Raw genomic sequence first — 230,686 nt, 5'->3', positions numbered from 1 at the left:
AGACGGCGATTTATCGCCTCTGTCTAACCTTCACAAAGCAGAAGCAGAAGGAACCACGCTTAAAAGCATGGGATTAATCTTGGACGCGTTATTTATCGTGGCACTTGACCCTCGATATATTTTTTTATACTAAAAATTTTATATCTATAACTAAAATTTTGATTAATTGATTAAACTTTTAATCATAGTTCTGTAAGTGAAATCGCTGATTCCAATTTTATACATAATTGTTATGTTGTAATCGAACTCTAGACTGATCAAGCTTAGAGTTAAACTCAAATAGATAGAGATTTTGCTACCGTCTTCTAAATAAGATTACGGTCTAAACAAATTTATAGTGACAAAGTTAGTTTCCTACTCTTGAATCCATTTTTTATAAATATTTCATGCAGACTGAGGTTTTTAGTGAACTTTTCCCCTTAATGAGTACAGCCACCCCCCAGACTTTGGAATGGCTCCTCAACGTTGCAATTGAACATGAATATCCATCTGGGCGAGCCGTTGTGATGGAAGATGCCTGGGGTAACGCCGTTTACTTCGTTGTTTCAGGTTGGGTCAAAGTCCGGCGTACCGTCGGGGAAGATTCAGTAGCTCTGGCAATTTTTGGTAAGGGCGATTTTTTTGGAGAAATGGCAATTTTGGATGAATCTCCACGCTCAACCGATGTCATAGCCCTTTCGTCCGTGAATTTGCTGAGTGTATCTAGAGAGCGTTTTATTCAAATCTTGTTCAAAGACCCGCAGTTACATCACCGGATGTTACAACTTATGGTGCGACGATTGCGGCAAATTAACTTGCGCTTACAAATGCGGTCTTCACCACCAGCAGTCAAACTTGCCCATACTCTAGTGACTTTAGGCGAAAGCTATGGCCAAGAATCGAATTTTGGAAAGGAAATTTTTAACATTCCTTTCAAAGATTTAGCAGAAGTAACAGAAATTGGTGTTGAAGAAACTACCAAAATTATGGAAAAGCTGCATGAGAAAGGGTGGATCAAAATTGACAGCGCCAACAACATCATTTATCTCGTAAACTTCAAACAGTTGATGAACTTGGCTGGCAAAGTTTAATTGCTAAGGGTTCTTAAGGACTGACAAATCAAAAATATTCAATTATTGTTTGTGGAGTGGGCGTCTCGCCCGACATATAGAATAATACGCTTGGGTTAAGGATTATTGGTATTGATTTTAGGTATGTAGAGACGTTGCTTTTCTTTGTCTCTTGCATTGGATTTGCGGCTTAACTGAACTATATTGACATATAGCAGTCCTAAATCATTTGTGAAAATAATAAATATATCTCTTTTTTCTTTCTTCCCTTTGCACCCTTATTTGAGACGCGATAAATCGCCGTCTCTACAAGTGTTTTGGTCTTATCTGAACTGTATTGATTTATATTTTTCACGAATCAAATAGGACTGCTATATAAAATGGGCGGGCTTTTCGACCCAACCCACAAAAATTGAATTTACTTTTGCAATTTAAAACACTCCCAAGCACAAGCAACATCTGGACTTAAATGGAGCTTGTGCTGGTCAAAATCTAGTCAAGTACTTCTGCTACAGAACCTCCAACAATTGTTTAATTTTTGTGTCTTGACGTTCTTTGAATTTTTCTGGAAAAACTAATTCGAGCGTAATCTTGCCATTTGTCTGTTCTTCTACGGCATAAATTTCGGCAACAAATCGGTTAGATGAGAGGTTATCCTCATCCTCATTCAACAGTAAACCAACTAATGGTTTAACAGTTCGCATCGTGTGCAAATCCTGTTGTCCGATCATTTTGTGAGAAGACACGGCTTTTGTATCCTCTATTTCCAAGCGCAAACCCGTTGTTCCTAATTCTGTGGCTACTGCAAAAAAGAAGTTACCATCCCAGTAGAGTCGGCTATGGCTATTTACCTGCTTGCGTACCTTTTTACGGCTAGTTTGTTTCACGTCACGCAAGGATCGAGTCAGACTTGTGGCTAAAAATCCAAGAGAAGCGAAAGGTCGGTCTACATACTGGCCCTTTTGAGAATACCACTCGCGGACATCAGAATATAAAACTAGAGTTAAAGCATCGCGTTGGGCATCGTCGAGCTTCACAAAATCAACAGCCAAAAGCGTTTCTGTGTCATTAATAGGAGAGACTCGGACAATCTGCGCTGTTAAAGAGGCGCTAGCAGTATAATCTCCCATCACCTCAATTTCCGCTTCCTCCAGTAAATTGGGCCAAGTTTCTAAAGAAATTAATGCCCCAGTTTCTGAAATATTCACCGTTTTGCCCATGATTGTTTGACCATTACTGGTAATTAAGATGGGGAGGCGACGCTGTAAACGGTGGGCAGTACGTACTTGTGGTTGTTCAAAGCCAACCAGCAAAGCAGCTATCAGCAAAACCAGATTAAAAACCGACCACATGGTGTTGACTAAGACTGCTTGCCAATCTTCAGGATGTAGCAGCAGCCAATAGGGAACAGCTAGCAAGGAAGAGACTACAAGTACTGTCACGACCAAAAGACCACGCATCGATTCCCAATCAAAGGTACGTTTGGTTATAGACGTTCCTTTGTCGGTAACGTTAAATGAACCCAGCTTGGGATTAAACAGCGCTAACATCGTCACCCACCCAGCCTGGAAAGCCATCGCAAATTCAAAAATTTCATTCCAGAAGGAGAAACGGACGTTTTTGTAAATGATGTAGTTAGTAAAAAGGGAGAGGAGAATATGGGGTAGGGCGTAGGCTAGAGTTTCTAAACCCAAACCTTGGACAGAGTTAACGCCAAATAATAAAAAGAGCGTGGGAGCGATCGCATATATTAGTCGAGGATAGCCATACAAAAAGTGGGAAGTCGCGCTCAAGTAACAAATCCGTTGTGCAAATGTCAGGTTCAGCTTTGGATTAAAAATGGGGTTTTCTAATCGCAAAATCTGTGCCATCCCTCTGGCCCAACGCACTTGTTGTCCCACGTAAGAAGAAAACGTTTCTGGCGCTAAACCAGCCACCATAATTTTGTCGTAGTAGACAGACTTGTAACCCAACGAATGCAATCGCAAAGCAGTGTGGCAATCTTCCGTTACGGTTTCTACTGCAATTCCCCCAACTTCTAAAGCGTGGGATTTGCGGATTAATGCTGCGGAACCGCAGAAAAAGGCAGCATTCCAAAAATCGTTACCTTTTTGCAGTACCTTATAGAACAGTTCATTGCCTGCGGGTATTCTACCTTTGGTGACCAAATTACGCTCGAAGGGATCAGGATTATAGAACCAGTGAGGAGTTTGGACAAACGATACTTTGGGATCGAAGAAAAAACCCATTGTATGCAAGAGAAATTGCCGCGATGGGATGTGGTCGCAGTCCAAAATCAACACTAAATCGCCGTCGGTTTTGTAAAAGGCGGTATTGATATTACCAGCTTTAGCGTGGTCGTTATTGTCCCGTGTCATGTGTATACAGCCGAGTTCTTGGCACATTTGCCGTAGCTGTTCCCGTCTTTTGCTAAACTGTTCTCGGCGTGGGTCGTTCTCTTTATACTTTTCTGGACGACCATCATCAAGGACATAAACCTTTTTTTTATCAGGAGCATAATCACAGGCTAAGGCTGCCACAGCCGTCTTACGAACAATCTCCACATCTTCGTTGTATGTAGGGATGTAGATATCAACTTTGAACCATTCTTGTTGAGGAATGTTTGTCAGGTTAACTGGTTGGCGGTCTTGAATTTTCAGGGTTTGAAAGTATGCCAATATCAAGGTGAGGATGGCATAAAGTTCGGCGGCGTACAAGAATACGCAAGCGATGCTGTTGAGCCAACCATCAAAGTTGAGGGTGTAACTGGTACGGTAATATAAATAACGCAGCGTTGTTACCAGACTCAGCCACAGCATAAACAAGTGGTAATACTGGCTGATTTCTGAAGAAGACTCTTGAAACTCAGCGTGTATGACTACTTGACCGAGTAGCACAAGAAACAATGCTACCAATCCCTGCTGCCAAACTTCTATCGGGGTAATAATCAGTGGCACTGATAGCACCAATAGCAGCAGGATAAACCACTTAAACTGTTTCACACCCACTTTTTGGAGAGTGCGGTCAAAAAATCGGGGCGTAATATCAATCAACCAATTGCTCAATTTTAAGTGCTGGCGATCGCGTGATTTCCGGGGCGGTGTGTGGGGGGAAGATGACATTGTGGATCTAAAGTTTGAAATTTAAAATGGGCTATACCTGATCGAAAGTGTCTACTTTTTATCAGCAGTCAAGCGCTTGAGATACAACTGAAGAATCCCGTAAAGAATTAGAGACATAGTGAAAATTCCTACAGGTAGTAATAGCCAATTTTCTTGTAAAAAGCGTGATGCTTTACTGAGGATAGTGGTATTTTCTAAACGACGAGTGTTTGGGGCGCTTTGGAAAAACTGTAGTTGATAGGCATCTGCATCGTAGGAAACTGGGTCTTTTTGATCGCTACTAATTAGCACCGTATCCTTTTTGAGTTGGAAGAACCACGGGTCTTGATTGAGAACTTGTCGCACTCGCTCTAAACCAGTTTCGGTTTGAGATGTTAAAGCTAGAACGACGCGATCGCTGTTCCAAGGAGAGATAATTTGCTTAATCATTCCTTGTGTATCCTGCGGGGTTTGAACCACAGCATTGGCAGAGGAGCGCGAATATGCCTGACTCAAGTTGAAACCAGTGGAATTAAATACTTCGGGAAAAGGAAAGTCTTCTCGCGTTCCAATTCCTACCAAATGGTCATTTTTGCGAGCTTTTGTTGGCAAAGCATCCGGTGTATAAACATTTAGTTTGACAGCATCTGCTTGACTGAGCCTTCCCAAGCGTTCGCTAAAAGCCAACAAGGTCAATACATCTGTCTTCGAGGGGATTTGTGGCACGACGATCGCTGTCTGAGACAAATCCTGTGGTGCAGCAAAGGGGAAACCAAATTTCAGAAGGTTCAAGTCTGGTAGTTGTGTAGAGATTTCCCGCTTCAGGTCGAAGCTAGTATCAGAATGCACCGTACCAGTAAGTTGTTGATCTGGTGGCTGAAGACAGTTTTGTTTATCAAACGGTTCTCTCGGATTCATCCGCAAGAAAACTTGTAGTTTTGAGTTGGGTTTGATCAAGTTTTCCGGCAAATTGACTTTGAGGTTTTTGCGAGTTTCTCCCGCCTCAGAATCAAGACGTGCCCCACCAATGAAAACTCCATCCAGTAAAACTTCGATCGCAGAAGTTCGGGGATTAACCTGTGGGCCGTAGCTGTACACCAGATTCATGGAACTACCCCGGAGAAATCTATCATCTGGTAAAGCGCGAAAATCAATTTCAACTGGTGGCGCTCCGATCCCACGTACAGTCACATCATTAAACGGCTCACCATTTACTTGGGTTTTGATGTCGCCCAGTTTAAAAGAATTTTGTTCTGGCAAATAATGAGGCCATTGGCGGAGTCCTGGTGTCGAAGTTTCCTTGAGGGTATCGACAAAAACCACCTGACCAGTACCCATTTTCCGCAAGTCTGGCTGTGACAAAAATTGGGTTGCCTTTTCTACAGCTTTTGCACTGTTGCCAGTAGCAATTAAAACCGGAACTCCACTCTTTTCAGCTTTAGTTATAATCAACACCCCTGTTTCATCTGGTACGGGGTTATTATCACGATCAAGAATTTGATTACTGACGACTTTCAGGGGCAAATTCTTCCAAGTATTTAGGCTTGGTTGCTCGTTGGGAGTACCAATGATCACCAAGCGATCGTTTGCTTTCACATTTGCGACATCAGACACCAAGCTCGTCTGAATCGGGCGAAAATCTGCGATTCTCCCCAATGCCGCTTGTAAGCGAGCTGCTGCTGTCAACCAGGATTGATCGACTTGACTCGGTTGCAAATAAGCAATTTGGTTAGTTTCTAAGCCGAGTTCGTCAAAGAAAGGATAAGGATAGCGGCTGAAATTCAGAGCAATCGGCTGCCTTTCATAGTTCAAGATTAATTTGGAATCTGGCAGAATCTCTGTCCACAAGTCGGGGCTACTAGGGTCGCTACATTCGAGGCTGTTATTCTGCTGTGCCACCAATATGAGTTCGTTGTAGTCTTGCAGCAGCTTTGGTGGAATATTGAACAGTACTTGACCTACTTGGGACTCTTTGCGATTGAGGGGTACGCTACCAACACTGATGCCATTCAATAGCACGGTCAGGTTAGAGCGATTGGCATACAGTGCTGGTGAGTGTTGAAAACGGATTAAAGCTTGTACTTTACCCCGCTCTAGTTTCCAGCCACGAGGACGGGTAAAGGCAAGACGACCTTCTGAGTAAACCCCGCGCAAGCGCATCCGGTTGCCCACAATCGGACTACGATTAAATTCTAGGGTGTAACTTGTCAGGTTTTTGGCACTAGGAGCTTTTAAGTCTGCTTTACTAGTATTTTCTGATGTCGTTGCTTGAGCTAATAAAGTTACTTCTTGTTGCAGATCACCTTTAGTTTGAGCTTGAGCGCTCAATAATGAACTAGGAAACAAAAAAAAGCAAGAAGTAACAATAATTGCTTTTTTACTAATTTGGGAAAGATGAAACAATTGCTTCATGGTAGAGCGTGATTTTAGTGTGAATTTACTCAAAGTTTTTACGTAAAAAGCACAAGTATTTTGTTGCTTTTAGAACTTGAAAATCATCCCATCGGATTTTTTTAAAAAATCAACGGGAGTCAGTCTGGCGGTAGTAAAAGGTATTTGGGAAGCTTGTACCCTAACTCAGCGTCAGGGGATGTTATTTAAGCAGTCGCTGAGGAATTGCCTTTGGAGGTAGTAATCCTAACCAAGCTAAATTCTCGGTATAATAAGCAGATTGATCTCCCCAAATTCCCTGCTTGTATTGAGGCAGTATTTTTTTCACAAGCAGTTCTTGAGCGATCGCTGGTTTCACTACCTGCATGGCGGCATACAACATAGCGTATTGTGATGTAGCTTCGTAATCCACTAATGGTTTCCCTTGAAGATCAATGCGTGCTGGTATAGATTTTTTACTCCACAGTTTTTGCAGATGCTGAGTGGATGTCACTAGATAGCGCTGCGCTTGGGGTGAGTTGAACCAGGCAGCATCCAACGACAAACGCCACCAGACTCGATAGGAATCAAAACTATACAAACTCTTCAGAGTACTAGATGCTGGTAGGGTTTGGTATTGTCCTGTTTTGGTATTTAGAGCTACCCAATCACTGGGTAAACCTACGCTAGAAAGCTTTGCGGAATTTTCTAGCACTTGATAGCTGCTGTCTACCAAACTCAACCAATCATGTTGGGGGTCAACTTGTGCAAAGATGCGAAAAGCATAGGGTGCAAAATAAGAGGGATTCAGGTAAAGGGTAGATGCATCCGGGACAAATGCAGCTACGGGCCCTGGTAACAGGTAGCGCTTACCTTGGGTTTTTGAGATGGTGGACAAGTTCCACAAATCTTGCAGTTTAACTTTTGCCAGTTCCAGGTATTCGGGACTATTCCAACGCCGTGATGCTAAAATCAGGGCAGTAATCGTATCTATATCTGCATCACTAGCAAAGTTGATGTCGATGACACCCCAGTTACCATCTTCCCTTCGTCCCCACTTCCAAGCCCACAAGCTATCTGTGCGTTTACCAGATGCTTGGCGCTGGAGGTTATTTTCCGACCAGTTTAAAGTCAGGGCAAAAGTTGTTGGATCATTAATCAGTACTGCTCGTAGTAAAGCATAAGCTTGACCTTCACTAGTTGAGCGATCGCTTGCTTCGTAATCAATCACCCGCCCATCTGACTGAATAAATCTTTGGCGGTAGCTATCCCAACTTTGGGCTAGTAATTCCCGGTTGGGCGTAGATTTAGGAAGTTCAGCTAATAATCCAGTGAGATTTTGACTACTACCTTCAGTGGGGACGTTTGCCACCGGAATTTGCTCATCCGGCGTTTTGGGGTTTGCTGCCGAGTAACTAGAGACACAGGCAGATAAACCAATCAGGCAGGTAATAGCTGCCATTTTTGGGAAGTGCCACATCCTAAGAACAGTTTGATTTGTAAAAGATTTAAGCGATCGCTAATTTCTGTTTCGACGTTGATAATCTTCCCAAGGGGGTTGAAATCCTCGTCGTAGCAGAAAGTCTGTTTGGATTTGCTGTATTTGGCGAGATGCATCGCTATCGTTTCCTCCTTCTGCGGCTGCTTCTAATTGCAGTTGTTCTAGCTGTGCCAGTGCTGTCAAAGGCTGATCTAAAATTGCATTCAATCCAGCAAGGGCGCGGCGTGTGCCTTTGTCTTCTGGTTTTTGTGCCAACACTTGAGCATAAATCTCCTGTGCCGATTCAAAGCGGCGCTGTTCAAAGCGAATTCCGCCCAAAGCCGCTAAGGCATCGATGTTATCTGGTTGCTGCGCCAAAATATTCTGATAGGTACTGCTAGCCAAATTCAGATCACCTACAGATCGAGCCAACTCTGCCTGCAACTGGTATGAGTCAGAAGTGTTGGGAATACGGGCAATCAACTGCTTCATCCGCGCTTGTGCTTGGGCAGGATTGCGTTTTGCTATCACCTGTAATAGGCGCAGTTGTAGTGGTATGGAAGTAGGGTCAGTTTCTACCAGATAACTATACAAAGCTTCTTTTTGCGGATCAGTAGGCAGCGCTCCTATCAAACTGTATAGTTCTGGAGGAGTATTGGTTGCAGGTTGTGTAGCTAACCAATTGTTGAGAACTGCCTCTGCTTCTGGTTGGGAGATCCGCTTGGCTTGATAGGCGATACTAGCACGCCCTAGTTGAATCGACAAATTTTGAGGATTGCGAGCTATTAATTGGTCATAAACTGTCACAGCCTCATCAAAACGCTTTTGTTGCAGTCGTATTCCAGCCAGTCCGCCTAAAGCAGCATCAATAATATCGCTATTATTTGGCTTACTAGCAATCACAGCTTGGTAACGTTGAGCGCTAGCTTCGAGATTACCCTCACGACGCTCAATTTCTGCTGCTAGTAATTGGGGCGCGAGGTCTTTAGCACCTGCTCTGGTAGCTGTGTAAGCTGCCAAAGCTTGCCTTGCACCATTCAACTCTTGGCGCTGCACATACATCTGCGCCACCCGGAAATTCAAAAACGGTACGTTAACCCCCATTTGTAAAAGATTTTGGTACACAGGTAAAAATTCTGGGTCGGGAACATCAATGTTCACTAAAGCATTAGCTAGCTGTTGCAACTGGACGCGATCGCTCGGCGTTGATTGGATTGCAGTAGTCAAACGCTGTTTCAAGTCATTTTTACCGAGTAAACCTAGCTGATTTTCCAAAGCTAATTGCTGTACCACCAGACTTTGATCGTTGGGAAATTCTAACGCCACCCGTCGATACAGTTGCAGTGCTGTTTGTCGTCCTTCGGGGAACCCACTAAAGACATCAGCGACTTCGCGCAGTAGTTTGGGGGAAGGGTTGGGATCGGTTTGCAGTGCTTGACGGTAGAGATTGAAAACTTGCTGGGTGAGAGTGGGGTTATTGGTGTACTTGCGAATTTCATTGAGCGATCGCGCTAAGGGCAAAATCGCATCTGGCCTTCCTTGTAATACATCCAAAACCGCCAATGCTTGAGCTTGTTGTTGATTGGCAAGGTATGCTACAGCTAGTTCTTTACGGGTTTCAAACCCTATCTCGTCAAGTTTATTGGAGCGCTGCAACTGCGCTTCTAACACCTGTACTGCCCCTCCAGGATTGCCTGTTTCTCGTAAGGTGCGACCGTAGGCTAGGGCTGCATACTCTGTAATGGCTTTGCCAGTGGAGCGGTAACGGTTAAACAACTCCAGTGCTTTCGGAAAATCCCCACTGTAACTATAAGTTTGGGCTGCATCAACGACTGCCTTTGGTGTGGGATTGTTGTTCAGCACGATTTGGTAGTCTGCCAAAGACTCGCTTAATCGTCCTTGATAAGAGTAGAGTAGGGCACGGGAACCACGACCTTCTGAGTCATTAGGATTTAACTCTAATAAAGTTGTTAGAGCCTCAATTCCTTTTAAGTTCCACTCAGGACGATAAGTAGCCAATAGACCAACCGCCTTTAACGCTAGTTGGTTGTTGGAGTCTACCGCCAGTACTTGTTGATAAGCAGTCCAAGCTTCGGGAATACGTCCGGCTTTGCGATAAGCGATCGCTAATCCTAACCTAACTTGCGAAGATTGCGGTTGAGTTTTGAGGGCTTGCTGGAAGGCTGCGATCGCATCATTAATGAAGCCTTTTTTTAAGAATGCAAAACCCTTTTGTGCCGATGCTGATAAGCTCTGTGCTTGAGCTTCGGCAATGCTGCCCAAAGGTGGCACAGTTAGCAAGTAAGTAAAAAGGAAAAATGAACAAGTAAAAAGAGAACGATATTTAATTTTTTTACCTTTTCCCTTTTGCTTTTTATCTATATTGTTTTGATTCATTGAGTAATTCTCCCTCTGGGAGTGATACCAAATTCTGATTTCACTCTGATACCGAAAACTGTTTCTGAGAAATCATCACGCGCTTGAACCGACAAGCCTAGCCGTAGATTGTCAAGAAATTTAAAATCATAGAACATTTCTAATACATCGGGACTATTTCCACGACGTAGCTGATCGTTAGAGAGAGCGCGTCCATAAGCTATTCCTACCCGGTCATCTGGGGTAAACAGATCCACAAAACTAGCTCCCAAGACGTAAGTATTTGCACCCTCTCCTAAAGTGCGGTTTTCGTAGCGACCATAGCGCCCAAACAAACCTAATTTCAGATTGGGAATAAAGACTTCGGCATTGAGGCCGTATGCTTCTTCGCGATCGTTTTTATCAGGGCCAAATTGATTGTTACCTCTGGCAATGCTATAGCTTTCAAGGAAGCTATCATTAACACCAGCGTCGCGATCGCTAGCATAAGTACCACGAATAATTGCATTCCCGTAACGGACGCCGATTTCGCCAGCAAATCCATCTAAAGAAAAGTCACCGATTTTATCTGCTGATGAAAAGACTGCTGCTTTGGCTTCAATATTGTCGGTGATACTCCAATCGGTTAACAAACCAGTGCGGGAACTAATCCCTGTCGCCGCCAGTGCTGGGTTAGTTTGAAACACCGGATTAAAGAATTGACTAGCTCCATCTTTAGCAAAGCTGTTGCGATCGAAATAAGACGTTAAATCTATTTGACCGATCACAAACCGCAGATTAGGTACTCCTGCTAGTGAAGTCGCCAAATAAAGCTCGTTGACGTTCAAACCATCGTTTCGAGAGTCATCGAAGTTGCGGTTGCTCCCTTGGCTTGTTAAGTCCAGAGTTGCCCCAATCAAAGCTTGAGGAGACAGTGGATAGACTCCGCTAACTCTCGCCCGCGCTGAGGTGTCGCCGCCTTGGGTAATATAAACTCCTTGGAATTGTAAAGAGGGTTCCCTTAAACTACTGCTAGTAAGCTGGCGGCGTTGTTGAGTAGTTATTGATGGGGTAACTGGCACTGCTGTGCTTGGAGTGGGAGTCGTATTAAGAAATGATGGTGTTGTCTGTGGATTGGGTAATTGTTGATTAAAAGTTGGTGCTGCTCCTGGTGCAGTTGATTCTGGGGTTGCAGGCAAGTTGGGAAGTGGTGGCAGGGGGGCTGTTTGAGAACTGAGTAGTTGATTAAAAGTTGGTGCTACTCCTGGTGCAGTGAATTCTTGCGTTGCAGCCGAGTTGGGAAGTGTTGACAGGGGGGCCGTTTGAGAACTGAGTAGTTGATTAAAAGTTGGTGCTGCTGGTGCAGTTGATTCTGGTGTTTCAGGCAAGTTGGCGAGTGGTGGCAGTGGGGCTGAACTACTTGGTAGCTCCGAGCCATTCATCTGTCCCTGCAATCCTAAATTCAGGTTAGAAGTATCTCCACCTGCTGCCACTCGTGGTGCAACAGAACTACGTGCTGCTGCCGGGGCTTTTCCAGTTACCTGCTGCTGAATAAAGACACTCTCCATTTGTTGGAGATCGTTGGCTGGTTTGGGTTCTACAACTTTCAACACTGGATTAGCGATCGGTGCAACTGCTACACCAGTCGTTATGCGTGCAGAAGGCAATGTTTGCCACCCTGACTGAGATTGACCCTTATTGACGGGTAATTTAGGCACTGGTAGCGGTTCTGCTAAACCCAATTGGTAGTCGCTAGTCTTTAGCTGAGATGGGTTGACTTGAGCTGAAGATTTTTCGCTCACTGCCAGTACCCAGCAAATCGAGACGGCGACAGTACAAAGCAATGGATAAACCTTGTGGTACTGGCTTGGAAAAGTAAATTTATAACAATCGAGTACTGTTTGCCTCATCAGCCTAGTTGGGTAACAACTACATATTTAGGTTATTCAATGTCGCTACTTTAGCAAAGTAAATGAGTATTAACCACTAGATTTCATAAAATTTGCAATTTTCAATTAATTGATTAAGAGTCCATAAAACTTGTTATTTTAAAAAATAAATTGGGCATAATAGATAAAAACCTGAGCTATTTGCAAATAAACCAAATAAAATGCCTTTTATCATGCAAAATCTTGATTTAAAGACTATTTTGACTAAATTAAAAGCTTTATCTCCTACTAATCTCCAGGCAGCCATTTGCCTAATGCTTTTAGCTGGCAGTTACGGCTGTGTTCAAAAAGCACAAGAAAAAGTAGAGATGAAAATTGGAGATGTACAACCTATATCAAGTAAAGGTATATACAATGTCGTCGGTAGTACCAATCTGCCCGAGTCTAGCAAGATTACAGTGGCCGCTGTGCGTTATTTGCGTCCAGTATCAGGACAAACAGAAGCTTTACTGAATTCAGACACGAAGATTAACCGTTCAATTCTGGCTCGTCAAATTGTGGAAGTGAAACAGGGACAATGGGAGGCTGCGCTGAATCTGTGGCAAGTTTCACCCGATGGTAGTTTCCAAGAAGTCTGGCAAGCAAATCCAGCACAAATACGACTGTTTCCAGAAGGTGGCGTTACATTTGTAGCTATTTTCGATCCTGCTACTCAGTCGGAACAGCCAGATAATCAAAACTCTCAAAAGTTAAAGTTAGAAAATCAACAGCTTTTCAAGCTTGAAAAGCTTGAAAGCAAGTTGATTCGCTTTACTAACGAAGGTGAAAAATATTTACAAGTTAGCCAAACCTTAACAGTAGCCCTACCTACGGGGAAAACAATACCACCTCGTCCCCAACCGGAAGACTTGAATGGTGGTTGGGGAAACCGATATCAAATCCCGCCGCAATCTATAGCTTCTAAAAGTACCTTACCTCCACCGATTAAAAATAGGCAAACGGATGCCTATCTGACTCCTTCAGAGTTTCTCAGGTAAGAATTATAGTGGTTCTCAGTTGAGTCGTTACAGAACTCTCTCCCTTGGTGTTCAGATCCCCGACTTCGCGGAAGTTGTCGGGGATCTAGCAGCCCCGCAATATTAATGGGACAGAACACTAGTGCTCTGTCTTATTAATTCTGATTGATTAGTTTGTTACCAAAACCCTGTAAAGACGCGAAATTTCGCGTCTCTACAACCCAGCAAAATTAATGGGACAGACCACTAGCCTTCCATCGCTCTCTTTTTGATATATAAAAACTGGAATACCAGCCTCAATATGAGCGCTGGCATCCAGATATTAATTACCCAATAACCACCAATTCAGTGGGCATTAATTTCAGTAGATTTTAAAGGACAGTATTATAGTAAATCTGAAATTTAGCTGGGGATTCTACCTCAGCATTTGTTGATTGAGACAGTTGCAAATTCTCCTGCATTGCTTCCATCTGTAGCATCATCTCTTTAATTTGTTTTTGCAACTCTTCAAATTCTGATGGACTAATTGCTGTTTGATTCACTTCACCAGCAGCAATTTCTTTGATACTGTTGGGATTTTCTTGAGCATAGCCAAGGAAAGTTTGGGCAGATGCAAACGCAGAAGTAGCAGCAATATCTTTCATAGTGGTATTTTTTTGAGTTGCAACCTTTGGTACAGGATTTATTGGTTGTGCGTGTACCTGCGTCGGGGGTTGCGCTCCAATAGGTTGAGATGCAGTTATTGCAGAGTTTTTTGAACTGAGAGCTTGGTCAAAAGATACCTCGTCATCTAAAAAAGCGCTCAATCCAGAAATTTGCAGCCGAGGCTCGGAAACTTGCCATTCTTTTAGTAATGTCTCTTTTTGCTGTAGGTGTTGCTCTAGATTAGATAATTCCTGCTGAATTTTCGCTGATTTGGAAGAAGAATTTCGCCAACCACAGAAAGCGAGTGCTGAAATTCCAGACCCTATACTAAGTGCAGTTGCAAAAACTACATAAGGAATAGCAATATCTCTAAGCTTGCCATAAAAAATAGGTTCTTCCTGGAATTTGATAGCAATTTGTTTATCGCCTAGTGTCGCAAGGGGAAATGACATTAAAGAAAATACACTTAGAGAAGCGATCGCAGGTGGTAGTAAAAATTTTTGCAGCGCAGAAAGTGTCATATTCAGAAAGCTTTTGTAAAAGAAAAGACTATGGGTAGATTGCAGCAAATCTAATTACCGCTTATAACTTCTAGCTTGTATAGAGTTTTTGCGGTGACTCAATATGTGTACTGCCTTAGTATCTAAATTATTCTCTATACAAAATATTTTCAATAGAAAACTCATGAAGAACTCAGTAAATTACGTAAATTTTTTGTAAATTAAGCAACCGATGCAAATTATATAAATGGAAATGCAAAACCTAGATGCAAGTTTATACGTATTGACAGTTAAAGTTTTTAGCGTTATCGACTTCCACTATCCAATTTTTGCGGATACAGAAACAATAGTAGCTAAATATTGCTCTAATATTATTAGGATGGTCAGACGCATGGAAGGTTAATTAAGTAATAAACCAGATGTAGCATAAATAAAGTGTGTGTAAATTACAAATGTTTATTGTTGGCTAAAAATCATGTTTACAAAAATACTTTTTACGTAAAGATTCTGTGAATCTTCATTAACAGTAGAAATCACTACTTATTTTTTTGCGGATTTATCTTAGACATTTTTCTCCTATAAAAGTAAAATTATGTAAGTTGTCGATCAAAATAAACCAAGAACATTGAAATTACATAAGCAATTACTGATATTTTCTCTAAGTCTAGTAGTGTTTTTAGTAGTTATCCTGACTAAATCACCTGCTAGTATTCACTTAGATAGTTCTAGGGCTGCGACGCCAATAGAGCTACCACTTTCAACAATTGGTAGAACCATTGTGGATGCCAAAGGCAAGGTTATATTGCTCAGAGGTGTGAATTGGTTTGGTATGGAAACTGATACGCACGCTCCTCACGGATTATGGAAACGAGATTATAAAGAAATGCTGGCACAGATTAAAAGCTTAGGATATAACGTCATCCGGTTACCTTATTCTGTGGCAGCATTGCGATCGCTTAATGTAAGTGGCATTGACTTTGGAATTGGCAGCAACACAGAACTTCAAGGTAGAACCCCCTTGGAGGTAATGGACTTAGTTATTCAGGAAGCGGAACGTCAAGGATTGCTAATCCTGCTCGACAGCCACCGCCTCAACGACCAGCAAATTCCAGAATTGTGGTATGGAGACGGCTTTACCGAAGCAGACTGGATCGATACTTGGACAATGTTAGCAATCCGCTACAAGAATCAAACTAACGTGATTGGCGCAGACTTAAAAAATGAACCTCACGGGAAAGCTAGCTGGGGTGATAACAATATAAGTACTGACTGGCGACTAGCAGCAGAACGTGCAGGCAATGCGATTCTGGGCGTTAATCCTAATTGGCTAATTGTCGTTGAAGGAGTGGAAAAGAATGTCCCCGGTCAACAACTGCCACAGCATTGGTATGGTGGAAATTTAGAAGGTGTAAAAAACTACCCGGTACGTTTGTCTCGTTCTAATAAGCTAGTCTATTCTCCTCATGAGTACGGCGCTGGGGTCTACAATCAGCCTTACTTTTATGACTCTAACTTTCCTAACAATCTAATTGATCGCTGGCAAATAGGATTTAACTATATCGCTAGTCAGAATATTGCTCCCATCTTGATTGGGGAGTTTGGGGGACGGCAAGTAGACTTAAATTCCAAAGAGGGAATTTGGCAAAATGAGTTGGTGAAATACATTCAAAAAAATAACTTGAGCTTTACTTACTGGAGTTGGAATCCTAATAGTACTGATACAGGCGGAATTTTATTAGATGATTGGCAAAGTGTTGATCTACCCAAGCAGCAATTACTGTCCCAACTGCTCCCACTGGTACAAGTTCAACCGCCAGTTCAACCGAGTAATCCTCCTGTCTCCCCAACTCCAACTCCTTCTGTCTCTCCAACTCCAACTCCAACTCCTTCTGTCTCCCCATCTACTACTACTGCTCAACTAAAAGTCACTACTGAGATCAATTCCAACTGGGAAACTGGATTTTGTGTCAGTTTCAAAATTACAAATCAGGGTAATACCAAGGTTAATAACTGGCAACTGGCATTTAAGATGAATCAAGCTAAGATTAATAACTTTTGGAACGCAGATTTTAAGCAGCAAGGAGCGATACAGTATGTAGTGGCTCCTTTGGACTGGGGAAAAACAATTGAACCAAATCAAGTACGGGATACTGGGTTTTGTGCCAACAAACTTGGCTCTGACTACCAGCCGCAGCAAATAGCCGCCGTTTCGATTTGAAGTCAAAAGTTAAAAGGCGAATTTGTCATGATAGGAGAAATCACCAATCCCATTAACCATTGAGTATTAACTCATCACACAAGATGACTGAAGCAACAGCAACTCGTCCTGATATCTATGTTCGGGAAACCGGGCCAACGATTCATTACCTGGTGGCAATGTCCCAACCAGAAACCCATCTGTTTGAGGTGACTCTAAACCTTGTCGATTACCACTCGCCGATTCTCGATTTAAAACTACCCGTGTGGACACCCGGTTCCTACTTAGTCCGGGAATACGCCAAGAATTTACAGGATTTTGAGGCTTTTGCAGAGGATAAGCCTTTACCTTGGCGGAAGATCAGTAAAAATCACTGGCAGGTAGATAAAAAGGGTGTTTCAGAATTAACTGTACGTTACCGCGTTTTTGCGAATGAGCTATCGGTACGGACAAATCACTTAGATGCTACCCACGGTTATTTCAACGGTGCGGCACTATTTTTTAGAATACCGGGCTGGGACAAGCAACCCATTCGCGTCACTATCGTACCACCACGCCCGGAATGGCAGGTAACTACTGCCTTGCCACCCGTTGGTGAGGAAACAAATACTTTCTTAGCTGGCGATTTTGATACTCTTGTTGATACTCCCTTTGAGATTGGTCGCCACCAATTGTATAATTTTGAGGTTTTGGGAAAACCCCATGAACTGGCAATCTGGGGGCAAGGAAATTTCCAAGCCCAGCAGATGATTGCTGATATTCAAAAAATTATTCAGGTAGAAGCACAGATGTTCGGCGGTTTGCCTTATGAACGATACGTGTTTCTACTACATTTATTTAGCCAAGCTTTTGGCGGTTTGGAGCATAAAGACTCTTGTTCATTAATTTACCAGCGTTTTGGATTTCGCGCTCAAGATAAGTACAATCGCTTTATCCAATTGGTAGCACACGAGTTCTTTCACTTGTGGAATGTCAAGCGAATTCGCCCAAAAGCATTAGAGGTTTTTGATTACGACCAAGAAAATTACACACCATCATTATGGTTTTGTGAAGGTACTACTAGTTACTATGACTTGTTAATTCCTTTGCGGGCAGGAATTTATGATGTTCAATCGTATTTGAATAATTTGGGCAAAGAAATTACCAGATATGAAATGACACCGGGGCGCAAGGTACAACCCGTTTCTGAGTCGAGTTTTGATGCCTGGATAAAACTATATCGCCCGGATGCCAATAGCGGTAATTCCCAAATTTCCTACTATTTAAAGGGAGAAATGGTATCGTTATTGCTGGATTTACTGATTCGCTCTACTCACGACAATCAGCGCTCCCTCGATGACGTGATGCTGAAAATGTGGCAGCAATTTGGGAAAGATGAAATTGGCTATACCCCAGAACAGTTGCAGGAAGTTATAGAATCTGTAGCTGGAATCGATTTGACTGATTTCTTTAAACGCTACATTGATGGCACTGACGATTTGCCCTTGAATCAGTATTTAGAACCCTTTGGCTTGCAGTTGGTAGCCGATCAGCAGGAAGAACCTTACTTAGGTGTGAGAATAAATACAGAGAATGGGCGGGAGATTATTAAGTTTGTGGAAACTGGTTCACCTGCACAAATGGGGGGAATTGATGCAGGTGATGAGTTGTTAGCAATTGATGGGATTAAGGTAACGGGGAATAGTTTAAGCGATCGCCTGAAAGATTACCAACCAAATGATAAAATTGAAGTCGCAGTTTTCCACCAAGACGAACTCCGTACTTATTCCATCATCCTCGCCTCACCACATCCAACTCGGTATCAGGTAAAGCCTGTTGAGCATCCTAACTCCACACAACAGCAAAACTTTGCTGGATGGCTTGGGGTAGCGATCGCAACTGTTTGATAAAGTAATTGGGGAGTGGGGAGTAGGGAGTAGGGAAAAGGGGGACAAGGGAGACAAGGGAGAATTATTGAACAAGTTTCTTCCTTGTCTCTTCCCATTCCCCATTCCCCATTCCCCACTCCCCACTTCTAAGCCGTTCTCACCGCCCCTGAGTAAATCAAACCCCGTTGCAGATCCAGGGTTATAATCGCCCCATCCCGGATCGCTTGCGTTGCCTGCTTCACGCCGACAATCACTGGTACACCGAGACGCAAGCCAATGACGGCTGCGTGACTTGTAAGACTTTCCTCTTCAGTAATAATCCCGGCAGCTTTCCGAATTGCCTCGACGAAATCGGCACTAGTGCGGGGTGCAACTAATATGTCTCCAGGATTAAAGTTACTAACATCCATACCAGTATTAGCCACCCTTGCGCGACCACTCACTGAACCTTGTCCCAGTCCAATTCCGTGACCTAATATTGCCGTTACTACCTCTACCTTAATCAAATCTGTGGAGCCGGAAATTCCCTGGAGTGTGCCAGCCGTCATCACTACTAAATCTCCTTGGGACAATAACTGAAGTTCCTGAGCCACGTTGATCGCAGCTTGAAATGTCTGACCAGTGGAAGGTAATCCTAGCACCAACAGGGGTTTTACTCCCCAGACCATTTGTAGCTGCCGCGCCACATTTACATGGGGTGTCACTGCCAAAATCGGTGTACGAGGACGAAACTTAGAGACATTGCGAGCTGTTGCCCCCGTTTGCGTTAGGGTCATGATTGCTGCTGCACCTAGTTGTTCGGCAATTTGACCTACAGCTTGACTAATAGCATTGGGAATGGAGCGTCGGGCATCTTTTAAAGAACGTAAGTTTAAATGTTGGGATTCTTCCTGCTCCATCCGCTCGGCAATTCGTGCCATCGTCGCCACTGCTTCTACTGGGAAGCTACCCACAGCAGTTTCATTGGAGAGCATTACGGCGTCCGTGCCGTCTAAAATCGCATTTGCTACATCCGATACTTCAGCACGAGTGGGACGGGGATTGCTCACCATGCTGTCTAACATTTGGGTGGCGGTGATGATGGGAATTCCCAAGCGATTTGCTGTAGCAATTAGCCGCTTTTGGAGTACCGGAACATCTTCAGCTGGCAATTCTACCCCTAAGTCACCTCTGGCAACCATTACGCCATCACACAAAGCCAGAACTGCCTCCATTTGTTCAATGGCCTCGTGCTTTTCAATTTTGGCAATCACTGGCACTTGCTTGCCTGTACTGGAAATTAGTTCTTTAATTTCGATCATGTCCTGGGGATTGCGGACAAAGGAAAGTGCCACCCAATCTACACCTTGATCTAGACCAAACATCAGATCCTCTCGGTCTTTGTCGGTCATTGCCTTAATTGACAGGTAAACGCCAGGAAAGTTTACGCCTTTGTTGTTAGAAAGTTTTCCAGGCACGGTGATCCGACAATGCAAATCACCTTTGTCCCGGTTAATCTCCTGCACAACCATTTCTACTCGTCCATCATCAAGCAGGATTTTTGCTCCAACTGGGACTTCTTCGGCTAAATAATCGTAGGTAACGCAACTAATCTCCTGCGTACCTACAACTGGACGATTTGTCAAGGTGAAGCGATCGCCTTTTGCTAAAACTATAGCCCCGTTGTCAAACTTACCCAAGCGAATTTTTGGGCCCTGCAAGTCTTGGAGAATAGCCACTGGTTGATTTAGTTCAAAGGCGGTTTGCCGAATTAAGCGAATACTACGTTGATGGTCGGCATGAGTTCCGTGGGAGAAGTTTAGCCGCAGCGTCGTGGCTCCCGCTTCAATAATCGCCTTAAGCATTTCAGGACTGCTAGTGGCGGGGCCAATAGTAGCGACAATTTTTGTCCGGCGCAGAGAATCTCTTAATTGCATAGGGGCTGAAGTGAGGGAGCTATCTGGGAAGTCATCGTAACTTAAGTTGCATCTCCTTTTCAGTCACTGCTATACCAATAAATATAAGCAGTTAGAGAGGGCTTATAGGAGAGTATGGGCTGTGGGATAGACTAGATATAGTACATCAATCTTGTATCCATCCTCCCAACGAAAGAGTTTATCCCATCAACTTTTTGCCAATCGCCATACCCCACTTATCAGTAAAGATTACCTCAAGTCTTGAATCATAGCGTTATTCATCTACTGAATATGCAAAGCTGTAAATAAATATTGCTATACAAAAGGTTATAAAACTTTATTCTTCCCTAATATTTATCGTATATTCGTAATGTTTGATTAAGAAGGAGTCAATGTTAGAGATGATCACATCGGAGGCACGAAAGCCACTGACAATCCCGCCGAAGGAATTTTTAGCGCCTCCTGGTGATTTTAATCCCACGCTACTGCTGTTTTTGGTAGCTGTAGCAATGCTGGTGTTATCTAACTTTGGTTACTGGCTTTGGGAATGGCCGCACTGGCTCTGCTTTAGCGTTAACACTATTGCCTTGCATTGTGCTGGGACGGTTATTCACGACGCTTGTCACCAATCCGCTCATCGCAACCGGGTAATGAATGCGATGTTAGGGCATGGCAGTGCGTTGATGCTAGCTTTTGCTTTTCCAGTGTTTACGCGGGTGCATTTACAGCATCATGGCCATGTCAACCATCCCAAGGACGACCCAGATCATTATGTTTCTACGGGTGGCCCACTGTGGCTAATTGCAGTGCGGTTTTTGTACCACGAGGTATTTTTCTTTCAACGGCGACTGTGGCGGAAATATGAGCTATTGGAATGGTTTATCAGCCGCTTAATTGTCGGTGTAATTGTTTATATATCAGTGCAATACCACTTTTTAGGTTACATTCTGAATTTTTGGTTTATACCAGCTTTTGTGGTGGGGATAGCACTGGGATTATTTTTTGACTATTTGCCCCATCGTCCTTTTGCGGAGCGCGATCGCTGGAAAAATGCTCGCGTCTACCCTAATCCAGTTCTCAATATTCTGATTATGGGACAGAATTACCACTTAATTCATCATTTGTGGCCTTCTATTCCTTGGTATAATTATCAGCCTGCATATTATGTTATGAAGCCTCTGTTAGATGAAAAAGGATGTTATCAAACTTCAGGATTGTTACAGAAAAAGGACTTTTTTGAATTTGTTTACGACATCTTTCTAGGAATTCGGTTTCATCATCAAAAAGAATAGAGTTATTGTATACAGCGATCGCCCACTAATGGCTAGCACTGGGAAATTGACCACTTTTTGAATTCAAAATTCAAAATTCAAAATTCAAAATAAATTGTTATAAATTTTGAATTGATACCTAAAGGGATACAAGCCCCTAATTTCAATTATGAAAAAAAATAAAACACGTAGTATCAATATTCAAGCCCCCGCATTTATGCGTGGGGTATTAATTTTGAATTGATAATTTTGAATTTTGAATTGTTTTGACAAAAGTAGATCATGAGCAAGGCTAGCCTTCACAGTCAACTGAGCGCGATCGCTTCACAATTCCAAGTTTTTCAATGTGTTTCTTGTGCTATTGTACTGCGTCAATTCCTGATTAATCAAAACATTTCTGGTAAACAGGTTAGTCTATTTACGGGTAGCACAGAAGATCCTTTCTGCAATATTTACCATGAACACCTCCGACAAAACATCTCCATTAATGGGCGACATGAAGCGATCGCCGTTGAAATTAATGGGCAATAACTCATTTTTGACAACATCCATCCTGAAGGAATTTCCAGAGTAGACTGGATTAATAATCTATACTGCCCTGCTCTAGATTTAGGCGGCAATTTCCAAATCACCGAAACCGAATTTTAAGCAAGAGGGACAGATGGTTGATTTGTATGACCTAATCCACAATATACGGAAACGTCCTGCCATGTATTTGGGACGAGCTTCTATATCCAATCTCCGCACTTTTCTAGCAGGTTACTGCTTTGCTCGTCGCCAGATAGGAATCCCTCAAACACCTCAAGAACAGCAATTCTCAGAATTTCAAACCTGGATTCAGCAGAGATTTAATTTAACTTCCAATCAGACTTGGGATCAGATTATTTTATTTTTTTCCCAAGATGAACACACTGCACTAGATCAGTTTTTCAAATTGTTTGATGAATTCATTCAAACAGAACATCCTAGAGAAGTTCAACCGAATACAACGAATAATTTGATAATGGTTTCAGGAACCCAAGATTAAAAGAAGCTTGAAATGGATGCTTTAGTGCAAGAACTCTACACAAATCTTTGATTTCAATAACCACACCTGGAGCGATCGCTGCTAAGATACTGCCAACGCTGGGTATCAATGGAAGTAAATCAGGTAGGCGATCGCTCTCTAAACAAAGCCCAATCAGTAATTTTGGTTGGTGATGTATGCAAGCGATCGCAGTAATTAAACTCACACAGAACGCCAATTTTCGATTTGCAAGTTAGGTACTCTTTGAAATTCTCGGACATTAGATGTTACCACAATATGATTATTGATTACTGCGATGGCTGCTACAAGTACATCATAAGCACCAATAGGTGAACCAGCTAATTTAAGAAAGCTTCTGATGTGGGCTGCTTGTTCTGCTTCTTTTGAATCAAAAGGTAAAATTGTAATTTAACCTAATAATATTTCAATAATTGATTGGATTTTAACAGCACGTTGTGGGTTTATAGCTAATCCATATTTCACCTCCATAACTGTTAAAGATGAAACAAAAATTTCCGTAGGGGGAGATGAACTTTATTCGCTTGAGGGTGTTTTCTTCTCCTTTGACAAAATCACTAATAACGCAAGTATCCAGTAAATAACCCATACATAATTAAAGTTCTATTTCGTTCGGTGGTATCAGTTCCTCTCGATATGATTCAAAGATAATACTTTCTTTTATACCTGAATATTGCATGATTATTTCTGGCCATTGGCTGGGTTTAGTTTCTAAGAAGGTGACAAACACTAAACTTTCAGTGATACCTTCTGGTGTTTCAGCTAATTCAATTTTGCCATTTTTATAAATTCCTTGAATTGTTTTTAACATATAGCTTACCTCTTACATAAACTTTAACCTATAGGAATCATATTTGATTTTTGAAAAATTTCAGTATAACTCAAAGAGGCTTCTTGACTGTTGCCTTACTACGCAAATAATTTCATAAATGAAATCGGATCGCTATATAAAAATAAATTCTCAAAGCGATCGCCTCGAAAGTTTCCCGAAAGTGCGATCGCTTACATTGGGTGACTATAAATAACCACGTAACTTAGCACAACTGTATCCAATTAAATCCTCTAGGTTATTTAAGTAAGCCCAGAGTTTTACGATCTTGTCATAACTAGCAGAAGGGATGGTTTATTTTCTAACCAACATTACCCGCAGACAAAACTTGTTCAACTGTAAGTGCAATTTCCGGGAAAGTTACAGATACAATTTGCTGACTCCCGCTAAACTCTTTTTCCTCGTACAATCCTTCTGACAACAATAAAATCGTAATTTTTGACTCTATTGGATCTACAATCCAATATTCAGGAATCTCTAACGCTGCATATTCAGAACGCTTATATCGATAATCGCGTTTTATTGAATCAGGGCTGACAACTTCTACTACTAATATCGGCGCAGACTGACAAACAGCAGATTCATCAAGTAATCCCATTACCTGTTCAGCCTTTACAACATAAACATCAGGCAATCTTGACTTTCGCCATCCCGTTCTCACGCCCGCTTCTCTAAAGCATAGCCAAGGTAAACTCAAGCGATTGATTTCTGCCTTAAAGTTATCCTGAATAAAGTCAGAAATTAGTAAATGTCTAAAAGTTGGTGGATTCATGCGTTCTAGTTTCCCATCCACCAGTTCATAACGGCTATCAGTACCATCGTTATAAGCGAGATATTCTTCAAAAGAGTATAGACGCTCTGTAGTTGTCTGTGTCATCGCGCAACTTTTAAATAAAGGTTTTTTTGAGATAGTACTCAAAAAATCATGAGTAATTGCACATTAGCTTGTAGTTACTTCCTACATAAATTTTAATCTATGGGACTCATATTTATTGTTGAAAAAATTTATTATAACTTAAAGAGGCTATCGGTCAAAGAGTGCGTAGGCGCAGCCCACCGTAGGCATCGCACTTTTACTTGGTATAAGAGTAATTAATTAGACATCTCCAAACAAAGCCAAATCAGTAATTTTGGTTGGTGATGTGTGCGAGCGATCGCAGTAATTAAATTCCCATTATATTAAAGGCGGAAGCTGCTACAGGCTGCGCGAAACACCCAAATGTGAAGGCGAAAAATGTAACTTTTAATCACGCCATTTTGCATACAGGTAGTTATTCAGAATCTTTTCATCTTTGCTCAGTAATATATTATTATTTAATAAAGCATTCGCCGTAATAATCCGATCAAAAGGATCGCGAGTCCAAGTAATAGTTAAGCTACTACTGATAATATCATTAAAGTTTTGATCACATATTTGTAAACCAATTTCCTCGGACAGGTTAGGAATAATCACATCCGGTTTATCTTTAAGACGTTTGATTTCATATAAATACTGTAACTCTAATCTCACAATTGGCGAAATATAAACGTCATTATCATTAATTAATGTTTTAGCGATATCAGTTAATTTATCTGTCAAGCCAGCATAGAGCCATGCTACTACATGAGTGTCAAGATAAATCAATATTAATCTCCTGTTGCCAACTGATATTAACTAAATCACCTGGATTTCCTTGAATAGCATCAGATTTCAATGTTAAGTTTTTAAGTTTATCTTTTTTTTCTATAGGAACAATTTTTAATAACTTACCATTTTTGTTAATTTCTAGTGGAATACCTGTTTCTAGCACCTCATCTAGTAGACGCTCAATATTATTACTTAATTCCGTTAGTGTAACCTTTTTCATTGCCTTTCTTAAAGATTTACATTCACATTGTTTGATAAGCTTAGATATGATAGCAAAAATCCTTCCCTTAGCCTAAAGATTGTTATGGAATGTAGCAACAATGCCTTAAATTCTCTAGTTCTGTGGATGTGTGCGATCGTCTCCGACGGGGCGTAGCCCATCGCCATTTTGTCACGGTGCATTATAAAAACCTTTGCGATCGCCTTATCGTTGTTCTAGGCTACAGGAAGCAAGCTACGCTGCGATCGCAGTAATTGATTTCTAGCTAAAAAGCTAATTAATGCCATCGCAGAGAGGGCGATCGCTTGTAGACGCTCTGCGGGATCTTGCGACCTTTGCTTAATTCAATCGGTAAAAGAATGCGTAGGCGTAGCCCAAACTAGGCATCGCACTTTTACTTGGTATAAGATTAAAAGGGAACAGGGAACAGGCAAGAGGGAACAGGGAAATCCCCATAATTAAAATTAGGGGATTTGTACAAGGACGTATTTTTTCTTGCGCTGCGCGTCTCAAAAAAAATGTTTTTATTTTTTTTCATAAATAAATTTAGGGGCTTTAGACCCAAAATTCGGGCAGGTTTTCAAAGCTGTTCCCTGTTCCCTCTTAAGAGTTCCCTGCCCGAAGGGCTTGGTAATTAATTGGATCGCTCTCCAAACAAAGCCAAATAAGTAATTTTGGTTGGTGATGAATGCAAGCGATCGCAGTAATTAAACTCCTTTTATATAGCGGTTCTCGCTTGGGTGCAGTACAGTTTTGACCTCACTTCCATTCCTCTCTCCTTTTAGGAGAGAGGCTTTGAATCTTACTCCCCAACCCTAGAAGAGAAGGGGCTGTTCTTGTTAGGTCTGTATTCGATGCAATTGCGAACCGTTATATTAAAGGCGGAAGCTGCTACAGGTTGCGCGAAACACCTAAACGTGAAGGCGGAAGCTGCTACAGGGTACGCGAAACACCTAAACGTGAAGGCGGAAGCTGCTACAGAGTACGCGAAACACCCAAACGTGAAAGCGGAAGTTGCTACAGGGAAGACGGAAGCTGCTACAGGGTACGCGAAACACCCAAACGTGAAGACGGAAGCTGCTGCAAGGAAGGCGGAAGCTGCTACAGGGTGCGCGAAACACCCAAACGTGAAGGCGGAAGCTGCTGCAAGGAAGACGGAAGTTGCTACAGGGAAGATAAACAGAGAAATTTGTTGGTTTACGAAGGATTTTAGCCCCTTGTTTTCTCTGTTTTGTTGAGGGTTTTGGATTTGAGCGATCGCCTCGAAAGTTTCTAAAGGATTACATAAACTTGAGTTAGCAAAACAACAAACAGAATTTAATGAAAACGGCAACAAGCGATTTACACTCATTAATCTAAGTGTTCAGACAGGTTTAGACTCTCATACCCTGTGTAAGATTTTTAGCCGTAGCAACAAAGTTGATCGATACTCGATTACCACGAAATCGATAGATGTGGAAATCTCGATCAAGAGTAAAAATTCGTCTCTGATTTAAGGTTTCAGCAGTGGCTACCAATGAAGCATCTGCTAAATCCATTGGGATATCTCTATATTGATCCATTAGCGATCGCATTTTTTCTTGTTCTTCTATATTATTGTGGTGCAACAAAAGAATCTGATCGGCAACATAGCTCCATAGCCCCATAGCTCCTGCTGTGCAGACCATCCACCATAGCGACCTAACAAATACATGGCTTCTGTAAAACAAGACCAAGTTGTTAGTAAAGGGGCTAATAGCTGAGGTAATATATCAACACAACCTTGGTGATTGGCATCGCTTTGGTTAATTAAAGCAATCAAGGCAGAAGCATCGCAGAGTATCACTGGTTTAACCTTGAAGGGTCATATTTAGCTGACAAAATATCTGCAAAAGCTTCCTTTGTACGTTCAGACAAGTTTGATGGCTGGAAATTAACTTGTCCTACTCTTCCTTGCAACAACTTGTCTAAGGTATCTGTAGATGCGTCACTTGAGGTTTCATTAGCCAGGATTATTAATTTTACTCGTCGTCCAGTCAGTTCAGAAGCACGTAGGAGAATCTCTTCCCACGTTCCATGAACTACCTCTAGCTAGCTTCGCTTGAGCTAGAGGTTTCTGCATCCTCTAGCTTGTTTTTAGCAAAGTTGCTTTGAGATTTCTGACGCTTCTTCGCCCCTAGTTGCCTCATACTTCCAGCTTGCTTTCGCGCCTTGGTGGATGAAGTAGAGCTAGACGACTCTGCGTCTGCGAGGACAGTTCCTGACCCCGGCAGATTCCCTTTACTCCAATAAAGCATAACCTGGGCAGCAGCAATATCTCTATCCTGACGATAACTACAAACACCGCACTCATGTACTCGGATATCGAGTGTTTTCTTGTGCTGGTGTCCACATTTAGGGCAGGTTTGAGAAGGCTTTACAAGGCGGGTTGGAACCTCGATAAATACACCACCAATTTGTTCTACTTTATATTTGATGGCGTTGCGTAGCATTCCAAATCCAACATCAAGGATAGACTTATTTAGTCCAGCCTTTTGTTTATGCGAAGAGCCTTTTTTAGGTTTACTAGTCATGTTTTTGACAACTAGAGTTTCAGTTGCCACCATGCTATTACTGCGTGTTATTTGTGTGGCAACTTGGTGTACCCAATTTTGGCGTTGGTTAGCAACTTTGCGGTTAAGTTTACTAACCTTTAATTGAGCTTTTTTAAACCGTCTAGAAGCTTTTATTTTTTTCTTTCTATTCGGCGCACGTTTACGTCTTTTATCCTTAGATGCTTTTTTGATTAGATGTTCTGCATTCCTCAAAAACTTGGGAGCATCAATTTGTTGGTGATTTTCACCATCAGTAATTGATAAAGCAGATTTACATCCAAAGTCAATACCAATAGCACCACAGGGTAGAATCTCTGGTTTGAGAGCTTGGTCTAATACATTGACAGTAATTGAGGCGTACCATTTACCATTACGATAAAGAATGGTGCAAGTAGTTGGTTTGCCCCAATATTTAGCCTGTCCACGCATTTGAATACGCCCAATCTTAGACAGACCCAAATACCCATTCTCTCCGTCTGACTCTAGCTTAAAACCTGCACAATCTGGATAAGTCCATCCCGAATAATGCCGAATTGATTTAAATCTAGGTCGTTTACCCAATCCCTTAAACCAACGTTCAAAGGCGTAATCAACACGTTTTAAAGTTGCTTGTAGTGCATGACTTGGAAGCTCTTTATATTCTAACCAAACTTCTTTAAACGCAGGTAAACAGTTTTGCTGCTCAAAATAATCAACTTTGTGATTATAGATTTTGTACTGGTTAAATCTGTTGTTTACTGCGGCATTGTACAAGTCCTTGTGGAGCTTTCGGTGATACCGCAATGTTAATTCAGTTTTTTCATTTGGGTATAAACGAAAGGTCATTCGTCTTGTTGCCACAGTATGTTTTTGTTTCCCTTCGACTACGCTCAGGGTAAACCTCCGAAATCTGGTATATTAGTCAGAATACATCAGACACGGTTACTTGTCAAATGCTTCCTCGCAAAGGGTCACATGCTGTTTTCTCTATTCACTTGCACTTTGTTTTTATTACCAAATATCGCAAACAGGTAATTACTGCACCAATCCTTGAAAGGATGCATGAGATTTTTGCAAATATTTGCATTAAAACTAATTGTATTTTGATAGAATTCTCAGGTGAACAAGACCACGTTCATTTGTTGGTAGACTACCATCCAGATAACAATATTTCTGATTTCACTTCTAGTTTAAAGTCTGCTAGTAGTAGGGTTATTCGCAAAGAATTTAAAGAACATATTGACAAGTTTTACTGGAAACCCCTGTTTTGGTCTAGCTCTTATTATGTTGCGTCAAGTGGAGGCGCACCAATCGACAAATTAAAACAATACATTAAAGATCAAGATGCGCCAATCGAATAAATATGGATTGGTTATTTCCACTTCGTTCCAATAACCCGCTCTGATCCCTACCCTACTAAGAGTTGAGGGTAGGGACTGCCGCGATGCGTTCAAGGTTTAGGTTCAATCCCTGCTGTAAGACTGGAACGTAAACTCGGCAAATTGCCAGATGAAACACTACTAAAAATCAAACAAGCTTTGATATTTGCTCTGGATTTGGAAATTGAGGAAGAGCAGGGTGATTCCAAAGATGTGGATAGTACTTTATGATAAATGCGATTGATTTTGGGCGCGATCGCCTCACAAATAGACCTCAAATCACTACGGCAAACTTAATAATATTCTCCCATCAGCAGCAGGTTGAGCAGCCGCGTCAGCACATAATTATACTTTTGTGCTGTTTGTTAAATATATTTTATTTAAGTAATTTACACTTTTGACTTAACTGCTGGCTGTGATGTTTGTAAAGACTGGGGCAAACTCCAGTCAGGACGCAAGCTGGCGGCGTTGCGTAAGTAGATATGATGAATTGAGGCAGAGGCTGGCAGATAAGCGTGGATTAAGAATCGAATGCAACGCTGTAAGCTACCTTCGACGTGCATTTGCTGCACATCCAACATGGCCACATTATCCCAACCAGGACGCGATCTAGCGATCGCAGCTGGAAAAATCGCATCCAAATCGCGTGTTACCGAGAAAGTTACACTAATCATGTCCCTCGGCTCGAATTGATTCCGGTTTTCTAGTTCATCTAGTAGTTCTGTCACTACCTCTCGCATTGCCTCAACGGTATTTTCTGAAACGGTTGTTGCTCCGCGAATCGCCCGCATTTGCCACTCCACGCCCAAATCCTCCTTAAAAGAAAAAAGTTAGGGGTTAGCAGTTAAGAGTAAGAAATTGAGAGTTTTAACTCCTAACTCCTCACTCCTAACTCCTAACTCATATTAAGGTCGATATAACCACAAGGGTAAACCACTAGTAGACATTTCAAATTCGAGCCAATCAATACCAGCCCCAATTCCTGATGAAACTTGACGACTTCCTGGTAGAAGGCGACTCAATAAAGGTTTAGGTTCTTCTAGGGTATAGCAGAGAGTTTTTTCTGGATCAAGTCCGACTAGTTCTGCTGTCCAGCGACGGGCATCTTCTTCTGTGCCCAGACGATCTACAACACCCAACTCTAGGGCTTGCTGTCCAGTAAAAATCCGCCCATCGGCGAAACTTTTCACAGCTTCTACTGTTAAAGAACGGCCATCAGCTACCGTTTGGACAAACTGCTGATAACTTGTGTCAATCAACTCTTGCAGGATGTTTTCTTCTGGTTGAGTCAGTTGCCGGTCGAAAGCCAAAATGTCTTTGTAAGGGCCAGACTTAATTACCTGAAAGGAAACACCGATTTTTTCTAGCAAGCGTTCCAAGTTATTCCCACGCAGAATCACACCAATACTACCCGTAATTGTACCTGGATTAGCTACGATGTGTTCGGCTCCCATGCCGATGTAGACTCCTCCAGAAGCCGAGATATTGCCAAAGCTAGCGACGATTTTGATTTTTTCGCGCAGACGCTTTAGGGCGCTGTAGATTTCTTGAGAATCTCCGACTGTACCGCCAGGGCTATCTATACGGAGTAATAATGCGGGAAACTTTTTTTCTTCTATAGTTTTCAGGGCTTCTAGAACGCGTTTGCGAGTAGCACCCGCGATCGCACCAGTAATTTCAATCCGCGCAATTTGTTTTCTAAACTTGGGCTTAAACGGCCAAATCATGAGCTGTCAACATACCTCGTAATAAACTTAATATAAGATGCCCAACGGTCAGACGACCTCTTTTGCTCTGTTAAGAAACATGAGCAGGCATTGTGAGCATCAGTATTTTAAGGAAATTTTTATATTTTGCAGTGAGTTTTATTTGATATTCTCGATAAATATCGCAGATTGCAGCTAACACAAAATCCCAAACTCTAGTCTAGCGTCCAACGTGATGATTTCGCACAGAATATTTTAGCTGTTTTGCGTAATTAAAAATTCTACAACCCTTAGTATTTTAGCTTTTTAGCCTTTTGAGGATTGGTTTACTAGGGTCGCGCACCTGTACTAGTTGTCAGTAATAACTAATAACTAATGAATAATAAATATTTAATCAATAACTCAGGGACTGAATTTAATTAATAAAATTCATTGAGCAAAACTAATCCCTATTTAAATTAAAACCAATAGTACTTTTACTTTTGGGAATATCACTTTTCCCTATCTTGTACAGCCCATCAGCACATGAGGAAGCTATTTCTACTGTTTATGAATCAATTCGTAAAATTTGACACCGATAATAAACATACGTGTCAAACAGTGCCCCGACGAAACTACAGGTCAAACTAATCACAAATAATCCCCGGAGGGGAGTTCCACTGCCAAAGGTGGCGAGAAAATCTATAATCTGAGTAGCGATCGCCTCAGTTAACTCTTGTAAACCGGGGAAGTAACCTATGAAGGATAGAAGGAGTATCCCACCGCCAACTAGTAACATGGGGGCGGCAAAACTGAAAATGATCGTCAGTAGTAGGGAGCGGAGAAAGTTAGTGAAAATAGCCATTTAAGACAAACTCCGTGAGTAGAGGTGACAAGAGCTAGATAGCAGTTCGTCATTTTCTACAATACGTGCGATCGCTCCTGACCAACCAATCTGTCAAAAATCTTAAGTTTTCATTAAAATAAATGGCTACCAGCTACAGCACATGCTGGGTATCTAAAAAATGATTTGAATCTACAAAACCCTTGAAAAATCAAGGTTATAGCCAAACATAGCACCTATTTATTAGTTTGCAGCAGGTTTAATAACAGCTTCATTTTCTGAGAGCATGTTTAATCTAAGTTAATATTCAGCGCCGTGGGGAGCAGGGGGAGCAGGGGAGGCAGAATAAGAACTACTGATTATTGAGCTATGCCCCATGCCCCATGCCCCATTCCCCATTCCCCATTCCCCATTCCCCATTCCCCATTCCCTATCCCAATGACTTCCGCTATTCTTAAGGCAGTCACCGAGTTAGCTACAGAACATTGAACCAGACTACATCCAAATCCAGTTTAGGAGAATGGAGTCAGCGGCTGCTGGCGGCGATTTTTCTGGGTGGGCAAGTACTAGTTCACCTATTGAGGGGCAAAATCCATCGGCGCAACACCTTGCAACAAATGGCAGCAGTTGGGCCAGATTCTCTATTTATTGCCCTATTGACGGCTATTTTTGTTGGTGCGGTGTTTACCATTCAGGTAGCGCGGGAATTTATCAACTTTGGCGCAGGAAACATTATCGGCGGAGTGCTTTCTGTTGCGTTGACACGAGAACTCTCTCCCGTGTTGACAGCAGTGATTTTAGCTGGGCGAGTCGGTTCTGCCTTTGCAGCCGAAATCGGTACCATGCGAGTCACAGAACAAATCGATGCCATGTTGATGTTGAAAACAGATCCAATCGATTACCTGGTTATTCCCCGTGTCCTTGCTTGCTGTTTAATGCTACCAATTTTAACCCTCCTGTCTTTGGTAACAGGGATGTTCGGGGGATTAATAATTGCGACAAATATCTACAATCTGTCTGATACGGTATTTCTAGACTCAGCCCGTAACTTTCTTGATATCTGGGATATTTTTAGCGCCATGATTAAGGCGTGTTGCTTTGGCACTTTAATCGCCGTAATTGGTTGCAGTTGGGGGTTGACGACAACAGGAGGAGCCAAAGGTGTAGGACAATCAACCACAAGTGCTGTTGTGACTGCCTTGCTAATTATATTTGTTAGCAACTTTTTTCTTTCTTGGTTAATGTTTCAGGGGACTGGTAGTGCATTCTTAGGGCTATAAAAAAAGTTAGGAGTTAGGAGTTAGGAGTTTGGAGTTTGGAGTTTGGAGTTTGGAGTTTGGAGCGATGCCCTGAGCCTGCCGAAGGGTTTGGAGTTTGGAGTTAACAAAGTTTAAGGGTTTAATTCCCCCGCCTAACGACCAAAGCACGTTTTGATGCCTAATTAAAATCCTCGTTACAAAACGTAATTGCTCTCTTCGCAGCGTAAAGCCAACTCTTAGAGAGGCTGCGCCAACGGCATGGCAACGCTATGAGCGACGTAGGAGGGTCATTGCGAATTGTTTAAAACTCCTCACTCCTAACTCTTAACTCCTCACTCTTAACTCCTCACTCCTAACTCCTCACTCCTAACTCTTAACTCCTCACTCCTAACTCTTAACTCCTAACTCCTAACTTTTAACTCCTAACTCATAACCCCTAACTCATAAAATAGGAGAGATGCCTAGTAAATAAAGCAGGATTTAAGACTGTGACCAGTTCATTTGCTCCTAACTCCACATCAACTGTGGAACTCAAGCCTAGTTACAATATACCTATAGTGTTGGTGATTGCCGCTATTCCACTACTGTTGGTACAACCGTGGGTAGGCTCAGTTTTTACGCTGTTTGGTTTGTTTCTCATGTTTCAGGCCTTAACGCTGCGTTTGCAATTTACCGCCACCGACTTAGATATTTACAGAGGTGAAAAATTAATTCGGCGCTTTCCCTATCAGGAATGGCAAAACTGGCGGATATTCTGGAATGGAGTCCCCATTTTGTTTTACTTTAAAGAAATTAAAAGTATTCACTTTTTGCCGATTTTATTTGATCCCAATACCTTGAAAACTTGTTTAGAACAACGTTGTCCGCGTATTTAGTCCTGAGTTCGATCTGTGCTGAGTCGTTTCGATCTACACTCATAACTCAGCACTCATAACTCAGGACTTTTATGGCAGGTCAATTGTAATATTTGTGAAAGCTATTTATTCGCGTCATAGGAATTACACTATTGTTTATGAACTCAGAGGCATCTCAAACCCCAGAACCAATTGATGAGCGGTTGGCAGAAAAACAAGAGCAAAACAATGCAGTTGAATATCCACTCAATCCATCTGTTGAGTCAGTGGGAGAAACAGGAGCCATTAGCTCATCAGAGGACTACACAAATTCTGAGCCACTCATCTCTAATGCAGAAGTGGTAGATTCTACAGTAGAGCTAACAGAAAATTCAAATGGCGAGTTTGTAGCCCAGTCGGAACCGGAAAATACTGCACTGGGATTAGAAAACTATTCATTATATGCACAAGCAGAGCAGCGAGTTGCAGAGTTGCAGAGCGCTGAAGCTGCTCTCAAGGAAGAAATAGCCAAGCTGCAAGCTTTTTACAAAAACCTTCAGACACAAGTGGGTGAAACTCAAACCTCACTGGGACGACTTGTGCAAGAGTCGCTGGTGCAGTTAGAACAACGCAAGCAAACCCTGCAAATTTCTGTAGAACAACTAGAACGCCGTCAAGAACGTATCCGCAACGAGATGCGAACCACTTTTGCTGGTACATCCCAAGACTTGGCAATTCGGGTGCAGGGTTTTAAAGACTATCTCACTGGTAGCTTACAGGATTTGGCCGTTGCCGCCGAGCAGTTGCAACTTACGCCAAGTGTGGTGGAACGAGAAAAACCATCTGTAAAAGACAAAGAGACTAAACCAGTTGAAACCCAACCTGGAATACCCCAATTTGCCCAACAGCAGTTTCAAGATACTACTAAGCAAATTCGCCGCCTAATTGACCAATACCGCAATAAACCAGATTACTATGGCCCAGCGTGGCAATTACGCCGTACCTTTGAACCAATCCACGCAGAACGAGTCTCTAACTGGTTTTTTACCCAAGGGGGACGGGGTGGTTTGCGGACAATGGGTAGCCGCTTACAGAATATTTTGATTGCCTCAGCTGCAATTTCGATTTTACACAAGCTGTATGGCGATCGCGTCCGTACTTTAGTCTTAGCTAATACACCGGAGCGATTGGGTGAATGGCGGCGCGGCTTGCAAGACTGTTTGGGAATCGGTCGCCCAGATTTCGGCCCAGACCGGGGCGTGGTATTATTTGAAGCGTCTGATGCTGTCGCCCAAAAAGCAGACCGATTGACGAAAGCCAATCAACTGCCCTTAATTATCATTGACGATTCAGAGGAGCAAATAAGTTTGTCATTGCTGCAATTTCCCCTGTGGTTAGCTTTTGCTCCTGACCCCAAAGCCGTGAGAAACTATGATGATGACTTTTAAATTAGTCACTTGTACTGAGCGTAGTCGAAGTATTAGTCATTAGTCATTGGTCAAGAGGTATTACTCTTGACTTTTTTAAATTTTGAATTTTGAATTTTGAATTTTGAATTTTATTATGGCTATTTGGTTAACTCTGTGTGGGACAATTGTGGTTATAGCTTACCTATTGGGTTCTTTTCCCACTGGGTATATTGCTGTGAAGCTGTTAAAAGGTATTGATATTCGGGAAGTTGGTTCAGGTTCCACTGGCGCAACTAATGTACTAAGAACTTTGGGGAAAGGGCCAGGAGCATTCGTTTTAGTACTTGATGCCTTAAAGGGAGTATTAGCGATCGCTCTAGTTTACTGGTTATTCAATTTTAACCAAATTCAAAATTATATCCCCCCAACGATAGATGCACAAGCGTGGCAACCATGGGTATTAACCTTAGCTGGGTTAGCTGGCATTTTGGGACATAGTAAATCAATTTTTTTGGGCTTTACTGGTGGTAAATCCGTTGCTATCAGCTTGGGGATTTTGTTGACAATGAGTTGGCAGGTAGGTTTAGCAACAGTCGGTGTGTTTGCCGTGGTTGTGGCGATATCGCGGATTGTCTCTTTAAGTTCAATTGCAGGTGCGATCGCTGTTCCCATTTTCATGGTACTTTTGCATCAACCGTTACCATATATTCTGTTTGGGATTGCCGGTGGATTATATGTGATTTTGCGCCATCGCACTAATATTGAACGACTGCTGGCGGGAACAGAGCCAAAAATTGGGCAAAATGTAGGGACACCAGAACAAACGACATAATGAGTTTTTGGTACATATAGCAAGGGACTGGGGACTAGGGACTGGGGACTGGGTGAAAAGTCTTTTGGTGGCTAGGTTTTATCATCTGTTGATGTCCTAACCTATACTTCGATTGCTATACCTCGCCCCAAGCAATGCCCACAGCAAGTCGTTAGGTGGATCGTGGTATCTTTTAGACTAATGACTAATGACTAACTTTGCCTTTAATTAAACGGTGGAAAAGGCGGCAAGGCCACAAAAAAGCTCCACATATACTTACTGAGGCGATCGCGGCCACAACTCGCCAAGTGGAATTAGACTCAGTGGCAGAATCTGATGGGTGAGCTTGTGTGTTTTTAGCTAATTCTGGCACTGAATGAGATAGCTGACTGGCTGTACTCACCCCTTCAATCGCTGCTCCAATTAGATAAGCTACTAGGGCAATTACTAGCCAGTTATTCATAATATTCAACTGTTTGAACTCTGAGCGTATGCTTGGCAGTGAGGAATCATTTAGATTTCTCGTATTAATGATTGCCACCTTGCCCGAAGGATAATCGACCTTCAGCCGTATCACGAATGAGGGGCAGTTTAGATTTTATATAAGTATTGAGGCTGCTATCTGCCTGTGGATCAATAACCTGCTTTGCTTTTAACTGCTGGAGAAGCACTTGTACTAAAGCAGCATCGTCAAACTGGAGCAGGGTGCTGACCTGGGTAGACTCGATTACAGCCCAAAGCTGTTGCATCATTTTGGCAGTGACCATGAGTCTGTAACCTCTTAAGCTTTTCTTTATATTTACACGGATTTAGAATTTATGGTTAGTTTTTATCTGAAGATTTATATTTATAAACATATAGGCTGAAAATGCCTGAGTAAGTTAAATCAGTTGAGTTATAGCGTTTTTCAATTGATTGAACTACAACACTGCCTATGCGTTAGCCTAACCTTACTCTATAAAGAAAGAAAACTTCCTAAAGGCTTAGATCCTCTATAACCCTTTTTCTAAGGATTGGATTATATCATGTCCGCTTGATTACTTATAGCGATTCTCGTTTACGTGAGGTACACGGCAGTGCCCCTACGTGTCAACTTCTTAAGCTGAAAGCCTTTTCAAATCTCGTTCCCAGTCGGAGCAGGGGAACGAGACAACGAGACAATATGTAAAAGCTGGTTCTAGGCTGGCTTTCACGTTAAGTTAACACCAATGGGCAGTGCCGTGCCCCTACACATGCAATACGGTTCGGTTAAGCCAAAAGACGCGATAAATCGCCGTCTCTACAAAGGATTAATTATTGTAGAGACGGCGATTTATCGCGTCTTTGTGATTTAGAATTTTCATCAAAAAACCTTAACCGAACCGTATTGCCTACACATGGTGATGTAATGTTGTACCCCATCTGAGTGGGAACCGCTATATCGCTCTTTTATTACTCTGAAAAAATCAAATATTTGTAGGTTGGGTTGAACTTTAGTGAAACCCCAACCAAATGAAGGATTCTTGGTGTTGGGTTTCGTTCCTCAACCCAACCTACCCCTAGATTTATAAAAACTAATGACAAACATTGGTTTGCTAAAAGTTTATTGTGGAACTTTAGCACAAGCTCCTTCTTGACCAGAAGGATCGGCAAAAACTGCTAAAGTGTGATATTCAGGGTTATCTGTTTTATATATCACTCGAAAGGTATACAATTTATTTCTACCTTGCCCTTCAGTAACAACTGTTAAAAGTGTATTGCTAGTGGGAGGAAGCCCAGGAATATTCAGTTTTTGAATTCGTCTGAGTTGAATTACATTCGCTGCTGAGTTTTTACAATCTCCGGCATTACTATTAGAGTCTTGACCAAACTGCATACATACTGGGCCATCAAAGTCTATAGTTACCTGTGATGGATCGTTTAACCAAACTTTTTTAATTACTTCTCCAGTCGGAATAAAGCTCAAGTTTGTTCCTTGTTGATACCAAACGTCGATGGTAGGTATTGCTCCCCCTAAACCCTGTGCTTGACAGGAAAATATGGAACGCAGAACAGCGTTATTAGCAACAGCGCGGCCTACCAACAAGAACATAGCAACCGAGAAAATTAAGGAAGCTATAGGTAGGAAATAAGAATTACCTGGGGTATTTCCTGACAAATTAGGTTTATTTTTCATGGTTGCAAATGGAGACATTGGTAGATAGAACAGGAGAATATGGGAAAGATAGAAAGAAAACTAATTACCAATTACCATTTTCCAATCAAAAATCTAAAATTGGTATAAATCCTACCTGCTAAAATTAGATTGGTTGATTAACGTATAGTTCAACAGTTGTACCGGCTTGCATAAACCAAATATTAGTTGGTTGCGACATTTGGGCGATCGCCTGTTGATTACGTTGGGCAATTTGGGGTACTACAGAGTTGAAACCACCTTCCACAACCCCAGCTAAAAGGTTGCGTCTGTTCTCAGTGATAGTAGTATAACCACTAATGTAGTTGTTGCCGTTGCCGTTGGCGTTGCCGTTGCCGCCGTTTTCGATATTGCCGTTATCGATGTTGCCGAGGTTACCGCCATATAATGGCAGAACTTTGGTATCAGGGCGATTTATCAACTCTGCTGCTTTACCAAGACCTCCCAAAACGAATAGTCCTAGATCCATTGATGCTATAGACGAACTTTGACCGGGATATTTACCTGCTATTAAAGGTTTACCTTGGGTACCGCGAATAATAATTGCATTGCTGGGTAAGCTTTGTTCGGTAGGGTTGCCATTATTTTGCGAGATAAGTTTAGTTACGTTCATCTGCAAAAGACCTTGTTCGTTAATGGAAGTAATTTCAGCTAGAAATTCGGTGTTTGCAGGTATGACAGTAGTACCATCCTTAGATTTTAGTGCTTCTTGCGATTTGATCACGAATACGTTTTTTCCTTGGCCTCCTTCATCACCACCGCCTGATCTAGTAGTAGTTTCGCCAAATATCGCTGTTGCTAACACAGCTTTAGCACTAGTCCCTACTGCTAAGGATTTTTGTCCCAAGGGTTGCGCTTGGCTCACCGCAGGAGCAGGAGTTTCCGGTGGTGGTGTCTGTTGCTGCGGCTGCGGATTGTTTGCGGGTTCACGAGCAGCTGCGATGTTATTAGGTTGATCGGTAGTATTTACTTGACCGTAGCTACCTAACTTTGCTAACCTTCTCCACTCTTGCAATGGGCTTGGTGGAGATGGTGGAGTTATATTAGGTACAGTCTGAGGTTGAGTGTTTGGCGTCACAACTGGTAGTTGGGGCGATCGCACAGGTTGAGAAGCAGGTACTCTAACGATGGGCTGAACTGTCACTGGTCGGGGCAGGTAAACTGTTGGTGGGGGTGTTGGGATCACTGTTTGTGTACCTCTGGGAGGTACTGACTGTTCTGGTTTTAAAGCTACTGTAGGCGTTGATTTGGCAGTTCTAAGCTGTTGTTGGGCGGCTTTCACCATCTCTGCTTGTTCAGTCAGGGCTAATTTCGTTTTCAGAGTATCTACTTCGCCTGCTAGCTGTTGAGAGGTAGATTCATCAGTTTGCTGCTCAGGCACTTGTGGAGGAACAATCTCTTTTGGCTTGGGATTGCTACTCATTAACTGGGACAAAAATACACCACCCACCAAAACGATCGCAAAGGTAGCAGCACCTACCAAGCCTAACTTTGCAAAGGGATTAGATGAGAGGGGTTGCTTTGTCTGAACTTCTTGTGGTTGAGACGACTCTTGTGGCGTTGCAGAGTCTTCTGAACCTTGGGTATCGGGAGGAGAAGATTCTTCTTCAAAGCCGACTAACCTTGACATCCGCGATTCCCAATCAAAAGATTCTACATTTTGTTGGTGAGCATCGGGGGTTAGAGTCAATCCATTTTGAGCAGGTGTTTGGGCAGGAGTTGAGTATTTAGTCATGGTAAAGCTTGATTAGGATTTCCAGAACAATTTTTATCTTTGATATCACATACATTATAAATTTTTAGTCTGGCTTCACCAAGGCGGTAAGCTGCGAACTGCAATGGTAGTGCTGCATTTGGTGGGTAAGTTGCGGGTTTATCTATTGCTCTAACTAAAATTTGTTTATTAAATGAAGTTGATTTTCCCAACCTATCATAACCGCTAAATACTAGTTGATTAGCAAACATTTCCACTTTCCACTGTCCATTACCTATTTCTGTAGGTTGAGATATTTTTTGGATTACTAATACATTCTCTGCTCCTCTATTAACATTTTCAAATTGGCTATCTGGATTTAAATTGGTAATTTCTGACTGAAGTTTTTGTTTAAAATTATCAGCTACCAGTTGGGAGGTAATTTCCCAGACTTGCGTTGGCGGCTGTTGATCTGACCAGGTAAGCATTAAGCTCATAGTTTCACCCACAAACCGCCGAATCGCCTCTGGCTGTCGCTCTAAATTTGGTTCGGGGTCTACGGTTATAGCGCGACCATCAACAAGCTGCACTAAACTTTGAGGTGTGCGTTGACGACCTAAGTCCTGTAACATAGACCCGTGAAATAGTAGTAAAAGCAGGGTAAATACATGTAACCCAAATGTTCCTACTGCTAACAGTGGCAATGGGTTATTTTTCCTATTTTCTGGTTTGAGTAATTGCATTAATAATTATAGGAATCGTATTTGATTTTTGAAATTATCTACGTAGGCGGGGAGTAGGGAGTAGGGAATAGGGAATTAGGCTTTTTGAATTGTACCGAGCTTTTTCAGAAATCAAATATTAGTCCTATATATAAATTGAATTAGTGAATTATAAATCTATAGGTCTTATTTGATTTTTTCAAAAAGCCCTCAACTCGAAAAGGCTGATTCCCCACTCCCCACTACTTCGGCTTCGCTCAGTACAAGTCCCCACTCCCCACTCATCTAGTAAAGCTATCAGATGTTTGTCCAGCCCCACATTGTGTAAATTTATCATTATTAAGGTTGTTATTGCCATCTAGCAAACATAAGTTACGAATTTCATAAATTTCTAATCTATCAGCGCGGACACTATAAATTGCTTTTTGCAAGTCTGTACCATTGTCGCCTTGGGGATTACCAAAATAATCTGCTGCACGTACCAGTAAATCTTTGTTAAAAGGAGTTATGAGTCTTGCACCACCAACTCGGTTTTTTTGAATTAAGTCGGCTACCATACCCACTCGCCACTTTCCTGGTGCAATTTGTCTTGGCGGATAAACCCGCTTAATAACTAATTGTGATGTCATCATTAGGCTGGGATTTTCAGAGAAAACTTCTGCCGGTGTCATTTCTGCAACTGTGCTTAAGAAACCTTTGCGAAAGTCTTCGGATAAGGCAAAACTAGCTATCCAACTGCTGGTACTAACTTTTTGGCTACCCCCTTGAGGTGTTTGAATAAGAACTCCTAAATCTGGTTTGGGAGTTGCAACTTCTTCGATATTTTGTGCTGGTAAGGTTCCAGACCAGCTAAACATTGATATCATCGTTTTGCTGATGAATTGGCGAATTGCTTCTGGTTCTCTTGCTAAATCATCAATATTACCTACTGGTTTACCGTCTATTAATTGCACAAAGTTGGGAGGTTTTGTCAGACTGAGTTGGCGAATATTTAGCCCTTGTAATAAGAATAAAAATAAAACTAATATATGTAAACTGAAGGTTGCGATCGCAAAAACTGTCAAAACACTTGCCGTCGTTCTTTGTCTTTTTTCTAGTAAACGCACCATTTACTCATTTTCTCCTGCAAAAAAATTCAGCTATTTATTAATTATACGGCTATTTCATTTTATACATAAACCGCCCAGAACTCAAGTTCTAGGCTAATAGCTAAAGTCCGTTTTAACGGACTAGAACCTTTTTTCAGTCATCTTTAGATGACTTTCGCTATTAGCCTCAAAATTCATTCTGAGGCGGGCTAGATGACAATGAAATAGCCCTGATATTAATTACGATTTGCATATAATTCCGCAGTTACGATACTTATCAAAATTTTATTCGTTTTGAATTTATATCTTCTCCTTTACTAACGAAGCTGTATTGCTGATACCACTAAAGAGTGCAAAACCGCCAGCAGCAGCCACAAGTAACGATAAAATTGGTGCTAAAATTCCCAGAAAAATTATGAACCACATTAAATCTGGATCAGCACTAGCACTTTGACCTGGCCCATTTACAATAACTGTGGCAGTCAGCACAGCAATAATATTAAATGAAATCTTGGCGATTCCAATAGATAAAAATCCGGTCAGCCATGCAAAAATTGGTTTTCCAGCTACAGGCAGTAAAGAACCACCGACGGCTATTGGCCCTAAAAGCGCTATCAGCAACATAGTAGCTTCTATCAGATTCTGAAAAGCATATTGCAAGGAAACTAAAAAGTTTTTGATGCTTGTTTGGACTGTAGAACCTAACAAAGAATTAAATTCGTTTTCTGATACAAAGCCTTTGTCAAATTTAATATCATCTACCTTAGTTTGCAGCCTATTTATCCAAACTCTCCTTCCGTATGTATTTCTATATTTCTGCAATAGAATGTTGATTCTATCGGCAGCGTTGGTAAAGCATTGACTTTGTTGAAGGCCAGTTAGCGATTGGCAAGGACGCAGAAAAGAACCAGTTACTTCTTCTGCAATACTCATATTCAGTGCTTGTTGGTACATTTGACCCGCATCTGCTGATACCACTACTTGCTGATTCACATTGTTTAAAAAACCCCGTAATCCTAGTGTCAGATTAGAAAGTATACTTCCCTTACCTGAATTACTTAAGAGGATTACCACCACAAAAGGCCAAATTAAAGCTGATATTGGACGACTATATTCGTAGGATATTAAGTCTTTGAGGAATTGTATCATAAAAAATAACAGGGTTCCTACAGCAAAAAAAATGCCCAGAGTTGTCAGCGCTCCATACAAGTTATTGCTGGTATTATTTTGTAATAAATCAAGCCATTGTTTATTCCAACCTTCGGCAATACTTAGAGAAGTTGCGGCACCATTATTGAGAGCGTCATCAATGCCTACTTGGCGGCCTACTTGGGCAAAAATTAGTTGAATAGCAAGTTGCATTTTGAGTTGATGGGCTGTTTTTTTAAATTTCGTAGGGTGCGTTAGGAACGTAACACACCATCCCTGATGATTTCGATGCGTTACGGTGTCGCTAACGCACCCTAGCAAACTGTTTTTTAGACTTCGTGTTGGTTTGTAAGAAGTTTAAGGATTTAAAAAATTGTCTGGAAATTGAGAGGATGTTTTAAAAGTGGTTTATTGTAATTTTAAGCACTTTTTGATCCCCCCTAACCCCCCTAAAAAAGGGGGGAACCGGAATCAAAGTCCCCCTTTAAAAGGGGGATTTAGAGGGATCTAAAAGGTTTTGCTACTAACCAGAGGACTTTTAAAACATCCTCTTAGAGTTTTTTTATCCTAAAATCCTACTTCCCAACTTTTTCTCTGCCGGCGTTCCTGAATTAGCGGATGACTTGGCACAATTTATCACGAATTTGCATTTCCAATGGTTTTAACTGCAAATTCATCCCGCATTTATCCAACCCCTCTCTGCCAAACAAATCTAGTTGAGAAGTCGCTCGTAAAAGTCGCGCTGCTTCTGTAGATGTATCTACTCTCCGAGCGCGATTTGCCTCTTCTGCCTGTTGAGAAATGTTTGCTAAATTTAAATTAGAATATTGCAAAGACTGATTCGTTTGCATTGTCTGAGCAAATGTTTCACCTATAATTGCTGATTGTGCCCGTTGAATCTTAATAGTTTCCAAGTGATTGTCACCTAGTATTTGTGCTAAATTTTGTAAACCGGAAAGAGTACCAGTAGCGGCGAGTTTAGTTACATCGGTGGTGCTTGCTGTTTCTATCCTTCGAGTTAATTGCTCAAATTTACTACTAAATAGGTTGTTCTTTGCCCCCGCCGTATCGCTAATTGCGTTAATTTCTTCTAGTGTGTTTTGAGTATTTTCTAACTTTGCTTGTGTTCGATTTTGTCCATCTTTACCAAGAATAGCTTCTGCGGCTCCACGGGTAATAAAACGATTGAGTTCATTACTAACTAAATTTGCCCGTACTGCTGCATTATTTTCAAAGCGGCTTTCTTTAGATTGTGAACGATAAGATTCGTTGATAATGTTATCACGAACCTTTTGTCCCGCAGTGACGGGGTTAGGTATCTTCAATTCTGTATCTCCCTTGGAACTATCAAGAGCATTTCGACTCTGTGCTTCTACAGGCTTTAAGTTTTCGCTCTGATTATTTTGAAGGTATTTTCCCATATCTGCGGAATATGATTGAATATCATCCCAAACCTGCCCTAATCCCGTGTTAACTTGTGCCATTGCTGGTAGGATTGCCAGGGATAGCAACGTAAGAGTAAAAATGGTAGTTTTTCGCATACATTTGTGCCTGAAAAAGGTAATTTAGCTTTGTAACTATGATTTATAACTTTTTGAATCACTGTTAACTACTTACAGAACCCGATTAACTACTACGCAGATTAGCCACTAACTGACGGGCAAATGCAGAAATTGCTTCATATTTATCGCTATGAAGTTGCATCATTTTACTACGTGCAGTTTGTTCAGCAGGGTTATTAGCAACTGCTGCCAATTGTTCGTAACCTGGATAATAACGACAGAATGTATAAATACCGTTATCATCTAACAGCCATTGGCTATAAACGCCTTCTTTGCGCGGAAAGAAGCTTTCTGAAGCATTACGAGAAATAATGTGGCGGGGATACTTTAATATCTCTGCAAAACTATCGACTGCAACCGGCTGAATGCGTCCAATCAATCGTGTTGTCAAGTTTTGCAAAATCTTAGATGCAGCTTTAGATTTGGCAATTGTATCAGGATCTTGTCCTGATAAGATGACTCTGATACCGGCTTTAGCGCCGTTTGCACAAACTCTGCCAACTAAGTCAGATATTTGCTCGAATTCAAATAGAATTGGTGCTTCGTCAATGAAGAATATAGAAGCTGGACTACCTAATGCGCGTCGTAATGCTGCTGAATAGGCACTCAAAGATAGTACGGCTGCATCTTCACTATCTGATAGGTTTCTCAGAGCAAAAACTAATAGTTGTGCATCGGTAGGAAAGCTAGATGGTGCAGAAATGGCTTGTCCCACCCGACTAGAAAGCCAGAACCGCAAGCGCAACTGTATTTGACTAAGGGCGTCTTCTACTCTGCCAGTTAAAGTACTTAGCTGCAAGTGTTCTGATGAACAGAAAAACAGAAAATCTTTTAAAGTAGGGGTTTTCTGCCAAGCCTGAGTGCCAAATCCTCCCGCCATCGCTTGGCGATATCGCTCTTGTATGCCCTCATCAGCAAAGAAGGCTTCTAATGCTAAGTTTAGGAGCGATCGCACGGTTTGTGATAAAATTTGACTTTCGGTGGATGATCCTAAAACCATTGTCATCAAAGCTGATTCTAGGAAGGCGGTATAATCGTTAAAGCGATCGCGCTGTTGTTCTGGATCTAGCGATCGTAAGTCTGGCTGTTCAAATAAGTTATTCGATTGTTTGGAGATATCGAAATACGCTCCATTTGCCCCCATGAACTCTGTGTAATCAGTGAAAGTAGATGTACCATCAGGTTTCGGGAAATCTAACGCCACAACCGGAATGCCATGCGCCAAAGCCTGAGTTAAAATCCCTGATACCAACACCGATTTACCAGCACGAGTAGTCGCAAATAAAGCTAAATTTTTGTGTTGATTAAACAAATCTAAATGTACCGGTGTTCCGCCTTCTTCAGCAATCAACTCAAAGCCTTGTTTATCACCCTGTTTAGTTAAAACTAAAGGCATTAATCCGGGAACTTCACTGGTTAAATATAGCTGGCGACGATTGAAAGGTGTCGCTAATAAACCTTCCCAAACTATTGGGAGAGTTTGCAGCCAAATTTTCCAAGCGTACTCACTTTCTCTAATTAATTTCGCTGGACGTTGAAAACAGTTTTCAATATATCTTGTTGCCTCATCTAATTTATCGACGGTTTGACGATGTACCAAAATAACGATGCTCGTATAAATCGGGACTGCACCTTCAAATAATTGTTCTTGTGCTGCTACCGATTTCTTCAACTTTAATTGCGCGTTGACATCAATAGTTTTACTTTTTTCTTGAGCCATGATTGTTGTCATGTTTGACTGCTTCAAGACTCGTTGCAAAGTAGTTTTCACCATTGCTGGATTTGCCGCAGTCAACTCACAAAAAATCTCTGTATCTACTACTGTTTCTCTAGCCAACAGTTCCCATAAATATCGCAGTTGAGCAGATTTATTTACCCAACCTCCGGGTTTTTCCAGAAATGAGAGTGCGCCAATATAACGATTGTTAACATTAACCCAACGGCGATCGGCACAAGGTACGCTAGACTCCATCAACAAAGTTGTGCCGTGGATATTATCTAGCAGCAATTTAGTACTAGCTAAATCTGAATTAACTTGCTCGTGCAGCCCTTCTTCATCTAAAGTCATCAACTGAGGAATCGGTATTGGCTGCGTATCATTAAACCTTTTCCAGATGCCCTCCCAGAGTTCATCAGCTTTCAAAGGTTTGACATCCAATCCCATTTGGTTAGATAAAATTTGTTCCCAGCGTAGAAAACCCTGCTTGTAAGCATTGGTTATCAGCGTTTCAATGCGCTGGTTTTCTACTTCTGAAAGATCCCCTTTGAATTTTAACCACCATGATTCAGCTCTAACTAAAAGCTTCTCTATCCAATCATCTGCATTTTTGGAGTTGGATTCAATGGTGTAAGTGACATAAATCCGTAAGAATTTAGGCTTACGAACACCAGAAATAGTCAATTCTTTGACTCTGGCTCTTTCTGCCATCAACAAATATTTGATATCTCGTGATGGCGCATTTCTGATTAGCGATACTAATTCTTTTTGGCGCTCTTTGTCTGAACTAAAAGAACCCAAATGCAGTGTCATTCTTTCACCGCTAGGAATGTCTTTTAATCCGGCTTCAATGTTATTAAAGAGTGTATCGATTTGTTCGGGTCTTAAAGTGGTATGAATTCCCTTACAGTCAAAACCAAAAACAAAGCAAAACCGATCTCTTTGAGTGCCTTTTGTCAAAAGGTAAGCACCAATATCACGTCCATTAATTGCGACACGTAGCATTGTCGCCAAGTGTAAGGCATCTTCAAATGGTGTTAATCTACCTTCATTTCCGGCGACGCTGACGCTTTGTTTTCCGATTTTTTGCTTCATGGTTAACTTCCAATAAGCTCTGATAACGAGCAAAGCCTCTTGTCCAAGCGGGAACGCCTATAAATTTACTTAAAAAACTCCAACTCCTACCACCAGTTAAAATCCACCAAGTTCCGATTCCCCAACCAGTCATGAGTATTGTCCATAACCACTTTTGAAACTCTTCTTGGAAAATCCCACCAAAAACCCCGTTGACAATAAAGTAGGAGGCTAAGGCAATTACCGTCCAAGGAAGAATTTGATCAGCAGGGATTGGCCCTAATGAGGGTTGGCTTCCTAGAACCTGATTGACTGGACGAAAATCTTGTTCCCGCTCTTGAGACATTTTAAATATGAAATATCTAAATTATTTACTGCCCTTGTGGCCCAATTACAAAGCGTGTGAGTACATCAGCAATGGTAACAGCAACAACGACTAATAGGGGAGTTCTGGCAATACTTTGCCAATCCTCATCCTTACGCACTGCGTTAATCACACCAACTAGAGAAATTGCAATATAGAGTAAGTAAATCGCCCGCAACACATTAAATATCAAACTTATTGCTGCCTCGCTACCACCACCAGCTGTTGCTGCACCACCTAAGTTTCTTTTGAAAAACCTCTCAGCTTCCCCAAAAAACTGTGCTTGTGCGGGGGCTGCAAACCAGTCTAACCAATACAAACTCAGAATTACGGCTGCTGCTAAAATTTGTAATATTATTAGCGATCGCCTTGGTAAATTCACCTGCTGCCCGATTTGCTGGATGATAACTGCAATTAAACTACCAACTAGTAAACAAAAAAGCAGGATAGGACTTTTTAGGCTGATAACGCTTACAAGTACAGCACAAGCAATCAAAAAGGGTACGGATTCCACCAGAATAATCAAGCTGGATTTAAGCCCCAGTCTTAACTTCTGAGATCCTTTGAGTGCGCTAACAGTTAAAGCTTTGAAAAAGTTTCTCTTGTGAGAACTTTGTCTAGACATTGCTAATTTTCCTATGGTGTACTTGAGTGTTTATTGTCTTAAAATTTACAATATTTAGATCAATTTAACATGATTTAACATTTATTTTTAATAAAATTAAAAATTTTGCAGGAAAATGTTACGATGGATACAAAATATTATTCATTTAAGTTAACTAAATATTAATTTTGGTTTAAAAGAAAAATATGCATGGTTTAAGAAACCAGGTTTCGAGCTGAAAACCAGAACTGCTACAGCCCTCAACAGCTCTTTGTATCCCAGCGTTTTTGCCGGAATTAGAGATTGGTAAATCCGGTAGAAACGCGAGACAATGCTTGGGAGCATAGCTAGAAGTTCCATAGGAAACATTTTATTACTCCAAGCTACCGTTATTGTAAGGTATTATCCTTACAAAATATACTACATTAATTGCTACAAGTTTGGGTGAGTTCACAGCGTTGTAGCTAAAGTATCCCATGTGCAAAGCCCTTTGGGAATAATTATGGAGATTTATTATGTTAACATTACCATTGACATCTGGTTAATTTCAGTCTACCGTCACTAGCAGGAAATGCTCATAGCTGAATGGCACTAAGAAAAGCCCAAAGACTTATGTAGCACTCGTTCCCAGCCTGGAGGCTGGGAACGAATTCTGAATGGGCTGCTGCCTCTTGTCAAAAAAGAGGAGGCGGAGCCTCTAGGAATGGTTTCCCAGCCTGGAGGCTGGGAAGCAGTTGGATCAAGGGCTGTATCTTAACTTAGTGCCATTCGCTCATAGCTAAAGTCTACTCAAGTAGACTAAAGATTTTTAGGAATATTTAGTCTACTTCACTAGACTTTAGCTAAAAGCCAAGGAACTGAAGTTCCTTGCGGGACATGACTTTTACGTTAAGTTGACACCAATGAGCATTGGTATGCCCCTACAGTATGGTCTATTTGCGTAGTTTACCGCCGTAGGCATCGCAGGATAATTAAGTAGGACTTACGCAAAATATCTCTCAAACTCTGATTTCTCCGTGTACTCTGCGCCTCTGTGGTTCGTTATTCCGTAACTCTTGCGTAAGTCCTATTAAGAAAAGCCTGAAACAACTTATTAGCTAAATTTATCAGCTATTTTTTTGCGACGCCTACGCAACTAATAAAATGCTGAAATAACGTATTTTGATTTATACTCATACTGACTAATTTGTAAACTGCCTAAACTCTATAAAATACTTATTAACACCTCTAAAAAAGCTGAATTAAGAAAAACCATATATAAGCGAAAGGTTCAGATTTTTCTCTGGTGAGATTAATAAAAAGCGCCATAAAAACCACTTCTAACTTCCAGGAATATATTTAAGTTCCTTAATCATTTCATAATAGAATCATGATTTTTACTTTACTTAAGCTTATCCTGTTGATTTTGTTAACAACATTTAACAGCTTTAGAGTTTGCTAAAAGATGTTCTTTGGCTCTCGGTACTGAAGGCCAATTAACGTCTCTACTTGATGAGATGATGCGATCGCAATGACTATTTATCCTTAGATATGCTTAGTAAAAATTAAAATTACTTAATAAATATATTTCCTAATCTAAAAATCGCAATTGAATACAACCCTACCGTTCTTGCTGACGGAATATGTATCGGTCAGAGGAGTTAAAAAAACTTCAACGGTCAACTATGTTATAATTATTTATGTTGAGAAATATTTTCGGTCATGTGACTGAGTATATGGAGGCCTCTCCGAATCTAAATCTCTACACCATTTGATTCTAGAGGTGTTTGATGTCAGTTTATATTGCTGTATTGCAATACATTGGGTGAAACTGGTACATCTAACAGACAGTAAACTAGAATGCTACTTACTTAGGGACTTCCAAGTAAAAAAATATTCCATTGCTATTGTTCACTGTTGACCGTTGACGGTTCACGAGTTTTCAGTCAACAGTCAACAGTCAACGACTTTAATGTGGAATAATTTATTTTTTGGAGTTCACTTAAGCTAGATTTATATCTCGGACTTATTCAAAAAGCCGGGGATGTGGGCAGTAACTTTTGCTTAAGAAGTGGGATTGCACAGTAAGGTGTATCACAAACCCAGACAACATACGGATACTACTTGAACTTATGGCAACGGATATAATTACCCGTCCTGAATCCTTGACAGAAGATTGTTTCTTTACTTACGCCCTTGGGACTGATTTGCACGACACTAATTCTACTGCCCAATATTTACGCAGAATCAGGAAAGAAGATAAACCCTATATCGACATAGCTGTTTCTCCCAGACCGGGCTATCGATTTGAGGTGTGCCTTATCCCTGTTGAAGGGTTCGCTCAAGAAACAATATTGACAAAAGACGGGTTCGCCAAAGCTTTAGCGATTATTTGTGCTGTATCTAACAAAGCTAGGAAGCGATTCCCGTCAGGAAATGGACAAGAAATTGTCCGGTGTCAATTTAGCAACTTAGCTGATGCAGTCGCTGTAGCGAACAGATTGTCTGCATTACCATCTAATATGTATGAAACTCTCGCCAAGGTATCAAATACCTTGTGAGAGCGCGTCCGCTTGAAGATTTATTATTAGGACTGACGTGAAGACATTTTAATGGTAAGTAATTAGACGGTTTTGAAATGAAAAACTCAATGGTTCACATTTCATCTGTTGGAAAAAGACTTGTTATACAAGACTTTTAAACCTAGTGGACAATTTTCCTGTTTTTGCACACTGACCCATAATTCAAAGTGAGTTTTTTATGCCTATAAGCCCTTTGCGTGAAGAACCTCGTAACCAGCGAGCGCCTGTAATTCGTACAAGTAATGAGTTTATTCTCTTGGAATGGTTAAAGTCAACTGGTCGTCTGATTGAACGGGAACATCAAGAATCTGAGTATTTAAATGAAGTAGAAGAAATTTCAGAAATGATAGACCTTGACGATATCCCTTACGATCATGACGATGATGATTCTGATATGGACATAGAAGCGTAATTCGTAATTCGTAATTACCCTAAGCGTTTCATTTGAATGGGAACCGCTATAAGATTCCCGACTTCTTTAACAAGTCGGGAATCTTTAGTATTAAAATGGGAGTGTGTTTAATTCTTGGACTTGAGTAATAGATAAAATAATTGTCCATTACTGACTGTAACACCAGCGCGATCGCCTGCTAATTTCCCAGTACCTAAAAAATAATCTACCCTACCTGCACCTTTAATTGCACCTCCAGTATCTTGGTCAAGAACATAGCGACTAACGATGCGCTCCTCCATTTTTCCGGTAGGATTAACAAAGGGAATAGAAGCGCGAATCAACGCTAAAGCACCAGGAGGCATGAGGGATTTATCTGTAGCGATAGAACGCTCTGCTGTTAGTGGTACATTGATAGAACCTTGGGCTGGTTCACCGTGGTTTTCTTGAAAAAAAACAAAACTGCGATCGCGTGGAATATAAATATTTAATTCTTGGGGATGCTTTTGGAAATAGTCGAGAATAATGGGCATAGTCATCCCTTCTAGCGGTAATTTGCCATCATTCGCTAATTCTCGCCCAATGCTTTTGTAGTTATAAGCAATATTACCTGCATAGCCGATTGTTGTCTGACTACCATCAGCAAGCTGAAGTCGCGCTGAACCTTGAATTTGAGCTAGATATGGTTCAAGGCGAAGGCGAAACCAAAATAACTCTAATCCTCGTAATTTTCCTTTTGCGCCTTGTAAACCATCTGCTCCTTCTAATTCTTCGCGGGTAGGATGAGGCTTACTCCAGGAGTTGAAATCAGGAGGTAATCGATAAACAGGATAACGATATTCTGGTGTGGGAACGCGACTGGCTGCGTAAAGCGGTTCATAATAGGCGGTGAATAAAACGGAACCTTTGGTGTCTTTACCGACTGACTGGTAAAGAACAAATTCCCGCTCTATAGCTTGATGTAATTCTGTTGCAGAATTAGTTGTTAATAAGAGTTCGCGGAATCTTTTCAAGCTTTTGATGACGCGATCGCGCGTAATCCCAGCCACCGGATAGTTTTGATAAGCAGCCGCAGCATTACCCGTTTGCAGGTATTGGAGACTGTGAGCGATCGCACTCATCAGCGCCTTTTTATCTCGTATTTCTCCATAGATAAATTCATCAAAACAAGAGGTATCACCTTGACAACAAGTTATTGGTAGTCTCTGAATTAATCGTGCTTTTTGGTTTTCAGCAGTCAAGGAAACTGGTATATCCCACTTTTTCACGCGACATTCAGGCGGGCTAAGTTCCTGATGCGCTAAAGATTGCATACGCACCAGGAAAACTGACAAAACGACAGGTAAGCTGATGCCGATAACTTTGTTAAACTTTCCTAACTCAGCAAGTGCCTTTTCCATCAAAATTCAAACTTTTCATATTATCCCACTTCCCTCAAATTCAAAAATAATCTAATTATTTCTTTCCCCACTCCCCACTCCCTACTTCTTATTCATTCATATTCCGATAAGTAGCAACAGCAGAAGGCGATATCCGATTCAAATATCGGAATATCCAATATTTAAATATAGTATCTAAAATCACTGGAAATGTCGCAATAAATAAGAAGATAAAATCTCGATTTGCTGGCAATCCCCAATGACGCGATACACCTTCTAGGAGTACTTCCCAGCCATGAGGAGAGTGGAAACCTACAAATATATCAGTAAACAAAATGATGATAAATGCTTTAGCACTATCACTAAGTCCATAAACAATCCGATCAAAGAAATCTTTAATCACAGCAATAGAAGACTTGCTGACTAGTAAAAGCCAGATAAAAGCACCCACCGAAAAAATATCTGCAAAAACATTTTTGATAGCATTAGAGCTTTCATGACGAAATTCTTCAGCAAGCTCAACCGCCCTCTTTTTCATTTCACCTTCTATCTGTTCAGGCAAGAGTGGCGGGGCATTTCTAATCAAACTTTCAAACTGGAGTTTTTCTTCAAATCTTTGTAATTCTCCAAGGGCTTCCTCTTCCATTTCGGAATTGAGGAATATTTGCATTTGCTCAGTGTCTCTAAACTTATCAATAAGTGGGCCAACTACAAAAGCTTTTGCTATTTGATGCGTCAGAAGTGGTACGATAATTAATAGTAAAATAAATCTAATAGATATTATTGTTCTTCTTTGAGCTTGACGAAAACTTTGGATTACTTCTTGTTCTGAATTAGGATCTAATTCAACTTGCAGACGAGTGATAGTACTTAAAATAGAGCGGGGTAAAACCCCTGTTGTATCAACTTTACCCTTTGGTTTTGCTTTTGTCTCCCAATCTTTAGTTGTTATTTTGGGTGGCAAAGTTGGATTATTGACGATTAGCGATTTGTCGTCAGATATTACAGAGTCAACGGGTAGATTTGGAGGTTGAACGACTAAAGCGTTGGAACTTTTCTGAGCGGAAACTGTTGTGTATTTGGATATAACTTGATCGATAAAGTTAAGCTTTTCCAAAACCAAAGAAGGACTGAGAAACTCTATACCTGCTTTCTCGGCAGCTTTTTGATTCTCTTCATTTAAAAACCAACGACTTGCTTTCAACTCTGTAAGCCGCATCCTCACAGTTTTTAATAGCTTTTTTAGGTCTGACTCAAAATAATCTATCACGCTATTACTGTACATGGCTGAGTCAATGTCTATTTTATTACCATTGAAATGCTTATCTTCTATTTCCTTAATCTTTAATGCTGCATCGTAAGCTTGATTTAAAGAACGTTCAGGAGTTTGTAAGTACCATCGGTAAGTATCAAGTAAGAAAGAATAGATTTTTTGGCTAAAAACAGAGTTTTTCATTGGAGACAATCATCCAGCATTATTTGGTGACTATTAACCTTAAGTTAACGCACGAGGTATACTAGCAAATCTACAAGGAGAAAGTTTGTGGTTTCTCATTCGGTTTGGATTGTTGGCACTAGCCGCAGTGGTAAGACAGCTCGTTTGGTAGAGCAATTTTGTAGTTGGGTACAACCTGAGAAGCAGTACGCTGAATCATTTTATACTAATAAACTAGGACGTAAAAAAGGCGATGCCTTCTCTACGAGAGGCTTCTCTAGAGACGCTAACGCCAACGCCAAGGGCGATCGCATACCCGAATTTTTATATCTTAAACAAACAGATCCAGGAGTTTTAGTCTTAGCTGCCAATGATGATAATCGTCGAGAATTGGGAGATATAATTGTTACATCTACATTAGGAAAATATCCGGTGCGTGCCAAGACACCGCTAGGTTTTTTTCAGGATGAAGTTATTTTATTTTGGCCATTGCTAATTAACTCGTTGAACCTGAAGGCACAGTTTCCGGTAAGATTGCGCCCAGAAACGGAGCAAGAGTTAGCAACCAAGCTTTGGCGTCCCCAATTAGACGAAGAAATTTTACGTGTTGCGGGAGTGAATGAATCTCGCTTGGTGCGTCGCATTCTAGACTTATTGCAATTAGCAGCTTACAGTGGTGTACCTTGCGAAGATATTGCCCAGATTTTGACAAGGGGTTTGGGGGAAAATACGATAACTTTAAAGCCAGAATTTCTCGCCTCTTTGCTTTTAGATTGGCGTAACTGGTGTTTAGAGAGGGGGTTACTAACTTATGGGATTATTACTGAACTTTATAGTCAGCATTTGTTAAGCGATCGCAATTACCAACAGCACCTAACTAAACGCTATCAGGCGGTACTGGCGGATGATGTTGATGATTATCCTAGCGTAGCGCGTCTTTTGTTTGAACTGCTATTAGATCGAGGTGCAGTCGGGGCCTTTAGTTACAATCCCGATGGTGCAGTGCGATTGGGATTGGGAGCAGATCCCAATTACCTAGAAGGGTTAGCAGAACGTTGTCGGGTAGAGATATTGACTGGGCCCCCTCCAGAGTCCCTTGGCGATCAAGCTAAACAGATGGTGGAATTACTCACAGAACCAATGGTACTGTTGAGCTTACCAAAAACAGTGCATTCAATTCAAACCACCTCCCGCGCCCAACTATTGCGGCAAACAGCAGAAGTAATTGCTGATGCCATTCAATCACAGCAAGTGGAAGCAGAAGAAGTGGCGATTATTGCACCAGGTTTAGATGCGATCGCTCGTTATACTCTAGTAGAAATCCTCGTTAAGCAAAACATCCAAGTAGAATCGCTCAATGATCAACGTCCCTTAGTTAGTTCACCGGTCATTCGCGCATTACTCACCATGCTGGCACTAGTTTATCCCGGTTTGGGACGCCTCGTAGATCGGGATGCCGTCGCAGAAATGCTGGTTGTATTGAGTAGGAAACAACAATCACCAGAAAACTCTACAGACGCGATGAATCCTAAAGACGCGATGAATCGGGTATCTACAACAGACGCGATGAATCGCGTCTCTACAAATATTGATCCGGTACGCGCTGGTTTGATTGCAGATTACTGCTTTGTACCCCATCCCGATCGCCCCAATTTGCTGCCAGTGTCAGCCTTCGAGCGCTGGGATAGGATTGGCTATGCAGCGACTACAGCCTATAATGAGATATTACAGTGGTTAGAACAACAGCGATCGCAACAAGAACTCCGGTTAATTCCCAGTCCCATTTCCCTTTTAGACAGAGCAATTCAGCGTTTTTTATGGAATGGTAGTAATCTCCCCTACGAACAACTAGCTGCACTGCGGGAATTATTAGAAACTGCCCAACACTACTGGGAAATTGACACCAGGTTACGACAAATTGCCCCAAATGAGACAACGCCTCAAACAACTATTATCGAATTCATTCAACTACTGCGACGTGGTACAATCACCGCCAACCCTTACCCTGTGCGTCCCATCGGTGGAGCGAGAAAGGCTGTCACACTAGCAACTATATTTCAATATCGATCTAGTAGGCGATCGCACCGTTGGCATTTTTGGCTGGATGCTGGTTCACCTCTATGGGCGAAAGGTGGTGCAGCAACTTTGTTTGGTGCGCCGTTTTTCCTGCGAGACAGGTTAGGCGAACCTTGGACAGCAGAAGATGAAAAATTAGCAGAAGAACAAAGACTGCAAAGAATCTTGACAGATTTACTGTCTCGTGTATCCGAGAGAGTTTATTTGTGTCACAGCGATTTAGCAGTCAATGGACAAGAGCAATTAGGGCCGCTGTTACCCTTAGTGAATGCTTGTGTGACAGTTCTTTCTGAGACTACTGCTAAATAAGGCTCAGATCCCCGACTTCTTAAAGAAGTCGGGGATCTTGTTGTAAAATATTTGTTTGTATTGAGTAGTAATTGTCCCTTTTTTTACATTGAGGTTTGGGGTTGATCTTTGCAAATTTCGAGACTGTGGTTGAATTGGAACACGAGAACGAGGAGGCACATTATCACGCCTTAAGAGCAAAGGAATACTAAGAAGTCCCAAAATAATTACTACTCCGGTCATTATCCAAACCATTAACCTATTTGGTTTATAATCTGCTCGTTCAATTTGCCAGAAAATTTGGTTGTATCGCCACGCAGCTAAGACAACAGTCAAAATTCCAAAAATTACCAAAGCCAAACCCAAATTTTCCGAATTGGATAATGGATTTACCGGAGGTTCTTGTTGAGTAATAGCAATATTCAACTGGCGCAGAAATATACCAAATCGCGCGATCGCAAAACCAAAGCTAATCAATGCAATAGAAGTGCGTAGCCAAGCCAGAAAGGTACGTTCGTTTGCTTGATGCTCCCTTTGACGATCAATTTTTGGTATTTTATCCATGAGTAAGTAAGTCGGTGAGAATAATTCAAACTATATGAACTAATGTAAAAAATTTTGGAATTAGTTTGTAGTGAACGCGAGTGCGTCTCGTAGAGAGGGCTTCAGCCCTACTTTGAGGGCTGAAGCCCTCACTACAAACATGCAAATTATTTACGCTGTCCTACTTATCTTCTAACGCCAATTTACCCTTAAAAAGTATTGATAACATTGATAAATAGCATGGAATAGTACCGCTAGGCGGAAGTCAAAAGTCAAATATACCGTCTCAGAAAAATTAATTCAAACAAAGTGAAACTCTATTTTTTACAACCGCTTTCCCTGCTGTTCTTTGTACAAATACTCTTTTAGTTTACTTTTATGGAACTGCTGATATTCATTTAGATTATATTGATGGATGCGAATTCCAAGATTTGATCGCTTTTCTTCAAGAACTTGTGCTATTTGATTATTCACATCTGGGTGATAGTGACTCCCATCATAAGTATTATATGTGACTGTGGTGATCTCTGAAGGATATGAGAAATCGTATGTTATGTCGTAACTTTTGGAAGCTTCATAAATTGCCTGTAATTCGCAGTCTAGCAAACCACGAGCATAGCTTTCATTGAAAAGCTTCCAAACTGAAATTGGTGGCACATATCCAATAATTTTAGCATTTGGGAATATATGTCGTATTTGTTTGTAATAGGCAATACGAGAAAAGTTGCATTTCTCTTGAGTTTTTTTATCTACAAATTTAGGTTTGTATTTAGGAGCATTATCAGAAAATTTACCTTGAAAATCTTGCTCGTAGTATCTAATCTCTGTATTTAGCCTAAAAATTGTTTTTAAGGAGAACTGTAAAGTGTCTAGAGAGAATAGATAAGCCTGATAGGCGGGTTTTGGTTCTGCTACCTCAACTTTCTTTTTAAGTGCCGTCTTTTTATCAAAAGTGAAATTGTAAGCATCTATCCCCACATATATTTTTTGAGGATTAACTCCTTTATCTTTAACATATTGGGCATATTTGGCAAATTCCTCAGCTGTTCCAGCACTGAAAGAATAATTGAAACAAACATTATTCTTGAGTGCCTTACTATTTAACAGAGTTACACGAGAGCTACCAAAAATCAGGCAATCATACTTTTGCCTATCACTATGCAAAAATAGATTAGTTTTAGTCAACCTTTCATTATAGGGAACATTTATTGGATTTAACTTGTTACCTTGAGCGTACCAGAGTGGATCAACAGCTACATTTAGTACTCCAATAAATGAGATAATTGTACTTACCATTGTCAAGTAGGTTTTCAAATAAGCAAGCATCAGCTTTGATTCTCCCTAGAACTGAAAATATAAAAACTCACTAACTTTGGTAAGATGCAACAGTGCGATTACAGTTAAAACTGAAATGACTAAGGCATAGGTTTGATTTGGTTGCCACTGTAATCTAGACCAAAAAAGGCTATTAGATGAAAGCTTTTTTACTTTTTCATAATTAAATACTGGATCGTATTTACCCATCCATTCCTGAACATTCGGTGTCAACCAGACGATCGCAAGTAAAATAGAAATATCAATGAAAGCTTTTTTTAATCCTGATTCAATAATTTGAGTACTGAATAATAAGCCATTTAATCCGATCATGCCCTTGACAATTATTAATGCCGTAGCCATGTTTTCTGATCTGAAAAACACCCATCCGAAGACAACCGCGAGAAATGTTATAAACCAACCAAGTTTTAAACTCAGCCAGTTATCTGTTTTCAAATCATATTTTTTTTGTAAAACATTCCATTCATGATTAATAGTTAGATAAGCTCCATGCAATCCACCCCAAAAGACAAATTGCCAACCTTCACCGTGCCAAATTCCTCCTAGCAGCATAGTTACCATTAAATTCAAGCTACGTCTAATCTCACCTTTGCGATTACCACCTAGAGGAATGTATAAGTAATCTCGAAGAAAGTTAGAAAGAGTGATGTGCCACCGACGCCAGAAGTCGCTAATACTGGTAGCTTTATAAGGTGAGAAAAAGTTGACTGGTAACTTAATCCCGAACATTCTAGCTATCCCAATCGCCATGTCGGAATAACCAGAAAAATCAAAGTACAGTTGCAACGTGTAGGCTAGCGCACCAATCCAAGATTCTAAAAATGTGGGGAAGATACCAGCAGCAGCAGTATTAAAAACTGGGCTTGCATAAGCAGCAATGTTATCTGCAAAAACAACTTTCTTAAATAATCCCAAACTGAAAATAGTAATACCTACTGCCATATTCTCTAAGTTGAACTGACACACAGTTTTGTCAGCGAATTGTGGCATGATCTCTGAGTGGTGAACAATAGGGCCAGAAATTAGTTTAGGAAAAAAGGTGATAAATAGGCAGTAGTCTACAAATTTACTGTCTTTCGTTTCCCCACGGTAAGAATCAACCAAGTAGGTAATTTGCTGGAAAGTAAAGAAGGATATCCCTAATGGCAGGATAATATTTTGTAAGTTAAAGTTTATACCTAATATATCGGCTGCACTTGAAACAAAAAAATTAGCGTACTTGAAGCAACCAAGGATGATTAAATTAGCTGTTATTCCTAAAATAAGCAGTGTCTTTTTTCTGACTGGTGAGTTTAATTGGTTGAGTGTATAACCTATAAAAAAATTTAAGCCAATTGAAACTAGAAGCAATAGTAAGTATCTTGGGTTCCACCAACCATAGAAAAATAAAGAAGCAGTCACTAACCAGGTGATTGCTAAACGGTGATAACCATATTTACCAAGAAAGAAAAATATGAAAAGACTAATTGGCAAAAATAGAAATATAAACTCTAGGCTGTTAAATAACATACATATTTTTTTTTGATCGAAGAAAATTGTACGACTACATGTATTATCGGCACACAGGTTGTTTATTTATCTTTATCAAACTTAATAAAATTTCATGAAAAAGCTACCGACCAACAGTTCGGTGAGAATGGCTGGACTGAGAATTCCGAGACAACCCCAAGCGATCGCTAGAATCTTTACAATAGTAAATAAGGTAAAGATATATATCATCAAAATCAATGGCACTATTCGGATTTGGCAAAAAGGCAGTTATGCCCACACATGAGGAAGCTTTGCCAGGAAGGGCACAATCTATGTCAGTACCCGCAACTCATTATGTAAATAAAAATCCCTTACAACCTCCTTATCCTGATGGATTAGAGAAGGCAATTTTTGGCTTGGGCTGTTTTTGGGGTGCAGAACGCAAATTCTGGCAACTTAAAGGAGTTTACACCACCGCAGTAGGTTACGCGGCTGGGTTCACACCCAACCCCACTTATGAAGAGGTATGTAGTGGGCGAACCGGTCACAATGAGGTAGTGTTGGTTGTGTTTGATCCCAAAGTAATTAGTTATTCTGAACTGCTTAAAGTCTTTTGGGAAAGCCACAATCCCACCCAAGGGATGCGCCAAGGTAATGATACTGGCACTCAATACCGTTCGGGAATTTATGTATATTCCGAAAATCAAAAGCAGCTAGCAGAAGCATCGCGGGAAGCTTATCAGCAAGCCCTCAGCAGTGCAGGTTATGGCAAGATTACTACAGAAATCTTAGATGCGCCGGAATTTTACTACGCTGAAGCTTACCATCAGCAATACCTAGCTAAAAATCCCAATGGGTATTGTGGTTTGGGAGGGACAAACGTATCTTGTCCCGTGGGTCTAGTTGAATCACAAGTTAGTAGTTAGAAATGGAGTTGGTGGGGTAGTCAACTTAATGTGAGTTCGACGAACCTCTCCCTGCTTTGAACTAAAGTTCAAGTCTGTCCCTCTCCGACTCGGAGAGGGATATCTTTTATCTATTTAAGAACATTTGTAGGTTGGGTTGAGGCAATGCGTTACCCAACAAACCCCGTAAAAAGTTGGGTTTCGTTCCTCAACCCAACCTACACATTTTTATTTTTTGGGCTTAGATGGTGCGTTATGCCTTTGGCTAACGCACCCTACAAGATTACGAATTACGAATTATTCGTCTTCAGAAGAGATTTTTACCTCTTGTTCTGAGGCAATGTAGAAAGGCGGTTGATAAAAACCTGCGAGACGCAATAATGGAGATAGCACCACCATTTTGACTACAGGTTCCAAAATAGGATATTTCGATAGATGCAAATATTCTGCCTTGACTTCGTTGAGAGATTCCTTTTCTAAGTCACTCAACTCAGGTAAATCATACCGCCATTCTGAAAAAAAATTTTCGTCATCTGCAAGTTGTAGGCCAAATTCATCAATCAGTTGGGCTAGGGTGATATCTTTTCCTTGAAGAATTTGAACCATTTGTGGAACCCTTATACTTAATCTGGCTAAAAAATCTTCGCTTGATATTTATCCAAAAGACTGCCTTAAAATACAGATTTGAGCAAAGCGATCGCTCGAACCCACATCATAATACTAACAGGCCCTCCAATTAGAATACCAGCGATCGCCCAGCCTCTTTGATGCGCTTTGAATTGTTCAATACTGTTCCACCGTCTACTTTTCCAAGCCCATTCATTGCCTTTTGCACCGAATGCGATCGCTAAAAACCACGAAAGCTTTGGTATAAAACAAAACACTCCACACCAGACTTGATTCGGCCACATCCACAACCAAGGCATGAGAAATGCGCCCCAATTCCAACCGAGAATTTCCTCTGGGACTGTTTCATTGTGATTATTTATCCCACATCCAGAATTGTTGATTATTTCTTTTAGCGGCAAAAGCTGATTCTTGTTTGCAGATTTGATAGCCAAACGAGATTTGAGAACATTCAGCGCTTCGCGGGCATTAGTAAATCGTTGTTCTGGAGCAGGTTCTATCAACTTTTGTAGCCAACTGACAAAACTGGGACTCAAGTTAACTCGGTCTGCAAATTGCAACCGCAAATCCTGCTGAGGTAAATCACAAGGGGAAGTTCCTGTTAACAAATGAATCAAAGTCGCACCAAGTGCATAGAGGTCTGAAGCCGCAACGGCTCGACCACCAAATTGTTCCATTGGGGCATAACCATAAGTACCGACAACGGTAAAAGTAACGCCTTCTCTTGCCGCTTTATCCTGAACTGCACCAAAATCAACTAAATAAATCCGATTATCTTCGCCCCAGATTAAATTACTCGGTTTAATATCTCTATGCAATACTCCTGGATTTAACTCATGTAGATAGATGAGAATATTTAAAACCTCAACAGCAATTTTTCTAGCTCGCTTTTCACTAAACCTTTCGCCAATAGCAAGTTTTTCCTTGAGCGACTCCCCAGGAATATATTCTTGTATTAAGCCAAACCAGAGTGTGCGATCGTCGATACAAAAATAATCTATATATCGAGGGATGCGGGGATGATTTATTGTTTTAAGTATTTGTGCTTCCCTCTCAAAAAGTTTCAAATCATCCCACTGGACAGTACCGCCAAAGGCCAAAAGTTTGACTACAACGGTCGAATTTTCGCCATCAGAGGCTTGTAAATCCTTAGCTAGCCAAGTTTGGCGAATTCCATTGTTGCCGAGTTGGCGTTGAATTTGATAACGATCTTGTAATATTTGTTCTGGTTGCAGCATCTGACACCTGCTGGCAATTTACGTTGATCTGATTCCCTTATATTCAAGGATAGTCATTATCTACAGAAACTGTGGGAGCCTGATAATTTATTGAAAGTAGTTGAAGATTCCAACTTTGGGGTTCTCTAGAAAAACAGTGCGAATTATTGTTCGCATGTGTTATAAATAATAGAAGTAGAGATTGAAAGTGGCCAAAGAAGCACAAGCAAAACAGATTATCATCTATGCCAATCAAGACGGTTACGAGCCGTTTGCAGAGTGGATGGATATTTACGCGATCAACAAGGAAAACGACGCATCCTGCAACGCCTACGCCGCCTTGAACAAGGCAATTACGGCGATGTTGCGCCGATAGGGGATGGTTTGAGCGAGTTGAGAATGTTCTTTGGTTCTGGTTATCGCGTCTATTTCGGCGAAGATGCTGAAAATATTGTTGTAGTGCTGTGTGGAGGCGACAAAAGCACACAGAATCAGGACATCGAATCCGCAAAAGGTTACTGGAAGGAGTACCTAAGCCATGAGAAATTTTAGAACACTTGATGAATTTGAAGAAGAGTACTTCCGCAAGCACCCGGAAGAAATCGATGATTATTTGACCGAGATATTTCAGGAATATGCAGAAGACAACGATTCTGGTGCGTTATTGGCATCCTTGCGCGTCGTTGCTCGTGTACGAGGAATTAGTGAGATAGCCGAGCAAATAGGCATGACACGCCGGGGATTGCAAAAAGCCTTATCCAGCAATGGCAACCCGCGCCTTGAAAACGTCAATTCCATCATGAAGGCGCTGGGATATTGTCTCACCCCGACTACCACTAACCAAGGCAGCAGGGGAGACAGCAATATGAGCCAGAAGCTAGCACCAGCAAAAGTACCAACACCAGGAAAAATTTTAAGTCGAGAATTAGAAGCCCGTGGCTGGACACAGAAAGATTTAGCAGAAATTATGGGGCGTCCAGTTCAAACCATCAATGAAATTATTCGCGGAAGCAAGCAAATTACACCTGAAACAGCTATCGAACTCTCCCAAGCCTTGGGTACTTCTCCAGAGTTCTGGACAAATCTTGAAGCAAAGTATCGGCTTCATCTAGTAGGAAAAGAAAAAAAGGAGCAAGATATAGCTCGTAAAAGCCGATTGTATACAATTGCCCCCATCTCTGAACTAATCAAAAATAAGTGGATTCAAGCAACAGATTCGATTGATGACTTAGAACGGGAAATCTGTAATTTTTTCGGCATATCTTCCTTAGATGAAACACTCCAGCTAGACGTTAATTTTCGTTGTTCCAAGCATCGAGAGCCAGAGGAAACTTCTCGCATAGCTTGGGTAAAACGAGTTGAAAACCTAGCGAAACAACAAGCAGTTGCTAGTTTTGAACGCAAAAAACTTGAGGCTGCTATCCCTGAAATTCTTGCTTGTGCTAAACAAGTAGAAAGTATTGTGCAAATTCCTAAATTGCTGGCAGATTTAGGTGTACATTTTATAATTGTGCCGCATTTAAGCAAAACTTACTTGGATGGTGCAGCATTTTATTTAAACAGCAATCCCGTTATCGCATTGACATTGAGATATGACCGGATAGATTCATTTTGGTTTACCCTCATGCATGAGTTAGCACATATTGTATTAGGACATCAAGGAGCTTATTTAGACAACTTGGATGCGTTAGAAGAGAATGATGAGGAAAGAGCAGCTAACGAAAAAGCGGCTGACTGGTTAATAAATCCTCAGACATTAAATGAATTTATTATTAGGAATAAAAAAGTCTTTTCCCGTAAAGTGATTGAAGAATTTGCTCAAAATCAAAATAGACATCCAGGCATAATTCTTGGTCGCTTACATTATTACAAATTAGTTCCCTATAAAAATTTGAAACCATTACTCGTTGGAGTTAGCCCCATTTTAGGTAATTCTACAGATAATTTTTGCGATAGTAAGCTTGATATTCTGTAGAAAGCAGAGGTTCCCACCAATCACGATGATTGAGATACCATTCAACAGTTAAACGTAAACCCTCGGCAATTGTTACTGAAGGTGTCCAACCAAGGTGAGTTTTAATCTTGTTCGCATTAATTGCATATCTCCTGTCATGTCCCTGTCTATCCTTAACAAAAGTAATCAAATGTTTTGCTGGACGTACTGGTAAATCAGGTGCTAATTCATCCATCATCTGACACAAAAGTTGCACCAGGTTGATATTTTCTACCTCATTGTTGCCACCAATATTGTATGTTTCCCCTGGTTTACCGTGATTGATTACCACATCTAAAGCACCACAATGATCACCCACATAAAGCCAATCGCGCACATTTTTACCATCACCATAAATAGGTAATGGCTTACTTATCAAAGTGTTGATGCACATTAGGGGAATTAGCTTTTCAGGAAACTGATAAGGGCCGTAATTATTAGAGCAATTTGTGATAATTGTCGGGAGGTTGTAAGTATGATAATAAGCACGCACTAAGTGATCACTACCGGCTTTTGAGGCTGAATAGGGACTATTGGGAGCGTAAGGTGTCGTTTCACAAAAAGCTGGATCATCTGGGCCTAAACTACCGTAGACTTCATCAGTAGAAACGTGTAGAAAACGATAATTACATGGCTGTGCTTTAGCCTCCCAATGTTTCCGAAAAGCTTCAAGTAGGGTGAAAGTTCCTACAACATTAGTTTGGACAAAAGCAGCCGGCCCAAGAATTGAACGATCAACATGAGATTCAGCAGCAAAATGGGCGATGGTATCTATATTTTCGGTTGATAATAACTCGTCTATGATGGTGCGATCGCAAATATCCCCCTGCACAAACCGAAAATTCTCTCTTCCCTCAACCAGCGCCAAATTCAGACGATTTCCCGCGTAGGTAAGCGCATCCAACACCACCACCCGGTCATCTGGATAAACCTGACACCAGTGATGCACAAAATTTGCCCCAATAAACCCCGCACCCCCAGTAACTAATAACCGCCGAATCATTCAATTTCCTCTCTTGTCTCTCTGTTCTCTGCGCCTCTGCGGTTATTTTCTATCACTTAAAATATTTCTTCCTCAGCTTTCCATATATCCTCTGAAAGAATAATTTCGCCATCCGTATTTTCGTCAAACTCTTAATATTAGATGGTTGCTGTATCTTATGGTCAAAAAACTCATTTAACTCATCCAGAATAACTTGGAAACGCTTAATAATATTTTCAGTTCGATATTCAGCAAAAAATTCTTCAGACAGACTCAAACCTCTTGAAGAATCAATCACCTTCAGAATCCGTTGGACATCATATTCTTGTGAATATCCAGCAATTTTATAGCAATTAAACCCCGGATCTAAGTAATCAGCCAGTCCCCCGTTGACACTAGAAAATACTTGACAACCACAAGCAAGAGCTTCCATTGGTTGTAGACCAAATCCTTCACTAACACCCTGTTGTGCCCAGTACTCAGCCGAATCATATAGGTAAACCTTGGCTCGGTTAAAAAGTCCAGGTAAATCCTCTATGTATGAATCAACAACCAATACTTTACAATGTTTTTGTAACGCTGGAATCAATTCTTTAATTAAATACTCAGAAGACTTCCGAGCCTGAACTAAAACATCAATATCCCGTTCCAGTCCTAAATTTTGAAACTCATCAGAAATTTGATTGGGCAAATAGTAAATCAGAGAGTTGGGTGATTTTTCTCCCCAATATCCCATTGTATAGCGGCTAACAGTGATGATCGGAATACTTGCAGGTAGCCTAAATGGATAACCTGCACTATGTGCATGGTAAATGACATTGTATTGCTTCAGTTTAGCCACAAGTTGAGCGATATCAAATCCCCAATTAATCAGAAAAATTACATCATTTAAATCTTTCTCTTTTAGCAAATCATCAAGAAAAAGCTTATCTTTTTCTCGCTGACGGTAAGTTACAACATCAGCACTACAGAAATTCTGAGCCAGATTAAGTGCTTTTAACTCAGCCCAAAGACCACCACAGGCAAATTTGCCATCTGTACCGGGGAGTAAGAAGTAAAGTTTTCTCATAATTTTTGAGGAAATATTTAAACTTGTGTTCCTACATCCAAGGAGCATTATCCATCAAAGTATCTAACATCTTCTGAAAGTTTTGACGGAACACTACGGCTAATAAACCGCAGAACATTGTAGTTACTGCCATTACCCACCAAAAGTGAGTGACGTGCCATAAGCCGCCGAACAGGGCAAAGATGATTAGTCCAGCGCCAGCGCCCCCTGCAAACAGTAGAGTTGTTTCTTTAGCGGTTTCTTTGAAAGTACGTGGTTTTGATTCCATAAGATTACTCTTGCCAGCCCACTTTAACAAAATGTGCATCACGCCCCCAAACATCGCGTGTACGGGTAATATTGTCAATTGTTAGGTTAAAAGGAATGGCTGTTGTTAGGTAACGCTGTGCCATAGAACCTAAATCAGGTGCGAGTTCGGCGGCTGTCGTCGCTGCTAACCCCAAACCGATAATTTGCTCGATTGGTCGAAATGGTAGTAATAGATGCACACCCACAGCTAGTCCAGCTGTTAAGAGCATTGCTACTGATAAATTTGTGCCGCAACGAGGATGTACAGCTAAATCCCATTCTCCACTAGTGAGGCGATGTCGAGCAAGTATGACCGCACGCCGCAAATCACTAATATTCACCTCACCATAGAGGTAGAATCCTTGCTCAGTAGACAAACCGCCTAATAGTTCGTTATCTAGTTGAACCTTAGCAGGTTCACCTTTGGCAGGATAGGCACTTTTTGATTCGCTAAGAACCCAAACAGTAGCGTGTTCTAAGGCGTGAACCTGCCGTATCATCAGAATTTCTTTCAACCCTGGAATAAACGATAGCTGTCTGAGTAATTCAGCATCTTGTGTGGGTTGCACAAAGTCTGAAAATCGGTCTTCAAGACTCGGAATTTTCTCAGATACAGGTGTCGTAAAATCAAAGTTCAAAAATTTAAAGGGAGACGAGCTACCCTCAAAAGAAGTCGAAGTATTCATTGGAACACTGCTCCCAAAGCCGATGGGGCAACATAGATTTCTTTCAAATGTAACGCTTACACCACTGAATTGTTGCTAATTTTTGTGGATGATTTTTGAGTTTGGGTATGGGGCAAAAGAGTGCTGAGTTAGAAGTTAGGAGTTAGGAGTTAGGAGTTAGGAGTTAGGAGTTAGGAGTTAGGAGTTATTCTCCTCTCTGCCCCACTCCCCACTCAGCACTGGCTCAACCATAGCTATCCGCTAACGGAACTCAGGACTCTTGAGGGGCATTGGTCATTGAGCATTCGTCATTAATAATTCTTCTTTCCCTGCTCCCCCTGCTCCCCATTCGCCCTAGCTCTGTTCTGCTTAATAAGAAATTCTGATCTTTTATAGTTTCCGAGTCCGAGGGTCAGCTGGCTCCACTAACATAAACTCTGGCTGAGTGAAGGACTCGGAACTTTTGGTAGAGTGTTCACACTGAAAACTTAGGCGTGAAGAGGGAAATAATCAGTAAACTTCAAGATTGGACTATACCAGACCAGAGCAATTACCTTGCCACTAAATAAATCGTTTATTCGATCTGGTTAGGCAGAGTACAGCAATTGACATCATTCAAACAGACTTTGCCCCACTGTAAAGCCCAGCGGACAAGGGCTACTCGATTTTCTGTCTCAGTCTTGGTAAGAATATTACTGATATGGTTATCAACTGTACGCTTGCTAATCTCCAGTTTTCCTGCAATCTCTTGGTTAGTTAAGCCAGCGGCTACTAAGTCGATAATTTGCAGTTCTCTGTCTGACAGACTAACGGGGGTCTCAGACTTGCCACCAGCCATGACTATTTCTATCCTCCCTTGGTATATGTACTTAATCACTCTTTCTAATTCTAGAAGATTCTTTTGTTGGGAGGGGTTTCAAGTGTTAGCTGTAATCCGATTGTCAATATTTTCTTTGGATTTAAAGTTGGCAAAAATCTAAATCATTAAATTTTGTTGTATTATATTATACTAACTTTTTTTAAAATTGTTAGTGTAAACTCGTATATTAATTAGGTGAGATTCAGAAGCATATAGATGTTATGTAGTAATAAAAAATGCTATTTCATTCTATGAAGGGCTGGCGACAGATTAGCGAAAATTGTTGTAGATTTTATACTGTAAATTACTAATCCAAAATCGAAATCTAAAATCTAAAATAAAATGAGCAATCCCCGTGTTTTGTGCCTCGGTGAAGTTTTGTTTGATTGTTTAGCCGATCAATTGGGGCTAAAGCTAGAAGAAGTAAAATCCTGGACTCCCTATCCAGGAGGGGCACCAGCTAACGTAGCCTGTGCTTTAGTCAAGCTGGGGACTAAAGCAGGATTTATCGGAGCCGTTGGTGAAGATGAACCAGGGAATGAACTGGTCAAGCTATTACAAGATGTAGGTGTAGAGACAACGGGTGTACAACGCCATCCTACAGCACCAACGCGGCAAGTTTATGTTACACGGGATTTAGCAGGCGATCGCACCTTCGCCGGATTTGGTAAGTATGACACCGCAGAATTTGCCGATACTCGCCTGCAAGCTAAACAATTGCCAAATTCGCTATTTCAAGAGGCAGATTTTCTGGTTTTGGGTACTTTAGAATTAGCCTATCCTGAAAGTGAAAAGGCAATTCACCGCGCCCTAGAGTTAGCAGAACATTACGATTTGAAGATTGTGCTGGATATTAATTGGCGGCCTGTATTTTGGGACGAGCCAAATATAGCTCATCAAAAAATTCCAGAATTATTTAAGCGAGTCGATTTCCTGAAACTCTCCAAAGAAGAAGCTGAATGGTTATTTGAAACCGCAGATCCCGGAGCCATCACTTACCGTCTAGCTTCAATTGAGGGAGTGTTAGTAACAGATGGAGAAAACGGTTGTAGCTACTGTTTGGGTGAGAACGAGGGCAAATTACCTTCCTTTTCCATACCTGTAGTTGATACAACTGGCGCAGGCGATAGCTTTTTAGCAGGATTCATCCACCAATTAAGTCAGCATGGCATCCACAGCTTGCGGGATGCCGAAACCGCAAAACGCATCGTCACTTATGCCAGTGCTGTTGGGGCACTGACTACCATTAAACCAGGTGCGATCGCTTCTCAACCTACAGATGCAGAAGTCCAAGCTTTTCTAGCCTCTCATCAACTTTAAGAACTAGCATAAGCCATTGGGATATCAGCCACCAAAGGCTGATACTCCCGACTAGAAAATGGACGAAAATCCTCATGCCATTCTGCGGTCATATTGCACAATAAACGTAGTTGAAGTGTTGTGGGTAATGGATTCACGCGCTCAACTTTTACTTTTAGAAGTTCTGAATTTTTGCTCTTGAGTTTAAAAACATCATCCACAATATACCGAGGACAATAACCTACGATGTGATGATCCTCAGTGCATAAGAGCAATGCACGCGGGTCATGAGGATTTTGAAATTCGTTAGCTAAATATAAGAGTTCACCCGTTTGTAATTGATTAATCCGTTCAGTTGCACAAGCAGGAAGGTGTCGCAGTCCATGTGCAAAAAAATGGATATGGTATAAACCATTCTCATCTGGTTCTGGACAGGGGAAAACTTCAAAATAATCTGTTACCTTGCGTCCACCACTCCGAGAAAGGATGCTAATTGGATCGTCTTCTCCTTCTGGAATATTTAGCGATTCAATATAATCTTTATAGTCAGGGCGAGAGGGTCGCATTAATCGATTAGAAAACAAGGGGAATAGTTCAACTGATGCGTATTCTTTGTTCAAGTCTGGGAAGGAATATAATAGCTGAAGATTATGTTCAGTTTGAGCTTTAATAGCACCTTGCGTATATACAAAGTAATATTTTTTTCCGTCAAATGTTAAGCGACCAATGGGAAGCCAAGCGCGACTTTTAGGATCTTGCCAAGCTAAAAAAAGTGTTTTCATAGTAGGGTGTCCAGCAGCTTAGTTTGATTTAACTCCAATATCTTTTGTGCAAATTCAATTGCTGTTTGCGATATGCGATTAGATGGAATACATTCAAAAAGCTCTAACGTATCATTGCTTGACACCCTTGCTAGATTATTTAACCATACCCTTGCTGCATCTGGATAGCGCTGTTGCGCTTCACGAAATGCATTCAAAGTCTTGAGGGTTTTTTGGTCACCAACTCTAGCATACAACGCAGAATTACATTTTTCTACATACGCTTGTACAGAAAAGCCAGCGTCTTTTGTGGTTAATCTGTTTTTTCTTTTAGAATCAGGCTCGTTCCTACCGAGACAGGAGGCGTGATCGTAGGTTGGTGCTAAATAAATCTTCTCTTCTAAACTGATGAATGCCCAATTTTCATGGTGTCGATCGCTATTCCCGATCCAAGCATCTAAAAGTAAATACCCAACAAAAGTTTCTGTTGCATAACTAATTCTCTCTGGTGGTGTCCAGTCGATAGGTAAATTAACTGAAGCATCTCCGATAGCATTGAATACATTATCTATTGTGTGTTGGGACAAGTCTTTAGAATCTTGTGGATAATTAGATACTATCCGAGCCAGAACTTCATTACCAAGGGTCAGGATTCCACCTTCTTGAGACGGTAAAAATGAGGGTGAAATGATGCCATTTTCGCCATTGTATACCGCCAGTTCATAATCAGCATGAGGTAGCCCAAGCAATTCGCACAACTCGGCTGCAATCTTCTCTGCCCAATCTTCTCCTGTGTTTGGTCTAGCTTTCTTAAATAGACAACGACCTAGATCGTGATAACGAAACCAAAACTTTTCTTTTGTTCCCAAATCCTCATCAGCCTCTGGGGCATCTAGGGGAACCTCAATAAGAGGAAACTGCTCTGGCATAATTTATGAGAAAGCCTGATTTAGAGCGAATTATTAACTTTATCTATGCTTAAATGTGTAACGATCAATGGTTAGTCTTTGCTTGCTGCCATAGAGTATCAACAGTCACAAACTCATAGCCTTGTTGTAGCAGTTTCGGAATGAGAATTTGGATTGTGGCAGCAACATCTTGTCCACCGCAAGCACCATCATGTAAAACAATCAATGAACCATTTTTGACCTGCTGCATAATTCGCTGTACCACAGTGGTTACACCTGGTCGCACCCAGTCTTCTGGTACAACACTCCACATAACCGGGCGGTAATTCCACTGAAATAACAATTTTAAAGTAGCAGGCGTAAATAAACCATTGGGGGGGCGGACATCTCGCACTTGTTCAGGTTGCAAGTTGCAGGCATTGTAGATGGCAACTTGGGTTTTTTCTAAACAGTCCTTCAGGTCATTTGGGGAAAGCATGGCAAAAGAGCGATGATCGTAGCCATGCAATCCGATCCAGTGGCCGCTTTCGCTAACGGCTTTGGCGATCGCTGGTGAACGGTTGACGCAAACACCCAACCAAAAAAAACTCGCTGTAATCTTGTAACGATCTAACACTGCCAATACTTCTGGTGTGTATTGAGGATGGGGCCCATCATCGAATGTGAGGGCGATCGCTTTCGTATTGGGATTTCCAGCCCAAAGGCAGTTGGGAAAACTCGGCTGGAGAATCCGGTAGAAAATTGGGAATAGGGGAGCTAGCTGCATAAAGTTTTTTCTTTTTTTGCGTAATCTTGCATAAATACACTGATTACTTAATGTTGATAACTGTTAAACGTGGGAACCATAGCTTAAATCGCTTATATCTAGAACTTACTGTACAAACAGAGAGTTTTAGGTATAAGCCCTCCTTATAGTTTCAACCATCAGAGCGATCGCTTGGGTATGGTAATCACTACTCCAAAATCAGTTGCAAAAGGTCGCCTGGAGAATGTCAATACTCTATTTTGTAAAAAATCTGTAAGAGCAATAGTTTTTGACCTAGCACTCGTCTAAATTGATGATAAATCTCCGAATAAACACTGCATGAAAAGTTAATGTTGTTCAAAGATATACGAGATTATCAAATTTCATTTCTGGGCTTGTTCCTAGTCGTGGGAATCAGTACACGAGACTGGACGTTGCGACCAGATTTGATTGGGGTATTGATCGCGACTTGTTTAATAACCCAATCGGTATTGTCATTTGTCATTAGTCATTGGTCATTGGCAAACAACATAGATGCCTCAGGGGCTTCTTGCAGGGTAGGACAAATGACTAATAACATAGACGCTTCTGCGGCTTCCCGCAGGGTAGGACAAGTTACGAATCTTCGCAGTGCTTTAATTACCTCACTAGGACTCAGTTTACTGTTGCGGGCTGATCACTGGACGACAATGGTATTAGCAGCAACAAGTGCGATCGCTAGTAAATTTCTCTTTAAATTTGGTGATAAGCATTTCTTCAACCCTGGTAATTTTGGCATCATTTCCGCCTTAGTTCTCACCTCCGATGCCTGGGTTTCGCCGGGACAATGGGGTGAAGAGTGGTGGTATGCACTGTTATTTGTCGGGACTGGGGGCATGACTTTGCAGCGCATTGGTCGCTGGGACACCACAGCCGCTTTTTTGGGTAGCTATTCCTTGCTAGAAGCGATTCGCAATCTCTGGCTGGGTTGGACTTGGGATGTTTACTGGCATCGCTTGATGAGCGGCTCGTTGTTGTTGTTTGCCCTATTTATGATTACAGATCCGCGATCGATTCCCAATTCTCGAATTGGGCGGGTAATTTGGGCAGTTTGCATCGCTGGATTAACTTTTATCCTGCGGAATTATTTCTTTATTCCCACCGCAGTCTTCTGGGCACTATTCATCCTTGCCCCGTTGAGCATTCTCATAGATATTCTTTGGTTAGCACCACGATTTTCTTGGCAAAAGGGAAATGAGGGAGATGAAGGAGATAAAGGAGATGAGGGAGAACTTTTACTTAGTACTCCTAACTCCTAATTCTTGTACGATTAATCGCGTCTCTACTCCTAATTCTTGTACAGACGCGATTAATCGCGTCTCTCATAACTCCTAAATCAGCATTTAATATGGAGGTCTAAAAAATGAAGATTTTTCGACTTTTAACACCATTACTGTTGACAATTGTCGCAGTATTTTGTTTTGCACCCGCAGCTTGGGCATTTTGTGGATTTTATGTAGCCAAAGCTGATACGAAGCTGTATAACAAAGCTTCTCAGGTAGTGATAGCACGGAATGGCGATCGCACCGTCTTGACAATGGCAAACGACTACCAAGGCGAAGTCAAAGATTTTGCGATCGTAGTACCAGTGCCAACGGTGCTGCAAAAAGACCAAGTTCGTGTAACTGAACCGACGATTATCGAGCGCCTAGATGCTTTTAGTGCCCCGCGATTGGTAGAATATTTTGACCCAAATCCTTGTCCGCCACTACCAATATTTTCCGGAATAGTAAATTCATCAGAAGGAGTAATAAATATTGATGAATCTGAGACATTTACTAATCCCGATTTGGGTGTAACGGTCGAAGCGAGTTTCAACGTGGACGAATACGACATCGTGATCCTGAGTGCTAAAGAATCTGGCGGGCTGGAAACTTGGCTGACACAAAATGGTTACAAAATCCCTCAAGGAGCGAAACAGTTACTTCAGCCCTATATCCGTTCCTCAATGAAATTCTTTGTTGCCAAAGTCAACTTAGATAAATTCGAGGAATCTGGCTACCAGCTTTTGCGTCCGCTACAAATTTCTTATCAATCACCCAAGTTCATGCTGCCAATTCGTTTAGGCATGATCAATGCTAAGACAGAGCAGGATTTAATTGTCTATATCCTCTCGCCCCAAGGAGAAGCACAACTCACTAACTATCGGACGGTGAAAATCCCCTCCAACGTCAATCTTCCCGTGTTTATCAAAAATGAGTTTGGTGAATTCTACAAATCCTTGTTTCAAACTGCTTACACCAAAGAAGGCAAGAGAGTCGGTTTTCTCGAATACGCTTGGGATATGGGTAGTTGCGATCCTTGTGCTGCCAATCCCCTTACCCAAGAGGAACTCAAAGAAGCAGGCGTATTTTGGCTAAATGATAATTCTCTAAGTAAGCGAGGTAAGGTTATACCAATCAAGGTTATACCAAGCACGGTTATACCAATCACGGTTACACCAATCCCCAGGTTTGCTCCTCGCGCTTTTAACAGTAACGTCTTCATCTCCCGTCTGCATGTCCGCTACACCCGCGACACGTTCCCTGAAGACTTGACTTTCCTACAAACTGCCAACCGTGAATTATTCCAAGGGCGTTATATTTTGCAATATCCATTTGAAGGGGAAGTTAAGTGTGAGGCAGGTAAAGAATACAAACGGTCTTTACCCAAGCGTTTTGAACAAGAAGCGCAGACTCTAGCTAGGTTAACCAACGGAAATATCCAAGATATTCGCAACAAAATGAAGTTGAGTGTCGGAAACCTCACATACTCCTGGTTGGAAAATGTCCAGTCCTGGTTTGGATTTGATTAAGGGGATTGGGGGGAGCAGGGGGAGAACTTTTACTCATTACTCCTAATTCTTGTACAGACGCGATTTATCGCGTCTCTCCTAACTCCTAACTCACCATTTAATATAGAGGTCTAAAAAATGAAGATTTTTCGACTTTTAACGCCATTACTGTTGACAATTGTCGCAGTATTTTGTTTTGCACCCGCAGCTTGGGCATTTTGTGGATTTTATGTAGCCAAAGCTGATACGAAGCTGTATAACAAAGCTTCTCAGGTAGTGATAGCACGGAATGGCGATCGCACCGTCCTCACAATGGCAAACGACTACCAAGGCGAAGTCAAAGATTTTGCGATCGTAGTACCAGTGCCAACGGTGTTGCAAAAAGACCAAGTTCGCGTTGCCCTACCCAGCATTATTGAGCGCCTAGATGCTTTTAGTGCGCCGCGATTGGTGGAATATTTTGACCCAGATCCTTGTGCCCCACTACTACTATTTAACAGAGCAATTCCACAAGCAGCAGTAAATCTAAATATTGGTGCGGCACAAGTTCAGAGAAGCGATCGCGATTTAGGTGTAACAGTCGAAGCGAGTTTCAACGTGGACGAATACGACATCGTGATCCTCAGCGCTAAAGAATCTGGAGGACTGGAAACTTGGCTGACACAAAATGGCTACAAAATCCCTCAAGGGGCAAAACAGTTACTTCAGCCCTATATCCGTTCCTCAATGAAATTCTTTGTTGCCAAAGTCAACTTAGATAAATTCGAGGAATCTGGTTACCAGCTTTTGCGTCCGCTACAAATTTCTTATCAATCACCCAAGTTCATCCTGCCAATTCGTTTAGGCATGGTCAATGCTAAAACAGAGCAGGATTTAATTGTCTATATCCTCTCGCCCCAAGGAGAGGCACAAATCACTAACTATCGGACGGTGAAAATCCCCTCCAACGTCAATCTTCCCGTGTTTATCAAAAATGAGTTTGGTGAATTCTACAAATCCCTGTTTCAAACTGCTTACACCAAAGAAGGCAAGAGAGTCGGCTTTTTGGAATACGCTTGGGATATGGGTAGCTGCGATCCTTGTGCTGCCGATCCCCTTACCCAAGAGGAACTCAAGGAAGCTGGCGTATTTTGGCTAAATGATAATTCTCTAAGTAAGCAAACTAAGCCTACACCAATCCGCAAGTTTGCTCCTCCCCCTTTGAACACTAACGTCTTCATCTCCCGTCTGCATGTCCGCTACACCCGCGACACATTCCCTGAAGACTTGACTTTCCTATCAACTGCCAACCGGGAATTATTCCAAGGGCGTTATGTTTTGCAATATCCATTTGAAGGGGAACTGAAGTGTGAGGCAGGTAAAGAATACAAACGATCTTTACCCAAGCGTTTTGAACAAGAAGCGCAGACTCTAGCTAGGTTAACCAACGGAAATATCCAAGATATTCGCAACAAAATGAAGTTGAGTGTCGGAAATCTCACATACTCCTGGTTGGAAAATGTCCAGTCCTGGTTTGGATTAGATTAAGGGGAATGGGGAGCAGGGGGAAGTGAAAGGCTTGATGCAGATTCTTTTTCCCCTTTTCTCCCTGCAAGAACTGCCCCTTGTCCAATGCCCAATGCCCAATGAATAAATCTTGACGAAAATTTTTTAGAGTGTTGTTATACGCAATACTAAGATATTCTTGCTTTCTTCGCCAAGATTCTCATGGTTCAATTCGATGAACACCTACGCCGCTTAGTTAGCGAAGCCTGTCAACACCCATCTGGAAGTCCTCAGCGTCAGAAGCTGCTCACGCAAATTATTCGCTTGAGTGCAAGTAGACTATGGAGAGAAAGTACCCCTTATTATCAAGACGCACTACAACAAACTTGGTTGTATTTTTGCCGCAATGTTTGTGAAGGTTTGACGGGTCAAACCTATAATCCTACTTATGGCAGTGTGATCACCTGGCTAAATGCTTACCTTAAACGGAGACTACAAGACTTTTACATTAACCAGAACCGGGAACAAGCCATAACAATCCCTCTTTGGGTTCGTCAGTCTAGATCGGGTGGAACAAGTGAAACCATTGATCCTGTAGATAACCTCCCAGCTGCGCCCCAACCACCTCCCATTCTGGAAGACTTGGAGATATGGGCTAAGACAGATTCTGAAGGAGAACTTTGCGGTAGTTACATCAAAGGGCGTCCAGATGTAAATTGTCAGGTATTAATTCTCAAACGCCTACCCCCAGAAGTTAGCTGGAAAGAATTATCTGAAGAATTTGGACTGTCAATTCCGACATTAAGCAGTTTTTATCAGCGCCAGTGTCTACCACGTTTGCGTAAATTCGCCGAATTACAAGGATTATTATAAAAAATACGTTGTTTCAGGCTTTTCTTAATTCTCCTGCGATGCCTACGGTGGTCACTGAGCCTGTCGAAGTGCGGTAAACTACGCAAATAGACCATGCTGTACGGAACATTGCTAATTGGTGTCAACTTAATGTAAAAACCAGTCTAGAAAAAGCTTTTAGGATTGCCTCGTCAAGAGTCTCCGACTGGGAATGCCTAATTAGGGGCTGCCGCCTCAAGATTAGCGGCAGAGCCGCAATTGATCTGCATTTCCAGTCTCCGACTGGAAACGAGATTTGAAAAGGGTTTTAGCTTAAGTTGACACCAATGAGCATTGCTATGCCCTTACGAAATATGTGGTCACTTAGCTGAATCAAAAAGAAGCCTCTCGCCTACCCGGAACGGGAGGCGATGAGATGAATTTTTGGGCGATGATAGCGACGCGGAAAGCGAGTCATCGAGCGTCGGAGTCCCACCCCTGAACAATATTTGATTTTAATCAGATGGGTGATGGGGTGGGCGACGAATCGCCAAATTCCTAATGTATTCGCGAATAATATCTGTTTTGGTTCTTCCCGTTTGTTGGGCATAGCTTTCTAGTATTTCCATTTCTGATTGCTCTACACGGATATTTAAATTTACTTTTGCCATTGCAATGTAACGATATTTTCATTACAATAATACTAGATGGCAAAGCCGAAAATGCTGGTCATCTGTTTGCAGAACCTTGAAAACTCAGAGTATCGGGTTCTACCCAGTAACAGACACTGCTGTGTCGCCACTGTGGGTAGGTAAAACTCTGACAGTACATAGGTGTTGAACATTTTTGTACAAGTTCTAACTGTGCAAAGGGGCATCTCGTGCAGTCTAAACAAAGCTCAGTTAATGTCCGACGGGATACCGGGAGTCGCTGAGAAGCCCACACTGTACTGCTTGCAGTCAGTGTGGGAGTATGTCACTAATAGACAAAACCCAATCACCTAAAAGTTGGTTTACTTTATCGGGTATTTCATCATGGGGACAATGACCGGCTGTTAGGAAATGTTCTCTAAGTTCAGGATAATATTGACGAAACTTTTGGGAACGTTCTCTAGCATTCATCCAAGGGTCAGCTTCTCCCCACAACATCAATAATGGACAAGTTAATTGCTTTAGTAGCACATCAACTTTCTCCCCTTGAGGAGTGCTAAAGACTGACACAAATACTTCCATTGCACCAGAATCGTAAGCAGGGCGAGCAATTTCTTCTACTAATTGATCTGTAATTGCACTTTTGTCAAGATAAACTTTTTCTAGAGTTTGGCGAATTACCCAACCTTGTCGCACGTATTGAAATAACAAAAACTGGGCTAAAGGTTGTTGAAAAATCCACTTAGTGCCGTCACCAAGAAGTTTCTGCAAAGTAGTGGGTTGTTTGGGAGGCTGAAATTCTGATTGTAAAGCTTCAGGCTCAGATGTCGGTTGGCTTTCGCTAAAAGGCCCTGCACTATTGAGCAAAACTAAACCAGCCGCACTGTCGGGACGTTGCGCTGCAACACATAAGCTAGCATAGCCACCAAGGGAATTACCCGCTAATACTGCTTTTTGACCAATTACTTCAGTGATAAAATCATGGAGTTGGTCACGCCACAAGTCTGCGCTATACTGCAATTTCGGTTTTGCCGATCGCCCGAATCCTAAAAGGTCGATCGCAAATACTTCAAAATCTTGACACAATCCTGTGATATTCTTGCGCCAGTGGTCTGTGGAAGCACCAAATCCATGTACCAAAAGCAAGGGCGGACGTTGCGCTTGCTTCTCGGACGCACGCACGTAGTAAACGTTGTGCCCGCGCCACTGCCAATATTTACCAGGAATTGGGGCTGTAGTTGCCTGCATGATTTAAAGAATTGTTAAGTAGCTTTAATAATTGTAGGCTAGTTCAAGGAGTAGGGAGTTAGGAGTTAGGAGTTAGGAGTTAGGAGTTGTAACACTTCTTTTCCTAATGCCCAATGACAAATGACAAATGACAAATGACAAATGACAAATGACAAATGACAAAATGATTACAGGCAAAACTAAGCTATTAGGGGTAATTGGATATCCGGTGGAGCATTCGCTCTCGCCAGCGATGCATAATGCTGCGTTAGCGAAGCTCGTCGTAGACATCGCTCATTTAGGATTAGATTACGTTTATCTTCCCTTTCCTATAGCACCACAGAATTTAGAAATAGCGATCGCAGGTTTTGCGGCTATTGGGGTTGTCGGTTTTAGTGTGACAATACCTCATAAACAGGCAATTATGCCGCTCCTTTCAGAAATTACCCCTGTTGCTCAAGCTATAGGCGCAGTGAATACTGTTAGTCGCCAAAATAATCAATGGGTGGGGACAAACACAGATATAGAAGGATTTATTGCTCCTTTGCAGACGACATATAAGCAAGATTGGAGCCAGAAGGTAGCAGTAATTTTAGGCAATGGTGGCGCAGCTAGAGCAGTTGTCGCAGGTTGTCACCAACTAGGTTTTGCGGAAATTCATGTTGTCGGGCGTAATGTGCAGAGATTACAGGAATTTGGCCATAGTTGGAACAATTCACTTATAAGCGAAAACTTACAAGTTCATCAATGGGAAGAATTGCCCCAGCTAATTCCCCAAGCTAATTTGCTGGTAAACACAACCCCCATAGGTATGTTTCCCAAGGTTAATGAGTCGCCTTTGAGTGTAGAAGAAATAGCGAATTTACCAAAGGGTGCGATCGCTTACGATTTAATATATATCCCTAAACCGACGCGATTTCTAGAGCAAGCACAAAAACAAGGCGCAATTGCGATCGATGGATTAGAAATGCTAGTTCAACAAGGGGTAGCTGCATTAAAAATTTGGTTACAGCAGGAAACTGTACCTGTGGAAGTCATGCGCCAAACATTGCAAAAGCATTTAGGTTTGGGTTGATGGAGAAATAATTTGATCGCGCTGCATAGCGGCAAGGGTAAACTCAATGCGCGAACACTGACGTTTACTCCATTAATTTTGCCAACTAGGCGTTGATTGTTAGTGGGTATTCTTCATGCCGCACGAGTCTGAAAACGCTCAAATCTCACAACCTTCACTTTGCTGTGTGATTGTTGGAGGATGCGGTGCGAATTGGGCAGAACAGCAGATGTTAGATTAGACTTACTAAAAACCGATAAAAGCACTTTTAATATAGACAATCTAATGAATAAAGATTTTTTGATTGACCAGATAAGAAAGAGAGAAGTTTTTGAAAGAGCTTATGTATATGCCATATCGTACAGAATTACTCATGATTCTTACTGTAACTTTATTGAGATAGATTACTATAGGCAAAATAAAGAGAAGTTGTTTAAAGAGATTGAATCATCTCTTGAAAATCCAAATTTATATGATGCAGAAACTGCATTTTCTTACTATCTACCAAAATCAGATATGTTCTTCAGGAGAATGATATACACTCCATTTAAAGACTTAGTAATTAAATTTATTTTTGTGTCTGTATTAGCTGAATTATTGGACTTTACGTTTGTTCAAACTTGCTTTTCATATCGCCTTGAGAGAAATATTGAAAAAAAGAAGAAATCCAAGGGAAATTTATATAGGTATTACTATGAAGGTGTTAAAGAATTTATCGCTTGGCAATTATCACAAGTTGAGAACAGCAGTTGTATGTTGAAAACCGATATATCGTCTTTTTATGATTCCATATCTCACGAATACTTGCTATTAGCGATTTCAAAACAAATTAATATAGCAAAAGACACACATTTCTTAATTCTTTTTGGTAAAACTTTGAAGTTCAAAATCTGTTACTACTCAATTGTGGATGGGAAACTAAGTGAAACATATAATAGTCAAGGTATACCGATAGGAAATGAAGCAGAGGGATTTATAGCCAATATATTTCTGAAGGAAGCTGACGAAGCATTATTTAACTTGGGTATAAACTTTGGAAGATATGTAGATGATTTCCGTATTTTTACGAACAGTAAAACTGATGCGGTTAAAGCCTCAATAATATTACAAGAATTTCTTTTAAAAATAGGGGTAAATTTAAACGCTTCTAAAACCAAGGTTATAGAAGCTGAAGAAGAAATAATTAATTTTATTGAAGAGTCAAAGGAAAGTGGAGTTTCTGCAATGCCATTTCAAGAAGAGGAATATGATGAAAGCAAGCAAGAAAAAAAGCTAAATAAAACATACATAATAAAAGAAATTGATTCAGAAAAAATAAGTATGCATAAAGAATCTTACTATTTAGAACATCAAACAGTATTTTTAAAAATAGAAGATATTAATAATGAAGATAAAGCAAAACAGTTTGGTAAGTTTTTAAATGAAATTCCATTAGGTATAGAGCTAGAAACTCAAATATTTAGTGAGCATATAGAATGGCTATACCAATTATCTAAAATGTATCCAAAACATGGAAAATTATACTCTTGGTTATTTGTAAAGTTTTTATCTCAAGATTATAGTGATGATGTCCAGAGGATTAGCCTTAAATATCTTTTCGCTGTATTTGATGATGAGCTTATTAATACATTTATCAAGACTAGAATCATTCATCATCTAGTTAAGCCACGAAAGGGGGCATTAACGTATATAGAAAGAATATCAGCAAGAAAAAATTTAAGAGAGAGGATTATTGAACATATAACTAAGTTAATGAGAATCACCTGTATGGCATTGCAATTAAATTGTATATATGCTTACTATTTGCTTTTCAAAGATCATAGATATGTGGAAGATTTTGTATCGAAAAGTTTAAAACGTCCAATACCAGAACCAATTCAAAATGCAGTTTATCAAATTGGAACTTTATGTTTCCAAGGCTCTTCAAGGTTGGTTTCTTTTGAAGAAATTTTGGAAGAGAGTGAAATAGAATATGAATCTGAAAGTATTATTTTCCAGTGAAATAGATACATTAAAAGTCAATTTCTGGATCAGGAGATTCATAAATAATAAGAAAGCTTTTTGCTCTTGTTGCTCCGATATATTTATTTGCAATATCCCACCTACTTGGGATTAATGTTTTCGCCTTCTCAAAGAATAGGATTATCACATCACTTTCTAGACCTTTATACATCCCTACATTCGACCACTGAAGAGTATTTGGATCTTTATTAGAAAATGAATACTCTTTGAGATGAAAACGATTGATATGCGAATAATCTGAAAGTATGGACTTAGCCAGTGGATACATATCAGTTAATATAACAATTTGGCTAGGAATAACGTTCTCTTGCTCAACTAAATTTAGAATATCTTCTTCTAACATCCTAAATATCTCATTTGTCTCTTGATAGAGTCGTTGTACAACATCCCTTCCATCAATAGATGAACTCTTTATTGGATGGGTACAGGATACAAATGGCTTTGCATATTTGAATATTTTTTCAGTATTTCGACAGTTTTTATCCAAAGTATTTGGAATTACCCCAAGTGCAAATTTATTTGCATTCTTTGAAAGATTTTGATTACTGTCTTGAAAAATGTAGAATATTCCATCATGTGGAATCAAGTTGCTTAAGTCGTTAATTTCCTGAGGTTCAAAGTCTTGCCCTTCATCAACAATGATTGCCGTAAACTCAAATTTAACCTTATAATTTTTTACCTTTACTTCTTCAAAGCTATAAACCACGCAGTATCCTGATTGGATTTCATGTTGCAAGGATGCTGCAAGATATAGTGAAAGGTTGTTAGATTTACAAATCACTAACGTTCTTATTTGATGTTGACACAACCTTCTAGCTTTTTCTATTGCTAATTGAGTTTTCCCTGAACCAGCACATCCTAAAATTATGCACTTAGAATGATGATAGAGGTAATTTAAGATGTTGAATTGTTGCTCGGTTAATTGAATAATTTCTTGTTTTGTATCATTAATATCATTGGCTATATATTTTTTAAACTTAGTACTTGGAGATATAAGGTCAACGATTTTTTCTGTACGATTACTTCCAAGTTTTATAATTTTTCCCTTCGCATAGTAACTGAAAACGGAAGAAACCCAGTTATTAATATTTTTTATTTGAGGACGTAAAAGTAATATTTCTTGTGGTGCTTCAGAAGGGAGTCCATTTATAACCTCATCGACATCAGGGAAAGCAATACATTGTCCAATACAAAAATTTTGCATTGAAAATTCGCTGTGCTTACTAATAAAATCTAAGAACTTATACTTAATTTGTCTAGCTTGCTCAAAGGGAGATATTTTCATCCTAATTTGGTTTTGATACCAAGCCTTATTAAAAGAATCATATCTTATTTCTCCTCCTTTAGCTTCTACTATGAGTATTCCTTTTTCAGGATGAATAATTATGAAGTCAGCTTCTCTATCCTGGACGACATATTTGATGTGCTGCCACCATGCTCCATGAAAAACAATATAATCATTACTAAGGTCTTTTGCAAAAAATTGAAATAGCTTCTTTTCAGCATTGCTCTTTGTTGTTGGCGATAACTTTTCAGGAATCATTCTTGCCATAATTATTCACTTACGATTTAAGAAAATTAGCTCCTTTGCCATATTAGTCTGTACATTATCCTTTAGTCATTAGTTGTGTTACATTACGACAACAATCTAATAGAATACTAATTAAGCTTTATCATGGTATTGCAAGTGCAGAAAAAATAAAGTAAAAATATAAAGCTGTATGACAATAAAGTGAGCGATTATCGAATGCAACCAGCAAAACTGGCGTGACCATAGTCTGTTTTAACCTTATGTAGCATTTTACAGAACAGATCATGTCATTTCTTTCGTCTATTTTCTCCAAACCCAAAATACTTTTATCATGGCTTGCGTTCTTACTCAGTTTTGCAAGTCTATTTCTTAGTTCTTGGATTCTTCTTCCGGCTCCAAATATGTTTTTACTCACCTTAGCAGTAGGAGCGCCAGAAATCAGTCCTTGGTTATTGTTATTAAATTTGCTCTCTTTATCACTTGCTTTTTTCTACATCCGTCGTCGTAAATTACAACGTTTAGCTTGTATTTTCAGCTTCATAGGACTGCTAATTTGTGCATGGGTGCTAGTGAATATCCCACTAACTCAAATGCAGATGGCTAAAGCGATGAAACAAGGATTAGGAGCAAATTATCTAGAGCAAATTCCAGTCCAAGTCAGCGCTAAGATGCAAAAGCATCCCTTTGATTTAGTTAATTCCTTCCGGGGTATTGGACTAGCGAAAACCCGTCATAAAAAAGATATTCTCTTTGCTTCTCCTGGGGGAGTGCCTTTAAAAATGGAAGTTTACCAACCCTCAGAGGTAGGAAAATATCCAGCAGTGGTAGTAATTTATGGTGGAGCTTGGCAATATGGCAATCCTCATGCAAACTCCGAGTTTAATCAATATATCGCTGATCAGGGATATACGGTATTTGCGATCGCTTATCGACACGCGCCTAAATATCGGTTTCCATCTCAGTTAGATGACGTGCGTACAGCCCTAAATTTTATTCGCAAACATGCAGCAGAATACGAAGCTGATCCAGAACGGATGGTACTTATAGGGCGTTCTGCGGGAGCGCACTTAGCAATGTTAGCGGCTTATCAACCAGATGCACCGCCTATTCGTGGTGTGGTGAACTATTACGGCCCTGTTAATTTAACGGGGGGATACAAAACACCACCAAATCCCGATCCTATCAACACCCGCGCTGTTTTAAAAGCATTTCTCGGTGGTTCTTTAGAAGAATTGCCTAATCAGTATAAAATTGCTTCACCGATAAATTATCTGACGCACCCTTTACCACCAACTTTATTAATTTACGGCAGTCGCGATCATTTGGTAGAAGCGCGATTTGGCAGACGAATGTATGAACGTTTACATAATTCTGGTAATACTGCGGTTTTTTTAGAAATTCCTTGGGCAGAACACGCTTTTGATGCCGTCTTCAACGGTGTGAGCAATCAATTAGCGTTATATTATACTGAAAGATTTTTGGCTTGGGCGTTGTTTAAGCAATAAGACTTGTCGAAGTTCACCAAACGTTTTAATCACATCTCATCCTTGCAAAACTTTAGCAGCAGTTAACTGAAGATTAGCAAAAATTGAAGAGACAATCGCACTTTCTCCCTGATAAACTCGCTCATCATAAAATCCCTCTACCCATTCCAAAACCGTAACCTTCTGGGCAATAGGATCAACAATCCAATACTCAGCAATTCCCCGCGCCGCATACTCCGAACGCTTATAACGATAATCCCGATTTTCCTGATTCGGACTCACCACCTCAACCACCAACAACGGCGGCGGCATATCCATCAAAATTATAGATCGCGTAGCTCCTTGCATTACCTTGGCTAACTCCTCAGAATACACCACCAAATCAGGCAAACGTACCCCTACCTGTCGGCTATGCACAGCTACCTCTGCCTTCATCCGCAACTGATAAGATGGAATTCCCAATTGCAAGAAACAAGTAAGTGACGTACTCCACACACTCCCCTTTCAGGGTGAGTGTTGTACTGTCCTTTGCCCTTAAATCTAGGTCTACCTGACTTTTTGCCGTTAACATCGCCTTTCAACCATCTGTCAAAAGCTAGTTCAACTTTTTTAGGGACTTCCTGTAGCACTTGTGAGTGAATCTCTTTGTACCAGGGTCTATCTATTTTGAGTTGGACTAAGGATGCTTTTTGATTGTAGTAGTTAGGTTGTTCCTTTAATTCTGGCAAGTAACAAATTAATGGGCATCTGTCGATAGAACAGCGATTTTGTTCATACCAGTCAAACCTTTGAGCAAGTAAATAATTATATTGACAACGCAGCATTTCTAGAGTCTTGTCTATTTTCTCTGCTTGCTCTAAGGAAGGCTTAATTTTGTATTGGTATGAGGTTTTCATCACTTTATCCTTGTTTTTCGACCTGGAAACAGTATAACATAATGTGTATCCAATGTGTAACTAATATGAAAAATAAGCAATTAAGATTAAGAATGTCAGATCGTAGATTCAATAAGCTCAAACAATATGCAGAGTACGCAGACAAAACAATGACTCAAGTGATAGATGAGCTTATCGACACGTTGCCAAACATAAAAAATGGCGACTCCTCACCGACCAACACTCCTAACTCCTAACTCCTAACTCCTAACTCCTAACTCCTAACTCCTAACTCCTAACTCCTAACTCCTAACTCCTAACTCCTAACTCCTAACTCCTAACTCCTAACTATTTCTTCAGCCATCGCCAGTTATAGCGATTCCATTCGTAGATTCCTTGAATTTCATACTCAGCGCCGTTGAAGAAGCGGAGGAGGCAGTTAGTAGAGGTATGATCACCGTTGCTAATTTCCTCGACCTTGATCACCATACAGGGAAACCATTCGCGCTTACAAGGGCCATCTTCTTGCACCCATTCCCATAGTGCATTGGAAACTTCTATGCGATCGCCTACTCTTAGTTTTAGTGCATCCTCAAAATAAGAATACTTATCAAAATGATATGACTCTACACGATTGAGCCACTGTAAACCATAGCGTTGCCGTATAAATTGTACTCTTCCAGAGTCATTTTGCAGTAGCCAGTCGTTGAGTAATTGCACTTTCCAAGTGCGGTTGCGTTGTTCTTCATCCTTAACAAATTGTAAAAATGCTTCTAACTCCTCTGGGGTAAGTTCGTCTAAGGGATTAGCTATATCTGATGCTCTAGAGGTAGAATTTCCCTGAATTTGCTCCACGAATTGCAGTAATATCTCTTTCTGCGTATCAGTGAGAGGACAGCTTGCTGCATCACAATCATTAAAGGCTGCGAGCATAGATGCTTCAATCTCATCTGGAGTCATATAAATTAATAGCAATTGAGAGTTTATTTCTCTAATTATTACAAAGGTTAAATTAAAGTCTTCAATCCCTTGTAGTGAAATTCAGGTAAGCTGAGGTTATAAGTTACATATTGTAAGATTAAGCCACGGAGTATTTTATGCGCTTGCGCTCACTCACGGTCGTTTTTATTTCCTGTCTCATCACCTTTCTATCGTGGGTGAGCATTCCCCCTGCTGTAGCACTGACACAGATTAGATTATTTGATGTTTCTTATAAAGATTGTCCACCAGAACTAGCACAAGGGGCTGTTATCAGTAGTGGTAGCGCGGCTGCTAATTGTTTTCTTGTCTTTGGCAAAGCAGAAAATGGCACTTATAAAACAGTCTACGACGCAGATATTTTTGGACGCATCTATGATGCCAACAATGACTCGGTAATGCAAAACCGCACTCGCTTAGGTTCTATTGTTGAGGTTCCACCAGGTATTAGCGATTTTGAATTGAGAATTTCTGTACCTGCGAATCAGCCTACTCCATTGAAGCTGAAGCAGTTTAAAGCAGCTGGATTTAGCGGCCAAGTGCGTAAGTAATAAGCTGTTCCACAAATAAACTTGCATAAGCTGGGCGCTCATGTTGCCATAGGTGTCAACTTAAGCTAAAAATCGCTTATCTGTTGGCTTCCACGCCCGCCCATAAAGAAATTTCAGCGGCTCAAAGCTAAAGTCTACTGAAGTAGACTAAAGATTTTTAGGAATATTTAGTCTACTTCAGTAGACTTTAGCTATTATTCTTGGAACTGAAGTTCCTTGCGGGATATGGCTTTTACGTTAAGTTGACAGCAATGGCAAGATGCCCACCCCACAAGAGTTATATTTAATAAGGGTTATGCAAATTAGATGTGAATGTGCGTGGAAATTTAGCCTATTTACGTGATTCTCTCACCTCACAACAGTAAAATTTAAGTTCCCAACCTCATTAATTAAGCTTTTATCTCCAAGTTTCGCGTTCTGAACTCGAAGTTTCATGTTTTAAACAAAAACGTTTCTGTTTAAAGTGAGAACGTTCCTATTCCAAACCAAAATATTCTTGTTCCAAGTGAGAACATTCCTGTTTTAAACGAGAATATTCTTGTTCCAAATGAGAACGTTCGTGTTTCAAACGAGAATGTTTTTGTTCTGAGGTGGAATGATGGTGTTGTGAAGGCGTTCGCTCTTGTTCAGAGTGTAAAATGAGGTGCAATCTACCAAATATTACTAAACTACATCAAGTATCATGAGTTGCAGTTCTTGAGTGCATCTGTTATTTCCATGTCAAAACCTGCTGATGTCAGCACCAAACGCTTAATTAGCCTCGCACCTAACAATTGGGTAAAATGGGTAACACAAATTCCTGATGTCGTTGCTGGGGAAATCCTTAATTCTGAGTTTCAGTGGATTAGTAGAGAAAGTGATGTACTTATCCGCGTCGAAAGTCAAGAGTATGGAAAATTTCTCGTTCTCAATGAATTGCAATTGCGCTATAAACCCGAAATGCCAAGACGGATGCGTGCGTATGCAGGGTTGGCAGAAGAAAAATATCAATTACCAACTTATCCCGTACTCATCAATATCCTCAAAACGAGTGATGTAGAAATACCCACACGATACGAATCTAATATTGCTGGGTTACAAGTACGCCAAGATTACCGCGTTATTAATCTCTGGGAAGTAGATGTTAGCATCGCCTTTGAACAACCCTTACCTTCGTTACTTCCATTTGTTCCAATTCTTAAAGTTGACACTCCCCGCCCTAAAGGGAACGGGGATTCTTAATCGAACAACTGTAAAGACAACTGCTCGAATAATATCCGCTTTTCAGGAATAACACTTCGACTACGCTCAGTGCAAGCCTTAGATGTACGGTTCTTGCCCTGATCCCGTTTGCCACGAATGGCGGAATCATCTCTGACAAGCGTAACTTTTCGAGAGTCCCCCGATAGGTTTTTACGTCTTATACTGACGAATTCTAAATTAGCTCTATGCAAAATTGTACGAGATGCTTGAGTATCCGCATGATCAATATGTCCACAGCTTTCACAAATAAACTTCTCACCATCTCTGTTAGCCTTGCTTACGTGATGACAAACTGAACACTCTTGGGATGTGAACTTAGGATTAATTGCTAATACTGGCTTACCAGCTTTCAGTGCCAACCAAGCAATCTTAGAAAATAACTCCCCCCAACTAACATCTGATATAGAACGGTTCAATCCACGTTTTGCAGATTGTCCATTAGCCATGAACCGTCCCTTTTCTCTTTTGGGTTTGCATCGAGACTTCATGGCTTTGACATTTAGATCCTCTTGAACAATCGCCGCAGCAGTGCCAACAACTTTATTGGCTGCAAACCATTGATGATCATTCCGTTTGTCAGCAATTTTTTTATGCAGCTTGGCAACTATTATGCCAGCTTTTTTACGATTCTTAGAACCCTTAACTTTACGATTAATTCGGCGCTGCCTAATTCTTAATTGACGGCGAGTTTTCTTGTTAGTTCCAAACTTAGGATTTTCAACAAACGAACCATCAGTGAGAGAAATTAATTTATTAATCCCTACGTCAATACCTACTGCTGAGGGTACGGTTTTAATATCTGGGACTTCTGGTAACGCTTTTGGCTCTTTGAGCAATACACTCATATACCATCCGTCAGCTTCTTTAATTACTGTTACGGTTCTAATGTCAGCATCCGTTGGGATAGTGCGACTATCCAAATATCGCATACTCCCAATTCCAGGGAGGTAAACATGAGAGTAACAACGCTTTTTCTTAGATGTGCAGTTAACTGTTAACTTTGCTTGCCCTGGTTTAAATTGAAAGCTTTTGAAATTAGATGTTTTGCGAAACGCGGGGAATCCTCTCTTGTGCTGGAAAAATCCATTGTAAGCAGTATCTAGTTTAGCTAAATTGCCTTGCAAAACATCTGAATTAACCCGACCATACCATTCAGACTCAGCGCGTAATTCAGTTGTCCTCTTGCTTTGAATATCAGATGCGTTACCCCAAGCTAGACCATGTTTTTTGCTGCTTTTTGTTAATTCAGCAGACATTACCCCATGTTTCACAACAGGACAAGTCAAAGGACAATAAGAACCGTATTCAGAGCGACTATTTAAATCACAAAATGCACCATATTGGTACATCACTTGTTCGTCTGACTTCTGATTATTCGTTTCAAAAGCACGCTGACGTTCTGCTAAACAATAATTCCTATGTTTGCGTAGAGTAACAAGCCACTCGGACATTAGGGCTTGTTGCCCAATATTCGGTTGTAGCTTGAACTTCCAGCGTATTTGCACGGGCTTATTGTGTTGATATAGTTAATTATATCAACATATTAATCTACAATTAAAAACAAGTCAAAACAATTCAAAATTCAAAATTATCAATTTCATTATTAATACCCCACGCATAAATGCGGGGGCTTGAATATTGATACTACGTGTTTTATTTTTTTTCATAATTGAAATTAGGGGCTTGTATCCCTTTAGGTATCAATTCAAAATTTATAACAATTTATTTTGAATTTTGAATTTTGAATTTTGAATTCAAAAAGTGGTCAAGCCTGAATATTATGAAAAAAAGCTCTTACGAATATCGACATTACAATCACGCTGTTGGACTAAGCGTGATTCATTTAGTTTGGATACCTAAACGACGGAAGAAGGTACTTGTTGGGAAAATTAGGGATAGAATTTTTGAGATATTTTCAGAACTGGCTATTGAAAAAGACTGGAATATTCGCGCACTAGAAGTCGCACCAGACCACATTCATTTATTTGTAGAGATTCATCCAACTGATGCAATATTTCAAGTAGTCAAAGCATTCAAAGGACGTTCGTCAAATTACTTAAGAAAGGAGTTTCCAGAATTAAAGAAGTTACCATCACTCTGGACTAACAGTTATTTTTTCTCAACTGCTGGAAACGTTGCGGCTGATACTATAGAAAGATATATAGCGGTGTGCAGTTCAGTGAGATACAAAAAAAATGCTGGAATGATTTGACAGCAAGGACTTTGGTGTTCTCATCCAATCGATAACCGCTATATCAATGATCCTCATCATGGGTGAGAATATTGGAGGCGAATAAATTCGGCATTTGTCGGCTTTCCCCTTCGGTCTAAAGACGCGAAGCTCCCAGCCTTCCCGCTATCCCCTGGTGGTGGAAACGAGCCTACAATCCGAGAAGCATTGCGTTTATTGCAAAGAGATGAACAATTAAATCAACTTGAAACGGTCTTAGCATTTTTTGCTACGTTTGTATTAGATAGTGCTTTAGTCCAACAAATTATGAGGTGGGATATGACAGTATTACGTTCTTCGCCCTGGTATGAAGAAATATTCCAACGCGGACAACGAGAAGATCGGCTATCGAGCATCGAATTAACCTTAGAAGTAAAATTCGGCAATGAAGGATTGAATTTCATGCCAAAAATTTCTCAAAAATCTGATATTGAAGAACTCAAGGCAATTCAACGTTCTATTCTCATAGCTGAAACTCTAGAGGAAGTGAGACAAATATTTGAATCGTGATGTTCTGCGTTAAAAAACAATCTCCCCCCTCATCCTCTCTTCCAGCACATCCAATAACCCATCCACATCCTTCCCAACTTGCTCAAAACAAATTGGTGGTGCTGGTTCCGGTGCAAACTGAATTAACTTAATTTCACCCTTACCAATCCCAATCATCACAACTTCCACTTCCGGCTGATGATTCTCGACAATTCCCAAAATTTCTTGCAGCCGATTTTCAACTCTAATATTTAAATTCTCTATCTGCTCTTTCGGACAATAAACAAAATGCGGCGTTGGTTGCAAATCAATACCAACAGTACCTTGACTATCACCATTTGCTAACCACAATCCCCAAAACAGCGCCGCCAATTCTTGCTGATTTGCTTTGACAAATTTATCCAACTGGCGACGCCACTTAGTATCACCTGATTCTGGTTGACTATTACCAAAAAACATAAATAATTCGTAATTCCTAATTAAGACAGAAAGAAGGGGCGAAAGTTATCTTAGGCGATTTACAGGAATAAATATACCGCCGCCGTTGGTTTCGACTTCGCGGTAGTTGAGCGTAGTCGAAACTCAACCAACTGAGAGATCGAGAGTTGAGCGAAGTCGAAACTCGCACTCCCCAGGTATTTTCTTTCTCGGGAATCACCTTAAGCCTGATTGTACACGCCAGAGGCCGGAATAAATACCGTCTTTCTCCAGCAATTGCTCATGGGTTCCCGACTCTACTAATTTCCCATGTTCCATGACATAAATGCAATCGGCATTGCGGATGGTGGAAAGACGATGAGCGATCGCAATTGTAGTTCTATCTACTGTAATTCGGTCGAGCGATCGCTGGATTGCTGCTTCTGTCTCATTATCCACTGCTGAGGTAGCTTCATCTAAAATCAGAATGGGGGGATTTTTGAGAACTGCACGAGCGATCGCAATCCGTTGTCTTTGTCCACCAGATAACTTTTGTCCTCTTTCCCCCACAATTGTCTCATAACCTTGGGGCAATTCAATAATAAATTCGTGCGCCTCGGCTATCTTCGCCGCCGTGATAATTTCTTGCTCTGTAGTCTCAAAGCTACCATAAGCAATATTCTCCGCTACAGTGCCATGAAATAGAAAGACATCTTGACTCACCAAGCCAATGCAACGGCGTAAATCTTGCAAATTCAAACTTTGCAAATCAATGCCATCGAGAGTAATGCTTCCCGTTTGCACTTCGTATAACCGCAATAAAAGTTTAACTAAAGTGCTTTTACCAGAACCAGTTGAACCAACAATTGCGATTGTTTTCCCCGCCGGAATATCCAAAGACAGATTTTTAATTACTGGAAATCTATCTTTATAAGCAAAATAAACATTTTTAAATTGCACTTCCCCGCGCACTTCATTTACAGGTAAGGCCACATCACCTGTATGAATAGCGATAGGAGTATCCAACAAATTCATGACTCGATTAGTAGAAGCCATTGCCCTTTGATATTGATCAAATGTTTCGCCTAATCTAGTTAAAGGCCACAGCAATCGCTGGATTAAAAACACTAATACGCTGTAAGTACCTACAGACATTTTTCCAGAAACTGCTGCCATCCCGCCATATAAAAGTAATGCTGTGAAACCCACTAAAATCAACATCCGAATTAAGGGGACAAAAGCAGCAGAAAGAGTAATTGCTTTAAAGTTACTCCGGCGATAAGCTTCACTATCTAATTCTAAACGAGAGGCTTCATAAGTTTCAGCAGTGAAACTTTTAATAGTAGTAATTCCGCTAATATTGTTTGACAAACGCGAATTCAGGAAACCTACCTTTTCTCGCACATCAGCATAACGAGGGGCAAGTAGTCGTTGATAAGCAAAAGAACCCCAGAGGATAAATGGCATCGGTGACAAAGCCATCCACGCTACACTTGGAGCCAAAATAAAGAAAGCAGCGCCAATAATTAGAACAGTAGCGGAAACTTGGATAATATCATTAGCTCCTCCATCCAAAAACCGCTCTAATTGGTTAATATCATCACTGAGGATAGACATTAAACCGCCAGTGCTGCGTTCTTCAAAATAAGCCAATTCCAACTCTTGCAAATGTTTGTATGCATCCAAACGCAAGTCATGCTGAATATTTTGAGCTAAATTCCGCCAAAGTCGAGCGTAGGCGTACTCAAAAACAGATTCTAGTATCCAAATGATGACAGTGAGGAAGGAAATAATCAAAAATTGTTGAAAGACATCGCGTACCCCTAACTGGGCAATTATGGAATCCTGCTGTTTAACGACTACATCCACCGCCACGCCAATTAAGCCGGGTGGTGCCAAGTCGAAGAATTTATTGAGGGTAGAATAAGTAGTCGCCAGCCAAATTTGTTTACGATACTGGTGTCCATACTCAAGCAATCGCTGGAGAGGATGCGTTGAATGTTTACGCCTTCTTGATGCCCGATGAGATTTTAATACAGTAGCCACGGCTTTTTGCGGTTTCGTGCAGTTGATATTAACACAGAAAAAACTTCTGAGTCTTGAGTCTAAAGATGGGCGAACGCAATTATAGTTCTATCTACTGTAATTTGTTCGAGCGATCGCTAAGTACAGCTTTGCGTAAAATCGTAGCGTTTTTAATGCAAGGGGACGCATTGGCATTGTCAGTCGATGCGTTGGCATTGTCAGTCAATGCATTGGTATTGTCAAATCACAATATAATTTTGACTTTTTTGGGAGATGTCTATAATGAAAGGGCTTTTACCGGCAGGTTCCTTGAAGTTCCGGGTATTATGCTTAATTGCCCGGATATCATCTGACATTTATCTGTGCATGAACATAATTGTGTATGAGTATGAGAGTAGAAACCGAATATGACAATATCTAATATCCTCGAAGAACCACAAAGTCTAAATCGCTGGTTTAGTGGACTCCGTGGCGATTTGACGGGAGGGCTAACAGCAGCAGTGGTAGCCTTGCCTTTAGCTTTAGCTTTTGCGGTAGCCAGTGGAGTAGAACCAAAGGCGGGACTTTATACCGCTATTGTGGCGGGAATTGTAGCAGCAATTTTTGGTGGTTCGCCAGTACAGATTACAGGGCCGACAGGGGCAATGGCTGTAGTATTGGTGGGAATTGTCGCCAAGTACGGCATTGAGAAAGTTTGGATTGCTGGAGTGATGGCTGGGATTATCCAGATTGCCTTAGGGGTTGCCAAACTTGGACAGCTAGTGAAGTTTATTCCCTATCCAGTGACGGCAGGTTTCACCAATGGTATTGCCGTAATTATATTTTGTGGTCAATTAAATAATTTCTTTGGTTTACAACTACCGCGCAGTGAACATTTCGCGCCGGGACTTTGGCAAAGTGTAATTCATGTAGAAGCTTTAAACTGGGCTGCTGTTGGGTTGGCAATAGCGGTGATTGCAACCACAGTTTTGTGGCCCAAGATTAATTCTACAATACCGGGTTCTTTAATGGGGTTGGTTTTGGCAACAGCGATCGCTTCTTATTTCCATTTGGATGTACCCACAATTGGCAGGATTCCGCAATCTTTACCAATGCCCCAAGGTATTCCCCACTGGAATGATTTTAGTGTGATTCGAGAACTGATTAATCCAGCTTTGGCTTTGGCAGCACTGGGAAGTATTGAATCGTTGCTGTCGGCGGTGGTGGCCGATGGGATGACAGTAAGCGAAAAACACAATAGCGATCGCGAATTAATTGGTCAAGGATTGGCAAATATCATTGTCCCATTTTTTGGCGGTATTCCTGCAACAGGTGCGATCGCTCGGACTGTTGTCAATGCCCGTTCGGGCGGCAAAACCCGACTATCTGGAGTAATTCACGGCGTTGCTTTAGCGATTATCGTTTTAACTTTAGCACCCCTAGCAGCACAGATTCCTTTAGCAGCACTTGCTGGGATTTTGATGGTGGTTAGTGTGCGGATGGTTGAGTGGGAAGCCATTGGTTTATTGATGCGTGCTACTTACTCTGACTTTGCAGTGATGATTCTCACCTGGCTAGTAACAATCTTGTTTGACTTAGTTCTCGCTGTAGAAGTAGGATTGATTGCAGCCGGAGCCTTGTTCATCAAACGGATGAGCGATTTAAGCTTAGTCAAAATACCTGAAACCGAAGTATTTCCCCCTGGTACTCCTCTAGAATTAGGTAAAGAAATTGCCGTTTATCGCGTAGATGGCCCCGTATTTTTTGGTGCTGCTGAACGGTTTGCTACCTTCCTCCGCGATGAACCGGAAGTAAAATATTTAATTCTCCGGTTACGATTTGTGCCAAATATGGACACAACTGGGTTAGTAGCTTTAGAGGATATTTACCACGACTTGGAACGGCACAATTGCCGCTTAATTCTCACAGGTTTACAACCCGAAGTCAAACAACTATTAGAACGAACTGGATTGTTAAAAACAATTGGGTTATCAAATTGTTTTGAAACAACGACAGATGCGATTTGCTCTATCTCTCCTCAGATTCGAGAATGTCCTCAGCCTGTAGCGGCTGATTTGAAAACAAAAGAATTAATGGAATTAAATGACTGATCATATTTTGCCATCAAAAGAGCAAAATATAGGACTCCTATCAATACGCTTCGGGTAAGGTTTTTTGATGACACACCGCTAATGGCAAAGACGCGATAAATCGCGTCTCTCCCAACATTATATAAATGTAGGGGCACGGCAGTGCCGTGCCCTTACGGGTGTACCTCACGTAAACGAGAACCGCTATAACAGATGCGTAGCGATCCAATTTCATGCTGCAATTGGAAAAAGTTAGACCTATAAACCGTAGCGATCGCTTGCTGTACTATTAGGCTAAATGACTTTAAAGATTCACAAAAATGAGCATTATCGTCTTCGGCAGCATAAATATAGACTTGGTAGCAACAACACCCCGGTTGCCAATCGCCGGAGAAACGTTGTTAGGAGAAGAATTTTTTAAAGTTTCGGGAGGTAAAGGAGCTAATCAAGCCGTAGCATTAGCAAAATTGGGAATTCCTACCCAAATGGTGGGGCGTGTAGGTGCAGATGATTTTGGTGTAGAACTTGTCAACAATTTACAAGCATCTGGTGTGCAGATTGACAATATTTTTGTGGATGAAACTGTTAGTTCTGGAGTCGCCATCATCGCCGTAAATCATGCTGGTGAAAATCAAATTATTGTAATTCCTGGCGCAAATGGGCGTGTCAATCAAGAAGATGTAGAACGATTATCCCAGTTATTACCAGAAGCGACAGCACTGCTTTTACAATTAGAAATTCCGATTACTGCCGTGATTGCAGCCGCTAAAGCCGCAAGAAAAAGCAAAATCAGGGTAATTCTCGATCCAGCACCCGCACAGTCTGACTTGCCAGATGAACTTTACCCATTAGTGGACATTATTACACCGAATGAAGTTGAAGCCGCGCAGTTAGTGGGTTTTGCTGTGGATGGAGAAGAACTTGCAGCCAAAGCAGCTGAAGTTTTATTAGAACGGGGTGTGAAATGTGCGATCGTTAAACTGGGTGCTAAAGGTGTTTTTTGTGCCACTGCTGAAGAAAAGTTTTTTGTACCTGCGTTTCCAGTTCATGCAGTTGACACAGTAGCTGCTGGCGATGCTTTTAATGGCGGCTTGACGGCGGCACTTTTTGAAAGACTTTCTTTACACCAGGCAGTTGTTTGGGGTGCAGCAGCCGGTGCTTTAGCTACGACAAAACCAGGCGCACAAACTTCGCTACCCGATAGATTTACATTTGATGCATTTCTTAGGCAAAGGGCATTGGGGAGTACGCAAAGATGAGGGAGATGCATCTGTAAGGGGTTGAATAAAAAGCCCTCAAGGCAAAACGAGGGCTTGGTATTTTTTTGCTATATATCGGCTCAATCTCTTCTACTCACGAGCAAGGGTAATCTGGGCAGCGTCAAAGTCTTGTAGCCGAGTCATGTTTCCACTGTTCTTATCTATGCTATACACAGCATTAGGTGTCTCATACCTTAGCGCTCCAAATCCTAGTAGTTGGCCTGTTCCAGAGCAAACCAAGCTTTGTAAGCCATTATTCCATGCTTGACCATTAAATTTCAATTGTGCCAGTCTGATCGGGCTTTTTTGATTTGAATCTAGCTGCACCAAAGTTGTCTCGCCATTTAATCCAACTAAAGAGGTATAGAGTTTTCCATCTGGGCACTGTGCTAGATTGCTGACTCGCTCATTGCTCGGAAATTTAATCTTACTAATAGTACTGATCTCTCCTGTTTGAACATTAATATCTACCAATGTGATCGGTGGTGTACCGTTCTTCTTACCTACTAAACCGATGAGTCGCCCATCAATAGTGCCTAGCAAGCTCCCAAGCTGTTGATTCTGTTTAAGTCCTGAGATTATCAAAGTTTTTATAGGCGTACTCAAAAATGTAATGCGAGTCGATGTCGCCTCTTTCGTACCAATGCTAACAGGAGTAGCGGCTAGAACAAGTGTGCCATCGCTTAAAGAAGTGAAGCCACTTAATGTCTCATTAGTTTCTACTAAAGCTGTAACCTGATCGGCAACTGTGCCATTCGTTAAAGATGTGCCATTCCCAAAAATATTGAGGCTACTCAATATATCATCAACTTTTCCTAAAGCTGTACCGACTTGGGCAATTGTGCCATCGCTTAAAACAGCGAAGCTACTCAATGTTTCATTAGTCTCTACTAAATTTCTACCGCGCTCGGCAAGTATCTGAGTAACTACTGGACTTAAAAGCTGAACCCTTCCTGTATTTGAGGATTGCAAAACAAAGGATTCTAAAACAAGTCCTAGCCCTAAAGGCTTAATATCTGTGGGTAAAATGTTTGGGGCAGCGCTATTTAATTCAGTGGTATCTGCCTCTGGAACAGCCGTTTTGTCAGCGTTGATAATAGAGCCAGAATCTATACCTATAATTTTGAAACTTGGTGTTTGCGCCAAAGTTTTGCTGCTTAGATAACTAAGCCCAGATACTATAGTTCCACCAAGAACCAACTGGCCAAACTGCCGACGTGAAACCTTGTAATTCATATTTCTACTCCTTGAATTAATGACTTTTATCGAGGAAGGTAGTTCTTATTGATCATCTTTGGCGATCAGTAAGAACTGCCGTGACCAATCAGGATGCATGGTTTAAGACCCCCACTGTTGCGTTAGCTTCCCGCTCTTTACGAGAGTTTAGGGCTGTCAAATCATCCTCTTTTTGAATAAAGGCACTGCAATAAGTAGCAGTGTGAACATAAACCGGTGAGGCTATAATATTCGCATCCAGGTTGCTACTGAGGGTGTTCCATTGTTGTCAGTAATAAAAAGCATGTACCAGCCTCGTACTGCTATGTTTCGATTGCTTGTTAGGGTGACATTGAGAGAAGTAGCGTTCCTAAAATTAATCGGCACATCCAGTAACCTTTGTTCTGTATCGCAGGAATGAGTGGTTGCCATTGGTCTAATCAGACTAACCCATTTAATATTCGCAGCTTGGGGTGTCTGAATTGTAAATTGCCGTTCGTAGTCCAATTCTACAGGAGCGCTCTGAATTATTGGGCGCGATCGCGACATATATGCAGGACTGTAGATTTCTAATCGCAGTTCATTGACAGTCCTTCTAGGGTTACCCCCGGCTGTGACTACGCTACCATCTGGTAGGAGCAAGGCCACTGAGTGATAAACGCGGGGGACATTTTGTTTAGCTACTACCGTCCAGGTATTTGTAGCTGGATCGTAGATTTCTGCTGGCAACATTGATTGTGTTGTGTCCTCATTCATTTTGCTACCATTGCAAACAAACACTGTGCGATCGGGTAACAAAACTGCGCTGTGATGCATCCGAGCATAGTTTAGAGGCTGTGCTGCTACATAAGTTGGGTTAGTATCTTTTAAATCTACAATATTTACCCTGTTTGTTGCCATACCACCACTACCTCCACCAATAATCATCACTTTTTGGTCTTGTGCAGGTGGTAAAAGCACGCTGGTAGCTTGATTTCCAAAACCTCGGTCTTGCAGCCCTGTCACAGCTTTTTCTTGAATTGTTTCAGTAAATGTACCTGGCAAGGTTAGTATAGTTGGCGCTACTCCAAAGTTGCTGCCCATTTGAGCACCTGAATAAAAAATTTTTCCACTATCGAGTAGAAACAGATGTAAGTATGGCGGGTAGGAACGAGTTAGTGGAAAAGCGTTCCAACCATTTGGAAAGAAAGCAGAATAAATTTCTGGTTGTTTGTTGAGCTTGCCATCTTTATCCGGGCCAGAGATTGCAAAGATCCGACCGCTGCCTAGTGTTAACAGAGTCGGATACCACCGGCCATTATTCATTGGTGGTATCTTGACCCATTTCTCTCCAATAGGATCAAACATTAGAGCAGAGGGTGAACCATAAAATGGGTCATAGCGCAAAGTTCCACCCGCAACCAATAACATCCCATCAGGGCGGAAAGAGTGCCCAGCGCAAAAAAGATCAATAGGTTGATTATTACTATCCAATGGAGGCTTTTGACGGGTAAAGGTTCCTTTACTTACATCCCAAACCACACTGTCATAGGGAGTATTTAACTGACTGGGATCATTACCTGAACCGCAGAAAAACAATACTTTACCAGTACGAAGTAGAGCGGCATGTATCGGTAGGATTGGCGCACTGTAGGACAATACTTGCCATTGGTCTGCGGTAGTAGCCTGAGCGATGAAAGTCCCTAAATCCGTTTCTTCTAGAAGGTTAGGGTTGTTATGAGTTTGAGTCACTTTATTTACAATTATTCCTACGTAAGCTTTATCTTTTTGTTCTTTGTTTCAGTAACTTATTACTAAAATTATATCTATACTTTTTTAGGCTTATCTAATGTTAAGATGTGATGTTTTTTATAACAAGATCAGGTAAATACCGATTCTTCATTAGTAATTACGCTGTCAATTTTCCCTACTGTCGAGTATCTAATTAAGCTTTGTACCGTGTTTTTTCGGAAAAGATGAACTATGCTTTTAAATATGACGCATATACCTTTTAGGGCTTGGTATTGGGCATTAATGGCTAAAAATTTGTGTTTTTGACTTTCGATTTGTGACTAAGTTAAACACTCAGGTGTTGCACATTTAATTTGCACAACTAGAGCGGGCAAGATGCCTACCCTACAAGAGATTGGTTTTTTTAATCATGAAAATCAAAATATTTTTAGGTTATTTTTTATTAAAAGAAAAATAATTAGCTTAAATGTAAGATACAAGTATAATACAACACTTAATACATAGTTAATATAATTTAAGAGGATCGCGATCGCACGCTATGGGGTGCGATACCTTTCCTGCAAAACGCTACGCTTTGCCTGTGCCAATTTGAGACGATTAGCTCAAAGCTAAGAGATTTTCCGCCATGAGTATGATACAAAGCACAGGCAAAGCGTAGTAAAGTGAAATAGTAAAAATCAGAGTGGGTGATAAAAATCGAAACCTACTTAGTAGATACAGTGGTAACGTCAATCGTTGCCGAAGCAAGATTGTCGCCATGAGCAACTCAACTCCAATGGATGACCAGAAAAATCTTCCCCAGAAAAAGGGCAGGACACTCCCTCCTAAGCTGATCATTTGGCTGGGAAAGTTTGTCTGGACGACTATGTGGCAGATGATGATGTCAAAGCTTGCTCCTAGCAATCAGTCGGGAGCTTATATTCGTCCTAATAGCCAGTTTCGGAAGTTCATTGGCACAGAAGAAGGAAATCCACACCCAGCAGCAGCAGGGCGCTACAAACTCTATGTTGGGCTGGGCTGTCCTTGGGCGCACCGAACCCTAGTTGTGCGATCGCTCAAAAAACTCGAAGCGGTAATATCAGTATGTATCGTCTCTCCTTCTCCCATTGAAGGCGGTTGGATATTCAACTCAGAAGTTGAAGGTTGTCGCACACTGGCTGAATTTTATCAGTTGGCAGAACCTGGTTACAGTGGACGCTCTACAGTTCCAATTTTATGGGATAACCAAACAAAAACCATCGTCAACAATGAGAGTTCAGAGATTATTGTGATGCTGAACTCTGAGTTTAACGAGTTCGCCAACAATCCGACGCTCGATCTTTACCCAGAAGCACTCAAAGAAAAAATTGACTGGTGGAATGAGAAGATTTATCACGCGGTAAATAACGGTGTGTATCGCTGCGGCTTTGCCCAAAGCCAAGAAGCATACAATCAAGCCTGTAATGAACTGTTTGCAACTCTCGATGAGATTGACATTGCATTGCAGACTAGTCGATATCTGTGTGGGGACAATCTGACGCTAGCAGATGTCCGTTTATTCACGACGTTATTTCGGTTTGATAGTGCCTACTATGGGCTGTTTAAGTGCAATAGGCAGCGTATTCGAGACTATCAGAACCTGGGAGCTTACTTACGTGATTTATATCAGCTTCCAGGTGTAGCTGACACCTGCGATGTAGATAGTGTGAAGCGGGACTACTACGGGAATCTATTTCCACTCAATCCGGGTGGGATTATTCCCGATGGGCCTGATATGGCTTATCTTTATCAACCATCTGGGCGCGATCGCCTCGGCACGGTTAATGCTTCATAAGATACATTGAAAATTGATATCTCGATAACTGCATTCTGGAGTTGATGAATTGTGAACCAGATTAATCGAGTTGCAATTGTCGGTGGAACTCATGGCAATGAATTTACGGGAGCCTACCTGATCCAAAAATTTGCCCAGTTTCCCGATTTAATTACTAGACAAAGTTTTGACACAGTGACTTTATTGGCAAATCCTAACGCTTTTGCGGCGGGGAGGCGATATCTAGAGAAGGATTTAAATCGCTGTTTTCTCAAGCAAGATTTAGAAGATCCGACTTTGAGCAGTTATGAAGAATTGCAAGCTAAATCAATCCAGCACACCCTAGCATCAAACAGGGATAAACAAGCAGATTTTATCCTAGACTTGCACAGCACTACAGCTAATATGGGTCTGACAATTATTTTGGTAAACAGTCATCCCTTAAACTTGAAATTGGCTGCTTATCTGAGCCAGATTAATCCTTTAGTTAGGGTTTATCGCTGCTCTTTTAAATCAATTGAAGAAATCCCATTTGTCAATTCTCTGTGCAAATTAGGCTTTGCGATCGAGGTTGGCCCTATTGCCCAAGGACTCTTAAAAGCGACGCTGTTCCAACAGACAGAGGAACTTGTTTATACGATTCTCGACTATGTAGAACAGTTTAACCAGGCTGAAATTCCATCAACTAATGATACGTTGATTCTGTATGACCATTTATCAGTTGTGGACTATCCAATACGAGAGGATGGCACAATCTTTGGGATGATTCATCCAGAGCTTCAGGATAAGGATTATCAAGCCTTAAATCCAGGAGATCCAATTTTTCTAACCTTTGATGATAAAACAATTCTTTATGAGGGGACATCTACCGTTTGGCCGATTTTTATAAATGAGGCAGCTTATTACGAAAAGGGAATTGCAATGTGTTTTACCCAGAGGCAGCAAATCAATATCTAGGATGTGTAGAAAATTTTTTGTATAATCGCTTTTTATTGGAAGTGATGATATAAAATGAGCATCCAAATCATCAATTACTTTTATATATAGGGCATCGTTAAAACTTACTGATACGTTTAAATGTGTCTTGGTTATGATATATTGATGACCAGCAATTATATATTAGCGCTCTTTTATGACTCTGATGAAAGAAAAAAAATGTAGGTTGGGTTGAACTTTAGTAAAACCCAACAAAACCAAGGATTTTTCGTGTTGGGTTTCGTTCCTCAACCCAACCTACTCGTAAATTTATCAAAGCCTTAACAATCAAGGGTTATGAATTTTTATTGAACGAGAGTAATAGAAGAGCGTTAGGGTAAAAAATTGTCCGAAAGGCTGATCAAGTCGAGATTAAAGGAGCGCTGAGTCGAAGTACAAAACTTGATTGATAAAGCCCAAATCTAACATTATATTTACGCTTAAAAATAATGAAAATCAAGAGACAAGGAAACAAACCAATAGCGAGTCTTTCCTTAGACTTGGATAATGTTTGGTCTTTTCTAAAAAATCAGGGCGCTCCGGGTTGGGAGACTTTCCCCTCTTACTTAGATATTGCAGTGCCTCGTTTCTTAGATATTTTTCAGCAATGGGATTTGACAATCACAGTCTTCATTGTCGGTCAGGATGCAGCGCTGGAAAAGAACACCAAGGCATTACAAGCGATCGCGATCGCTGGTCACGAAATTGGCAATCATTCATTCTACCATGATCCTTGGCTACATCTGTATTCAGAGGATGAGATTGAACAAGAGGTGGCCTTGGCCGAACAACATATCAAGCGCGTCACTCATCAACATCCTATCGGCTTCCGGGGGCCTGGATACAGTTTTTCTCCTGCGGTATTGAAAGTCTTAGCACGACGGGGATATGAATATGATGCTTCGACTTTTCCCACATTTTTGGGGCCCATCGCCCGAGCATATTATTTGATGACTTGTAAACTGAGCAAGGAAGAACGCAAGAAACGCGAAGCCCTGTTTGGTGGTTTTAAAGAGGGTTTGCAGCCCCTGAAACCTTACCAGTGGCAGATGGGTAAGGATAGACTCACTGAAATTCCTGTTACCACCATGCCAATTTTCAAAGTGCCAATTCACTTTAGTTACATAATGTATCTGAGTACATTTTCTTCGGAAGTGGCGTTACTCTACCTGCGAATTGCCCTGTGGCTGTGTAAACTTACACATGTCCAGCCTTCTTTGCTATTCCATCCTACAGACTTTGTAAGTCAAGAAGATGTGCCAGAGCTATCATTCTTCCCTGGAATGAGTCTCCCCACCTACAAAAAGCTGGCAATAGTGAACAAAAGTTTGGAACTTATATCCAGTCAGTTTAATGTTTTGACTGTTGGACAACACGCCAAATCCGTAGCCGGTGCCCGTCAACTGCCTGTATTAGTGCCTCAAAAGAGATAAAAATATGAGCTATGCAATCGATAAGTCCAATTTGTATCTTTAATTGAAGTGGTACTACGGTTCGGATAAGGTTTTTTGATGACACGCCGCTAATCGTAAAGACGCGATAAATCGCCGTCAAGACAAAGGACTGATTATTGTAAAGACGGCGATTTATCGCGTCTCTTGCCTTAACCGAACCGTATTGGAAGTGGTACGGCATGGCAACGCTATGAGCGAGTCCGCGATAGCGCAGCGTTAGGGAGGAACAGGCGTCAAGATTGCTGACTCCTCAATTCTTATTCAAATGCCATACCTAATCAGATTTTTTAATAGTTGTCTACGTTTTGATATCAGCAAGTTATCTTCAAACCAGCTGACATTTGCTAGCAAGTATGTGTAAAGTAATTGAGAGTCAATCACTATCTCTAATTTTTGACACATCTATCTATGGTTAGAAAAACCCAACGTCTTTTGCTGCTAGTTGTTTGCTGTAGTATAACTGGTGTAGTTTTAGGAGGTACTGCCGGTTGGGCAGAAAGTAGTCTCTGCCTGGAAGACAGTAAGGTTACAAGTGAGTGTCTAACCCAAGATCCGATCCAAAAAACTATCCAAGGAATGAGTACCGGATTGTTAGCTGGGGCTGGGGCCGCTTTCGGTGCAGTATGGCAGTTACGGCATGAAGATTGAGCGTGTGAACTACCACTAACCCGGAACTCCGGGTTAGACCCAACTTCTGTATTAAAATCCTGATTTATGTAGCTTTGGAAGAATACCGATCTATTAATACACGAGCAAATTTCTAGTGTTGTTCAGCTAGATGTTGAGGAGAGATGAACTGAGCATTGCCCATAAAGCGGTACACCCAGCGACAAAACTCCTCCAGCGATCGCTCAGGCAATTTAACAATATTAGGACTTACGCAAAAGTACACGCAGTAGGGGCAATTCATGAATTGCCCCTACGTGAAAATAAGGATTTCGGCTATTGTTTGCGTAAGTCCTGAATATAATCTATGTAAGTAGGTTTGCTATGTGTCTTATTCATAAGTCTGGGTTAATCGCCTGGATTGGTGAACGAAATAATCAGCTTTTTGGTCACTTACGTTGTTTTATAGACAAAAGAGAGCGATGGAGTAGCAACACTCCCCTCGACTCTACCCGACCACGGTGATGCCTACCTCCCAGCAGTCCACCTAAAAATCCGAAATAATACGGCTAAGTAGTGTTTACATAGTAGAAATGGTTTATTTACTTTCTTGTCCGTTTAATAAGCTCAACCTATGGGTGACAATAGACTAAAAATTTTGAAAGAGAGTCAGGAGCAATTCCAAAATAAAGTAGGTTCACTACTAAAAAAACCTAAATTTTGGTTTATTTCAATCACTGTAATACTTCTGATATATTTAGCAGCTTGTATAATTGCTTTACCTAAGTCTAATAAGAATGTCATTTCAAATGATCAAGAACCAGAGCGCTTAACTAAGCTACGTGAAAGTTTGAATAAAGTCAAAGCTATAAATGATCCACTCGTTCGTGAGTTTACATTACAACAAGAAGCAAAAACTTTTAATATATTGGTGAATGACTACCGACAATTGTTTCAAATTTATCGTCGAAATCAAGAAGTTCTTCCAGACTATCCAATACATCAATGGTCAATACTAGAATGGTATACTTGGTTATTTGAAAAAGTCACATCTAAGAAACGAAGTGAATTAATCAGAAATGGTTTTTTTCTAGCTATAGAGAAAGGTGTTTTAATAACTGGATCTATTGCTTTTTTGAGATGGGTTTGGGAAGCACCACAACGGAGGAAACAAGAACAGTATCAGGCATGGCAAATAATACACTTGGCAGATGGTAAAGAGGTTAGCGGTGCAAGAATACAAGCTCTTGAAGATTTAAATAAACAAAAAGTGTCTTTGGAAGGATTAACAGCCGAAAAAGCAAATTTAGAACGAATTCATTTGGAGAAGGCTAACCTAAGTTATGCCAATCTAAGTTATGCCAAGCTAAGGTATGCCAACCTCCAGGGAACTGACCTTAAAAGAGCCAACCTCCAGGAAACTGACCTTCAGGATGCCAACCTCACTAATGCCAACCTCATTGGAGCCAATCTCACTGAAGCCAGCCTCCATGATGCCAATCTCACTGAAGCCAAACTCACTAATGCCAAACTCGATGGAGTTTGGCTATCTAGAGCTAACCTGATTGGAGTCAAACTCCAGCGAGCCAAACTCACTAATGCCAGCCTCGATGAAGCCGATCTGAGTGGAGCTTGGCTTCATCGAGCCAACCTCACTAATGCCAACCTGAATGGAGCCAGCCTCGCTGAAGGCAGACTCCATGAAGCCAAACTGTGTAGAGCCGAGCTTTATGAAGCTGACCTCACTAAAGCCGACCTTTGGAAAGCCGACCTGAGCGGAGCCGACCTGAGCGGAGCCAACCTGAGCGGAGCCGACCTGAGCGGAGCCAACCTGAGCGGAGCCAACCTGAGCGGAGCCAACCTGAGCGGAGCCGACCTGAGTGGAGCCAAGAACCTAATTGCAGAACAAATCAAAAATGTTGCCAAGAATTGGGAGTACGCCAAGTACGATAAAAACTTCCGCAAAGAACTAGGTTTACCACCACAACAATGATGCTACCCCCCAGCCAAACAATTCTGATTAATTCAGTGTCAAATCGTTTTAGGCTGTGGATCACAACGACTGCGATCGCGCAATCGCACCCTATTTGGCATTGAGCCAAGATGGACATATTTAGCAATTGATAATAGTTCGCAATAACTTCTGAGTGACGCGACTATCAACGAAATAATCAGCATCGTAGCGTAGTAGACTGTCCATATTTTGACGCGTACACCGGACACTATCGCTAAGAATAAATGAGGCCACCGCCCCCAGCTCGTCTACCCAACAAACATTACATATCTATAGAATACCTTACACCAACTGAGGTGCGATCTCTTTTGATAGGGGCGATTTATGACATTTCAGCATCTGCGTGTGAAGTGAGTTTTAAGCACCTCATGCCAATAAGAAAAAGACTGGAACTATGATAAAGCCTGCTGTTGAGTTTATTGCTCCTTTTATACATTTACAGCCAATGATTTCCATGCTTTCTGACAAGCCAATTGTCTAACTGTGCTAACACTTCGCTGCAACAGACTGAATCGATATCTGGGTTGGGATGCAAAGAAGCAAGGGTATAGGCGCATTTGCATTCTTGGTAACTTATAGAGAATAATCACAAATAAAGCAGCTTTGGCCTCTTCGTGCGAGATAATAAATATAAAATATGGCGATCGCAATCGATTTTGGTACTAGCAACACAGTCATTGCTCGTTGGAACCCTGTAACCCAACAGCCAGAAACCCTGACTCTACCAGGTTTATCAATTAAACAAAGTCTCAATCCACCATTGATTCCCAGCTTGGTTTATGTTGAAGATGCAACAAAAAATCAAGTCTTAGTAGGGCAACAAGTACGCGATCGCGGTCTTGACCTCAAGGGCGACACTAGATTTTTCCGCAGCTTCAAACGCGGTATCGGTGCAGATATCCAAGGTTTCTTACCCGAATTAGATGGACAAATTGTCACCTTTGAGCAAGTAGGGCAATGGTTCCTCACCAAAGTAATTGAAGAACTAGCACCCCTGCAAGGAGGGTTAGATTCTCTAGTGTTAACCGTACCCGTAGACAGTTTTGAAGCTTATCGTCACTGGTTGGGGACAGTTTGTCAAGCCCTCCCCGTCGAACAGGTGCGGATGCTGGATGAACCTACAGCCGCCGCCTTGGGCTATGGCTTGGCAGATCAAGAAATTCTCTTGGTAATTGACTTTGGCGGCGGCACTTTGGATTTGTCTCTTGTGCGGTTGGATCAAGGCGTGCAAGCAACCACAAAACCGCTCGGATTTCTCCTCAAGTGGGGTAATAAGTCTCTGGCTGAAGATTCAAAACAAAAAGTTAAAACTGCCCGTGTCCTGGCGAAAGCTGGGCAAAATTTGGGCGGTACTGATATTGATAATTGGTTGGTAGATTACTTTGCTAAAACTCAAGAATTGGCGGTAAGTCCGTTGACAACAAGATTGGCAGAACGGGTAAAAATTCAGCTATCAACTCAAAACCAAGCTAGTGAAGTTTATTTTGATGATGAGACATTTGAAAGCTATGAACTGGAACTAAACCGCGACACTTTTGAAAATATCCTCAAAGAACATGCATTTTTTGAGTTACTAGATGAGTCGATGACGACACTGTTGCAGCAAGCAAAACGGCAAGGGATAGAACTTCCAGATATTAATGCAGTTTTGTTAGTTGGTGGGACAGTGCAATTACCAGCAGTGCAGACATGGATAAAACAGTATTTTGAGCCAGAAAAAATCCGTTGCGAACGTCCCTTTGAAGCGATCGCTCAAGGTGCATTACAGTTAACACAAGGGATACAAATCAAAGACTTTCTGTATCATAGTTATGGTATCCGCTACTGGGATCGTCGCAATCAGCGTCACAAATGGCATTCTCTGATTAAAGCAGGACAGGCATACCCGATGAGTCAACCAGTGGAATTAGTTTTAGGCGCTTCAATGGAAAATCAGCCCAGCATTGAACTAATTATGGGAGAATTGGGAGCAGATACAGGTAGTACTGAAGTTTATTTTGATGGCGATCGCTTGATTACGCGCCGGATGGACAATACTGAAACCAGTGTCAAACCCCTCAACGATCAAGAAGGCGCGAGGACAATTGCCCAACTGACACCAGCCGGATATCCTGGAAGCGATCGGATAAAAATTCTCTTTCAAGTTGATGAACAACGCTTTTTGCGAATCACTGTTGAGGATTTGTTAACCAATGATACGCTGTTGGAAAATCAACTTGTGGCACAGTTGAGTTAGATATAATGCATATCATAAGTCGTAAAAAACTGCGCGAATTTGGCCAAAATTATGCTGATTCCTGTGATGCACTTAAAAACTGGTACAAAGCTGCTAATAAAGCTACATGGGATAATCTTGCCCAAGTACAAGAAGTTTATCCTCAAGCAGAAGCTGTTGGGAATTTCACTGTTTTTAATATTAAAAGCAACAAATATCGTCTGATAGTTGATTTGGTTTATAGTGACCAAATAATTTATCTTAAATACATTTTGACCCACGCAGAATACGATAAGGAGAAGTGGAAAAATGACGCTTACTTTTAACTGTGGAACTTATGCTAGTTTGCTTGCTAAATATCAACCCAAGGTTATTAAAACAGATGAGGAAAACGAGCAAGCTATTACACTAGCCCAGGAACTGTCTCATCGAGTTAACCGAACTTTGGAAGAGTCGGCATTATTAGACCTGTTGATCACTCTGATAGAAAAATATGAGGATGAGCATTATTCAATCGGAGAATCAACAGCACACTCAATGTTTCTCCATCTGATCGATGCTCAGAATGTTAAGGAAGCTGAGTTAGTATCAATTCTTGGTACAACAGAAGTTGTTTCTCAAGTTATGAGTGGAAAACAAGAAATTACTCAGGAGATGGCTAAGGTATTAGGGAAATTTTTTCATGTTGATACTAGTTTGTTTGAGAATTAAGCGATGTCTACGATGGTCACTGAGCTTGTCGAAGTGCGGGCAACGCCTATCCACTTTATAAGTTATTTCTAACCACCCATCTTTAACCATCCAAAAACTTGATTGGCGGTTAGTGCAAGTTGAATTTCTGGTAATACAGGCAAAAAATCTTCTCCCTGGAGTAACACTGGTTGTTGCTCTGGTAGAAATACCAAAATACTGAAATCATCAGGGTCAAGAAACCATCCAAGGCGACTACCATACTTTAGACAGTAGAGAATGTTGCCAATTACTCGGTTTGAACTTTGTTCTGGCGAAAGAATCTCAATCGTCCAGTCTGGTGGAAGTTCAAAATTATCAGGTACTTCAACGCGGTAAGGGCATAGCATTGCTCATTGGTGTCAACTTAAGCTAATAAATCGCTTATCTGTTGGCTTCCACGCCCGCCCAGAAATAAATTTCAGCGGCTCAAAGCTAAAGTCTACTGAAGTAGACTAAAGATTTTTAGGAATATTTAGTCTACTTCAGTAGACTTCAGCTATTAGCAAGGAACTTCAGTTCCTTGCGGGATATGGCTTTTACGTTAAGTTGACACCAATGAGCATTGCTGTACCTCTACGACAGATGTGGTTCAAATACATGAAAACTGCTGTAATTACGAATTATTTCCGCACCACTACTAAAGTTCCATTGCTAGCCCAGTTGTAAAGATTGCGAGCTTGCTTAACAGGTAAATTTACGCAACCGTGGCTAACTGGAGTCCCAAACCGATTATGCCAGTAAGCACCGTGGATAGCATAGCCTCTGTAAAAATACATTGTGTAAGGAACATCAGGAATATTGTAGCCCCTGCCTCGCATCCGGTGAGTGCGATACTTAGAATTAATCCGAAATCTACCTATGGGTGTGGGGGTCGATCGCTTGCCTCCAGAAATGCGGTATGAATAAACAAGTCTTTTACCTTGCCATGCACGTAAGCGTTGCTCTGACAAATCAATTTCAATCCAGCGAAGTTGGGATGTTTGCCTAATATTAGATGCAGTGATGCTGTTTTCATCCACTGACGCGGCTGTTGCTGTAGTAAAGTTGGGTGTACCTGCTAAAGGTGATGACCAAGAAAATAGAGTCGCCACCATCAGCGCCACGCCTGTACAAAAAGTTCCTGAAGAACGAATTCTACCACTGCGAATCCAAGATTGCATTATGCCTCACCTTCTAAACTACGCAAAAATTATGAAGTGAAGTAATTTTCTGGAAAACTACAAATTTCCAGATAGACTACTCGCTTCCTGTTGAGGATTTACGCAATTCATCCGCTAATGCTTTTCAAAACAAGTCCTGAGCTAATCTGCATCCAATTTGCACATTTGTCATTTGTCTTTAATTAAATGATGAGTTCTAACTAATGACCAATGACTAATTACAAAGGACAAACTTTATAAAAAATCTGTCATTGAAATGCCTAAATACAAACTTTCCCCAAATTTATATTTGCATTTTTAATTTCACACCGCAATTGTCAGGATTTCCGCTTATTTTCTTGGGCAAATCGTTAAATGCCCTCTTCTCTATTTTATTTCAAATTCAGTAATTCCGACTCCGAAGATTCCCAGCATAAAATATTGCTGGGAATCACTCAATTGTCTTGATTTGTTGTTATTAATGATTTTCTCTAAATTGCCTTTTGGTTGCTTCACATACTATTTCTGGATAACTACTGGTGTCCCTACCGATGCCCACTCAAATAGCCATTTAGCATGTTTAGGTGGGAGATTTACACAGCCGTGGCTGACTGGAGTGCCAAACCTTTTATGCCAGTAAGCTCCGTGAATACCGTAGTTGCCTTGGTAAAACATGGCATGAGGAACGTTGGGAACATTGTAGTTTTCTCCCCGCATCCGTGTAGTTTTGAACTTGGATTGAATATTAAAAGTACCAATAAGAGTGGGAGTACCTTTTTTGCCAGAGGAAATAGCACTTCCATAAACCACTCTGTCACCTTCCCAAGCTATTAACCGTTGCTTTGAAAGATCAATTTGAATCCAGCGCTTATCCGATTTTTGTAATGTCTGGATTCTTTGTGCAATTACTTGATTTTTGGAATTCGCCCAAACTTCACTCGTTCCAGTAGTAGTAAAAACACTTACGGATAGTGCTGTACCAGCCAGGAGTATTTGTAAGCGACGCACCCAGTCAGGATTAATCAGTTTTTTCATTTTAGATACACTCACACTTAAATCATGGGATCTTGAGAAACTTATCAGTTTTTACCTTTATTTCCCTATCTATTACTTTAATAGACGTGAACTTTTAATGATTTGATTCTAAGTTAACTTAACTGTTCTATCAGCTTTCTTGCCCCAGATGCGATCGCTTGCCAATTCCCCTCTGTGACAAGCTTTTTGGGAAATAATTCCCCGCTCAAACCGACAGCGATCGCTCCGGCTTGCAAAAATTCTTTGGCATTTTCTAAAGTCACGCCGCCAGTAGGAATTAAGGGAATCTCACCTAGTGGCCCTTGCAAACTTTTAATATAATCTACCCCTCCCACGGCTTGCACGGGAAACACTTTTACACAACTAGCGCCCTGACTCCAGGCGGTAACAATTTCTGTAGGAGTCATAGCTCCTGGGATGATCGGCACATTTTTTTCTTGTGCTGCTTGAATCATTGCCAAATCAACGTGGGGTGTGAAAAGGAATTGCGCCCCAGATGCGATCGCTTCTTCTAACTGTTGCACATTAAACAGCGTACCAGTGCCAATAGTACAGGCTGGTAATTCTGAACGTAGTCGAGTGATTAATTCCCCAGCCCGCAAGCTATTCCAGGTAATCTCAATTAACTGCATTCCCCCAGATGCTATAGCCATTGCCATTTGCTGTCCCACTTCGATTTTAGGGGCGCGGATGACTGCGATCGCTCGATGTTTTTGCAATTGTGATAACCAAATTTGATTAGGCATTTTGACTGGAAATTAGGAATGGGGGGACTTGTACTGAGCGGAGCCGAAGTATTAGGAATTATGGCTTATAGATTGGGCTAATACAAGCAAATTTTCCCAACTTAAGTCCCCATTCCCCAATACAAGCGTGACACAGTAACAGCGATCGCCTCTCAAGCTTGCTTCTTGTATCAAGTTATGAGATATTATAAACAACATAAATTCTATCGAATTACCGTAGTTTGAATTAAATACCTTAGCCTTTGGAACTAAAGGAGGAATTAAAATGACAATTTCACGACAAAACCCAGCAGAATATTTACCAATTAGCATTCATGCTTCCGAAAGCATAGAAATAGGCAGCCTGTGGAAGCTTGTCCGACTAGGTGCAGTACAAATAAACGGATTTTGGTGGCGTACTAAGGCATACGCAACAATTCTAGGGGTTATTTTGCTAACCTTAGTGAGTCTGATTTTCCTAAGTATGCATTGGTCTTATCGCCGACTGTACCCATTTTTCAGCCATCGAGTCATTAGAGATATGAGTGAAAAAGAATTGTTTTGACGTAGCAATGCTACGTCTAGACTTGGGTTCTGGGTAACGCATATTTAATTTCACTCATATCTCTATTGATTAAGCTCGTCCTATACATCGGCTAATTTTCCTTCCTTTACATTACTTTAGAGACAGACATTAAAAACTCAGCTTAATTCTTCTAGTAGAGGAGAGAGCTACTTAAAAATGCATATACTGCAATTACCAAGCAATAGTTTGATAAGCCCCTAGTTGAAGACCTACTAGGAGCTTTTTTTTAATTGATTATCTAGCTCAATGGTGGTACATAGTAATAAAAATAGTTGTAATTAAACTCTTCCTTATGGTTATTAATGATTAATTCTGATGGTAGATGGGACAAAAGATTAGGATTGATAATATTAATTTGTGAGTAAAAAACGTTTACCGAATTAATAACAATGAATATTCTTGCTTGGATTGTTTTAGGTCTAATTGCTGGTGCGATCGCTAAGGCTATCTACCCCGGTCATCAAGGTGGCGGGATTCTAGGAACAATCTTACTAGGAATCATCGGTGCTTTTGTTGGCGGTAGCTTAGGCGTATTCTTCAGTACAGGAACGTTAACTTTAGCAGCCCCTAGTCTTAGCATTCCTGGTATTGCGCTAGCAGTTCTTGGTGCAATTGTTGCGGTTTTCCTGTGGAACTTAATAACTCGTCGCAGTGCTGTATAAAAGCAAGTTGCGTAGAATGAATGAGGGGAATTTAGGAAATTCATTTAACTATTGTGAATTAAACAGAAAAATAGCGCCAGCCTGTGATTAAGGTGGCGCTATTTTTTGATTATTGATAAGTTTAGTTTACAGCAGCACTAACTAAACCATTGTGCCTGAGCAAAGCGATCGTACTTGGTTCACGACCCCGGAAAGTTTTAAACACCTCCATTGGATGCTGACCGCCACCAAGTGCCAGCACCGTATCCCGATAACGCCGACCTGTAGCTTTTATAGCCTCTTCATCTTCTAGCCCAGCTTCTTCAAAAGCGGCAAAAGCATCAGCACTTAGTACCTCAGCCCACTTGTAACTGTAATAGCCTGCTGCATAACCACCCTCAAAAATATGTCCAAAAGCACATAAAATTGCATCTTCTGGAAGTGGTGGTAAAACGGTAGTAGTCTTGGCTATGCGATGACGCACATCTGACGGGGTTTCATTACTATCAGGGCGATAGTGGTAGTGTAGTTCTAAATCAAGACTGCTCAGGTGGATTTGCCGCAACGTGGCAGTACCACTCATATAATTACGTGCCGCTAGCAGCTTTTGATAATAATGCTCCGGTAGGGCTTCACCAGTTTCGTAATGCTTCGCCATTCCAAAGAAAGTGCGTCGCTCATAACACCAGTTTTCCATAAACTGACTAGGTAGTTCCACTGCATCCCACTCCACATTATTGATGCCTGCGGCTCCGGTATAGTCAACCTTGGTGAGCATGTGGTGCAATCCATGACCAAACTCGTGGAACAAAGTCTCTACTTCATAGAAAGTCATCAAACTCGGTTTACCATCTACGGGAGGACTTTGATTACACACCAAATAAGCTACAGGTAAGCGGATGGCAGTCACACCATTTTTAGTAATTTTGGCGCGATTGATGCACACATCCATCCAAGCACCACCGCGTTTTTCTGCTGGACGGCTGTAAGGGTCTAAATAGAAGTAGGCTATAGGAGAACCAGTTTCATCAGCAATTTGGAAATAACGGACATCTTCATGCCATACTGGCGCTTGACCATCGGCAGAGGTGACAGTAACGCCAAACAGCCGCTTGACTAGTCCAAATAAGCCGTCTAACACTTGGGGAAGAGGGAAGTAGGGACGCAATTCTTCAGAGGTAAAGGCAAATTTTGCTTCTCGTTGGCGTTCTGCCCAAAAGCTGATATCCCAGTGTTGTAAATCTTCAGCTTCTGCTGCTCCTTGTGCTGCTGCAAAAGCTTTGAGTTCTGCCAAGTCTTTGACAGCAGCATCATAACTAGCGCGGCGTAGTTCTTCTAATAGGGCGTTGACTCCCTCAACATTGGGAGCCATTTTACTAGCTAGGCTCAATTGGGCAAAACTTTTAAAGCCTAGTATATCTGCGAGTTCTTGGCGCAACTTCAAAATCCGCTCAATTAAGGGCTTGTTATCCAAATCGCCAGCAGAAGCGCGAGTGATATGAGCTTTGTAGAGCTTTTCGCGCAAATCTCGACGGGTGCTGTGCTGCATGAAAGGGCCATAACTGGGGAAGTCCAAAGTAATCCGCCAGGGGCCATTTTCTGGTGTGGCATTGCTTTCGCCAGATGCACGAGCCGCTTGGGCTGCTAAACTCACTAAGCTTGGTGGCAAACCGTCAATTTCCGCTTGTGTTGTTAGGGTTAAGCTGAAGGCTTTAGTAGCATCAAGTACATGGTTGGAGAATTTGGTAGAAAGTTCTGCTAATTCCATTTGTATAGCGTTGAAACGCTCTCTTCCCTCTCCTTCTAAGCCAACACCAGAAAGTTCTGCATCTCGAATGGCGGCTTCTACAATGCGCTGTTGGGCTAATTCTAGAGTTGCCCAAATATCACTAGTACGGAGTGCTTTAAAAGCATTATAAATGGGTTTACTTTGACCGAGCTTGTTGATAAATTGTACAACTAGTGGCTGGACAATTTCATGAGCTTCGCGCAGTTCCGGGCTATTTTTAACACCCATTAAATGATTTACCACCCCCCAACTCCAGGTAAGCCGTTCAGTCAGCTTTTCTAAGGGTTCTACTAAACCACTCCAAGTAGGCTGTACATTAGCCTCTAAGGTGACAAGCTGCTGGTCAAGTTCTGCCAGCAACTCATTGAAGGCTGGTACTACTCGTTCTGGTTTAATCTCTGCAAAGGGAGGTAAACCAACGCCTTGAAGTAAGGGATTGTCGGAAATAATGGTACTTGCACTCATGGTTTTGTGTGAACTGCGAAAGAATAAAAACCATTGTTGATTTTTATATATATATCTTCTAATGTAGCGATCGCAGCGCTAGTTAGTCTTGCCATTATGACAAAAAGGCAAAAAAAGCGAGAATTCCTCACAAAAATATCCCGATACAGCAATTTTGTTTAGTTTGTGAACAATATCTGACGGCGTGACAGTTCCAGAAATATCAAAGCGATCGCCCACAGAATGCATTCACCTACCTCAACTTGACCAAAGGCGATACCTGCGGCGCAAAAAGACATCATTAATAATGTAGTATGTCAAACAGGTAGCGCGTCCGCCAGCATGAGCGTTATTCTGAAAATGCAGTTTTAGCCGAAGAATCCCACGCTATCAAGGCGATCGAGCATCCAATTGACTTATTGCGATCGAGCATCCTTGCCGAACCGAAAAAGGAAGCTGTATATTTATGATTTTATTTGGCAACTCATCTTTTTACTCGTAAAATCGAAAACAAGATCAAGGTAAGTAGAAAAGAGTCCCTAAATTAATGAATACGTTAATCAGTCAGGGTGGAAGAGCTATCACTAAATTTCAGGTGGTAGACCGGATAAATGATATCGTTTGGCAAGCTCACCAAGGTAGCGTTGCTGCGATTATTCAGCTATTGAACGAAAAGCTAGCCAAGTCTGGTGTCAGAACTAGAGCCATTTTTTCTGATGGTGTCTTACAACTTCTGTGCGAGGCGGCTAGGATAGAGCAACTTGAGCAATCTCCCCTAGTAGAACAAATCCAGCAAATTCTTGATTCCATCGCCCCGCGTTATATTCGGCGAGTCAATATCAACAGTCGGATTGTTCGAGAACAACAATTACTGTGGTTAAAGGAAATAGATAGCGATCGCGACAAACAATTGCTTTGGTCACAGGAAATTACGTTAATTCAGCCTAATATTGTAAAGCAATTGATTGCAGATTTCACAGAAGCTCAAGCTGAACTAGCAAAGCCAAATTTTCCTAGAACTCAAGTCTCTCGTCCTTTAGTACTTATTAACAAAGAAAAACACAAAAAGAAGCCTAAAAAAAAGATATTAGCTGCGGCTGGTTTATGCTCACTGTTGTTGCTTAGTTGGGTTGTTTATGCCCAGTTAGGTAATAACCTGATAAACCTAATGCAATTACAAACTTCTAAATATATAACTCCAGAAAATACAAGCGATCGCAAAGTTCAAACACCACTTAGTATTGCTAAGAATAACCTTTCTGACCCGTCTGATGACCAATTTGCCACAGCCGTGCGAATTGCAAACCTTGCTTCTGCATCTGGTAAAACAGCCACAATCTCAACTCAGTGGTTAGAGATAGCTGCTAAGTGGCAACGGGCTTCAGATTTAATGAGTACGGTACCACAAAAACACAGCCGTTATCAGGAAGCCAAGATTCGTACTCAACTTTATAAGAAATACAGTGAGGCGGCGCAGAAAGAAGCAGATAAGAGTAAATCTTAGTTTTTTCTTAAAACTTCGATTACTTATTAGTATTCTAGCTGTGGGTAATGGATTATTTATTTTACTTCTCGCACTTCACCCAAGCGCGTAAAACGAATTTCAATTCGTCGCCGCTTTGATTCTGACTGACGCTTTTCTTGGGGAATGGGAGCAAATTCCCCATTTGGTAATATTAATTGTGCTGCCGAATAGGCGCGAAATTGCACTCCTGACATCTTATTTTGTTGCTGGATTTTCAGCAGTTCTTTAACCACTGCAAGAGAACGCATCAATCCTAAATCAGCGTTAGAACCTGCTTTAAGTGTACTAACTGAACCCCCTGGACTAGCTGCTGCCTCTAAATTAGAGTCTAGATTGCTGCTGATAATACTAACAGGTTGTTCATCAGTATGCCCAATTATTTCAACTGTATTAATATTGTAAGATTTTGTGGTTGATTCTATATCAGGTACGAGTTTATTATTGATATAATCCAACATTGTCGTTGGAATTACTGCGCTACCTGGATCAAATCTCGAATTTTCATCTTTAATTAGTAAAATTGGCGGCGTCCCTGGATTAGATATTTGCGATATCGTATATTTAGTGGTGGCTATTAATAATAATAACAGCAGGATCATGAAAGCATTGGACATTAAATCTGTAAAAGCAGGCCAAATATTTAAGTCTTCTTTATAGTCATTATGCCGTGAACGACGAGCCATAACTGAATATTTTAGTTTCTAATTAATGTCAATGTAATCAGCTATTTTTCTATTTACTTTTCCATTATCTGTCTCAGCCGAGAAATTTCGTCTTTTATATTGTTGACATCCTTATTAAAATCCTGAACATTATTAATTAACATTTGTAATCCTTGTTTATTTATTTCTGTTTGCTGAATAATTCCTTTAACAATAAGAGCGCTGACATTTTTATATTCAGAAGTAAATTTTTCATTGTTGTTTTGAATCAAATCTATAAAATCTGATTTAGAAATATCAAATTTAACGCCTAACTGATTGGCATATTCTTCAAAATTGACCATCACAGCCTTAACTTGTTGGTTATTAGAACCAATTTGTTGAGATAAGCTTAAAATCAAGCGATCGCCTAAAGCCTCGATTGCCAAATTAACTTGTTCTGTATAGCTTTTAACTCCTTCTACCAACTGTGTCAAATTATCAGCTTTATTTGCAATTCTTTCCTCTAACTTATCAAGTTTATTAATCGCTTTTGAAAAACTAGTAGCTCCTTGCTTGAGTTGAGGAATAATCTCACCAAGGGAGTTTTGATTATTTTTATGTAAGTCTAAAACTTGAATTGAAGTTTGATTTGCCTTTTTAATATCTATTGCTAAATTAGTTAATTCTTGACTACAACGCTGAACTTCTATCAATGCTGTTTCAATTAATTGGGTTGTCTGGGCTAAACTTGTAGCAGATTGTGAAAATCTCTCTTGCATAGTAGTCAAATTGGCTGTCGCTGCTGATAATTTCTGAGGAAACTGACTATTAGCAAATGTTTCAGCAGACTGTTTAAATATATGAGATTTTGCATTCAGTTCAGTAATAGTATGTTCAAATTCATTAGCAGCACCAGATATAGTACCAGCAGCTTGATAAAAGCCTTCATAAACTTGCTTGGCTAAATCAGCAGCTTCTTTATTCCCGTCAGCAATTTGTTTTGCTACACTTCCTATAGATTTCTCCACTGCATCCCGCACAGTATCACCAAAGCGAGTTAAAAACTCATCCTGCTGGGATACCATTTTTTTCACAATTTTATCGAGACGAGTATCACCTTGTATTTGGGGATGATAAATATTATCTAGATAGTCTTCAAGAGTACAAATAAGTCTGTACTTGGCAAAACTAGTATTTTTAAACCAGTTAAATATTGTTAAAAAAGTACTAAAAAAAAGTCCCGTTAAACTAGTAGTGAAGGCAATACTCATCCCTTCTAGTGGTTTCTTTAATTCAGCAACTAAATTGCTAACATTGCTAATATTAGTTTGATTGATTGTTTGACTGAGTGCCGCTAAATTAAGCGTGATACCTAGAAAAGTACCAAGTAAACCAAAGGCTAAGAGTAAATTCGGAAGAATACGACAAAAGTAATCGATTTGTTCACAGGTAAATCCCCAAACTTTTTCTTGGCTATAAACTTGGTCGATTAATGCTGCTGTATTAACCTGATCTAAGTTTCTACTAGCGTCTCTAAACCTTCGTTCTAATTCTTCTAGGATTTTTGGTTGTTGTCCAGGTGATTGTCTACTAATTAACCTTCGTACCTTATCTTCCAAAGATAATAGATGTTGATACAGAGCCAAGCGGAGAAAAATCGTAGATATAGATGGTAGAACGACGAGTACAAGAGTAATAAATATTAAATAACCTGGTAATGGTGGCATCAAAAACACCTTGAAAATGGAAAAAAAAGTTTGCTAAAAAATGTGGATATTATCTAACCTAAAAAAGAGATTAAAGGGGGTACTTAGCAAAGATTTTTTGTTTCTCGCGATCGTACTCTTCTTCAGTCATCAATTCATCAGCTAAATCTTGCTTTAGTCGCTCTAATTCTAAGCGTCGTTTTGCTCGATTATCAGTAGAATCTACAGGATAATCAACAACTATCTCACCTACAATAGCTTTTTGCTGCCCTAAATTTGTACTTAGACTTGGGGAACCTTTAAACCGCTCATTCATCTTTCTGCGGAAGCGATTAATAATTCCCTCTTTAGCTACAGGGTCTGTATTTGTACCAACTACTGCTGCTCTGTAGGGATAATTGGCACTATCTTCTGGTAATTCATCAACTTCTTTGACAAATTGCCGTACTTTAAGTACATAGTTATTCTCCCAAAGTTCAGGTTTTCTTTCTATTACAGCAATCTCATCATCTAAAAGCTGTTGTAAAGCTTCAGTCATATCCTTACGGTTAGCAAGTTCTTCCAAAGCTTGACTCCATTCTGTATTTAAAGAAGCAGTAGTATAACTATCACGCAATGGATCGTGATATTGAAATTCCAACTGTTGATTATCCTGATTTTTTTCTAATAAACCCAATGCTAGGCAAGGATAAAAAACATCCTCCAATTCTTCCATTTTTCTAGCATCAGGTGGAATAATGTCAGGGAAGGAAGCATTAGAATCGTTATGAAGAAAAGATGTCGGAGAATGCTGTTCACGCAGGTAAGGGTTTCTCATTCTTGCTAGACTACTAATTAGTCTGAGAGGAAAACCAGCATATTCATTCACAATTAAAATTTCGTCTTCAGCTTGTGTTGCTTTTAAGACACTTGGCTCCACTCCTATATCTTGTGTCAGCAAAGTTTTAAACTGTCGTACTTCTAATTCATCTGTATCCTTAAACCCCACTAATTTACTACTTTTAGCAGGATCTTCCCGGAAATAGGGATCAGCTAAATTCAAACGCAAGAGAGGTTCAGCTTCCTGCATAACTTGTGCTAAACGAGTTGAACGTACTGCTAAAGAGTAGTTTTGCATAAAACGCTTAATCACAGAGTTGACAATATTAATACTCCGAGAAGCAAATAATTTATCAACTTTCAGATCAATTTCTTTTTGCAACTGTTCTGAAGTAGTGCGTTCTCTGTCTATAAAACTTACCAAAGATTGTCCTCTACCAGTTTGTTCTGTAAGTGTCGAACTTACTAACACAAACTGGCGACGTAAATCATCTTCTGGTAAAATATTTTGATAACAGCGATCGATATCTTCACTATCAAATATTGCTTCCCCGCTCATTTCATCAAAATTTAATTGTCTCAAGTCTCTATCTTGTTTTTCATAGAAACTTTGTAAATCTTCTACTAAGCTACTAAAGGCAGCAACTTGAGTTGTTCTCTCTTGAATATGCTTTTGCAGGTTATTAACAATTTTTAGCGACTCTTGAACGACTGTGACATCAAAGTTATGCTGAATAATTTTGCAGACTTCCTGTACTGATTTTTTGGCTTCATCTTGGAATTGACTATTTTTATTATTCAGGAGGGGAATACCAGCTTTATGTTCAATGTCATCGATTGTTTGTTCAGCGTCTCGCCATTTTCTTTCTAAATCTTCCAAGATTTTCATTCCACCATTATCAGTGATTTTTTCTTGCAAGTTTTGTTGATAGTTATGTAATTCATGTTGCAAAGCATCTAGCCAATCACGGACACTTTTAATGGAAAAAGTAGAATCTGTTGGCGTGAGTAACTGACTCAGATAATCATCAATATTACTTTTTAGTTCCTTGGTGGTATTTGGAGAAATTTGTAGCAGTCTTGTCAACCAAATTCCTCTAGTGCTTTCAGTTTCACCAGGCTGAACTTTGCGAAATTGCTCTCTAAATTCCCTTGGTAACTGTCCGCGAATATCATTGCGATTCTCGCGTTTTTGACACTCGGAAATTTGCCTCTCTAATTTATTTCTCCAAGTACTAATAGTATTCCGAAAGCTCTTGTTATTCTCTTGAACCGATTCTGCTAGCTTTGTCGTGAAATTATCTTTGTTTTCTGGGTCGTTGTGCCAATGATACTGAATGAGGAATTGCTCAATTAATTTTAGGGGATCTGGACTTTGACCTTTGCCGTTTAACCAAAATTTTACTAGCTCTAAACTAACGCGGTTTAAGGCAATTTGGACAATAGTATCGCGGGGAAAATAAATAGCCGCCAATCCAAATGTTAAATAACGCTGGCTATTGGGACGCGGGTGTTTATCACATTGGATCATGTGTTGCAGAAAATTGTCTCTACTGCCTTTAATTGCTGGTGCTAATTCACTGGAAAAATCCAGAGCAATCTTATGAGCAATCACATTACATAGCTTACCTTGAACAAGGATTGAATATTCACCTCCTGTTTGACTTGATACTAAATAGGTGTAGTCAAATGGTGGACGCTGTTCTTGGATAAAAACTAAATTTTGGAGGTCATAAAATGCTTCAAATTTTGTGCCTGGTGTGCTGTAATAATTTAATTCTTTGAGTGCGGCATAAGTATTCGCGCTCATACTAGGAGCATTGCCATACAATTCTGGACTAATCACTAAATAGCCAAAAATTTTGGCGCTTTGGTCGCCATAAAGATGTCTGAGACTATAAGCAATATCCAGAAACATCCCGCTACCAGTACCGCCACAAAGAGAACCAACCACAAAAATGCTTAGTCCTGGTTCGACTCTTAAACCAGCTTTCAGTAATAAAGAATCATGTCCTCTTGTGCGCCTTTCTGCGCTTTCAATTGCTGTTTTAATCTTTTGGTAATTGTGGAAAAAAGCTAGCCTACCTACAGGTCTAATGCCTTTTGCACCTTCTTCAACTGCTTTAATATTTCGCAATAGTTGTGGTGGAAACCATCTGGCAATATGGTCGTATGGGCCGTGACGAGTATATTCTGACCGCCGCTCCAATCCTTCGACAAACATGGTAACTTCGTTGGAGGACATTGTAGCGCTGACTTTTTCTGCTTCTTTAAAGCTGAGGTCAACGCCATGATAGGTACTTCCTGTACGAATACCGGTGACTTGTGTTGCAGCTTTATCTGTATCGATGTGAACAAAACTCACAATTGGGAGATTGTTTAAATCTCCATAACGGTCAACAATTAACCGCCGAATTCGCATTAAAACATCGCGTCCAGTACCCCCTAAACCTATACAAATTGTCCGGTTGATTCCCCGATATTGAAGTTCGTTTGTAGTTGATTGACTCATTATAGGTACTTTAGAGATACTACTTTTTTAGCTTAATAATGATCTCGTAGTCACGGTTGCGAACATCTGGACAATTTAGCCGAAACCTAGATTTATCTATGAGAGTACGTGACGCAATTTCTTTACCATTATAATAAATTGGTGTCAAATTAGTTGGTACTAAATAAAGCTTCTCACCTTTGCGTTCTAAATATGCCCTAACTTCTACACCTGGACAGTCAATAGAATCTACACAAGTAGAGTCATATTCACCAATTGCAATGCGTTTATTGTTTGGCAAGCTGCATTTTTGGTCTTCTGGTTTTGCTGTTGCTTCAAAATCAACTATCAATTCCCATTTTTTTTGCAATCTATATAATTTCAGTCCACTGAGAAATAGAACGATTAATATTAATATTGAAATTAATCCAGGTATCGATAGTTTTTTAATTAAATAAGGTGTGACTAAACAAGTTTCTTGATTACCTGGTGCAGGTGTACAAAATTCCTGGACTGTAGGAGCAATATCGATTACAGTGAGTTTATATTGTTGATTATTCTGGGTTTTTATTGATAGCGATCGCTTCTGAATCGGCAAATCTTTAATCCAAGCTTGTCGCTGTTGACTTTCTCTTGATTCCAATATCCGAAAAGGGCTATTAGCAGGCGTTTCTATCCAAATTTGGGAAGGAATTCCGGCTTGGGTAAATAGGGGCGCATCTGTAACCCAAACTACTGATTGTGGTTTTATATATTGCTTTTCTTGCAGCCGATTTTGATTAATTTGAGCCAAACCTTGATAAATAGTGAATTCAGCTTGCTGAATATCTGTACCGTAGTATTTTGGGTCTGGTGAAGGTATTTTTGCTAAAAGTTTGTCAATATTTTCTTGATTATTACTAATAAACTCGATGGGTGTTCCCAAGGGATTTACACCCGATTTAACTTCACTCAAAACTATATCTTGAGCAAAAGGAATAATGTATACAGTATCTCCCGGCTTCAGGCTGTCTTGAATGATTTGACGTAAGCGGATACGGCCTTCATCATTTAATCCCACGCTTTCTGTCAAATCAATCGCCAAGACAACATCTCGTCCGCCACCCAAAACGGCAACTAAATCTAAGCCAACTTTTTGTGTGGAAGTAAGTGTTTGTCCAGGAGTAATTTTAGTTATAGTCACAATTAATATAGTTTAATTAAATAATGTATAAGACTTCTTGCATAGATACCTAGCGAATGTAATTAGCGCTTTCATCCCATCTAAAAATGGCAATGGCAAAGACTCCATTGATAAACTTACGCATAGGAAAATTGCAAGCCTTGCTTCTTTCATTACTTAGGTGGACAGAGTTTAATAGATAATGACTTTTACTTAAAATCTATTATCACATATTGTATACATTATGACAGGTGGTTCAGAATTTCCAGTCTTGTACAAAATACTGTTGGGGACAATTGAAAAAAAATCGACCTTTGTCAATGGTCGATTTAATCAAGGGTCAATTTAAAACCCAAAATCCAAAATATGTAAGCTAATCAGCATTCAAGTTGCTCGCATCAGGGCGGGCAAGATGCCCACCCCACAAGATATTGAGAAAATTTTCATCTGCAAATTAGATGTGTTTTAGCTTATCTCCTCTAACTCAGGAGTTCTCCTGTTTCTTGCAGGGAGTGCAAGCGGCGGTAAATACCCTCGTGACGCAAGAGTTCATCGTGGCTACCCACTTCTACAATCTTTCCTTGCTCTAGAACGACAATTTTATCGGCTTCCCGTACTGTACTTAAACGGTGGGCAATGACGATAGTGGTGCAAGTACCCTGAATCGATCGCATCGCTAGCTGAATTGAACGCTCAGACTCATAATCTAAACTAGAGGTGGCTTCGTCAAAAATCAGTACGTCTGGTTCCACTAACAACGCCCTAGCAATTCCTAACCGTTGTCTTTGTCCTCCAGACAGCCTCACACCTCGTTCTCCCACGACGGTGTAATAACCTTTGGGTAAGTGCTGCACTACTTCATCGACTCTGGCAATTCTACAGGCTTCTTGAACCTGCTCCAAAGTGGCATTTGGTCTGCCGTAGGTGAGATTATCCAATATAGTACCGTTGAAAACGTCTACTTCTTGGTGAACGATCGCTAATCTCCGTCTATATTTACCCACATCCAAAGTGCGAATATCTTGACCATCAATCAGAATTTGACCTCCTTGAGGTTCAAAATATCGCAACAGCAATTTCACTAAAGTAGACTTACCAGAACCGGAACGCCCCACTAATGCCACTGTTTGGTATGGCTCAATTAACAAGTTAATATCTTGCAAAACTTGACGGTTGGCATCATATCCAAAACTGACGTGTGACAACTCAACTTTTCCAGTAAATTTATAAGGTGATTCTGTCTGGTTGCTCTCTTCTAAAAGACTAGCTGAATCAGATGCAGTTGGCTCTTGCAGAAATTCGTGAAACCGCAGCATGGGAGAATAACGACGGGCAAAAACTTCTGCCAAATTACTAATAGGTTCTAATTCGGCATAAGCCATGCTAGAAAGAGTTAAGGTCATGACAAAATGACCGAGAGAAATTCTCCCATTTACTGTTGCGGCTAAAGTCAAACCCAGAATTGTAAATACACAAAACTGAATTACAGTTCTTTGCCAAGTACCCAGTTTTGTATAACCTTTGTGGATGCGATAATCAAGCACCATTAGTTCACGATCCAAACGTTGCTTTTGGCGCTTCAGTTCCCTAGCTTCTGTAGCAAATGCTTTCACCGTTTTGATATTGGTGATTAATTCGGAAGTGCGGCTTTCGGTATCCTCTCCATACTTATCTAGACGGCTTTCGTACCTAATTAGCTGTTGTAAACTCTTCAAGCTGAAGCTGAGAATAATTACAAAGGAAATTAGATATAATATTGCAATCCGCCACTCAATGAACAAAATAAACACAAAAATCCCCAGCACACGAGCCAGCTTAGGAATCAATTGTCCGGCAACTTCAGGGTAACTAAAAGTATGGTTAGAAATACCTCTAGCTACTCTTCCGGCAATGCGTCCAGGGTTATTTTCATCATAAAATTCTAGTGGGAGAGTCAGAACTTTAGCGATCGCTGTTTCGTTTTTCTCTCGACGCGACCTGAAAGCTATATCCCAGTGAAACCAATTGGTTAACCAAGGTTGTGTTGGTGCCCTCACTACGGTGACAACGAAAATTAAACCCAGTAATACACCCAAAGATAGAGTTTTATTAACTGGATAATTGGTAATGTCCGAAAAACTTGCGATCGCACTTTGAAGTGGTTTATCCAAAGGTTGATCAGACAAAACGTTTAAAATCTGCCCGATCGCGTAAGGGACAACTAAATCAATAACTTCGTAAATGCTAGATGCTGTAATACTGAAAACACTCGGCTTCCAGTAAGAGCGAAAGTAATTGACAATATCTTGAAATTTGGCCATGATGCACACCGTCCAAGAGCGCGATCGTAAACTTGGAATTTATATATTACATTTGTATTACAAGGTAGTCAAGGGCTACAGATTTAAATCACTCCTTTGGAGTAGTAGGCATTTGTGCAGGGATAAATTCTAGGCGATAGCGATAGAGGGCAACTGGTCGAGAACCAGCTTTAAAGTAATCTGGATCTTGGGGTGAAAGATAGACAGCAGTAACTTGATCTGCCTCAATTACCGGATTAGCTGTTGGAAGTTTATGATAAGCGGTGGTAGACTCTACAGAGTTTAAATAGGGGACTGAACCGCCTTTAAATAGTTGTTGAAACACTTCTGTAGTAATGAACTTGCCATCAGGGGTAGTTTCTGTAGCCCGTGCAGTCACAATAGAAACTAGTTGCCGACTGCTACGCAAGAATGTAATTTGACGATTAGGTGAATCTGGATCTACTTTGACTAATAACACTGCTTCATCCCCTAAATAAGCCCTTGCCAAATTCAAGCTATTAAACGCTCTATCCGCTACTAAAATTGGGGATTTGTAATCTACCTTAGGTAATATCTTTAACCCAGTAATAGATGGTTGCTCTTTGACAAATCTTACTACAAAACTCACAGGCTGATTTAATTGTCGGCGATTACCTTCAAATCCTGGCGTTACGATTTCTGGTGCTAAAGGTGCAGCTAAATCTACCAAAGTACTTGTAACTTGCCAAGTACCAGCCATCCATTCAGGGTAAACCAAATCACCCGAAGCGGGTTGCACTGAAGTCAATTTTTCCCATTGGGGAAAATTTGCTAACCGTTCAGACAACTCTCCTGCAAAAGCATCGCCACCCCACAAAAGAAATAAAAGCAGCAAGCAAAAACTCCAAATCGCCTTGATTGTAAGCATTAGCAGTTTTGTAGTTAACGTTTATTAGACTTCTTGCATGAATCTTTACCCTCACCCTAAATCCCTCTCCCAAGATTGGGAGAGGGACTTTGAAATTCGCTCCCCTTCTCCCATAATTGGGAGAAGGGGTTGGGGGATGAGGGCTAGTTTTGTATTCGTGCAAGAGGTCTATTATTTATCGATGAAAAATTAAGCAAGTTTGTGTAAAAAATTTAAACTTTATAGTAATATACTTAACCCTACAATCCCAAATTTATGATGACAGCATGACATTGGCACTAGGCATGATTGAAGTTTATGGTGTTCCCACAGCAGTGGAAGTTGGAGATGCTATGTGTAAAGCTGCCCGTGTAACCCTTGTTGGTTATGAAAATACTGATTTGGGACGAATTACCGTGTTAATTCGGGGGGTTGTGGGCGAGGTAAATGTGGCGGTGACAGCAGGACTAAAGGCGGTGCTGCGAGTTAACGGTGGTGAGGTGCTTTCTTCTCATATTATTCCCCACCCCCACGAAAATTTAGAATATGTTTTACCGATTCATCGCAGCATTAATATGGAGCAGTTCAGTGCAGATATCCGATTTCCTCCACCCCTATCAGTTTAGCTGTATTAAATTTCTGCTGGTAAAGGTTGCCAAACTTCCCCATACTGATCCTTTAAAGCTTGCCAAGCCTCTACTTGACCGGGTTCATATTCGCCAGGTTTACCCCATTGTAAAAACAGGCTTAAGGCAGGTTCTTGTTTATCATCTAAAAACCGAATAGCATAGGTTGTAAAATTACCCCTCTTCGCTTCACCAGTTTCAAATTTTACTTGAGTGATTTTGTCCATATTCAAGTGAAACTCAAAGCCTTCGGTGTGCATATTAGCATATTTACCTTTAGGCAATTCTGCATAAAATAACTTTTCTATTTTACCTCGTGCTTCTAATACAGCAGCACTGCTAGTAACAATTAAACGCAAAGTTCCAAGATTTTCACAAGCTTCTAAAAATTCTTTCAAAGTAGTACTCATAAATTATTATCCTTTCTTAGTTTTTTACTAATGACTAATGACCAATGACTATTTTTCGTATTGTTCATAAGCAGCGACAATGCGCTGAACTAGAGGATGGCGCACGACATCCTTTTGGGAAAATTCGCAAAAGGCAATGCCTTCAACGTGTTTTAAAATTTGTAAAGCTACTCCTAAACCCGATTGTTGGTGAAGTGGTAAATCCGTTTGTGTCATATCGCCTGTAATCACCATCCGCGAACGGAAGCCCAAACGAGTCAAAACCATTTTCATCTGAGCGGGTGTAGTATTTTGAGCTTCATCCACAATTACAAAGGCGTTATTGAGGGTGCGTCCCCGCATATAGGCGAGTGGTGCGACTTCAATTACACCGCGTTCCATTAAACTAGGTACTTTTTCTGGATCGATAAATTCATAAATAGCATCGTAAAGTGGGCGAAGATAGGGATTAACTTTCTGCTGTAAGTCTCCAGGCAAAAAGCCGAGTTTTTCACCAGCTTCGACAGCAGGACGAGTTAAAATTAGCTTTTCAAACTCGTTAGCAAGAAGTGCTTGCACGGCGACAACAACAGCAAGATAAGTCTTGCCGGTACCAGCAGGCCCAATACCAAAAGTAAGATCACGCCTACGGAGTGCGTCGATATATTGACGCTGACGGAAGGTTTTGGCACGGACTTCTTCACCCCGGCGACTTTTGGCGAGGACATTTCGCTGTAAATCTTGTAGTTCCCCTTGCCGATCGCTATCTATGGCTTGACGAGCTGTTAAAATATCGGCACTGGAAATAGTATTACCTTTAATCCAGAGGTCTTCAAGCGATCGCACTAATCGAGAAGCCAGATCAATTTGCTTTTCGCTACCAGAAATCAATAATTCCTGTCCGCGTAGCACTAAAGTGGCTCCTGTTTGCCGAGATAGGATTTTGAGATTTTCTTCTCCATCTCCCCCAAGAGCGATCGCACTGGGAATATTGGGCAGCTGAATTGTTAAGGCATCTGCCATAGTATTTTTTAATTGCTGAGGATCTGTGTTTGACAAAGGTTAATTTTTTCTCGCCAAGGGCGAAAGTAACTTTGTTTTACTTACATTTTGAAAAACTTTTGCAATAAATGAATTAGCTGTACGGGGCATACAGATGTTATTGGTGTCAACTTAAGCTAAAACCCTTTTCAAATCTCGTTTCCAGCAAGAAGCTGGATAATGCTGCTCTTGGCGGCTCTGCCGCCAGTAAGGGAGGCGGAGCCTCTTAGTAGGCATTCCCAGTCAGAGACTGGGAACGAGGAAAAACGAGGCAAACGAGGCAATCGAGCAAAGCTCTGTCTAGGCTGGCTTTCACGTTAGGGACTTCCAAGTAAAAAAATATTCCATTGCTATTGTTCACTGTTAACCGTTGACGGTTCACGAGTTTTCAGTCAACAGTCAACAGTCAACGACTTGAATGTGGAATAATTTATTTTTTGGAGTTCCCTTAAGTTGACACCAATGTACAGATGTACGCCCCTATCGGTGAAGAGTTCAAAAAAAGATCCAAAAATCCTTTTGCTACTTTCCATCTTTACAAAAATTCTGAGCGGAGGTAACTACAACCGCTCAGACTTGCTCTCTAGTTTCAATCTAGCGGAGGCGGGGTTTAACAATGGGTTTAGGCCCATCATTTCCACGGGGTTCTTTCCTAGTCGGTGGTGGCGATCGCTCTTCTGTCTCTTCATCAAAAGACATACCCTCGCGGCCCGGCGTAGTGCTGCCGTAGATATCCAAGTATACTGATTGCCCAGTAGCGGCGGCTGCTGCGGCAATTACTGTACGAATCGCCTGAATATTGCGTCCCCCTCGACCAAACACTTTCCCTTTATCCGTGCTTTCAAAGGCGATGCGAATCCAAGCCCGGTTGAGGGCCTGAGAAATTTCACAATCGACGCTTAAAGTCTCTGGAGATTCCAAAAACGGCTGCACTAAAAACCGAACCAGCCCAACATAGTTAGGACTAGCTGTTGGGGATATTGTTCCCGAATTATGATGCGGCTGTGGTTGTGGCTGTGGCACTGACCTGTTCAAAAACATTGGCTTTTACTAAAATGCGACGGACGGTGTCAGTGGGTTGAGCGCCTTGTTGTAGTCGTTTGACGATGCCGGGAACGTCTAGTCGCACTTCATCGGTTCTGGGGTTGTAGAATCCCAACTCTTCTAGGGGACGGCCATCGCGGCGAGCAAGGTTGTTAATGGCGATAATGCGGTAACTTGCTTCCCGCTTTTTACCGAATCGCTTCAAGCGCAGTTTGATCATGGTTGAAGAATCTATTCTCCTAATTGGTAAGTATGTCGAAATGCTAATTTTAGCACTCGTCTAGCATTTGGTGCTATTAGTCATTAGTCATTTGTCATTGGTCATTTGTCATTAGCAAATTATCAATGCCCCATGCCCAATAACTAAAGATTGCCAAAGCCTTTTTTCTTTTTATCTTTGGGTTTTTTCTTTTTCGTGGCTGGGGCACCATCATAACCTCGCCATCCTGGGGCAGGGGGACGATTGCCTGCGCCTGCGAAGGCGTTGCCCATACCGCCACCGCCGAACATTCCCGGCATTCCAGGGAAGCCACCTTGACCCATTTGCTGCATGAGCGATCGCATTTTTTGGAAATCACCCACCAGTTTAGTCACATCTGACTCTCTATAGCCGGAGCCAGAAGCAATCCGCCGCCGCCGACTGGGAGAACTGGCTAATAAATCGGGGTCGTGGCGTTCTTGGCGAGTCATTGAGTTAATCATCGCCTCACAGCGTTTCAGCTGGGTTTCTCCCTGCTTAAGCTGATCGTCTGAGAGCTTGTTCATCCCTGGAATCATCTTGATTAAGCCTCCCAGAGATCCCATATTCTTTAGCATCCGCAACTGCTTGAGAAAGTCAGTAAAGTCAAACTTCGCTGACAAAATTTTCTCCTGCATTTTCTCAGCATCTGCTAAGTCAAACTCTTCCTGGGCTTTTTCTACCAGGGTTAGCACATCGCCCATTCCCAAAATTCGGGATGCCATGCGATCGGGATAAAACGGTTGTAGTGCCTCTACTTTCTCGCCCACGCCCACAAATTTAATCGGCGCTCCCGAAATCTTTCGCACTGACAGCGCTGCACCACCACGGCTATCACCATCCATTTTGGTGAGAATCGCCCCAGTAATTCCGATCTGCTCATGGAAGGTGCGGGTAAGATTTGCTGCCTCTTGACCAGTCATCGCGTCCACCACCAACAGAGTTTCATGGGGTTGGACAGTTGCTTTGATACGGGCTAATTCCGCCATCATGTCTTCGTCAATTTGCAGGCGTCCAGCAGTATCAATAATTACTGTGTTTACACCTTCTGCTCTAGCGCGTTCTACACCTTGCCTTGCAATTTCTACGGGATCTGCGTCGCTTCCTAGTTCAAATACTGGTACGTCAATTTGCTTACCCAACGTCACCAACTGGTCGATCGCTGCTGGGCGATATACGTCTGTCGCCACCAACAAACAGCTACGCTCTAATTTTCTCAGATGTAAGGCTAACTTAGCGGTAGCTGTGGTTTTACCAGTACCTTGTAACCCAGCCATTAACACAATAGTAGGCTGTTCCTTGGCTTCTGCGATGGGAACATTTTCTTCTCCCATCACCTGCACTAGTTCATCGTGAACAATTTTGATGAACTGTTGATCAGGTCGCACGCCGGTAATCACCTCGGCTCCCTGTGCTTTAGCTTCGACTTCGCTAATAAAATCTTTGACTACCTGGAGATTGACATCTGCTTCCAACAAGGCGCGGCGCACTTCGCGCAATGCATCTTGAATGTTGGATTGAGAAATTTTGTCCTGTCCCCGCAGTTTCTTCCAGGCGGCTTCTAAACGGTCAGATAGAGCATCAAACATAATGTAATTACAGGTAGTTCGCCAATGGGAAATTCTAAACCGCCGATGAATGCGATCGCGAATTTCCGCTAAATTTTAAACGTGCTATTTACCAGCTTAGTATTTTTCACCGCGACTGTAGCAACCAGATACCTACCTTTATAGAAGATTGAGCTTAAAGTACAATGAAGGCAAGAAAGGCTATTGTACAGCGAGAACCTATATTACATATCGCTATGACTAGCAACACACTGCTTCAACCCACAGAAATCATCCACTTATCGGGTATCAGTTGGCAAACTTATGAAAACTTGCTAACTGAACTTAGTGCTAGTCGCCGCCTCCGGCTTACTTACAATCGAGGTACGTTAGAAATCATGGTTCCTTCACCCGAACATGAAAGTTATAAAAAAATTGTGGGTCGATTTGTCGAAACTCTAGCGGAAGAACTAGAAGTTAGGATTCAGCCCCTTGGTTCTACTACTTTCAAACGTCCAGAACTGAGTGGTGCAGAACCAGATGAATGCTTTTACATTAAAAATGTCAAGTTCATTAAGGGGAAAAAAAGAATTAATTTGCAACAAGATCCGCCGCCAGATTTGGTAGTAGAAATTGATATTACCAGCAGTTCCAAAAATCGTTTTCAAGTCTATGCTGATATGGGTGTGCCAGAAATCTGGCGATATGATGGTAATGATTTTAGTATTAACATTTTAGAAAATCAGAAATATATATCTGTTGAACGGAGTTTAGCATTTCCCAATCTGCCACTAACAGAGATTTCTAATTTTTTAGAGCAGGTGGGAGAAAAGGATTATTTGGAATTAGTTAAAGAATTTCGCAAATGGGTTAAAAGCCAAATTTAATATCAATCAAAATAGCGAATTAATTTATACCAATTTGAAAAAAGAATGCGACAAATAGACCATTTGTAGAGACGCGATTCATCGCGTCTTTACCCAAGGATGTGTTGCAATCATTAATTGAATTGGTATTAGATTGAACGACGACCAATCTACATACCGAAATGTGACCGACCTGCAAGGACGAATTAAAAGGGAACAGGGAACAGGCAAGAGGGAACAGGGAAATCCCCATAATTAAAATTAGGGGATTTGTACAAGGACGTATTTTTTCTTGCGCTGCGCGTCCCCTTAAAAAATGTTTTTATTTTTTTTCATAAATAAATTTAGGGGCTTTAGACCCAAAATTCGGGCAGGTTTTCAAAGCTGTTCCCTGTTCCCTCTTCCCTGTTCCCTGCCCGAAGGGCTTGGTAAAAAGACCTAACCCCCTTCCCTACTAGGGAAGGGGGAAATCTCTCTCCTATGCGCGTAAGAGTCGCCCTTTTATGATTGAGTTGCTGCTGGTTTTGAGAGCTGTTGTTGGTAAAAGCGGACAACTTTTTGCACATACTCAGCAGTGAAGCCTTTGTTACAACCTGTATAACTACCAGTCATCCACCAACAAGCTGCACCACGCACAGATGCAATTTCATTATTATTGGTGGCGCGGAGTTGATTGGTTAACTCACGGCGCGTAATACAGGATACAACTTGACGAGCGATCGCAGGGCTGTTTTCAAACTGCGTCGGTGTCAGTTCTCGTTTGAGACAAGTTCTTGTCCAGCCTTTGAGGGTTTCTGGTTTAACTTGCCATTCGCTGTAATATCCATCGTTGAGTTTTTTTGTCTGCGGTGCAGCTTGTCGCAACGCCTCCACCATCGCCGCAACTTGGGTAGCAGAAACCGGCTGCTGTGCTTGAGCTAATAATGGTAATAGTCCGAAGCTGACAATAACTCCGTTGAGTAGTAATCCTATGGGTTTTTTGATCATAAGATAACATTCTATGTGTTTACGCTATCAATTAGATTAGGAACCTACTAAATTTTCTATAGTATCAGCATCATTCGGTAATGCGGCGGTTAAAACTTCGCTACCTTCTGCGGTAACTAAAACATCATCTTCTATGCGGATTCCACGCACATCGGCAAATTCAGATAAACGCTGCCAATTCACCACATTCTGATATTTTGAGCGAATATTGGCATCATTTAAAATTGCTGGTACTTGATAAAAACCAGGTTCAATTGTAACTAACATTCCTGGACGCAAAGGACGATTTAAACGGAGGTAGCTTAAGCCAAAGCGATCGCTTCTTTCCCGTCCCTCTTCATACCCAGCTAAATCGCCCAAATCTTCCATATCATGGACATCTAAACCCAGTAGATGACCGATACCATGAGGGAAAAACAGCGCGTGGGCATCCATCTCGACTAAATCTTGAGGGTTTCCTTGTAAAATGCCTAACTCTACTAAACCTTCAGCTATAACCGTAGCAGCTAACAAATGAATATCCCCATACTCTACACCAGGGTGTATTCTGGCAATGCAAGCATCATGGGCTGCCAGCACAACATTATAAATATCTCTCTGGGTAGATGAAAAATTACCAGATACTGGCCACGTTCGAGTTACATCACCAGCCCAACCCGTCTCAGTTTCAGCGCCAACATCGGCAAGTAATAAGTCACCTGGTTGTAGGGGATGGTGATACTGTTCGTTATGCAAAACTTCACCGTGAACGGTGACAATACTGTTGTAGGAGGTTGTCATATTGTGGGCAATAATTACCCCTTCCATCGCTGCGCGAACTTCTGCTTCCAATTTGGCTTTAGGTGTTGCTGCCATACCAGCTTTGTGTGCTTCAACAGTGACAGCAGCAGCTTTTCGCAACTCGGTTAATGCAGCTTCATCATGAGTAAGGCGGAGAGAAACGATCGCTTTAGCTAACTCCAAGTCAATTCCTTGGGGAGGACTTTGTGGTAAAACCCATCTATTTAATAGCTGTGATTGTTGCGTCCAAGTAGCTGCATCTTGTACAGCAAGTGTGGCGGCATCTTCTAACCAAGACTCTAATTCTGCCATTGGCCGAGCCACATCCGCCCCAATCTGTTGAGCTATTTCCTCGCGCGTTGGCATTTCTCCATGCCAAAGGGCGCTGCTGGGTGATGGATCGTCGATAAATAGTTCTAATTTGCCGTCTTCTAAACGAATTGCTGCATTTGATAATGGCAGTCCGGCAAAATAGAGGAAATGACTGCTAGCGCGAAACGGAAAGGGATTTGCTAGAAAGTTGCGCGGACTGTTGCTACCTGACCACAGAATTACGGGAAAATCAACCAGGTTGGCTAATTGTTGCCGACGGTGGCCTAAAGTATCGATTAGGGAAGTAGAAGTTTGTTGGATCAGCATAAATAGAAACTCAAAAAGAAGGTTAAAGGTTAAAGATTCCCTTTATTTAGTCGTTATCGTCTTTATCGTCATCATCTTTATCATCCTTGCGATCGCCATCTTTGTCGTCGTCATCTTCGTCGTTCTGGTTAGGTTGTACGGCTGGTTTTTGTTGCTCAGTTGGAGCCGATGGCTGCGGTACTTCAACACAACTAACTAATACTCCAGAAATTAGCGCTAAGTTTACAGCAGCAAAGATGCTTCTGAAGATTTTTATCGTCATCTTTTCGTTTTGCTTTGACATTGACTTCAGTTTTGGAGATTGTATTCCTAATTTATCAGGTACTGTATATAGCGGTTCTCGTTTGGATGTAAGCTTTGGTAGCACGGCTGTCATTGGTGTCAACTTAATGTGAAAGCCCAGTCTTATAAGAAGAGTGAAAGTTTTTCGATCTACCACCTAGATTTTCGATCCTCCCCGATAAATTAGCTACGGTGTACACACAAGTGCTGTCCACATACGTTTCAACTCTATTTTTGTCAGAGTTAAATTGTCATGCTCTCCGACATCCCGCCCAGAACTAAAGTTCAGCGGCTCATAGCTCAAGTCCACTTAAGTGGACTAAATTGATCCTTCAGTCCACTTAAGTGGACTTGAGCTATTAGACTCGGAATTCATTCCGAGGCGGGATAGAAACGCAGTGCGATATTTCTTAGACATCTCCGAAAAAGAATTGTTATAAATATAATTCTGTCTAATTCAAGGTGACTCTAATGGGACAAACCATTACTCAGGTTGACGCTTTTACCAATACACCTTTTGCAGGTAATCCTGCTGCTGTCTGTGTTCTGCCTACTCCCCAAGACGAACGTTGGATGCAGAATGTGGCGCAGGAGATGAATTTATCTGAGACGGCTTTTTTAGTTAGACAGGATGATGGCTTCAATTTGCGTTGGTTTACGCCCAAGGTGGAAGTACCGCTTTGTGGTCATGCAACTTTAGCTAGTGCCCATGTACTGTGGTCAGAGGGGCATTTATCACCTGATGAAGTTGCGCGTTTTTATACCAAAAGCGGAGTGCTAATTGCTGAGTTGCAAGGTGAGTGGATTGAGTTAGATTTTCCTGTGAATCACTCACAAGAAACAGTTGCCCCACAAGAACTTAAGGCTGCTTTGGGTGTCCCATACAAATCTGTTTTATTGAATTCCTTGGGCTATTTAGTAGAATTGGAATCTGAAGATTTGGTACGGCAAATACAGCCAAATTTCCAAATGCTGAAAACGTTGCCTATTTCTGAGATTATTGTCACCAGCCTCACTAACCCTGATTCTGAATATGATTTCGTCTCTCGCTTCTTTGCACCGGGTTTAGGGATTGACGAAGACCCTGTAACTGGGGCGGCTCATTGTTGCCTTGCTCCCTTCTGGCGCGATCGCTTGCACAAAAATCAATTTTTAGCTTATCAGGCATCCAGTCGCGGTGGGGTGGTGAAGGTGGATTATGACGGAGGCGATCGCGTCTTTCTTAAGGGACAAGCCGTAACTGTTATGCGAGGCGAGTTAATTACCCGATAAACCTAATATTACAAATCAATGGCATCCGGCAAAAACTCACCATCAAGAATTTGGGCAATGGAATAAGGACACTCCACTGGAAATGTATCTATTGGTAGTTCAGTTTCATTACTAGCAGCTTTCAATCCCCGATTGTAGCATTGCGCTAAAACTTCTTCTGGATAAGACTTGAGGCTGGGACTCTCTTGCAGCAAATCTACAATTCGGTTGCGTTGCTCATCAATGGTATTTTGCCAAGAGCCACTTTGCAAACTAGACTGATGTTGCCATTTGAGCAAATGCTGTAATAATACTTCTAAGCGGCTTTTCAACTCCCGTCGATCTGACCGTCCCAAGCTTTCAATCTCCTCAATCACAGCATCCCAGTCTACTTGTCCAAATTGTCCAGCACGAATGAGTTGCACAGTTTTCTCTGTCCATGCGACAAAATCTGTTTCATATAACTGGGCTGCGCTTTTCGGAATGGGGGTCATAAGCTTTCTGCAATCCACCGTAGACGAGTAAAATTGGAGAGATTTACGGACATTTTAACGTCAGGGGCTACGCGAGGCGATCGCGTCTTGTTAGCCAGGTAAGCTGTAACACGCTGAACTGATACTGTTTCGGCAACAGTTAGACCTACCTCTATTTTTAGCAAAGGTATTGATCGTCAACTTTACCTAATTTTTGCAAGCCGATACAATGGCATTGTTAGTCAATGCAATGGCATTGTTAGTCAATGCAATGGCATTGTTAGTCGATGCAATGGCATTGTTAGTCAATGCAATGGCATTGTTAGTCGATGCAATGGCATTGTTAGTCGATGCAATGGCATTGTTAGCCGATGCAATGGCATTGTTAGGCGATACAATCGCATTGCAAGAGGTTTCGTTAAAATAGCATAACAATACAAATAAACTGCAATAGCGTACTTTTGCAAAGAACTGACTCTCACAATATCTAAACAAGCCTATATTTTATTTAATTTCAAAAATGTCTGCTAAAAATACAAATAATCAAAGTCGTATCCAATCTAGTGACTGGCCAATTGAGCAATTACCTGGACTAAGCCACGAGGAACAATCTCAACTGCACAATTGTGGAATTCCTAGCACAGTAGCGCTAATCAAACAAGGGAAAACTCTAGAGAAAAGAGTAGCGTTAGCAAATAAATTACAGATTCATCTTCAGTATGTAAATAAATGGATGGCTTTAGCTGACTTGGCGCGGATTCCCAGTGTAGGCATACAATATTGTGGTTTATTGCTCCATGCAGGTATTGCTTCTGTAGCGCAGTTGGCTCAGACTCCCACTCACAGATTGCACCAACAAATTATGCGCTTGCAGGTAGCAACAATGCAGCGACGAGATTTGTGTCCAGCGATTGAATTAGTACAACAGTGGAGTCAGCAAGCGAAAGCAATGATTAGTTAGGAGTTAGGAGTTAGGAGTTTGGAGTGAGGAGTTTGGAGTTTGGAATTAGGAGTTAGGATAATTCATAATTCATAATTCATAATTCATAACTCCTAACTTATAACTCCTCACTCCTTGGATAAAACACCATTAAGGAAGATATCAGCGAGTCCTTCTGCCATTTCCTGCATTTGTTGGGGGGAGGCGTCAGGTTCCATGATGGTATTGTTGGAAAAACCGGCGATCGCAAACATTCCTAAAAAAACTTTAGCAACTAGCTTGGCGTCCATTTGGCGATAAATGCCTTTATCCATCGCTGTTTGAAAGAATGCTTCGCCTACATCGCTCATTTTGGTAATGACTTCTAATTGAATGCGATCGCGCAAATCGGGGTGAAACTGCACTTCCATAAAACAAACGCGCATTAAATCGGCATTTTTTTGGAAATTCCACATCCGGCGACGCATCACCTGAGCTACGGCTTTATAGCTGCCCATTTCACTTAATTCTGTTAGCAAATCTGTCAGAATCTCCACCCATCCACTCGTCGCTACTTCTACTAAAATTGCCTTTTTATTGGGAAAATGACGAAATAGAGTGCCTTCAGCTACACTTGCCGCCTGTGCTAAATCGCGGGTGGTAGTGCCGTCAAATCCCTGAGCGGCGAACAACCGTTGTGCTGCCTGTAAAATCCGGGTGCGCGTCTGAGCCTCTGAGGGTGGGGAAGAATTAAAAACTCGCATAACAGTTATTGTGAAATTTGCGGAACACGATTTGTAGCATTATTGTCTAACGTCAAGTAAAAAAGCCTAACAAGCTTAATACAAGATTAACGTCTTTTTGCTAAGTACCTAGTTTTTTAGGTAGTGTAACTTTATCTTAATTTTTGCTTATGAACCAGATCAGTCGGTCAATTTTAGATTTTAGATTCGGGACTTCGACTTCGCTCAGTCGAACGATTTTGGATTGGTCAGATAAAGTATCTGTCATATTGCGGCGGTTGTTTGTCGCTTTGTTGGCTTTGATCGTTTTCTGGTGGGGATTGCTGCCAGAAATTGCTCTGGCTCAAACTCAGACAGCACCCCCTCCCCAAAGAGTGCTGCAACCTACAAAAACTCAAACTCCACCAGTTGAAAGTTCGATCCAACCTTATCTAAATCGAGTTATCAAGGAGTTAACGGAGTTTCGCCTCGACAATGGTCTAAAATTCATTGTCTTGGAACGACATCAAGCGCCTGTAGTTTCTTTTATTACTTATGCCAATGTCGGTGGTGTGGATGAGCCAGATGGCAAAACTGGTGTAGCTCACTTTCTGGAACATTTGGCGTTTAAAGGCACAACGCGCATTGGTACAGAAGACTACAAGGCAGAAAAACCTCTATTAGAAACCTTAGAAAGGTTGGATGGCCAAATTAAAACAGCGAAAGTCGATGGCAAAAAAGATCAGGTTGTTCGGTTAGAAGCTGAGTTTAAGCGAGTGGAAGCGCAAGCAGCCAAGTTTGTTAAGCAAAACGAATTGGGGCAAATTGTCGAACAAGCGGGAGGTGTGGGTTTAAATGCCAATACTTCAACCGAAGCTACCCGTTATTTGTACAGTTTTCCTGCCAATAAGCTAGAACTTTGGATGTCGCTGGAGTCGGAACGGTTTCTCGATCCTGTAATTCGTCGTGAGTTTTATAAAGAAAGAGATGTAATTTTAGAAGAACGACGGATGCGGGTGGAAAATTCACCCATTGGACTGATGGTGGAGAAATTTATTGATACTGCTTACAAAGCCCATCCCTACAGGCGTCCGGTGATTGGTTATGACCAAGATATCCGCAATCTGACACCAGAAGATGTCCAAAAGTTTTTTGATACTCACTATGTACCAAGTAATTTGACCATTGCCATTGTTGGAGATGTTAACCCGGCTGAGGTTAAAAAACTGGCGCAAACTTATTTTGGCCGCTATCTGGCAAAAACCAAAGCTGTTGAACAAATCCCGGTGGAACCGCCACAACAAGAAACACGAGAAGTTACTTTACAACTACCTTCTCAACCTTGGTATTTAGAAGGTTATCATCGTCCGGCAATTACCCATCCAGATAATGCAGTCTATGAAATCATTGGCAGTTTATTAAGTGATGGGCGCACGTCGCGGTTGTATAAGTCTTTGGTAGAAAAGCAGCGTTTGGCGCTAAATGCCCAAGGTTTTAGCGGTTTTCCTGGAGATAAGTACCCAAACCTGATGTTATTTTATGCTCTCACGGCTCCCGGTCATACGGTTGATGAGTTGGCGGTGGCTTTGCGCCAAGAAATTGACAAATTAAAAACTGAGCCTGTAGCGACGGTTGATTTGGAACGGGTAAAAACCCAAGCACGGGCGGGTTTGTTACGTACTCTCGATTCAAATATGGGGATGGCTCAACAATTATTGGAATATGAGGTGAAAACTGGTTCTTGGCGGAATTTGTTTAAGCAGTTGGATGATATTTCGGCGGTAACTACGGCTGATATTGTGCGGGTGGCAAAGCAGACGTTTACGGCTGAGAATCGCACGATTGGTAAGTTGTTGTCGAAACAAGCTTAAGAGAAACGAACCGCAAAGGGCGCAAAGGGCGCAAAGGTAGAGAGATATGCAGAGGTATAAGGTGAAGGGTAAAAAATTCAAAATTCAAAATTCAAAATTCAAAATTCAAAATGGGAAGGGACTTATTTATGCTTTGGTTAGTGTTTTTGCGTGTTTACTTTTAAGTTGTAATTTTTCTCTGGCGGCGACGACTGAGGCAAAGCATTATACTGAATTGCAATTGCCTCCGCTACCGGAGATTAAGTTACCTAAGTATGAGCGATTTGTTCTCCAAAACGGCTTGGTTGTTTATTTGATGGAGGATCATGAATTGCCGTTGGTGAATGGGACGGCGTTTGTGCGAACCGGAAATCGCTTGGAACCAATGGAAAAAGTTGGTTTAGCTGGTTTTACAGGCGGGGTGATGCGAACTGGAGGAACTAAGAAGCATTCGCCTGATGAACTCAACGAGATATTGGAACAACGCGCGGCATCTGTGGAAGTTAGTATTGGTGAAGCTTCTGGTAGTGCTAGCTTTGACGCACTCAGTGAAGATTTAGAAACGGTGTTTGGGCTGTTTGCCGAGGTGCTGCGATCGCCAGTTTTTGCTCAAGAAAAGCTAGACTTAGCAAAAACTCAAGCCAAAGGTGGCATTGCCCGTCGCAATGACGATCCAGATAGTATTGCTAGCCGAGAATTTAAGAAATTGATCTATGGGAAAGATAGTCCATACTCTCGCACCATAGAGTATGCAACGGTAGATCAGGTTGAGCGTGAGGATTTGCTCAACTTTTATCAGCAATATTTCCACCCCAATAATATGATTTTAGGGATTGTGGGGGATTTTGACTCTAAGAAAATGCGATCGCTCATTCAAGCTAACTTTGGCGACTGGAACCGCAATCCAGGTATTGCTAAACCCAAATTACCAAAGGTTTCGCCAGCTAATACAGGTGGAGTCTTTTTTGTCAATCAGCGACAATTAACACAAAGTAGCGTGCTTATCGGCCATTTAGGTGGACGGTTTGACAATCCTGATTATCCGGCGCTGGATGTAATGAATGGGGTGTTAAGTGGATTTGGTGGACGCTTATTTAATGAAGTGCGATCGCGTCAAGGTTTAGCTTACTCTGTTTATGGCGAGTGGAGTCCCCGCTACGATTATCCTGGCATGTTTATTGCTGGTGGACAAACGCGATCGGATGCGACTGTGCAGTTTGTTAAAGCCTTACAAAGTGAAATCAAGCGTATCCAAACTCAAAGAGTGACTGCAAAAGAACTCGCTTTTGCGAAAGAGTCTACACTTAACTCCTTTGTATTCAACTTTCAAGACCCTGCTCAAACCTTATCACGGTTGATGCGATACGAATATTACGGCTATCCTGCTGATTTTCTCTTTCGCTATCAAAAAGCCGTCGCCGCCACCACAGCAGCTGATGTCCAACGAGTAGCACGACAATACCTCAAGCCAGAAAAGATCGTGACTTTAGTGGTGGGAAATCAAACCGCCATTCAACCGCCATTGACGCAGCTAGCAGCAAAGGTGACACCAATAGATGTAACAATTCCTGGTTCACAGCCACAGGCGAAGAATTAATCCCTGATAATCCGCGTTCATAAGTACTTGACTAACTACTCAAATGAAATAATTTCCTTTGTTATCGGGAAATGACTCAGGACAAATTGTAGTAAGCAGTAGAAACTAAATCAGGAACTAAAACCTCTGGAAACTACAGAGGTTTTTTCTTTAAATTAAGCTTTTCTAGGAGCGATCGCCCCATACACTTCAATAGAGGGGTTTCTTAAGTATGCGAAATCCGACAACAAATTGCAGCAATTCTCATTTTGAAATAAATAGAGTATTAACCCCATTTTGAAATTCAAAATGTAGTACAAAATAACTAGTTTTTCCGAGAAAGGAGATAGTTAAAAAAATAATTGCCTCCATTGACTAAGTATAAATACTCAATAGACTGGAGGGGATTGCCTGACAACTAAGGGTAAACTCAGGAAAATAGTTCTATGAATGAGAATATAGAACTCAATTGAAATAACAAATTATTAATAGTTGCTGCTGCATGAGAGATACCACTTTGATGTTTATATTTTTATTTACTTCAAGTAAATTCACCAAAAATTTATGTACTTTAGGTAATAATGAAGAATTAGTAAATATTATTTTTCTTTTCACCATATAAAAATTTTAAATAATACTTTACTAAAAGTTCGGTGGTGCGGGTAGCACATTCCATCGCTACTCGGAACCGTTAAACTAGGTTTTAATAGTAAAATTATCCAATTTTAAACCACGTCTATCTTGAAACCTGTAGTCCTTTCATGACGAAAAGGATTTGCCCTCATCCCCCAACCCCTTCTCCCAGATTCGGGAGAAGGGGACAGAATTTCAAACACCCTCTCCCAAATTTGGGAGAGGGTGGAAAACTACGGTTCTCAACTTAGATAAGGTTTAATTGTGAAAATTTCCTAATGAAATTAACTCAAAAACTGGGCATTGCTACTGCTAGTCTAGTTAAAAATGCTTTTGATAGTTCAAATGCTCACTCTTTTCTGCAACATTACTGCTAGCTAAAAATAGCTCTGTCTTAATAGTTGTATCATCCAAGTTATTTAACCAAATGAGGTCAAAAAAATGGCAACACCTAGTATAGAACAACAAGAATTAGAAGAACTAAAAGACCCGACAGCAAGCACATTCGATACTTCAGAAGCACAAATAACTAAACCAGTATTTTCTGCAAATGAGAGTACTCGATTACAAAGACTAGAAGAATTAGAAACAGGTACGAATACTGGTATTGTAAATACGAATACTGGTATTAAAGTTGGCGGCAACCCATCTCCCACCAACTTTGGGTTATCTGGTGGTTTTGTATTTGGCAACAACGTTAGGTTAATTGGCGGCGGCAGCGGCGGCGTCGGCGGCGTCGGCGGCGCCGGCAGCGCCGGCGGCGGCAGCGGCGAATACATAAAACCCAAACCCATACCCCCAGTAGTCAATCAACAAATAATAATAGGCACGCTCAATGCAGATACACTCAATGGTAATGATCAGGATAACATCATGACTAGTTTAGGTCTTGATGATATAGTCATAGGTCGCAATGGAGATGACCTGATTAGTGGAGGGAGTGGAAACGACTCTCTCATGGGTGATGGTGGTAAAGATATCATCTATGGGGACTTTAGTGCCAGTGGAAATTCATACTTAATTGCAAGTGGCAATGACACCATTTTTGGTGGTAGTGGAAACGATCAACTCTATGGTCAAGACGGTCAAGACATTATCTTTGGTGGTTTTGGTAATGACTATATTGAAGGTGGGGCAGACAACGATAAAATCTCTGGTAACAATGGCAACGACATACTTTTCGGTGATGACATAGAGGGCAACCCCGGTATAAGTAGTGACGATATAATCTCTGGTAACAATGGCAACGACAAAATTTATGGTGGTCGAGGTAACGACTCCCTCCAAGGTGATGCTGGAAAAGATTTATTATTTGGTGGCCAGGGTTACGACTCTCTTAATGGCGGTACTGGTAATGATGTATTGATTGGTACTGATACAGATTTCTCTGGTCAACTGCAACAAGGATTTGGTTTTGGCGAAAGAGATGTCTTAATCGGTGGGAAAAATAACGACACATTTGTCCTTGGACTTGAAAAAGCAAATGGTAGGGATGTAAATGGAAATGATACTGTTATCTTTGATGTAGTTTTATACAATGATGGCAATATTAACCTCAATGGTACTCAAGACTACGCTCTGATTAAAGACTTTGGTTTCATTAACGACCGTGTTATACGTGGTGTAGATAAAATCCAGCTAGCAGGTTCAGCAAGTCAGTATTTACTGGGTGCATCTCCTGTTAACTCAATATCTGGTACAGGAATATTCTTTACCCAAGGTCAATTTGTGGCTGAACTCATTGGTATTGTTGAGGAAATTTCGCTCTCCAATCTAAGCCTTTCCGATAGCCAGCAATTTATTTTTGTTTGATTAGAAGTTCAGACTCAGGGTATTGAACCAAAATCTTATCTGAGCGTTACTGCACGCTTTAAGGACTCCAATTAAAAGAACATCCAACTTGTAGGGTGCGTTATATCTGCGGCTAATACACTATGACCGAATTTTAGACTTGTCGTGAGCGTTCAACCGAACGATTTTAAATTTTTGATTTTTGATTTTGGATTGAAGATTTAAAAGCGTTCGACTGAGTGTTCATGCCGAAGTCCAAAATTTAAAGAGGTCTCAGAGCAAGCGAATTTATTCGTGAAATAAATCTAAAATCTAAAATTAGATGACAGAGCCAGTGACTTTAGACATGGGGTCAATCTAAAATCCAAAATAGTGTGACAGATTAGATCAAGATTGTGCATTACTCCATTAATGCACCCTACAAATTAAGATTGGACGATTTATTTTTTGGTAGTCCTTCAATAGCAAAAAACAGGAAAACTACCTTACTTTTACTTGCAAAAAAGGAACAAAAGCTTTATGGCTTCAGATATCGTTATTCAGTTTGCTGAAATTCTCGAAAATCCGACAATCTTTCCCGATGAACAGGGAAAATTGAAAATTGTTGTTAAGAATCAAGGTGATACAGGGTTCAACGGGCCTGTAAATATTAGACTGTTTGCATCAACCGATGAAGTTCTTGACATCAATTCCTTAAATACACTCGAACAATCAAGGGGTGCAAGCGATTTACTCAGGGGCAAAGATGAGCTTTTGGGCGGTTTGAACGATCAAACGGTTAATTTAGCGCCTGGTCAATCTAAAACATTTACTGTGGATTTTGCTGGATCTGAGTTCCGGACTGCAAGTGTTGTCTCTCCAGGACTCTACTATTTGATTGGACAGGTAAAGCCAGCTAATAACGTTACTGAAAGTAATACAGCCAACAATGTAGCCAGTCAGTTAATTACTGGAGGTGACGTTGTGATTCAATGGAATTCAATTCTCTTAAATGCCATACAAGCGTCGGGAACAGCACCTCCAGTGGCGGCACGGAATCAGGCGATCGTTCAGGCGGCAGTTTTTGATGCCGTCAACGCAATTGACCGGAGTTATAAGCCTTATTTAGTAAACATTAGCGCATCAGAAACTGTCGGGGCATCGAAAGAAGCTGCCGCAGTTGAAGCAGCATATCAAACGCTGGTCAATTTATTCCCAAATCAAAAAACTACCTTCGATAAACAACGGCAAAGGTCTCTTGCAGCAATCCCCAATGGTACGGCTGAGGACAAGGGCATTGCGATCGGAAACAAGGTTGCCCAGCAAATACTGGATAACCGACAAAATGATGGTTCAAGTACTGCACAAGAACCATACACGCCAGGAACTGGCTTTGGTGATTGGAAGCCAACTTTCACTGATGGTGAAACAACAAATAATACTACCAATTTTAAACCAGCATTATTGCCCCAGTGGGGTTTAGTAACTCCCTTTGCTATAGACAGTGTTATCCTATTCCGTCCGGATACTTTCCCTGAGTATGGTAGCCCTCAGTACACAAAAAATTTTAATCAGGTTAAGGCGCTTGGTGCTGAAAATAGCACTGTTCGCACCGCAGATCAAACGGAAATTGCCCAATTTTGGGCTTACGATCGCGGCGATACTTTCAGACCACCAGGTCAGTTGAACGAACTCGCCCAAGAAGTAGCATTGTCTCAAAACAATACTCTGGAGGAGAATGCCCGTTTATTTGGGCTGCTGAACATTGCCCAAGCTGATGCGGGTATTGTTGCGTGGGATGCCAAGTACGTCTATGAGCAATTGCGCCCGATTACTGCAATCCGCAATGCCGATCAAGATAATAATCCCGGCACGATTGCCGATCCTAATTGGGAACCTCTGTTAGATACCCCACCATTCCCCGATTACATCTCTGGGCATTCTGTATTCGCTGGTGTATCAGCCGAAATTCTGAAACTTTTCTACGGTACCGACAACATTAGTTTTGACATTCCTTCACAAGAATTACCTGGCGTTGCTCGCTATTACAGCAGCTTTTCACAGGCAGCCCAAGAAGATGCCGATAGCCGGATTTATGGTGGCGTTCATATTCAAGCGGCGACTATAGACGGGGTAGAAGTAGGTAGGAATGTCGGCAGCTTCGTGTTTAATAACTTTTTGAGGTAGTGGTAAATATGTAGTCATAATAAATTGCTGCATTTCCAAGCATCCGACAATTTAGTGATGAAGCAGCAAACAATTGTCGCATTAACTGGAGTAACCTAAATTTAGGTTTGAGCTACTGGGAGTGAAGATGATGTTGTTGGAATTAAAGCGCATCCACGTTCCACCAGGACAAAGAGTATTACTGCGAGATGTAACCTGGCAGGAATTGGAAACAATTCTAGAGGATTTAGGAGAGCATCGTGCTGCACGAATTGCTTATGACAGGGGAATACTGGAGATTATGGCACCACTGCCAGAACATGAATACGATAAAGAAATTATTAGCGATTTAGTCAAAGCGCTTTTGGAAGAATTAGATATTGAGTTTAGATGTCTTGGTTCTACGACTTTCAAAAATCAAGTAATGGCTCAAGGTATAGAACCCGAACAGTGTTTCTATATAAAAAATGAAGCCAAGATTCGCGGCAAGAAGCGACTAGATTTAACAGTAGATCCTCCTCCAGATTTAGCTTTAGAAGTTGATATTACTTCTCGCACTCATCCTAATATCTATGAAGCTTTAAAAGTACCTGAGCTTTGGCGTTTTGATAAAGGAAAGCTCCAAATTAATGTTCTGCAAGACGGGCATTATGTAGAGTCTCAGCAAAGCCTAAATTTTCCTAAATTTAAACTAATTGAAACGATTCCCCAATATCTAGAGCAAAGTACAACAGCAGGCAGAAATGCAACGCTCAAAGCTTTTCGTCTTTGGGTAAAAAACCAGATACAACAGCAATCACTGAATAATTCGTAAAGGGAAGAGACGCGATAAATTGCCGTCTTTACAATAATTAGTCCTTTGTCTTGACGGCGATTTATCGCATCTTTGCGATCGGATAATTTTTATCAAAAAACCTTATCCAAACCGTATTGGAAAGCCTACTACTGAAGATGCAATAAGCAGTAGGGACGGACAGCTAGCTGTGCGCCCCTACAAATCACCTGTATTTGACGTTACAAAAGTCTCAGGTTATAAAATCTACATTACTTAGTAATGATTCAGGTTAATGCCAGCTTCTTTTGCCATTGCTTCTAACCCATTAATTTGTAGGGTTTTGATTGCTTTAGTAGACAGCTTTAACTTCACCCAGCGATTTCCGGCTTCCCACCAAACACGCTTGCTTTGCAGATTAGCGTGCTGAAGGCGTTTAGTACGGCGGTGAGAGTGGGAAACAGCAAAAGCGTTATTTGCCTTCTTACCAGTTAGTTCACAGCGACGGGACATAGCAAGTATCTCCAGATTGTTATTTTAATACAGCCTTTCCATTTTAGGTCTTAGACAACAGAAGTAGGAAAGGAGATGAGGGAGATGAGGGAGCAGGGGAAGAAATAACTCAATACTCTTGTACAGACGCGATTGATCGCGTCTCTCTTGTACAGACGCGATTGATCGCGTCTCTCTTGTACAGACGCGATTGATCGCGTCTCTCTTGTACAGACGCGATTGATCGCGTCTCTCTTGTACAGACGCGATTGATCGCGTCTCTATTCTTACTTACTAGCTTGTTCCGTCAGCTTGGTCAGTACCTCATTCGATCGCTCGACGAAAGATTTCATCCCCTCAGCGTCAAATCCTTTCTGAGACATCAGCGCTAAATCGTAAACGTGTTGGCAAATCAAGTTCACTAACTGATCGGTAGGCGATTCACCGTCACCTTGAATAATACTACCTTGGTTAAGATTTGCCAGATTTTGAATCAACGGATGAGCAGTATTCACCAGCAAAACGTGATCTTCGGGAAACTCTACTGACTGCTGCTGCATCATAGCGTTCATTTCCCGCATCCGGCGGAGAATCTCTGGTAAAAGCACGATCGCAGGTGGTGTACCATGAGGATCGTCTGATTTCAAAGCTTCGGTGCGGATGTTGAGTTTGGGTTTGTTGAGGGATTTCTCAAATAACTCTTTGATGCTCTCACTCCGAGTTTTATTCGTCTTAGGATCAACAATTTCCGTAGCTTTGTCTTGTTCCAGCAGGGTATTATCTAAGTCAGAGTCCACCCGTGTAAACTTAACATCCTGATATTCCCGCTCTAGGAAGTTGATAAAGTGGGTGTCAATGAAGGAGTCCATAAACAGGACTTCCAAACCTTGATTTTTGTGCAGTTCTATGTATGTAGCTTGGGTTGCTTCATCAGTGCTGTAGAAAACCCGGTTTTCGTTACGTTCTTTGTTACGTTCTAGATACTCTTTGAGCGTGGTGTAAGGAGCGCTAGGTGCTGAGTCAGAAGTGGGTGAAGGAGTGACATCTTGCCAAGCATCCCCATCTGAAGACTGGACTTCAACCACTGGAGTTTCAGCAGCAACTTTTTCTGTCAGCTTGGCGGTGGTACGGAAGACGATGATATCTTCGATTTGTTTTTTGAATTTCTCGTCGTTGAGAACGCCGAATTTTACAAAAGTACCAAGATCCTTCCAAGCACTGATGTATTGTTCACGATTATCGCGGAAAAGTTCTTTAAGGCGATCGCCTACTTTTTTGGCAATGTAATCACCGATTCTCCGCACGGTGCGATCGCCTTGCAATGCACTCCGTGATACGTTCAGGGGAATATCAGTACTATCAATCACACCCCGCATTGGAGTCAGAAATTGCGGGATAATTTCTTCGCAGTTGTCGCTAACAAAAACTTGATTGCAAAATAGCTTGATTTGCCCTTTGGTAACATCTACATCCGGCCTCATTTTGGGGAAATACAGAATCCCGTTGATGATAAAGGGATAGTCTGTATTTAAATGTACCCACAACAGAGGTTCTTCCTGAAAAGGGTACAAGTAGCGGTAAAACTCTAAATAATCTTCTTGACTCAGATTACTCGGAGACTCTCGCCACGGTGCTTTTTGCTTATTTAATACTTCACCTTCTAGTTTTATCGGTACTGGCAAAAAGTCGCAGTAGGTCTTGACAAGATTCTTGATTCGTGCAGTCTCTAAAAATTCTTCCTCTTCTCCTTGCAGGCTGAGAGTAATAGTAGTGCCGCGAGTTGTCCGGGGCGAATCTTCTAGGGTGAATGCTGGGGAACCATCGCAAGTCCAGTGAACCGCCTGCGCTCCTTCTTGGTATGACAGTGTATCAATCTCTACCTTTTGCGCCACCATAAAGGAAGAGTAAAAACCAAGTCCGAAGTGGCCGATTATGGGTTGATCTGATTTGCCTTCATATTTATGAATAAATTCTTCAGCACTAGAGAAGGCAACTTGATTGATATATTTCTTAACTTCATCTGCGGTCATCCCGATACCATTATCGGAGATAGATAGGGTTTTCTTATCTTTGTCAATGGCAATTTCAATTTCTGGTTCGCCGATATCTCCAGCGTAGTCTCCGGCGCGGGATACCATTTTCAGCTTTTGGATAGCGTCTACAGCGTTGGATACCAGTTCCCGCAAGAAGATTTGGTGATCTGAGTAAAGCGACTTCTTAATGATCGGGAAAATATTCTCAGTATGAATACTGATAGTGCCTTGTTCTAGCATAATTGGTAATTTTCGATCTTAGTATCTGAAATGATGATAGTGGTTAATACAGCCTAGCCCTCTGCTTTCAAGGATAAACCCGGAGAACTCAGGAGAGCATGATACCAATTAGGATTTTAAAAGCATAGCTTAGGCGATCGCTCCTTTTCTAAGCATTGTTTGCCCCCATTTTGTGATTCGGATTTCCCTACTCCCGATTTTCACCGCAGGTTTATTAGCCTAATTGAGACTGCTGTCTAAATACAAAATTTCATTAATCAGTTAGTAGGGAATAAATTGGGCAAACCTCTGTGTCCCTCTGCGTTTAAAAAAATTAGGACTTACGCATACTCTACGAATCCTTGGCGTTCTTGGCGTCTTGGCGGTTCGATAATTTAAGCTTTTTGGCAATTTTTGCGTAAGTCCTAAAAATGTTCCGATTTTCCGCAAAGGTATACTAAGTATTGCTATAATTCTTCTCCAACACTAAAAAATAGTGGTAAGGATAAGTAGGATCGATAAATTCTTGCTTGACAGTTAGCCCAGCATTGGCAACAGAGTTTAAAATCCGCTTTTTCGGATATCCTTTCAAACCCATTTCCCAGTAGTGTTCGTTACATACTGGCTTTGTACTCCAGAATTGTGGCATATTGAGTAATATTTGTAATAACACACGGTAGGGACGCAAAAATGTGCGCCCCTGCTGTATTCCAGGCAATTGATAACTATGTAGCAATCTGTGGTACTGATACCTTCACCAGTGCTTTTTTGCTAAAAGACAGACCGGTTTCATTTTTGTCAATGATAATCGTGTCTCCAGAGATAAAAGTATTTTCCAATAACTTGGTGGCAAGGGGGTTTTCTACTTCTCGCTGAATTGCCCGTTTGAGTGGACGGGCACCGTAAACTGGGTCATAGCCTGATTCAACAAGGTAATCACAGGCTGCTTGGGATATCTCAAAGAAGATTTTTTGCTCACGCAGGAGATTTTCTACCCGCTTGAGTTGAATACGGATGATCTGCCGCATTTCTGTGCGATTTAAGGTATGGAAGAGAATAATGTCATCGACACGGTTGAGAAATTCTGGGCGAAAATGCGATCGCAAGTTTTCCATTACCCGCTTCCGCATTGTTTCATACTTGGAATCATCACCAGATACATCCAAAATATGTTCGCTACCAATGTTACTGGTCATCACAATAACGCTGTTGCGAAAATCTACCGTCCTTCCCTGAGAGTCAGTAATTCTCCCATCATCTAACACCTGCAATAAAATATTGAACACATCGGGGTGCGCTTTTTCGACTTCATCCAGCAGCACCACTGAATAAGGACGGCGGCGAACCGCTTCGGAAAGTTGACCGCCTTCTTCATATCCTACATATCCTGGAGGCGCTCCTACTAACCGAGAAACTGAGTGTTTTTCCATATACTCAGACATATCTAAGCGCACCAATGCATCATCAGAATCAAAGAGAAACTGAGCTAAAGCACGGGCGAGTTCAGTTTTGCCCACGCCTGTGGGGCCCATGAACAAAAATGAACCAATGGGACGAGAGGGATCTTTCATCCCTGCACGGGCGCGGCGAATTGCTGCGGCTACTGCTTCTACAGCCTCTTCTTGCCCAATTACTCGTTGGTGCAAATGACTTTCTAATTGCAGCAATTTTTGCCGTTCTGATTCCAACAGGCGATTGACGGGAATTCCTGTCCATTTGGCGACGATTTCGGCGATATCAGCTTCGGTGACTTGTTCTCGCAGCAACGTGGAACCTTGGTTTTGAATTTCTAAAAGGCTCGCTTCTTTGGCTTCGCGATCGTGCTGCACTCCCTCCAATTTGCCATACTTCAGTTGGGCAGCTTTATTTAGATCATAAGCACGTTCCGCCTGTTCAATTTGCACTCGCAGCGCATCTTCTTCTTTCTTTAAGGCGCTTATTGCCTCCAATATCTGCTTTTCACCTTGCCATTGCTCATTAAATATTTGCTGTTTTTCGGTTAAATTGGCAATTTCTTGCTCAATGCGCTGCAAACGTTCTTTGGTTTGGGGGATACCCTTTTCTTCGCCAGCTAATGACAGCTTTTCCATTTCTAATTGCATGAGGCGGCGATCGATGGTTTCCAATTCGGCTGGTTTGGAGGTAATCTCCATTTTCAACTGTGCTGCTGCTTCATCCACCAAATCAATAGCTTTATCTGGTAAGAAGCGATCGCTAATATAACGTGCTGATAAAGTGGCTGCTGCTACCAACGCCGAATCAGAAATTTTGACGTTGTGATGCACTTCATAACGTTCTTTCAATCCCCGCAGAATGGAAATAGTATTTTCCACACTTGGCTGATCGACAAATACTTGCTGAAAGCGGCGTTCTAGGGCAGCGTCTTTCTCAATGTGTTTGCGGAATTCGTCGAGGGTAGTAGCGCCAATACAACGCAGTTCTCCCCGCGCCAGCATTGGTTTGAGCAAATTTCCGGCATCCATTGCCCCTTGTTGAGTAGAACCTGCGCCGACTACGGTGTGCAGTTCGTCAATAAATAGAACAATGTCACCGTTAGATTCAGTAACTTCCTTGAGAACTGCTTTTAAACGTTCTTCAAATTCACCGCGTAATTTTGCTCCAGCAATTAAACTGCCGATATCTAACGAGATCAACTTACGGTTTTTCAGGGATTCGGGAACGTCACCATTTACCATCCGTTGTGCCAAAGCTTCGGCGATCGCAGTTTTTCCTACCCCAGGTTCACCAATCAATACAGGGTTATTTTTGCTACGACGAGACAAGACTTGAATTACCCGCCGAATTTCGTCATCCCGCCCAATCACTGGGTCAAGTTTTCCAGCTTTTGCCTGTTCTGTCAAATCTCTGCCAAATTTTTGTAAAGCTTCATAACGGGATTCTGGCGTTTGATCTGTTACCTTTTGGCTACCGCGAACGGTTTTGATAGTAGCTTCTAGTTTAGCTGCGTCGGCACTAAAGCCTTTGAGTATCTTTCGTCCAATGCGATCGTCTTCAGCAAAGGCCAAAAGTATGTGTTCCACGGAAATGTAGGAATCTTTCATCCTGACTCTAGCTTCTTCGGCTCGATCTAGTAAAATATCTAAATTGCGGCTAAGGTAAAGCTGATCGCTTTTACCAACTTTGGGCTGACGTTGGGTAAAGGCTTCAAGTTGCTGCTGCAATCGGATTGGATCGACCTCAGATCGAGCCAGAATACGTATTGCTAGACTAGTGGGTTCTTCTAACAGGGCAATAATTAAATGTTCAACATCTAGCTGCTGTTGTTGATAAGCACGAACTATATCCTGAGATTTAACAATTCCTTCCCAGGCTTTATCAGTAAATTTATTTGGATCTGTAGGTTGCATCTTTATAATTTTGGAATTTTGATTTTTAGTTTAGGGCTTGGGGACTTGTACTGAGCGAAGCCGAAGTATTGGGGACTGGGTATTGGAATCTTCCCTAGTCCCTAATTATCCAAACATTCTGGGCGTATATCCGTGTGTATCTCCGGTGGCAATTTTGGATTGGTAATTGGCGATCGTTATAATCCATTACCTATATTCCTAATTTAAAACGAAAACACTGTTCTGAACGGACTTTACCAAATGGTAATATTGGAGCGATCGCTATTAGTGTTGCTCATCAACGACAGTATGCGGGTAATACTAATAGGATTTACGCAGACAAGATACCCCAACCCGCCTAAAATAGTGAGGCAAAAAGCCAAAAGTCTTGCGCGTCTGGGTTTACCTGCATGAGATCGCAGTGTGCAGCAAGAATCAATCTCGCCGTATGTAGCTCAACTTTTCAAGACATCGGTGTAGATTTTCCTACAGCTTTATTGCCTTTGATAGGGTTTTAGTGGGTGGCTTAATTCGCTCCTTTTTAAGGCTTATCATTACCAACATCAAATAAACGTTTAAATGTAAATTAAGTCTTGAAACCCTTGTAATTTCGTAGTTAGTTCCAAAATAATGATTTGGAGCGAATCTAGAAACCCTTATGGGATAAGAGATGTTTTTAATTCACATCAGGCGTAATAAATCTTCCGCTTCGTTGTTAACCCGCCTGGGAATAAATTCCAAGGCTAATAGCTAAAGTCCTCTCAAGAGGACTAAATATTAAGATTTTAAGCGATGTCGATGGCTAAACTCTTTGCGCTAGGGAAAATTTCAGTCCACTTAAGTGGACTTCAGCTATCAGCCCAGAACTTAAGTTCTGGGCGGGATGTCGTCCAATGCGACATCTTAACTGTTACAAAAAAGAATTACTGACTCACAAGTTGCTCTTGCGATTCCTGTTTGACTGCGGAACCTTGAGTTTTCAATTGAATCAGTTCAATTTTATACCCATCTGGATCTTCCACAAAAGCAATTACTGTCGAACCATGTTTCATCGGCCCTGGTTCGCGCACGACTTTACCGCCCTGATTGCGGATTTCCTCACACGTAGCGTAAATATCATCAACACCAAGGGCAATGTGACCATAAGCATTACCCAATTCGTACTTTTCCACCCCCCAGTTGTAGGTTAGTTCGATCACCGAGTTGTCGCTTTCGTCGCCGTAGCCAACAAAAGCCAGGGTAAATTCTCCCCCTGGATAATCTTTTCGGCGTAGTAATTTCATACCTAGAAGTTCACAGTAGAACTTTAAGGATTCTTCAAGGTTGCCCACCCGTAGCATTGTATGTAGTAATCGCATATTGACCTTTTCTCTACTTAGTTGAGTATTGTTATCTGCCAATATTCTACAGAAGTTGCCAATAAAGGCCATACCTAGAAGCTGTGTGATTGGCAAAAAGCTTAAATTCTCAAGGTAGAGACGTGATTAATCAGATTTTGGATCTGGAATGCAGCAGAAACTATAATATTTTTTAATGACCATAAAATTCTTAATATTTTTCAAGTTCCTGAACCAATCTATTGACTACTACTGAAGCTCTCTAATTTTTGCCATTACTTTTTGGTAATCGTCCGCCTTACCTTGTTGCTTATAGAGGTCTGCGGCTTTTTCAAAGTCCTGACGTGCTCCTTGATTATCTTTTACTAGAATACGGGCAAGACCACGATAGTAATAAACATCAGCATCTTCAGGTTTGAGACGAAGTGCTTCATTTAAATCTGCTACCCCCCCTTTGTAATCTTGCTGTAACAAGCGAATACCACCGCGAGCTTTGATAGCATCAACATCTCCAGGCTTGAGTCGAATTACTTCGTTAAAATCCGCGATCGCCCCTTTGTAGTCTTTTTGTTGCAAGTAGGCTTGTCCACGAGCTTTGATAACATCAACATCGTCAGGTTTGAGTCGAATTACTTCGCTAAAATCCGCGATCGCTCCTTTGTAGTCTTGCTGTAGCAGACGAATAGCGCCACGAGCTTTGATCGCCTCTATGTCTCCAGGTTTCATCTGTAGCAAGCTATTAGCCGTCATCAGAAGTTTTTTGATGTCAGCATCTTCAGGTTTGAGACGAAGTGCTTCATTTAAATCTGCTACTGCGCCTTTGTAATCTTGCTGTAACAAGCGAATACCACCGCGAGCTTTGATCGCATCAACATCTCCAGGTTTGAGTCGAATTACTTCGCTAAAATCCGCGATCGCCCCTTTGTAGTCTTTTTGTTGCAAGTAGGCTTGTCCACGAGCTTTGATAACATCAACATCGTCAGGTTTGAGTCGAATTACTTCGCTAAAATCCGCGATCGCTCCTTTGTAGTCTTGCTGTACCAGACGAATACCGCCACGAGCTTTGATCGCCTCTACGTCTCCAGGTTTCATCTGTAACAAGCTATTAGCCGTCATCAGAAGTTTTTTGGTATCAGCATCTTTAGGTTTGAGACGAAGTGCTTCATTTAAATCTGCTACTGCGCCTTTGTAGTCTTCCTGTAGCAAGCGAATACTACCGCGAGCTTTGATAGCATCAACATCTCCAGGTTTGAGTCGAATTACTTCGCTGAAATCTGCTACTGCGCCTTTGTAGTCTTGCTGTAGCAAGCGCATTGATCCACGTTTTTGAAGATTTCCAGCGTCTTCTGGAGCAATACGCACAGCTTCATTTAAATCAGCCAGCGCTCCCTTTAAATCTCCCTGCTGAAAGCGGATCGAACCCCGGGCAGAGTACGCTGTGTCTGTAAGACCTTCTGGATTGAGGCGAATTGCTTCGTTTAAATCAACTAGCGCTCCTTGTAAGTCTTCTGTGCCAAAACGAGCCAAACCTCGAGTAAAGTAAGCCCAAGAACCAGGATTCTTTTTTAAAGCTTGGCTTGACAGCTCTAGTGCTTCTGAGAAACGCTTGACTGCAACTAATGCCAAGCTCCGAAATATCTCAACGTTAGCATCATCGGGGTCTAGCTTTGCTACCTGGTCAAAGGATTGTAACGCTTCTGGATATCGTTCCAATTCAAAAAGTACTAGTCCATGCAAACGCCAAGCAGGAAGGAATTTCGGCTCAATTTGTGTGGCTTTCCCAAAGGACTTCAGGGCTGCTTGAAATTCATCACGACCCACTTGGACGAAACCTCTGAGATACCAGGCTTGATAAAAGTGAGGCTCAAGTTGAATTGCTTGATCAATAGCTTTGATGGCCTCTTTCATTTCGGTTTTACCAAGTGGTTTGCGAGGAAGGTTTCGTGCTAATTGCCAGCCATAATTTAGCCAATCAATGGCATCAGCATTATCTTTGGGTTTCTCTACCTTAAATAAAGCTTCCAGAATTGATTTTGTCTCTTGTGGTGTCAGTGGCGGTGGTGGATTATTTTCCACTCTCAACATCGGAGCTATACCAAGCGACTGTGCCCAACGGACAAAAGTGCTGATAGGGACACCCCAACTAAGACCCAATGTTATCAAGCGAGGCTGACCAGCTTTATCTCTAATTTCTTCTATTTCTGCTTTGCCATGAATACCAATGACGCGTCCACGAATATCTAAAACTGGACCGCCGCTCATTCCTTGATCTGTAAGATTGGTATAAATTAGCCCATACCCGTTGCTCAAAGATAAAGGACTCCTAGCTAAAAGAGATCCAATTTGTTTTGATGCTACACGCCCAGGTGTAAACTGACGCTGTGTTTTTTCACTTCCAGGTTTTAACCCCAGCCAACCAGAAACAAAAATGAAGTTTTTATCTTCTTGAGGTATGTCGTAGTTTGCTAGAGTAGCAACGCGGTAATTTTGGTCACTCGTAAACTTTAATATTGCCAAGTCTGTTTCTGGCACGGTTTTGAGATTGTCATCATTCACCTTGACTTGATATTGTTTGCCATCAGGGGTGATTACCTCTAAAACGGTGCGATCGCATTTTTGAGAGCTACGAATCACGTGTTCCGCAGTCAGGACACTATAAGTATTTCCCTGTTTGGCAATAATTACTCCCGATCCGCTACACTCACGCAAAGTTGGCACATCTATTCGCACCGTAATTTCTTGAGCAATGTTATTGACTTCATTAGCGATGGGAGGAAGATTTGAAGTTGAGGGTGCCTTAGCGGCTGGTAAGGATTCTTTTGAAGTGTATTGAGGGGCTAAACGAGCAAATGTTTGGATTGGAATTCCCCAACTATAACGGCTCATTAAATCTCGTAGAGCTTCACTCGGTTGAGAACCATCTTCATAAATATAAGGGTTTCCCCAGAGGGGATAGGCATGGATACCATTGATACCAATTACTTGCCCTCGACTATTGAATATCGGCCCGCCGCTCATCCCCTTTTCAATTTCGTTACTGTAGCCTATCTGGTATCCTTCCTTAAAAGCTCGCTCTGGCACTAGCAAAACTTGTCCTGTTTTGAAGACAAATCCCTGAGACTGAGACGGATTTGCCTCAAAGGGGAACCCAGCCGCATATATTGGTTCATTAACTGCGATCGTTGATAAATTTCCAAGGGGGGCTAAAGTATAGTTAGCGTTAGCCCGGAACTCCAACAAAGCCAGATCCTTGCCCTGAAAGTTGACTCCTTTAACCAAATTGGCTGAGTGAATTTTCCCGTCTTCTGTTTGGATTTGAACAGGTTTGCCTGATTCTAAAACGTGTCTATTGGTTATAACCGTATAAACTTGACCATTTTTTCTAAGTAAAATTCCTGAACCTTCATTCTCGCCAGATAAAATCTTTACAGTTATTGATCGAGCCAGCTGTTTAAGTTGTTCTGACGATCGCTGGGAAATTAGCTGTTGAGCAGAAACTTTTGAGGAAAAAATGCTCAAATAAACAGCTTGTATAGGCAACGTCAAGAGGATGCCCATTGAGGCAACCAGAGCCAGTGAGCTATGATACATTAGTTTTTCTCTCATGTTGCTTTTACCGCTTGAAAATCTCTATACAAATATGTTTAACGAGCATCCCACTACCTATCAAAATTGGTATTAATTTCCTACCTGTGCTGCTTTTTCGTTCAGTAATTTACTCATATCAATGTATATTTGAGAAGAAGCATCTTCAGATTGAAGAAGGGGCCCGCGAGCGCGATAACCAATTTCTACAAGGTTTTGCAGTACTGAACTCGCGTCCCGATGCGACTTAAGTGTGAATAGTAATTGACTACAAGGCCCACCGTATTGACTAGCCGCACATATAACTGCTTGACCATTAGTATAAATACCAGATGTCAGGTAGTTCAAAATACCTTTACCATAGGCATTTTGAAATCTGGAAGATACCTCTTGACACCGTACTTTTGGAGTATAGTTTCCTAACGTTTTAACCCAGCGAATGACCGGAATCTTCTTATTGTTGTAGTTTTTGGCGTATGTAGTCCATACACCATCATCACTTCTTTCACAAAAGTAAGTTTGAGATTGAGCCAAACTGGGTGGACTGATAGTAGCAATACTACTCAGAACAATTGTACCTGCCGTCAGTACTTGCAAAAATAACTGTGGTTTCATCGTTGGTAGTTCTCACTAAAGATGATGAAAGTATAGATACTATGTATTTACCACAGAATGACAACCATATTACATTTTAAAGTAATGTAAAGATTGATTTAGGTATAACCCACTAAAATGAGTTAATTATTTATCAAACATTAATCTGAGAAATAAACTCAACTTTTGTATGTAGTCGAGTTTCTCAAATATCAGTGAAAGATTATTGATAACTGATTAAGCAATTTTTGCCAGCAGATAATGGCTTTTAAGCACTATGAACAAAGAAATAATGTATATTTGCTGATTGAGATTATTTAAGTCCTCATTTACTTACTAATTAATTTCAAAGGAATTAATCATTGTTTGTGCTGTTGGGAAATATTCAGAATATTTAGCTACATCTGCTGTGTAAGTTATTATATATACTTTATTATTTTTCACCATCCAAACTTGCAAGCGTTTAATATTGATTCCATCTTCTTCAAAACTGTAAACAACTTGATAGGCAGGTCTATTTGATAGTTGACTTTTACCCTCTTCACTAATTTTAATATTTGGATAAGACTGTTTTATTTCATCCAAATAAGATTTAGTAAATTCTTCTAGTTCTTTTTGAGCTTCTGGAAAATCTTGAACAATTAAATTAAGATTTTCTAAATAGTTATCTGCATTACCTTCTTTGGGCGAAATGAATTTAACTAAATTGCCAGTAATGCGGTCTGGAGCTACAGTTTTTTCCCAAGATGGGGGATATTTGATACTGATTCCATAAACGGGATTATTATAGATATCCAGGCTATTGTTACGCAGTATGATGATAAACAAAAAGGCAATAACAGTAGCTATAGTAGCAATTCCCAAACCAATAATAGCCCTCTGCAAAAGTGGTTTTCCAAGACGATTAGCAGGTGTCAATTGTCCTAGTGCTTGCAACACTTCTGTTGCCGATTGATATCTCTGTCGAAAGTCATACTTGAGCATCTTGTCTATAATTTCTGCGAACTGTTGGCTAACCTGTGCCTGATCCCGCCAGATAATTTCACCTGTCAAATTATCTCTTGGTAACTGCATAGGATTTAAATTCGTCAGGGCTTCAATACCAATGATTCCAACTGCATAAATATCACTACATAACCTGGGCTGACCTTGATTTTGTTCGCTGGGTATATAACCAGGTGTGCCAACTACAACTGTTGCTATCATTTGTCCTTGAGCATTCACTGTCTGAGAACCGATTTGTTTGACTGCTCCAAAATCAATCAGAACGATCTTCCCATCCTGTTGACGCCGCATTAAATTCGAGGGCTTAATATCTCGGTGGATAACATTATTCTGATGGACGAACTCTAATGCCTCTAAAATATCCTGTAACAAAGCAATTACCTTCTCCTGACTCCATTGCTTGTTTAGATTAATTTCATGACTCAAGTCATATCCTGGAATAAATTCTTGAACTAAATAAAAGTTTTGGTCTTCTTCAAAATGCGCCAACAAGCGTGGAACCCGGTCGTGATTTCCTAAGCGATTGAGTACTTTAGCTTCGGTTTCAAATAGCCGTCGGGCATGGAACAAAGTATTTAAATCTGTACCTTTAGGGGAGAAGTGTTTCACAACACACTGGTCTTGATCGGGCAATTTCCTATCAATAGCTAGGTAAGTAGTCCCAAAACCACCTTCTCCCAGTTTGCTGATAATTTCGTAGCGCCCAGCCAGGATTTTACCTATGATCATATTTACAAGGTATGTTTGATGAATCTGAATTTTGACACGGAATATTATTTGTCGATAGTACAAATGATTGTAACTATTTATATAGTTAGTATACGTAAAGCCGCCTCTCTGCATCGTTGGTAGTGTCAAATTTTACTAGATGCTCACCATTGAAGAAGAAAATGGGTTAAATGAAAGTGAGTTTAATCAAAAGCACAAAATTAAAAATTCATTGACAAAATCTCTAGAAATATTCTTTAATCTCAGCCAATAAAGTCTCTTAACCGCCTATGCTAACGATTGGGTTAGGCAACTGGACTGGATGCGTAACACACTCGAACAAAGGATAAAGTACAGATGAGTAAATTTCTAGATACTACCATTGAAGCGATCGCAGCCCGTGAAATTCTTGATTCACGCGGTAGACCGACAATTGAAGCCGAAGTGCATTTAGCCAACGGTGTTGTAGGACTGGCACAAGTTCCCAGTGGTGCTTCTACTGGCACTTTTGAGGCTCATGAACTGCGTGATGGCGATAAAAGCCGTTATGGGGGCAAAGGCGTACTCAAGGCAGTACAAAACGTCAAGGAAGCACTTGCACCTCAATTATTAGGCTTGGATGCCCTCAACCAAGAACTGCTAGACCGGACAATGATCGCTATAGATGGTTCTGCTAACAAATCCAACTTGGGGGCTAATGCGATTTTGGGGGTTTCCCTAGCAGCAGCTAAAGCTGGTGCTGAGTCTCTGGCAATTCCTCTATATCGCTATTTGGGTGGCCCTTTAGCGAATTTGCTACCAGTGCCGTTGATGAATGTGATTAATGGTGGCGCACACGCATCAAATAACGTGGATTTTCAAGAGTTTATGATTGTCCCAATTGGCGCAACTTCCTTTCGGGAAGCGTTGCGCTGGGGTGCAGAAGTGTTTGCTACCCTTAGTCAGGTGTTAGATGAGAAAGGGTTGCTCACTGGTGTAGGTGATGAAGGTGGTTTTGCCCCTAACCTAGAGTCTAATCAGGTGGCTTTGGAATTGCTAGTTGCTGCCATTAAGAAAGCTGGTTACAAACCAGGGGAAGAAGTAGCTTTAGCTTTGGATGTGGCGGCTAGCGAATTTTACAAGAATGGTCAGTATGTTTACGATGGTAAACCTCACGCCCCGGCTGAATTTATTGATTATTTAGGACAATTGGTTGACCAATACCCTATTGTATCAATTGAGGATGGTTTACACGAAGAAGATTGGCAAAGTTGGCAATTGCTCACCCAGAAGTTAGGTTCACGGGTGCAATTGGTAGGCGATGACTTGTTTGTTACCAACGCCACTCGCTTGCAAAGAGGCATCCAGGAAAAAGCCGCTAATGCCATTTTGATTAAACTCAACCAAATTGGTTCTCTCACCGAAACCTTAGAAACGATTGACTTAGCAACTCGCAACAGTATCCGTTCAGTAATTAGCCATCGTTCTGGTGAAACAGAAGACACAACGATCGCTGATTTAGCTGTAGCAACCCGTGCCGGTCAAATCAAAACAGGTTCTCTCTGTCGCAGCGAACGAGTAGCAAAATATAATCGCTTGCTACGAATTGAAGATGAACTAGGCGATCGCGCCGTTTATGCTGGTGCTGTGGGGTTAGGGCCTAAGTAGAGTTAAGAGTTAAGAGTTAGGAGTTAGGAGTTAGGAGTTAGGAATTTTAATTTATAATTCATCACTCCTAACTCCTAACTGATTTAAGGATAAAACCCCAACTTGGGCAACCCCAAAGTTTCATCCCAGCCCATCATTAGGTTTAGACACTGAATCGCTTGGCCTGCCTGTCCTTTAATTAGATTGTCAATTGCTGACATGACAATCACGCGACCTGTGCGCGGGTCAACTTCTACACCGATATAACAAAGATTACTACCACTTGCCCATTTGGTCTGGGGGTAAACGCCGCTACCGCAGACTCTTACCCAAGGACAGTTGCGGTAGAAGGCTGAGAAAATCGTGATTAAATCATCTCGCACTAGACCAGGATCGCTCATTGTAGCATATACCGTTGCCAAAATACCGCGTACCATTGGGATAAGGTGGGGTGTAAATTGGATCATGAGTTCGTGACCAGCTAAGTCACTGCAAATTTGCTCAATTTCTGGGGTATGACGGTGACGGCCGATATTGTAAGCTGCGATGGAATTATCTGCTTCAGCTAGTAATAAATTAGTTTGAGGTTGGCGTCCACTGCTAGATGTACCAGACTTGGCATCGATAATAGCTGTTTCTGGCAGGATTAAACCTTGCTTTAAGAGTGGCGAAAGTGCAAGGAGGCTAGCGGTGGGATAGGAACCAGGACAGCCAACGAGTTGAGCTTCGGCAATGCGATCGCGATAAAGTTCTGGTAATCCATAAACTGCTGTAGCTGCAATTGTGCGATCGCTTCTCTCAATGCCATACCAATTTGTATAAGTTGTCAAATTCCTAAACCGATAGTCTGCACTCAAATCTAGTACTTTACATCCTTTTTCCAACAGTTTGGGCGCGATTTGGCAAGCTAGACCATTTGGTAAAGACAGGAAAACTACTTCACAGCGATGAGCAATTATTTCTGGTTCTACTGCTTCTATTGGCAGGTTAGCTGCATGAGCCAGATGCGGGTAGAGATCCCCGAAGGATTTCCCGATACTGCTCTCACCGCCTAAATAAACCAGTTCGACTTCTGGATGATCCATCAGTAGCCGTACTAACTGTACTCCGCCATAGCCCGACGCGCCAACAATCCCAACGGGTACGCGTCTAAATTTGCCCATGATCTGAAATCCTTATCCCATGAATGGTGAATTCGTTATCAGCTATCAACAATATCAGCGACTAGACGCACAGCGTACAAAACGCCCTAAACGGGGAGATGAGGGATGAGTGGGATGAGGGAGATGAGGGAGATGGGGAGCAGGGGGAGATGACGCGGATGAGGGAGCAAAGGAAGTAAATTCTTCATCCCCCTCATCCTCCTCATCCTCCTTATACCCCTCATCTTTTACTGTCGCTGCATAATGGCAAAAATTGTTCCCACTTTATCAAATCATTGCTAGTCTACTTCTCTGCCTTATAAAGGAGCTACAATCTAAAAGAAGAAATTGTTAAAAAAATTTACGTTGGTAGCTGGAAATTTTTCTGTGTCACAGCCTAATACTAACCAAGCTTTTAAATTTGATTCGATAGATGGCGCTTTAGCAGACCTAAAAGCTGGTCGCGTCATTGTGGTGGTAGATGATGAAAATAGAGAAAATGAAGGCGACTTAATTTGTGCCGCCCAATTTGCCACACCCGACACGATTAATTTCATGGCGGTGGAAGCTAGAGGGCTGATTTGTTTGGCAATGACAGGCGATCGCTTAGACGAGCTAGACTTACCCTTGATGGTAAGCAACATTACAGATACTAACCAAACTGCCTTCACTGTTAGCATTGATGCTGGCCCAGAATTGGGTGTAACCACAGGCATCTCAGCAGAAGACCGCGCCCGCACTATTCAAGTTACTCTCAACCCAGCGACAAAACCTACCGATTTACGTCGTCCTGGTCATATTTTCCCGATTCGGGCTAAAGCTGGAGGCGTACTCAAACGCGCAGGACATACCGAAGCAGCTGTGGACTTAGCTCGACTCGCAGGGCTATACCCAGCAGGAGTAATTTGTGAAATTCAAAACTCCGATGGTTCAATGGCGCGGTTGCAGCAGTTAGTCGAATATGCGAAACGCCACAATTTAAAAATCATTAGTATTGCCGATTTAATCAGTTATCGGCTACAGCACGATCGCCTCGTGTATCGTGAGGTAATTACTAAGCTGCCTAGTCAATTTGGTCAGTTTGAAATTTACGCCTATCGCCACACCCTGGATAATACAGAACACGTTGCAATTGTCAAGGGCGATCCAGCGAACTTTAAAGATGAGCCGGTAATGGTGCGGATGCACTCAGAATGCTTAACTGGTGATGCTTTGGGTTCCTTGCGTTGCGACTGTCGGATGCAGTTACAAGCTGCACTGAAAATGATTGAGGCCGCCGGTCAAGGTGTAGTTGTATACCTGCGCCAAGAAGGACGGGGAATCGGCTTGATTAACAAGCTGAAAGCCTACTCATTGCAGGATATGGGACTGGATACAGTAGAAGCAAATGAGCGTTTAGGATTTCCCGCCGACTTGCGAGATTACGGCATGGGGGCACAAATGCTCATGGATTTGGGCATCAAAAAAATACGTTTGATTACCAATAATCCCCGTAAAATTGCTGGAGTTAAGGGCTATGGGATGGAAGTAGTCGATCGCGTTCCATTGTTAATTGAGGCCAATGACTACAATTCTTATTACCTGGCAACAAAGGCGAAAAAGCTGGGTCACATGTTGTTACAGACTTATCTAGTAACAGTAGCAATTCATTGGCAAGATGACCCGGAAGCTGTGACGGAACGTTATGAACGCCTAGAGAAACTGCGACACTTAGCGAAAACTAATGATTTATTGTTGCAGGAAGAAGCGCGTCCATTAGCGATCGCAATATTTGACGAGCCATCTTTAACAGTACACTTGGGTTTTGATCAGCCAAAAGTTGCTACCTGTGATTGGTATCAACAAAGTGGTCATCCTTATATACAGGCTATCTTCCAAATTCTAGATAACCTCGCAACTTTACCTTACATCCAGAAAATAGAATTTCTGATTTCTTCTGGTTGCGATCCCTTGAGTAATTTACAAGTCCAACTGGATCGACAGACATTTTCGGATGGTACACTGCCTTCATCGATTAGCGATCGCCTAGAGACGCAGCAAATTTATAGCTTTAGCAAATAGCTTGCTTCAATATACCTCTAAGAAGGTTTTACTATGCAAAACCTGTCCCTCACCGAATCGGAGAGGGACAGACTTGAACTTTAGTTCAAGGCAGGGAGAGGTTTTTTGCGTAAGTCCTATATTCCTAAAAATCTTTAGTCTACTTTAGTAGACTTTAGCTATGAGCCTTGAACTTTAGTTCGAGGCGGGCGAGTCAGCTAACAGTTAAGCTACTTTTAGCTTAAGTTGACACCAATGGTCACTGCCGTGCCCTACACCTCGTGATGTAATGTTATACCCCATCTGAATGGGAACCGCTATAAATTATTTACTCACTCTATATATTGGTCTAACCTGACGATAAGTATTAAGTAAGCTCAGAAATTTATTACCATCAAAATTTATCGGGTCAACTTTTTTACCAGAACGGTCTACTAAATGGTGCGTAGTAATGCGATGGTCTGGGACTTGACTTTGAGCAATTAACCAAGCAAGAGAATTATATTGAGCCTCCGTATAGCCGCTATGGGTTTGTTGGCTGCTAGCGTCATAACTATCTGGCGGTGTTTCCAAAGAGACGTGATAAGCAAAATTATTCACAGACGCCGGCAAACTCGGATTAGTCTGCACAGTTTCCACTCCCTCTGGAGTCTCAAATACTGAGTTAGCTGCACCAAAAGCCCGGTTTTCAGGCGGTACTAGATAAACCACCGTTCCGTCTAACTTGATTAAAGCGTGGTAACTTGCTTGCACACTTTCATCAGTATGGGCTACTTGAAAGAAATTAATAGCGCTGGAAGCAGAATAACCAGTTTCATGGAGGACGATAATTGGTTGATTGTTGACAAGAACGCCGTTAACATCTTGGGCATACCGTTCTCCATAGTTACTTGGATCAACCGAAGCAACTTGATAATTAGGTCTGTACTGTGCAAAAGCTTGAGTGGTTACATACCTTGCTACAGGCTTGTTAATCTTGACTGGGGACTTGATAACATTTTGAGATTTCTTCTCTGGCTCTTTCGCTGATTGGAATTGGGCTTGGGGATATTGACTCCAGGCTGTAACCTGTGGATTGGATATATGGGATATTGTCAGATTATTTTGTAATTTTGTCGCTCGTCCAATTAGCAGCACTACAATTAAAGCCATGAACATCAGCGAGATTAGTAGCACCCTAGTCGCCCAGTCTTTAAACCTCATTTTTCTAATAGCCGTAAAATGGTAGATTTTAATTTATAGCTAAACTGATGTGTCTTTTGTAGGGGCGCACTTCTGTAAACCCCTACCGCTTATGGTATCCAAATAATAATCGCCATAACACCTTAATTCTAGTCAAATATACGCTACTAGTATACGTTGGAATGCTAAGTAATTGTTTTAGATGCTTCCTCTGTCTTGGGAGCTATTTAAATGTTCTCAAAACCATTGCTCCAGGTTTAACGAATAGTTGATAAATTGTGTCTCTACAATTCAAGATTGCAATCTTAAATCTAAAATAGTTAGCGTTTATACTCGGCTGCGTGGTGTTCGCATAGCCATAGGTAATGTCCCTCTGGAGTCAAGACTTTCTTTAATCCGCCCCAGTGCTGCTGAGGATCTTTTTCTTCTAAAAGTTGACGCAAGGCACGTAAAGCAGCACCATCAGCGCGTTCTGGATCTAAATCTTCGCTTTTAGGAAATTTGTTTGCTAATTCTAAATCTTCAGATTCTTTGAGTTCAGGTAATTTTGCTGCTAGTTCTTTAAATAGTTCTAAATTATTTTTAAATAGGGTTTCATATTCTTTGGGATCTACCACACCTAGCCAAGGGCCAATTATTGGTGCGGCAAATCTCAAGACTGTGAATAATTTACCAATATAAGGCAATACGGTTCGGTTAAGGCAAGAGACGCGATAAATTGCCGTCTCTACAAAGGACTGATTATTGTAAAGACGGCGATTTATCGCGTCTTTGTGATCTAGGATATGTCATGAAAAAACCTTATCGTTATCCTGTATTAATTCACGAGTATCAAAGACTCGTCGGCGAGTATCAAAGACTCGTTCACGAGTATCAAAGACTCGTCGGCGAGTATCAAAGACTCGTTCACGAGTATCAAAGACTCGTCGGCGAGTATCAAAGACTCGTTAACGGAGTTCAAAGACTCATTCACGAGTATCAAAGACTCGTCGGCGAGTATAAAAGACTCATTCACGAGTATAAAAGACTCATTAACGGAGTTCAAAGGGTGTGTTACGCTTTCGCGCTAACACACCCTGCGATCCAATACTGCGTAGGTTTTGGCTAAAAAATAAAAATGTGTAGGTTGGGTTGAGGAACGAAACCCAACATTTCCAGGGCTTTGTTGGGTTTTACTTCGTTCAACCCAACCTACAAATCTTTCGCGCTAACACACCCTGCGATCGCTCTATAATTGCGATATCTACGACGGGTTACGCACTACCAACGCTACAGGTTGCGATCGCCTTATGGCATATTTAATAACGGGCGATGAAATTGCCAGTGCAGGTATTAGAGTTGAGCCTGTAGTTGGCTGTGAGTCAATTTTTACATCCCGCATTCCTCTCTCAGAGATCAAATGAGGGACTTCCAAGTAAAAAAATATTCCATTGCTATTGTTCACTGTTGACCCTTGACGGTTCACGAGTTTTCAGTCAACAGTCAACAGTCAACAGTCAACGACTTTTGCTATTGTTCACTGTTGACCCTTGACGGTTCACGAGTTTTCAGTCAACAGTCAACAGTCAACAGTCAACGACTTTTGCTATTGTTCACTGTTGACCGTTGACGGTTCACGAGTTTTCAGTCAACAGTCAACAGTCAACAGTCAACGACTTTAATGTGGAATAATTTATTTTTGGAGTTCCCTGAAACAGCCCTACTTTTTAAAGTAAGTTGGGAATCTCTTCTGCGTAAATCCTACAAAATACAAGTAGCATTAATCTTATTAATGTTTTTTATCCATTAAGATATTTTTTTCTAATTCCAAACTGACTAGGGACGGAAATAATATAAATAAAACTTATCGGGATTAGGCAACTAAATTTCATTACTAATCGGGTTCAATTTCCAGTCACATCGTTTAATTTTTCTCGTAGTATCAGAATTGAAGCAAATTTGAACGAGCGGCTAATCCCACAGAAAAGCCGTGACCTTTGCCTAAAAATAACTTATACTACCGTTTGCAAAAGAGAGGATTACTCAATGGCAACTTATCAAGTCAGACTAATCAACGAGGCAGAAGGACTGGACACAACAATTCCCGTTGAAGACGATACTTATATTCTAGATGCTGCCGAAGAAGCTGGTCTTGACCTGCCCTACTCTTGCCGCGCTGGTGCTTGCTCGACCTGTGCAGGTAAGCTCGTAACTGGTGCCGTTGATCAGAGTGACCAGTCATTCTTAGATGACGATCAAATAGAAGCTGGATATGTACTGACCTGTGTCGCTTACCCTACCTCTGATGTGACAATCCAAACTCACAAAGAGGAAGAACTCTACTAAGAGTTAGGCCCCTCAACAATAAATCTCTTGCAAGAGTAAATAATGTTGAAAAAATAGAAGCATCGCATGTAGTGTCAACGCCCTCTCAATGCCGTGTCGATAAAGCGACTTTGACAAAAAGCCTAATTTCGTGTTGAGCAGGAACACAGTAAATATTGTGTTCCTGCTTGATTTTTTAAGTATGGAGTTTTCCCAATACGGTTCGGTTAGGGTTTTTTGATGAAAATTCTAAATCACAAAGACGCGATAAATCGCCGTCAAGACAATAAGTAATCCTTTGTCTTGACGGCGATTTATCGCGTCTTTTGGCTTAACCGAACCGTATTGGGAGTTTTCCGGTTAGGGGACTGACAAATATAGGACTTACGCACTTTACACATTGACCATTATGTGAATGGTCAGCTTGTTAAACTAAAAGTCTTACCCTGCCTCGTTCCCAGGCTGTGCCTGGGAATGCGATCAAGGTGGGCTGCTGCCTACTTGTTTGACTCTAGGCAGAGCCTCCCATAAGAGCATTACAAGGCACAGCCTTGTAACGAGAGGTAATTCACAGTTGGCTGTCTTTGTCAATGCGTAAGTTCTAAATTAAAGTTTAGTCTCTTTGCTGAAAATCTGAATCTGAGTACCAGGATAGTAGAATTGGAGAATTTTTGGACTTGACCAACCTAATTTAGCTAAATTTTGAGCGCCAGTTTGACTCAAGCCGACTCCATGTCCTAATCCACCACCAATAAAAGCGTATCCCCACAGTTCGGGTTTTCCTTTGTTCAGGGCTTCTATGTAAAATAGCGTACTTCTAGGAGCAGCAAAGGCACTACGAACTTCGTCTTTATGGAGAACAAAGGTGCTGTTATCAGTTTTAACGGCAAGTTCAAGGATACGCCCACTCTGGCTTCGCTTCACTACTGCCATAGCCTGAATTGTCTTAAATTTGGCATGGGGACTGTTTTTCACCTGCAAAAATTTCTGCAAGTCCTTGGTAATATCCTCTAAAGAGGTTTCCTTATGCCAACGAAACATATCCCACTTGCTTTCATTAAATCCTTGTTGGATATTAATAAATTTTTGGAAGTTCTTTTCATCTGCTAAACTCTGCTTAGACAAGTTCCAAAAATTAGTTGCAGCATCGAGTACAGGGCGCAGATAGGGACGATCGTCACCATTCCAGACATCGCTGAAGGAGGCGGTAACTCCACCAGTAGTAGAAGAATAAAGGGCATCTACTAGTTCGTTTTTATAGGTTACTACCTTACCTCTAGTTGAGGCGATCGCTCGGTCTGTTTTGGCTACCGCTCCATTTAGCCCATAATAAACTTGGCAATGAGTATCAGCACACAACTGATAGTTATCTGCTGCGAACCTGCGTAAATTTCTTAAAGCATAAGTCCGGGCGAGAATTGCTTGGGCTTCTAGCGCGGCTGTTGGTGCATCCGTGCCTATTTCGTAAGGCACAACCCCACGCAAATAAGTTTCTAAAGGAACTTGGTTAACTAAAGTGTATGTGCCATAAGCATTTGGCTGCAAATTCATTCGCCCAGCATAAAGACGAGCATTTTCAGGTTTCTCGCTTTTATTCACCCGAATCAAGTTTTTATCAGTACTAATTTCCAAATCATTCGGGCTATAGCGCTTACCATCCACCACCCAACTAACTCGCGGTACTTGTTTTAAAACTTTAGTATCAAGATATACTTGTTCTTTGGTAGAAGCTTGGATGTTTTGCAATAACAAGCGTCGCAGTAAAGGAGTGCTATAAACATCTCGTTTTGCCCAAACCTGCCAGCGTTCTGGCTGGGCTATTTCCACTTCCATTCCTTGAGAACGCCATTTATTCGCACTGTCTTCCGCAGTTTCAAAGGTGCGGTATGTGCCTAAAATTACCACTTCCTCAACTGTTGGCTGGGGTAAAGCTTGCATGACTGTTTCCAGCTTTACAGGATTTTTGGTAACCAAAGTTTGCTGCTTATTGCCCGCAATAAATTTTAGCTTTAAGCGATCGCCTTTTGTGGGTTCTAGTTGCAGCTTGGCTGAGGGTTCTGAGCCAAATCGCTGCACAATCCCAATTTTCAGTTCCATACCCTGCATGTTACTCTCTGGCCCTGATGCAGCAGTTAGTCCCAATAGACAAAATGTGGCCAGTACAGTGTGGGAAAAACGCCAAAGCGAAAATTTCATCGCTACCTGATAGCGTACCCCTACTCTTAAGCAAGCTACGTGCAGCGCGTTGCCCTGAGCTTGCCGAAGGGTCTCCAAAAGTTGCGATAGCGAGTAATCGATCGTCTTCTGCCCCTTAATGCGGTGTTGGAGCGGATTTTTTAATTGCTTTGTAGTGCGGTTTTTTTGTCGCATGAGTGCTCCAATGATACCATTAGCAGTTTTGCCCAAACACGTTGCAAAACGTAGTCATAATGACTATGATTTATTTAGAGACACAAAACAGAACTAGTTGGATAAACTCCTTATGGTTAGAGTCCAAGAAATTCCATTAAATCAGATAAAACGGCCGTTGCCCCGTGCAAACGATCCAAATAAAGTGCAAGCTTTAATGGAATCGATTGCGGAGATTGGGCAGCAAGAAGCTATAGATGTCCTAGAAGTAGATGGACAATATTATGGCTTTTCTGGTTGCCATCGGTATGAGGCTTGCCAGCGTTTAGGCAAAGAAACCGTTTTAGCCAGAGTTCGTAAAGCACCCCGCAGCGTTTTAAAGATGCACTTGGCGTAGAGAATGGGAATGGGGAGCAGGGGAGGCAGGGGGAGCAGGGGGAGCAGGGAGGCAGGGGGAGCAGGGGAGGCAGGGGGAGCAGGGGAGGCAGGGGAGGCAGGGGAAGCAGAAGAATTAACTTAAACCAATGCCCAATGCCCAATGCCCAATGCCCAATGCCCAATGCCCAATGCCCAATGCCCAATGCCCAATGCCCAATGCCCAATGCCCAATCCCCAATGCCCAATCCCCAATAACATATAACCTAAATTAGGAGAAAATTATGTCATCGAAAGTAACAGTCAAAAATGTAAATATAGGCATTGACGAGGCGAGTAGGGCTAAAATTGCCGAGGGTTTATCTCGCCTGTTGGCTGACACTTATACACTTTATCTGAAAACTCATAACTTCCATTGGAATGTAACGGGGCCGATGTTCCAAACATTGCATTTGATGTTTGAGACACAGTATACAGAATTAGCTTTAGCAGTTGATTTAATTGCCGAGAGAATTAGAGCGCTTGGCTATCCCGCGCCAGGAACCTACAGCGAATATGCCAAACTGAGTTCGATTCCAGAAACTCCCGGAGTTCCGAAAGCTGTGGAAATGATCGGTTTACTAGTGGAAGGACAAGAAGCCGTAGTCCGAACTGCACGCTCTATTTTCCCCGTGGTAGAGGAAGTTAACGACGAACCTACCGCCGATTTATTAACTCAACGGATGCAAGTACACGAAAAGACAGCTTGGATGTTGAGAAGTTTACTGGAAGAATAGGGACTGGGGACTGGGGACTAGGGACTGGGGACTAATAAAGACTTAATTTTTTTGCCAATCCCCAATACCCAGTCCCCAATACCCAATACCCAATACCCAATTCCCAATGCCCAATTCCCAATTCCCAATACTTCGACTTCGCTCAGTACAAGTGCCCAATTCCCAAAAGTTGCAAGATTTAATGCAGCAGGTGGGTATTCCTAGTTTTAAAGCGCTGAGTCGGGCTGCTGGTGTCTCAGAGCGTCAACTTTTGCGGTTACGCCAAGGAAAGCTAGAGCAGATGCGGGTAGATGTACTGCTTAAGCTGTCGCCAGTGCTACAAATTTCATTGAATGAATTAATCGCAACTTTTTCAACCGTAGAGTTGTTACCAGAGAAAGCAGCGCCCACTCAGGAATTATTAGAAGAAATTGCAGATTTAAGAAAAGAGTACCAGCGATCGCAACTTCAATTAGAACAACAGCGAGATATATTACTACAAGAACTCCAGCAGTCGAGTTTGCAACTGCTGGAGTCTTTATTATTGCAATGGCCAACCGCAGCACAGAAAGCCCAGGAGAATCCCCAACTAGCAGCAGTCAAAATAGTACCGTTGGTGCAAAAACCTCTCGAAAAGCTTTTACAGGCGTGGGGGGTAGAAGCGATCGCACCCGTGGGAGTAGAATTACCTTATGACCCCCAACTGCACCAATTGATGGAGGGAACAGCACAACCTGGAGAAATAGTCAAGGTGCGCTACACGGGTTATCTTCAAGGTGAGAAGCTGCTTTATCGAGCTAAAGTAAGTCCTCTTAGAGAGAGCTAGAAGAAAAATTTTCGCTTTCCCCCAACGCCTCCAAAGCTTTTTACTTGTTCGCGTAATTCCGCGTTGCCTAAAGTCAGGTAGCCGCCTCCTGCCTCGGCTACAAAACCGCTTATCTGAACTGTATTGCTGCTGAAACCAAATTTTTTTGCTAAAGTTTCTTAATCTAGACAGGAATTATTGCAATTATGTAAGTAATCGGACATAAATAAATGTGAATGCTAATTACTATCATACAAAGCTGCACATTAATGCCTTCAAGCTGGAAGTCTGGGATTAGATAAACAAAGCCTGCCTTTGCAGGCTATTTTGATAATGTTTATTGAACAAATTTCCGTTTTCCAAAAATATTTGGCAAATTATCCGAAAAGCTGGAACTTTTACTTGTAGTTCAATATTATGCTCCAAAGATAATATATATCCCCGTTATTTTAGTTGATCATTTGCTAGTTATTAGGCAATACTTAGTTACATAAAAATTAGTTTTTTATAAACAATAAAATAAAAATTTTATTGTTTATATTTACTGATTTTAGTATTACTTATTCATAAGCATTCAGCAGTAACCTATGATTTTTTCTTGTCAGCATTTTTAAATTTTATATGATCGGGATATAATAGCAAAATCAGAGCATCATTTACAAAAATCAACATGACATAATTATGATAGAACAAGTGAAAATTATTAAGCTCACCGGGAATTTAAACGCCACAACTTCTCAAGAATTTCGACAAAATATTACTGAAACCTTAAAAGGTGGTACAAAAATTGTGTTAGTCGATTTTAAAGATGTAACATTTATGGATAGTTCAGGTTTGGGAGCTTTAGTATTAGCTTTTAAAACCTTGCGGGCAGCAGATAGTAAGCTTGTTCTCTGCTCAATTAATGAACAAGTCAGGATATTATTTGAACTGACTAATATGGATAAAGTATTTGAGATATTTCCTAGCCAAGACGCATTTAATCAGGTTTTAGTCTCAAAGACTTAATGAATCAAACTTAATTTGCAAGATAGATAAATCATCATCAAAAGCATCTTTGGAGTTCAGAGCGATTAAATAACTCAGTACGCGATCAAGTTGGGAATCAATCGGATTTTGTAAACTAACTAGTAGCTGAATAAAAGCATCCAAACTCCAAAGTGTACCATCTGATTTAGTGATTTCATAAGCACCATCACTAAAAATGTAAAGGGTACTGAATTTTTCAATATTGCAAAATCCATCAACATATTTTGCTTCTGGAAACATCCCAACTGGCATACCGGGAGTTTTCAAGAGTTTAACTTCAGACTTTCTTGGAGATGTGCCAGTTACTAAAACTGCTGGTGGATGACCTGCACTAGCATAAATTAACTCGCCGTTGGTTCGGTTGTAAACTCCGTACCAAATCGTAAAGTATTTGTCATTTTGATAATTCATCTGAAAGGTATCATTCAAAGCCTTCAACACATCACTAGGTTGGTAATAATTTAGGCCTTTGAGCGCACGGGAACGCAGCAGATTTAGCACTGAAACAGAGGGAAGAGTAGCTTTGAGTCCATGTCCGGCAGTATCAAGTAAGTAAATTGCCAGACAATCATCATCAAGCCAATAGTAATCGAAACAGTCACCGCCGAGTTGCCGTGAGGGAATGAATCGGAAATTTATATTGAAGGGTTCAGTCATGGAAAAAGGCAGTAGCGATCGCACATATTCTGCGGCTTCTGACATTTCTGATTCTAAAAGCAACTTTTGAGCCTGCAAATCTCTACTCAACTGATGCAAACGTAATCCCGCTCTTACCCGTGCTTGTAATTCATTATGCTCGATAGGTTTAGAAATAAAATCATCAGCACCAGCATCTAGACCTTTGACGCAATCAGCAACCGAATCTAAGGATGTTAATAAAATAAAGAATGTGGTGGAAAATTTGGGATCTTTCTTAATGTGGTGACAGACTTCCAGACCAGTTAACCCCGGCATGATCCAATCACAAATAATTAGTGCTGGACGGTAAACTAGTGCCTTTTCTATCCCTTCCTCACCGCTACTGGCAGTCACTACCTCATAACCCTGTTTTTCCAACATCCTTTCCAGAAGTATTTTTATTGAATAATCATCATCAATTACTAATATTTGAAACATAGACAATTGTAGTAAACACTAATTAATAAATTGCTGTAAAAATAGAAAATAAAAATAGTTTCCGGGCTAATAAGTTAGTAGTATGAATATACATATACTACTAACTCATTTCTATTCTTTCGTCGAATTTATGACTTTTTAATTAGTCATAAAAAATTATGGGGGTGCAAGAGGGTTCACCCACAAGAGGATGGTATTTTTTAGCTGGTTCAAGTCGCGGTATGCTTCTTGTTTGAACCATTGCCCTAAGGCATCAAAGGGGGTGAAAGATGTTCCAGTTTGCCATTTAATGTCTTGACCTAGTGGTGTTGTGTGAGTTCCTGGTAACGTTTGTGTTGTCACCATTTGATCAAAGCGTTCTTGCAAGATTTTGGTTAAAGCTGCGGATTGGTCAATGGTGTCATTGCTAAATTTTATTAATAAATTGCGCCTGATGTCGTAACGCTCTTGGACAAGCTGGTTGGTTTCCAATGGCGAGGGGGTAAACTCGATTTTCAAAGTAGAATTAAATTGTTCTACTAAGGGGATAGCTTCTTTAGCGGCGTAGTTGTTGAAGGATATTAAAATATTGCCTGCGCGTTCTACTTTAAAGAGGCTACCAATCAGCAAGTGAAGTTTACAGCCCATACTGTGCCCAATGCCGTAGATTGGGTAGTAAAGCTTACGTAATGCCCCAGAATCTTGTAGACGTTCGAGGGTGCGGTCAAAGTTTAGCAGCACAGATTTTGCGATCGCAGTATGATCTAATGTGTTGACGAAAGGCGTAGCAATTACAACATAACCTTTACTTGCCAATTGTTCCAGTAACCAGCGATAAGTGATGTGCGGTGCGGTGGCGACAAATGCACCTCCTAAAAAATGGATGATACCTACGGGATTTCGGGGAATGATTACCCAGTTACCTCTGACTTCTTTCCAGTCCATGCTGATAAGCGATCACTTGCTTGATATTCTTTATGTTAGACCGGCGATCGCAACCGTGGGAAGGATTATAGAAAAAGCCATTGAGAATATCTGGCGAGTAGGTTGAAAGTCAACCCACCCAGCGTGTCTATGGACTTATCAGAACCATCTACGCTTTTTCCAACTCTTACTGAGTACTGAGTGAATTCAGCAGTGCTTTCTAAATCTCAATTACCTTAGCGTAGCGTCTCGTAGAGAGCATCATTAGGAATTATGAATTACGAATTACGAATTACGAATTACGAACTTGTACTGAGCGTAGTCGTTGGCGCAGCCTCTCGTAGAGAAGTATTACGAATTATCTTAACGCTGAGTCTGTAATCTTTTCATTTCGTGTTGCACATCTAATGCAATCTGTAATGCTTCATTGAGTAACCTTCCATGCTCAGTAGCTTGTTCATTTACTTGCATGGCTGTTAAAGTTGCTAAATTGTTGACGAATAACTCTGTATTACTAAGGATAAAGCTCTTATTTTCTCTCAAAATTCTTTCTGTCTTCAAAGCGCGAACTAAATCTGATTTGGTGAGTTTTAGTGCTTCGATAACACTTGCTCTTTCCTTTATAAGCACTTCTGGATTACCAGCTTCTTCTATTTGGTCATTGATATCTATTGCTCTAATAACAGTATTATATCTTTCAACATCGGTTAACAGGATTTGCAGAGAATTTGTCATATTAATTTTGACAATTTTACTTCTACTTTTCCATATTAAATATAAGATAGTTTGTGTCAAACCGCCAATCCATAAGACTAAAAGCGTTAATAATAGCCAGGATGGAATTGTTATCCATGCTACAAATATTTTTATAAAAATATCAAATAAAAGGTAGCCAAAAACAAATGTAGCAAACCCAATAAAAATTACAGTTGCTCCTTCCGAGCTTTTAATTTTTTGAATGTATAAATTTACTAGTTTTTTCAGAGGATTTGTAATAATTATAATTTGATCATTGACAGGTAAATTAGTGAGCTTTTGCAGATCATCCTGACTAATTTCCAAGCCCTGTAAATCATCCCGCACAGCTTTTAAATCCTTGCCAGAATAGTTATCTAATCTAATATAGCAATCAAATTTCTGGAATGCTGGCATTTGTCTAAACTTTTTCAGCCAAGTTAATACTTTTAGGCGATCTCAATAATTTTTGTACAATCTGATACTCTTTTGCCAAGATAACTATTTCTACAAAAAATCAATTGCCTGTAAGTGCAATGAAAGTACAACATCTTATTGTCCTGGTAAACAGCCATTTACAATTAGAATAAAGAATAATATAAAACTCCACAAAAACTGATATCTTGCAGCATTCTCGATTAGCATCATCGCCCACCCAGAAATAAATTGCAGAGGCTCAAATTAAAGCTAAAACTTTCTCAAAGTCAACTTTTTTTAATTTAGTCCAAAGCGGTGAGCCATTCGAGTGGACGGATTTCCCGGTATAAGGGAACTGGCGTCAGCGTAGCGGTAGGGGAACTCCAAGAAATAAATTATCCAATATTGTGGGGTGGATATTTTTTATTTGGAAGTCCATAGACATCTGACTTTTCACGGCATGTGGAAAACCTCACTTCTATTTCTCTCTTCCTTTAAGGAGAGAGACTTTGAATTTTCCCACTTAGAGTGTCGGGAAGCTTGCTCGGGGTTAGGTTTTTCGTGGGCTTTCCTACATAACGTGAAAAGTCAGCATAGCCATAGCGCAGCGTAAAGCCTTCTCTTCTGGCAATATCCAAAAACAAGATCCCCCTAGTCGTGTTTTTCATCGATCTAGGGGGATCACATATATGGTAGTCTATAAGAGGTTCGGTATAGTTGCTTACGAATCGATTCTATAGCCTATATTTCAGTTTGAGTAGTCTTACTCTTAGAATTTATAGTATTTTTACAGCTTCTTAATCAATGCTTCATCCCTGTTGTTCCTTAGGGAGGCGGTATATGTAAGTATGACAGTATGCAATGTGCGTCACTTGTCATTTTTGTGGATATCTGTAAAAAATATGAAACTCAAGATTGTCGCTACCGTTGCCCTGTTAGCCTGTTTTGGGTTTGCAGAGCAAGCCCTTGCATTAAATCAGCTAGATTTGGATCAGTTGAAGGCAACAAGTGCCTGTCCCAGGTGTAATTTGAGTGGTGCTGACCTAACTAAATTTAATTTAACTGGAGCAAATTTGCGAGGGGCTGACTTGAGTGGTGCTACATTATCTCAAGCTAATCTCACGAATGCCGATCTCACTGGTGCAAATTTAGAAGGTGCGGTTCTGAATACGGCGAATCTCAGTGGTGCTTCCTTAACAGGAGCAAATTTGAAATCAGCATCTCTGGAAAATGCTGATCTATCTAATGCCGGTTTCATCAGCGCCAATTTAGAAGCAGCAAACTTAAAAGACGCCAAATTGCAGTTTACCAATTTTCGGGGGGCTAACTTCCGACTAACAACTCTGGCTAATGGTGTCGTCACCTCCGATATGCCTTATAACTGGTCGTCAGAGAGTCAAAAGACCAGAGAATGTAACCAGTTCAAACCCGAAAATACTTTAGGCACAACCTGCTACTCAAAATAAATTGGGGAGTAGGGAGTAGGGAGTAGGGAGTAGGGAATAGGGAATAGGGAATGGGGAATAGGGAGTAGGGAATAGGGAATAGGGAATGGGGCATTGATTATTTCTCCCTCATCTCCCTCATCCTCCCCAGCCCCCAGCCCCTTTGCTTCTTGCTTGACTTATCCTTGTATAGCAAAAGCATTTTGTTTGTTAACAGTTCTTTATCATGGGAAAAAAGCCTATAGATTAATTGAATCGATGCTTACCCATATTAAAGACTTAGCAGCAAAACTAGCGCCTCGCTTAATTGAAATTCGCCGCCACATTCACTCTCACCCAGAACTGAGCGGTCAGGAGTACCAAACAGCAGCCTTTGTAGCTGGTGTTTTGTCTTCCAGTGGTCTGCATGTACAAGAAGGAGTTGGCAAAACGGGCGTGATTGGGGAACTGCAAGGCACTAGCCAAAATGACCGTTTATTGGCAATTCGCACCGATATGGATGCCTTGCCAATTCAAGAAAGTACCAATTTGGAATATACCTCTCGTGCAGAGGGGATTATGCACGCTTGTGGTCACGATGTCCATACCACTGTGGGGTTAGGAACGGCAATGGTGCTGTCCCAAATGGCTGAGGAGTTGGGTGGGAAAGTGCGGTTTTTATTTCAGCCAGCCGAAGAAATTGCCCAAGGGGCAAGCTGGATGGTGAAAGATGGGGCGATGGAAAATGTCTCAGCTGTATTAGGGGTTCATGTTTTCCCTTCTATCCCCGCAGGATCTATTGGTGTGCGTTACGGGGCTTTGACAGCCGCAGCTGATGATTTAGAAATTCTGATTATGGGAGAATCTGGGCACGGGGCGCGTCCCCATGAGGCGATTGATGCGATTTGGATTGCTTGCCAAGTGATTACTGCACTGCAACAAGCCATCAGCCGGACACAGAATCCTTTGCGTCCTGTAGTATTGAGCATCGGGAAGATTAATGGTGGCAGAGCGCCGAATATAATTGCTGATAAAGTGCAGTTATTGGGAACCGTGCGATCGCTCCATCCTGAAACCCGTGCCCAGCTGCCAAACTGGATTGAAAACATTGTATCTAATGTCTGCCATACCTACGGGGCAAAATATCAAGTCAATTATCGCCAGGGTGTACCCAGTGTCCAAAATGATTATACCCTAACGCAATTGTTGCAATTAGCCGCAGAAGAAGCTTGGAGTAGCGATCGCGTTCAAGTCTTACCCGAACCTTCCCTTGGTGCTGAAGATTTTTCTATGTATTTGGAACACGCCCCCGGTTCCATGTTTCGCTTGGGTGTGGGCTACAAAGAAAGAATCATTAACCACCCATTACACCATCCCCAATTTGAAGTCGATGAATCTGCCATTATCACCGGCGTTGTAACTATGGCATACACCGCTTATAAATACTGTCAGCAAGATTTGTAAACAAAAACTCCCAGCAGATAAGCGCTGGGAGTTTTTGTTCAACTAACTTTTTTTAGCGGATATAGAAAGCCCGAAAGCATCCTACACATTAGATTCGCTAACAACACCGAGCTTTTGTTGAATTCGGGTTTTAGCGGCTTTGAATTCAGTAGCAAGTTGTTCACTTTGCTCAGTACTCAAATTGTTGCGAATGGCAGCAAACAGTGTGGTTTCTTCTTGACGAATATGATCGCCGAGAGCATCCAATAGCTGTTTAGCTTTCTCTTTGAATTGGGGTGAAGATGGGCTAAGAGCCTTAATTTCCTCTAACGCCTGCTTGGCATGAGCTTGCTCGTCAAACAGTTCTTGGGTATTATCTTGACCGTAGAAAGGACGTACTCTTGGATATACTACTTCCTCTTCAGCTTCAGCGTGGGCACTTAAATCCTTGTAAATTTGACCGAAGTACTCTTGGATTTTTGTGGATTGTCGCTTTGTAGTAGTTCGGTAAATAGGGTATTTACCTTATTGTGATCGAGGCGAATAACATCTTGGATATTTAGATCCTTTTTGTCGGTGTTTTGAGTAACAGCACTACCTACCACACCACTGACTGCGGCCATAGCGTCTTGAACACGCGCCCAAATGCCTTGATCTGCATCTTGTCCAGTTAGTTCGCGGACACCCAGAATCTCCAGAATGCCTTTGAGTTGCTCTTGGTGAGCGCGGTTCTCAAAGTTAATGGTATTCAAAGGTGCGATCGCTAGCAACACATCAGCACCTACTTTTTGAGCAGCCTTGTGAACTATCAAGCCACTCATTACTACCTGATGTTTCAGCAATTCATGCTGAGAGACTTTTTCATAAAGACTCAACTCAGAACCTTTGAACAATTCACGAGCTTTTTCAATGAATTGTGTAACATTTTTTTTGGGTTCAGCCTGAATGCCATACTGACCAATTACGGTTTCTAAAATGCCAAGGTTTTTTTGATCGTCATTTATGAAATTTCGGATGCGATCGGCAATCTCTGCATCAAGTCCTTGGCTCAAAAGTGATTCCTCATTTTCGATAACCAACTGTTGAAGGGCTTTAAGACTTGCAAGTTTTACAGCAATAGCATTGCGTTTCGTATCATCTAAAGTAGTTACCATCCGTGTTCTCCTCGGCAAAGTGTTCATAATTATTACTTGATATAACTTTGACATAGGGGTTAGAGAGATTTCATCTTTCTTTTGAGCGATCGCTCTCACAACTCAGGGTAGAGAAATAAAAATTTTCGTTACAATTTCTGATCTTGTACTTTTAGATAGATAATTTTTAAATCTAAACTATATCCTGAGATAGATAATTTTTACTCTTTTTTGATATTATTCAAATTCCTAATATCAAAAAAGAGTAAAAATAAATCAGCAAATACATTGTATGTTCACAATATGAGGATGACTACATTTCGCTAGTTTTATCGCCTCATTCAAAAAATCTTGCTGAAACTTAGCAAAATCAGGACGGCGTTGCACTTTATCATTTAATGTTTTAATGACAAAGTAACGCCCGTGGTTATCCCTGGCGAGATAAGTAATACCAAAGCCACCTTCACTTAATTCTTCTTGAATTGTGTATTTCCCACTCTGCAATTGCTGTCCTAATACCCAAGCCATTATTTAAAATTCCCAAATGCTGGTGTCAATTGTGGCACAAGTTAAACTAATTTACAGAATAAAATATATCTTAGGGAACTCCAAAAAATAAATTATTCCCCATTAAAGTCGTTGACTGTTGAGTGAAAACTCGTGAACCGTCAACGGTCAACAGTGAACAATAGCAGTGGAATATTTTTTTACTTGGAAGTCCCTTAGAAGTTTTAACCATAGATTTACCCACTCTTCAACTACCTGAGTTAACTTTTCTAACAAGATGGGGTAAATAATTCAACGCCAAGCACAGATTCAGCCTGCTTAACTTTCTGTCTGATGCAGCCTTGACAAACCTCACCGCTATTGTGACGATTACGCTAGAATTGTTAAAGGTTCTTTACAGAGTTTGCCGATCATCCCCAATTCTGTTAAAACAGCCTAGCATTCAAATGTAAATCTTATAAACCCCCTCTAGAGTTCACCAAAAGCTTCTATGACGCTCCCAATTCGTAACGTCGCCATTATCGCCCACGTTGACCACGGCAAAACCACCCTGGTTGACGCACTCCTCAAACAATCCGGCATTTTCCGCGAAGGCGAAGACGTTCCGGATTGCGTTATGGACTCCAACGCCCTAGAAAGAGAACGGGGTATTACTATCCTGTCCAAAAATACAGCAGTTCGCTACAAAGAAACACTAATCAATATTGTTGATACTCCTGGACACGCTGACTTTGGTGGCGAAGTTGAACGTGTACTCGGCATGGTTGACGGATGTCTTCTGATTGTCGATGCTAACGAAGGCCCCATGCCCCAAACGCGCTTTGTTCTGAAAAAAGCTTTAGAAAAAGGGCTGCGCCCCATCGTTATCATCAACAAAATCGACCGTGGACAAACTGACCCCCACGTTGCTGTTGATAAAGTTTTGGATCTGTTCTTGGAATTAGGGGCAGATGAAGACCAGTGTGATTTTACCTATCTGTTTGCCTCCGGTATGGCAGGTTTCGCCAAAGAAAGCTTGGAAGCAGAATCGGTAGATATGCAACCCCTGTTTAATGCGATTCTGCAACACGTTCCACCACCAGTAGGCGACAGCAATAAGCCTCTGCAATTGCAAGTTACAACCCTAGATTATTCTGAATATCTGGGACGGATTGTGATTGGCAGAATTCACAACGGTACTATTCGCTCAGGACAGCAAGCAGCTTTGGTAACAGAAAATGGTACCATTGTCAAGGGTAAAATTACCAAATTGATGGGCTTTGATGGACTGAAGCGCGTAGAGATGGAAGAAGCAACCGCAGGTTATATTGTGGCGGTGGCTGGTTTCGCTGATGCTTATATTGGGGAAACGATTACTGACCCCAATGAACCGCAAGCTTTACCACTGATTAAAGTTGATGAACCAACCTTGCAAATGGCCTTCTGGGTGAATGATTCGCCCTTTGCTGGTCAAGAAGGTAAGTTGGTGACATCAAGACAAGTACGCGATCGCCTATTCCGCGAACTGGAAACCAACGTTGCTTTGCGGGTCGAAGAAACCGATTCTCCCGATAAATTCCTCGTTTCCGGTCGGGGAGAACTCCACTTGGGTATCTTAATTGAAACCATGCGCCGGGAAGGCTTCGAGTTTCAGGTATCTCAGCCACAGGTAATTTACCGCGAAATCAACGGTCAACCTTGCGAACCTTACGAACTCTTGGTGTTAGACATTCCGGCTGATGGTGTGGGTAGCTGTATTGAACGCCTGGGACAACGCAAAGGCGAAATGCAAGATATGCAACCAGGTAGTGGCGATCGCACCCAGTTAGAGTTTGTCATTCCCGCCCGTGGTTTGATTGGTTTCCGGGGTGAATTTATGCGGATGACTCGTGGTGAAGGCATCATGAACCACAGTTTCTTAGATTACCGTCCAATCAGTGGTGATATTGAAGCCCGTAACAAAGGCGTTTTAATCTCCTTTGAAGAAGGCGTTTCTACCTTCTACGCCATGAGAAATGCCGAAGATAGAGGAGCATTCTTTATTACTCCCGGTACAAAGGTTTACAGAGGTATGATTGTAGGAGAACACAATCGTTCCCAAGATTTGGAATTGAATATCTGTAAGACTAAGCAGTTGACTAACCACCGGGCTGCTGGTGGCGATGAATTGGTGCAACTGCAAGCACCGATAGACATGAGCCTAGAGCGTGCTTTGGAATACATTGGCCCCGATGAATTGGTGGAAGTTACACCCCAATCTATTCGTCTACGGAAGATGTCGAAGAAGTTGGCGAAACGGTAAGTAAAGTTACTTAATTGATTTAAAAAGCCCACTAAATGTGGGCTTTCTGTTTTGTGAGTTATAACTATTTACCATCCAGACGCACCTATCTTTTTGCACACCGCTACCATTGGTGCGCCCAAGATAGTTTTTGGATTAAATTCTACTTCTTCTACTTTTGTATCTTGGCTTACAAGTTTTAGCCGATTGTTGTCAACACCATAAAGAGCATAATTTATTATAAATAACCTAGATTCGTTGCACGATGCCTGAAGAGTTATTTCGGTCATTTTTTTGCCATTTCCGATATATATTTTACAAGTAGTTCCAGATTGACTTTCTGTATCGAATAAAACGGGCATTCCTTCATGATCGCCCAGGTAAATATATCTTGGTACATCTTGGGCAGATGCTACTCTGTTAAGGCTAAAAACTGTTGAAGCAACTATCAATAAACTTGTAAAAAATTTTAAATAATTTATATTAAACTAATTGGTTTATAAGAATGTCTGTAATCAGTAAATGGATACGATAAAACCAATGTATGTTTGATTTTGTAAAAACTAAGTTATGTCTAATCTATTTCATTGTCATAATTCTTCTTGATGTCGGAATTAAATTTCATCATTCTACGATATACTTATAATAATAAATACTATTATGATATACGTAATATAAGCTTAATGGTTCAGTATATGTATGGATATATTAGAGTTGCAGAGCAACAAAGCAGTGAAGAAGAGTTGCAACCTTTAACACAAGGATTTCAACTGCAATACACACATCCTCATGGACAGCTTTATCAAGGTAATTCAATTGATTGGCTTGCATCGCTTGATAGTGAAAGCGTTGATTTAGTTTTTGCTGACCCACCTTATAACATTAAGAAAGCTGACTGGGACAACTTTGAGAATCAAGAGAAATATATTGAGTGGTCAATTCAATGGATTAGTCAAGCTTCACGTATCCTAAAGTCAACTGGCTCTTTTTATATTTGTGGTTTTTCCGAAATCTTGGCTGATTTAAAGCATCCAGCATCAAAATATTTCAAAAATTGTCGTTGGTTAATTTGGCACTATAAAAACAAGGCTAACTTAGGCAGTGATTGGGGACGTTCTCATGAAAGCATCATTCATTTTCGTAAATCCGATGCCGTTAAACTAAATATTGACGATGTACGAATTCCTTATGGCGCACATACATTAAAATATCCATCTCACCCGCAAGCAGAGACAAGCGCCTACGGAAAGGGAGCAATCAAGAAACACAAGAACTGGACACCTAACCCAAAAGGTGCCAAGCCCAAAGATGTAATAGAGATTCCTACTACTTGTAACGGGATGGGTGAGACAACACCCCATCCAACTCAAAAGCCAGAAGAATTATTGAGAAAATTTGTTCTTGCATCATCCAAAGAAGGAGATTTGGTCGTTGACCCATTTTCAGGCTCAGGAACAACTCTTGTCGTTGCAGAGCAACTTAATCGTCGCTGGATGGGATGCGATCTAAATATTGAGTACAACTGTTGGGCAACTAGACGATTAGAAAATGTCCGTCGTATGACAAAGGAAGAATGGATAGCCTTTGATCGTAAAAATGCAGAACGAAGAGAGTCTATCCGATGAGTCTAGAGGATTTAGTACATCACGCAGTAGACAAAGAACGTTTTCAGACTATTCAAAGCTACATTACATTTTGTAGAAATTATCTACAATTTATAGAGACGGGTTTACAAGCCAGAATTGTTTCACAAAATGAAAATCATTACCAGTTTTATCAATATCGGGATGATGGTTATTACAACATTACTCGCCCGATAAATACTCAGTTAATGTATGAGGCAGAAACATTTGATATTGCTTCTAATCAGTTTTTGCAAGTTCTTGAACAGTTGCGAGAGAGACAGTTACCTGATGACTCATTGAGACAGGTTGTCATTTCTACTATTTATACAGTTCAGCAAGCTATTGGGGCTACCCTCGACGCATTACCTTCTGGAAAGTCTAATCAAGCTCGTAAAGTGAATGGGGATCTTTTCGAGCGTCTAATTCGTCTTTTGATTGCATCTCTCAACGTAGATTGCGTTTCTGGAACAGTACAAGTTCCAGTTAGAGACGAGAGCGGATCAATATTATTTCATACTAGCTATCAGCATGACTTGTTAATTAGTAAAGACGACGAACTAAAGATAATTGGTTCGGTTAAAACTTCGAGTAAAGACCGTATTGATAAAATTTTTGTAGATAAGTTTTTATACAACAAGCTAACCAGCACTGCTTTGCCTCACATTGCAATTTTCTTGAACGATGTGCAGAGAAAAAAAGCAAAGCACCAAAATCGTTATGGCATTAATGCAACGTTTTTGCCAGGACACTTCAAAGCCTACACCATCAAACTAAATCCACTTGACGGTGTATATTACTGCGATATTCGTCCGAATATGATTACAGATGGATTGCTTTCACAACACATCCAGACCATTGACAATTTATTTTATCGTGATATTTGGCAATTACTCAGTACTGATGGACAGTCTTTGGAAGAAGTTGAAATTGAGGAAGGTGAGAACGAGGAAACAGAATAATAATGAAGTTTATTGCGTTCTAATAATTTAGATACCGATGAGAGCGCAGTTGAAAGGTTATCGATGATAAGCGATCGCCCATTAATTCCATCACTGCACAAGCCAAGCGGTTAGGTGTAGACCGTCGTAGACTTCGCTAACCAGTAGGCATTCTTTCAAAAAGCGATCGCCCTTGCCGTACATTTAGTCAAATCTTTGAGTAACAATGAAGAGGACTGAAAAAGGATTATTCTCATGACTATAGGACTAATATTTGATTTCTGAAAAAGCTCGGGTTCTACTCGAAAAGCCTAATTCCCTACTCCCCACTCCCCACTCCCCACTCCCCGCCTACGTAGATAATTTCAAAAATCAAATACGATTCCTATATTCGTGAAACTGCGTAGGCGTAGCCCGTCGTAGACATCGCCCTTACGGAAATATCTCTGTTTGATAAAACGTATTGACAACGTAAATACACAATGTCTACTATGTAAGGTATGGATGTGTATTTCGTGCTTAATGGTGTCACTTTCGTTTGGAACGAAGAAAAAGCTTGGATAAATCCCAGCAATCATGATGGCGTGACATTTCAGCAAGCCACAGAGGCATTTTTTGATCCGTTTTTAGTGGTTGTTGATGCAAGTCGCAATGATGAAGAAAGAGATGCTGTTATTGGCTTAGACAAACGGTGGAATCTTCTGTATGTCGTCTACATTGAACGTGAAAACGACATAATTCGGATCATTTCAGCTCGTAAAGCTACACGTAAGGAGCGAGAATATTATGAAGGCTGAAGCACTGAAAAAGCGACTCGATAAAAATCGTCCAATGACTACAATTACAATTCGCATTCCCGAAGATGTCATTGAAGATTTAAAAAGAATAGCACCATTACTGGGATTTTCTGGCTATCAGCCGTTAATGCGTGCCTATATTGGGCAAGGGCTAAGATCCGATATGGAACGACTGGAGGGGGATAATATCTCAGCACTGATTGCTAGCTTGAAGCGTCACGGTGTTAGTGATGAGGTTATCCATGAAGCCCTCACTGAAGTTACTCAAAAATAGTGCAATTGCGATCGCAATTGCCGTGCATTTAGTCAAATCTTTGAGTAACAATGAAGAGGACTGAAAAAGGCAATTATCATGACTATTCGTGAAACTGCGATCGCCCAATGGATTTAGCAGATGCTACATTGGTTTTGACGGCTGAAAAGACAGGGTATCGTCAAATTCTTACCCTCGATTCTGATTTCTTGTTTTATCGAATTGATCATCAAGACACCTTTGAAATCATTTCAGTATGAAACGATGAGTAACTAAATCACGATTTAGACGAGGTTTAGCAACGCTAGTATGTCCCTTTGAATTAACTGTGCGTAGGCGTAGCCCGTTCTAGACATCGCTATCCAGCAGGGATTATTGCAGAAAGCGATCGCCAAACCATAGCAAAAATTTACGGTGCGTAGGGGGAGCATCATCGTACACATCATATGTTTTGGTACTTCTTTCATTTCAGAAAAACTCACATAAGATTGAATTTGAAATTCAGTTAACACCTCTAGCATTAGAGATGTTAGAAAATATTAAAGATAAACGTCACCAGAAAGTTTTAAGTTCACGTATTGATAAGTTAAAATTTGATTTCACAAAAATCAGATAATACTGATATCTTTAAGGTAAATAATTTTCATCTAATAATTTTACAAGAGTGTAAGGGCACTTTTCTAGAAAAATATTTAAATCGGTTTTAATTTTCACAAACTCAACCGCACTTTGATAAATATTCTCTAAATCATCCTGTAACTTGTTTGTTAAATTCGTTGTTAAATGATTATTTAAGTCATATCTAAAGGTTTTAATTTCTCCAATCCAATGACGATAGTTTCTTTCATATTCCACCTGCCAATTTCCTGAATAGACCCTAGCTGAACGAAAAAGCAGAGTGAGTTTTTTAACTTTCGTAAACCAAGTTATAAAGCGGTTTCGATAAGGACATCAGACGCAACCCCTGAAACACTGTGAATTTGGGGTGGTGTTGGGTTAAAAAAGAAACATGAAAATCATCAAACCCATCACCAATTGGTTAGAAATCCGCGCCAGTGCCCCTGCTTATGGCGGTTGGGTGCTAGCAGCAACGGCTATTTGTTTTTTTGGCGCAGGTATCAATACGATGGCTGGTTGGCTGTATGCCATTAGTGGCATTAGTTTTGCCCTTTTGGGTGTAGCAGCCATCTTACCGCCGCGATCGCTCACAAATCTATCCATCACCCGCCGTCCCATTCAGCCTGTGTCAGCCGGCGACGATCTAACGGTGGAATTAGAAATCTGCAATCAGACACAGCAACCTGTAAGCTTATTGCAAGTTGAAGATATACTGCCCTTTGTTTTAGGGAAACCAGTACAAAAAGCCATCGAGACAATTCCTAGCCAAGGTAGTTACCGTTGGGTATATTACCACCCTACCCAGCGCCGAGGCGTTTATCGCTGGCACACAGTCGAACTCGGTTCTGGTGCGCCTTTGGGGTTGTTCTGGTGTCGCCGTCAGCGTGATTGTGCTGCCACAGCGATCGTTTATCCCACAGTGTTGCCCTTGACTACCTGCCCCCTAGTAGACGAAATGGGACAACAAGAGAGCAAAAGGGGCGATCCTCGTGGTAAACCCTTGCAGACAGCGACAACGGGGCTGGTGCGATCGCTCCGTCCTTATCGCATCGGAGATCCCACCCGTCTGATTCATTGGCGGACTAGCGCCCGTTATGGAGAATTAAGGGTGCGGGAGTTAGAAATGGTAACAGGTGGACAAGAAATAGTTATTGCCCTTGATAGCGCTAGCAATTGGGAAGAAGAAAACTTTGAACAAGCAGTAATTGCCGCAGCATCACTGTACTTTTATGCACAGCAACAACAATTACAGGTGCAACTGTGGACAGCATCAACAAATTTAATCAAAGGCGATCGCTTTGTACTAGAAACCTTAGCAGCAACCACAGCGCAAGAAGATTCCAGTTCAGTAGTTCCTAAAAATTATCCCTTGATTTGGCTAACTCAAAGCCCCCTAAGTCTTGCGACTCTTCCTCAAGGTAGTCGCTGGGTTTTGTGGCCAAATATTTCCTCATTAGCAGAACAAGAGGTAATCAATTGGGAACATCCTGGTATAGTTTTGCAAAGCGGTGTCTCCGACGGGCGTAGATGCAGCCCACTGCAATCCCAGCTACAAAAAACATTACATTCATAAATCAATTCAAATTTTAGTGTTGCATATTTGCGGGATGATTTTGCTGGTTTTGTGGGATGGGCATCTTGCCCGTTCCTTGTATTTCCGGGCAGGCAGGATGCCCACCCTACAAGAATCATCCCTTTATTCAGCAACGCCCAAATTTTATAATTTAAAAGACTGCTGACAAGTTCAGGTTCTGTGATTTCTGAGATTTTCTCTGATCCCAGGACACCGAATATATCAGCCTTTGAGCAAAGGTAAAACAACTTGAACGGGTAAGGTTGGGGAAATCCACCCGTAATCCCTTAGTGAGGCTGAGGTACAATGCAAAGAAATATTTAAATTATGAGCGACATGATCACATCAGAACATAACACAAAATCCAGCGATAAAAGCCTAGAGGCAATGCGGCATTTTTCCGAACAATACGCCAAGCGTACTGGAACATACTTCTGTTCTGAGCCTTCTGTTACCGCAGTTGTGATTGAAGGACTAGCGAAACATAAAGACGATCTAGGTGCGCCTTTATGTCCCTGTCGCCATTACGAAGATAAAGAGGCTGAGGTTCACGCCACATATTGGAACTGTCCCTGTGTGCCAATGAGAGAACGCAAAGAGTGCCATTGCATGTTATTCCTCACCCCTGACAACGAGTTTGCTGGAGAACAGCAAGAAATATCTCTCGAAACAATTAAAGAAGTACGAGACAGCATGGGATGAGCGAAACCATCCCGCAAGAGTTTTGGCAAGGCGTAGAACAGTTCAATTCTGGACAGTTTTACGCCTGTCATGACACTTTAGAGGCTTTATGGATTGAAGCTGGCGAACCGGAAAAAAGCTTTTATCAAGGTATTCTCCAAATTTCTGTGGCGCTGTATCATTTAGAGAATCGCAACTGGCGAGGTGCAGTAATTCTACTAGGGGAAGGCAGCAATCGCCTACGCCGTTACCCATCTAGCTACGGCGGCGTTGACGTAGATGAGCTATTGAGTCAGAGTGCAGTGTTGTTGACGACATTACAACAAATAGGGCAAGACTTGATTACATCTGGTGAGCTAGGTGAAAATCAAGTCTTATCTTTGCCTAAAATTATGCTGTCTAGTGATTAGACATCTGTTGACATCCACCCCAGCCATAAAATGGCGGGGATTCTAAGAAGTTGCCTTCTTAGGTTTTCTGCTTCCACGAGTCGGCTTGCTTGGAGGATTTGCATCACCCAAGTAGAGGTCGTTCTCATCCACAGACGTTAACGTTCCCGTGTGCCCCACGGTACGGAGTCCTATCTCAAGTATGTTTCGCGCAGCATTATGGTCACGGTCTAACACCATTCCGCACTTGTTGCATGAATGAGTTCTAGTGCTAAGAGATTTTTTGACAACCTGACCACAATTAGAACAATTTTGCGAAGTATTATGGGGTGGAACTGCAACAGTTGCCACACCAAACACTTTGCCAAAATATTCAACCCATTGGCGGAACTGCATCCATGCTGCTTCATGTATCGATTTCGCTAGATGATGATTTTTTACCATATTCCGTACCTTCAAGTCTTCATACGCCACAATGTCGTTAGACATCACTACGCACCTTGCCAATTTCACAGCAAAGTCTTTACGCTGGCGATTTACCTTGAGGTGCTTACGGGCTAATTTATTTCTAAATTTAACCCGGTTCTGAGAACCTTTTTTGGTTTTAGAGAAACGACGCTGCAATCGTTTAAGCGATTTTTCCGACTTTCTCAAATGCCTGGGATTCTCAACTTGGTTTCCATCACTATCAGTCAAGAAATAGTTTAAACCAACATCTAACCCAACTGTTTTATTAGTTGGCTGTCGTTTTTCTATTCGATCTTGGTCGATGCAAAACTGGCAATAATAACCATCTGCACGACGCACAACGCGAATGCGCTTAAACTGCTTCAACTGATAAAAATGCAGGTCACGAGTTCCCCAAAGTTTAAAAGTTCCTGCTTGAAAACCATCCGAAAAAGTGATGTATCTACGGTCTTCAGAGAGCCGCCACCCACTGGTCTTGTACTCAACAGATCCATTTGTCTGATATGACCTGAATCGTGGATAACCTTTTTTCCCTGGTTTGCTTTTCTTGCAGTTCTCAAAAAATCGAGCAATTGCAGACCACGCTCTTTCAGCACTAGCTTGCCTTGCCATCGAGTTCAACTTGGAAACGAACGGAAACTCAATATTAGACGCAAGAATAGCGCAATAAGCGCTCAACTCGTATCTACCAATACCTTTATTATCCATCCAGTATCGGACACAACTGTTACGAACAAAACGAGCAGTTCTAATCGCTTGATCAAGCGATTGGTACTGTTCTTTTGTTCCTTCCAATTTTGCCTCAAATACTAGCATCATTACGTTGAATACACTAACGTAATTATATCACAATAGAGAAGTATCACTGCGAATAAATTCGCCCCTGATGTGCCCCCATAAATAGAATTTAGGGGCTTTCCCGGCACGGATAACTCGGTAAATTAATTATGCGTTGCCCGAAATCCTCGATAGGCACAATTCATGTAGACGCAAAACGGCTTAAGGCAGGGGTATTGTGCCTACGGCGTTGCTGATTCCATGTATGAAAATGATTTTGCATAAGTAGTCAGACAGAATTAATTACACAATGTCATTGCGAATGGAGCGAAGCGGAATGAAGCAATCGCAAGGGCTGGGATTGCTTCGCTTCTCTTCGAGACGCTAACGCGAACGCTCGCAATGACTGTAAATATTTTTGTCCGACTACTTAATATTAAAATCCTTGTAGAGACGAAGAAAAGCTACGTCTCTACATCCAGATTCATACTTCAATTCAGCAACGCCGTGCCTACGTCATTTTCACTCAGATGTCAATTTCCTGAAACCTTGAGGTTGGGGGTAGCGTCACTATTTCAGCCAGTAGTTATCGGAAATCACTCTAGATTGTATATTTCATATCTGGATAAAGTAGTTGAGATAATTAGAATGCAAGCTGAAATCCTGAATCCCCAATTGCTATGATGCCCTGCTATCAATTGCCCATATCCCAGATACGTCGCTTTGGATTAGCTTTAATGCTGCCAGCTGCACTCTTGGGTGCTTTTGTCTTCCCTACTCAACTGCAAACAGCTACCGCACAAACATCTAGAGACAATCGCCCCCTGACTATCCGCGCTGATGTGCAAGAATATGACGCGAAAAACCAAGTAATTACTGCTCGCGGTAACGTACAAATGTTGTATCCTTCTCGCCAGATTCAGGCAACATCTGCCCAAGCACAGTACTTTAGCAAAGAACGCCGAATTGATTTCAGTGGGAACGTCTATATTTTGCAACAGGGCGGTAACAGTATTCGGGCGGAGAAGGTAACCTATTTAATCGACGAAGGGCGATTTGTTGCTTTACCCCAATCCAACCGTCAGGTAGAGTCGATCTACATGATCCAAGAATCAGATAATGATGGACAAACTGCAACACCTGCCCCAAAAACACCACCTTTGAAGCCTTTTAATTAGCATTTACCACCAAGAAAGGGCGGCTCCAGCGTGAAAATTGTTTTAGAGAATATCCACAAATCTTACGGCAAGCGAGTAATTGTCAATCGTGTCAACCTTTCTGTTGCTCAGGGCGAAATCGTTGGTTTACTAGGCCCCAATGGGGCTGGTAAAACGACGACATTTTACATTGCCACAGGTTTAGAAAAACCCAATCAAGGAAAAGTTTGGCTGGATAATCTGGACGTTACAGGAATGCCAATGCACAAAAGGGCGCGGCTGGGTATTGGCTATTTAGCACAAGAACCAAGTGTTTTTCGCCAACTTTCGGTAGAGGATAATATTCTCTTGGTGCTAGAGCAAACGAATGTGCCACGATGGGAATGGTCAAGACGACTCACAACTTTACTGCGGGAGTTTCGGTTGGAAAAATTAGCCAATAGCAAAGGAATTCAACTTTCTGGTGGTGAGCGACGGCGGACGGAATTAGCAAGGTCTTTGGCTGCTGGAAAAGAAGGGCCAAAATTTTTACTTTTGGATGAACCATTTGCGGGAGTTGATCCGATCGCAGTTTCAGAAATTCAGCAAATCGTCGCCCAACTGCGCGATCGCGGCATGGGAATCTTAATTACAGATCATAATGTCCGCGAAACCCTGGCCATCACCGATCGCGCCTATATCATGCGCGAAGGACAAATTCTCGCTTTTGGCGCTGCTGACGAACTCTACGGCAACCCCCTGGTGCGGCAATATTATTTAGGTACTAATTTTCAAGCCTAAATTAATAGTTATTTAGTTAATAATTTAAAAGGCTATTTTTAAATTTTAAACATGAATTTATTAGTTAATTTTCAGGTATTTAAAATTTAATTTTAAAATTAAATTTATATATCCTTTATTTCGCCAGGGTTACTAACATTGAACTTTTCAAGCTAGTCATGATATCAAAGAAACTTACGTCTTTCTACAACCTCCATTCGCTGCTGCCTTTTACGATCATGGATCGTTACCTTACTAGCGAATTGTTAGCGCCGTTTTTCTTTGGTGTCGGAGCTTTTTCATCACTTGGCGTTACCATTGATGCTGTATTTGATCTCGTCAGAAAAATTGTAGAATCTGGGCTACCCATAGACATTGCCATTCAGGTTTTTTTGCTAAAGTTTCCCAACTTTATCGTTTTAGCCTTCCCCATGTCTACGCTACTGGCTACTTTGATGACTTACAGTCGTCTTTCTAGCGAGAGCGAACTAATTGCCCTGCGTGGTTGTGGGGTGAGTGTCTATCGCATAGTGCTAACTGCTGTGATGTTGAGTCTTGTGGTTACAGGATTGACATTTGTGTTTAACGAACAAATTGCACCAGCAGCAAATTATCAAGCGGCGATGACCCTGAATAAAGCCCTAAAATCAGATAAGCCAATTTTGAAACAGCAAAATATTTTCTATCCTGAATACCAAGATGTGACACAGCCGGATGGTTCTAAGAATAGGATATTGACACGCTTTTTTTACGCCGACCAATTTGATGGTAAGCGGATGTCAGGTTTGACGATTATAGATCGTTCAACAAAAAATCTGAATCAAATTGTGGTATCAGAATCTGCCCAATGGAATCCTTCTCAAAATGTCTGGGATTTTTACAACGGTACCATCTATTTTGTTGCTGCCGATCGCTCTTATCGCAACATCGTTAGATTTGAACACCAACAACTGCAACTACCGCGCACCCCATTAAGTCTGGCAGAGAAAAGCCGAGACTACGGTGAAATGAATATTGCTGAAGCACTAGATCAACTACAAGTAGAACTTCTCGGTGGCGATCGCCAAAAAATTCGTAAACTCGAAGTGCGGATTCAACAAAAAATCTCTTTACCTTTTGTATGCGTAGTTTTTGGCTTGGTAGGTGCAGCGATGGGAAGCATACCCCAGCGAACTGGGAGAGGTACCAGCTTTGGGATTAGTGTCGTAGTAATTTTTTCATACTACTTAATTTTCTTTATTAGTGGTGCGATCGCGCAAGCAGGTGTCCTCTCTCCCTTTATGGGGGCTTGGTTGCCCAACTTTCTTTTTCTGGCAATAGGCCTATTCTTATTGATGCGAGTTGCCAATCGCTAAATTGAGATCGCAGGGAGCATGGGGACAAGGAGACAAGGAGAATAACTCCTCACTCCTAACTCCTAACTCCTCACTCCTAACTCCTAACTCCTAACTCCTAACTCCTAACTCCTAACTCCTCACTCCTAACTCCTAACTCCTAACTCCTAACTCCTAACTCCTCACTCCTCACTCCTAACTCCTAACTCCCAATTCCTCTTCATCCCCACACTTCAATCACGGGTGATAATTTCGACATTCCGGTGCATTTGGGTTTTCCTTACAATATTCTTCAAAAGAGACTTTGGCTGATACCATACCCTCAGCTTTCTGATAAGCGGCTTCTGCTTGAAGTTCTTCTACCTCATCCCAGGCGGCTGCACAGGCTTTAGAATAAGCACCTTGTTCGGTGCAAATAGCCCGAGACTGCTCAATGGCTTTTTGAATTCTATCCTCTAGCAATAGGGCTTTTGGCGCTTCCACAAAGTCGCTTTTGGTCAAAATGTCGGTAATCGAGATGATGCCCAACAGCTTGCCTTGAATCACAGGCGCTCGATGAATACCTGTGTTAGCAAATAACCGCGCTACATATTCCACACCCAAATCAGGATTGACCACAATGCAGGGCTTGCTCATAATTTCGTAAACCCGCACTTGCTTTGGGTCTTTACCGTAGGCTGTTACCTTATAAACAATATCCGTTTCTGTGACAATGCCATAAGCATCATTCTCATGGCGATTCTCCACAACCAGCGCCCGCAATTTTTTTTCCTTCATTAGCCCCACTGCTTCAGCAACAGTCGCCGAACCGCGAATGGTAACTACATCTTTGGTCATGATATCTTCAGCTTTCATCATTGCTGTAGTCTCCTGGTTAATAGTACGGTGCAGCACAGTGCCTTCAGAGGCGTATCGGAGCATTGCAGCACACAGTTTAGTTTGCTAACTAGAAAATAAAAAAGTTGAACTTTTGTCCAGCTACAACAATAAATTAGACCAGTTGTCAACTCCTGATGTTATCCAATGTGACCGATACCCAAAAATAAGCATAAATTGCCATAACTTTATAGAAAATCTCGCTAAAGGACTCCAGCCGCTAAAAAGTAAATTTTTGACTACTACATGTCTATTGGTACTGACTAATAACTGATAGAGAAGTTAGGATAAAATTACTATCCAACTTCAGTTGACTCAAAACTTGCACCAGTTCCCACGACCGCCTCAGAATGAATTCTGAGGCTTATAACAAAGTCTATCTATTGAAGACTTTGTAAGGGTTTTAGTCCACGCTTACTGGACTTGGGCTATAAGAAAAGAGAATTTCTTCTCAGGCGGGATAGGCAGGTGCAAGATATAACTTGAGATATTTCTTGTTGAGCAAAGCAAAATAATTAAACAGCAACGCCTTCAACTTCCATCAAGTTTTACCGATTTCGAGTAAATTTCAATTACCAATCCCATGCCAAATCGTCATTATCCTCCCGCCTACTTACGCTATCTCAAAGCCAGGTTATGGAATCTAGGGCGACCTGGTTTTTGGGGCACTGCAATTTTTTTATCTGTAGTTGGGCTAGTAACTTGGGAATACTGGTCAAACCCAAATATTTTTGTTTATAAGCAAAAAAACCAAGTCGCCTCAGAAAAACCTGCTGATTCCTCGCTGTCAGAAGAAAACAGAGCCATTGCAGCAGATATTGATAACCTGCCAGTTTTATTTAATGATTTTGACCAAGCAATTTCAGTAACGCCAAATAACCCCAAGGAAAATACTGAGACAAAAAATAGTCAAAACTCCTTAGAGGATGTAATTAAAAAACAAAATTCTGCTAATGATACCAAATTAAATCCTGGTCTAGGCGTTAATGCCGATACCTCCCCATCTGTGAAAAATCCCTTTGTTGTACAAACAGAAAATTTATTGCGGACTGGGACGGTTGATAATAATAACCAGTTTTTAGGTCTTAAGACCTTAACTACGACATCTGAACCAACAGCAGGGGAAACATCTTCTAGCTTGGGTATTGGACTTACGAATCAAACCAACAAGAATCAAAATTCTGTCTCTATCAGCCCTCTGCAAGCTGCACTCAATCAATCGACAAACCAGAAATTTTCTAGCTTCAATGGGACTGCAACTCAGACAAATACTTTAAGCCAAGCCTCTGAGCCTGGAACAACGTTGATGCCACCCATTAACAGCTTACCCAGTCAGAATTCTCTACCAAGTGCTGGGTTAAATACTGGGACAGGCTACACGTCAACGGGTACGAACTTGCAGCAAAATCCCTACAATAATTTAAATAACGGTAATAACGGTCAGGTAGTGCCTAGTAATGGTTTAAATACTGGTACAGGCTACACATCAACGGGTACTAACTTACCGCAAAGTCCCTACAATAATTTAAATAACGGTCAGGTAGTGCCTAATGTAGCACCAGTGACACCCCCAGTCACGCCTGCTGCACCATATAATATTGCACCTTACTCTAGTCAGATTCCAAGTCAAGGCGTTGTCACTCCCACAAACCCTGCGGGATATGGGAATTATGGATTGCAGCAACCGATGCAACCACCACAATCTAATTTTGGAAATTATGGGTTGCAGCAACCGACGCAACCACCACAATCTAATTATGTGTTGCAGCAACCAACACAGTCTAATTCCTTATATCTTCGCCAGATTCGAGACAGGTATAGAGGTTCAGATCAAAAGTGATTTTAAGCACCTTGGCTGGAAAAAGTCTAACTAAGGTGTTTGTGGGCTATTTGGAATAATCGGAACTTCTGGTGTTTCGGGTTGTTGCTGTTGTCGTTGTAAATATTTACTCAAGACATAGGCCATATCTCCACGGGTTACAGGTTTTAATGGAGAAATATTGCCTTGAGCATCTGTATTGAGAAATCCTTCAGTAGCTACTGTAGCGATCGCTTTTCTAGCCCAAGTTGGGATAGACTTTTCATCTGGATATGAAGCCAGAGTATCATTCACAGCGTCATCGGGAAACTGAAATACACCATAAGCCTGGGCGAAAATAGCAAGAGCTTCAGCCCTTGTCACCTTTTGGTTAGGGAAGAATTCATTGCCCCGATAGCCTTTCATAATATCAGTTTTTAAGACTGTCTGTATATCATTAAATGCCCAATGAGAACGGGGAACATCTGGAATAGCTAAATTTTCTTTGCTAACAGCTTGTCTTTTATTTAGCCCAAATGCTTTTACCATAATTGACGCTAATTCGGCCCTACTGAGTAACTTTTCTGGATAAAACTTGCCATCAGAAAAGTTTGTCATCCATTTGACAGCAGTTACCTGTTGAATGGCATCAGATGGCACTCCAGAAGTATTTTCTGGCACTGGGGTCTGAGCAATTGCTGGTAAGTTTTGTAGTAATGCCATTAAAGATAGAGTAATTGAAAGCTGACGCATCACCATAATCACTTTTAGCTGCTAACGTGAATTGAAAAAACTACGTTACTGAGGCTAACGCAAAATTTAGTGTTTTTAATAACCTGTAACTTAGCTAGTGACGAATTTAGGCTGGGCAATGTTGCTCTAGTTAGGGACTTCCAAGTAAAAAATATTCCATTGCTATTGTTCACTGTTGACGGTTGACGGTTCACGAGTTTTCAGTCAACAGTCAACAGTCAACAGTCAACAGTCAACGACTTTAATGTGGAATAATTTATTTTTTGGAGTTCCCTTATGTAGGGTATGGCTATAAATTTTAAAAATTAGGACTGTGTTCAGAATCCCAGCACTTCCCATTCTTCCAGATTCTACCAGTGTGTTCACATTCTGATTTATCCTCAATCCAAGGAATTGAAGTAGGGTAATAGGAGCTAGATGTGGGAGTAAGTGAAGACAATGCAGAAGAAAATATAGTGTAGCTACAAATCGATAGAATGATTAGAAATCCTAGAAGGAACAAGATATTGGCAGGAGTCCAAAAAGGATATAAACCTCTTTCAGAGCGTAAACGCACTTTAGAACGACGTTCTGAACCTCCTAGCAACACCAGATAGAACCTTAATCCGGGAATTGGTACTGAAACTCTTATGTCTAAAGAATGACGTTTCCTAGCACGAGAGTCCAAACACCTTTTTATGGCTTCTAATTGCTCCACCGTAAAGGTATTTGCTACTTCCGGGTCAATCTCAGCGAAAAATTGCTTAATAGTAGGATCAGTATACTGAAATTTGTTCATGAGTTTTGTATATTAATATACTTATTATTACACTAGTCATCTGCTTTGTTCCGGACACTAGGATGTTTTATTTTTTATAATTCCCTAATCAAGGAAGTAAAGATTAGCAAAAACTTGTTTTTTAGCTTTCATCTTTTGAGGTTATCTGCCCACTACTATGGACTATAGTCAGTTTTTCAGGAGTTTTGGCAATGACCGCAGCAGCAGATCCCGTAAAGTTGATGAAGCAAGAAGTTGGCAAAGCCGCCGCCGCCTTAGTAAAGTCGGGTTCTATTGTGGGGTTGGGTACGGGGTCAACAACAGCATATACGATTCAGTTTTTGGGCGATCGCCTCAAGTCTGGTGAACTTCAAGATATCATTGGTATACCAACATCATTTCAGTCAGAAGTACTGGCGAAGCAATATGGTGTACCTCTTGCCACGTTAGATGCTATTGACCACATCGATATTGCTATTGATGGCGCAGATGAAGTTGATCCGCAGAAGAATTTGATTAAAGGCGGTGGTGCAGCACATACCCGCGAAAAAGTAGTAGACTACCTGGCAGAACAGTTTATCGTTGTGGTAGATAGTGGTAAGTTAGTAGAACGCTTGGGTTCTACTTTCGCTGTGCCCGTTGAAGTGATTCCAATGGCAATTACTCCTGTGACTAATGCCATCAAAAAACTCGGTGGCAAACCAGAACTCCGCATGGGTGTAAAAAAAGCTGGGCCAGTGATTACCGATCAAGGTAATTTTGTTTTAGATGTCAGATTTGACTCTATTGAAGATCCAGTCAGCCTAGAAAAGACATTGAATAACATTCCCGGCGTCCTGGAAAATGGTATTTTCGTTAACTGTGTCGATTTAGTTTTGATTGGTGAAGTCAAAGATGGTCAGCCATTAGTACGCCAACTATAAAAGTTATAGATTTTGGATTTTAGAGACATCTAAAATCCAAAATTAAGCAATGATATCTGCACAAATTAATTATGCTTTATCCAGAACCCTTGTAGAGACGTAGCAGTGCTACGTCTCTACGTTCTTTTTCACCAAATGTCTAATATTTATTGGAAGTCGGCGGGAAACTCAATTCCCAAGAGTTAAGTGGAGAGGGATAGCCGCCCACCAACTTAGGGCATTGGGAACTCTTACCCATGCCCCATTCCCCATTCCCCATTCCCCATACCCTAAAACTCCACCCACAAGGGGATGGAGTTTTTTATTTTTAAGATAGTGGCTAGAGACTATAATTGAGCGCTAAACGATGACATCAGTACCGACTACCAGATTTGTAGCTGTGAAATTATTCAAAGTTGCAAAGGTATAAAAATTGTCACCAAAGTAGGCAAACTGAACTTGTGTAGAAGTACCCGATTGCACAAACCGCAGATAACCATCTGAAATGGGATTACTTCTACTGTAGCCTCTACTCTTAAACAAGTCAGTAAGGATTAATTTATCCTCGCTTTGATTAAAGTCAGTGATTCTATCACCATTGCTAAGGGTTCGGTAGATGAACTGGTCATTACCGCTACCGCCAGTCAGCGTATCACTAAAATCACCGCCAATGAGAATGTCATCACCAGCACCTCCAATGAGAATGTCATTACCATTACCACCAAGCAGAGTATCATTACCAGCACCACCAAGCAGGGTATCTTTACCAGCACCACTGCGTAGCAGGTCGTTACCACTCTTGCCGTCGATGCGGTCATCGCCCCCTTGAGCATTAATCACATCTGCTGAGTTGTCAAAGCCAGTGAGATTGTTGTTCAGGTCATTGAGAAAGGTAACTGTGTTCCTGTTAGAAATAGCGTTTTGGGTGGAGTTGGCATCGAAGACATCAAAGCTTTCACTAATGCTGGTTTGCCCATTAAACAGGATATTGCCTACTGCCGATGTGTTATCTAGGTTTTCCAGGAGAAAGTTTTGCAGGATAACTTTGTCATCAACCACCCCTTCAAAGGTGATTTCCAGATTACTAGCATTCTGGGTGAGTAGTAGATTTTGGGCTGTCAATCCAGCACCTTGAAATTTCAGGGTATCCACTTCGGCAATGATTGCTGCTGATGGATTTGAGCCTTTACCTAACCCACCGAAATCGGTAATGGTATCAACACCGTCACCTAAATTGTAAACAAATTTATCTTTGCCGCCGCCACCAGTTAGGATGTCGTTGCCTTGATTACCTGTGATGGTATCGTTCCCGGCTTGAGCGTTAATTATGTCACCGTAGTTCTTACCTACTAAATTATCAGCGCCATTGGTTCCATTCACCCCGTTAAACTCTAAAGCACCAATATCAACTGTACCCCTAGATATTCTGTTAAATTGACCACCTCGTTGGTCGGTGGTGATACCTGCCCGAATCAGAGAATTATTGCCTGCGTTAATGGCGGGACTATCTGCAAGTAAGGCATTAGTAAAGGTTGTACCACCATTATTTTGCAGGGGGCTGAGTCTTGGATCAATGGGGTTGGTTCTGCTGCCGACGAGGGTGCTGGTAGTAAAGCCAGTGCTAGCAGTGCGATCGCCAATTAGGTTATTACCAGCGTCGGTAAAGTTGCCGGCAACGTCGCGGGAATTACCGGAATCGTTGGGATCATCAGAATAAACTGTGTAGAAGTTGCCTGCAATGATGGTATCGCCAACTATAACAGTACCGCCATTACTGACAACACCCCCACCGTTGCCACTAACACCGTTATAGCCAAAGCCCTCTGCTGTGTTATTGGTAATAGTGTCATTGGTGAGGATGAGAGTGCCACTGTTCAAGATGCCGCCGCCAGTGTAATATACACTATTATCAGAGACAGTGCTGTTAATCAGGCTGAAAGTACCTAAGTTATAAATGCCACCGCCATCTGCCGCACCATTACCAGAGACAGTGCTGCTAGTGATATCGACAGTGCCTGAGTTATAAATGCCGCCGCCGTAAGATGGGTAGGGGTCAGGGCCTCCCCGATTTAGACCACTGGCGAACGCACTATTATTAGAGACAGTGCTGTTATTTATACTAAGTTTGCCTAAGTTATAAATACCGCCGCCATAGGCTGTGTTGAAACCGACGTTTGCATGATTGCTGGAGACAGTGCTGTTAGTTAGGCTCAGGTTGCCTTTATTAAAGATGCCGCCGCCTAATGACGACCCGTTATTGTCAGAGACAGTGCTTCCCGTCAGGTTGAGAGTGCCTCTGTTAAATATGCCGCCTACCTCCCCTTTATTGTCAGAGACAGTGCTTCCCGTCAGGCTGAGGCTGGTATTGCTATTGAGCAAAATACTGCCTAAGGGATCATTAGCATTAGCAATCTTCAAGCCATCAATGCTGGCATCTGTCCCAGAACCCGATATCTCGAACACGCCTGATGAATTATTCCCACTCACAATCAGGTTAGATGCCCCAGTCCCCAAAATGGTAATATCATCGGTAATGGTTAATTTGCCAGAGGTCAGGGTGATGATATCTGGGGTAGCATCGGTGAACACGCCCGCAAAGGTAATCGTATCTGCCCCAACGGTCGTATTGGCATTGAGGATAGCCTGCCGCAATGACCCCGATCCAGAATCGTTGGTATTAGTCACCACTGTGCCAGTATTAACAGGTGGCGAGGTGATGGAAGTCTGCACTTCGTAAGCACCAATATCAACAACACCGTTGAATATCCGGTTAAATCGAGTGCCGCGTTGGTCAGTGATGACACCAATGGGAACTAGGGAATTATTGCCAGCATCAATAGCGGGGCTATTCGCAAGTAACGCCTGGGTAAAGGTTGCACCACCGTTATTTTGCAGCAGTCCGAGTTTGGGGTCAATGGGGTTAGCACTTGTGCCGACAAGGGTGCTGGTGGTAAAGCCAATGCTACCAGTATTATTGCCAATCAGGTTATTGCCGGAGTCAATCAGCCCACCACTCACGTCGGGGTGTATATCACCGGAGGTGGACTTGTCGAAGTTGCCTGCAATGATGGTGTTACTAACCTTGATCTCGACAGAGGAATCAGAGGAACTAAAAACACCGCCGCCATTGCCAGTACCATCACCATCTGAGTCGGCTGTGTTGTTATTAATTGTAGTGCTGATTAGGGTGAGGCTGTTGTCACCCACGTAGGCTGTGCCATTGTATATGCCACCGCCATCCTCTAACGCTGTATTGCCAGAGATGGTGCTATTAATTAGAGTAGCTGAACTGCTAAAATAACCACCATCATCTCCGTTAAAAATGCCACCGCCGGAGGTTGCAGTATTGCCAGAGACAGTGCTATTGGTCAGCCTGAGAGTAGGCTGTTGACTCTGTACCCTTTAGCCCACAAGACTTCATGCAAAAACTGTGTTTTTTATTTTGGCGTAAAGATGGCTGTTACAGGCGCTTTCACACAAGCAAAAACCAGCACAAATAATTTTTCGGGAAATTACCGAAAAATAGCCAAAGTCAACAGCCTAGCCTGAGAGTACCGCCTTGATTATAGATGCCACCACCGGAGTTTGCCGTATTGCCAGAGACACTACTGTTAATGAGGCTGAGAATCCCAGCTTTACCAGAGGAAGCGTCATTAAAAATGCCGCCTCCGGCAGTATTGCCATTAAAAATCTTGCTTGCCCCGGTATTGCCATAAACACTGCTGTTAGTTAGGCTGAGACTACCACCGTTATAGATACCGCCTTGCTTATTGCCAAAGACGCTGGTGTTAGCAAGACTGAGGATGCCCCTATTAAAGATGCCACTTCCTGCTGTATTACCAGACACACTGGTGTTAGCTAGGCTGAGGATGGAAGTTCTATTAACCTTAATACTACCGCTAGCGATCGCCAGTTCATTAATATTGACACCTGTCCCTAGTCCCGATATCTCGAAGACTGTAGAGGTATTCTTTCCACTCACGGTAAGCTTAGATGTCCCAGTCCCCAAGATGGTTAGATCATCAGTAATCGTCAGTTGCCCAGAGGTGAGCGTGATCACATCTGGGGTGGCATCTGTGAATATTTCCCCAAAAGCGATCGCATCATCCCCAGCAGTAGCATTAGATAAGTTAATAGCCTCCCGGAGTGTCGTAATACCGTTATTGCGATCGCCATCATCTGTATCCCCAGTATTATTTACCGTGAACGTCGCCAGTACCCCTGCATAAGCCTGTCGCGTCGTTTCTGGAAAAACTAAACTCACTTCCATATCAGCCGTGCGGACTTCTAACTCCCAGTTACCACCTAACGCTGCATTACCAATTCGCCCACGGGAAGCGGCAATATTTGCTTTGGTGAGTTGGTGCAGTTTTTCTACAAATTCTGTCCCCGCATCACCCAAAGCCACATTGCAACCATAGATGAGTAAGTTCCAGGGGTTATCGTTTTTGGCAGAGGCTGAAAATATCTTTTGCCATAGTTGCAGTTGCTGGCTGTATTCGTCGAGGGTATCCAATCCTAAATGGGTGTTGCCCAAGTGTAAGCAACCTGGGGCACCGTGGCACACAATATGAATATTAATTAAATTCGTGCCAGCATAACTCGCTAGAATTTCTGTAATTTGTTCAACACCGTCCTGTGTCGAGTCAAGCACGAACACTTGGGTATTATCAAGCACGCCATTGACCAAATCGCTATAGTCTTCAACCGCCATGTCGATGAAGACTAAACTATGAACATAGGAAGTAGAAGTTGCAGCATTTACTTGGAAGTGTGACGTATTTAGTGTTGCCATTTCTTTACTTCGAGCTAAGGTAATGAGGGAAACTCAAACCGACTCTAGCTGCGTAATTATAGGATTTTCACACAACTAACGATAGCTAAAAATATACTAATATACTTACTAATCATTTTCCCTTTCGTTGCTATCATCTAGCAAGTTGACGCTTTTGTAAAGCAATAAAAATATGTTGTTTTACAGATTTTTGTAACTCACATATAGCATGGGGATTAAAAATCAAGCTATATGCTGCTTCAACCTGAAAAGCTCAATTTTTGGGCAAAAAATTGACAGCCCAAATTTTTTTAGGAATTATACTAGATATTAAGTTGAGCAAAATAAGTATTATGTGACAACTATGTTGCAAAATATTTAATAATATATGCATTTCAATAATTCAATCAAAATAACTATTGTCAGGTCGCGCTAACCTTGCTATACCTATTATTTAACATCCTTTGCCACTTAACAATAGCCCATTTAAGACTCCCTTAAATTTAAGGAAACTTTTTGAGCAATGTGAAAAGCAGAGATATATGAAAGTTGCAGACTGCCTCCAAAATCATCTTCTATGCGATGTCTTAATCCCAAAAATAAAGATTCTTTATCTTTGGGATATAATTTTATGTATGGCAAGTAAGTGTTCAAAACTGTTAAATATTGATCGGCAATGTAGCTTACTTCTGATATAACTTGTCCAGATATCAAGTCTTTGAATTAGCCCGAATCAATGGCCATATTTCCTAATTGTCTCAAGATATATTCTTGTGTTTATTGGTCTTCATATCGGTCAAAATAATTCATAATTAATAATTACTAATTTATAATTATTACCCCACGCATTAACGAACTTTTGGGGTTTAAGTCCCCTGCTTCTATCAAGCAGCGCGTGAAAGTATCGGGGCCTAAATCCCCGTCACAAAACGTAATTGCGAATTGCGAATTGCGAATTGCGAATTGCGAATTGCGGGGGCGTAGGAATTATGAAGGGGATCTGTTGAAAGTGTCTCCATTTGATTTATCAAGGGGCTATGATTTTCGTTATGAATTATAAATTATGAATTAATAATTATTTGGTCAAGAGATGGAGTATGTACTTGATAGATTTGCGATAAACTTTGATCCACCTCATAACTGGGTTGAAATTCCTTGTTCCACAATAAAATCAGGTAGCCATTATCTTTTAGGGCAATACAGTTCAGTTAAGCCCAAAAACCTTGGTAAAGACGCGAAATTTCGCGTCTCTACAGGTCTAAAATTAGTACCAAAAATCCTTAACTGAACCGTATTGTCTTTTAGGGCATTTGCTGCTTTTGGATATCTTCCATAATCGATTTTATTCCTGCAAAAAACTTTTGTTAGCTCAATTCCTATTTTTTTGAAATCCCCGGCGTCTGCGGCCATTTTCCAACAAGGGTTTTCGCAACGGTACTACCTCAGCTTCGCTACTCTCGCGTGCTACCCGAATCAGCAACCCAGCAGCTATTAAGCTAGCAATCATGGAATTACCACCATAACTAAACATGGGCAAAGGTAAGCCAGTAGTTGGTAGAGAACCTGTAGCAACACCAATATGAAGCAATGATTGTCCTACCAGCAAAATCGTCACGCCGATCGCTACCAATCGATGTACTATATTTTTAGCCTTTAGTGCCACAATTAATCCCAGAGTGGCAAATGTTGCTAAAAGTGCCAGTAATACCATACTGCCAACAAAGCCAAACTCTTCGGCGAACACCGCAAAAATAAAATCAGTATCCTGAATTGGTAAATAAAACAGCTTTTGTTGAGAAAGCCCAAATCCCGCTCCCCAAGTTTTACCAGAACCCACAGCTAGTAGACTTTGCACCAACTGGTAGCCATCTCCTGTTGCATCTGCCCACGGATTCAGGAATGACATTACCCGCTTACGTTGATACTCTTTGATACTAATACTGAGTAGTGCCAACATCACTCCACCAACTGCTGTCCCTCCCAAGTATTTGTAAGGTAAGCCGGCTGCTAAAGCAATTAGCCAAATAGTCATACCGCAAAGTGCTGTTGTACTCAAGTTAGGTTGAGCAAGAATTCCTAAAAGTACCAGACCGAAAATACCCAACCAAGCCAAGCGAACCCGCCAATTGATTCGTTCCCACTGACCAAAAAGCCGCGCACTTTGCAGCACCAAAAAAGGCTTAATTAATTCTGAGGGTTGAATCGGAATAGGCCCGATCGCAATCCAACGCGCTGCGTCAAAAGCCTTTTTTCCCAATCCTGGGATCAGTGTAATGAAAATTAACGTCAAAAACAGTAATAAAAACCAATGGGATAGCCCCAAAATTTTCTGCAACGGTAAATTAACAATAATATTGAATCCGATTAAGGAAACTAAGACCCAAAGCAGTTGACGCTTAAAGTAATACAACCCATCATTATGATTGCCATCAGCGACAGGATAGGATGCTGAGAATAGCATAATCAAGCCGACGAACAGCCAAATCAACGTTAACCAGCGCAACAGCCGCGCTTCTAATGCCCAGTTGGAGACTGAACTATCAAAAATTGGAATCAGGCGGCGTAGATTCACGATCAGTACAGGTAAAAAGTTAGGAATTAGGAGTTAAAAATAAAACTCATAAATCATAACTTATAACTTATAAGTAGGCTTTACAACCATAAATCTTAAAGTTGTCAACTTCAATACACCACTCGATCAATGTTTCTGACAAATTGCGTTGGCTATACCCGCCGAATGTATCCAAATTCAGTAATTTTAGAGTTGTTTTTTATACTTATATTTAGAAATAACTGGATTTAAATTAAGTATTGGAAATTCCTCAATGGGATAATTAAGCAATACGGTTCGGTTAAGGTTATGGGCCAATACGGTTCAGTTAAGGATTTTTGGTACTAATTTTAGACCTGTAGAGACGCGAAATTTCGCGTCTTTACCAAGGTTTTTGGGCTTAACTGAACTGTATTGGGTTATGGGCGGGATTTTATGGTGTGTACAAACGTTGCATTGCAACGTCTCTATAAGCGTTATTGATAGGCAACTTATCTGATCCGAATCGTATGGGATAGTTAAGAGCGATCGCTCGAAAATTGACTAAAAGTATTTATTTAATTAAACTTAATGATTGCACACAATGATTTGCTTGTTTGTTCATCGATAGGGGAATTTCAATCCAAAACTCAGTTCCTTGCCCAGGTTCTGATACACATCTTAGTGTTCCGCCATGTTTTTCAACTACAATCTGATAGCTAATTGATAAACCCAATCCTGTACCCTTACCTACAGGCTTAGTTGTGAAAAATGGATCAAACAGTCGTTCTTTAACTGCTTGTGTCATTCCTGAACCATTATCAGCAATTCGGATCACACACTTCGTTTCGATGACTTCTGTAGTAATTGTAATTGTATTAGAATGGGCATGAATTTCTGCGATCGCGCCTTTACTATTATGGTCATCGAGCGCATCGATTGCATTACTGATAATATTCATGAATACTTGATTGAGTTGACCAGGGTAGCAATCTACTAAAGGTAAATTTCCATAGTTTTTCACTACTTTGATAGCAGGATAATCAACACTATTCTTGAAGCGACTCTGTAAAATCAGCAAAGTACTATCCAATCCCTGGTGAATATTAACACTTTTCTTCTCCGCTTCATCAAGACGAGAGAAATTCCGTAGGGACAAGACAATTCCAGAAATCCGTTCGGCTCCTACTTCCATCGAACTTAGGATTTTGGGCAAATCATTTAGTAAAAAATCTAAGTCAATTTCCTTAATGTATTCTTGAATTTCTGATCCAGGATTGGTATACAATTGCTGGTAAAGATGCACAAGATTCAGCAAACACTGTGTATAATCCTTGGCATATTTCAAATTCCCGTAAATAAAATTAACAGGATTGTTAATTTCGTGAGCAATTCCTGCAACTAACTGCCCCAGACTAGACATTTTCTCAGCCTGGACTAATTGGGCTTGAGTTTGTTGTAGGTCACGAAGGGATTTTTCCAATTTTTTGGATTGAGCCTCAGCTTCAGCTAAATTCTCCTTCATTTGTAGCGCACTCTGTAGTTGTTCTCTTTGCTGTTTCAGTTCACTTGTTAACTTTTTGGCATCAGCCAAAGCAGTATTTTGAGCTTGCAGTAGAAACAGAAAATCAACAATTGGGTCGTGAATTGCAAAGTCTTTGAGTTTGATACCCAGAGGAGCCAGGTTAGTTGTATCTGTAATCCAGGGAGAACCTAAAAAAAATATTACCTCCTGCTCTGGTTGATACATCATCTGACCCTTAAGCTGCATTCCATTGTGGATAAACTCTAATATAAATAAAGCGCGGGACTGTTTAGTAATAACATCAAAATCGACCAAAATTTTTGGACGATTAATCTGGAAATGCTGCTCAATCAATTTACCAACTAGCGGTTCAGGACAAATGCGCCTTAAAACATCACCAGCTTGTACAATTTCCCGATTACGGTTAAAGGCAAAATGGAAAGGAAAAGCTTTCGTCAGCAACTCTGGCGAAAGTGTAAGGTGAGGAGGAGCCATGCTACTGCATTCAATTTGGTTTATAAATCACTAAAAATTCATCATGTTCAGCACCCTCATCTCGACTCTGGGTTTGGGTAATATAAACTTCTGTATCAAACTTGCTTCCTAATCCCTTAACTAGTCCAAGAATCATTGGTGTTAACCCTTCTCTATTAGAGCGATAATGTAAGCTCAGAGAATTTTCCTCTATATCACTACACTCAAATGATGGGGGTTGGAGTTTAGGAAAGCTAACTCCCACATGAGCATGAAGATTATCAAGGTTTTCTAAAAACTCAGGTAGTGTATCTCCACTCATATCCATCATTTCGCCATAGCCTTCTTGGGCTGTGTACTGAACCCAAAATTCTCCAAAAGCTTGCATAATCTGTGAGGCAGGTAAACTCAGAACGACACTAGCAGCTTTTACCAGCTTGTGGGTGATGTCATCGGGATAGCCTTCCATACTGAGGAAAACATCTTCATCCACCTCTGCTGTGTGCTTAATTTTTTTCCAAGTCTCTTCGCCAAAGCGACTGCACACCATATCTTGAATCGCCTTGTTCACTAATCCGTACATGGAAGCCTCTTCTTGCTGCCTTAATTTTGCTTTGTAATTTGCCCAAGACTCGATAACTAATTTCTTAAAAGGGTTATTTAAATGACAAAATTTTCTGTAGTCAAATCTTCAAATGTTTTATTAAAGTTAAAAAAATGGGGAAAATTATTCACATTTAATGCTACAAATCTTGTTATTACAACCGTATTTTCACTTATTCCATTTATCGAACAGAATTCAGGAGTCAGGAACCAGAATGGGCTAAACCTTAGCTATCCGCTAACAGAATGAATTTTGTCCGACACTTCCGCTATGCTAAGTGCATCGCTGGCAGATGAATAACCGGGTTTAAGACTCAAATTGACTTTGACAAAGAGTTTTCGGCTTAAACCAAGCGTATTGCTTTATACTCAAAGTTATCGCCTTGTAGAAATCAATACGCTTGGGTTACAGCAGATTTCAGGTAAATGAAGTACATGTATAAAACCCAAAACCTTGTAGAGACGTAGCTTTTCTTCGTCTCTACGTGTATTCGATTAGAGCGCAATCTGCTGTAAGCCAGAAAAATAAATTTGCGTAGGTTGGGTTGAGGAACGAAACCCAACATTTTCGGGCATTTGTTGGGTAAGCTGTTCCACAAATAAAATTGCATATACTGGGCGGGCAGGATGCCCACCCCACAAGAGTTATATTTAATAAGGGTTATGCAAATTAGATGTTTTTTAGCTTAACACTAAAGTTCAACCCAACCCAATACTGCTCGGTTAAGCCTCTTTTGGGCATTATAGACAACGATAGTTCAAGGGTTTCAGCCTACTTTCTTTCCTTAACCGAGCAGTATTGCAACCCAACCTACAATTATCCTTAACCCAAGCGTATTGTTGTAGAAATGTTCAACTTTTAACTTTCAGAAATACAAGCAACAAAAAAGAGGTCTTTGCTGACCTCTTAACCAATTCTCTAAAATAATGTTTTATCTACAGCAATTAGGGACTTCCAAGTAAAAAAATATTCCATTGCTATTGTTCACTGTTGACCGTTGACGGTTCACGAGTTTTCAGTCAACAGTCAACACTCAACGACTTTAATGTGGAATAATTTATTTTTTGGAGTTCCCTTACGACAACCCAGCATTAACACCTTGTTTGCCAGTTGCTAGTTCAACCTTGATGATTGTGCCGCCTGCTTTTTGAATACGTTGCTGTTCACGGAACCAGTTTTCATAAGGAACTAGCTTAGTAAAGTAGGTATTTTGCAGTTCGCGTTGGGTACGAATTCTGGTTTGGCTAGGAACTAGAGCAGTAATTTTAAAAAAACGGGCCATGTTTTGAAAATCTCCTGTAAAATTTGTGAAAACTTTTTTTATCTCAAAATCTTGAGTGCAAATCTTTTAATCATTCAAAGGCTGGAAATCAAACATCAATACTAGACCACCAACACTCATCAGTGATAATTTACCAAGATAAGCAATATAACGTTCTAGCACTCACGGCTGATTTCCAGACCTTAATAAAGTCGCACCTAAATTCTTAAGCGCAAACTAGTTCTTAGCTTAAGCCAGAAGAGATATAGTCTAAGTAAACACCCATTTCCTTACCAGCATCAGAACCAACCAAACTAGCGGTTACTTCTTTGATTGCTTGGATAGCTTGCACGGTAGCACCAACGGGAACTCCTAAAGAGTTGTAGGTTTCCTTCAAGCCATTTAATACACGCTCATCCAAAATGGAAGGATCGCCAGCTAACATAGCGTAGGTGGCATAGCGGAGGTAGTAGTCCAAGTCACGGATGCAAGCAGCATAGCGGCGGGTGGTATACATGTTGCCGCCGGGACGGGTGATGTCAGAGTATAGCAAAGATTTTGCTACAGCTTCTTTAACGATCGCAGCAGCGTTAGCGCTGATGGTGCTAGCAGCACGTACCCGCAGTTCGCCAGTAGCGAAGTAGCCTTTTAGCTTTTGTAAAGCAGAAGCGTCTAAGTATTTACCTTGAACGTCTGCGGAGTTAATTACAGCAGTAATTGCGTCTTGAGCCATGTTGTTAATTCCTTATTTCCAACCGTATTGCAATACTTGTGTTTCGGCAGAGAAACAGCATCACCCTATAGCAGGGCACCAACTAAGTAGTCGAAGTAAGTACCAGCTTCAGCAGCATCATCACCAGACAGCAATGTAGTAGCTACATTCTTCAGCCCACGGATACCTTCAGCAACACCATCGATAGGGGTTCCCAAGGACTTATACAGTTCACGCGCACCGATAACACCAATTTCTTCGATGGGGGTAACATCACCAGCAACGATACCGTAGGTAACGAGGCGGAGGTAATAATCTAGGTCACGCAGACAAGTAGCAGTCAATTCTTGACCGTAAGCGTTACCACCAGGAGACACAACATCAGGGCGCTTTTGGAACAGTTGATCGCCAGCTTGCTTAACCAGGCGTTCACGATTTTCTGTCAAAACTTGAGCAATCCGCACACGGCGCTCACCAGTAGCAACAAAAGATTTGATCCGATCCAATTCACCAGGGCTGAGGTAGCGAGCTTCTGCATCAGCATTCACGATAGCTTTCGTGACGATACTCATTAATGGATTCCTCCAAATACGAATGAAACCAGGATTTGATTAAACTGGTGTGACTTTAATTTGGTTCACTGAGTTTGTTTTCTCGTTCTTTTAGATACAACAGTTTAATAACTGTTACGGCTAATAAATTACGAGTTTTCTTGAGTCAACACAAGTACACAAGCTTTTAAACTCAGTTAACCTTCGCAAAACATTTTCCGGCATTCTGTTGAGCATTTATTACTGCTCTTAATACTTTGTAATATTGTTTTTCAGAATTTCGGGTTTTAGCTCTAATCTGAGAGCAATATTACGAAAGGTTACGAAAAGGACAGGGGACTGGGGACAGGGGACTAGGGACAGTTAATAATCTGTACCCTATTCCCTATTCCCTACTCCCTATTCCCTACTCCCTATTGAAAAGCGGTTGTAAGGCACAACATCTTCACCGAAGTAGCGGCTATACTCTTGGCTCTCGATTATTGCTTCTACAGCAGCCGACAAACCACTATCAGCTAGCAGATTGTTATACTGGCGAATTTCTTCCTGATCTGCGGGTGTACGCCCCAACAGGTGACGGAAGAGGAACTCAATCACCTTGGCATGAGGATAAGGTGATAAGAAGCGCTGGCGATAGATTTCGGAACTAGCTAGTTGACGTACAAACTCCCGGACGGAAATTTCACCATTTTGGAGTTTGCCCTCTAAGTCAGTACGGCGGAAATTATCAGGCACTTCACCGCTAAATACATCCAATATTTGACGGTAAATGGCGTTGATTGCCTGTTGTCTTTCGGCTTGGTTTGTGGTTTCAGTTAGACGGTAAATCCGTGCATGTTTACGCACAGCCACTTCCACTGATTGTCCGTTCCCATCGTTGTAGGAACGACCCAGTTCAGCAAATGAGGGCTTACCATTTGTTTGTGCTGCTATATCTGCGATCGCCTGTGTCAAAAGCGGCGTATCGCTAGCCCCGACGCGGGCTTGCACTGGCTTAAAGCTCGGTACAACTACGTCATCGTTTTGCTTGGTAAGCTGGTTGTACAGCTTTTCTGTATTCGGGAAGTTTGCCGCAGGTAGTGTCGGGAAGCGACGGTAAGGCACCGTATCTTCACCAAATACCTCGTTATATTCCACACTATTTACCAAAGCAGCAATAAAGGCACGAATACCTTGAGTAGCCAAAATCTGGTTATACTTACGGATTTCTGCTTGGTCTAGTGGCGCACGTCCTAAGAAGTGTTTGGTTCCCAACTCAATCACTTTGGTGTTGGGGTAAGGTGTGTAGAACTCTTTCAGGTAGAGGTTAGAGTAACCCAAACCTTCAATAAACTCCTTCACAGTGATTTCGCGGTTACCCAGCTTGCTTTCCCACGCCGTAAATTCATTTTTGGCGATGTAGGGTGCAATATCCCGTTCAAAAATCTGACGATAGGCAGCGCTGATCAAAGTTTTTACAGCAACTTTGTCACTGGTATTCGCCACCAACTTAAAGATTTTGGTTTGTTCGCGTTGCTTGCTGACACCTTGGTTAATGCGGAACTGAATATCTGGCTCTGACCGATTTTCTGTGACAGTACCCAGTGTGACAAAGCTCGGCGTTACTTCCTTCTGAACTTTCGCCGCCACATCTTCACGAATACTACCAACGCGCAATTGTCGCCCTGATACACCACCAGGAGTCAGATACCGTTCGTAAGGAATTGTATCTTCACCAAATGCTTCGGTGTATTCTACGCTGTTAATAATGGCATCAACTACCGCGTAAAAGCCCTGTTTAGCAGCGATGTCAAAGTACTTATTGATTTCTTGACGACCATAAGTAGGACGACCCAACAAGCGGCGGTGAATATATTCGATCGCTTTACAAACATAAAGCGATGACCAGTACAGATTGCGGAATACATCCGACTTAGCCAAAGCACGGATAAACTCCCGTACAGAGATGTCGCCGTTTTCTAGCTTGATTTCCAATACCTTCGGGCGCTGACCTTCGTAAAGATCGCGACCGAAAACTTGCAGGTAAGCAGCTTTAATCAGTGCTTGCGTCGAACTTTCAGAGAATCTGACGCTAGAACCTTTGGCAGCTTTTCTACCAATAGTACCAGGCAGTTGATCTAACTTGAACACCTTGGGCCCAAGGGTACCAGGAGCTTCACCCCGCGCATTGGGATTGCTATTTTGGTTATTAATCCCTGCCCCTTGGTGAATCAGGATGCGCTTGGTATCCTTGCCAAAAGGAGCCGGACGGGTGCTGGGGTTGCGAGTTTCTTTCGGGAAAATCGCCCCAAATTGAATTTCCAAGGGGTCATTACCGGAACCATAGGGATGTTGGTCTGGTAGTGGTTGTTCGTAAGCAGCAAATGTGGTGATGAACTGAGGTATCTTGCGGAAAGGCGCACTGTAGTTAAACAGGTCTTGCTGCGGCCCCCAGTTGCGACATTCTTGTGCTTCTTGCCCCAGACCCCGGAGGTAGGGTACTGTCTCTTCGCCAAAATAGTCGCTGTATTCAGCAGAATCTACTAAGGCATCTACTAAGGCTGCTAGACCACCGGTAGAAATAATCGAGAAGTATTTTTGTACTTCTTCGCGGCTACTGGGGCCCCGTCCCAAAATGTGACGGAAAGCTAGTTCGATGACTCGGCTGTTAATAAAAGGCTGGTAAAACTGTTTTTGGTAAAGGGGAGATTTAGCTAGACGACGGACAAATTCCTTCACGGAGATGTCGCCATTTTTTACCTTGGATTCTAGGTCAGATATCGACAAGCTATAAGCGCGGGTAATATCGCGCTCAAAGATTTGTCGATAGGTCGCTTTGATAACCTCATTTTTTTCGCTACTTGACAACCCAGTTTTCATTACAAACTTGGGACGCCGTTCTGCCGCATTAAAGTAAATTTGTGGCAGTTCCAACCCTTGCTGGTCGCTAGAGGGGCGTTGGCGGACTTTATTTGAAGGTGTGGCTGCTTTGAATTCTGTTAGCAAAACATCCATGTACTGAGACACAATCTCTGTAGCCTCAGGATCTTTGCGGAAAAAGGAAAGTGACCCGGCTTTGATTTCTTGCAAAGCTACCAGCGTTGCTTCACCAGAGCAGGCATTTTCAATGATTTCCCGCAAACCCCGTGTGTTCACCGCTATGATGTTGGGGTCGCCAGCAACGATCGCATAAGTAGCGTAGCGCAAGAACCAGGATAAATCCCGCAAGCTCTTGGCCATGTTGCTTGGGCCATATCTAGCAATGTTAATTGGTCTGAAACCCGGAGGTGTCGGGCCACTGGGGGATGAGTTAAATATTGATCGTAAATTTTCTAGGAACCCACCACGACTTTCAACGTAGGTTACAGTTCCCAGTTGCATCCCTTGCTGAACATTAGCACCAGCACTAACAGGTACTATTTCTACTTCTCTGGGCTTTTCTAAAAAAGCCATTGGCGAACCACCGACAAAAATCCGGTTAGCAGCGCGAGATACAATAATCTCGGCATTATCCGTCAGCGTCTGGGAAATTTCTAGACGCTTGGCACCAGATGCAAAATAGCTTGCCAGTTCATTTAATTCACCACTTCCCAAAAAGCGGTCTTGCTGCTCGGCTTGGGTAATTGTCGCTACAGCTAGGGTTTGATATAGTTGCGGACGCGCAACTGAGCTTCCACCACTTGCCTTAACACTCATCGGATTTGTAAAACTCCCATCATAATCATTTATGTGTTAAGTCTGGGTCGCTTTGAGGCTTGACACATCGGTGTGTCTGTGCTTTATAAGCTTGAGAGTCTGCCTGCAAAACTGCCAGTAAATTAACCCGGTTAGCTTTTAGATTAGAACGTTTTGCGTTCTCAAAGCTGGTTTATTAAGAACTGTGTAGAACCTGTAGCTTAGATACATCCAGTCTTAGGAGTACATACTCTTTTTTGGCTGAGACAAAATCTAAGTTTTGTAACTAAGCAATAGGCTAGGCACGGTCTACTGATGCCGGAAGCCTCTATTTTGATGTTTGTAGCAGTGTTTACCCTACGATTATTACAACTTATACAAAATTTTAGTTGAAATCAAATTGCCTATGGCAATGTCAGTGGACAGTAGTCATTGGTCGATGTTAAGTTGTTTTTGCTACTGGGAGCTAGATATTCATAAATAATGCTGACGGGAAATAATTCCTCAATATCGTTGAATTAAGCTTTAGCTATCGGCATTCTATATAGGGAAAATACTATGAGCAAAAGTTGTAAATTTAACTATTTATTCAATGTTACACTGTCTGCGATCGCAGTTATTTTGCTTGTCACTCCCGTGAATGCGCTTCCTGAGCAAAATATCAGTACTGTTGTGAAGTGGGCAAAGACCAGACCTTTACTACCAACACTGAGATATAACAGCGAAGCCCACGGCTACGATGGTACAAAGGGAAATTTATACTTTTATGCTGATGTCACCGAAGAAAATGGGATAGTGAATAAAGAAGGCATAACCGTTAGTGGTGATAAACGCCTCAAATTCACCACAAAAAATGCCAATGCAGTGAAATTGTTACAAAATATTTATAATTCTAATATTGGCAATGACTTCCAGAAGTCCCGATATATCACCAAAGTTGGACGTGACCAGTTTTATCGTGGACAAAAGTTTGCTTACATTGCAGCTGAGGTGCAGGGTGGCTCATCATTGCAGATAATTCCCTTGAATAAATTGCAAGATTTTATAGATAATGCCAAATTTTGCCAAACAAATCAGTGCGACGTTTAATTAGGGATTTCTAAGAAATAAACGAACCACAGAGACGCAGAGAACACAGAGAGAGGATTTTTGTGTCAGTTTTGGGATATTTTTTATTGTGGGGTGGGCGTCTCGCCCGCCCATAGTCAAAGGCGGGCAAGATGCCCACCCCACGAGATTGGACAATTTATTTCTTGGAAGTCTCTTAAGCCTGTAGCCTGGAATTTACATAAGCATTATCAGTAAATAAAGGCACGCAATCACTAATGTTGTAGGCGGCGGACAGTTCAACATCTGATTCAAAACCTTTTTCTATTAACTCTTTACCAGAACTGCATTTTTTCAAGTACCCCAGTAAATCCTGCTGGAAAGCATGAAATGTTGTCACAGCAACTTCGGCTTCTGGTGATAGACTGCCATCTAAATAACTGAGAATTGCCCCAGCACCAATTAAATCTTCAAATGCAGGGCGGAGGCTATCATCTTCTTTCCACCTTTCACCGGCAGGAATGACAGCGATTTTATCACCATACTTTTGAGCAAACTGCGCTACAGCTTGGCAATTTCGCAAGCAACCAGCCAAAGTTGGTGTATTCCCTGTATGTAAAGTCAGAAAAGAACCATTAGGTGAAGGTAAAACTAGTCTAGTTCCAGCAGGAATCTGAGTTACCGATTTTGGGGAGAGAGAATATCCAGTTGTAGTCCAACGTTGTCTATGACTTGCTAACTCTGCTTGCACTGATTTGGCATAATCTATGGCTGATTCATCTTTATATGCGTAAGGAAAAATTATCGCGCCGTTGTTTGTGGCAATTTCCACGCAGGTAGAAAAAGAGAGAACGTCAACTATTACAATTACATCACTGATGGAAGCGAGTTGAGCAACTCCTTGTGGCCCCCATTCACAGCGTAAATTAAACTCTGATTGGTTGTAAATCATTGGTGCGATCGCTACAGTTCCAAAGATAATAGGGTAACGCACTAAATCCTGAAAAATATTGCTGTACTTTCCGCTAACGCACCTAAAAATACTTTGAGGAATAAATTCCTTACTACGCAATAATGTCAGCAGTTATAATTAAAATAACGATTAAATGGGAAAAATATGATGAATTTAACTATCCAAACTTATCCTAAAAATACAGCATCTAAGTTCAATTATGATGTCTTAATTGAAACCGAACCAGATGGCATAGTGAAAGCAACATTGTTAGGTTTACCAGACTATCAATGTTTTGGTGAGAATCAAGAAGAAGCTTTATATAATCTCATTAAGCTTTTTGAGGAACGAAACCCTAAAATATTTACTTTAGAAGAAACCTACCCTCCTAAAATTGAATCTCCTTTAATGGAAGCTGCGGAAATGTTCAACTCTGAGGGTAACGCTTGGGATGTACTAGAGGCATTAACAGGAACAGTTGAAGCACCAAGTGATTGGTCAAGTCAACATAATCACTATTTGTATGGAATGCCCTAAAAATAACGATGAAATAATAGAATGAATCAAGAAAGGTTGTTTTTAGATACAGTATTTATTCAGGCTGTACTGAACAAGAATGACCAATACCATCATCAAGCTAAAGCAGATGATAGATAAAATGAGGTGTGTTCAAATTAGCTGAGTGTAAAAATTTTTGATAAACTTGGCAAGCTGAATCATCATTTAAAATCCTGTCATGAATTATTCTTGTCCATTCAGGTGCATCGATCATTAATTGGGGTACAACTTTAATAAAAGCCGCAATTTGTTCTTCTATATCAAAAGATTCGAGAAAATGAATTAAACTGAACATCACTTCTGGCTGTTGACATTGATCGTCTAAAACAAGATGATATGCAGATAAATTTTGCTCATCAGGATTATCAGCTATTTCAGCTAAAGCATTTTCAAAGTCGGTAACTTGCTGTTGAGTATGCATCAAGCAATTTTCTCTTAAAATTGCCAACAGATTGTTTTGATTCATGGGTTTCAACCTACTTTATCAAAAATACCTTGCCAAATTATAGCAATCCTAAATTATTCGTGAAAAATTAGATCCCCTACTTCTTCGAGAAGTCGGGGATCTGGGCATCGCGCATTTTCACAACTTTCCCAGTATTCTTTGGCTGAATTTAAAATATCCAATGCTATTTATTACTATGTCGGTTCAGATTTAGTAAAAATATCAGCATAGTAATACAAATTTAAGGATTCTAGATGATGAACTAAACAATCACCTAACCAGAATCGGTCTGCAAAGCTCTGATAAGGATTATTTACCTTCAGCCCAACTTATGCAAAACAAAAGCAAAACAAAACCAAACCAAACAAGCATAGCAGACCAACCACCAACCAAACAAAAAAATAATCCAATCCCAACAACTATCTTAACCAAAAAGGTCATGGCAGAATTTGAAGTAGTTGTAGCTGTAGTTGCAGCTGTTGGTTGTTTTGGTCTAGCAAAGCCAGGAAATATATCAATACCAAGTTTTGTAGAACGATCGCACCAATAACACTTACCATAAGTTTGGCTGTAATAATGGCTGTCTACCTTTCCACAGATAGTTAACTCATTAACAGCAAGTCTGAGCGCCTTTACCCAATCCCCAGCAGTTGGGCGCAAGTTAGGATTTTTATAACCATCGTTAAAGCATCTGAGAAAACATCGCTGAACCTCTGGGTGAATAATCTCAAGAGGAATTGTCCTTTCTACAGGTTGCATCAAACTGTTTGGTGCATACAGCCATAAACCCTGACGGATACGATCATTAGCTTCTGGAGTGTCCCCCGTACCTGTCCACTTTCCCGCAAAAGGAGTTTGACCACCAAACAACAACTGATAGATAATGACTGCTAACCGGAAGCGATCGTGTACTTCCGTTTGATCAATGCTAGAAAAATCTTTATCAATCAGTTCCGGTGGTGTATAATCTGGTGAACCAACTGGACAACGATAAATCTTGCCATTTACCGGATTGCGAACCTGAAAGGAGTCAGTATCAATAATAGAAGGTAAGGCGCGATCGTTAACAAGGATATTTTGCTGCTTGATGTCACCCAAAACATAGCCAGAAATGTGAATAGCTTCAATAATTGAGGCGATATTCAGCGCTGTTGTGTGGAGAAAACGCCAATCAACATCAAGTTTCAAAGCCTTTCTTTTTTGGTAATTGTATACATTAATAAGTTCTTTTGCTTCTTTAATTTCCGGCATCAGAAAGCCGACACAATCACCTTGAGCATTTTTCAGCGACGATTTAGGCCAAGCAAAAGAAATATGATTTAGGTGGAAATTTGGCTCTGTGGGTGAGTACGCTATCATCACCGCTAACTTTTGTACCCGTTCAAGTGTAGGCGAATGGTAAATTTTTGCTAAGTAACCATTGTGATTAGTTCGCCAAACCTTACCTTCACCACTATTAGCTATCGGTTCACCCAAGAGAGTAATTGATTCACTAGTACTACCACAGATGAGAAGCGTCATGGAATTTTACTCTCTATCAAACAAGCACAAAAGTAAGGTTTTATCATCATCAGTGCGAGAATTTAGCCGTTCCGAGTTGAGAAATTCCATCAGATATTTATCTTCATCCTCTGAATTAACAGGTTCGTGCAAGTATTCCTCCAAAGGTTTAAAGAAAGGCGAGAAAGGTTGCCAGTCACTCAAGCGAATTGCTACTTTTTCTAATCCATCAGTGGAAGCAGAAATAAACTCTTGTTTTTCGGTAATGACCTTTACCTGCATTTCTTTTAGTGCATTTGTTGAGGTGATAAAAGTTGTTTCATTGATGAACTCACCTTTATCTGGCTGAAACAACAGTTGATATTCTGACTCTTGGGAACGCATTACAATAAATCCATCTCCGATTTGCATAGCTGCAATGCAGTCAGGATTTGCCACGAAAACCAACAACGTACAAGCTAAATCATTGACAGCATAATCTCCTTCATCTGCTTGCTTCTGTAATTCTGTAATAACTTTGTTCACAATCTCAGCAAATACTTTCTGAGCTTCTTCTTTGGATAGCGGTTGAGAATCTTGCTTCTGAGGAAATTCATTAATTTCAGAAAAGCATTTGAGTACCGTTTCTACCGCCAACTTAGCACCAACATCAGAATGTTTAGCACTACCAGCACCATCAGCAACAGCGCCTACAATCACATCATCAAAGATGCGATAATCCCCATAATCTTGACAACCTATCCCCTGTTTTTGATGACTCGTTCCAATCGCAGAACGTGCAACAGCTTTCCAATTCACAAAATTTCCTCTAACTGGTAATTTGACCCCATCCCATAGACGGTAAAGCTACAGCTTGCCCCACTTTGCCACTAGAAACCCGTTTCATCGAAGCAGAAAGCCAGACAAACATCTCACGAAAATCTAAGCCATCTAGCCTAACTGGTGGACGTTGAGGAGGGGAAATTTGTTTGAGAATATTCATATCAGCACCCTTTACACCAACCGCAAAAAATGACAGTCGGCTTTGTGCTTCTGCTTGTCTCAATCTTTGCGCGGCTGATTCCCAGGAGTCATTTGGCGCTCCGTCTGTAATCAAAAACACCCAAGGGCGATAATAGAGAATCCCGTTGTCTTTATAAGTTTGTTTCCGGTTCTCTAGAAAATCCAAAGCATACTCAATCGCCGCACCCATTGGGGTACGACCATCTACTTCCAATGTAGGCGGTGTAAATTGGTCAATCGTCACAAAGTCTTGCGTGAGTTTAACTATAGGGCCAAATGTAATTATTGCCACTTCCACACTCAGCGATGCTTGGGAATCTTTTAGTACATCTTGTTTGAAAGCAGCAAGTCCTCGATTTAACTCTTGGATTGGCTGACCTGACATAGAGCCAGAAGTATCGAGTAACAGAATTACAGGGCAACGATTTTCTGGATTTTCAACGAATTCTGGCATTCCTACAGCCATTTAATACTCCTAGCTAAGTAAATTTTTTACAAAATTACAATTAAGTTTATTAGATAATAAATACTTAAGCAGGAGTGTTTTTACTGAAACAACTTGCCTAACTAAAATATATGGGCTGATAGCGATGTCTACGACGGTCACTGAGCGCAGCCGAAGTGCGGGCTGCGCCTACGCAATTATTTGTCTACCTGAAGTGTCCAGCATTCGCTAAACTCAGAAATGCTGCAATATTGCTTCTGAAATGTCAGACTCCCAAACCGTTAGCGCTGCTGTTGCCAAACTCTACAATACCTATGCCTTCTAAAGATATATTTCATCAATCTGTTCGCACTGCTTTAGAAAAAGATGGTTGGATAATTACCCATGATCCACTCCATCTGAAAGTTGATGATATTGAATTTTTTGTGGATTTAGGAGCAGAAAGATTATTAGCAGCACAAAAACAAGGTCAAAAAATAGCTGTAGAAATTAAATCCTTTGTAGGTGCATCGGAAGTAACAGAATTTCATCTCGCTTTAGGTCAAACCCTGAATTATCGGCTAGCATTGAAAAAAGAAGAACCAGAACGCATTTTATATCTAGCTGTTAGCCAAGATACATACCAAGACTTTTTCTCACGTCAATTTATTCAAGATTCTTTAAAAGAATATCAAATTAAACTTTTAATATTTAATTCCTTAAATCAGGACATTGTTTTATGGAAGGAATAAATTACTCTCAAATTATTCAAGCAATTTTAAGTAACCATTCCGCAAATGATGTGGCTAATGGGACAGAGGTTCAATTGTTGTTTGACGCAGAACGCCATCATTATCAAGTCTTAAATATTGGCTGGAAAGAACAACGGAGAATTTATGGAGTCATTATTCATGTTGATATCAAAGACCAAAAAATTTGGATACAAAGAGATGGTACAGAAATTGGTATCGCTAATGAATTAATTGCTGCTGGTGTACCTAAAGAAGATATTGTATTAGGATTTTACGCTCCTTATAAACGCCAATTTACTGACTTTGCTGTTGGATAAATAGCAGGAAATAAGCAATAGTAATCTTTGCTCTAATTAGCCACTATCCGCTAAACTCAGTAATGCTGCGTTATTCCTCATCATGTCCGATTCCCAAACTGTTAGTGCTGCTGTTGCCAAACTCTACAATACTTACCCCTTTCCGCCAGAAGCTTTGTTGGATGAACCACCCCCAGGCTACAACTGGCGCTGGAATTGGCTAGCCGCTCATAACTTCTGCACAGGTCAAAAACCCCAAAGGCAAGATATTCGGATTTTAGATGCAGGTTGCGGTACTGGTGTAAGTACAGAGTACTTAGTTCACCTCAATCCTCAAGCTTCGGTTGTGGGAATTGATCTCAGTACTGGCGCTTTAGCTGTAGCAAAAGAACGTTGTCAGCGTTCAGGGGCTACCCGCGTTGAATTTCATCACCTCAGCTTGTTTGATGTGGAACAGTTACCGGGTGAGTTTGATTTAATCAACTGTGTTGGTGTTTTGCATCATACCTCCGATCCAATTCGCGGTATTCAAGCTTTGGCGAAAAAGTTAGCCCCAGGTGGCTTGATGCACATTTTTGTGTATGGAGAGTTAGGACGCTGGGAAATTCAACTCATGCAAAAAGCGATCGCACTTCTTCAAGGTGACAAAAAAGGCGACTACCGCGATGGTGTCCAAGTCGGACGACAAATATTTGCCTCTTTACCAGAAAATAACCGAATTGTCAAATACGATAAACAGCGTTGGTCATTAGAAAATCACAAAGATGAAAACTTTGCGGATATGTACGTACATCCCCAAGAAATTGACTACAACATTGACACGCTGTTTGAATTAATAGATGCTTCAGGATTGGAGTTTATTGGTTTCTCGAATCCGAGTTTCTGGGATTTGGAAAGACTTTTAGGCAAAGCACCAGAGTTAGTAGAACGGGCAAAAGATTTGAGCGATCGCCAGCTTTACCGCCTGATAGAATTACTAGATCCAGAAGTAACTCATTACGAGTTTTTCCTTGGTCGTCCTCCCTTAATTAAGTCCGACTGGTCAGACGATAACGCTTTACTGGCAGCGATTCCCCAACTTAATCCTTGTCTTGAAGGATTTCCCAGCCAATGTTTCTTTAATTACGACTACCAAATTGTTAATTTATCTGTACCAGAGTTTGAATTTATGCAAAAGTGTGATGCTAATTCAACAGTTGCGGAAATTTTGGCAGATGTGCAACTGGGATTAGATGGGGTAAGAACGCTGCTTCAGCAGCAGTTGATTTTATTGACACCTGTTTAATTTAGGCTAATCTTTGATACTGAAATTTCAAAAAGCAATTTATACTCGTTATGATGGGCGATCGCCCATCACTACTTTTGGCAAATTAATGTAAATTAGGAAAGTGCCTAAGAAATAGGGTATTGTACATCCCAAAAGTTGGAGCTTTCTGGAATTCAGCAGTGGTGCGATCTTTAATGACTTGCCGCTACTCTACGATTTCTGATTTGCGGTACGTTCATACGCTCCTCAAGCACCAGTTGATTTTATTGACACCAACTTACTTCAAACTTTGGAGGATAATTATTCACTCAAAAAACTGAAATTGGAAGAAATTTTGAATTTTCAGGCAACATTATATTGATGATTCACCCAAACACTCACTCACACGATCAGCCGCTCTCTCGCTTCTGTGAGCGCTATTTTACTGACTGCCTGATGTTGACAAGAAGTTAATTGTTTTTTCCTAAAGTATTGTTACCGGATCGTGATATGATTCATCTGACTGAATGTGCAGTCATCATATTTAACTGTACTGGTTTCAAGTCCCGTGAGCTTGTCAGACGAATCAATTGCGCCCACTCCGACAACGCAACAAGATGCTAAAACTGGTTCTGGAGACACAGAATCAGGTAACTCCATGCAAGAGTTCCATCAACTCTTCCAGCGATTGTTGGTAATCACGCTTGTCTTGACGGGGGTTATTTTTATCTCTGTGTGGATTTTTTATTCCTTAAACATTGCCCTAAATTATTTAATTGGGGCGTGTACAGGTGTGGTTTACTTAAAAATGTTGGCTAGAGACGTTGAGCAGCTCGGTAGTGAGAAAACCAGTCTGAGCAAAACTCGTTTTGCTCTGTTTATTGGAGTGATGATCGTGGCAACTCAATGGCGTGAGCTACAGATTCTGCCCATTTTTTTGGGATTTCTAACTTACAAAGCCACGCTCCTCGTATATATGGTGCAAATTGCGTTCATTCCTGATTCTTAACGAATCGCACTCCCCACCTTCAATGTAATCATAAGGTGGGGATTATGAGCGGCGGCTGAGGATTGCATCCGGTATTGTTTTTTTGCGTCAGCAAAACAAATATTGGATGTATGACGAAGCGCAAAGTGCGGTCTTCTCCCAAAGGGAGAGGCTAGCGCCAAGGGGTCTCCCCAAGAGGAGCAACTTTGCAAGACAGCGCCAAAATTTTCTGATAAGGTTTGGGCTATCTTGACCACCAATGCCGTAAGCGAAAACCAAGCTGGATAGGTAAGTGTCGCAAGAGAAAGATTTGGGTCTTGGGAACCAGGACTCCTGCCCTTGGAGGGAATGTCAGACTTTCTAGAACGACAAAGTTCTGGAGGCTGTTCCCGATGAATTGGGAAGCCCCGTCCGTCTTAGGTTGGGGTAGTTCACAAAGTCAGGCTCACAAAGACAATAATCCCATCCTCGCTCGTTGGGGAAAATGCTTGAAGAATGCAAATGCTTAGTGTCTTAAACGCCTTTAATTCTTTTCCCCTCGCCGCATTAGAAGTAGGTCATCATTTCTACTGGCAGTTGGGCAATCTTAAAATTCATGGGCAAGTTTTTCTCACCTCATGGTTTGTGATTAGTATTCTAGTAGTGGCTTCAATAGCTGCTACTCGCAACGCACAAAGAATTCCCAAGGGTATCCAGAATTTGATGGAATATGCCTTAGAATTTATTCGTGATTTGGCAAAAAACCAACTTGGTGAGAAAGAATACCGCCCTTGGGTGCCATTTATTGGCACACTGTTCTTGTTTATTTTCGTATCGAACTGGTCAGGCGCACTAATTCCCTGGAAGCTCATCAGGCTACCTTCGGGCGAATTGGCCGCTCCCACCAATGACATCAATACGACTGTCGCATTGGCACTGCTAACTTCCTTAGCGTACTTTTACGCGGGTTTTAGCAAGCGGGGTTTAGGCTACTTTAAGAAATATATAGAGCCAACACCCGTTTTGTTGCCGATCGCAATTCTAGAAGATTTCACCAAGCCCCTCTCCCTAAGCTTCCGGCTATTTGGTAATATTTTGGCGGATGAATTGGTAGTAGCGGTGCTGGTGCTGCTAGTTCCTCTATTTGTACCTCTGCCTGTAATGGCCTTGGGTTTATTTACCAGTGCCATTCAAGCCCTGGTTTTTGCCACCCTAGCCGGAGCATACATTCATGAGGCAATGGAGGGACATGGCGGAGATGAACATGAGGAGCATTAAACTTCTCAGTTGATAGCACAGTTCCCAGAGCATGTTCGCTCAAAACATCGCAAAGCGCGATCTTAAAGAACCCGGTGCAGCGTGAAAACCACGTTTCTAATCGTTAACGTACTTTTGTTAGTTTTGTAATCAAAGCAAGGAAAATCAACATGGATCCATTAGTTCAGGCTGCTTCAGTTCTCGCTGCTGCTTTAGCGATTGGTTTAGCTGCAATTGGCCCTGGTATTGGTCAAGGAAACGCTGCTGGACAAGCAGTAGAAGGTATTGCTCGTCAACCTGAAGCAGAAGGAAAAATTCGCGGTACTCTGCTATTAACCTTGGCATTCATGGAATCCTTGACTATCTATGGTCTAGTAATTGCCCTGGTATTACTGTTTGCTAATCCTTTCGGCTAATACCTGAAAATTTTTGCGAGTGTGGAGACGTGAATCATCACGCCTCTACAATCAAAAGGTTTTGGGTATCTCAATAGTTATAATGTTCAGTTGACCCTTGTTGGCTATGGGTCTCTAAAATATGAAAGGTTGGATGATGTTGCTAGCCATGAAAACTGCTACTCCAGCCAAAGAGGAGACAAATGTTTGATTTCGATGCTACCTTGCCCTTCATGGCATTGCAATTCCTGCTATTGGCAGCTTTGTTGAATGCAATTTTCTATAAGCCACTGACCAAGGTGCTAGACGATCGCGATAATTATATCCGAACGAATACCCTTGAGGCGAAAGAAAGCTTGGCTAAAGCCGAGCGCTTGGCTACCGAATATGAGCAACAACTCGCAGACGCTCGCAGACAATCGCAAGCTACCGTAGAAGCAGCTCAACTTGAAGCTAAGAAAATTACTGCCGAGAAAATCGCCGAGGCCCAAAAAGAAGCTCAGTCTCAAAGAGAACAAGCTTCTGTTGAAATAGAACAACAAAAGCAAGAAGCTTTTCGCACCTTAGAGCAACAAGTTGATGCTCTAAGTAGGCAGATTCTAGAAAAACTATTGGGGCCAACTCCAGTTAGATAAGCTAACTAGACTGGCTCTGTGAAAGCATACGCGCAACTGGGCCCTAGTCCAGAGCGCAAAATTTAAGTGTCAAATAAAGGCACTTTTTCCCTTCTGGGGAAAGATACTTAATTTCCTTACGGGGAAAAGATACTTAAATTTCCTTCCCTTGGGAAAAATACAACGTATTAGCAAGCGAGCAGCGCACTTGTAAATGGGTATCATGGGGACATTCTTATTACTTGCCGCAGAAGCGAACGCTGTTCACTCTGAATTAGCAGAAGGCGCAGGAGAAGGTGGTTTCGGTCTAAACCTAGACATTTTTGAAACCAATCTGATCAATCTAGCGATTCTGGTTGGCATATTATTCTACTTCGGACGTAAAGTTTTAAGCAATATCCTGAACGAGCGACAATCCAATATTGCCACCGCAATTCAGGAAGCAGAAGGGCGCTTAAAAGAGGCAAAGACTGCCCTTTCCCAAGCGCAAGAGCAGTTGAAGCAATCTCAAGCAGAAGCAGAACGCATCCGCCAATCTGCCGTAGAAAATGCCCAAAAAGCGAAAGAAGCCTTGTTGGCGAAGGCAGTGCAAGACGTAGAACGCTTGAAACAAACAGCAGCAGCAGATTTAAACACCGAAACTGATCGAGCGATCGCTCAACTACGGCAACGAGTTGCTACACTAGCATTGCAAAAAGTCGAATCACAACTCAAAGGCGGGATTGCCGACGATGCTCAACAAAGTTTAATAGACCGTAGCATCGCACAACTGGGAGGCAATGTATGACAAGTCAGGTAGCAGCAGCCGAAGTAGCCCAACCTTACGCACAGGCACTTTTGTCAATAGCGCAGTCGAAAAATTTGACAGAAGAATTCGGGGAAGATGCGCGGACTTTCCTGGGACTGCTCAGAGCAGACAAACAGCTACACAACTTCTTCAGCAACCCGTTTATTCAGGCTGAGAACAAAAAAGCTCTCATCAAACAAATACTTGGTGAAGGCTCTAACCCCTACTTACGCAACTTTTTGTTGATATTAGTAGACAAACGCCGCATTGCATTCTTGGAATCTATTTTTCAACAATATCTGGCGCTGTTGCGGCAGCTGAATCAAACCGTGTTAGCGGAAGTAATTTCAGCAGTTCCCCTCACAGAAGCTCAACAGCAGGCAATTATCCAAAAGGTCATTGCCATCAGTAATGCTCGCCAGGTAGAACTAGAAACCAAGGTAGACAGTGAGTTAATTGGTGGTGTGATCATTAAAGTAGGTTCGCAGGTAATTGATGCCAGTATCCGGGGTCAGCTGCGTCGCCTTTCATTGCGCTTAACTAATAGCTAGAAAGTTA

The 230,686-nt window shown here is 41.4% G+C and carries 202 protein-coding genes and 7 pseudogenes; 93 read left to right on the top strand and 116 right to left on the bottom strand.

Features of this window, described 5'->3' with window-relative positions; genetic code table 11:
• Positions 1–386: 386 nt before the first annotated feature.
• Positions 387–1,070, top strand: a complete 684-nt coding sequence (locus tag D1367_RS16875; protein WP_118167456.1) for a Crp/Fnr family transcriptional regulator — start codon at positions 387–389, stop codon at positions 1,068–1,070.
• A gap of 488 nt (positions 1,071–1,558) precedes the next feature.
• On the opposite strand, the gene bcsA is transcribed toward D1367_RS16875, so the two are convergent.
• From bcsA to D1367_RS16850, 5 genes are all read right to left on the bottom strand, one after another.
• Positions 1,559–4,171 carry a UDP-forming cellulose synthase catalytic subunit gene (gene bcsA / locus D1367_RS16870; RefSeq protein ID WP_118167455.1) on the bottom strand — a complete coding sequence of 871 codons (2,613 nt, stop codon included), beginning with the start codon at positions 4,169–4,171 and terminating at the stop codon, positions 1,559–1,561.
• Between the two features lie 51 nt (positions 4,172–4,222).
• Positions 4,223–6,562 (bottom strand): cellulose biosynthesis cyclic di-GMP-binding regulatory protein BcsB, encoded by a 2,340-nt coding sequence (locus D1367_RS16865; protein ID WP_118167454.1) that lies wholly within the window; start codon positions 6,560–6,562, stop codon positions 4,223–4,225.
• Positions 6,563–6,743: 181 nt separating this feature from the next.
• A complete protein-coding gene (locus D1367_RS16860) occupies positions 6,744–7,982 on the bottom strand; it encodes a family 8 glycosyl hydrolase (protein ID WP_225892213.1) in 1,239 nt (412 codons plus the stop codon).
• Between the two features lie 57 nt (positions 7,983–8,039).
• Positions 8,040–10,397 (bottom strand): tetratricopeptide repeat protein, encoded by a 2,358-nt coding sequence (locus D1367_RS16855; protein ID WP_118167452.1) that lies wholly within the window; start codon positions 10,395–10,397, stop codon positions 8,040–8,042.
• A complete protein-coding gene (locus tag D1367_RS16850) occupies positions 10,394–12,157 on the bottom strand; it encodes a porin (RefSeq protein WP_323808696.1) in 1,764 nt (587 codons plus the stop codon). The genes D1367_RS16855 and D1367_RS16850 overlap by 4 nt, the downstream gene beginning before the upstream one ends.
• A gap of 308 nt (positions 12,158–12,465) precedes the next feature.
• On the opposite strand from D1367_RS16850, the gene D1367_RS16845 reads away from it, so the two are divergent.
• A complete protein-coding gene (locus D1367_RS16845) occupies positions 12,466–13,281 on the top strand; it encodes a hypothetical protein (RefSeq protein ID WP_228674831.1) in 816 nt (271 codons plus the stop codon).
• A 350-nt stretch (positions 13,282–13,631) separates the two neighbouring features.
• Here the strand turns inward: D1367_RS16845 and D1367_RS16840 are convergent, their stop codons facing one another.
• On the bottom strand, positions 13,632–14,426 hold the full coding sequence (locus tag D1367_RS16840; protein WP_225892215.1) for a hypothetical protein: 795 nt from the start codon (positions 14,424–14,426) through the stop codon (positions 13,632–13,634).
• A 604-nt stretch (positions 14,427–15,030) separates the two neighbouring features.
• Here D1367_RS16840 and D1367_RS16835 point away from each other — a divergent pair.
• Complete coding sequence (locus D1367_RS16835) at positions 15,031–16,623, top strand: cellulase family glycosylhydrolase (protein WP_118167450.1); 1,593 nt, start codon at positions 15,031–15,033, stop codon at positions 16,621–16,623.
• An 83-nt stretch (positions 16,624–16,706) separates the two neighbouring features.
• A complete protein-coding gene (locus D1367_RS16830; protein WP_118167449.1) occupies positions 16,707–18,488 on the top strand; it encodes a M61 family metallopeptidase in 1,782 nt (593 codons plus the stop codon).
• 128 nt (positions 18,489–18,616) lie between these two features.
• Here the strand turns inward: D1367_RS16830 and pyk are convergent, their stop codons facing one another.
• Entirely contained in the window at positions 18,617–20,386 is a 1,770-nt protein-coding gene (gene pyk, locus D1367_RS16820) for a pyruvate kinase (RefSeq protein WP_118167447.1), read from the bottom strand.
• Between the two features lie 380 nt (positions 20,387–20,766).
• On the opposite strand from pyk, the gene crtR reads away from it, so the two are divergent.
• The 4 genes from crtR (at position 20,767) to D1367_RS32820 (ending at position 22,836) form a co-directional block, all read left to right on the top strand.
• Positions 20,767–21,657: a beta-carotene hydroxylase gene (gene crtR, locus D1367_RS16815; RefSeq protein WP_118171532.1), complete on the top strand. Its 891-nt coding sequence runs from the start codon at positions 20,767–20,769 to the stop codon at positions 21,655–21,657.
• 261 nt (positions 21,658–21,918) lie between these two features.
• A complete protein-coding gene (locus D1367_RS16810) occupies positions 21,919–22,167 on the top strand; it encodes a papain fold toxin domain-containing protein (protein WP_118167446.1) in 249 nt (82 codons plus the stop codon).
• Between the two features lie 130 nt (positions 22,168–22,297).
• Positions 22,298–22,663, top strand: coding sequence for a hypothetical protein (locus tag D1367_RS16805; RefSeq protein ID WP_118167445.1), 366 nt, complete (start codon positions 22,298–22,300; stop codon positions 22,661–22,663).
• A gap of 47 nt (positions 22,664–22,710) precedes the next feature.
• Positions 22,711–22,836: a hypothetical protein gene (locus D1367_RS32820; RefSeq protein WP_267255661.1), complete on the top strand. Its 126-nt coding sequence runs from the start codon at positions 22,711–22,713 to the stop codon at positions 22,834–22,836.
• Between the two features lie 28 nt (positions 22,837–22,864).
• On the opposite strand, the gene D1367_RS33100 is transcribed toward D1367_RS32820, so the two are convergent.
• The 5 genes from D1367_RS33100 to D1367_RS16780 form a co-directional block, all read right to left on the bottom strand.
• The gene (locus tag D1367_RS33100) at positions 22,865–23,023 is read right to left on the bottom strand and encodes a PIN domain-containing protein (protein ID WP_338042149.1); all 159 of its coding nucleotides are present in this window, start codon (positions 23,021–23,023) and stop codon (positions 22,865–22,867) included.
• A gap of 253 nt (positions 23,024–23,276) precedes the next feature.
• Positions 23,277–23,492 carry a hypothetical protein gene (locus D1367_RS16795; protein ID WP_118167444.1) on the bottom strand — a complete coding sequence of 72 codons (216 nt, stop codon included), beginning with the start codon at positions 23,490–23,492 and terminating at the stop codon, positions 23,277–23,279.
• 319 nt (positions 23,493–23,811) lie between these two features.
• Positions 23,812–24,387: a Uma2 family endonuclease gene (locus D1367_RS16790; RefSeq protein ID WP_118167443.1), complete on the bottom strand. Its 576-nt coding sequence runs from the start codon at positions 24,385–24,387 to the stop codon at positions 23,812–23,814.
• 366 nt (positions 24,388–24,753) lie between these two features.
• Positions 24,754–25,134 (bottom strand): type II toxin-antitoxin system VapC family toxin, encoded by a 381-nt coding sequence (locus tag D1367_RS16785; RefSeq protein ID WP_118167442.1) that lies wholly within the window; start codon positions 25,132–25,134, stop codon positions 24,754–24,756.
• Positions 25,121–25,357, bottom strand: coding sequence for a type II toxin-antitoxin system Phd/YefM family antitoxin (locus D1367_RS16780; RefSeq protein WP_118167441.1), 237 nt, complete (start codon positions 25,355–25,357; stop codon positions 25,121–25,123). Before D1367_RS16780 ends, D1367_RS16785 begins: the two co-directional genes overlap by 14 nt.
• A gap of 122 nt (positions 25,358–25,479) precedes the next feature.
• Between D1367_RS16780 and D1367_RS32815 the strand changes: the two genes are divergently transcribed.
• The gene (locus D1367_RS32815) at positions 25,480–25,611 is read left to right on the top strand and encodes a hypothetical protein (RefSeq protein WP_267255662.1); all 132 of its coding nucleotides are present in this window, start codon (positions 25,480–25,482) and stop codon (positions 25,609–25,611) included.
• 582 nt (positions 25,612–26,193) lie between these two features.
• Entirely contained in the window at positions 26,194–26,595 is a 402-nt protein-coding gene (locus tag D1367_RS16775; RefSeq protein WP_228674832.1) for a hypothetical protein, read from the top strand.
• 135 nt (positions 26,596–26,730) lie between these two features.
• Here D1367_RS16775 and D1367_RS31815 read toward each other — a convergent pair whose 3' ends face one another.
• Together D1367_RS31815 and D1367_RS16760 are read right to left on the bottom strand one after the other, a co-directional pair.
• A complete protein-coding gene (locus D1367_RS31815; RefSeq protein ID WP_220450960.1) occupies positions 26,731–27,003 on the bottom strand; it encodes a PIN domain-containing protein in 273 nt (90 codons plus the stop codon).
• 420 nt (positions 27,004–27,423) lie between these two features.
• Positions 27,424–28,755, bottom strand: a complete 1,332-nt coding sequence (locus tag D1367_RS16760; protein WP_118164919.1) for an RNA-guided endonuclease InsQ/TnpB family protein — start codon at positions 28,753–28,755, stop codon at positions 27,424–27,426.
• 107 nt (positions 28,756–28,862) lie between these two features.
• Between D1367_RS16760 and tnpA (D1367_RS16755) the strand changes: the two genes are divergently transcribed.
• A complete protein-coding gene (gene tnpA, locus D1367_RS16755; RefSeq protein WP_118164924.1) occupies positions 28,863–29,270 on the top strand; it encodes an IS200/IS605 family transposase in 408 nt (135 codons plus the stop codon).
• Between the two features lie 407 nt (positions 29,271–29,677).
• Here tnpA (D1367_RS16755) and aroH read toward each other — a convergent pair whose 3' ends face one another.
• The 3 genes from aroH to D1367_RS16735 form a co-directional block, all read right to left on the bottom strand.
• Entirely contained in the window at positions 29,678–30,091 is a 414-nt protein-coding gene (gene aroH, locus D1367_RS16745; protein ID WP_118167439.1) for a chorismate mutase, read from the bottom strand.
• A 102-nt stretch (positions 30,092–30,193) separates the two neighbouring features.
• Positions 30,194–31,015, bottom strand: a complete 822-nt coding sequence (sppA, locus tag D1367_RS16740; RefSeq protein ID WP_118167438.1) for a signal peptide peptidase SppA — start codon at positions 31,013–31,015, stop codon at positions 30,194–30,196.
• Between the two features lie 526 nt (positions 31,016–31,541).
• Complete coding sequence (locus D1367_RS16735; RefSeq protein ID WP_118167437.1) at positions 31,542–31,838, bottom strand: hypothetical protein; 297 nt, start codon at positions 31,836–31,838, stop codon at positions 31,542–31,544.
• Positions 31,839–32,302: 464 nt separating this feature from the next.
• Here D1367_RS16735 and D1367_RS16730 point away from each other — a divergent pair, with 464 nt between their 5' ends.
• From D1367_RS16730 to plsY, 4 genes are all read left to right on the top strand, one after another.
• Complete coding sequence (locus D1367_RS16730) at positions 32,303–33,097, top strand: MlaE family lipid ABC transporter permease subunit (protein WP_118167436.1); 795 nt, start codon at positions 32,303–32,305, stop codon at positions 33,095–33,097.
• A gap of 467 nt (positions 33,098–33,564) precedes the next feature.
• Complete coding sequence (locus tag D1367_RS16725) at positions 33,565–33,951, top strand: DUF3119 family protein (RefSeq protein WP_118167435.1); 387 nt, start codon at positions 33,565–33,567, stop codon at positions 33,949–33,951.
• 137 nt (positions 33,952–34,088) lie between these two features.
• On the top strand, positions 34,089–35,357 hold the full coding sequence (locus tag D1367_RS16720; RefSeq protein WP_118167434.1) for a DUF3086 domain-containing protein: 1,269 nt from the start codon (positions 34,089–34,091) through the stop codon (positions 35,355–35,357).
• Between the two features lie 115 nt (positions 35,358–35,472).
• Positions 35,473–36,150, top strand: coding sequence for a glycerol-3-phosphate 1-O-acyltransferase PlsY (gene plsY, locus D1367_RS16715; protein WP_118167433.1), 678 nt, complete (start codon positions 35,473–35,475; stop codon positions 36,148–36,150).
• 184 nt (positions 36,151–36,334) lie between these two features.
• Here plsY and D1367_RS16710 read toward each other — a convergent pair whose 3' ends face one another.
• Together D1367_RS16710 and D1367_RS16705 are read right to left on the bottom strand one after the other, a co-directional pair.
• Positions 36,335–36,592, bottom strand: coding sequence for a hypothetical protein (locus D1367_RS16710; protein WP_118167432.1), 258 nt, complete (start codon positions 36,590–36,592; stop codon positions 36,335–36,337).
• 64 nt (positions 36,593–36,656) lie between these two features.
• A complete protein-coding gene (locus D1367_RS16705) occupies positions 36,657–36,896 on the bottom strand; it encodes a hypothetical protein (RefSeq protein WP_118167431.1) in 240 nt (79 codons plus the stop codon).
• Positions 36,897–37,337: 441 nt separating this feature from the next.
• Between D1367_RS16705 and D1367_RS32810 the strand changes: the two genes are divergently transcribed.
• Positions 37,338–37,463: a hypothetical protein gene (locus D1367_RS32810; RefSeq protein WP_267255663.1), complete on the top strand. Its 126-nt coding sequence runs from the start codon at positions 37,338–37,340 to the stop codon at positions 37,461–37,463.
• 248 nt (positions 37,464–37,711) lie between these two features.
• On the opposite strand, the gene D1367_RS16700 is transcribed toward D1367_RS32810, so the two are convergent.
• The 9 genes from D1367_RS16700 to D1367_RS16660 form a co-directional block, all read right to left on the bottom strand.
• Positions 37,712–38,284, bottom strand: coding sequence for a hypothetical protein (locus D1367_RS16700; RefSeq protein WP_118167430.1), 573 nt, complete (start codon positions 38,282–38,284; stop codon positions 37,712–37,714).
• A gap of 124 nt (positions 38,285–38,408) precedes the next feature.
• Entirely contained in the window at positions 38,409–40,037 is a 1,629-nt protein-coding gene (locus D1367_RS16695; protein ID WP_118167429.1) for a TrbI/VirB10 family protein, read from the bottom strand.
• Positions 40,034–40,738 carry a hypothetical protein gene (locus D1367_RS16690; protein ID WP_118167428.1) on the bottom strand — a complete coding sequence of 235 codons (705 nt, stop codon included), beginning with the start codon at positions 40,736–40,738 and terminating at the stop codon, positions 40,034–40,036. The genes D1367_RS16695 and D1367_RS16690 overlap by 4 nt, the downstream gene beginning before the upstream one ends.
• Positions 40,739–40,998: 260 nt before the next feature.
• Entirely contained in the window at positions 40,999–41,826 is an 828-nt protein-coding gene (locus D1367_RS16685) for a hypothetical protein (protein ID WP_118167427.1), read from the bottom strand.
• Between the two features lie 279 nt (positions 41,827–42,105).
• The gene (locus tag D1367_RS16680; RefSeq protein WP_118167426.1) at positions 42,106–43,167 is read right to left on the bottom strand and encodes a hypothetical protein; all 1,062 of its coding nucleotides are present in this window, start codon (positions 43,165–43,167) and stop codon (positions 42,106–42,108) included.
• 398 nt (positions 43,168–43,565) lie between these two features.
• Positions 43,566–44,495 (bottom strand): hypothetical protein, encoded by a 930-nt coding sequence (locus D1367_RS16675; protein ID WP_225892218.1) that lies wholly within the window; start codon positions 44,493–44,495, stop codon positions 43,566–43,568.
• An 85-nt stretch (positions 44,496–44,580) separates the two neighbouring features.
• Positions 44,581–47,328 carry a hypothetical protein gene (locus tag D1367_RS16670; protein ID WP_118167425.1) on the bottom strand — a complete coding sequence of 916 codons (2,748 nt, stop codon included), beginning with the start codon at positions 47,326–47,328 and terminating at the stop codon, positions 44,581–44,583.
• Positions 47,282–47,653 carry a hypothetical protein gene (locus D1367_RS16665; RefSeq protein ID WP_118167424.1) on the bottom strand — a complete coding sequence of 124 codons (372 nt, stop codon included), beginning with the start codon at positions 47,651–47,653 and terminating at the stop codon, positions 47,282–47,284. Before D1367_RS16665 ends, D1367_RS16670 begins: the two co-directional genes overlap by 47 nt.
• 25 nt (positions 47,654–47,678) lie before the next feature.
• Positions 47,679–48,296, bottom strand: a complete 618-nt coding sequence (locus D1367_RS16660; RefSeq protein WP_118167423.1) for a hypothetical protein — start codon at positions 48,294–48,296, stop codon at positions 47,679–47,681.
• A gap of 2,090 nt (positions 48,297–50,386) precedes the next feature.
• Between D1367_RS16660 and D1367_RS16655 the strand changes: the two genes are divergently transcribed.
• The gene (locus tag D1367_RS16655; protein ID WP_118167422.1) at positions 50,387–50,815 is read left to right on the top strand and encodes a hypothetical protein; all 429 of its coding nucleotides are present in this window, start codon (positions 50,387–50,389) and stop codon (positions 50,813–50,815) included.
• A gap of 199 nt (positions 50,816–51,014) precedes the next feature.
• Entirely contained in the window at positions 51,015–51,248 is a 234-nt protein-coding gene (locus D1367_RS16650) for a DUF3134 domain-containing protein (RefSeq protein ID WP_118167421.1), read from the top strand.
• Positions 51,249–51,355: 107 nt separating this feature from the next.
• On the opposite strand, the gene mltA is transcribed toward D1367_RS16650, so the two are convergent.
• Positions 51,356–52,627: a murein transglycosylase A gene (gene mltA / locus D1367_RS16645; protein ID WP_181984863.1), complete on the bottom strand. Its 1,272-nt coding sequence runs from the start codon at positions 52,625–52,627 to the stop codon at positions 51,356–51,358.
• 88 nt (positions 52,628–52,715) lie between these two features.
• On the bottom strand, positions 52,716–54,062 hold the full coding sequence (locus D1367_RS16640) for a proton extrusion protein PcxA (RefSeq protein ID WP_410477575.1): 1,347 nt from the start codon (positions 54,060–54,062) through the stop codon (positions 52,716–52,718).
• An 87-nt stretch (positions 54,063–54,149) separates the two neighbouring features.
• Here D1367_RS16640 and D1367_RS16635 point away from each other — a divergent pair, with 87 nt between their 5' ends.
• On the top strand, positions 54,150–56,426 hold the full coding sequence (locus D1367_RS16635) for a recombinase family protein (RefSeq protein WP_118167419.1): 2,277 nt from the start codon (positions 54,150–54,152) through the stop codon (positions 56,424–56,426).
• 108 nt (positions 56,427–56,534) lie between these two features.
• Here D1367_RS16635 and D1367_RS16630 read toward each other — a convergent pair.
• The 3 genes and pseudogenes from D1367_RS16630 to D1367_RS16620 all read right to left on the bottom strand — a co-directional run.
• Positions 56,535–56,969 (bottom strand): annotated as a pseudogene (locus tag D1367_RS16630) (YidH family protein); the annotation flags it as partial.
• Positions 56,970–57,272: 303 nt separating this feature from the next.
• Complete coding sequence (locus D1367_RS16625; protein ID WP_118167417.1) at positions 57,273–58,274, bottom strand: hypothetical protein; 1,002 nt, start codon at positions 58,272–58,274, stop codon at positions 57,273–57,275.
• 15 nt (positions 58,275–58,289) lie between these two features.
• Complete coding sequence (locus tag D1367_RS16620; protein WP_118167416.1) at positions 58,290–59,792, bottom strand: MBOAT family O-acyltransferase; 1,503 nt, start codon at positions 59,790–59,792, stop codon at positions 58,290–58,292.
• 94 nt (positions 59,793–59,886) lie between these two features.
• Between D1367_RS16620 and D1367_RS30920 the strand changes: the two genes are divergently transcribed.
• Together D1367_RS30920 and msrA are read left to right on the top strand one after the other, a co-directional pair.
• Positions 59,887–60,057: a hypothetical protein gene (locus D1367_RS30920; protein WP_181984862.1), complete on the top strand. Its 171-nt coding sequence runs from the start codon at positions 59,887–59,889 to the stop codon at positions 60,055–60,057.
• Entirely contained in the window at positions 60,011–60,679 is a 669-nt protein-coding gene (gene msrA / locus D1367_RS16615) for a peptide-methionine (S)-S-oxide reductase MsrA (protein WP_118167415.1), read from the top strand. Before D1367_RS30920 ends, msrA begins: the two co-directional genes overlap by 47 nt.
• Before the next feature lie 276 nt (positions 60,680–60,955).
• Here msrA and D1367_RS16610 read toward each other — a convergent pair whose 3' ends face one another.
• Positions 60,956–61,264 carry a hypothetical protein gene (locus D1367_RS16610; RefSeq protein ID WP_225892220.1) on the bottom strand — a complete coding sequence of 103 codons (309 nt, stop codon included), beginning with the start codon at positions 61,262–61,264 and terminating at the stop codon, positions 60,956–60,958.
• Between the two features lie 65 nt (positions 61,265–61,329).
• Complete coding sequence (locus D1367_RS16605; RefSeq protein WP_118167414.1) at positions 61,330–62,523, bottom strand: serine/threonine protein kinase; 1,194 nt, start codon at positions 62,521–62,523, stop codon at positions 61,330–61,332.
• 258 nt (positions 62,524–62,781) lie between these two features.
• Here D1367_RS16605 and D1367_RS16600 point away from each other — a divergent pair, with 258 nt between their 5' ends.
• Together D1367_RS16600 and D1367_RS16595 are read left to right on the top strand one after the other, a co-directional pair.
• The gene (locus tag D1367_RS16600; RefSeq protein ID WP_147337376.1) at positions 62,782–63,054 is read left to right on the top strand and encodes a type II toxin-antitoxin system RelE/ParE family toxin; all 273 of its coding nucleotides are present in this window, start codon (positions 62,782–62,784) and stop codon (positions 63,052–63,054) included.
• Entirely contained in the window at positions 63,041–64,477 is a 1,437-nt protein-coding gene (locus tag D1367_RS16595; RefSeq protein ID WP_118167413.1) for an addiction module antidote protein, read from the top strand. The genes D1367_RS16600 and D1367_RS16595 overlap by 14 nt, the downstream gene beginning before the upstream one ends.
• Here D1367_RS16595 and rfbB read toward each other — a convergent pair.
• The 5 genes from rfbB to pedR form a co-directional block, all read right to left on the bottom strand.
• Positions 64,437–65,498, bottom strand: coding sequence for a dTDP-glucose 4,6-dehydratase (gene rfbB, locus D1367_RS16590; protein ID WP_118167412.1), 1,062 nt, complete (start codon positions 65,496–65,498; stop codon positions 64,437–64,439). The two genes, D1367_RS16595 and rfbB, sit on opposite strands and share 41 nt — an antisense overlap.
• A gap of 52 nt (positions 65,499–65,550) precedes the next feature.
• Entirely contained in the window at positions 65,551–66,546 is a 996-nt protein-coding gene (locus D1367_RS16585) for a glycosyltransferase (protein WP_118167411.1), read from the bottom strand.
• 31 nt (positions 66,547–66,577) lie between these two features.
• Complete coding sequence (locus D1367_RS16580) at positions 66,578–66,814, bottom strand: hypothetical protein (protein ID WP_118167410.1); 237 nt, start codon at positions 66,812–66,814, stop codon at positions 66,578–66,580.
• Positions 66,815–66,818: 4 nt separating this feature from the next.
• A complete protein-coding gene (locus D1367_RS16575; protein WP_118167409.1) occupies positions 66,819–67,520 on the bottom strand; it encodes a DUF6391 domain-containing protein in 702 nt (233 codons plus the stop codon).
• 553 nt (positions 67,521–68,073) lie between these two features.
• Positions 68,074–68,337 (bottom strand): photosynthetic electron transport-dependent transcriptional regulator PedR, encoded by a 264-nt coding sequence (gene pedR / locus D1367_RS16570; RefSeq protein WP_069073632.1) that lies wholly within the window; start codon positions 68,335–68,337, stop codon positions 68,074–68,076.
• Between the two features lie 363 nt (positions 68,338–68,700).
• On the opposite strand from pedR, the gene D1367_RS16565 reads away from it, so the two are divergent.
• On the top strand, positions 68,701–69,678 hold the full coding sequence (locus tag D1367_RS16565; RefSeq protein WP_118167408.1) for a carbohydrate kinase family protein: 978 nt from the start codon (positions 68,701–68,703) through the stop codon (positions 69,676–69,678).
• Here D1367_RS16565 and D1367_RS16560 read toward each other — a convergent pair.
• From D1367_RS16560 to D1367_RS16550, 3 genes are all read right to left on the bottom strand, one after another.
• Positions 69,675–70,439, bottom strand: coding sequence for an HIRAN domain-containing protein (locus D1367_RS16560; RefSeq protein ID WP_118167407.1), 765 nt, complete (start codon positions 70,437–70,439; stop codon positions 69,675–69,677). The genes D1367_RS16565 and D1367_RS16560 overlap by 4 nt on opposite strands.
• Positions 70,436–71,347 carry a HipA domain-containing protein gene (locus tag D1367_RS16555; protein WP_118167406.1) on the bottom strand — a complete coding sequence of 304 codons (912 nt, stop codon included), beginning with the start codon at positions 71,345–71,347 and terminating at the stop codon, positions 70,436–70,438. The genes D1367_RS16560 and D1367_RS16555 overlap by 4 nt, the downstream gene beginning before the upstream one ends.
• A gap of 64 nt (positions 71,348–71,411) precedes the next feature.
• Positions 71,412–72,092, bottom strand: coding sequence for a polysaccharide deacetylase family protein (locus D1367_RS16550; RefSeq protein WP_118167405.1), 681 nt, complete (start codon positions 72,090–72,092; stop codon positions 71,412–71,414).
• Positions 72,093–72,421: 329 nt separating this feature from the next.
• Here D1367_RS16550 and D1367_RS16545 point away from each other — a divergent pair, with 329 nt between their 5' ends.
• The 4 genes from D1367_RS16545 to D1367_RS16530 all read left to right on the top strand — a co-directional run bounded on the left by D1367_RS16545 (position 72,422) and on the right by D1367_RS16530 (position 77,241).
• Entirely contained in the window at positions 72,422–73,369 is a 948-nt protein-coding gene (locus D1367_RS16545; RefSeq protein WP_118167404.1) for an RnfABCDGE type electron transport complex subunit D, read from the top strand.
• Positions 73,370–73,473: 104 nt separating this feature from the next.
• Positions 73,474–74,904: a DUF2330 domain-containing protein gene (locus tag D1367_RS16540; protein ID WP_118167403.1), complete on the top strand. Its 1,431-nt coding sequence runs from the start codon at positions 73,474–73,476 to the stop codon at positions 74,902–74,904.
• 117 nt (positions 74,905–75,021) lie between these two features.
• Entirely contained in the window at positions 75,022–76,410 is a 1,389-nt protein-coding gene (locus tag D1367_RS16535; protein ID WP_118167402.1) for a DUF2330 domain-containing protein, read from the top strand.
• 180 nt (positions 76,411–76,590) lie between these two features.
• The gene (locus tag D1367_RS16530; protein ID WP_118167401.1) at positions 76,591–77,241 is read left to right on the top strand and encodes a sigma-70 family RNA polymerase sigma factor; all 651 of its coding nucleotides are present in this window, start codon (positions 76,591–76,593) and stop codon (positions 77,239–77,241) included.
• A 473-nt stretch (positions 77,242–77,714) separates the two neighbouring features.
• Here the strand turns inward: D1367_RS16530 and D1367_RS16525 are convergent, their stop codons facing one another.
• Both D1367_RS16525 and D1367_RS16520 read right to left on the bottom strand, forming a co-directional pair.
• On the bottom strand, positions 77,715–77,870 hold the full coding sequence (locus D1367_RS16525) for a ribbon-helix-helix domain-containing protein (protein ID WP_118167400.1): 156 nt from the start codon (positions 77,868–77,870) through the stop codon (positions 77,715–77,717).
• 288 nt (positions 77,871–78,158) lie between these two features.
• A complete protein-coding gene (locus D1367_RS16520; protein ID WP_118167399.1) occupies positions 78,159–79,097 on the bottom strand; it encodes an alpha/beta fold hydrolase in 939 nt (312 codons plus the stop codon).
• Positions 79,098–79,260: 163 nt separating this feature from the next.
• Here D1367_RS16520 and D1367_RS16515 point away from each other — a divergent pair, with 163 nt between their 5' ends.
• Positions 79,261–80,151 (top strand): shikimate dehydrogenase, encoded by an 891-nt coding sequence (locus D1367_RS16515; protein WP_118171526.1) that lies wholly within the window; start codon positions 79,261–79,263, stop codon positions 80,149–80,151.
• A 192-nt stretch (positions 80,152–80,343) separates the two neighbouring features.
• Positions 80,344–82,131 carry an RNA-directed DNA polymerase gene (locus tag D1367_RS16510; RefSeq protein WP_220450959.1) on the top strand — a complete coding sequence of 596 codons (1,788 nt, stop codon included), beginning with the start codon at positions 80,344–80,346 and terminating at the stop codon, positions 82,129–82,131.
• 10 nt (positions 82,132–82,141) lie between these two features.
• Here D1367_RS16510 and D1367_RS16505 read toward each other — a convergent pair whose 3' ends face one another.
• On the bottom strand, positions 82,142–83,704 hold the full coding sequence (locus D1367_RS16505; RefSeq protein ID WP_118167397.1) for a nuclease-related domain-containing DEAD/DEAH box helicase: 1,563 nt from the start codon (positions 83,702–83,704) through the stop codon (positions 82,142–82,144).
• Positions 83,705–83,967: 263 nt separating this feature from the next.
• On the opposite strand from D1367_RS16505, the gene D1367_RS16500 reads away from it, so the two are divergent.
• Complete coding sequence (locus D1367_RS16500) at positions 83,968–85,188, top strand: alpha/beta hydrolase (protein WP_118167396.1); 1,221 nt, start codon at positions 83,968–83,970, stop codon at positions 85,186–85,188.
• 36 nt (positions 85,189–85,224) lie between these two features.
• Here D1367_RS16500 and D1367_RS16495 read toward each other — a convergent pair.
• The 3 genes and pseudogenes from D1367_RS16495 to D1367_RS16480 form a co-directional block, all read right to left on the bottom strand.
• A pseudogene (locus D1367_RS16495) lies at positions 85,225–85,638 on the bottom strand (Uma2 family endonuclease); the annotation flags it as partial.
• Positions 85,639–85,679: 41 nt separating this feature from the next.
• Positions 85,680–86,063 (bottom strand): annotated as a pseudogene (locus D1367_RS16490) (RNA-guided endonuclease InsQ/TnpB family protein); the annotation flags it as partial.
• Between the two features lie 327 nt (positions 86,064–86,390).
• Positions 86,391–87,002 carry a hypothetical protein gene (locus tag D1367_RS16480; protein WP_118167393.1) on the bottom strand — a complete coding sequence of 204 codons (612 nt, stop codon included), beginning with the start codon at positions 87,000–87,002 and terminating at the stop codon, positions 86,391–86,393.
• 137 nt (positions 87,003–87,139) lie between these two features.
• On the opposite strand from D1367_RS16480, the gene D1367_RS16475 reads away from it, so the two are divergent.
• Together D1367_RS16475 and D1367_RS16470 are read left to right on the top strand one after the other, a co-directional pair.
• Positions 87,140–87,571, top strand: a complete 432-nt coding sequence (locus D1367_RS16475) for a biotin carboxylase (protein ID WP_118167392.1) — start codon at positions 87,140–87,142, stop codon at positions 87,569–87,571.
• A gap of 717 nt (positions 87,572–88,288) precedes the next feature.
• A pseudogene (locus tag D1367_RS16470) lies at positions 88,289–88,753 on the top strand (Rpn family recombination-promoting nuclease/putative transposase); the annotation flags it as partial.
• 35 nt (positions 88,754–88,788) lie between these two features.
• On the opposite strand, the gene D1367_RS16465 reads toward D1367_RS16470, so the two are convergent.
• Complete coding sequence (locus D1367_RS16465) at positions 88,789–90,318, bottom strand: RNA-guided endonuclease InsQ/TnpB family protein (RefSeq protein ID WP_118169262.1); 1,530 nt, start codon at positions 90,316–90,318, stop codon at positions 88,789–88,791.
• Between the two features lie 275 nt (positions 90,319–90,593).
• On the opposite strand from D1367_RS16465, the gene tnpA (D1367_RS16460) reads away from it, so the two are divergent.
• Both tnpA (D1367_RS16460) and D1367_RS16455 read left to right on the top strand, forming a co-directional pair.
• Positions 90,594–91,025: an IS200/IS605 family transposase gene (gene tnpA, locus D1367_RS16460; RefSeq protein ID WP_118167390.1), complete on the top strand. Its 432-nt coding sequence runs from the start codon at positions 90,594–90,596 to the stop codon at positions 91,023–91,025.
• A 129-nt stretch (positions 91,026–91,154) separates the two neighbouring features.
• A pseudogene (locus D1367_RS16455) lies at positions 91,155–91,553 on the top strand (transposase); the annotation flags it as partial.
• 9 nt (positions 91,554–91,562) lie between these two features.
• On the opposite strand, the gene ccmS reads toward D1367_RS16455, so the two are convergent.
• Together ccmS and D1367_RS16445 are read right to left on the bottom strand one after the other, a co-directional pair.
• Positions 91,563–91,991, bottom strand: a complete 429-nt coding sequence (gene ccmS / locus D1367_RS16450) for a beta-carboxysome assembly chaperone CcmS (protein WP_118167388.1) — start codon at positions 91,989–91,991, stop codon at positions 91,563–91,565.
• Positions 91,992–92,186: 195 nt separating this feature from the next.
• Positions 92,187–93,995, bottom strand: coding sequence for an ABC transporter ATP-binding protein (locus tag D1367_RS16445; RefSeq protein ID WP_118167387.1), 1,809 nt, complete (start codon positions 93,993–93,995; stop codon positions 92,187–92,189).
• A 386-nt stretch (positions 93,996–94,381) separates the two neighbouring features.
• Between D1367_RS16445 and D1367_RS16435 the strand changes: the two genes are divergently transcribed.
• Positions 94,382–96,064, top strand: a complete 1,683-nt coding sequence (locus D1367_RS16435; RefSeq protein WP_118167385.1) for a SulP family inorganic anion transporter — start codon at positions 94,382–94,384, stop codon at positions 96,062–96,064.
• A 299-nt stretch (positions 96,065–96,363) separates the two neighbouring features.
• Positions 96,364–97,302: a ribokinase gene (gene rbsK / locus D1367_RS16430; RefSeq protein ID WP_118167384.1), complete on the top strand. Its 939-nt coding sequence runs from the start codon at positions 96,364–96,366 to the stop codon at positions 97,300–97,302.
• Positions 97,303–97,392: 90 nt separating this feature from the next.
• Here rbsK and D1367_RS16425 read toward each other — a convergent pair whose 3' ends face one another.
• Both D1367_RS16425 and D1367_RS16420 read right to left on the bottom strand, forming a co-directional pair.
• Entirely contained in the window at positions 97,393–98,538 is a 1,146-nt protein-coding gene (locus tag D1367_RS16425) for a hypothetical protein (RefSeq protein ID WP_118167383.1), read from the bottom strand.
• 222 nt (positions 98,539–98,760) lie between these two features.
• Positions 98,761–100,248, bottom strand: a complete 1,488-nt coding sequence (locus D1367_RS16420; RefSeq protein ID WP_118167382.1) for a galactose oxidase-like domain-containing protein — start codon at positions 100,246–100,248, stop codon at positions 98,761–98,763.
• A 757-nt stretch (positions 100,249–101,005) separates the two neighbouring features.
• On the opposite strand from D1367_RS16420, the gene D1367_RS16415 reads away from it, so the two are divergent.
• The 8 genes from D1367_RS16415 (at position 101,006) to D1367_RS16375 (ending at position 110,015) form a co-directional block, all read left to right on the top strand.
• The gene (locus tag D1367_RS16415) at positions 101,006–102,061 is read left to right on the top strand and encodes a glutathione S-transferase family protein (RefSeq protein WP_118167381.1); all 1,056 of its coding nucleotides are present in this window, start codon (positions 101,006–101,008) and stop codon (positions 102,059–102,061) included.
• A 51-nt stretch (positions 102,062–102,112) separates the two neighbouring features.
• Positions 102,113–102,997 (top strand): aspartoacylase, encoded by an 885-nt coding sequence (locus tag D1367_RS16410; protein WP_118167380.1) that lies wholly within the window; start codon positions 102,113–102,115, stop codon positions 102,995–102,997.
• Between the two features lie 467 nt (positions 102,998–103,464).
• Positions 103,465–104,448 (top strand): polysaccharide deacetylase family protein, encoded by a 984-nt coding sequence (locus tag D1367_RS16405; RefSeq protein ID WP_118167379.1) that lies wholly within the window; start codon positions 103,465–103,467, stop codon positions 104,446–104,448.
• Between the two features lie 429 nt (positions 104,449–104,877).
• Positions 104,878–105,117, top strand: coding sequence for a hypothetical protein (locus D1367_RS16400; protein ID WP_118167378.1), 240 nt, complete (start codon positions 104,878–104,880; stop codon positions 105,115–105,117).
• Positions 105,118–105,709: 592 nt separating this feature from the next.
• A complete protein-coding gene (locus D1367_RS16395) occupies positions 105,710–107,068 on the top strand; it encodes a pentapeptide repeat-containing protein (RefSeq protein ID WP_118167377.1) in 1,359 nt (452 codons plus the stop codon).
• 658 nt (positions 107,069–107,726) lie between these two features.
• Complete coding sequence (locus tag D1367_RS16385) at positions 107,727–109,325, top strand: Hsp70 family protein (RefSeq protein WP_118167376.1); 1,599 nt, start codon at positions 107,727–107,729, stop codon at positions 109,323–109,325.
• 5 nt (positions 109,326–109,330) lie between these two features.
• The gene (locus tag D1367_RS16380) at positions 109,331–109,630 is read left to right on the top strand and encodes a type II toxin-antitoxin system HigB family toxin (RefSeq protein ID WP_118167375.1); all 300 of its coding nucleotides are present in this window, start codon (positions 109,331–109,333) and stop codon (positions 109,628–109,630) included.
• Complete coding sequence (locus D1367_RS16375; RefSeq protein WP_118167374.1) at positions 109,614–110,015, top strand: helix-turn-helix domain-containing protein; 402 nt, start codon at positions 109,614–109,616, stop codon at positions 110,013–110,015. Before D1367_RS16380 ends, D1367_RS16375 begins: the two co-directional genes overlap by 17 nt.
• A 68-nt stretch (positions 110,016–110,083) precedes the next feature.
• Here the strand turns inward: D1367_RS16375 and D1367_RS16370 are convergent.
• The 4 genes and pseudogenes from D1367_RS16370 to D1367_RS16355 form a co-directional block, all read right to left on the bottom strand.
• Positions 110,084–110,362, bottom strand: a pseudogene (locus D1367_RS16370) (Uma2 family endonuclease); the annotation flags it as partial.
• A gap of 294 nt (positions 110,363–110,656) precedes the next feature.
• Positions 110,657–111,196 carry a L,D-transpeptidase gene (locus D1367_RS16365; RefSeq protein ID WP_181984860.1) on the bottom strand — a complete coding sequence of 180 codons (540 nt, stop codon included), beginning with the start codon at positions 111,194–111,196 and terminating at the stop codon, positions 110,657–110,659.
• A gap of 498 nt (positions 111,197–111,694) precedes the next feature.
• Positions 111,695–112,210, bottom strand: coding sequence for a L,D-transpeptidase (locus tag D1367_RS16360; protein ID WP_118167373.1), 516 nt, complete (start codon positions 112,208–112,210; stop codon positions 111,695–111,697).
• Positions 112,211–112,323: 113 nt separating this feature from the next.
• Complete coding sequence (locus D1367_RS16355) at positions 112,324–112,956, bottom strand: bifunctional 4-hydroxy-2-oxoglutarate aldolase/2-dehydro-3-deoxy-phosphogluconate aldolase (protein ID WP_118167372.1); 633 nt, start codon at positions 112,954–112,956, stop codon at positions 112,324–112,326.
• 265 nt (positions 112,957–113,221) lie between these two features.
• On the opposite strand from D1367_RS16355, the gene D1367_RS16350 reads away from it, so the two are divergent.
• Together D1367_RS16350 and D1367_RS16345 are read left to right on the top strand one after the other, a co-directional pair.
• On the top strand, positions 113,222–113,500 hold the full coding sequence (locus tag D1367_RS16350; protein ID WP_118167371.1) for a hypothetical protein: 279 nt from the start codon (positions 113,222–113,224) through the stop codon (positions 113,498–113,500).
• A gap of 410 nt (positions 113,501–113,910) precedes the next feature.
• The gene (locus D1367_RS16345) at positions 113,911–114,183 is read left to right on the top strand and encodes a GlsB/YeaQ/YmgE family stress response membrane protein (protein WP_118167370.1); all 273 of its coding nucleotides are present in this window, start codon (positions 113,911–113,913) and stop codon (positions 114,181–114,183) included.
• Positions 114,184–114,304: 121 nt separating this feature from the next.
• On the opposite strand, the gene D1367_RS16340 is transcribed toward D1367_RS16345, so the two are convergent.
• Both D1367_RS16340 and D1367_RS32805 read right to left on the bottom strand, forming a co-directional pair.
• Positions 114,305–116,416, bottom strand: coding sequence for a M3 family metallopeptidase (locus D1367_RS16340; protein WP_118167369.1), 2,112 nt, complete (start codon positions 116,414–116,416; stop codon positions 114,305–114,307).
• A 158-nt stretch (positions 116,417–116,574) separates the two neighbouring features.
• Entirely contained in the window at positions 116,575–116,697 is a 123-nt protein-coding gene (locus D1367_RS32805) for a hypothetical protein (RefSeq protein WP_267313628.1), read from the bottom strand.
• 245 nt (positions 116,698–116,942) lie between these two features.
• Here D1367_RS32805 and D1367_RS16335 point away from each other — a divergent pair, with 245 nt between their 5' ends.
• A complete protein-coding gene (locus D1367_RS16335) occupies positions 116,943–117,899 on the top strand; it encodes a hypothetical protein (protein WP_118167368.1) in 957 nt (318 codons plus the stop codon).
• Between the two features lie 56 nt (positions 117,900–117,955).
• On the opposite strand, the gene D1367_RS16330 is transcribed toward D1367_RS16335, so the two are convergent.
• From D1367_RS16330 to D1367_RS16305, 6 genes are all read right to left on the bottom strand, one after another.
• Positions 117,956–118,603: an OmpA family protein gene (locus tag D1367_RS16330; protein WP_118167367.1), complete on the bottom strand. Its 648-nt coding sequence runs from the start codon at positions 118,601–118,603 to the stop codon at positions 117,956–117,958.
• A 53-nt stretch (positions 118,604–118,656) separates the two neighbouring features.
• Positions 118,657–120,291 (bottom strand): hypothetical protein, encoded by a 1,635-nt coding sequence (locus D1367_RS16325; RefSeq protein ID WP_118167366.1) that lies wholly within the window; start codon positions 120,289–120,291, stop codon positions 118,657–118,659.
• A gap of 70 nt (positions 120,292–120,361) precedes the next feature.
• The gene (locus D1367_RS16320; protein ID WP_118167365.1) at positions 120,362–123,601 is read right to left on the bottom strand and encodes a tubulin-like doman-containing protein; all 3,240 of its coding nucleotides are present in this window, start codon (positions 123,599–123,601) and stop codon (positions 120,362–120,364) included.
• Between the two features lie 19 nt (positions 123,602–123,620).
• Positions 123,621–124,763 (bottom strand): VWA domain-containing protein, encoded by a 1,143-nt coding sequence (locus D1367_RS16315; protein ID WP_118167364.1) that lies wholly within the window; start codon positions 124,761–124,763, stop codon positions 123,621–123,623.
• 458 nt (positions 124,764–125,221) lie between these two features.
• Entirely contained in the window at positions 125,222–127,042 is a 1,821-nt protein-coding gene (locus D1367_RS16310; protein ID WP_118167363.1) for an ABC transporter ATP-binding protein, read from the bottom strand.
• Between the two features lie 88 nt (positions 127,043–127,130).
• Positions 127,131–127,931, bottom strand: a complete 801-nt coding sequence (locus D1367_RS16305; protein WP_118167362.1) for a DUF6816 family protein — start codon at positions 127,929–127,931, stop codon at positions 127,131–127,133.
• Between the two features lie 266 nt (positions 127,932–128,197).
• On the opposite strand from D1367_RS16305, the gene D1367_RS16295 reads away from it, so the two are divergent.
• Entirely contained in the window at positions 128,198–128,536 is a 339-nt protein-coding gene (locus D1367_RS16295; RefSeq protein WP_118167360.1) for a carbon dioxide-concentrating mechanism protein CcmK, read from the top strand.
• A 5-nt stretch (positions 128,537–128,541) separates the two neighbouring features.
• Here the strand turns inward: D1367_RS16295 and D1367_RS16290 are convergent, their stop codons facing one another.
• From D1367_RS16290 to ffh, 5 genes are all read right to left on the bottom strand, one after another.
• Positions 128,542–128,946 carry a ChuX/HutX family heme-like substrate-binding protein gene (locus D1367_RS16290; protein WP_118167359.1) on the bottom strand — a complete coding sequence of 135 codons (405 nt, stop codon included), beginning with the start codon at positions 128,944–128,946 and terminating at the stop codon, positions 128,542–128,544.
• 48 nt (positions 128,947–128,994) lie between these two features.
• Entirely contained in the window at positions 128,995–129,948 is a 954-nt protein-coding gene (locus tag D1367_RS16285; RefSeq protein ID WP_118167358.1) for a PhoH family protein, read from the bottom strand.
• Between the two features lie 612 nt (positions 129,949–130,560).
• Positions 130,561–131,007 (bottom strand): KH domain-containing protein, encoded by a 447-nt coding sequence (locus D1367_RS16280; protein ID WP_118167357.1) that lies wholly within the window; start codon positions 131,005–131,007, stop codon positions 130,561–130,563.
• Entirely contained in the window at positions 130,958–131,230 is a 273-nt protein-coding gene (rpsP, locus tag D1367_RS16275; RefSeq protein ID WP_118167356.1) for a 30S ribosomal protein S16, read from the bottom strand. The genes D1367_RS16280 and rpsP overlap by 50 nt, the downstream gene beginning before the upstream one ends.
• Positions 131,231–131,373: 143 nt before the next feature.
• Entirely contained in the window at positions 131,374–132,837 is a 1,464-nt protein-coding gene (gene ffh, locus D1367_RS16270) for a signal recognition particle protein (protein WP_118167355.1), read from the bottom strand.
• A 215-nt stretch (positions 132,838–133,052) separates the two neighbouring features.
• Between ffh and D1367_RS16265 the strand changes: the two genes are divergently transcribed.
• The gene (locus D1367_RS16265; protein ID WP_118167354.1) at positions 133,053–133,682 is read left to right on the top strand and encodes a Uma2 family endonuclease; all 630 of its coding nucleotides are present in this window, start codon (positions 133,053–133,055) and stop codon (positions 133,680–133,682) included.
• Positions 133,683–134,162: 480 nt separating this feature from the next.
• Here the strand turns inward: D1367_RS16265 and D1367_RS16260 are convergent, their stop codons facing one another.
• The 3 genes from D1367_RS16260 to D1367_RS16250 are packed head-to-tail and all read right to left on the bottom strand — an operon-like array spanning position 134,163 to position 136,443.
• Complete coding sequence (locus D1367_RS16260) at positions 134,163–134,648, bottom strand: hypothetical protein (RefSeq protein WP_118167353.1); 486 nt, start codon at positions 134,646–134,648, stop codon at positions 134,163–134,165.
• Between the two features lie 36 nt (positions 134,649–134,684).
• The gene (locus D1367_RS16255; protein ID WP_118167352.1) at positions 134,685–136,067 is read right to left on the bottom strand and encodes an aminopeptidase P family protein; all 1,383 of its coding nucleotides are present in this window, start codon (positions 136,065–136,067) and stop codon (positions 134,685–134,687) included.
• Between the two features lie 46 nt (positions 136,068–136,113).
• On the bottom strand, positions 136,114–136,443 hold the full coding sequence (locus D1367_RS16250; RefSeq protein ID WP_147337375.1) for a hypothetical protein: 330 nt from the start codon (positions 136,441–136,443) through the stop codon (positions 136,114–136,116).
• Between the two features lie 377 nt (positions 136,444–136,820).
• Here D1367_RS16250 and D1367_RS16245 point away from each other — a divergent pair, with 377 nt between their 5' ends.
• Positions 136,821–137,621 (top strand): PhzF family phenazine biosynthesis protein, encoded by an 801-nt coding sequence (locus D1367_RS16245; protein WP_118167350.1) that lies wholly within the window; start codon positions 136,821–136,823, stop codon positions 137,619–137,621.
• A gap of 8 nt (positions 137,622–137,629) precedes the next feature.
• Here D1367_RS16245 and D1367_RS16240 read toward each other — a convergent pair whose 3' ends face one another.
• Both D1367_RS16240 and D1367_RS30915 read right to left on the bottom strand, forming a co-directional pair.
• On the bottom strand, positions 137,630–138,094 hold the full coding sequence (locus D1367_RS16240; RefSeq protein ID WP_118167349.1) for a DUF29 domain-containing protein: 465 nt from the start codon (positions 138,092–138,094) through the stop codon (positions 137,630–137,632).
• The gene (locus D1367_RS30915; protein ID WP_181984859.1) at positions 138,091–138,258 is read right to left on the bottom strand and encodes a hypothetical protein; all 168 of its coding nucleotides are present in this window, start codon (positions 138,256–138,258) and stop codon (positions 138,091–138,093) included. Before D1367_RS30915 ends, D1367_RS16240 begins: the two co-directional genes overlap by 4 nt.
• Before the next feature lie 29 nt (positions 138,259–138,287).
• Here D1367_RS30915 and D1367_RS16235 point away from each other — a divergent pair, with 29 nt between their 5' ends.
• A complete protein-coding gene (locus D1367_RS16235; RefSeq protein WP_181984858.1) occupies positions 138,288–138,500 on the top strand; it encodes a hypothetical protein in 213 nt (70 codons plus the stop codon).
• Between the two features lie 93 nt (positions 138,501–138,593).
• Positions 138,594–139,034 carry a DUF4332 domain-containing protein gene (locus D1367_RS16230; RefSeq protein ID WP_118167347.1) on the top strand — a complete coding sequence of 147 codons (441 nt, stop codon included), beginning with the start codon at positions 138,594–138,596 and terminating at the stop codon, positions 139,032–139,034.
• 107 nt (positions 139,035–139,141) lie between these two features.
• On the opposite strand, the gene D1367_RS16225 is transcribed toward D1367_RS16230, so the two are convergent.
• Positions 139,142–139,756, bottom strand: a complete 615-nt coding sequence (locus D1367_RS16225; RefSeq protein ID WP_118167346.1) for a TetR/AcrR family transcriptional regulator — start codon at positions 139,754–139,756, stop codon at positions 139,142–139,144.
• A gap of 149 nt (positions 139,757–139,905) precedes the next feature.
• On the opposite strand from D1367_RS16225, the gene D1367_RS16220 reads away from it, so the two are divergent.
• From D1367_RS16220 to D1367_RS16200, 5 genes are all read left to right on the top strand, one after another.
• Entirely contained in the window at positions 139,906–141,585 is a 1,680-nt protein-coding gene (locus tag D1367_RS16220) for a M16 family metallopeptidase (protein WP_228674837.1), read from the top strand.
• A 46-nt stretch (positions 141,586–141,631) separates the two neighbouring features.
• Positions 141,632–143,161 (top strand): M16 family metallopeptidase, encoded by a 1,530-nt coding sequence (locus D1367_RS16215; protein ID WP_118167345.1) that lies wholly within the window; start codon positions 141,632–141,634, stop codon positions 143,159–143,161.
• Between the two features lie 1,053 nt (positions 143,162–144,214).
• Entirely contained in the window at positions 144,215–145,585 is a 1,371-nt protein-coding gene (locus tag D1367_RS16210; RefSeq protein WP_118167344.1) for a calcium-binding protein, read from the top strand.
• Positions 145,586–146,083: 498 nt separating this feature from the next.
• Positions 146,084–147,730, top strand: a complete 1,647-nt coding sequence (locus D1367_RS16205; protein WP_118167343.1) for a vanadium-dependent haloperoxidase — start codon at positions 146,084–146,086, stop codon at positions 147,728–147,730.
• Between the two features lie 130 nt (positions 147,731–147,860).
• Positions 147,861–148,523 (top strand): Uma2 family endonuclease, encoded by a 663-nt coding sequence (locus tag D1367_RS16200; RefSeq protein WP_118167342.1) that lies wholly within the window; start codon positions 147,861–147,863, stop codon positions 148,521–148,523.
• A 234-nt stretch (positions 148,524–148,757) separates the two neighbouring features.
• On the opposite strand, the gene rpmB is transcribed toward D1367_RS16200, so the two are convergent.
• From rpmB to D1367_RS16160, 8 genes are all read right to left on the bottom strand, one after another.
• Complete coding sequence (gene rpmB / locus D1367_RS16195; protein ID WP_109011633.1) at positions 148,758–148,994, bottom strand: 50S ribosomal protein L28; 237 nt, start codon at positions 148,992–148,994, stop codon at positions 148,758–148,760.
• A 266-nt stretch (positions 148,995–149,260) separates the two neighbouring features.
• Complete coding sequence (gene htpG / locus D1367_RS16190) at positions 149,261–151,246, bottom strand: molecular chaperone HtpG (protein ID WP_118167341.1); 1,986 nt, start codon at positions 151,244–151,246, stop codon at positions 149,261–149,263.
• Between the two features lie 436 nt (positions 151,247–151,682).
• Positions 151,683–151,874 (bottom strand): hypothetical protein, encoded by a 192-nt coding sequence (locus D1367_RS16185; RefSeq protein WP_225892225.1) that lies wholly within the window; start codon positions 151,872–151,874, stop codon positions 151,683–151,685.
• A 76-nt stretch (positions 151,875–151,950) separates the two neighbouring features.
• The gene (clpB, locus tag D1367_RS16180) at positions 151,951–154,593 is read right to left on the bottom strand and encodes an ATP-dependent chaperone ClpB (RefSeq protein WP_118167340.1); all 2,643 of its coding nucleotides are present in this window, start codon (positions 154,591–154,593) and stop codon (positions 151,951–151,953) included.
• Positions 154,594–155,495: 902 nt separating this feature from the next.
• Positions 155,496–155,930, bottom strand: coding sequence for a lactoylglutathione lyase (gloA, locus tag D1367_RS16175; RefSeq protein ID WP_118167339.1), 435 nt, complete (start codon positions 155,928–155,930; stop codon positions 155,496–155,498).
• 228 nt (positions 155,931–156,158) lie between these two features.
• Positions 156,159–159,500 (bottom strand): serine protease, encoded by a 3,342-nt coding sequence (locus tag D1367_RS16170; protein WP_244944943.1) that lies wholly within the window; start codon positions 159,498–159,500, stop codon positions 156,159–156,161.
• A gap of 87 nt (positions 159,501–159,587) precedes the next feature.
• The gene (locus D1367_RS16165; RefSeq protein ID WP_118167337.1) at positions 159,588–160,109 is read right to left on the bottom strand and encodes a COP23 domain-containing protein; all 522 of its coding nucleotides are present in this window, start codon (positions 160,107–160,109) and stop codon (positions 159,588–159,590) included.
• A 315-nt stretch (positions 160,110–160,424) separates the two neighbouring features.
• Positions 160,425–161,822 (bottom strand): serine/threonine-protein kinase, encoded by a 1,398-nt coding sequence (locus tag D1367_RS16160; protein ID WP_228674843.1) that lies wholly within the window; start codon positions 161,820–161,822, stop codon positions 160,425–160,427.
• A 336-nt stretch (positions 161,823–162,158) separates the two neighbouring features.
• On the opposite strand from D1367_RS16160, the gene eno reads away from it, so the two are divergent.
• A complete protein-coding gene (gene eno / locus D1367_RS16155) occupies positions 162,159–163,448 on the top strand; it encodes a phosphopyruvate hydratase (protein ID WP_118167336.1) in 1,290 nt (429 codons plus the stop codon).
• An 83-nt stretch (positions 163,449–163,531) separates the two neighbouring features.
• Here eno and argC read toward each other — a convergent pair whose 3' ends face one another.
• Entirely contained in the window at positions 163,532–164,590 is a 1,059-nt protein-coding gene (gene argC / locus D1367_RS16150; RefSeq protein ID WP_118167335.1) for an N-acetyl-gamma-glutamyl-phosphate reductase, read from the bottom strand.
• Positions 164,591–164,956: 366 nt separating this feature from the next.
• On the opposite strand from argC, the gene ribBA reads away from it, so the two are divergent.
• On the top strand, positions 164,957–166,630 hold the full coding sequence (gene ribBA, locus D1367_RS16145) for a bifunctional 3,4-dihydroxy-2-butanone-4-phosphate synthase/GTP cyclohydrolase II (RefSeq protein WP_118167334.1): 1,674 nt from the start codon (positions 164,957–164,959) through the stop codon (positions 166,628–166,630).
• Between the two features lie 303 nt (positions 166,631–166,933).
• On the opposite strand, the gene D1367_RS16140 is transcribed toward ribBA, so the two are convergent.
• The 4 genes from D1367_RS16140 to D1367_RS30905 form a co-directional block, all read right to left on the bottom strand.
• On the bottom strand, positions 166,934–167,812 hold the full coding sequence (locus tag D1367_RS16140; RefSeq protein ID WP_118167333.1) for a peptidoglycan recognition protein family protein: 879 nt from the start codon (positions 167,810–167,812) through the stop codon (positions 166,934–166,936).
• A gap of 299 nt (positions 167,813–168,111) precedes the next feature.
• Positions 168,112–168,477 carry a hypothetical protein gene (locus D1367_RS16135; RefSeq protein ID WP_118167332.1) on the bottom strand — a complete coding sequence of 122 codons (366 nt, stop codon included), beginning with the start codon at positions 168,475–168,477 and terminating at the stop codon, positions 168,112–168,114.
• 131 nt (positions 168,478–168,608) lie between these two features.
• Positions 168,609–168,836, bottom strand: coding sequence for a hypothetical protein (locus D1367_RS30910; RefSeq protein ID WP_181984857.1), 228 nt, complete (start codon positions 168,834–168,836; stop codon positions 168,609–168,611).
• Positions 168,837–169,034: 198 nt separating this feature from the next.
• Positions 169,035–169,256, bottom strand: a complete 222-nt coding sequence (locus D1367_RS30905; protein WP_181984856.1) for a hypothetical protein — start codon at positions 169,254–169,256, stop codon at positions 169,035–169,037.
• Between the two features lie 64 nt (positions 169,257–169,320).
• On the opposite strand from D1367_RS30905, the gene D1367_RS32800 reads away from it, so the two are divergent.
• Entirely contained in the window at positions 169,321–169,452 is a 132-nt protein-coding gene (locus D1367_RS32800; protein WP_276469589.1) for a hypothetical protein, read from the top strand.
• Between the two features lie 364 nt (positions 169,453–169,816).
• Complete coding sequence (locus tag D1367_RS16120; RefSeq protein WP_118167331.1) at positions 169,817–170,116, top strand: ferredoxin; 300 nt, start codon at positions 169,817–169,819, stop codon at positions 170,114–170,116.
• A 585-nt stretch (positions 170,117–170,701) separates the two neighbouring features.
• Here D1367_RS16120 and D1367_RS16115 read toward each other — a convergent pair.
• Positions 170,702–172,291: a SpoIID/LytB domain-containing protein gene (locus tag D1367_RS16115; protein WP_228674847.1), complete on the bottom strand. Its 1,590-nt coding sequence runs from the start codon at positions 172,289–172,291 to the stop codon at positions 170,702–170,704.
• 286 nt (positions 172,292–172,577) lie between these two features.
• On the opposite strand from D1367_RS16115, the gene D1367_RS16110 reads away from it, so the two are divergent.
• The 4 genes from D1367_RS16110 to D1367_RS16095 all read left to right on the top strand — a co-directional run bounded on the left by D1367_RS16110 (position 172,578) and on the right by D1367_RS16095 (position 175,387).
• Positions 172,578–172,841, top strand: coding sequence for a ParB N-terminal domain-containing protein (locus D1367_RS16110; protein WP_118167330.1), 264 nt, complete (start codon positions 172,578–172,580; stop codon positions 172,839–172,841).
• A gap of 262 nt (positions 172,842–173,103) precedes the next feature.
• The gene (locus tag D1367_RS16105; RefSeq protein ID WP_109009651.1) at positions 173,104–173,595 is read left to right on the top strand and encodes a Dps family protein; all 492 of its coding nucleotides are present in this window, start codon (positions 173,104–173,106) and stop codon (positions 173,593–173,595) included.
• A 106-nt stretch (positions 173,596–173,701) separates the two neighbouring features.
• A complete protein-coding gene (gene grpE, locus D1367_RS16100; RefSeq protein WP_181984855.1) occupies positions 173,702–174,400 on the top strand; it encodes a nucleotide exchange factor GrpE in 699 nt (232 codons plus the stop codon).
• A gap of 660 nt (positions 174,401–175,060) precedes the next feature.
• Positions 175,061–175,387: an STAS domain-containing protein gene (locus tag D1367_RS16095; RefSeq protein ID WP_118167328.1), complete on the top strand. Its 327-nt coding sequence runs from the start codon at positions 175,061–175,063 to the stop codon at positions 175,385–175,387.
• Here the strand turns inward: D1367_RS16095 and D1367_RS16090 are convergent.
• From D1367_RS16090 to D1367_RS16080, 3 genes are all read right to left on the bottom strand, one after another.
• Positions 175,376–176,524 (bottom strand): PP2C family protein-serine/threonine phosphatase, encoded by a 1,149-nt coding sequence (locus D1367_RS16090; RefSeq protein ID WP_118167327.1) that lies wholly within the window; start codon positions 176,522–176,524, stop codon positions 175,376–175,378. The two genes, D1367_RS16095 and D1367_RS16090, sit on opposite strands and share 12 nt — an antisense overlap.
• Before the next feature lie 156 nt (positions 176,525–176,680).
• Positions 176,681–177,448, bottom strand: a complete 768-nt coding sequence (locus D1367_RS16085; protein ID WP_118167326.1) for a DUF1350 family protein — start codon at positions 177,446–177,448, stop codon at positions 176,681–176,683.
• Positions 177,449–177,790: 342 nt separating this feature from the next.
• Positions 177,791–178,510: a hypothetical protein gene (locus D1367_RS16080; RefSeq protein WP_118171511.1), complete on the bottom strand. Its 720-nt coding sequence runs from the start codon at positions 178,508–178,510 to the stop codon at positions 177,791–177,793.
• Positions 178,511–179,481: 971 nt separating this feature from the next.
• Between D1367_RS16080 and D1367_RS16075 the strand changes: the two genes are divergently transcribed.
• Positions 179,482–180,045: a pentapeptide repeat-containing protein gene (locus D1367_RS16075; protein WP_118167325.1), complete on the top strand. Its 564-nt coding sequence runs from the start codon at positions 179,482–179,484 to the stop codon at positions 180,043–180,045.
• Between the two features lie 237 nt (positions 180,046–180,282).
• Positions 180,283–181,467 (top strand): M20 family metallopeptidase, encoded by a 1,185-nt coding sequence (locus tag D1367_RS16070; RefSeq protein ID WP_118171508.1) that lies wholly within the window; start codon positions 180,283–180,285, stop codon positions 181,465–181,467.
• Between the two features lie 81 nt (positions 181,468–181,548).
• Here D1367_RS16070 and D1367_RS16065 read toward each other — a convergent pair.
• Both D1367_RS16065 and D1367_RS16060 read right to left on the bottom strand, forming a co-directional pair.
• Positions 181,549–182,600: pseudogene (locus tag D1367_RS16065) on the bottom strand (hemerythrin domain-containing protein).
• Between the two features lie 255 nt (positions 182,601–182,855).
• Positions 182,856–183,107 carry a hypothetical protein gene (locus D1367_RS16060; protein ID WP_228674848.1) on the bottom strand — a complete coding sequence of 84 codons (252 nt, stop codon included), beginning with the start codon at positions 183,105–183,107 and terminating at the stop codon, positions 182,856–182,858.
• Positions 183,108–183,576: 469 nt separating this feature from the next.
• Between D1367_RS16060 and typA the strand changes: the two genes are divergently transcribed.
• The gene (gene typA, locus D1367_RS16055) at positions 183,577–185,367 is read left to right on the top strand and encodes a translational GTPase TypA (RefSeq protein WP_118167324.1); all 1,791 of its coding nucleotides are present in this window, start codon (positions 183,577–183,579) and stop codon (positions 185,365–185,367) included.
• A 68-nt stretch (positions 185,368–185,435) separates the two neighbouring features.
• Here typA and D1367_RS16050 read toward each other — a convergent pair whose 3' ends face one another.
• Positions 185,436–185,798: a hypothetical protein gene (locus tag D1367_RS16050; RefSeq protein ID WP_118167323.1), complete on the bottom strand. Its 363-nt coding sequence runs from the start codon at positions 185,796–185,798 to the stop codon at positions 185,436–185,438.
• Positions 185,799–185,951: 153 nt separating this feature from the next.
• Between D1367_RS16050 and D1367_RS16045 the strand changes: the two genes are divergently transcribed.
• From D1367_RS16045 to D1367_RS16030, 4 genes are all read left to right on the top strand, one after another.
• Positions 185,952–186,971 (top strand): DNA-methyltransferase, encoded by a 1,020-nt coding sequence (locus tag D1367_RS16045; RefSeq protein ID WP_244944942.1) that lies wholly within the window; start codon positions 185,952–185,954, stop codon positions 186,969–186,971.
• Positions 186,968–187,930, top strand: a complete 963-nt coding sequence (locus tag D1367_RS16040) for a hypothetical protein (RefSeq protein WP_181984854.1) — start codon at positions 186,968–186,970, stop codon at positions 187,928–187,930. The genes D1367_RS16045 and D1367_RS16040 overlap by 4 nt, the downstream gene beginning before the upstream one ends.
• A gap of 479 nt (positions 187,931–188,409) precedes the next feature.
• On the top strand, positions 188,410–188,706 hold the full coding sequence (locus D1367_RS16035) for a BrnT family toxin (protein WP_118167322.1): 297 nt from the start codon (positions 188,410–188,412) through the stop codon (positions 188,704–188,706).
• Positions 188,696–188,980, top strand: coding sequence for a hypothetical protein (locus tag D1367_RS16030; protein WP_118167321.1), 285 nt, complete (start codon positions 188,696–188,698; stop codon positions 188,978–188,980). Before D1367_RS16035 ends, D1367_RS16030 begins: the two co-directional genes overlap by 11 nt.
• Before the next feature lie 606 nt (positions 188,981–189,586).
• Here the strand turns inward: D1367_RS16030 and D1367_RS32265 are convergent.
• Positions 189,587–189,814: a DUF29 family protein gene (locus D1367_RS32265; protein ID WP_228674850.1), complete on the bottom strand. Its 228-nt coding sequence runs from the start codon at positions 189,812–189,814 to the stop codon at positions 189,587–189,589.
• Between the two features lie 154 nt (positions 189,815–189,968).
• On the opposite strand from D1367_RS32265, the gene D1367_RS16015 reads away from it, so the two are divergent.
• From D1367_RS16015 to D1367_RS16005, 3 genes are all read left to right on the top strand, one after another.
• Positions 189,969–191,150, top strand: coding sequence for a DUF58 domain-containing protein (locus D1367_RS16015; protein ID WP_118167320.1), 1,182 nt, complete (start codon positions 189,969–189,971; stop codon positions 191,148–191,150).
• A gap of 336 nt (positions 191,151–191,486) precedes the next feature.
• Positions 191,487–191,852, top strand: a complete 366-nt coding sequence (locus tag D1367_RS16010; RefSeq protein WP_118171502.1) for a ferredoxin thioredoxin reductase catalytic beta subunit — start codon at positions 191,487–191,489, stop codon at positions 191,850–191,852.
• Complete coding sequence (locus tag D1367_RS16005) at positions 191,849–192,241, top strand: DUF309 domain-containing protein (RefSeq protein ID WP_118167319.1); 393 nt, start codon at positions 191,849–191,851, stop codon at positions 192,239–192,241. Before D1367_RS16010 ends, D1367_RS16005 begins: the two co-directional genes overlap by 4 nt.
• Positions 192,242–192,283: 42 nt before the next feature.
• On the opposite strand, the gene D1367_RS16000 is transcribed toward D1367_RS16005, so the two are convergent.
• Complete coding sequence (locus D1367_RS16000) at positions 192,284–193,504, bottom strand: RNA-guided endonuclease InsQ/TnpB family protein (protein ID WP_118167318.1); 1,221 nt, start codon at positions 193,502–193,504, stop codon at positions 192,284–192,286.
• Positions 193,505–194,145: 641 nt separating this feature from the next.
• On the opposite strand from D1367_RS16000, the gene D1367_RS15990 reads away from it, so the two are divergent.
• From D1367_RS15990 to D1367_RS15980, 3 genes are all read left to right on the top strand, one after another.
• Positions 194,146–194,643 (top strand): LptA/OstA family protein, encoded by a 498-nt coding sequence (locus D1367_RS15990; protein WP_118167316.1) that lies wholly within the window; start codon positions 194,146–194,148, stop codon positions 194,641–194,643.
• 30 nt (positions 194,644–194,673) lie between these two features.
• Positions 194,674–195,402 carry an LPS export ABC transporter ATP-binding protein gene (gene lptB / locus D1367_RS15985; protein WP_118167315.1) on the top strand — a complete coding sequence of 243 codons (729 nt, stop codon included), beginning with the start codon at positions 194,674–194,676 and terminating at the stop codon, positions 195,400–195,402.
• 218 nt (positions 195,403–195,620) lie between these two features.
• Complete coding sequence (locus D1367_RS15980; RefSeq protein WP_118167314.1) at positions 195,621–196,736, top strand: LptF/LptG family permease; 1,116 nt, start codon at positions 195,621–195,623, stop codon at positions 196,734–196,736.
• A 216-nt stretch (positions 196,737–196,952) separates the two neighbouring features.
• Here the strand turns inward: D1367_RS15980 and D1367_RS15975 are convergent, their stop codons facing one another.
• Entirely contained in the window at positions 196,953–197,573 is a 621-nt protein-coding gene (locus D1367_RS15975; RefSeq protein ID WP_181985204.1) for a CBS domain-containing protein, read from the bottom strand.
• Positions 197,574–198,174: 601 nt separating this feature from the next.
• Here D1367_RS15975 and D1367_RS15970 point away from each other — a divergent pair.
• The gene (locus tag D1367_RS15970) at positions 198,175–199,431 is read left to right on the top strand and encodes a hypothetical protein (protein ID WP_118167313.1); all 1,257 of its coding nucleotides are present in this window, start codon (positions 198,175–198,177) and stop codon (positions 199,429–199,431) included.
• 30 nt (positions 199,432–199,461) lie between these two features.
• On the opposite strand, the gene D1367_RS15965 is transcribed toward D1367_RS15970, so the two are convergent.
• Together D1367_RS15965 and D1367_RS15960 are read right to left on the bottom strand one after the other, a co-directional pair.
• The gene (locus tag D1367_RS15965; protein ID WP_181984853.1) at positions 199,462–200,142 is read right to left on the bottom strand and encodes an S-layer homology domain-containing protein; all 681 of its coding nucleotides are present in this window, start codon (positions 200,140–200,142) and stop codon (positions 199,462–199,464) included.
• A gap of 298 nt (positions 200,143–200,440) precedes the next feature.
• Positions 200,441–200,920 carry a hypothetical protein gene (locus D1367_RS15960; RefSeq protein ID WP_118167311.1) on the bottom strand — a complete coding sequence of 160 codons (480 nt, stop codon included), beginning with the start codon at positions 200,918–200,920 and terminating at the stop codon, positions 200,441–200,443.
• 191 nt (positions 200,921–201,111) lie between these two features.
• On the opposite strand from D1367_RS15960, the gene rpiA reads away from it, so the two are divergent.
• Positions 201,112–201,822: a ribose-5-phosphate isomerase RpiA gene (gene rpiA, locus D1367_RS15955; protein WP_118167310.1), complete on the top strand. Its 711-nt coding sequence runs from the start codon at positions 201,112–201,114 to the stop codon at positions 201,820–201,822.
• Positions 201,823–202,161: 339 nt separating this feature from the next.
• Here rpiA and D1367_RS32260 read toward each other — a convergent pair whose 3' ends face one another.
• Entirely contained in the window at positions 202,162–205,008 is a 2,847-nt protein-coding gene (locus tag D1367_RS32260; RefSeq protein WP_228674851.1) for a calcium-binding protein, read from the bottom strand.
• 325 nt (positions 205,009–205,333) lie between these two features.
• Positions 205,334–206,596: a DUF4347 domain-containing protein gene (locus D1367_RS15945; protein WP_118167309.1), complete on the bottom strand. Its 1,263-nt coding sequence runs from the start codon at positions 206,594–206,596 to the stop codon at positions 205,334–205,336.
• A gap of 1,069 nt (positions 206,597–207,665) precedes the next feature.
• On the opposite strand from D1367_RS15945, the gene D1367_RS33095 reads away from it, so the two are divergent.
• The gene (locus D1367_RS33095) at positions 207,666–207,863 is read left to right on the top strand and encodes a hypothetical protein (protein ID WP_181984852.1); all 198 of its coding nucleotides are present in this window, start codon (positions 207,666–207,668) and stop codon (positions 207,861–207,863) included.
• Between the two features lie 81 nt (positions 207,864–207,944).
• Here D1367_RS33095 and D1367_RS15930 read toward each other — a convergent pair whose 3' ends face one another.
• From D1367_RS15930 to D1367_RS15900, 7 genes are all read right to left on the bottom strand, one after another.
• Positions 207,945–209,147, bottom strand: coding sequence for an FtsW/RodA/SpoVE family cell cycle protein (locus D1367_RS15930; protein ID WP_118167308.1), 1,203 nt, complete (start codon positions 209,145–209,147; stop codon positions 207,945–207,947).
• 532 nt (positions 209,148–209,679) lie between these two features.
• Positions 209,680–211,125, bottom strand: a complete 1,446-nt coding sequence (locus D1367_RS15925) for a sensor histidine kinase (RefSeq protein WP_118167307.1) — start codon at positions 211,123–211,125, stop codon at positions 209,680–209,682.
• Positions 211,126–211,135: 10 nt separating this feature from the next.
• Entirely contained in the window at positions 211,136–211,687 is a 552-nt protein-coding gene (locus D1367_RS15920) for a heme NO-binding domain-containing protein (protein ID WP_118167306.1), read from the bottom strand.
• Between the two features lie 1,096 nt (positions 211,688–212,783).
• Complete coding sequence (locus tag D1367_RS15915) at positions 212,784–212,990, bottom strand: phycobilisome linker polypeptide (protein ID WP_118167305.1); 207 nt, start codon at positions 212,988–212,990, stop codon at positions 212,784–212,786.
• Positions 212,991–213,213: 223 nt separating this feature from the next.
• Positions 213,214–213,702: an allophycocyanin subunit beta gene (apcB, locus tag D1367_RS15910; protein WP_094349822.1), complete on the bottom strand. Its 489-nt coding sequence runs from the start codon at positions 213,700–213,702 to the stop codon at positions 213,214–213,216.
• A 65-nt stretch (positions 213,703–213,767) separates the two neighbouring features.
• Positions 213,768–214,253 (bottom strand): allophycocyanin subunit alpha, encoded by a 486-nt coding sequence (gene apcA / locus D1367_RS15905; protein WP_109007264.1) that lies wholly within the window; start codon positions 214,251–214,253, stop codon positions 213,768–213,770.
• 378 nt (positions 214,254–214,631) lie between these two features.
• Positions 214,632–217,907 (bottom strand): phycobilisome rod-core linker polypeptide, encoded by a 3,276-nt coding sequence (locus D1367_RS15900; RefSeq protein WP_118167304.1) that lies wholly within the window; start codon positions 217,905–217,907, stop codon positions 214,632–214,634.
• 537 nt (positions 217,908–218,444) lie between these two features.
• On the opposite strand from D1367_RS15900, the gene D1367_RS15895 reads away from it, so the two are divergent.
• Positions 218,445–218,975, top strand: a complete 531-nt coding sequence (locus D1367_RS15895; protein WP_118167303.1) for a hypothetical protein — start codon at positions 218,445–218,447, stop codon at positions 218,973–218,975.
• Between the two features lie 175 nt (positions 218,976–219,150).
• Here the strand turns inward: D1367_RS15895 and D1367_RS15890 are convergent, their stop codons facing one another.
• Positions 219,151–219,927 (bottom strand): 2-phosphosulfolactate phosphatase, encoded by a 777-nt coding sequence (locus D1367_RS15890; RefSeq protein ID WP_228674853.1) that lies wholly within the window; start codon positions 219,925–219,927, stop codon positions 219,151–219,153.
• A gap of 123 nt (positions 219,928–220,050) precedes the next feature.
• Between D1367_RS15890 and D1367_RS15885 the strand changes: the two genes are divergently transcribed.
• Positions 220,051–220,422: a hypothetical protein gene (locus D1367_RS15885; RefSeq protein WP_147337374.1), complete on the top strand. Its 372-nt coding sequence runs from the start codon at positions 220,051–220,053 to the stop codon at positions 220,420–220,422.
• Between the two features lie 100 nt (positions 220,423–220,522).
• Here D1367_RS15885 and D1367_RS15875 read toward each other — a convergent pair whose 3' ends face one another.
• From D1367_RS15875 to D1367_RS15860, 4 genes are all read right to left on the bottom strand, one after another.
• Positions 220,523–220,909 carry an Imm30 family immunity protein gene (locus D1367_RS15875; protein WP_118167301.1) on the bottom strand — a complete coding sequence of 129 codons (387 nt, stop codon included), beginning with the start codon at positions 220,907–220,909 and terminating at the stop codon, positions 220,523–220,525.
• A 288-nt stretch (positions 220,910–221,197) separates the two neighbouring features.
• On the bottom strand, positions 221,198–222,409 hold the full coding sequence (locus D1367_RS15870) for a helix-hairpin-helix domain-containing protein (protein WP_228674854.1): 1,212 nt from the start codon (positions 222,407–222,409) through the stop codon (positions 221,198–221,200).
• A 6-nt stretch (positions 222,410–222,415) separates the two neighbouring features.
• Positions 222,416–223,186, bottom strand: coding sequence for a PP2C family serine/threonine-protein phosphatase (locus D1367_RS15865; RefSeq protein WP_118167300.1), 771 nt, complete (start codon positions 223,184–223,186; stop codon positions 222,416–222,418).
• Positions 223,187–223,196: 10 nt separating this feature from the next.
• Entirely contained in the window at positions 223,197–223,856 is a 660-nt protein-coding gene (locus D1367_RS15860; protein ID WP_118167299.1) for a vWA domain-containing protein, read from the bottom strand.
• 293 nt (positions 223,857–224,149) lie between these two features.
• Here D1367_RS15860 and D1367_RS15855 point away from each other — a divergent pair, with 293 nt between their 5' ends.
• The 9 genes from D1367_RS15855 to atpH all read left to right on the top strand — a co-directional run bounded on the left by D1367_RS15855 (position 224,150) and on the right by atpH (position 230,679).
• A complete protein-coding gene (locus D1367_RS15855) occupies positions 224,150–224,566 on the top strand; it encodes a XisH family protein (protein ID WP_118167298.1) in 417 nt (138 codons plus the stop codon).
• Positions 224,554–224,883 (top strand): XisI protein, encoded by a 330-nt coding sequence (locus D1367_RS15850; RefSeq protein WP_118167297.1) that lies wholly within the window; start codon positions 224,554–224,556, stop codon positions 224,881–224,883. Before D1367_RS15855 ends, D1367_RS15850 begins: the two co-directional genes overlap by 13 nt.
• An 82-nt stretch (positions 224,884–224,965) precedes the next feature.
• The gene (locus D1367_RS15845; protein WP_118167296.1) at positions 224,966–226,147 is read left to right on the top strand and encodes a class I SAM-dependent methyltransferase; all 1,182 of its coding nucleotides are present in this window, start codon (positions 224,966–224,968) and stop codon (positions 226,145–226,147) included.
• Positions 226,148–226,676: 529 nt separating this feature from the next.
• Positions 226,677–227,117 carry an ATP synthase subunit I gene (locus D1367_RS15840; RefSeq protein ID WP_118167295.1) on the top strand — a complete coding sequence of 147 codons (441 nt, stop codon included), beginning with the start codon at positions 226,677–226,679 and terminating at the stop codon, positions 227,115–227,117.
• Positions 227,118–227,591: 474 nt separating this feature from the next.
• Complete coding sequence (gene atpB / locus D1367_RS15835; protein WP_181984851.1) at positions 227,592–228,353, top strand: F0F1 ATP synthase subunit A; 762 nt, start codon at positions 227,592–227,594, stop codon at positions 228,351–228,353.
• 149 nt (positions 228,354–228,502) lie between these two features.
• Positions 228,503–228,748, top strand: coding sequence for an ATP synthase F0 subunit C (atpE, locus tag D1367_RS15830; RefSeq protein ID WP_012411162.1), 246 nt, complete (start codon positions 228,503–228,505; stop codon positions 228,746–228,748).
• Between the two features lie 182 nt (positions 228,749–228,930).
• Positions 228,931–229,362: a F0F1 ATP synthase subunit B' gene (locus tag D1367_RS15825; RefSeq protein WP_118167294.1), complete on the top strand. Its 432-nt coding sequence runs from the start codon at positions 228,931–228,933 to the stop codon at positions 229,360–229,362.
• A gap of 193 nt (positions 229,363–229,555) precedes the next feature.
• Positions 229,556–230,128 carry a F0F1 ATP synthase subunit B gene (locus tag D1367_RS15820; protein WP_118167293.1) on the top strand — a complete coding sequence of 191 codons (573 nt, stop codon included), beginning with the start codon at positions 229,556–229,558 and terminating at the stop codon, positions 230,126–230,128.
• Entirely contained in the window at positions 230,125–230,679 is a 555-nt protein-coding gene (atpH, locus tag D1367_RS15815) for an ATP synthase F1 subunit delta (RefSeq protein WP_012411165.1), read from the top strand. The genes D1367_RS15820 and atpH overlap by 4 nt, the downstream gene beginning before the upstream one ends.
• Positions 230,680–230,686: the final 7 nt, after the last annotated feature.

Origin of the sequence: Nostoc sphaeroides, from assembly GCF_003443655.1 — a bacterium.
GTDB lineage: Bacteria > Cyanobacteriota > Cyanobacteriia > Cyanobacteriales > Nostocaceae > Nostoc > Nostoc sphaeroides.
This window is presented reverse-complemented; position numbering and strand designations above follow the sequence as displayed.

What these genes read in the sequence shown, in the direction of transcription:
- D1367_RS16035 (WP_118167322.1), top strand. Translation starts at nt 188,410, where the DNA reads ATGGATGTGTATTTCGTGCTTAATGGTGTCACTTTCGTTTGGAACGAA.
- rpsP (WP_118167356.1), bottom strand. Translation starts at nt 131,230, where the DNA reads ATGATCAAACTGCGCTTGAAGCGATTCGGTAAAAAGCGGGAAGCAAGT.
- D1367_RS15870 (WP_228674854.1), bottom strand. Translation starts at nt 222,409, where the DNA reads ATGACGCTTCTCATCTGTGGTAGTACTAGTGAATCAATTACTCTCTTG.
- D1367_RS16415 (WP_118167381.1), top strand. Translation starts at nt 101,006, where the DNA reads ATGAGCAACTCAACTCCAATGGATGACCAGAAAAATCTTCCCCAGAAA.
- D1367_RS16395 (WP_118167377.1), top strand. Translation starts at nt 105,710, where the DNA reads ATGGGTGACAATAGACTAAAAATTTTGAAAGAGAGTCAGGAGCAATTC.
- D1367_RS16810 (WP_118167446.1), top strand. Translation starts at nt 21,919, where the DNA reads ATGAGCAAGGCTAGCCTTCACAGTCAACTGAGCGCGATCGCTTCACAA.
- D1367_RS15980 (WP_118167314.1), top strand. Translation starts at nt 195,621, where the DNA reads ATGGATCGTTACCTTACTAGCGAATTGTTAGCGCCGTTTTTCTTTGGT.
- D1367_RS16705 (WP_118167431.1), bottom strand. Translation starts at nt 36,896, where the DNA reads ATGGTCACTGCCAAAATGATGCAACAGCTTTGGGCTGTAATCGAGTCT.
- rpmB (WP_109011633.1), bottom strand. Translation starts at nt 148,994, where the DNA reads ATGTCCCGTCGCTGTGAACTAACTGGTAAGAAGGCAAATAACGCTTTT.
- D1367_RS15855 (WP_118167298.1), top strand. Translation starts at nt 224,150, where the DNA reads ATGCCTTCTAAAGATATATTTCATCAATCTGTTCGCACTGCTTTAGAA.
- D1367_RS16780 (WP_118167441.1), bottom strand. Translation starts at nt 25,357, where the DNA reads ATGAAAAAGGTTACACTAACGGAATTAAGTAATAATATTGAGCGTCTA.
- tnpA (WP_118167390.1), top strand. Translation starts at nt 90,594, where the DNA reads ATGAAAAAAAGCTCTTACGAATATCGACATTACAATCACGCTGTTGGA.
- D1367_RS16205 (WP_118167343.1), top strand. Translation starts at nt 146,084, where the DNA reads ATGGCTTCAGATATCGTTATTCAGTTTGCTGAAATTCTCGAAAATCCG.
- D1367_RS15965 (WP_181984853.1), bottom strand. Translation starts at nt 200,142, where the DNA reads ATGCGTCAGCTTTCAATTACTCTATCTTTAATGGCATTACTACAAAAC.
- D1367_RS16040 (WP_181984854.1), top strand. Translation starts at nt 186,968, where the DNA reads ATGAGTCTAGAGGATTTAGTACATCACGCAGTAGACAAAGAACGTTTT.
- D1367_RS16840 (WP_225892215.1), bottom strand. Translation starts at nt 14,426, where the DNA reads ATGACACTTTCTGCGCTGCAAAAATTTTTACTACCACCTGCGATCGCT.
- typA (WP_118167324.1), top strand. Translation starts at nt 183,577, where the DNA reads ATGACGCTCCCAATTCGTAACGTCGCCATTATCGCCCACGTTGACCAC.
- D1367_RS16210 (WP_118167344.1), top strand. Translation starts at nt 144,215, where the DNA reads ATGGCAACACCTAGTATAGAACAACAAGAATTAGAAGAACTAAAAGAC.
- D1367_RS16575 (WP_118167409.1), bottom strand. Translation starts at nt 67,520, where the DNA reads ATGAATACTTCGACTTCTTTTGAGGGTAGCTCGTCTCCCTTTAAATTT.
- ccmS (WP_118167388.1), bottom strand. Translation starts at nt 91,991, where the DNA reads ATGTTTTTTGGTAATAGTCAACCAGAATCAGGTGATACTAAGTGGCGT.
- D1367_RS16425 (WP_118167383.1), bottom strand. Translation starts at nt 98,538, where the DNA reads ATGAATTACAAGGTTTCACGTCGGCAGTTTGGCCAGTTGGTTCTTGGT.
- D1367_RS16350 (WP_118167371.1), top strand. Translation starts at nt 113,222, where the DNA reads ATGACAATTTCACGACAAAACCCAGCAGAATATTTACCAATTAGCATT.
- D1367_RS15820 (WP_118167293.1), top strand. Translation starts at nt 229,556, where the DNA reads ATGGGTATCATGGGGACATTCTTATTACTTGCCGCAGAAGCGAACGCT.
- D1367_RS16070 (WP_118171508.1), top strand. Translation starts at nt 180,283, where the DNA reads ATGCTTACCCATATTAAAGACTTAGCAGCAAAACTAGCGCCTCGCTTA.
- D1367_RS30920 (WP_181984862.1), top strand. Translation starts at nt 59,887, where the DNA reads ATGAAAAAGCTACCGACCAACAGTTCGGTGAGAATGGCTGGACTGAGA.
- D1367_RS16085 (WP_118167326.1), bottom strand. Translation starts at nt 177,448, where the DNA reads ATGGACTGGAAAGAAGTCAGAGGTAACTGGGTAATCATTCCCCGAAAT.
- D1367_RS16325 (WP_118167366.1), bottom strand. Translation starts at nt 120,291, where the DNA reads ATGCCACCATTACCAGGTTATTTAATATTTATTACTCTTGTACTCGTC.
- D1367_RS32810 (WP_267255663.1), top strand. Translation starts at nt 37,338, where the DNA reads ATGGGCAGTGCCGTGCCCCTACACATGCAATACGGTTCGGTTAAGCCA.
- D1367_RS15990 (WP_118167316.1), top strand. Translation starts at nt 194,146, where the DNA reads ATGATGCCCTGCTATCAATTGCCCATATCCCAGATACGTCGCTTTGGA.
- D1367_RS16305 (WP_118167362.1), bottom strand. Translation starts at nt 127,931, where the DNA reads ATGCTTACAATCAAGGCGATTTGGAGTTTTTGCTTGCTGCTTTTATTT.
- D1367_RS16560 (WP_118167407.1), bottom strand. Translation starts at nt 70,439, where the DNA reads ATGAAAACACTTTTTTTAGCTTGGCAAGATCCTAAAAGTCGCGCTTGG.
- rpiA (WP_118167310.1), top strand. Translation starts at nt 201,112, where the DNA reads ATGACCGCAGCAGCAGATCCCGTAAAGTTGATGAAGCAAGAAGTTGGC.
- D1367_RS16160 (WP_228674843.1), bottom strand. Translation starts at nt 161,822, where the DNA reads ATGATCATAGGTAAAATCCTGGCTGGGCGCTACGAAATTATCAGCAAA.
- D1367_RS16090 (WP_118167327.1), bottom strand. Translation starts at nt 176,524, where the DNA reads ATGTTTCAAATATTAGTAATTGATGATGATTATTCAATAAAAATACTT.
- mltA (WP_181984863.1), bottom strand. Translation starts at nt 52,627, where the DNA reads ATGGAAAAGGCACTTGCTGAGTTAGGAAAGTTTAACAAAGTTATCGGC.
- D1367_RS16265 (WP_118167354.1), top strand. Translation starts at nt 133,053, where the DNA reads ATGACTAGCAACACACTGCTTCAACCCACAGAAATCATCCACTTATCG.
- D1367_RS16250 (WP_147337375.1), bottom strand. Translation starts at nt 136,443, where the DNA reads ATGACAGCCGTGCTACCAAAGCTTACATCCAAACGAGAACCGCTATAT.
- D1367_RS16650 (WP_118167421.1), top strand. Translation starts at nt 51,015, where the DNA reads ATGCCTATAAGCCCTTTGCGTGAAGAACCTCGTAACCAGCGAGCGCCT.
- D1367_RS16225 (WP_118167346.1), bottom strand. Translation starts at nt 139,756, where the DNA reads ATGCGAGTTTTTAATTCTTCCCCACCCTCAGAGGCTCAGACGCGCACC.
- D1367_RS16185 (WP_225892225.1), bottom strand. Translation starts at nt 151,874, where the DNA reads ATGCCACAATTCTGGAGTACAAAGCCAGTATGTAACGAACACTACTGG.
- D1367_RS16375 (WP_118167374.1), top strand. Translation starts at nt 109,614, where the DNA reads ATGACGCTTACTTTTAACTGTGGAACTTATGCTAGTTTGCTTGCTAAA.
- D1367_RS16060 (WP_228674848.1), bottom strand. Translation starts at nt 183,107, where the DNA reads ATGGCTTGGGTATTAGGACAGCAATTGCAGAGTGGGAAATACACAATT.
- D1367_RS16505 (WP_118167397.1), bottom strand. Translation starts at nt 83,704, where the DNA reads ATGGCAAGAATGATTCCTGAAAAGTTATCGCCAACAACAAAGAGCAAT.
- D1367_RS16000 (WP_118167318.1), bottom strand. Translation starts at nt 193,504, where the DNA reads ATGCTAGTATTTGAGGCAAAATTGGAAGGAACAAAAGAACAGTACCAA.
- sppA (WP_118167438.1), bottom strand. Translation starts at nt 31,015, where the DNA reads ATGATTTGGCCGTTTAAGCCCAAGTTTAGAAAACAAATTGCGCGGATT.
- D1367_RS16500 (WP_118167396.1), top strand. Translation starts at nt 83,968, where the DNA reads ATGTCATTTCTTTCGTCTATTTTCTCCAAACCCAAAATACTTTTATCA.
- D1367_RS16805 (WP_118167445.1), top strand. Translation starts at nt 22,298, where the DNA reads ATGGTTGATTTGTATGACCTAATCCACAATATACGGAAACGTCCTGCC.
- D1367_RS16435 (WP_118167385.1), top strand. Translation starts at nt 94,382, where the DNA reads ATGACAATATCTAATATCCTCGAAGAACCACAAAGTCTAAATCGCTGG.
- D1367_RS16720 (WP_118167434.1), top strand. Translation starts at nt 34,089, where the DNA reads ATGAACTCAGAGGCATCTCAAACCCCAGAACCAATTGATGAGCGGTTG.
- D1367_RS16790 (WP_118167443.1), bottom strand. Translation starts at nt 24,387, where the DNA reads ATGACACAGACAACTACAGAGCGTCTATACTCTTTTGAAGAATATCTC.
- D1367_RS16860 (WP_225892213.1), bottom strand. Translation starts at nt 7,982, where the DNA reads ATGGCAGCTATTACCTGCCTGATTGGTTTATCTGCCTGTGTCTCTAGT.
- D1367_RS16660 (WP_118167423.1), bottom strand. Translation starts at nt 48,296, where the DNA reads ATGTCTAGACAAAGTTCTCACAAGAGAAACTTTTTCAAAGCTTTAACT.
- D1367_RS16760 (WP_118164919.1), bottom strand. Translation starts at nt 28,755, where the DNA reads ATGACCTTTCGTTTATACCCAAATGAAAAAACTGAATTAACATTGCGG.
- D1367_RS16140 (WP_118167333.1), bottom strand. Translation starts at nt 167,812, where the DNA reads ATGAGGTTTAAAGACTGGGCGACTAGGGTGCTACTAATCTCGCTGATG.
- D1367_RS16005 (WP_118167319.1), top strand. Translation starts at nt 191,849, where the DNA reads ATGAGCGAAACCATCCCGCAAGAGTTTTGGCAAGGCGTAGAACAGTTC.
- D1367_RS31815 (WP_220450960.1), bottom strand. Translation starts at nt 27,003, where the DNA reads ATGGGGCTATGGAGCTATGTTGCCGATCAGATTCTTTTGTTGCACCAC.
- D1367_RS15970 (WP_118167313.1), top strand. Translation starts at nt 198,175, where the DNA reads ATGCCAAATCGTCATTATCCTCCCGCCTACTTACGCTATCTCAAAGCC.
- D1367_RS16280 (WP_118167357.1), bottom strand. Translation starts at nt 131,007, where the DNA reads ATGTTTTTGAACAGGTCAGTGCCACAGCCACAACCACAGCCGCATCAT.
- D1367_RS16855 (WP_118167452.1), bottom strand. Translation starts at nt 10,397, where the DNA reads ATGAATCAAAACAATATAGATAAAAAGCAAAAGGGAAAAGGTAAAAAA.
- D1367_RS15975 (WP_181985204.1), bottom strand. Translation starts at nt 197,573, where the DNA reads ATGATGAAAGCTGAAGATATCATGACCAAAGATGTAGTTACCATTCGC.
- D1367_RS16340 (WP_118167369.1), bottom strand. Translation starts at nt 116,416, where the DNA reads ATGAGTGCAAGTACCATTATTTCCGACAATCCCTTACTTCAAGGCGTT.
- D1367_RS16365 (WP_181984860.1), bottom strand. Translation starts at nt 111,196, where the DNA reads ATGCAATCTTGGATTCGCAGTGGTAGAATTCGTTCTTCAGGAACTTTT.
- D1367_RS16170 (WP_244944943.1), bottom strand. Translation starts at nt 159,500, where the DNA reads ATGTATCATAGCTCACTGGCTCTGGTTGCCTCAATGGGCATCCTCTTG.
- D1367_RS16335 (WP_118167368.1), top strand. Translation starts at nt 116,943, where the DNA reads ATGAATACGTTAATCAGTCAGGGTGGAAGAGCTATCACTAAATTTCAG.
- D1367_RS16565 (WP_118167408.1), top strand. Translation starts at nt 68,701, where the DNA reads ATGAGCAATCCCCGTGTTTTGTGCCTCGGTGAAGTTTTGTTTGATTGT.
- atpE (WP_012411162.1), top strand. Translation starts at nt 228,503, where the DNA reads ATGGATCCATTAGTTCAGGCTGCTTCAGTTCTCGCTGCTGCTTTAGCG.
- D1367_RS15945 (WP_118167309.1), bottom strand. Translation starts at nt 206,596, where the DNA reads ATGGCAACACTAAATACGTCACACTTCCAAGTAAATGCTGCAACTTCT.
- D1367_RS15960 (WP_118167311.1), bottom strand. Translation starts at nt 200,920, where the DNA reads ATGAACAAATTTCAGTATACTGATCCTACTATTAAGCAATTTTTCGCT.
- D1367_RS16620 (WP_118167416.1), bottom strand. Translation starts at nt 59,792, where the DNA reads ATGTTATTTAACAGCCTAGAGTTTATATTTCTATTTTTGCCAATTAGT.
- D1367_RS16010 (WP_118171502.1), top strand. Translation starts at nt 191,487, where the DNA reads ATGATCACATCAGAACATAACACAAAATCCAGCGATAAAAGCCTAGAG.
- atpH (WP_012411165.1), top strand. Translation starts at nt 230,125, where the DNA reads ATGACAAGTCAGGTAGCAGCAGCCGAAGTAGCCCAACCTTACGCACAG.
- D1367_RS16520 (WP_118167399.1), bottom strand. Translation starts at nt 79,097, where the DNA reads ATGCAGGCAACTACAGCCCCAATTCCTGGTAAATATTGGCAGTGGCGC.
- D1367_RS16710 (WP_118167432.1), bottom strand. Translation starts at nt 36,592, where the DNA reads ATGAATAACTGGCTAGTAATTGCCCTAGTAGCTTATCTAATTGGAGCA.
- D1367_RS16120 (WP_118167331.1), top strand. Translation starts at nt 169,817, where the DNA reads ATGGCAACTTATCAAGTCAGACTAATCAACGAGGCAGAAGGACTGGAC.
- D1367_RS16480 (WP_118167393.1), bottom strand. Translation starts at nt 87,002, where the DNA reads ATGACTCCAGATGAGATTGAAGCATCTATGCTCGCAGCCTTTAATGAT.
- D1367_RS16830 (WP_118167449.1), top strand. Translation starts at nt 16,707, where the DNA reads ATGACTGAAGCAACAGCAACTCGTCCTGATATCTATGTTCGGGAAACC.
- D1367_RS16690 (WP_118167428.1), bottom strand. Translation starts at nt 40,738, where the DNA reads ATGCAATTACTCAAACCAGAAAATAGGAAAAATAACCCATTGCCACTG.
- D1367_RS15875 (WP_118167301.1), bottom strand. Translation starts at nt 220,909, where the DNA reads ATGAATCAAAACAATCTGTTGGCAATTTTAAGAGAAAATTGCTTGATG.
- D1367_RS16310 (WP_118167363.1), bottom strand. Translation starts at nt 127,042, where the DNA reads ATGGCCAAATTTCAAGATATTGTCAATTACTTTCGCTCTTACTGGAAG.
- gloA (WP_118167339.1), bottom strand. Translation starts at nt 155,930, where the DNA reads ATGCGATTACTACATACAATGCTACGGGTGGGCAACCTTGAAGAATCC.
- D1367_RS16640 (WP_410477575.1), bottom strand. Translation starts at nt 54,062, where the DNA reads ATGAAAAACTCTGTTTTTAGCCAAAAAATCTATTCTTTCTTACTTGAT.
- D1367_RS32805 (WP_267313628.1), bottom strand. Translation starts at nt 116,697, where the DNA reads ATGATGTCTTTTTGCGCCGCAGGTATCGCCTTTGGTCAAGTTGAGGTA.
- D1367_RS15885 (WP_147337374.1), top strand. Translation starts at nt 220,051, where the DNA reads ATGATGAATTTAACTATCCAAACTTATCCTAAAAATACAGCATCTAAG.
- D1367_RS16625 (WP_118167417.1), bottom strand. Translation starts at nt 58,274, where the DNA reads ATGCTTGCTTATTTGAAAACCTACTTGACAATGGTAAGTACAATTATC.
- D1367_RS16360 (WP_118167373.1), bottom strand. Translation starts at nt 112,210, where the DNA reads ATGAAAAAACTGATTAATCCTGACTGGGTGCGTCGCTTACAAATACTC.
- D1367_RS16330 (WP_118167367.1), bottom strand. Translation starts at nt 118,603, where the DNA reads ATGGCTCGTCGTTCACGGCATAATGACTATAAAGAAGACTTAAATATT.
- D1367_RS16665 (WP_118167424.1), bottom strand. Translation starts at nt 47,653, where the DNA reads ATGTCTCAAGAGCGGGAACAAGATTTTCGTCCAGTCAATCAGGTTCTA.
- D1367_RS16685 (WP_118167427.1), bottom strand. Translation starts at nt 41,826, where the DNA reads ATGGTGCGTTTACTAGAAAAAAGACAAAGAACGACGGCAAGTGTTTTG.
- D1367_RS16405 (WP_118167379.1), top strand. Translation starts at nt 103,465, where the DNA reads ATGAAAATCAAGAGACAAGGAAACAAACCAATAGCGAGTCTTTCCTTA.
- D1367_RS16845 (WP_228674831.1), top strand. Translation starts at nt 12,466, where the DNA reads ATGCCTTTTATCATGCAAAATCTTGATTTAAAGACTATTTTGACTAAA.
- D1367_RS16075 (WP_118167325.1), top strand. Translation starts at nt 179,482, where the DNA reads ATGAAACTCAAGATTGTCGCTACCGTTGCCCTGTTAGCCTGTTTTGGG.
- ffh (WP_118167355.1), bottom strand. Translation starts at nt 132,837, where the DNA reads ATGTTTGATGCTCTATCTGACCGTTTAGAAGCCGCCTGGAAGAAACTG.
- crtR (WP_118171532.1), top strand. Translation starts at nt 20,767, where the DNA reads ATGATCACATCGGAGGCACGAAAGCCACTGACAATCCCGCCGAAGGAA.
- atpB (WP_181984851.1), top strand. Translation starts at nt 227,592, where the DNA reads ATGCAAATGCTTAGTGTCTTAAACGCCTTTAATTCTTTTCCCCTCGCC.
- D1367_RS15920 (WP_118167306.1), bottom strand. Translation starts at nt 211,687, where the DNA reads ATGTACGGATTAGTGAACAAGGCGATTCAAGATATGGTGTGCAGTCGC.
- D1367_RS16735 (WP_118167437.1), bottom strand. Translation starts at nt 31,838, where the DNA reads ATGGCTATTTTCACTAACTTTCTCCGCTCCCTACTACTGACGATCATT.
- bcsA (WP_118167455.1), bottom strand. Translation starts at nt 4,171, where the DNA reads ATGTCATCTTCCCCCCACACACCGCCCCGGAAATCACGCGATCGCCAG.
- apcA (WP_109007264.1), bottom strand. Translation starts at nt 214,253, where the DNA reads ATGAGTATCGTCACGAAAGCTATCGTGAATGCTGATGCAGAAGCTCGC.
- D1367_RS16095 (WP_118167328.1), top strand. Translation starts at nt 175,061, where the DNA reads ATGATAGAACAAGTGAAAATTATTAAGCTCACCGGGAATTTAAACGCC.
- D1367_RS16380 (WP_118167375.1), top strand. Translation starts at nt 109,331, where the DNA reads ATGCATATCATAAGTCGTAAAAAACTGCGCGAATTTGGCCAAAATTAT.
- D1367_RS16610 (WP_225892220.1), bottom strand. Translation starts at nt 61,264, where the DNA reads ATGGTTCAAATTCTTCAAGGAAAAGATATCACCCTAGCCCAACTGATT.
- D1367_RS16400 (WP_118167378.1), top strand. Translation starts at nt 104,878, where the DNA reads ATGGTTAGAAAAACCCAACGTCTTTTGCTGCTAGTTGTTTGCTGTAGT.
- pyk (WP_118167447.1), bottom strand. Translation starts at nt 20,386, where the DNA reads ATGCAATTAAGAGATTCTCTGCGCCGGACAAAAATTGTCGCTACTATT.
- D1367_RS16015 (WP_118167320.1), top strand. Translation starts at nt 189,969, where the DNA reads ATGAAAATCATCAAACCCATCACCAATTGGTTAGAAATCCGCGCCAGT.
- D1367_RS16675 (WP_225892218.1), bottom strand. Translation starts at nt 44,495, where the DNA reads ATGCGAAAAACTACCATTTTTACTCTTACGTTGCTATCCCTGGCAATC.
- D1367_RS16215 (WP_118167345.1), top strand. Translation starts at nt 141,632, where the DNA reads ATGCAGAGGTATAAGGTGAAGGGTAAAAAATTCAAAATTCAAAATTCA.
- D1367_RS16295 (WP_118167360.1), top strand. Translation starts at nt 128,198, where the DNA reads ATGACATTGGCACTAGGCATGATTGAAGTTTATGGTGTTCCCACAGCA.
- D1367_RS16655 (WP_118167422.1), top strand. Translation starts at nt 50,387, where the DNA reads ATGGCAACGGATATAATTACCCGTCCTGAATCCTTGACAGAAGATTGT.
- rfbB (WP_118167412.1), bottom strand. Translation starts at nt 65,498, where the DNA reads ATGATTCGGCGGTTATTAGTTACTGGGGGTGCGGGGTTTATTGGGGCA.
- D1367_RS16355 (WP_118167372.1), bottom strand. Translation starts at nt 112,956, where the DNA reads ATGCCTAATCAAATTTGGTTATCACAATTGCAAAAACATCGAGCGATC.
- D1367_RS16525 (WP_118167400.1), bottom strand. Translation starts at nt 77,870, where the DNA reads ATGGCAAAAGTAAATTTAAATATCCGTGTAGAGCAATCAGAAATGGAA.
- argC (WP_118167335.1), bottom strand. Translation starts at nt 164,590, where the DNA reads ATGGGCAAATTTAGACGCGTACCCGTTGGGATTGTTGGCGCGTCGGGC.
- grpE (WP_181984855.1), top strand. Translation starts at nt 173,702, where the DNA reads ATGCCCAATTCCCAATTCCCAATACTTCGACTTCGCTCAGTACAAGTG.
- D1367_RS16255 (WP_118167352.1), bottom strand. Translation starts at nt 136,067, where the DNA reads ATGCTGATCCAACAAACTTCTACTTCCCTAATCGATACTTTAGGCCAC.
- D1367_RS16605 (WP_118167414.1), bottom strand. Translation starts at nt 62,523, where the DNA reads ATGCTGCAACCAGAACAAATATTACAAGATCGTTATCAAATTCAACGC.
- D1367_RS16030 (WP_118167321.1), top strand. Translation starts at nt 188,696, where the DNA reads ATGAAGGCTGAAGCACTGAAAAAGCGACTCGATAAAAATCGTCCAATG.
- D1367_RS15915 (WP_118167305.1), bottom strand. Translation starts at nt 212,990, where the DNA reads ATGGCCCGTTTTTTTAAAATTACTGCTCTAGTTCCTAGCCAAACCAGA.
- D1367_RS16535 (WP_118167402.1), top strand. Translation starts at nt 75,022, where the DNA reads ATGAAGATTTTTCGACTTTTAACGCCATTACTGTTGACAATTGTCGCA.
- D1367_RS16110 (WP_118167330.1), top strand. Translation starts at nt 172,578, where the DNA reads ATGGTTAGAGTCCAAGAAATTCCATTAAATCAGATAAAACGGCCGTTG.
- D1367_RS16550 (WP_118167405.1), bottom strand. Translation starts at nt 72,092, where the DNA reads ATGCAGCTAGCTCCCCTATTCCCAATTTTCTACCGGATTCTCCAGCCG.
- D1367_RS16540 (WP_118167403.1), top strand. Translation starts at nt 73,474, where the DNA reads ATGAAGATTTTTCGACTTTTAACACCATTACTGTTGACAATTGTCGCA.
- D1367_RS15895 (WP_118167303.1), top strand. Translation starts at nt 218,445, where the DNA reads ATGAGCAAAAGTTGTAAATTTAACTATTTATTCAATGTTACACTGTCT.
- plsY (WP_118167433.1), top strand. Translation starts at nt 35,473, where the DNA reads ATGGCTATTTGGTTAACTCTGTGTGGGACAATTGTGGTTATAGCTTAC.
- D1367_RS16285 (WP_118167358.1), bottom strand. Translation starts at nt 129,948, where the DNA reads ATGGCAGATGCCTTAACAATTCAGCTGCCCAATATTCCCAGTGCGATC.
- apcB (WP_094349822.1), bottom strand. Translation starts at nt 213,702, where the DNA reads ATGGCTCAAGACGCAATTACTGCTGTAATTAACTCCGCAGACGTTCAA.
- D1367_RS16260 (WP_118167353.1), bottom strand. Translation starts at nt 134,648, where the DNA reads ATGATCAAAAAACCCATAGGATTACTACTCAACGGAGTTATTGTCAGC.
- D1367_RS15845 (WP_118167296.1), top strand. Translation starts at nt 224,966, where the DNA reads ATGTCCGATTCCCAAACTGTTAGTGCTGCTGTTGCCAAACTCTACAAT.
- clpB (WP_118167340.1), bottom strand. Translation starts at nt 154,593, where the DNA reads ATGCAACCTACAGATCCAAATAAATTTACTGATAAAGCCTGGGAAGGA.
- D1367_RS16045 (WP_244944942.1), top strand. Translation starts at nt 185,952, where the DNA reads ATGTCGGAATTAAATTTCATCATTCTACGATATACTTATAATAATAAA.
- D1367_RS16580 (WP_118167410.1), bottom strand. Translation starts at nt 66,814, where the DNA reads ATGGAATCAAAACCACGTACTTTCAAAGAAACCGCTAAAGAAACAACT.
- D1367_RS16385 (WP_118167376.1), top strand. Translation starts at nt 107,727, where the DNA reads ATGGCGATCGCAATCGATTTTGGTACTAGCAACACAGTCATTGCTCGT.
- D1367_RS15850 (WP_118167297.1), top strand. Translation starts at nt 224,554, where the DNA reads ATGGAAGGAATAAATTACTCTCAAATTATTCAAGCAATTTTAAGTAAC.
- D1367_RS16240 (WP_118167349.1), bottom strand. Translation starts at nt 138,094, where the DNA reads ATGACCCCCATTCCGAAAAGCGCAGCCCAGTTATATGAAACAGATTTT.
- D1367_RS16220 (WP_228674837.1), top strand. Translation starts at nt 139,906, where the DNA reads ATGAACCAGATCAGTCGGTCAATTTTAGATTTTAGATTCGGGACTTCG.
- D1367_RS16875 (WP_118167456.1), top strand. Translation starts at nt 387, where the DNA reads ATGCAGACTGAGGTTTTTAGTGAACTTTTCCCCTTAATGAGTACAGCC.
- D1367_RS16105 (WP_109009651.1), top strand. Translation starts at nt 173,104, where the DNA reads ATGTCATCGAAAGTAACAGTCAAAAATGTAAATATAGGCATTGACGAG.
- D1367_RS16700 (WP_118167430.1), bottom strand. Translation starts at nt 38,284, where the DNA reads ATGAAAAATAAACCTAATTTGTCAGGAAATACCCCAGGTAATTCTTAT.
- D1367_RS16795 (WP_118167444.1), bottom strand. Translation starts at nt 23,492, where the DNA reads ATGTTAAAAACAATTCAAGGAATTTATAAAAATGGCAAAATTGAATTA.
- D1367_RS15925 (WP_118167307.1), bottom strand. Translation starts at nt 211,125, where the DNA reads ATGGCTCCTCCTCACCTTACACTTTCGCCAGAGTTGCTGACGAAAGCT.
- tnpA (WP_118164924.1), top strand. Translation starts at nt 28,863, where the DNA reads ATGCTTCCTCGCAAAGGGTCACATGCTGTTTTCTCTATTCACTTGCAC.
- D1367_RS16475 (WP_118167392.1), top strand. Translation starts at nt 87,140, where the DNA reads ATGCGCTTGCGCTCACTCACGGTCGTTTTTATTTCCTGTCTCATCACC.
- D1367_RS16200 (WP_118167342.1), top strand. Translation starts at nt 147,861, where the DNA reads ATGTTGTTGGAATTAAAGCGCATCCACGTTCCACCAGGACAAAGAGTA.
- D1367_RS16245 (WP_118167350.1), top strand. Translation starts at nt 136,821, where the DNA reads ATGGGACAAACCATTACTCAGGTTGACGCTTTTACCAATACACCTTTT.
- D1367_RS16545 (WP_118167404.1), top strand. Translation starts at nt 72,422, where the DNA reads ATGTTGTTCAAAGATATACGAGATTATCAAATTTCATTTCTGGGCTTG.
- D1367_RS33095 (WP_181984852.1), top strand. Translation starts at nt 207,666, where the DNA reads ATGGAGTATGTACTTGATAGATTTGCGATAAACTTTGATCCACCTCAT.
- D1367_RS16680 (WP_118167426.1), bottom strand. Translation starts at nt 43,167, where the DNA reads ATGCAACTTGCTATTCAACTAATTTTTGCCCAAGTAGGCCGCCAAGTA.
- D1367_RS16290 (WP_118167359.1), bottom strand. Translation starts at nt 128,946, where the DNA reads ATGAGTACTACTTTGAAAGAATTTTTAGAAGCTTGTGAAAATCTTGGA.
- pedR (WP_069073632.1), bottom strand. Translation starts at nt 68,337, where the DNA reads ATGGCTGGTGGCAAGTCTGAGACCCCCGTTAGTCTGTCAGACAGAGAA.
- eno (WP_118167336.1), top strand. Translation starts at nt 162,159, where the DNA reads ATGAGTAAATTTCTAGATACTACCATTGAAGCGATCGCAGCCCGTGAA.
- D1367_RS15825 (WP_118167294.1), top strand. Translation starts at nt 228,931, where the DNA reads ATGTTTGATTTCGATGCTACCTTGCCCTTCATGGCATTGCAATTCCTG.
- D1367_RS16320 (WP_118167365.1), bottom strand. Translation starts at nt 123,601, where the DNA reads ATGAGTCAATCAACTACAAACGAACTTCAATATCGGGGAATCAACCGG.
- D1367_RS16695 (WP_118167429.1), bottom strand. Translation starts at nt 40,037, where the DNA reads ATGACTAAATACTCAACTCCTGCCCAAACACCTGCTCAAAATGGATTG.
- D1367_RS16595 (WP_118167413.1), top strand. Translation starts at nt 63,041, where the DNA reads ATGAGAAATTTTAGAACACTTGATGAATTTGAAGAAGAGTACTTCCGC.
- D1367_RS16530 (WP_118167401.1), top strand. Translation starts at nt 76,591, where the DNA reads ATGGTTCAATTCGATGAACACCTACGCCGCTTAGTTAGCGAAGCCTGT.
- D1367_RS16865 (WP_118167454.1), bottom strand. Translation starts at nt 6,562, where the DNA reads ATGAAGCAATTGTTTCATCTTTCCCAAATTAGTAAAAAAGCAATTATT.
- D1367_RS16115 (WP_228674847.1), bottom strand. Translation starts at nt 172,291, where the DNA reads ATGAAATTTTCGCTTTGGCGTTTTTCCCACACTGTACTGGCCACATTT.
- D1367_RS16230 (WP_118167347.1), top strand. Translation starts at nt 138,594, where the DNA reads ATGTCTGCTAAAAATACAAATAATCAAAGTCGTATCCAATCTAGTGAC.
- htpG (WP_118167341.1), bottom strand. Translation starts at nt 151,246, where the DNA reads ATGCTAGAACAAGGCACTATCAGTATTCATACTGAGAATATTTTCCCG.
- D1367_RS16670 (WP_118167425.1), bottom strand. Translation starts at nt 47,328, where the DNA reads ATGAAGCAAAAAATCGGAAAACAAAGCGTCAGCGTCGCCGGAAATGAA.
- msrA (WP_118167415.1), top strand. Translation starts at nt 60,011, where the DNA reads ATGGCACTATTCGGATTTGGCAAAAAGGCAGTTATGCCCACACATGAG.
- D1367_RS16345 (WP_118167370.1), top strand. Translation starts at nt 113,911, where the DNA reads ATGAATATTCTTGCTTGGATTGTTTTAGGTCTAATTGCTGGTGCGATC.
- D1367_RS16585 (WP_118167411.1), bottom strand. Translation starts at nt 66,546, where the DNA reads ATGAGAAAACTTTACTTCTTACTCCCCGGTACAGATGGCAAATTTGCC.
- D1367_RS16555 (WP_118167406.1), bottom strand. Translation starts at nt 71,347, where the DNA reads ATGCCAGAGCAGTTTCCTCTTATTGAGGTTCCCCTAGATGCCCCAGAG.
- rbsK (WP_118167384.1), top strand. Translation starts at nt 96,364, where the DNA reads ATGAGCATTATCGTCTTCGGCAGCATAAATATAGACTTGGTAGCAACA.
- D1367_RS16165 (WP_118167337.1), bottom strand. Translation starts at nt 160,109, where the DNA reads ATGAAACCACAGTTATTTTTGCAAGTACTGACGGCAGGTACAATTGTT.
- D1367_RS16515 (WP_118171526.1), top strand. Translation starts at nt 79,261, where the DNA reads ATGATTACAGGCAAAACTAAGCTATTAGGGGTAATTGGATATCCGGTG.
- D1367_RS15900 (WP_118167304.1), bottom strand. Translation starts at nt 217,907, where the DNA reads ATGAGTGTTAAGGCAAGTGGTGGAAGCTCAGTTGCGCGTCCGCAACTA.
- D1367_RS15860 (WP_118167299.1), bottom strand. Translation starts at nt 223,856, where the DNA reads ATGGCTGTAGGAATGCCAGAATTCGTTGAAAATCCAGAAAATCGTTGC.